Here is a 230,038-nt window from a genome sequence, read left to right as displayed (position 1 = left end):
GGACGTCGCCAGGCAGAAGCCGGCGACCGCATCGGTCGGCACCGCCTTCAGACGACGCGAGAGCACCGAATAGATCGCCCACACGAACGCCGCGACGAAGGCGGCCGCAAGCCCCGGCAACTGGCTCGCAGCGAAGCTCGCACCGTTGCCGAGCAACAGCAGCGCGGTTCCGACGAGACCGATCGCGGCGCCGATGACGTGATGGACCGCCAGGCGCTCGCCAGGCAGGAAGGCCGAGAACAGCACGATCAGCAGCGGCCAGAGATAGTTCAGCAGCCCGGCTTCCGCCGGCGGCGCGAAGCGCAGCGCCAGGAAATACAGCGCGTGATAGCCGAACAGGCCGCCGACGCCCACGGCCCACGCCCTCGCCGGCTGCCGCAACACCTGCAGCCCATCCGGTCGACGCAACACACTGAGCAGGCCGACCGCGCCGCCGACAGCAAAGGTCATTGCCGCAAGCTGGAAGGCGGGGATCGTACCCGTCGCCACCGTCAACAAGGCGAGCAGCGACCACATCAGGATCGCGGTCAGACCGATCAGGGTCGCAGTTCGCTGGGACATCAGGCGGCAGGCTCCGTCACGGCCGGCTCATGCCGGCCACCACGCCTTCGTCCGTGCGGGAAGCGTCCAAGACGTGAATGCCCGCGGCGAGCGCGGGCGTTCGATTTCCTTAACCGCAGAAGGCGGCCGGAGGCAACGCCGCCGGCGCGGATCACACCATGTACTGGCCGCCATTGACCGACAGCGTCGAGCCGGTGATGGCTCCCGCCTCATCCGCCGCGAGGAACACCACGGCGCGCGCGATCTCCTCGGGCTCGCCGAGGCGCCCCACCGGAATCAGCGGCAGAATGGCTTTCTCGAGCACATCCTTCGGCACCGCCTGCACCATCTCGGTGTTGATGTAGCCCGGGCAGATCACGTTGACGGTAATGCCGGCCTTGGCCGTCTCCAGCGCGAGCGCCTTGGTGAAGCCGATGTCGCCGGCCTTCGCCGCGGAGTAGTTGACTTGGCCAAACTGGCCCTTCTGGCCGTTGATCGAGGAGATGTTGATGATGCGGCCGAACTTGCGCGCGCGCATGCCCTCGATGACCGGGCGGGTCATGTTGAACAGCGAGCCGAGATTGGTGTTGATGACGGCGCTCCACTGCTCGAGCGTCATTTTGTGGAAGGCCGTGTCACGGGTGATGCCGGCATTGTTGATCAGCACGTCGATGGGACCGAGATCGGCTTCGACCTTCTTGATGCCTTCGCCGCAGGCCTCGAACGAGCTGACGTCCCATTTGTAGACGGGGATCTCGGTCTCGCTCTTGAACTTCTCCGCAGCGGCATCGTTGCCGCCGTAATTCGCCGCGACCTTGTATCCCGCCGCCTTCAGCGCCTTGCTGATCGCCGCTCCGATACCGCGCGTCCCCCCGGTCACCAACGCCACACGTGCCATGTCGAATCCTTCCCTCGATGACTGATCGCACAGGACAACCTCTGGCTGCCACCGTGCATACCGTTGTTATTGGATCATGAAACGTCGTGCGACGATCAACTTGCCGCATGACCATCGATGCTCGCTCAACTCCATTTTTTTAGTGGTCGATTATGCGACGTGTTTGACGGACATCAAGAACAAAACGCCCGGCGAGATCGCCGGGCGTTGATCTTTAGTTGAGCTGGACGCGATTGCGAAGACTGAACGGTTCGCAGTCAGTGCCGGCTTTTTAGTCGCGTGCGACGCACAGCGCGATGCCCATGCCACCGCCGATGCACAGCGTCGCGAGGCCCTTCTTGGCGTCGCGCTTCTGCATCTCATGCAGCAGGGTCACGAGCACGCGCGCGCCGGATGCACCGATTGGATGGCCGATCGCGATCGCACCGCCGTTGACGTTGACCTTGGCCGGATCCCAGCCGAGGTCCTTGTTCACGGCACAGGCCTGCGCGGCGAACGCCTCGTTGGCTTCGATCAGGTCGAGGTCGGCGATATTCCAGCCGGCCTTCTTCAGCGCCGTGCGCGACGCCGGGATCGGGCCGGTGCCCATGATCTTCGGGTCGACGCCGGCCTGTCCCCAGGACACGATCCGGGCGAGCGGGGTCTTGCCTTCCTTGGCTGCCTGCTTGGCGGTCATCAGCACCACGGCCGCTGCGCCGTCATTGATGCCCGACGCGTTGCCGGCGGTGACCGTGCCGTCCTTCTCGAAGGCCGCACGCAGCTTGGCCATGGCCTCGACCGTCGCGCCATGACGCGGGTATTCGTCGGCGTCGACCACGGTGTCGCCCTTGCGGCTCTTGACCGTCACGGGCGCGATCTCGTCCTTGAACCTGCCGGATTTCTGAGCGGCCTCGGCCTTGTTCTGCGATGCAACGGCGAACTCGTCCTGCTGCGCGCGGGTGATCTGATATTGCTTCGCAACGTTCTCGGCGGTGTTGCCCATGTGATAGCCGTTGAAGGCATCCCACAGACCGTCCTTGATCATCGTGTCGACCAGATCGAGCGAGCCCATCTTCACGCCGGCGCGCAGGTATTGCGCATGCGCCGCCATGCTCATCGACTCCTGGCCGCCGGCAACCACGATGTCGGAGTCGCCATTGACGAGCGCCTGGTAGCCCAGCGCGACGGAGCGCAGGCCCGAGCCGCACAGCTGGTTGATGCCCCAGGCCGGGCTTTCCACCGGAATGCCGGCGGCGATCGAGGCCTGACGGGCCGGGTTCTGGCCCTGAGCTGCGGTCAGGATCTGCCCCAGAATGACTTCGGACACACGGCCCGGCTCGATACCGGCGCGTTCCAGTGCGGCCTTGATTGCGACAGCGCCCAGCTCATGGGCCGGAACACTGGCAAAGGCACCGTTGAAGCTTCCAACCGGGGTACGGGCGGCACTGACGATGACGACATCGTCTGACATGGGCATCTCCTGGGGTTCTTGATCTTGGACGTGAAAGCGAGGGCTTGAGAACTTGAGGGTATTTGAAATGAAAATGATCTTTTCAGTTCACGGTCGTGCCGGCCGTCCGCAAGCCCCGGATTGGCGAGTGCGAAACCTTCGCGCTTCATCCTGTTAACGTCGTTGCGACATGTCAATTGGCGGCATCAGCAATTCCTGTTGCAGCGCATTCAAATTGGGATGCTTGGCCGTTTCGTGAGCAAGATTTCTGCTGCGGGATTAACCGTTCCGCACAAAACCGTAGCCGAACTCGCCCGAAAGTGATTACGTTATTGCATTGCGTAGCTCTTCGCCCTGCGGCGACGCCGCCGGGTTCCCTGTTCTCGGTTTGCATGTGTGAGCTCATGGCGAAATCTGACCAACCCACCACAATCAAGAAATACGCGAACCGGCGGCTCTACAATACCGGGACGAGTACCTACGTGACCCTCGAAGATCTTGCCTCGATGGTTAAGAACGGGGAGGATTTCCTGGTCTACGACGCCAAGACCGGCGACGACATCACACGCTCCGTACTCGCCCAGATCATCTTTGAACAGGAGAACAAGGCCGGCCAGAACCTGCTGCCGACCACGTTCCTGCGCCAGCTCATCCGCTTCTACGGCGACAGCATGCAGATGGTGGTACCGAAATACCTTGAGCAGTCGATCGATACCCTGACCAGAGAGCAGGAAAAGTTCCGCAAGCAGATCGCTGACACCTTCAGCGGGACGCCATTCGCGCCGCTCGAGGAGCAGGTGCGCCGCAACATGGAGCTGTTCCAGCAGACCTTCTCGATGTTCAAGCCGTTCGCGCCGCCGGCCCGCGGGGAGGAAAAGGCGGCCGAGCCGACCCCGGCCGCCGACGACAACATCGATGAGCTGCGTCGTCAGATGAAGGAAATGCAGGATCGGCTCGACCGCATGTCCGAGCCGAAGAAGGACGAGCAGCAAGGCTGACGCCGAAGGCCGGCGGCCGATCAGCTCGCCGCCGGCAACTCGACCGTGCCATTACCGATCCACGGCCGATCGACCGAGGCGAGGCCGATCACCCGTCCCTGGATGTAGTCGCAGCCCCAGTCGCGCAGCAGCGCGACCGACGCCTCGTCCTGCACCCATTCCGCGACCGTCTTGATCTGCAGCCGTCGCGCCAGCTCGACCAGCGTCTGCACGAAGGCGCGGTCATCAGCCGAGCGCACGAGATTCTGCACGAAGGCGCCGTCGATCTTGACGATGTCGACGCCGAGCTTGCGCAGATTGCGGAACGAGGTGTGTCCGGCGCCGAAGTCATCGATGGCAATTCGGCTGCCGAGATCTTTCAGCCGCGTCACGAAGCCGCGGAGATCGTCGACGTCCTGGATCTCGACCGTCTCGGTGATCTCGACGATCAGCCGTTCGGCGACCCCCGGATGGGCGCGCATCATGGACTCGATCGAGGCCCACCAGTCCGGATCCATGGTGGTCTCAGGCGAGATGTTGAGGCTCAGGGTGACGTCGGGCGTGCTCGCAAGCTCCGCCACCACCAGCTCCAGAATGCGGTGATCGACCAGGCGGATCAGGCCGAGACGTTCGGCGACCGGCACCACGTCCGGCGCCAGGAGGGCCCGACCGTCATCCTGGCGCATCCGCACCAGGCATTCATAGAAGGCGGGCGCAAGCGTGTTGGCATTCACCACCGGCTCGAACGCCGTGACGATGCGCCGCTCATTGAGCGCGGTCACGATCTCATCGGTGACGCGGATGTTGACCTTGCGCTGCGCGTCGCGCTCCACGTTCGGCCGCCAGGTCGAGAACGATCCGATGCGGCGGCGCTTGGCGGCGTCGAGCGTCTCATGGGCGCGGTTGACCGCCTCCTCGACCGAGCGGGCGTGACGGGGAACGCTGACTGCGCCGATCGTCGCGGTGACGGCGACCGGACCAGACTTGGTCGGCACCACCTCGTCGCGCACCGTCGCGAGGAAGCGTTCGGCGGCGGTGTTCATGTCGTCCATCGTACAGTTCTTCAGGATCAACCCGAACTTGTTGCCCGAGAACCGCCCGAGCGTGTCGCCGCCGCGGAGCCGGCCCCGGATGCGCTGGGCGATCTCCAGCACGACGCCGTCGGCGACGTCGAAGCCGAAGGCGTCGTTGATGCGCGCGAGATGATCGATGCCGACCAGCATGAAGGCGCAGGAGAAGCGGAACCGCTGCGACTCCTCGATCACCTCGGCAAGCGTCGCCAACAGGTGCGTCCGGTTCAGCTCGCCGGTCAGCGGATCGTGGCGTGACAGCTTGAGCAGTTGCTCCTCGCGGGCGTGGCGCTCGTTGTTGATCCGCACGATGCCCTGGGCACGCGATGGCCGCCCATCGGGGCCGGCGAACCAGCAGCCGGTCTCCTCGACCCAGATCAGCGGCGCACCCGCGTGGGTGCGCACGCCATATTCGATCCGGTACGGCGTGCCGGCGGCGCCATGCAGCGGCGCCGCCTGGTGCATGATCTCGGAGCGGATGCTGCGGTCCGGCTCGATGAGCTTGCTGAATTCGGCGCCGTTGCAGAGTTGCGGCAGCGGAACGTCGGCAAACACCGCCCCGACGTGATCGCTCCAGACGATCACGTCGCTCGCCAGATCCCAGACGAAGGCAGCTTGGCCCAGGGACGCCAGGATCATCGCGGTCTGTGGCAATTCGGATGTCAAGATCGCCTCGTTTCGGCACAGGCCGGCAAGACCGGCGCTGATTTGGGAACGGCCGACGCGTATCAGCGCGAGCGGCGGCGGCCGACTTCGCGAATCAGACTACGCATCTCTGGTTAACGGAGAGCATGCCGAGGCGACGGGCGCGTGTCCGAGACGCGTCAACCATCTTTGGAACGTACAGCGCTCGACGCGCTTGGAACGGCATTGGCTTTGCGAGTTGGAATGGCGAAAGGCTCCGGCGTCCCATAACGTGACACGCGCGCCGGTAATGGTTGGGCAATGTTAACGATTGATCAGGACGAGGGCTGCCTGGACCGAACGGAGGAGACGTCGCGCTCGGTCGTGCTGCTGCCGGCCGGCACCAGCGACGAGCATCGCGCGCGCATGGTCCGCGCCTCCCGCCCCGACGCCAGCTTCGTCACCCATCTGATCGCGACCGCCGAGCACCTGCCACAGACCCGCACGCTGAGGCGTGCCGCGCCGGCAGACGTGCACAACGCCTATGCGGCGAGGCTTCAACCGGTGACGCGGGCCGTCGGCCGGACCCGGCAGGTGATCTGAGCGCGGCTCGCCTGCGCGTCAGGCCTTTGGCGTGTCGGTTTTTGGCGGCTCTTGGGCCCCCGGGCCGGTCACCTCGGCCTGCAACTCCGGGGCGGCGCCTTTCGGCTCCGCAGCAGCCGGTCGGGGCACCGAGCGATCGAGCAGCACCGATTCGGCGACCGAGGCCGCTGCCGGCACGGCATCGGTGGACTCCTCGTCGGGTGCAGGAGGGGCAGCGGCATCCGCCGGCTGAAGCTCCGCCCTGGCCGGTTCTTTGGCCGATTCTTCGATCAGCTCGGGCTCGGGATCAGAGATGGGCACGTCGGCAGGAACCGGCGCGGGAGCAGGCGCGGCTACGACGGCGCGGGCGGCGCGCTTGGTGCGCAGCGAGATGCCGCCGAAGAAATCGACCATCGCCAGCAGGGTCAGCAGCAGAAAGGTCGAATTCCCGAACTTCTGCCACATCACGAATTCCGCCGCGGCGCCGCCGAAGACCAGCAGCGACAGCAGATGATCGGTCAGATATTTCCCGTTCGGCTTCGCCGCCTTGATGATTTCGAGCAGCAGCAGCAGCACGCCCAGGGCCAGCAGCATGTCGCCGAGCGAGATCGTCCAGACCTCGCCGGACGGAAGCTGAAGGCGCAGCAGCGTCTCGCTGAAGGCGACCCCCGGCATCAGGAAGACGATCATGTTGTAGATCGCCAGCGGGATCAGCAGCAGCGGGAAACCGACCATGGACATCGGTTGAAGCCTTGGATGGCGCGGGCGGCGGCCCGGCGCAAAATCAATCGGTGCGAAGATGATGACAGCGAGACGGGATCACGCGACACAGATACGCAACGGTCCCGGCGAATCACGTCGCACGGGACCGCTTTCAACCCCATCGATGGCCGAATTCGGGCAGCTTGGAAAGCGGCCCGCGCGGACAATCAGGCGTCTTTCTTCTTCAGAACCTGGCGGCCCTTGTACATGCCGGTCTTCAGGTCCAGGTGGTGTGGACGACGCAGCTCGCCGGAATCCTTGTCCTCGACATAGGTCGGCTTCTTGATGGCGTCAGCCGAGCGGCGCATGCCGCGGCGCGACGGCGAAGTTTTTCTTCTGGGGACGGCCATATCGGTATCCTCTAGGGGTATTTCGGAAGGCATCGTCCGCAAAGGGACGGCTGCAGCCATGAAGCTGGCGAGCCCGGATGCCGATCAAGGCCGCGCTTATAGAGGAAGGGGTGCGGCATGGCTAGGGCTCTCCGAGGCATTTTTGGCCAAAATTGCGCCCGCTCGGGTCTCAACGCCGCTCCCCCCAGCAGGTCTGCAGGCTGGAGGCCTGGGCCCGCACCATGTAGGTCGCCGACAGCCGCCGCACGCCCGGCCCTGGAGCCCGGGCACTGCGCCGGACGGGGTTCGGCAGAATCGAGGCCATCAGGGCCGCCTCGCGCGGGCCGAGCCCCGCGGCGGAGCGGTTGAAGGCGTAATTTGCGCCCGCCTCGACGCCGAACTGGCCGGATGGGCCAAGCTCGGCGATGTTGAGATAGATCTCTAGAATGCGCCGCTTGCTGAGCACGAGATCGATCCATAGCGCCAGCGGCAGTTCCAGCGCCTTGCGGACATAGCTGCGGCCCTGCCAGAGGAACAGGTTCTTGGCAACCTGCTGGGTGATGGTCGAGCCGCCGCGGCTGACCTCGCCGTCCTCGGCGTCGTCCATGACCTCCCGCAGCGCCCCCCAGTCGATGCCGTGATGGCCGCAGAATTTGGCATCCTCCGCGGCCACCACCGAGCGGGGCAAATACGGCGACATCGCCGAGAGGTCGATCCAGTGCCGCGTTACCGGCTGCCCCGTCACCGACCGCCACAGCATCAGGGTCGAGACGGGGTGACCCACGGCATAGAACGGCGTCAGCGCGTAGGGCACGAGCAGCACCAGCACGACGATCAGGAGGATGGTTCTGACGGTACGCAAGGGCAGGCGTCGCTCGGGTTGGACCGCCGCGGCGGCAGACAATTGGCCGGGATTATCCGACATCTCCATGAGGTTTCCTGCTTTTTTCCGCAGTTGCGGCCGAAAGCCGCCACCGCCCCGGCAATTGACGAAGTCGCCGCCATCAACGATTGTCCGGCGAATTTTGCCCCTGGAGCTCTTGTTAAATGACTGCGACGGCCCTCACCGACTTCACCCAACGCCTGGACAAGACCGCGGAAGAGACCGAAGCCCTGCTCGGCGAGCTCCTCGGCGATGCGCCGCTGGCGGACGAGATCATCAGGCCGAAGCGGCTGATCGAGTCGATGCGCTATTCGAGCCTCAACGGCGGCAAGCGGCTGCGCCCGTTCCTGGTGGTCGAGAGCGCCGCCGTGTTCGGCGTGCCCCGGCGCGGCGCGCTGATGGCGGGCGCGGCGCTCGAATGCATCCACTGCTATTCCCTGATCCATGACGATCTGCCGGCGATGGACAATTCCGACCTGCGCCGGGGACGTCCGACCCTGCACAAGGCCTATGACGACGCTACCGCGATCCTGGCCGGCGACGCGTTGCTGACCATCGCCTTCGACATCATCACCCGCGACGAGATCCATCCCGATGCCGGCGTCCGGCTGGCGCTGACCCGGGCGCTGGCCCGCTGCGCCGGTGTCGGCGGCATGGCCGGCGGCCAGATCCTCGATCTGGCCGGCGAAGGCCGGTTCGGCGACCGCGACCCGGTCGACGTCGCTCGCGTGCAGCAGATGAAGACCGGCGCCCTGCTCCGCTTCGGCTGCATCGCCGGCGCCCTGCTCGGCCAGGCGTCGGCAGCCGAGTACCAGGCGCTCGACGATTACGGCCGCGCGCTCGGCGAAGCCTTCCAGATCGCCGACGACCTGCTCGATGTCGAGGGCGATGCCGCGACGCTCGGCAAGCCGGCCGGCGCCGACGCCGAGCTCGGCAAGACCACCTTCGTCACCCAGCTCGGCGTCGAGGGCGCCAGGCAGCGCGTCCGCGACCTCCTCGCCCGCGGCGATGCCGCGCTGTCGATCTTCGGCGCCAAGGGCGACGTGCTGCGCGCCGCCGCCCACTTCGTCGCCGAGCGCAAGAGCTGAGGCGAGGCGTTGGCCGGAGTCCATCCCGACGATCCGGACCTCGCTCGCTTCGCAAGCATGCCGGCTGCGTTGCGCGTCATCTATGCGCGGCCGCGCACCTTCGTTTCGCTGGGCATCGCGATCATCGCGTTCTTCTTGCTGCCGCAGGCGCTCCGCCTGATCACGCGGCTGCTGCTCGCCTGGGACATCTTCACCGCGCTCTACCTCGTGCTGGTCGCGGCGATGATGCTTCGCAGCGAGCATCATCACATCCGCCGCAAGGCGATCATGCAGGACGACGGCCGTTTCGTGATCCTGCTGGTCACGGCGCTCGGCGCCTTTGCCAGCATCGCAGCGATCGTGCTCGAGCTCGGCGCCTCCAAGCGCGACGCGCCGGCGCTGACGCTGGCGCTGCTCACCGTCTCGCTGTCCTGGGCCGCGGTGCATGCGACCTTCGCCCTGCACTACGCTCATGACTACTACCGCGGCGCCAAGCCCGGCGGCCTGCAATTCCCCAGCGGCGACACCGACGAGCACGCCGACTACTGGGACTTCGTCTACTTCTCCTTCGTCATCGGCATGACCGCCCAGGTCTCCGACGTCGGCATCACCGACAAGATCATCCGCCGCACCGCGACCGTGCACGGCATCATCTCGTTCATCTACAACACCGCGCTGGTCGCCCTGATGGTCAACATCGCCGCCAGCGTAATCTCGTCCTGATCAGTTGCACACCTCGACGCTGGCGTTGTTGGCCGGACCACCGCCGCCACGATATTCGAGACGGCAGCCGGGCCTGACGGCGCGGCACAGATAGGCATCGCAATAGATCTGGCCGGTGGACTTCGGCGGCCGGGCGGCCTGGGTCTGCGGCCTGGCATAGCCCGGGGCCGACCCGATGCCGACGCTGGCATTGGGAAGCGGCAGGCCGGGCTCGGGAGCAGCACGGCCGCGACGGCGCGACGGCACGTCCCCGTCGTCCTGCCCGCGCCTGGCAACCGGCTTCTTCTCGCGCCGCTTCTCGCATTCATTGTCGTCGTTGACGAACGAGCCCTCGGCGCAAACGACGCGCGTGCAGCGGTCGCCGTCCGACTTGGTGCCATGCTGGCAGACCAGCGGGCAGACGCGGGCCTGCTTGAGCTTGATCGCCTGCAGCGCATCGGCCGAGGCGGCCTGGGTATCGAGCTTGGTGCCGGCATAGCGGTTGAACTGCGACAGCGAGCGGCGCGAGGCCGAGCCCCAGTCGCCATCGGCGTCCTCGGTGAGGCAGCCGACGCGGCGCAGCTCGAGTTGAACGGATTTGGCGAGATCAGCCGGCTGCGATGGGGGAGTCAGCGAGGCGACCTCCGGCCCCTGCTGCAGGGCTGCGGCCGCCGGCGCGCCCGGCGATGTCGCCGCGCGCGGATTGTCGGCCGCCGCGAGCTGCTGCTCCTGCCGCTTCTTCTCGGCGTCGGCCGCCTGCTGCTGCGCCAGCTGATTGGCCTTCTCGGCAGCAATGCGCGCCTGCTCGGCCGCCTTGGCCTCGGCCTCCGCCTTGGCGAGGGTATCCTTGCGGGCGCCCTCCGCGACGAGTCGCGCGCGCTCGGCCTCGGTGGCGCGGGCCTTCTCGGAAGCGGCGGCGCGATTCTCCTCGGCGGTGAGCTTTTCGAGCTGCAACTTGGCCAGGCTCGCATAGAAGCCGTCCGGATATTGCGCCAGGAACGCGTTCAGCGCGCCCTTGTTGCCGACCTGCATCGCGAGCTCGTAGTCGCGCCGGATGTCGGCTTGCGGATTTGCGGGCGGTGCGACCGGCATCTGCGTGACGACGCGCGGCACGCCGGGGACTAGCGGCACGTCCTCACCGCCCAGCGAGCCATAGACGAACGGTTCCTGGCGGTTGCCGGTCGATTTCAGCACCTCGTCGCGCACGAAGCCGAACGCCTTGCGGACGTCGAGGCCGGGGGTCGCGATGTGCCGCGACAGCGCCAGTGTAAAGGGGCTGTTCTTGCCGTCGCCGTCCTGCGCCGTGGAGCCGGCCTTGGCGGAGTAGGCGATCAGCGTGTTGGGGCTGGTCGGCTCGACCTTGGCGAGGCCGCGGCCGAGGCTGCGGGTCGCCACCGTCCGCTGCATGTTGCGGGTGAACGGATTGTCGCGGCAGGCATCGAGAATGACCAGCCGCAGCTTCTTGGCCGGCTCGACGGCAACCAGGATGCGGTCGAGCGACAGCGTCTCGTCATAGACGTCGGTGTCGCGCTCGAGCCGGGCATCGATCGGGATCAGGTAGTTGGCCCCTTCGACCTCCATGCCGTGGCCCGCATAGTAGACCACGGCGATGTCGGCATCGCGCGCGGCGTCGGCAAAATCGCGCAGCGCCCGCCGGGTCTCACGGGCGGTGAGATCGCGCCTGTAATCGACGACGTCGAAGCCGGCGCTCTTGAAGGTCGCGGTCATCACCGCGCCGTCATTGGCGGGGTTCGTGAGCTGCGGCACGTTCTGATAGGCGGAGTTGCCGATGACGAGCGCCACCCGCTTCTCGGCGAGCGCGGGGTGGCCGATCAGCAGCAGCGCTGCCGTCAGGATGTAACCGCCCAATCGAAGTGACCAAGACATCGTACCTACCCCATACCGCTGGGAGACCTGCTGGGACGTGCCTATCAGAGTTCAGCCCATTCGGCTTGTGACCGGGATCACGCAGATTTATTCCCGATCGACCTGGCCTCGGCCATTATAGTCTGTCGCTGGCGCAATGACGCCAGTTCATGCCTTGCCAAGCGCCGTTTTGCATCGAAAATGCGATCCTTGTTTGTCCAGGTTCCCAGGGAGTTGGCCGTGAGCACAGACCGTTCCACCGTCGAGGCCGTCGTTCAGGGCTATTTCGATGCGCTCTACGAGGGCGAGGCCGACAAGCTCGGTGCCGTGTTCCACCCCACCGCTGACCTGCGCTGGGTCGAGAATGGCGAGCTCAAGATCCTGACCGTGCCAGATTGGCTGGCCTGGGTGCGCAAGCGCCCGTCGGCGAAGGGCGAGGGCAAGCCGCGCGAGGACTTCATCGTCACCATCGACCGTTCGGACGACAAGACGGCCTTCATCAAGGTGCGGTGCCAGCTGCCGCCGCGCTATTTCACCGATTATCTCGTGGCGATGAAACTGAAGGACGGCTGGCAGATCGTGTCGAAGTCCTACCGCTACGACCTCCGGGATTGACGCCGGCGCAACGACGCCAAGCCCCCAGCCATGGAAGCTCACTTTCAGATATTCCTGATCCTGCTGGCCGTGTTGGCGGGAACCGCCCTGATCGCGCGACGCGCCAATCTCGCGCCGGCGATCCTCTTGATGCTCGCCGGCATCGCGCTCGCCTTCGTGCCGACGATGCCGGCGTTCGCGCTGCCGCCGGAGTTGGTCCTGCTGGTGGTGCTGCCGCCGCTGATCTATTCGTCGAGCGTCGCGATGAGCTGGCGCGAGTTCAAGCGCAATCTGCGGCCGATCGTGCTGCTCGCGGTCGGCTGCGTGATCTTCACGGCGTCCGCTGTGGCGACGGCGACCCACTATCTTCTCGGCCTGCCCTGGAGCATCGGCTTCCTGCTCGGCGCCATCGTGGCGCCGCCCGACGTCGTGGCGCCGCTCGCCATCGCCCGCCGGCTGCATCTGCCGCGCCGGGTCATGGTGATCCTCGAAGGCGAGGGCCTCGCCAATGACGCGACAGCGCTGATCCTCTATCGCTTCGCGGTGGCCGCCATCACCACCGGCGCCTTCTCCTTTCCGGTCGCGGCCGGCGAGTTCGGCCTGATCGTGGTTGGCGAGATCGCCTTCGGCATCGGCGTCGGCTGGCTGATGCTGCGCGCCCGTCACCACGCGCGCGACCCGCAAGTCGAGATCACCCTGTCGGTGCTGACGCCGTATCTGGCGTTCTGGATCCCCGAGCATGTCGGCGGCTCCGGCGTGATCGCGACCGTGGCCTGCGGCCTTTACATGAGCTGGAACGGCCCATTGTGGATCTCCTCGGCAACCCGCCTGCAGGGCATCTTCTTCTGGGACCTGATGATCTACCTCATCGAGGGCATGCTGTTCCTGCTGACCGGCTTCCAGATGCGGCTGATCTACGAGAAGTCGAAGGTCTTTCCGCTCGACGACATCATGATCGCGACCGCGCTGGTGCTCGCCATCGTCGTGATCGCGCGCTTCGCCTGGACCTTCCCGGCGACCATCCTGCCGCGTCTCTTGAGCTCTTCGCTGCGCGCCCGCGATCCCTTGCCGCCGTGGCGGCAGACCTTCATCATCGGCTTCACCGGCGTGCGCGGCACGGTCTCGCTCGCCACCGCGCTGGCGCTGCCGCTGACGCTCTCGACCGGCGATGCGTTTCCCTATCGCGACCAGATCCTGTTCATCGCCTTCGGCGTGATCTTCTTCACCCTGATCGGTCTCGGCCTGACCCTGCCGGCCGTCGTGCGCTGGCTCGGGGTCGGCAACCAGGGTCGCGCCGAGCATCAGCGCGAGCATGAGCAGGAGATCGCGGCCCGGCGCGAGGCGCTCGACAGCGCCTTGCGGTCGCTGGAGACGATGACCAGCGATCGCGAGCTGTCGGACGAGGTGGTGCGGCTGCTGCGGGCGCGCCACGAGGTACGGACCAACCAGCTCCCGGAAGGTCTGAAGCCCGAGGACAACGACGCATCCGCGCTCGGCATCGAGCTGACCCGCGAGCTGATCACGGCAGAACGCAAATTCATCCATGTGATGCTGCGCGACGGCAAGATCACCGACGAAACCCGCCGCCGCATCGAGCGCGATCTCGATCTGGAAGAGGCGAGCCTCGCCAATCGCGAATATGGGCACGTGCCGCTGTAGGAGCTGAGGGCTGGTGGCGGGGTTGTAGGACGCGATGTTGCGGCAAACGCCGTCATTGCGAGCGCAGCGAAGCAATCCAGAAATCCTTGCGCGGCCCTGGATTGCTTCGCTTGCACTCGCAATGACGTGGATAGAGCCGCGCACATCTCTCCCCGCTATCGAGGGGAGCCTCACCCTCACCGCTCGATCATCCAGCGCGTCACGGCCTGATGGTAGTTCATCGGGCCGGGCACGGTCTTGTAGGTCTTCAAGTAGCGGAAGCCGGCCTTCTGCAGCGCGCGGTTGGGGGCGGTGTTGTAGGCGTGCGGCTCGCAGAACAACTGCTTGAGCTGCAGCCGCTCAAAATAGAAATCGATACTGCGGCGGACGCATGCGGTGCCGAGGCCGCGGCCGCGCAGCTCCGGCTCGGTGACGTGCAGATGCATGTGGGCGCGGTTGCCGAACACGATGCGGTCGCAACTGGAGAAGCCGATCGGGCGGCCGTCGAGCCGCCAGATCACCAGCAGCGCCGCGCGCTCGGCCAAGGGCGTGTCGTAGAGCGTCTGGAACAGTCCGGTCCACACCTGCCTGGTCGGCATCCGCGTCGGATCGATTCCCATCACGTCGAGCTGCTCGATGCTCGACGAATAGAAGTAGTCGATGACCATCGAGGTCTCGGCGAGTTCCATTTCGCGGATGTCGAGATTCATCGAGGCGTCCTCTTGAGCAGGCCTCAAGGTGCCGATCATGCGGGCAGCAGTGGGGCGGCGCGAGGCGGATCGTGTCGTCACGGCAACGGCGCGTGTCGCAGCAGCCGCGCGCTGCGGAAAATTTCAGAACGAGTAGCTGGAGACCAGCAGCCGCCGGTTGCAATTGCAGCGCGGTCGGCGCGGCGAAGTCGGGCCTCATGGTTCTCAAAGCGATGCGAGAGCATCGCCTGAACGCGCCGCGAGCGGCGCTCCTCGCCATGAGGGTTCGTTCGCCGAGACGTCGGTCCTCGTCCTGGGGAGACCGCCGCAGGCGGTCGTCTCGAAGGAACGGCCAAGAGGGTTCTGCCTAACGGGCCCTCTGCGCCTTCGCGGGATGGCCGGGGCGGGGCCGGAGCGGAGCCTATTACTCCGCCGCGGTCACACTCTCCGGCGCCTTTTCAAGCGCCTTGGCGCCGCTGCCGTATCGCTGGTCGATGTAGTCGATGACCAGCGCCTTGAAGTCGGCGGCGATGGTGGGCCCGCGCAGGGTGCGGAACTTCTTGCCGTCGACGAAGACCGGCGCGGCCGGGGCTTCGCCGGTGCCGGGCAGGGAGATGCCGATATTGGCATGCTTGGATTCGCCGGGGCCGTTGACGATGCAGCCCATGACGGCGACGTTGAGCGCTTCCACGCCGGGATATTGCGTCTTCCAGGACGGCATCTCCTCGCGGATGAAATCCTGGATCGAGCGCGCCAGCTCCTGGAACGTGGTCGAGGTGGTGCGGCCGCAGCCCGGGCACGCCGCAACCAGCGGCACGAAGGTGCGGAAGCCCATGGTCTGCAGCAGCTCCTGCGCGACCTGCACTTCGAGGGTGCGGTCGCCGCCGGGCTCCGGGGTCAGCGAGATGCGGATGGTGTCGCCGATGCCCTGCTGCAGCAGGATGCCGAGCGCCGCCGAGGAGGCGACGATGCCCTTCGAGCCCATGCCGGCCTCGGTGAGGCCGAGATGGATGGCGTAGTCGGAGCGTGCGGCGAGGTCCTGATAGACCGCGATCAGGTCCTGCACGGCCGAGACCTTGGCCGACAGGATGATGCGGTCCTTCGGCATGCCGAGCTCCTGGGCCCGGGCGGCCGACAGCAATGCCGACTGCACCATGGCTTCGCGCATCACCGCGCGCGCATCGCGCGGGTTCGCGGAGGCGGCGTTCTCGTCCATCAGCTTGCTGAGCAGCTCCTGATCGAGCGAGCCCCAATTGGCGCCGATGCGCACCGGCTTGCCGTATTTGTTGGCGAGCTCGATGATGGTCGAGAACTGCGTGTCGCGCTTGTCCTTGAAACCGACGTTGCCGGGATTGATGCGGTACTTCGCCAGCGCCTCGGCGCAGGCCGGATAGTCGGTCAGCAGCTTGTGGCCGATATAGTGGAAGTCGCCGATCAAGGGCGTGGTGATGCCGCGCTTGTCGAGTTGCTCGCGGATCTGCGGGACGGCCGCGGCGGCCTCCTCGCGGTCGACCGTGATGCGGACCATCTCGGACCCGGCGCGCGCCAGCGCTGCAACCTGGGCCACCGTCTGGTCGACGTCGGCGGTGTCGGTGTTGGTCATCGACTGCACCACGATCGGGGCGCCGCCGCCGACGGCGACGTTGCCGACCATGACGCGGGTGGTCTGATGCCGGGGAGCGGGTCCGGCGACATCGGACGCTGAGGTGTTCTCGGTCAGGATCTCGGGCTTGTTCATGGGCGCTCGGATATCAGGTTTTGGTGACATTCAGCAATGGATCAGTCGCGGCCAGGACCACGCGGTTCGGGCGGTTTACGAGAAAAAGCCCAACGATCACAAGCACGGCAGCCAGGCCAAAGGCCAGCGTCAGGGCGTCATGCAGGATGAAATAGCTCGCCACCACCCCGAATAAAGGGGTGATGAAGGTAAATGCCGACAATTTGCTGGCCGAGTAGGCCTTGATCAGGGCGAACCAGATCGTGAACGTGGTCCCGACCACCCAGATCGACTGGTAGGCCATCAGGCCGATCACGAACGGGCTGGGAACCTGGGTCAACCGCTCCCCGGCAATGAGCGCCGCCACGGCCATGATCGGGACAGAGACCGCGACCTGGTACCCCAATGCCCGCTCGGGCGCGATGAAGCGCAGCCGGGTGCCTTTGACGAACACCGTGGTCACACCCCAGAGCAGGCCGCCGCCGACCACCAGGAGATCGCCGAGCAGCACGCGGCCGTCGACATCGGCCTGGGGAATGCCGATCGCCAGCGCCACACCGGTGAAGCTGAGCGCCAGCCCGCCCCATTGCGCCGGCCCCATCCGCTCGCCGAGGAAGCGGAACGAGCCGAGCGCGACGAAGAACGGCGCGGTATACAGGAACACGATGGCGCGCGACGCCGAGGTCAGCAGCAGGCCCTGATAGATCAGCACGAATTCCAAGCCGAACAGCAGGCCTGCCACCAGGCCGAGCCCCAGCGTGCCGTCGCGCTCGAACATCTTCACGCCGCGCACCCGCGCGAACACCAGCAGCACCGGCAGCGCACCGAGCGAACGGAAGGTGGCCTGCAGCAGCGGCGGAATTTCAGGCAGCGCGAGCTTCACCGCGATCTGATTGAACGCCCAGGACAGGCACAGCACGAGGATGACGGCGATCGCGCCCAGGCCGAGCGGCCGGGTCGCGGCGGATGAGGTTGACGTTGCGGACACGAGGACGTTGGCTCCCTGGCGCGCTTCTTTGTATTCGGACCGCCATCAAGGTGTGGTCAGCTTTGTCTTTGTCGGTCGGAGATGATGCGGAGGTAGAGCGGCGGCGGTGCTGGCCTCTCCCTGCGCGCACCGTTCTCGCGCTGAACCTCGAATACGACAGTCATTCACACGTGTATAGCTTCGGCCGCAGTGACGGACCTCACGCGACCCTCTGGCAATGCGCGCACAACCCGGTGATCTCGACGACGGAAAGCTTCGGTGTGAAGCCCGTTGCCGCAGCGGCCAGCTTCAGGCTTTCCGCGATCGGCGCAGCCGGAACCTCGCCAACGGCGCCGCAGCTCTCGCAGATCAGGAACGCCACCAGCGCGGTCTGCTCGTGGTCGTGGGCGCAGGCGAGGAAGGCATTTCGGCTCTCGATGCGGTGCACCAGGCCGTTCGCCATCAGGAACTCGAGCGCGCGGTACACGGTGATCGGCGCGGGCCGCGCGGTCACCTTGGCAAGTTCCTCGATGATCTCGTAGGCCCCGAGCGGCCGGTGGCTCGACAGCAGCGCCTCCAACACCTGGCGGCGCTGCGACGTGAACTTCTGGCCGCGCTGAGCGCAGATGCGCTCGGCATGGTCCAGGGCATCGGCCGCGCAGCGGCCATGGTCGTGGTCCGGCGCCGGGAAGGTGGGCTTTGCGAGGGTCATTGCCGACAATCTAGCATCTCGGGCCGGTCTCGCCAAAGGCCGCGGCCGAGCCATGCATCTTCGGCGGGGCCGGTGCGCTCGGCGGGGCCATCAAATATTCATAAGCTTGCTTATTATATCGGAGGCTCATTACAGCCAAAGCTCAATTTCTTCCGCCACTGAATCGAGATCCGCCATGACCCGCACGTCCGCGGACGTGAATTTCCTGTTTACGCTCGGCGAGCTGCAGCGCCTGGTGCGCGCCTATGCCGACAAGGAGGCGGCGCGCTTCGGCATGACCCGCGCGCAATGGGCCGTGCTCGCCAAGGTGGAGCGCAACGAGGGGATGAAGCAGTCCGAGCTCGCCGAGCAGATGGAGATGCAGCCGATCACGCTGACGCGGCTGATCGACAAGCTCGCCGACGCTGGGCTGATCGAGCGGCGCGGCGACGACACCGACCGCCGCGTCAACCGGCTCTATCTGAAGAAGGCCGCGCGTCCGCTGCTCGCGAAGCTCGCGGTGCTGCGCGGCGATCTGACCGACACCGCCCTTCAGGGCATCAGCGCCGACGACGCCGAGCGGCTGATGACCCACCTCGAGGCCATCAAAGAAAACGTGAGAAACGCCCTGCAGTCGTTGTGCGACGAGCAGCGAAAGGAGCAGCACTATGGCTGAGCCCGCCCTGAAACTCGCCCCCGAACAGAAAGCCGGCTCGGATGCGGCGGCCGACGCCGAAAAGCCGGCGCGCCCCGGATTCGTCCGCCGCTACCGTCGCACGCTGCTGCTGGTCGTGCTGCCGCTCGTCGCCGCCGTCGGCGGCCTCGTGCTCTATCTCAACGGCGGCCGCTACGTGACGACAGACGACGCCTATGTCGGCGCCCAGAAGGTGCTCATCACCCCCGACATCTCCGGCAAGATCATCAAGGTCGTCGTCAAGGAAGGCCAGCAGGTGCAAAAGGGCGACGAGCTGTTCGAGATCGATCCCGTGCCCTACCGCCTCGCGGTCGACCAGACCAAGGCGGCGCTGGAGCAGGCGCGGACCACCTACGACAACCTCACCGCCAACATCAAGATCTACGGCCAGATGCTCGACCTGGCCCAGCAGGGCATCGAGCTGAAGCAGAAGGACGTCGAACGCAAGCAGACGCTCGCCAAGAACAAATTCGGCTCGCAGCTCGACCTCGACAACGCCGCGAATGCGCTGGTGACGGCGAGCGCGCAGGCGCAGTACATCAAGCAGCAGCTATCGAACGCGAAAACGCAGCTGCTCGGCAATCCCGAGCTGCCGCTGGAACAGTTCCCGCCCTACATCCAGGCCAAGGCCAAGCTCGAGGACGCCCAGCGCGATCTCGACCACACCACCTTGCGCGCGCCGATGCCCGGCATCGCCACGCAGGTCGACCAGATCCAGCTCGGCCGCTTCGTCACCGCGGGCACGCCGGTGTTCTCGGTGATCGATGTCGGCAATCCCTGGGTCGACGCCAATCCGAAGGAGAGCGACTTCACCTATGTCGCGGTCGGCCAGCCGGTCGAACTCGACGTCGACGCCTTCCCGAACCATCGCTTCAAGGGCACGGTCGGCTCGCTGTCGCCGGGCACCGGCGCGCAGTTCGCGATCCTGCCGCCGCAGAACGCGAGCGGAAACTTCGTCAAGGTCGTGCAGCGCGTGCCTGTCAGGATCCATTTCGACAAGACCGACAGGTTCGTCGCCAGGCTGAAGGCCGGCATGAGCGTCAACGTATCGATCGACACCGGCCACGAGCGTACGCTGGCCGGGCTGTTCGGAGCGGCGCATGCGGCGGAGAAGGAGGAGTAGCGCGCCATGACTGCGCCGGCGGCCTCATCATCGGCGGTTCCGGGATTCCGCCGCAACATGGTAACGATCTGCGCCATGACGGCGACGATCATGCAGGCGCTCGACACCACCATCGCCAACGTCGCCCTGCCCTACATGCAGGGCACGCTGTCGGCCTCGCAGGACCAGATCAACTGGGTGCTGACGTCCTACATCGTCGCGGCCGCGATCATGACCGCGCCGGTGGGATGGATCGCCAACCGCTTCGGCCGCAAGCGCACCTTCATCGTCTGCTCGGCCGGCTTCACCATCGCGTCCGTGATGTGCGGGCTTGCCCAGGACATCACCCAGATGGTGCTGTTCCGCCTGTTGCAGGGCGTGTTCGGCGCCTCCCTGGTACCGCTGTCGCAGGCCGTCATGCTCGATTCCTACGCGCTGCATGAGCGCGCCAAGGCGATGGCGATCTGGGGCATGGGCGTGATGCTCGGTCCGATCATGGGGCCGTCGCTGGGCGCCTGGCTGACCGAGACCTATTCCTGGCATTGGGTGTTCTTCGTCAACCTGCCGTTCGGCGCCGTGACCGTGCTCGGCCTGATGGCGTTCATGGAGGAGACCAAGCCGAACGCGGAACTGACCTTCGACTGGTTCGGGTTCGCTGCGCTCGCCATCGGCATCGGCTCGCTGCAGATCGCACTCGACCGCGGCGAGGATCAGGGCTGGCTGGAGAGCAACGAGATCATCATCGAGTTCATCGTCGCCGGCGTCGGCTTCTACTATTTCCTGGCGCATTCGCTGACGACGCAGCGCCCGTTCATCCAGTTCGCGCTGTTCAAGGACCGCAATTTCGTCGGCGGCTGCGTGTTCATGACGGTGATGGGCCTCGTGCTGTTCTCGACCATGGCGCTGTCCTCGCCCTATCTGCAGAACGTCATCGGCTATCCCATCATCACCGCCGGCGTGCTGTTGGCGACGCGCGGCTGCGGTACGTTCGTCGCGATGATGCTGGTCGGGCGGATGCTGCGCTATATCGAGGCCCGCACCTTGATCGTCGTCGGGCTTGCGCTCACGGCGCTGTCGCTGTTCCAGATGACGGCGTGGACCGACCAGACCGGCGTGCCCGAGATCATCACCATCAGCATCATGCAGGGGTTTGGCTTCGGCCTCGTCTTCGTGCCGCTGTCGACGGTTGCGTTCCTGACGCTGCCAGGCGAGCTACGGACTGATGGAACCTCGATGCTGACCCTGGTGCGAAATGTCGCAAGCTCGATCGGCATCTCCATTGCGATCGCGCAGCTCACCGAGGGAACGCGGCGGAACCATGCGATCCTGGTCGAGCACATCAACCCGTTCAATCACGCGCTGCAGATGCCCAATGTTGCCGGCCTCCTGAACCTGTCCACGGATGCCGGCCGCGCGATGGCCGATGCGATGGTGATGGTGCAGGCGCAGATCCTCGCCTTCTCGCACGACTACCAGCTGGTCATGATGTTCATCCTGGTCTCGATCCCGCTCGCGGTCATGATCGGCTCGACTCGGACGGCACTGCGCGCGCAGGCGGCACCGGCCGATCACGCGGTGATGGAGTGACCGTTCCCCGCGACGGAAAAAGCGTGCGCTGTTGAGACGCAGCGGGACCGGGATAGCAAAAAGGTGACCGCGACGTGATGGATTTGTAACTTCAATCCGGCGCGTTTCCGGCTATCTTCTGCTCACCCCACTCGGTTCTCTGCGTATGAGTTGCGCGCAGGGACTGCACTTCATGAGCGCCCCACTCGTGATGTGCCGGGCGGGGGCGGTGGCTCCTCCAGCGCCGCCCCCAGCCCCGGGGGAATTGGTCGCTCGCGTCGCGGGCTGACGGTATCAAGAATCCCGAACCGAGAACCTCCGCTGTCGTCCCGGGCAAGCCCGATGACGCAGAGCGTCAGCGGGCGCCGACCCGTCTGCCACGCCGTCTGCGTCGCGCTCGCCACCTCGGCACGGGTGCTCGCGGTCTTGTTGGCGATGTCGCGCTCGTCGAAGAAGTTCTCGGCGTTGAAGAACGAGATGTCGGTCTGGTCGAGCTTGGTCAGCGAGACCGATTCCAGCTCCAGGCCGTTGGACTGCACGTCGGCCTCGACCGCGGCCTGGACGTGCTTGACGAACTCCGAGCGCTTCTCCTGCAGGTCCAGCAGCTCCATCGTCGCCGCGACCGAGCGCAGGCCGTCGACGAACTTCGCCTCGACGCCATGCCCATGCCGATATGTCGCGCCGATGCTAGCCGGCGGTTTAAGGCCGGCGAACAATCCCTGGTAATCGTTGAGGGCGCTGGTAGCGACGACGGCAAATGCACCGCAGTGACGTGTACCGACAAAGACCTCGCCGCGCGCGTGCGGCCCTGTCTCGAGGGAGGCGCCGTCAGTCCAGCAATTCGCGGCAGCCGAGATCGTCGAACGCAAGGAAGATGCGCTCGAGATTATTCCACCAGATCACCGGCGGGAGCTGGATCGCCCATTGCCAGACCGGCTGGGCGATGTGCCAGAGCACGGCGAGACGATAGTCCTGATCCAGCGACGCCCTGTCGTAGCCGGTCACACCGCCTGCGACCAATGTCTGATGATAGCTGTCGAGCAACGGCCGCTCGATCCGCGCCCGACGGTCGGGATAGATCTGCAGCGCGATCATGTAGACGAGATCGTTCGCGGGCACGCCGATCCGCCACTGGTCGAAATCAAACGCGCGCACGTCGTCGCTGTCGGCGGCCTTCGGCACCAGAAAATTCCAGACATGCGCGTCGCCATGCGCAATGCTGAGGTTTCGCCGCGACAGATAGCGTTCCGAGAGCCGCGGCGTCGCCGCCATCAGGCGTTCGTAGACCGCGCGCCGGTCCGCGCTCAGGCGGTCTCCCAACTGATCGGCGAAGCGCTGATAGTGGCCGGCAAAGGTCCTGCCGCGCTCGGCGCGCTCGTCCGCGGTCGCTAAGCTGCCGATGGACACGCCAAGCCGCGGATCGTCCCACCACGCCGCATGCAGCCGCGCAAGCGCCCGCACGATCCCCTCGGCCTGGGGCAGCGCGGGCGGCAGCGGCCATGGCGTCGCCGTCTGGTGCGTGTCGGTGAGATCCTCGAGCAACAAGTGCCAGGTGAGCGCGGCTTCGTCCCACGCGCCGCCGTAAGAGCCGGGCACCAGGCCCGTCGGCATGAGCCGCGCCAGTCCGCGATAAAAGTCGACCTCGTGGCGCCCGCCCCGCCACAGCGTCTTGGCGAAGGCCGGCATCGGGATTTTCAGGATCAGCGTCCTGGGCGCGTCCGGGGCCGCGCCGCTATAGGACAAACCAAGGCGGATGATGCGCGACACCAGCATCGGCCGGTCGCTGATCACGGCGACGTCCGAGACCGCGCCGGACTCGAGCACACCCGCCTCACGCATCGTCGCCGTCAACGCGGCAGGCTTGGCAACGGACGGCAAGTCGGTGGAGGACATGTGGGCGCCGTCCCTTCAGGGTTGCAGCTTGCCCACACTAGCATGGATATTCCGAAGCGCTACTTGATCGGCGCGCGCGGCAGCACGGTGTCGCCGATCTCCATCCGGTAGACGTGATCGAGCGAATACCAGGGCGTGGTGACGTCGGGCTCGGTCGGGTGCGGCGTGTCGTGGCGAATGAAGTTGCCGAGCAGCGCGTTGGTGACGCCGAACTGGACGTCGCTGTCGATGTGCGGGTCGTTGGGGTCGTAGACCTGCGAGATCAGGACCTTGAATCCCGGCTTGACGATCAGCGCATGCAGATGCGCCGGCCGATAAGGATGGCGGCCCTGCGCCTTCAGAAGGCGGCCGACGACCCCGTCGGTCGGGATGGGATAGCCGACCATCATCACCGAGCGAAACCAGAAGCGGCCATCGGCATCGGTCGCGAGCTTGCCGCGCAGGTTCATGTCGGCCTGCTCCGGGTCCTGGTTCTCGTAGGTGCCGACCGGGGAGGCGTGCCAGACGTCGACCTCGGCGCCCGCGACCGACGCGCCATGGGGATCGACGACGCGCCCATTGACGAACAACGCCGGCCCTGGTGTCGCCGAGCGCACGATCGAGCCGCCGTTCGCGGTAACAGGCGAGTTCAGCCGCCAAAACGGACCGAGCAGCGACTGCGCGGTCTCGGTGTTGCCGCCATCGCCATTGTTGAGCAGGCAGACCAGCGGCGAGACGCCGAGCGAGCCGGCCATCAGCACCACCTCGTTGTGGGTGTCGTTCGTGCGCTGACCGAGCTCGGCGACGAGGGCGGCGGCCTCGCGGAATTCGGCCTCGGTCAGCCTGACATCGCGGACGAAGCCGTGCAGGTGCTTGATCAGCGACACCATGATCTCGCGCAGCCGCGGATTGGTGGTCTGCTCCATCACCGCCAGCACGGCCAGCGTGACGTCCTGTTCGCGGGAGATGGTCATGGTCAATTCTCCGTCATTCCGGGGCGATGCGAAAGCATCGAACCCGGAATCTCGAAATTGTTGGGACTCATCTCCAGATTCCGGGTTCAGCCCTGCGGGCTGCCCCGGAATGACGAAGCGCTTAGCGCTTCGTCATTTGATCGTCTCGACCGCCAGCGCGACGCCCTGGCCGACGCCGACGCACATCGTGGCGAGCGCACGCTTGCCGCCGCGGACCTCGAGCCCGTGCACCGCGGTCATCGCGATGCGCGCGCCGCTCATGCCGAGCGGATGTCCCAACGCGATGGCGCCGCCATGCGGGTTGACGAAATCGGCATCGTCGGCGACGCCGAGCTGGCGCAGGCAGGCGATGCCTTGAGACGCGAACGCCTCGTTCAACTCGATCAGGTCGAAATCGGTGATCTTCAGGCCGAGCCGCTCCATCAGCTTGCGCACTGCCGGCACCGGGCCGATGCCCATGATGCGGGGCGGCACGCCGGCCGAGGCGAGGCCGAGAACGCGCGCGCGCGGCGTGAGGCCGTGCTTCTTCACGGCGGCCTCCGACGCGAGAATCATCGCAGCCGCGCCGTCATTGACACCGGAGGCGTTGCCGGCGGTCACCGTGCCCGGATTGCGCACGATCGGCTTCAGCTTGGCGAGGCCTTCGAGCGTGGTCTCGGGGCGCGGATGCTCGTCCTTGTCGACGGTCACGGGCCCTGCCTTGCCGCCGGGCACCGACACCGGCGTGATCTCGGCGGCGAAATAGCCCGAGGCGATGGCCTTTCCGGCGCGCTGCTGGGAGCGGATCGCGAACGCGTCCTGGTCGGCGCGCGACACCTGGAATTCCTCGGCGACGTTCTCGCCGGTCTCCGGCATCGAATCGACGCCGTACTGCTGCTTCATCAAGGGATTGATGAAGCGCCAACCGATCGTGGTGTCGAAGATCTCGGCCGAGCGCGAGAACGCCTCGGTCGCCTTGCCCTGCACGAACGGCGCCCGCGTCATCGATTCGACGCCGCCGGCGATCGCGAGATCGACCTCGCCGGCGCGGATCGCACGTCCCGCCGCGCCGACCGCGTCGAGACCTGAGGCGCAGAGACGGTTCAAGGTCTGGCCGGGAATTGAATCCGGCAGGCCCGCGAGCAGCAGCGCCATACGCGCGACGTTGCGGTTGTCCTCGCCGGCCTGGTTGGCGCAGCCGAAGAACACCTCGTCGACCGCCGCCCAGTCGAGATTTGGATGCTTGGCCTTGAGCGCCTTCAGCGGTGTCGCCGCGAGATCGTCGGTGCGCACTTTCGCCAGCGAGCCGCCGAAGCGGCCGATCGGGGTCCGCACCGCATCACAAATAAACACGTCTCGCATCGCTCTCTCCCGAACTTTCGTGTTTCTGGTCAGAATTGACGGCGGTTTTAGGAGTGCGATGGGAGCAGGTCAAATGACGGGAGCGCGGGGTGGCATGCGCTCAAGCTGCTGGATGCGACGCTCTCGCCTCACGAACGGTGGGCGCCCTCTCCCGCTTGCGGGGGAGGGCTGGGGTGGGGGCAGCCCCAAGCGAGAATCCCCGTGAGGAGAGACTTCCCCCACCCGTATCGCATCTTCGATGCGATACGACCTCCCCCGCAAGCGGGGGAGGTGCAACAGCAGGCACCGCTCATCGTGGAAAACCGGGACATCGCCCGCAAAGCGGTAGGACCGTCCGGGCAAATTGGCTAGTTTCCGCGCCATGACGATCCAGCAGCCCATCTCCGCCCCGGTTCCGCCCGACGCCGCGCCCGCCGAGGCGCCGGCCAAGCTCACGCCGATGATGGAGCAGTATCTCGAGATCAAGGCGGCGCATCCGGGCCTGATGCTGTTCTACCGGATGGGCGACTTCTACGAGCTGTTCTTCGAGGACGCCGAGGTCGCATCGAAGGCACTCGGCATCGTGCTGACCAAGCGCGGCAAGCACCAGGGCCAGGACATCCCGATGTGCGGCGTGCCGGTCGAGCGCTCCGAGGACTATCTGCACCGGCTGATCGCGCAGGGCATCCGCGTCGCGGTCTGCGAGCAGATGGAGGATCCGGCGGCGGCGCGGGCGCGCGGCAACAAGAGCGTGGTCAAGCGCGGCGTGGTGCGCGTGGTGACGCCGGGCACGCTGACGGAAGACAATCTGCTCGATGCGCGCGCCAACAACTATCTGTTATCGATCGCGCGCAGCCGCGGCTCCTCCGGCGGCGACCGGCTCGGGCTCGCCTGGATCGACATCTCGACCTCGGACTTCATCGTCACCGAATGCGCGTTCGCCGAGCTGACCGCGACGCTCGCCCGCATCAATCCGAACGAGGTGATCATCTCGGATGCGCTGTATTCGGATGCGATCTTCGAGCCGGTGCTGCGCGAACTCGCCGCGGTCACACCGCTGACGCGCGACGTGTTCGACGGCGCTACCGCCGAACGGCGGCTGTGCGACTATTTCGCGGTCGCCACCATGGACGGCCTCGCAGTGCTGTCGCGGCTGGAGGCGACGGCCGCCGCTGCCTGCGTCACCTATGTCGAGCGCACCCAAGTGGGCCAGCGCCCGCCGCTGGCGCCGCCGGCCCGCGAGGCGACCGGCAGCACCATGGCAATCGATCCGGCGACCCGCGCCAATCTCGAGCTGACGCGCACGCTCGCCGGCGAGCGGCGCGGCTCGCTGCTGGACGCCATCGACTGCACGGTCACATCCGCCGGCTCGCGGCTGCTGGCGCAGCGGCTCGCCGCGCCGCTGACGGAGCCGGCGCAGATCGGCCGCCGCCTCGATGCAGTCGCCACGTTCGTTGCCGATGGCGCCGCACGCGAGGACATCCGCTCCATCTTGCGCGGTGCGCCCGACATGACCCGGGCGATGGCGCGGCTCTCGGTCGGCCGCGGCGGCCCGCGCGATCTCGCCGCCTTGCGCGACGGCATCCTTGCCGCCGACCAGGCGCTCGCGCGGTTATCCGCGCTGGAGCAGCCGCCGCAAGACGTCACGTCCGTGATGGCGGCGCTGGCACGGCCCACGCGGGCGCTCGCCGAGGAATTCGCCCGCGCACTCGACGAGCAGCTGCCGCTGATCAAGCGCGACGGCGGTTTCGTCCGCGCCGGGTACGACGCGACGCTCGACGAGACGCGCAATCTGCGCGACGCGTCGCGGCTCGTCGTGGCGTCGATGCAGGCGCGCTACGCCGACCAGACCGGCGTCAAAGGCTTAAAGATCCGGCACAACAACGTGCTCGGCTATTTCGTCGAGGTCACCGCGCAGCACGGCGACAAGCTGATGTCGGCGCCGTTGAACGCGACCTTCATCCACCGCCAGACCCTCGCCGGCCAGGTGCGCTTCACCACGTCGGAGCTCGGCGAGATCGAGGCCAAGATCGCCAATGCCGGCGAACGCGCGCTCAATCTCGAGCTCGAGATCTTCGACCGGCTCTGCGCACAGGCGCTTGCGATCGGCGATGATCTGCGCGCTGCCGCGCACGGCTTTGCGATGCTCGATGTCGCCACCGCGCTGGCCAAGCTCGCGGTCGACGACAACTACGTCCGCCCGGAGGTCGACGGCTCGCTCGGCTTCGCCATCGAGGGCGGCCGCCATCCCGTGGTGGAGCAGGCACTCAAGCGCGAAGGCCAGCCGTTCATCGCCAATTCCTGCGACCTGTCGCCGACGCCGGGGCACAAGAGCGGTCAGCTCTGGCTGCTCACCGGCCCCAACATGGCGGGTAAATCCACTTTCCTGCGCCAGAACGCGCTGATTGCCCTGCTCGCCCAGATCGGCTCATTCGTGCCGGCGAGCCGTGCCCGCATCGGCATCGTCGACCGGCTGTTCTCGCGCGTCGGCGCCGCCGACGATCTGGCGCGCGGACGCTCGACCTTCATGGTCGAGATGGTCGAGACCGCGGCGATCCTCAACCAGGCCGGCGAGCGCGCGCTGGTGATCCTCGACGAGATCGGGCGCGGCACCGCGACCTTCGACGGCCTCTCCATCGCCTGGGCGGCGATCGAGCACCTGCACGAGAGCAACCGCTGCCGCACGCTGTTCGCGACGCATTACCATGAGCTGACAGCCCTCGCTGCCAAGCTGCCACGGCTGTTCAACGCCACGGTCCGCGTCAAGGAATGGCAGGGCGACGTCGTGTTCCTGCACGAGGTGCTGCCGGGCTCGGCCGACCGCTCCTACGGCATCCAGGTCGCGAAGCTCGCCGGCCTGCCGCCGGCCGTGATCAGCCGCGCCAAATCGGTGTTGGCGAAGCTGGAGGCCCAGGACCGCGGCCAGAGCGCGCGCGTTTTGGTCGACGACCTGCCGCTGTTCGCGGTGCCCTCGCGCGCGGCTGCGGAGCCCGCGATGTCGAAGGAGGCAGAGGAGCTGATCGCCGCCGTGAAGGCGCTGCATCCGGACGAGATGACCCCGCGCGAGGCGATGGACGCGCTGTATCAACTGAAGTCGAAACTGCCGAACAAGTAGTTGCCGTCATTCCGGGGCGCGCGCAGCGCGAACCTGCAATCCATCCTTCGTCAGCGCATGCAGCCAGATGGATTCCGGGCTCGCCGCCTGCGGCGTCGCCCCGGAATGACAGAGAGATGAGTTCACGGTGCCGTAGGGTGGGCAAAGACGCGAGGCGTCGTGCTCACCATTTGCAGCGTGACATGCAACTCGGTGGGCACGCTTCGCTTTGCCCACCCTACGCAAGCTGACGAGCTGCCTTCCGTCGCCCCAGCCACCACAGGCCGAGATTCCAGCCGACGCAGGTCGCGAGCGCACCGCTCAATCCGACTGTAGCGCCGAGATGCAGGCTGCCGAGATGCAGCACGACGACTGCGAGCGAGAAGCCGATCAGGCCCCAGGCGCCATTGGCCAGCACGGCGGCGGTGGCGGGACCGCCGATGCGCGGCTGCAGGATCAGCATCATGGAGGTGAAGACGATCGGAAACAGCGCCAGGATGCCGGAGACGCTGGGGCCGGCCCAGCCGGAGACCGAGGTGACGGTGGCGACGAGCGTTGCGACCAGCGAGGCACGCAGCGGCACGTCGTACCAGCGCCGCGTGAGTAGCGGCATCTTGGCATGGCGATAGCGCTGCAGCAGCGGCAGGCAGATGGCGAACGTCACGACGTTGGCGGCGATGCCCATCAACAACGTCCACTGCACGCTCTTGATCAGCACCGCGAGGCCGAGCCACACCGCCACCGCGGTGGCGCTTGCCACCAGCACGCTGCGGCGCTGCGCCAGCACGGCATAGGCAAGGCTGAGGAAGATCGTGGCGGCATTGATCGGCAGGCTGGTCAGCGCGCCCTGCGCGATGAAGGCGGCATCGTGATCCAGCGCCAGGAACACGTAGGTCGGCCCCGCCGAGATCGGCAGCGTCGCGACCAGCGCGCCGATGACGGGCCCGGTGCGCTCGGCGATCATCGACGCCGACACCACGAACGACGCCGCGATCGCCATGCGCAAGGTCAGCAGCAGCAGGAAGGAGGGATCGAGGGACATCAGCTCATGCTGCGCGGACAGTGATCTCCCTCCCCCGCCTGCGGGGGAGGGCCGGGGTGGGGGCGCGGCTCGGGTGGTGATGATGGGTGCGTTGTGTGGAGAGAATTCCCCCACCCGCCGCGCATCTGCGATGCACGGCGACCTCCCCCGTACGCGGGGGAGGCGCAGACCGGGCAAGCCTCGGTGGCTTGTCGTCATCAGCGGCAAGGCGAGGGCGACCTCACACCCGCTTCAGGCTGACCGACACCTTCGGCCCGTTCTTGATGGTCTGATACACCACGCAATAGCGCTCGGTGAGCTTGAGCAGCAGGTCGAGCTTGTCCTGCGGAGCATCCGTGTCGACCTCGAAGCGCAGGCGGATCTCCTGGAAGCCGACCGGGGCCTCCTTGTCGACGCCGAGCGTGCCGCGGAAATCGAGATCGCCTTCGGCGAACACGTGGCCGCTCTTGAGCGGCACCTCGACCGCGGTCGCGACCGATTTCAAGGTCACGCCGGCGCAGGCGACCAGCGCCTCCAGCAGCATGTCGCCGGAGCACAGCTCGAGCCCGGAGCCGCCGGTCCCCGGATGCAGGCCGGCCACCGCCATCGCGCGCCCGGTCTCGAGCTTGCAGGTCAGCCCCTCCTGCCCGACCTCGCCCTTGGCCTTCAGCGTGATGACGGCGGCGGACGGATCGGCCTTGTAGCGTTCCTTGATCGGCGCCTGCATGGCGCGCAGCTCGGCAGCATCCATTGTCGTTCTCTCCCGGAGTCCTTTCGGACGAGATGTACCGGGCCGGGCCGCCAAAGTCACCACCACAGGCCGCCGCCGGCGTCACGCCTGCCCTGCGTGTCCGGCATCGTCCGGTCGAGCGAGCGGTCCAGTGCAGTGAGCACATGGCGCCTGAACTGCTCGAACAAGGGCGCGTTGCGGTCGCGCGGCCGCGACAGATTGATGGTGATCTCCTCGAACAGCCGGCCCGGATGCGGCCGCATCACCAGCACGCGGTCGGCCAGCACCACGGCTTCCTCGACGTCGTGGGTCACGAGCACCAGCGTCGGGCGCGTATCGGCCCAGAGATCGAGCAGATGGTCCTGCAGGTCCTTGCGGGTGAAGGCATCGAGCGCAGAGAACGGCTCGTCGAGCAGGAGCACCTCCGGCTGCGCCACCAATGCGCGGGCGATCGCGACGCGTTGCGCCTGGCCGCCGGACAATTCGCGCGGCCAGACCTTCGCTTTGTCGGCGAGGCCGACACGTTCGAGCGCGCGCGCGACGCGATCGCGGCGCTCGGCCGCCGGCAGCTCGGACAGGCCGAAGCCGATGTTGTCGGCGACCGTGAGCCACGGCAGCAGCCGCGGCTCCTGGAAGATGATGCCGACCTTGGGATGCGGCGCCGTGATCGCCTCGCCGTCGAGCGTCACGGCGCCGGCGCTGGCGCGGTCGAGCCCGGCGACGGCGCGCAGCAAGGTCGACTTGCCGCAGCCGGAGCCGCCGATGATGGCGATGATCTCGCCGAGCTGGATCTCGGCCGAGAACCGCTCCAGCGCGTGGACGCCGTTGGGATAGACCTTGGTGACGGCTTGCAACGACAACATCAGGCGGCCCCGCTCTGGCGTGCGAAGCTGTCCTGCCAGCGCAACAGCGGCGCGGTGGCGATCTCCAGGAGCCAGTCGGTCGCCTTGCCGATGATGGCGAAGATCACGATGGCCGCCACGATCTGCGCCGGCTTGCCGAGCTGCTGGCCGTCGATCAGGAGGTAGCCGAGCCCTTCCGACGCCCCCATGAACTCGGCGGCGACGACGAACATCCACCCCAAGCCGAGGCCGACGCGCAGCGACACGACGTACGCCGGCAGCACCGCGGGCAGCAGGATGCGGCGGATCATCGCCGGCCCGGAGAGACGGAAGATGCGGCCGACCTCGACGATCTTGCGGTCGACCGAGAGGATCGCGCCGGTCAGGCCGAGATAGACCGGGAAGAATACGCCGACCGCGATCAGCGCCACCTTGGAGGTCTCGAAGATGCCGAGCCACAGGATGAACAACGGCACCCAGGCGATCGAGGGAATCGCGCGCAACGCCTGGATGGTGGGATCGACCAGCCGCCGGGCGAGGCCCCAATAGCCGCAGATGCCGCCGAGGACAGTTCCGGCAATGACGCCGAGGCCAAAACCGACGCCGACGCGGGTCAAGGTCATCGTGATGTGGCGGGAGAGTTCGCCGGAGCGGGCGAGCTCGCCGATGGTGGTGAAGACCTTCGAGGGCGGCGGCACCAGCCGGCCGTTGGACCAGCCGGCCCGGACGGCAAGCTCCCAGGCGAGTGCGAGCGACAGCGGCAGCAGCAAGCCGAGCAGCGGGCGCGTCAGCCGCGTGAGCCATGGCTGGCGAGCAGTCTGGGGTATGGCGGCAGCCGGCGCCTGCAATTCGACGGTCATGGTCATAGTGAGAACAGTGTCCCGCGCGGGAATGCAAGGCGTGGTGATGGTGGTGGATGGTAATGGGGCCGAGGACGGCGCTCCTAACTTGCTGTCGTCCCGGCCTTGAACCGGGACCCATACTCCGCGGCCGCCGTGGTGAGACGAGATGCCGCTCCAGCCTACCTCCCAACGACCTTCACGGAGTATGGGTCCCGGATCTGCGCCCGCCAGCGCTTCCGCGCTGGCGGGCTTGTCCGGGACGACACCGTTATTTTGTCTGCAGCATTGGTTGTATCTGCAACAGTGCTTCGTGCGTTCTAGTTCGTCGGCAGCGGGACCTGGTCGTCGATCAGGGCATCCAGCGTCACCTTCACATCCACCTTGGCATCGACGACACCGGCCTGCTGCAAAGCGAGGCCAGCAGCCAAAATCGACTCGCGCTGGGGTGCGCCGATGCGGCTATGGGTGAGCTCGGTGCGCTCCTTGAGCTGCTTGTCGACGACGGCCTCCGGCAGCTTGGTCACGGCGATGAAGGTCTTCTTCAGGTCGTCGTAATTAGCCAGCGCGTCCTTGCGTGCGACCTCGTAGGTGGCGAGCACGCGGCGGACGATCTCGGGATTGTCCTTCAGGAACTGCTCACGGACGTTGAGGATGCCCCAGGTGTTGGCGTCGGCCTTGCGGTAGAACAGCCTGGCGCCCTCCTCGACCTCGGCCTGCGCCATCATCGGATCGAGCCCGGCCCAGGCGTCGACGTCGCCGCGGATCAGCGCCGCCTTGCCGTCGGCGTGCTGCAGCAATACCGGCGTGATGTCCTTGTCGGTGAGGCCGGCTGACAACAGCGCGCGCACCAGGAAGATGTGCGGATCGGTACCACGGGTCACCGCGACCCGCTTGCCCTTGAGGTCAGCCACGGAGGCAATCTTGGAATCCTTGGCCGTGACCAGCGCGGTCCATTCGGGCCGCGAATAGACGTAGACCGACTTGATCGGATTGCCGTTGATCCTGGCGACCAGCGCCGCCGAGCCGGCGGTCGAGCCGAAATCGAGCGAGCCGGCGTTGAGGAATTCGAGCGCCTTGTTGGAGCCGGCCGACTGCACCCAGACGATGCTGATGCCGTCCTTGGCGAACTCCTTCTCCAGAAGTCCTTTCTGCTTCAGCACCAGCGACACCGGATTGTAGGTCGCCCAGTCCAAGCGGATCTCCTTCACCGGCTCGGCCGCGCGTGCAGCGCCGCATCCCAGGAGAACCACGGCCGCAACCGCAGCAAATCCGCGCCTCGACAATCCACCCATCGTCACCCCTCCAAGCCTCAAGAAACATTGCTGTGGTTTCAATGAGTTATGCCAGGGGCGCGCGAGAATTGCTTTTCCTTTCGACGGCACCATTCAGAACGATCATCATCCCGTGACCACCGATGACAGCATGGATCGATTGTTGCATTGGAAGTTTCGTGACAGCACAGGCCTTGTTCGATATCCGGTTGCATCCATGGACAGCGTCGCCCCCAATTCCCACCCCGATAGCCTTTCCGATTTCGACAGCGCCGGCATCGCGGTTGCGGTCGACACGTTGGCCGCGCAGCATTCGGGCCGCGAGGACATGTTCCGCGCGGCGGTGGTGCAATTCCTCAAGGCCGAGCTGGTCAAGGCGCGCGCAGCGGCCCAGGCGCAACTGCTGAAGGACCGCCACGGCCGGCGCTGCGCCGAGCAGCTCTGCTTCGTGCAGGACGAGATCATCCGCATCCTCTACGCCGCGGCCACCCAACACCTCTACCGCTCGCAGGTGCCGAGCGGCGCCGAGCGCATGGCGGTGGTCGCCACCGGCGGCTATGGCCGCGGCCTGATGGCGCCGGAGTCCGACATCGATCTCCTGTTCATCCTGCCCTACAAGCAGACCGCCTGGGGCGAGCAGGTCGCCGAAGCCATTCTCTACTCGCTGTGGGATATGGGGCTGAAGGTCGGCCATGCGACCCGCTCGGTCGACGAGTCGATCCGCCAGGCGCGCGGCGACATGACCATCCGCACCGCGATCCTGGAGACGCGCTATCTCGCCGGCGACCGGCCGCTCTATGACGAGCTGGTCGCGCGCTTCGACAACGAGGTGGTGCAGGGCACCGCCGCCGAGTTCGTCGCCGCCAAGCTAGCCGAGCGCGAGGAGCGGCACCGCCGCGGCGGCCAGTCGCGCTATCTCGTCGAGCCCAACGTCAAGGACGGCAAGGGCGGCCTGCGCGACCTGCATACGCTGTTCTGGATCGCCAAATACGTCTATCGCGTGCGCGAGACCGCCGAATTGGTCGAGCGCGGCGTGTTCGACGCGCATGAATACCGCACCTTCCGGCGCTGCGCGGACTTCCTATGGTCGGTGCGCTGCAACCTGCATTTCGTCAGCGGGCGTCCGGAAGAACGGCTGTCATTCGACCTGCAGCGCGAGATCGCGGTGCGGCTGGGCTACACCAGCCATCCCGGCATGCAGGATGTCGAGCGCTTCATGAAGCACTACTTCCTGGTCGCCAAGGAGGTCGGCAATCTTACCGCCATCCTGTGCGCCAAGCTCGAGGACCAACAGGCCAAGCCGGCGCCGGTGCTGAGCCGGATGATCTCGCGCCTGACCACCGGCTCGACCTGGCGGCGCGTGCCGGAGAGTGACGACTTCATCGTCGACAACAACCGCATCAACCTCGCCGCGCCCGACGTCTTCAAGCACGATCCGGTCAATCTGATCCGCATCTTCCGGCTGGCGCAGAAGAACAACCTCGCCTTCCATCCCGACGCGATGCGCGCGGTCACGCGCTCCTTGAACCTGATCAACACCGAGCTGCGCGACGAGCCCGAGGCCAACCGGCTGTTCATGGAGATCCTGACCTCCAACGATGCCGAGGTCGTGCTGCGGCGGATGAACGAGACCGGCGTGCTCGGCCACTTCATCCGCGCCTTCGGCCGCATCGTGTCGATGATGCAGTTCAACATGTATCATCATTACACGGTCGACGAGCACCTGATCCGCTGCATCGGCTTTCTGCAGGAGATCGAGCGCGGCGGCATCGACGAGTTCACCCTGGCCTCCGACCTGATGCGCAAGATCCGGCCCGAGCACCGCGCCGTCATCTACATCACCGTGCTGCTGCACGACGTCGCCAAGGGACGGCCCGAGGACCATTCCATCGCCGGCGCCAAGATCGCGCGCCGGCTGTGCCCGCGGCTGGGCTTCAACAATGCCGACACGGAGCTGGTCGCCTGGCTGATCGAGGAGCATCTGACGATGTCGACGGTGGCGCAGTCGCGCGACCTGTCGGACCGCAAGACGATCGAGAATTTCGCCGCCGTGGTGCAGTCCGTCGAGCAGATGAAGCTGCTGACGATCCTGACCACCGCCGACATCCGCGGCGTCGGCCCCGGCGTCTGGAACGGCTGGAAGGCGCAACTGCTGCGCACGCTCTACTACGAGACCGAGCCGGTGCTGACCGGCGGCTTCTCCGAGGTCAACCGCGCCAAGCGCATCACCGCGGCGCAGGCTGAATTCCGCAACGCCTTCACCGATTGGCCCGAGGACGAGCTCAACACCTATATCGGCCGGCATTATCCGGCCTACTGGCTCAAGGTCGAGCTGCCGCGCAAGATCCGCCATGCCCGCTTCGTGCGATCGAGCGAGGATGCCGGCCACAAGCTCGCGATCAATGTCGGCTTCGATCCGGCGCGCGGCGTGACCGAGCTGACGATCTTCGCGATGGACCATCCGTGGCTGCTGTCGATCATCGCCGGCGCCTGCGCCTCCGCCGGGGCGAACATCGTCGATGCCCAGATCTATACCACGACCGACGGCCGCGCGCTCGATACCATCGCGATCTCCCGCGAATATGAGCGCGACGAGGACGAAGGCCGCCGCGCGACGCGGATCGGCGAGACCATCGAGCAGGTGCTGGAGGGCAAGCTGCGGCTGCCCGACGCGGTGGCGCGGCGGACCACGCGCGGCAAGCAGCACAAGGCATTCTCGGTCGAGCCCGAGGTCACCATCAACAATCAATGGTCGGAGCTCTACACCGTCATCGAGGTCTCCGGCCTCGACCGCCCCGGCCTGCTCTATGAGCTGACGACCGCGATCTCGAAGCTGAACCTCAACATCGCCTCGGCGCATGTCGCGACCTTCGGCGAGCGCGCGCGCGACGTGTTCTACGTGACCGATTTGCTGGGGGCGCAGATCAACGCGCCGACCCGGCAGGCCGCGATCAAGAGCGCGCTGCTGCATTTGTTGGCGAACGACGACGCGGCCGCCCAACCGGCGGCATGAGAGACCATCGCGCGGCCATGAGCCGCTCGGAGCCGATTTGAACGAGGGGGGCCGGCACCACCGCCGGTCCCGGCAGGCTTGGGGGAGCCGAACCATGGCATTGATTGCAGACATCGTCGTCGGGCTGATCGGCCTGCTTCACGTCTACATTCTCGTACTCGAGATGTTTCTCTGGACCAAGCCGGCCGGCTTGAGGGCGTTCAACAACACGCCGGAGCGCGCGGAGCAGACCAAGGTGCTCGGCGCCAATCAGGGCCTCTACAACGGCTTCCTCGCCGCCGGCCTGTTCTGGGGCCTCGCGCAGCCGGCGCCGGTGTTCGCTTTTCAGATCAAGGTGTTCTTTCTGCTCTGCGTGCTCGTCGCGGGCCTCTATGGCGCCGCCACGGCGAGCCGGAAGATCCTGTTCATCCAGAGTGTGCCGGCGGCAGTCGGCCTGGTGCTTGTCTGGCTGGCGGCTTGATCAGCACCGAGTCCGCGGCCGTCCTTCGAGACACCTGCGGACGATGTCGGTGCCCATGAGGACGTCATTCCGGGACATTCGCGCGCAAAATGGCGAAGCCGTTTTGAAGCAGCGACCACAGATGTCGTCCCGGGCAAGCACGGCGGCGCAACGCGACGGCGTGCGCCGACCCGGGACCCATACTCCCGGGCGACGTTCGAGGCAGGATCGCAACTCCGAGTCTTCGCCACAGGGCGGCCTGTAGTTATGGATCCCGGCTCTGCGCCCTGACGTCGCTGCGCGACGCCAGGGCTTGGCCGGGACGACACTGAATGTCAGGGGGCAGCTTGGCTCGCAATGGCGCGAAGTCACGATCATCGAGCTTGCATCCTAAGCCCTCGCCCCGCGGAACCGCCGCAGTCCCGGTGGCGGCTCGCCTTGCGTCCGCCAAGCCGTTCCTCCACACTGCCTGTAGCGATGGCGCCCGTCCGGGCAGACCAGCCGCACAACAACATTCAGGAGGAATGCAGACCCCATGCGACAGGGATATTTCCGTCTTGCAGGCGCGGCCGCTTTGGCCGTCACCCTCTCCGTCACGTCAGCCTCGGCCCAGAAGAAGTATGATCCCGGCGCCTCCGATACCGAGATCAAGGTCGGTCAGACCGTGCCGTTCTCGGGCCCCGCCTCGGCCTATGCCTCGATCGGCAAGACCCAGGCTGCCTATTTCAACATGATCAACGAGCAGGGCGGCATCAATGGCCGCAAGATCAAGCTGATCCAGTATGACGACGCCTATTCGCCGCCCAAGGCGGTCGAGCAGGTCCGCAAGCTGGTCGAGGACGACGAGGTGCTGCTGACCTTCCAGATCATCGGCACGCCGTCGAACGCCGCCGTGCAGAAATACCTCAACGCCAAGAAGGTGCCGCAGCTGTTCGCCGCCACCGGCGCCACCAAGTTCACGGACCCCAAGAACTTCCCCTGGACCATGGGGTACAATCCCAACTACTTCACTGAGGGCCGCATCTACGGCCAGTACATTCTGAAGGAGCATCCCAACGCCAAGATCGGCGTGCTCTATCAGAACGATGATCTCGGCAAGGACTATCTGAACGGGATCAAGGCCGGCCTGGGTGACAAGGCATCGACCATGATCGTCGCCGATGCCTCCTACGAGGTGTCCGATCCGACCATCGACTCGCAGATCCTCAAGATCAAGGCCGCCGGCGCCGACCTGCTGTTCTCCGCCGCGACGCCGAAGCAAGCCGCTCAGGCCATCAAGAAGCTGCATGAGCTCGACTGGCACCCCGTCCACATCGTCGATATCAATGCCACCTCTGTCGGCGCAGTGATGCAACCGGCCGGCCTCGAAGCCTCCAAGGGCGTGATCTCGGTCAATTACGGCAAGGACCCGCTCGATCCGACCTGGAAGGACGATCCGGGCATGAAGCGCTATCTGGATTTCATGGCCAAGTATTATCCGGACGGCGACAAGAACTCCAATTTCAACGTCTATGGCTACGGGAACGCACAGCTCCTGGTAACGGTGCTGCAGATGTGCGGCGACAACCTGACGCGCGAGAACGTCATGAAGCAGGCGGCGTCGCTGAAGGACGTCGTCGGCGACCTGTCGCTGCCGGGCATGAAGATCAACACCTCGCCGACCGACTATCGCGTCAACAAGCAACTACAGATGATGAAGTTCAACGGTGAGCGCTGGGAGCTGTTCGGCCCGATCCTGGAGGACAAGGGCGCGGCGGGCTAGCTGCACTCGACGTCGTTCCAGGGCGTGCGATAGCGACGAGCCCGGACCCTCGAGATTCCGGATTCGATGCTGCGCATCGCCCCGGAATGACGCGGTCAACATCGATGGGACGGGGCTGCGGGATAGCGCGGCCCCGTTCTGCATTGCGGCACGGGTTGCGCCCGTTCGTCGCTGCGTGCGCTCGCCGACGGCCATTCGACCGCATCGCGGGTGACAACGACTGTTGCGGTAGGATCCGCCGTCGCGTCGAGGAAGTGTCAGTCGTTGATGACCTCACCCTGGTCTCGTTGCTTGACGACCCGGTCGATCAAGCCCCACTGCAAGGCTTCGTCCGCGGTCATGAAGTGATCGCGATCCAGGGTGCGCTCGACGTCCTCATAGCTGCGTCCGCAATGCTCGGCGTAGAGCCTGATCATGCGGCGCTTGGTCTGCTCCATCTCCTTGGCGTGAATCAGGATGTCGGACGCCTGGCCCTGAAAGCCGCCGAGCGGCTGATGCACGTGAAGACTTGCATTGGGCAGCGCCGTACGCTCGCCCGGCTCGCCCGCCATGAGAAGAAACGACCCCATCGAACGCGCCGTTCCCATGCAGAGCGTGTGTACCGGTGCTTTGACGAATTGCATCGTGTCATACATCGCGAGGCCGCTGGTGATCACGCCGCCGGGTGAATTGATGTAGAGATGGATCGGCCGCTTTGGGTTTTCCGCCTCGAGAAACAGCAGTTGCGCGCAGACCAGGGCGGACACCGTGTCGTTGACCTCGCCGTTCAGGAAGACGATCCGCTCACGGAGCAGCCGCGAATAGATGTCGAAGGATCGTTCGCCCCGACTGGACTGCTCGATGACCATAGGGACGAGTTGCATCGTGTCGCGCATGCGCGAGCTCCCGGTTTCAGTGGGTTGTTAGTGAACTAGAGCGTCAAGCCGCGCGCATCAGGCTGCGCCGGTTGCTGTTCGCCGCCGGCGGCGTCCGCCGCATCAGCTTCGTGACGACCAGTCCGTGAATGATTCTCAGCCTGGTCCCGCCTGCGGCATTGGGCATGACCTGGAACGTCACGATGCTCTCGAGGTACGGCGGCTCGTCGTCGCGCATCCGGTAGCGAACTTCTTCGCCGGGCGTCGAGGAGACCGGGGCGGCATCGGCCAATTCTCCTGAAGGCAGCCAGTTCTCGCGCAGCGCGGGAATGCTGATCGCCCGCCACACCTTCTCCGGCGGAGCGTCGAGTTCGTAGTCGAGCACCAGATCATCGCTCTGCCGGTCAGCCTTGATATCGGTCATTGGTCCATATCCTTCAGCACGGCCTTCAACGCATCGACCCGCGACGGCCAGTAGGCGCGGTACTTCGCCAGCCAGCGCGCGATCTGCGCCAGGCCCTCCGGATCGACCTCATAGTTGACGAAGCGACCCTGCCGTTCTTCCCTCACCAATCCCGCGCTTCTGAGAACCGCGAGGTGCTGGGACATCGCCGGCTGGCTGATCGTCAGACCCTCGCGAAGCGCGCTGGCATTCATGCTGCCGTTCGCCAGCTTCTCGAAGATCGCGTATCGCGTCGGATCAGCCAGGGCCCTGAAGATGTCACTCTCGATCATGCCAACACATAAGCATAAACTTATGTGTCGTGCAAGCGGCAACGGAGGCTGAGAGCGCGGATGTCTTCGAGCAGAGCGACGCGCCTGGGCGCTTCTCGATCAGGCCTCGCTCTCACTCAGCCCACTGCCGCGCTCCCTCCCCCACAAGGAGGGAGGGAACGTACCTTTTGCTTGGCGACTGCGGACTACCAATCTTGCGGGTGTAGTCAGACTTACCCCGCCGGCACCTCGCCAAAGTTCTTGCCCACCGGCAGCACAGCGTGGCGGATCAGGCGCGAGTCTTCGACCGCAGCCTGGCGGTGCTTCACTGCCTCGCGATAGACGGGATCGCGGATCATCTCGACGAAGGCTTGCACGCTCGGATATTCGGCGATGAAGCAGTGATCCCAGTATTCCTCCTGCGGACCGATCAGCATCAGTTCGAAACGACCCTGCCAGACTACGCGGCCGCCGAGGCGCTCGAACACCGGGCCGCTCTCGCGGCCATAGGCGGCATAGGCTTGCGCGCCGCTGACCTTGCGTCCATCGGGATAGGCCGCCTCCTTGCGCAGCCGCACCAGGTTCAGCATGTGGATCGGACCCGGGCGGTCATTCTCCCGGAACTGCGCGAACACCTCCTTGGTGGGATCGATATGGCCCATGAATTCCCTCGCCTGATTGTTGTTGACCTTCGCTTAACCATAACGCGGCGTTAGCGGCGCGAAACTCCTAATCGCGCGTTAAGCTCTTCCTAACTGCCCCTTAAACTCCGGACATTACCGTGGTCGGACGGCGGGGTCGCGGGCTCGGGTTGCGTATGGCGCGGGGACGGAAACAGAGCGGCGGACGCAAGGAGCCGCGATTCGGTCTTGCGGCCGCGATGGCCGATCTGCGCCTCGACCCCAAGGATCGCATCCCCTCCGGCAACAACGCGCCCAAGAAGTCCGCTGCGAAGAAAAGGCCGGTCGAGCCCGACGACGAGGACGATGTGCCGGCGCGCGAGCCGAAGACCTCAACACCGAAACCAAAGCCGAGCCGCGGCAGGTCGCGCTGGGGATTGCCGATCGGGCGCATGTTCTACTGGGCGCTGGTCTGCGGCCTGTGGGGCGTGATCGCGCTGGTCGGCGTCGTGATCTGGGCCGGCGCGCATCTGCCGCCGATCCAGTCGCTGGAGATCCCCAAGCGGCCGCCGACGATCGAGATCGTGGGCTATGACGGCACCATGCTGGCGCAGCGCGGCGAGATGGCCGGCGCCAATGTCGCGCTGAAGGATCTGCCGCCCTATCTGCCGAAGGCCTTCATCGCCATCGAGGACCGCCGCTTCTACCAGCATTTCGGCATCGACCCGATCGGCATCGCCCGCGCTGTCGTCGCCAACATCCTGCATCGCGGCGTATCGCAGGGCGGCTCGACCCTGACGCAGCAGCTCGCCAAGAACCTGTTCCTGACCCAGGAGCGCACGCTGGCGCGCAAGCTGCAGGAGGCCGAGCTGGCGCTGTGGCTGGAGCGCAAATATTCCAAGCGCGAGATCCTCGAGCTGTATCTGAACCGGGTCTATTTCGGCTCCGGCGCCTATGGCGTCGAGGCGGCCGCGCAGCGCTATTTCGGCAAGTCCGCGCGGCAGGTGACGATCGGCGAGGCCGCGATGCTCGCAGGTCTCGTCAAGTCGCCGTCGCGGCTGGCGCCGAACCGCAACCCGGAGGGCGCGGCCAAGCGCGCGCAGACCGTGCTTGCGGCGATGGCCGAGGCCAAGTTCATCACCGACGCCCAGGCGCAGGCCCAGATCGCGCATCCTTCCGTGGCGGTGAAGCCGGCCGGCGCGGGCACCGTGAACTACGTCGCCGACTGGATCGGCGAGGTGCTCGACGACCTCGTCGGCCAGGTCGAGGAGTCGATCGTCGTGGAGACCACGATCGATCCGAAGCTGCAATCCGTCGCCGAGGCCGCCATCATCGACGAGCTCGCGGCCAAGAGCGTGAAGTTCAACGTCAGCCAGGGCGCGCTGGTGGCGATGACGCCGGACGGCGCCGTGCGCGCCATGGTCGGCGGCCGCAACTATTCCGACAGCCAGTTCAACCGTGCCGTGACCGCCAAACGGCAGCCCGGCTCGGCGTTCAAGCCGTTCGTCTATCTCACCGCCATCGAGCAGGGCCTGACGCCGGACACGGTGCGCCAGGACGCGCCGCTCGACCTGAAGGGCTGGAAGCCGGAGAACTACACCCGCGAATATTTCGGCCCGGTGACGCTGACCCAGGCGCTGGCGATGTCGCTCAACACGGTCGCGGTGCGTGTCGGTCTCGAGGTCGGACCGAAGAACGTGGTGCGGACCGCACACCGCCTGGGCATCGCCTCCAAGCTCGATCCCAACCCGTCGATCGCGCTCGGCACCTCCGAGGTGTCGATGATCGAGCTGGTCGGCGCCTACGCGCCGTTCTCCAATGGCGGGGTCAGCGTCTCGCCGCATGTGGTGACGCGGATCAGGACGCTCGACGGCAAGCTGCTCTACATGCGCCAGGCCGAGCAGCCGGTGCAGGTGATCGAGCCGCGCAACGCGGCGATGATGAACCAGATGATGCAGGAGACGCTGATCTCCGGCACCGCGAAGAAGGCGGAGATCCCGGGCTGGATCGCCGCCGGCAAGACCGGCACCAGCCAGGATTTCCGCGACGCCTGGTTCATCGGCTACACCGCGCGCCTCGTCACCGGCGTCTGGCTCGGCAATGACGACAACTCGCCGACCAGGAAGGCGACCGGCGGCGGCCTACCCGTCGAGGTCTGGACCCGCTTCATGCGCGCGGCGCATCAGGGCGTGCCGGTGGCGGCGCTGCCGAACGCGCAGGGCTCCGGCCTTGTGCCGACGCTGGCGCAGATCGCCTCGCAGATTTCAGCACCGTCGGCCCCCGCACCCAATGCGGCCTACTCGGCGCGCTCGGCGGCGCCGAGCCCGAGCCGCAGCAATGTTCGTCCGGAGCCCGCGGCCGGGCTCGACGGCTGGCTGGTGGACCGGTTGTTCGGCGGCCGGCGCTGATCTGATTGCACCACGACCACCGTCATTCCGGGGCAAGGCCGCAGGCCTTGAACCCGGAATGACGACGGAAGCGCAAATGCGCTGCGTGTTGCGACACAACGAGCGATGCTCGTCAGGGGAAGACAGTGAGTCCGGCCTGATCAGCCCGCGGCGGCCGCAACGGGCCGCGATGACGGCTCGCTTTTCGCAGCACCCTCGCCTTTCGCATCACCGGAGGCCTGCGCCAGCGCGCGTCCGACGAGCCGCAGCATCAGGCTCGCGCGATGGGCGCTGTAGTCCAGCAGCCAGCGGCTGAAGGCGCTGGCGGCCATCGGCCGCGCGAACAGGAAGCCCTGCATCGCATCGCAGCCGAGCTCGGCCAGTAGCTTGCGCTGCGGCTCCGTCTCGACACCTTCGGCGACCACGGCCACGTCGAGGCTCTGGCCGACGCGCACGACCGCGGTCACGATCGCCCGCGTGCCGCTGTCGTTCTCGAAATCGCGCATGAAGCTGCGATCGATCTTCAACTCGTCGATCGGTAGCTGCGCCAGCCTGCTGAGGCTCGAATAGCCGGTGCCGAAATCGTCCAGCGACAGGCCGACGCCCATGTTGCGCAGCTCGTTCATGGTCGCGATCACGGTGGCGCGCTCGTTGAGGATCACGCCCTCGGTGATCTCCAGCATCAGCATCTTCGCCGGCAGATCGTTGGCGGCCAGGATCTGCGCCACCATCGCCGCCAGATTGACGTTCTGGAAGTTGATCGGCGACAGGTTCACCGAGATGCAGGGGATGTCGAGACCGGCACGCCGCCACGACGCCATCTGCTGGCAGGCCAGCTTGATCGACCACACGCCGATCTGCTCGATCAGGCCGCATTCCTCGGCAAGCGGAATGAACTTGGCGGGCGAGACCTCGCCGAGCACCGGATCGTGCCAGCGCGCCAGCGCTTCCACGCCGTGGATCGCGCCGTCGCGGGTGCGGATCTGCGGCTGATAGTGCAACGTCAGGGCCTCGCTGGCGATCGCCTCGCGCAGCGCTGTCGAATGCATCAGCCGTTCTTCGGCGAGCTTGTCGATGTCGGCGCTGAAGAAGCGGTAGGTCGCCCGGCCGCCGCGCTTGGCCTTGTACATCGCCGCGTCGGCCTGCTTGATCAGGGTCTCGATGTCCTTGGCATTATCAGGATAGAGGCTGAGCCCCATGCTCGCCGACATCGGCACCTGGCGCTTGCCGATCGTCAGCGGCATCGCCAGCGCGGCGGTGATGCGCGCCGCCGCGAGCGAGGCTTCCAGGGCATCGCGGTTCTGCAGCACGATCACGAACTCGTCGCCGCCGAGACGGCCCAGCATGTCGCCGTTGCGGATCTGCGCTCGCAGGCGGTTGGCGAAGCCGACCAGGAACTCGTCGCCGGCGGCATGGCCCAGCGTGTCGTTGACGTCCTTGAAATTGTCGGCGTCCAGGAAGGCGACAGCGACGTGTCCGCCTTCCGGACAGGCCTTGATGGCTTCGGCGATCAGCGACGGGATGCGGGCGCGGTTGGGCAGGCCCGTCAGCATGTCATGATAGGCGACCTGTGAGATCGTCGAGCGGACCTCCTGGCGCTCGATGGCGAGCGCACCGAGCTGGACGCAGGCGGCCACGATCTGCTCGTGCCAGGGGCTGGGGCCGCGGCATTCACGGAAGTAGAAGGCAAAGGTGCCGATGACGCGGCCGTCCTTGCCCTTGATGGGCGACGACCAGCAGGCGCGCAGGCCGGCGGCGAGCGGGCCGGCCTTGTAGGGTTGCCAGCGCGGATCATTGTCGATGTCGTGCGACAGCACCGGCTCGCAGAGATGGGCGGCGGTGCCGCAGGAGCCGACGTCCGGCCCGATCGCGACGCCGTCGAGGCTGGCCGAATAAGCGGGCGGAAGGCTGGGGCCGCCGAGCGGATGCATGCGGCCATCGGAATCGACGTGCAGGATCGAGCAGACGACGTCCGGGGCGAGCTCTTCGACCCGGCGGCACAGCTGATCGGCGATGGTCGTGATCGAAACGTCGGACGCCAGCGACGCCATGATCAGCTGCTGCAGTGAGCGCAACTGCTTGGTCTCCCGGATGTCCGTGAGCAGCCCGAACAGATATCTGACCTTGCCTCGCTTGGTCCGGTGCGCCTTGACATAGGCGGTCGTCCAGATCTCGCGGCCGTCCTTGTCGTAGACCAGCACGTCCTCCTCGATGCCGCGATCGTCCTCGAGGCATTGCCTCAGCCGGTCGACGATGGCGGGATCAGTGCAGGGGCCGATCAGCAGTTCCTCGGCGCGGCGCCCGATCGCCTGTTCAGGCGTGTAGCCGAACAGGCTGGCAAAGGCGGCGTTGGTATAGAGGACGTTGAGCTCGCGATCGGTGACGATGACGGCCCGGTTGGTCCGGTCGGCGACCGACGTCAGCAGCGCATTGCGCTCGCGCATGTCGACTTCGGTGGTCACGTCACGAATGAACAGCAGCGAACGGACCGGCTCGTCGTCACGGCCCGGCGGGAGAGCGCACAGCGACAGGCGGAGGCGGGTCCGCCCGCCATCGGCATGGCGCATCGTCATTTCGCGGGCTTCGGACTGGTCCGCCTCCTGCTGCGCGTCCGTCGTCTCGTCGCAGGGGGGCGCCGGGATCAGATCCGCGGGCAGACCCAGGCTTTCGAGGTCGGCGCCGATCAGAGCGGCCGGCTCACGCCGCAGCAGCACCGACGCCGCCTGGTTGGCGTGCTGGACATGGCCCAGCGCGTCGAGAAACAGGATCGCCTCGGAGGCACCGTCGAGCGCGGCCGAGAGCAATTGTGTGGATGCGGCCGGTTGGAACTCGCTTGCAGGCATCGTTCGATTCGAGGCGCGCTGCACGTTTCGAGAGAAACGATCGGCGCTTTGGTTGCAGCGAACGACCCGGCAGCTCGCTGGGACGTCACCTTGGGGTTGATCGCGGTAAATCTGGCGAGCGCAGCGTTACGGCCGCGTTAAGGCGCCGCCGAATTGGGCAATATCCTCCGACTGCAGGCGAGAAGGCTTAAGAATTCGATAGTCCGCACGCGGGTTCTGAGTTCATCGATGCAGATTGGAACTCGACAAAGAAATGGCCCGGACCAGAAGGCCGGGCCATTGGGGCTCGCATCGTCGAGATGCTCTATCGTCGAGACCTCAGTCGTCGATGCCATAGCGATGCAGATCGTTGCCGCAGGTGTCGAGCCACTTCTTGGCGCGCTCGACCGAGGAGCAGATCCTGCCACACACCTTCCAGAACCGCGGCGAGTGGTTCATCTCGATCAGATGAGCGACCTCGTGCGCGGCGAGATAATCGAGCACGAAGGGCGGCGCCAGGATCAGGCGCCACGAGAACGACAGCGAGCCGGCCGAGGTGCATGAGCCCCAGCGGCTCGACTGGTCGCGGATCGACAGCCGCTTAACCTTGACGCCGAGCTGCTCGGCATAGGCGTCGGCGGCCTTCTGCAGGTCACGGCGCGCCTCGCGCTTCAGGAAGTCGAGCACCCGGCGTTCGGTGTGCTCGATCCCGCCGGCCACGCACAGGATCTTCTCGCCACTGTCTCGCGTCTCGGTCCACACCGTGCCGCGCTCGCCGGCGCGATGCACGATCTTGTGCGGCACGCCGCGCAGCGGCACCAACGTGCCCGGCAGGAACGGCGCCGCCTTCGGCAGACGGCCAAGACGCGCCGCGATCCACGCGCCGTGACGCTGCGCGAAGTCTTTCGCTTCGATGATCGTGCCGCGCGGAGGCATCGTGAGGATCGCTTCGCGATCCGACGGATGAATTCTCAGGGTATAACGTCGCGCACGACGGTGACGCCGCAATCTAATCGAGTAGATTTGCGAGCCATGCTTGACGAGAAGACGCGAAGGTTCGGCGGGCCGCCGATAAAGTAGCGCGCGAGTGGCCATTTCTGTCAGTCCGGGAGGGAAGAACTCGCCCGGATTTTGCCATATCCACCGCCAGGGAAAGCGCTCGGCGCAAAAACAAATCATTTGCCCAACATACAGGGGTTCGGAAGGTTCCGCACCCTAGCGGTTGGGCCTCGCGCGCCCCCAAAAACATGAATTCAGATTCAAAAGCATCGCTCAAGAAGCGACGCCACATTCACTGCTTGAGTCACTCCTGAGTTCCGGTTTCTAGCGTCCCTTCAAAGGGTTACCCCGCATCCGGATTCGGATGCGCGGTGACCATCGTCTTCGCTCATTCAGCCGCAATGGCGAGCAGCGACTTCGGATCGGCTGCCGACAGCATGAAATCGTTGATGCGCGGCACGATCTCCGACTTGAATCGCGAGCCGTTGAACACGCCGTAATGACCGACACCCGGTTGCACGTAGTGAACCCGGCGGTGATCCGGGATCGACGAGCAGAGTCCGTGCGTCGCTTCGGTCTGACCGAGACCGGAGATGTCGTCCTTCTCACCTTCGACTGTCATCAAGGCCACGCGCGTGACCTTCGACGGATCGACCAGCGTGCCGCGATGGGTCATCTCGCCCTTCGGCAGCGCATGTTTGACGAACACGGTCTCCACCGTCTGCAAATAATATTCCGCAGCCAGGTCCATGACCGCGAGATACTCGTCGTAGAAGTCGCGGTGCTTGTCGACCTGGTCACCGTCACCCTTCACGAGGTTGGCGAACAGCGCCTTGTGGGCGTCGACATGGCGGTCGAGGTTCATGCTGATGAAGCCGTTCAACTGCAGGAAGCCCGGATAGACGTCGCGCATGACGCCTGGATGCGGGAACGGCACCTTGGTGATGACGTGGTTGCGGAACCAGTCGATGCCGCGCTCCTGGGCGAGATTGTTCACGCCGGTCGGGTTGCGCCTGGTGTCGATCGGGCCGCCCATCAGGGTCATCGAGATCGGTGCGAACGGGTCGCGCTCGGCCTCCATGACAGACACCGCCGCCAGCACCGGCACCGCCGGCTGGCACACCGCCATGACGTGCATGTTGGTGCCGAGGAAGCGCAGCATCTCGATGACATAGTCGATGTAGTCGTCGAGATCGAAGCGGCCTTCGGCCAGCGGGACCATCCGCGCGTCAGACCAGTCGGTGATGTAGACCTCGTGGGTCGGCAGGAACGCTTCCACCGTGCCGCGCAACAGGGTCGCGTAATGGCCGGACATCGGCGCCACGATCAGCAGCCGGGGCTGGGGGCTGCGCAGCGGGCGGGTCAGCTTGCGGTCGAAATAGAGCAGCCGGCAGAACGGCTTTTCCCAGATCGAGCGGACCTCGACGGGGGTCCGGATGCCGTTGACCTCGGTCTCGTCGAGGCCCCATTCGGGCTTGCCGTAGCGGCGCGTGGTGCGCTCGAACAGCTCGCAGGCCGCCGCGACCGATTTGCCCATCTGGGTGTGGGCCCAGGGATTGAGCGGGTTCTGAAACAGGATCTTGGTGGCGTCGGTGACAGCGCGCGCCGGATTGAGCGAGGCGTGCGCCATTTCGTACATCCAGTACATCGGCGTCGTCAGGACCGGACTGCCTTCCGACGCCAGGGGCGGTGCACCGCCAAACTCACCTATCGGCATTCTCGTTCAACCTCTCTGCAATGCAGCATACTGCCGAATGCGCAATTAAGCGTCAATGCGGTGTTGTACGTGTCAACGCCGCAAAGCGACGAAATGAGCCCGGAAATCCACGGGAAAAGCGCAATTATTCCCCTGCCGCCAGCAACGAGCCGGCGCGGCGCGCGCTACGCAAAAGGGCAATGAATGCCGCAAACGACGCCAGCAGCAGGGCGGCATTGAGCCCGAGCGCGGTCAGCATCAGGTCCGATCGGAAGACGTGATCGGCCAGCAGCGCGCGCATGCCTTCGAACACGTAGGTCGGCGGCAGCGACCAGGCGACCAGTTGCAGCCAATGCGGCAGCACCTGCACGGGATAGTACACGCAGGCGAGCGGCATCAGCGCGAACATCAGCGTCCAGACGATGCTCTCGGCGCCGAGCCCGTTGCGCAGCACCAGCCCCGACACGAAGATGCCGACCGCCCAGGAGGTGAAGATCAGGTTGCAGAAGAAGGCGACCAGCGGCAGGCCGAGGCTGTAGAGGTTGAAGTCGAAGAACCAGACCGCGATCAGGGTCATCGGGATGATGCCGATGGCCAACCGGATCAGGCTCATCGTCATCAGCGCCAGCAGGAATTCGATCGGCGTCAGCGGGCTCATCATCAGGTTGCCGATGTTGCGCGCCCACATCTCCTCGAGGAAGGAGATCGAGAACCCGAGCTGTCCGCGGAACAGGATGTCCCACAGGATGACCGCGCCGATCAGGGTGCCGCCGGCGCGGGCGAAGAAGCCGGCATTGGCGGTGATGTAGGTCTGCAGGAACCCCCAGGTGATGATCTGCAGGGTCGGCCAGTACATCAGCTCCAGCAGCCGCGGCCAGGACGACAGCAGCAGATACCAGTAGCGCAGGATCATCGCGCCGATCCGGTGCGGGGCGATGCGGAGCGAAAGATCGTTCATTGCGCGGCCTCCCGGTCGCGGCCGCGGGCGACGTCGAGGAATACGTCCTCGAGCGTCGAGCGGTTGTAGCGCGCCATGATCTGCGCCGGGCTGTCGTCGTCCTCGATGCGGCCGCGCTTCATGATGATGACGCGGTCGCAGAGACGCTCGACCTCCAGCATGTTGTGCGAGGCGAGCAGCACGGTGGCGCCACGGCGCTTGCGGTAGCTGTCGAGATGGCCACGCACCCAATCGGCGGTGTCAGGATCGAGCGAGGCGGTCGGCTCGTCCAAGAGCAGCAGCTCGGGATCATTGATCAGCGCCTTGGCCAGCGCGACGCGCGTCTTCTGCCCGGCGGAGAGCTTGCCATTGGCACGATCGATGAAGTCGGTCAGGTCGAGCTGGGCGGCGAGCTCCGCGATCCGCTCCTTGAGGTGGTCCACCGCATAGAGCCGGCCGAAGATGGTGAGGTTCTGCCGCACCGTGAGGCGCATCGGCATGTCGACATAGGGGCTCTCGAAATTCATCCGCCCCAGCACGGCAGCAGCCTCGTCCGGCATCCTGCGGCCGAGCACGGCGACCTCGCCCGAGGTCGGCTGCACCAGCCCCATGATCATCGCAATCGTCGTGGTCTTGCCGGCGCCGTTGCCGCCGAGCAGCCCGGTGATGCTGCCGCGGCGGATCGCAAAGGAGATGCCGTCGACAGCGGTCGTCGTCTTGTAGACCTTGGTCAGCCGCGACACGGCAATCGCGGGCGAAACCGAGCTGGAATCGGATGAGAGGGTCGGCACTGCGTCATCTTGCGTCATGGGAGGGGTTCATTGAGGCATTGTGCCGCAAACCGCAACAGGCCACCAACGGCCGGCCAGATTTGTCGCCGCGCCTGCGCGGCATTAGGTTCCCGTCATGACCGACGACGCCCTGATCATCGACACGCCCGACACCGACTATCGCCATCCGCGACAGCGCGTCCGGCTCGACACCATCCTGCGGCTGCGCTGGCTGGCGGCGCTCGGTCAGTTGAGCGCGATCTTCATCGTGGTGCAGGGGCTGGAGTTCGACCTGCCGGTGGTGCCCTGTCTCGCGGTGATCAGCATCTCGGCGCTGCTCAATCTCGGCCTGCAGATCGCCTTCAACCCGATGCAGTTGTTGGAGCCGGCCCACGCCGGAGGCCTGCTCGCGCTCAACATCGTCGAGCTGACGGTGCTGCTCTATCTCACGGGCGGGCTGGAGAATCCGTTCTCCTACATGTTCCTGGCGCCGGTGCTGATCTCGGCGACCGCCCTCCCCGTCCGCCTGACGATCATGCTCGGCCTGCTCGCCGTGGCCTGCGCAACCGCCTTGTTCTTCATGCACCTGCCGCTGCCGTGGGAAGGCGAGGAGCCGCTGATCTTCCCGCCGATCTATCTGTTCGGCGTCTGGCTCTCGATCGCGCTCGCGATCGGCGTCACCAGCCTCTATGCGTTCCAGGTGACCGAGGAGGCGCGCAAGCTGTCGGACGCGCTGGCGGCGACCGAGCTGGTGCTGGCGCGCGAGCAGCACCTCACCCAGCTCGACGGTCTCGCGGCGGCCGCCGCGCACGAGCTCGGCACCCCGCTCGCGACCATCGTGCTGATCTCGCGCGAGTTGGAGCGCGCCTTGCAGGACAACAGCCAGGTCACCTCCGACATCAAGACCCTGCGCGAGCAGGCGCAGCGCTGCCGCGACATTCTCGGCAAGATCACCCAGCTGTCCTCGATCGGGTCGATGTACGACCGGATGAAGCTGTCGACCTTGATCGAGGAGACGGTGGCCCCGCATCGCGACTTCGGCGTCGACATCAAGGTGCGCGTCGCCGTGGCCGCGGCCAAGGAGCCGGTCGGCTCGCGCAACCCGGCGATCCTCTATGGCGTCGGCAACATCCTGGAGAATGCCGTCGACTTCGCGCGCAACGCCGTCGAGGTGAACGCCTGGTGGAACAATGAGACGGTCGAGATCGTGGTGTCCGACGACGGCCCCGGCTTTGCACCTGATATCCTGAAGCGGATCGGCGAGCCCTATCTGTCGCGACGGCCCAGCGCCGAGGACGGCCCGGGAGGTAACCAGGGCGGCGGCCTCGGGCTCGGCGTGTTCATCGCCCGCACCCTGCTGGAGCGGACCGGGGCCAAGGTCTCGTTCAGCAATCGCACCTTCCCCGACCATGGCGCCGTGGTCCAGATCGTGTGGCCGCGACGGCGCTTCGAGGCCAGCGAGGACGACGATGGCGAGGCGGAGCCGGAATGAAGCCTCGGCGGCAGCCGCCGCCGGCGTGGTCCTGGCATACAGCACACCCGCCCCGCGCGGCGTCACGCCGCAGACTGCGGCAACCCGCGATCTTGGCAGCGGCCGGTCGGCAGACCATATGAGGATGGACCAGACGTCTCGCAACCATCGAGCCTTCTTCTCAAGGATATGACCGTGGGCGCCATCGCCGAACTGACGAACCACCCGGACCGCTCTCTCCTCATCGTGGAGGACGACAAGCCGTTCCTGGAGCGCCTGTCGCGCGCCATGGAGACCCGCGGCTTCACGGTCACCTCCTGCGAAAGCGTCGCCGAAGGTATTTCACAGATCGGCAAGGCAGCGCCGGCCTTCGCCGTGGTCGACCTCCGGCTGGGCGACGGCAACGGCCTCGACGTGGTGTCGGCGCTGAAGCGCAAGCGCCCCGAGGCCCGCGCCATCGTGCTGACCGGATACGGCAACATCGCCACCGCCGTGACGGCGGTGAAGATGGGCGCCGTCGACTATCTCGCCAAGCCGGCGGATGCCGACGACGTCGTTGCAGCGCTGCTGTCGACCACCAGCGAAAAGTCCGAGCTGCCGCAGAATCCGATGTCGGCCGACCGTGTCCGCTGGGAGCACATCCAGCGCATCTATGAGATGTGCAACCGCAACGTCTCGGAAACGGCCCGCCGGCTCAACATGCACCGCCGCACCCTGCAGCGCATCCTCGCCAAGCGCGCGCCGAAGTAGGCTTTTGCGGCTCGTCCGCACTCAGTGCGACTTCACGAATGCCTGCAGCGCATGGAAGACGGTGCGCCGCGGATTGCGGCTGCACCAATTGCGCATCCAGCTGTCGACCTCGGTCAGATCGAGCTTGATCTGCCGGCCCTCGTCGCCGCGGTCCGCATTGATGGCGGAGACGTAGCCCATCATCCACTGCTGATACTTTGAGATGGCGTTGACGTAGGGGCCGTCGGCATTGCCGATCGCCTTGTAGGTGCCGGGCGGCTGCTCCTCGGCGGCGGTGATGAAGCGCTCGCAGGAATCGGCGCCCACGCCCAGGACGTAGAACGCCATCTCCTCCGCGCGAACTCCGGTCGCGTAGAGCAGTGTCAACGCCAAGAGCACCCGTCGCATCTGTCGTCCCTGTTCGCACCCCTCGGCTGGATACCGCTCGAGCCTTAAAAATGTTCCGAGATGTTGCGCCCCATGCGGGGCATTTATCGGGCAGAGAGGGGAAATTGCCGGGAGGGCGGGACAAGCGAATGTTGTTGCGCCAGCAACAGTCTTGGATCGGGCGGGGGATCCAAGGCCGGGCGGCGCCCCGATGCCCCGGCTCGCGTCAGCTCTCCCCCGTCAGCCGGGAGAAGTCGGCCAGGACGGCGGCGATCAGCTCCCGGTGCCTGGTATCCTGTTCCGCAAGGCTCGCGGCATACATGTTCAGGAGATAGCGCGCCTTCGCGGCGGCTTCCGGCCACGACGCAGCCGCGTTGGCGAGCAAGTGCTGCTCGAGAACAGCCTGCCGCTCGCGCAGGTCCCGCGCGTGACTTTCGGCCTCGGCCAGAGCGCGACGCAGGTCCACGGCCTTCTGCGCGCTCATCCCGCGGTGTCTGTCGAGATCGAGCGGTTCGTCAGTCATCCGACGCACTCGCGTCGACACGCTGCGCGTCTGCAAGATCGACCGAGCTGACGGACACCATCTCGACGGCCGCAGAGCGCGAGCCGGCGGCGGGCAGCATCATCATCGTCGCAACCCGACGGTAGGCAGCAAAGGACAATCCTTCGATCAGCTCCTCGTCCGTGACCACCTCGTAGGTGCCCTCGGGCAAGAGACGCTCGATGCTTCTGATCCGGAACGGATGTTTGAAGGTGACGAATTCGCGCCGCGAGCGGATGCTCATCTGCGCCTACCTTTCGCGACAGCCTCGCTGTCGCTTGTCGCAACTTCGAGCTCTTCGGAGCATGCGCCTTACGGCCGGCAATAGCCACCGCTTTCTCATCAGCACGACGTGACGAGCGGCCGGGCGTCATCGGACCGTGTCGCTGCGCTTTGGTGCTCGCTATTGCAGGAGCCAGGGTGTATCAATGGCGATCACCGCCATTCCGACGGCATTCATCGGTGACTGAGGGTCACGAGCGCTCCCGCCGCAAACACGCGAGGGACAGCCAATGCCGCAGTTTCGTCTGAGCGAGTGGATCGTTCCACCCATCATTGTGCCGCTTCTGCTGATCCTTCTCGCGCTCGCAACTGCCGCGCTGCATTCGTAGATCAGACCACCGTGCGCCCCGTCGGCAGCCGGTGGACGACGGCCACCCGGCCGATAGGCAGTGACGCCGCGCACGCAGGATCGACGCGGCGCCTTCGATGCGTTGAACCAGCTCCAACCCGAGCCGAGAGGAGATCGACATGGCCAAAGGTCAGCAAAAAGGCAATCGCGAAGCCAAGAAGCCCAAGAAGGAAAAGCCCAAGAGCATTGCCGCAGCGCCGAGCCAGAAGACCGGAGCATGGCAGCCGGATTTTTCCAGCGACAAGAAGAAGCGCTAGGAGATTTCCGGTCCTCATCAGTCTGGATGGTTCTCCCGCAAGGCCGCAGGGCCGCGCGCAATCAACGCCGCGCGCAATGCGGCGACGCGGCCGACCGTACTCGACAGCCCAAAGGACAGAACATGGCGCGCGAAACGATCTATTTCGTTCAGGCGTTCAGCGCCGGCCGGGGCGGACGCGCGAAAGCCGAGACGCCGATCGCCTGCAAGACGGAAGCGAGCGCGCTCCGGACTGCGGAACGACTGGTGTCGAGCAAGGCAGGCGTCGTCGCCTTCTCATCCTCGGGCGATCCCGACATGGGTGACTATGACGATGAGCCGACGGTCCTCTTCCGCCACGGCGAGTTGCCGTCGGCTTTCGATTGAGATGCGCGCAAACCTTTGTCGCCGGCGACCACCGCCGAACGACGCCCCTTGGATGACGTCCGCCCTATCGGCGGCGTCCTCCGAACCTGATCGGACACACACATGATTGAGTTTCCAAATCACAGCCGCTCCTATGACCGCACGCGACGTGCCGTACGGTTCTGGGGCTATGACAGCGCGATGGAAGCGTCGTTCTTCGTCGACGAGGGCGCGTTGAGACGCCTTCAACCCGACACCCGTCCGGACGAGTCGGGCTTTCTGACCGCGTTCGATTCCAACCGCGAGCGGATCTGCGCCGCCGCCGCCAGGGTCTATGTCCGCGGCAGCCGGGGATCCTACGATCTCGTCGCTGCCAATTTTTGACGGCGATGCCTGGCGATCGATCGGCCAGGCTGGTGGTGATGCGGATCGGCTCTCAGCGATGCTGATGTCTCTCATCTTGAGACTCGTGACCTGACGGAGCCTCTGTCACCTACCTAGGCGGGGAACCCCCGTCCAGTGGACCGCATTTGAGGATTCTCTAGAGGTCCGCGTGGCCCTGCGGGTCGATCAGCCGGTTGATCCGCTGCGCCGCCGCGAGCCCGAAGCGCACCGTCATGAGCTTGCGCGTCGGCGCCGGCAATCTGTGCTCTGGCGCCTCGCAATGCAGGTGGGCGCCATAGGCATCGGCCACGATCAGGCCGGTGTCCTGCGGAAAGATCTCGCACGGCAGATCCTGCGTGAAGGCGAAGAACAGCCGGTCGCAATGGGCACGGTAGTCCTCCCATTTGTGATCCGCGCGCAGATCCTCGACCGACGACTTGATCTCGACGATCCAGATCTCGCCGCGCTCGTTCAGCGCCACCAGGTCGGCGCGACGTCCCGACGGCAGCGGCAGCTCGCTGATGGTGGCAAAGCCGAGCGAGCGCAGCAAGCGCGAGGTGCCGCGCGCGATCGCCAGCGCCGTCTCGGATTGGCGGCGGTCGATGGGAACGAGGCTGATCCTGGCGGCTGACGATTCCATGCGCCACAGCATAGCCGATTCCGGGCGTCGCCCAAGCACGCTAATCACCGGGGAACCGGAACCTGACGCCAGCCTTCCGCTTAACAGACGGCCGCCCGCAGGGCGGCGCTCGAATCCAGGTCGACGTCGTAGCTCTGCGAACGTGACGACATGGCCGACGACAAGACTATGGATCACGGAGACATCGACCTCGGCGAAAAACGCCTGCACGTGCACGCGCCACCTTGGGTCGGACATCTCCGTCCTCAGAGACGCCAACAATGTCGCCTCGTCGATCCCGACCGGCATCGGCGTGTTGATCGTGGTCGCGGCGGCCGTCAGGCCGTCAGCCGTACTTTGCGGCCGACGAAGTGAAGATCGGCGACAGCCAGATCGCATCGACATCGAGCGTCAAGAGAGTGGTAGGCGATGGACGATGCCGGTGAAGTGTCAGGCCGCCGCACCGCGGTGTTTTTTGCTTGGCGCACTGCGAAAAATCGGCATGCTGGCGCCATGAGCGAGCGAGACCAGACCAAGGCGAAGGCCGGCGCGATGATCGTGCCCGTCACGCCGTTCGAGCAGAACTGCACCATCCTGTGGTGCGAGGCGACCCGGAAGGCGATCGTGATCGATCCCGGCGGCGACGTGCCCAACATCCAGGCCGCGATCGCGCAGGCAAAGGTCACCGTGGAGAAGATCTGGCTGACGCATGGCCATATCGATCACGTCGGCGGCGCGGCCGATCTGCGCGACGCGCTGAAGGTGCCGATCGAGGGGCCGCATGTCGCCGACAAGTTCCTGCTCGACAACGTCGTCACCAGCGGCGCGCGCTTCGGCATCACAGGCGTGCGCGATTTCACGCCGGATCGCTGGCTCGAGGAGGGCGACCGCGTCGAGATCGGCGAGCTCGTCTTCGATATCCTGCATTGCCCGGGGCATTCGCCGGGCAGCGTCGTGTTCTTCAACAAGGAGATGCGCTTCGCCCAGGTCGGCGACGTGCTGTTCAACGGCTCGGTCGGCCGCACCGATTTGCCCGGCGGCAGCCATGAGACGCTGATCAGATCGATCAAGGACAAGCTGCTGCCGCTCGGCGACGACGTCGGCTTCATCTGCGGCCATGGCGCCGGATCGAGCTTCGGCCAGGAGCGCATGACCAACCCATTCCTGACCGGCGACGTCTGACCCGCGCGTCCCTCGCGAGCGAGCTCTGAACGGCTGCGGTTGTGGCCGTCTACTTCAGGCCGGCCGCTTGCAGGGCACGGTCGATCACGGCAGCGACGTCGATGGTCCGGCGCCGCGGCCTGGCGCTCGCGCCACTGCCGTTGATCGAAGATTCGCCGGTCGCCGACTCCAGCCGTTTCGGCTCCGCGGGCTTGGAGACGGCCACGGGCTTGGACTCCGGCCTCTGGTCCGGCTTGGGCTTGGCCGCTTTCCGCGACTCGGATGCCGGCGACTGGGGCTCGACCTCGGGCTGCGGGACCGCAGCGGATGCCGGTGCAGAGAGCAGCATGCCGGTCGGCGACATTCTGGGCTCGACCACCTTGATCTCGGCCGGCTTGACGTCGACCGGTTCCGCAGTGGGCGATGGGGCGTCCGTCGCGCGTCGCAAGATCTTGGTGAAGGCCGGCACCGCCGAGATCGGCGACACCTGCGGGATCAGCTTCGTGCTCGGCGACGTCGTGGCCGCCTTGAGCGGACGAATCCAATCGGTGACGCCGAAGAATTTCGCGATGTGATAGGACGAGGAGATGCCGGCCTCGAGCAGGAACGGCCCGGCCTTGCCATAGCGCTTGTCGTTGGCCGCGATCCCGATCGGCGTGCCATGCGCCATGTTGGAGATCGTGAACGATTCCACCACGGTCTCGCCGTCGGCATTCCACCATTGCTCATGCGGATAGCCGTTCACCTCGGCCGCGGCCATCGGCGCCAGCGGCAGATGGTGCAGGTCCAGCCACTGCTTGACGATCTCGCCGGCATTGTCCGGATGCACGGTGTAGTCCGCTGTGCCGTGCCACACCGACAGCTTCGGCCACTTGCCGCGGTGGTTCGAGGCACGGCGAACGAGATCGCCGAGCTCGCCTGCGGGGCGCGCCGGCGGCATCCGCATCTGCAGGATCGCGTCGCGCATACTGCGCGCGGTGCCGAACGGCAGCCCGGCGATGACAGCGCCGGCAGCGAACAATTCGGGATGCGCCGAGAGCAGCGCCATGGTCATCGCGCCGCCCGCCGACAGGCCGGTGACGTAGATGCGCCTGGGATCGATGGCACAATCCGCCACCATGCGCGCAATCATCTGACGGATCGAGGCGACCTCGCCCTGATCACGCGTGATGTCTTCGGACTGAAACCAGTTGAAGCAGCGCTGCGGATTGTTGACCCGCTGCTGCTCCGGCAACAGCAGCGCGAAGCCGAAATGCTTGGCGAGCGTCGACCAGCCGGCGCCGAGATCGTAGTCGGCGGCGCCCTGCCCGCAGCCATGCAGCACGACGACCAGCGGCGCCAGCGGCTGACGCTGCGCCGGCACATAGGCGAACATCTTCAGGCGCCCAGGGTTGGTGCCGAAATGCTCGATCTCGATCAAGGGATTCTCTGGAGCGCGACGCGGCTGACGATGAAAATCGGCAAATCCGGTAATACTGTTCAGCTCGCGCAGCCGTCGCAAATACTCAACATTTTCGGCGAGGGACAACGGCAGCTCCTTAGGCATTCGCGTATTCACGGCAGCGGGTAGACAATCCACCATCACCCAGATGGTTGCTGCAGTGCAAAAGAAAAAGCCCACACCATCCCGGACGTCAGCAATTTGATTGCGAATTTCGGTCTTGCTGCGATCTAAATGCCACGCCGACGCGGCGCTTCACGCAGCAATCACCGAAATGCGAACCGAGCACCACGAATATCGCCGCTGGCGTGAACGCGACAGACTCCGCAACCGCAAAGGCCGACGACCGCGATTTGGAAATCATCATTCGAGCCACATCGCGAATCGACCATGTCAGCGGGAAGTGTGCCGTACCGATCGGCGATCAGTAAACAAACAAATGGCAGCCATGCACCGATCGGCATACGGGCCAAGGTGATTGCCTGACACCGATGCGCCAACTAGCCTGATCGGCAAGCAACAACGAATTCCGCTTGGGAGAAAACGCATGGCGCGGCTCAAATTCGGAGCGTTCCTCGCTCCGCATCATCCGATCGGCGAGCATCCGATGCTGCAATTCCGCCGCGACCTCGATCTGGTCGCGCAGCTCGACGAGCTCGGCTACGATGAGTTCTGGTGCGGCGAGCATCATTCCAGCGGCTGGGAGATGATCGCTTCCCCCGAGATGTTTCTCGCCGCCGCCGGCGAGCGCACCAAGCGCATCAGGCTCGGCACCGGCGTGATCTCGCTGCCCTACCATCATCCCTACAACGTCGCGCAGCGGATGGTGCAGCTCGATCACATGACCGGCGGCCGCGCCATCTTCGGCTCGGGCCCCGGCGCGCTCGCCTCCGATGCCCACACACTCGGCATCGATCCGATGACGCAGCGCGACCGTCAGGACGAGGCGATCGCCATCATCCGCCGCCTGTTCAACGGCGAGCGCGTCACCGCCAAGAGCGACTGGTTCACGATGAACGATGCGGCCTTGCAGATCCTGCCGTTGCAGGAGGAGATGCCGTTCGTCGTGGCCTCGCAGATCTCGCCGTCCGGCATGACGTTGGCCGGCAAATACGGCATCGGCATCATCTCGCTCGGCTCGATGTCGACGCAGGGGCTGATGGCGCTGCCGCAGCAATGGGAGTTTGCCGAGGACGCGGCGAAGAAGCACGGCACGACAGTGAGCCGCGCCAACTGGCGCGTGCTGCTGTCCTGGCACATCGCGGAGACGCGCGAGCAGGCACGGCGCGAGGCCGGCGCGGGATTGATGCGCTGGCACAACGAGTACACCGTCGGCACCCTGATGCGGCCCGGCCTGAAGGCCTTCTCATCGCCGGACGAGGCCGTCGACAAGACCGCCTTCGTCGAGGGCGCGGCGTCGACGATCGGCACGCCGGACGATCTCGTCAAGACGATCAAGAACCTGATGCAGGTGTCGGGCGGCGTCGGCCACATCATCGGCTTCGTGCACGACTGGGCCAACCCGGAAGCTTCGCGGCGCAGCTGGGACATGGTCGCGCGCTACGTCGTGCCGGAGATCAACGGCTACATCGACGGCCTGCGCCGCTCGCAGAAATTCGTCATCGAGAACCGCGCCATCTTCGACCGCGCCGGCCAGGCCGTGATGGCCAAGATCATGGACAACGACAAGGCCGCCGCCGCGCTGTCGCAGACGGGGCCAGGACGGATCGCGATTCCGGCCGTGAATGCCCCGGATCTGCAGGAGGCGGCGGCGAAACAGCGAGGGTGAGCGTGGGGCGAAGCCGCTCCGCGGCACGCGCAATATAGCGGCATTGAATGCTGCTAATTAGTTACTCGTCATGCCCGGGCTTGACCCGGGCATCCACGTCCATCCACCATGTCGAACGACGTGGATCGCCGGGACAAGTCCGGCCATGACGGCCCTAATGGTTGGACTCTAATATGGCGGCAAGGCGCAACTCGAACGGTCGAGCGCGTGACTACCTCACCGCCGCGACGAGCTTCCCGCAGTCGGCGATGGTCGCGATCTGCTTCAGCGTCTCGCGCAGGGCCGGCAGGTCGACCGGCTTCTGGAGTTGCGGGTAGACGACGAGGCCGAGCACGGTGGCGAGGCGGACATTCTTCGTCGCCGGCGGCGTCGGTGTCGGCTTCGACGACCGCTTCACCGCGCATGTGACGACGCGAACGAATACGGCGACGGTCGGCGTCGGCTACAAGTTCTGAGGCGCGGCTAGTCCTGAAGCGAGCGGTCGTGCGCTCGTCGATGACAGTGAGAACAGTCAAACCATGGGGCAGGCGAGGCTTGGCTCCAAACTGCTCGGGCGCTACTTTGAGCGCCATGCCCGCTGCCAAACCCCAGTGCCCTCCACAGCCGCCCGCTCCCTTGTCTGCTGATGAAGTCATTTTCATCAAGGACACGATCAAGCGCTTTTATGGCGACGACGCGATCGTGCGCAATTTCGGCCCAGACCCGGCCCGCACGGAATTGCACATCGAAACAGGCCGCGACATTGGAATTGCGCATTATGACTGCTGCGGCGTCCTGATGACCCGAATCGACCGCGACCAAATCGCTCTCGAGGTCTCGCGGCGAGGCATGCGGATAAAGGGCCGGGCCAAGCTCGCCTATCGCCAAGGCGTCGTGCTTTGAAATCGGCGCCTCGACGCGAACCGACGTTCGTGCGCGACGCGGCCACGCGCGCGGCAGACGACGCATAGGCGAAGCGAGCGTCACGAGGATTTTCTTAACCCCGCTCTGCCATTCTCGCGGCTAATCGCGCACGGTCTGCAAGGGGACCGCTCGCGCGTAGGACGCGTCAGGCAGCCCGTCGTCTCGACCCGGCGGGCTTTTCCGTGGGAAAGGTCGCCAATGTCACTCTCCTCAGCCAAGAACTACGCGCTGCGCGCCGAACGGTCGCAGGACCCCAAGGAGGCCGCCGACCTCCTGGCAAAGGCGATCCTGGAGCTGGCGGCCTCGATCGAGGCAACCGACGCCAAGGTGAAGAAAATCAACAAATCGGGCGGCTGACAGCCTTGGCGTCCGCGTCAGAACGCGTGGCGGCTTCTGACGGCGACGAGGCTTTATCGCCTCGAAAGATGATCCGCTGAACCTGCGTCGATCGATCGCCGATATCGCGGCGTCGCGCATCAACGACAGCAGAAGGCTGATGGCGACCGTCAGGCCCGACGGGCAAATCACTTCCAGCAAAACGTCTTGAGAAAAGAAACACCACCGCGCCGGCCTGCCGATCACAGGTCGATCGCCGCGAGACGGTGCGCGCCGAAAAACTCATTTCGCGAACCACCTCAATCACATCACCCCTGTCCAGTCCTGCGCGCAAAAATATTCCTGTTTCTCTTTATCAGAATTCATGCTTCTCTCCCACCGTCCCGTCTCGATAAGAGGGGCGCTTCGCGGTCGTCACGAACGTTGAGGCGGGATGCGGTGGGCGTGTCGATGTCGCAGCGTGGTTGATGCCGCGCGGACGAACGACGGCGATGCGCACGGTCAAGTCGCGTGGTCCTGGCACCCCGATGCTGGTGTCCTGCGCAGTGCGCGCAAGCGCGTTGTCGCTCACGGTGGCCAGAAAGCCCGGCGCACCGAGGAGATCGCGAAGCAGCCGTCAAAACCATCGCGCGGGGAATGCCGGGATGCCTCGGCTGAACCTTGTATGGGGAGTAAGTTGTCAAGAGGGGCGTCGTTTGTTGGGGGCGGTCTTTGGCGCCAAGGAGAGGCGCGGTCAAGGCTGGCCGAAGGCCACCGCCGGAGGCGGCGCGTCAGCGGCCTTGAGCGCGACGAGCTTGGCGCCATCATGGCGCGCCCGCAACGCGCGGTGTCGCGATGGCAGGCCGGACGTGATGCGAGGATTGGGCCGTGAACGACAATGCGGAACGACCGCATCACCTTGTATCCGGTCGGGCGCGAGGCCCGGTACCCTGATCTTTCATGCACGGGGGAAGGTAAGGCCCAGTCAAGACGGGACCCCTCTGTGAGAGCGGGAGGTTTATGCCCCCGGTTCAGCACGGTCACGCGTCGGTCCTGGCTCACGTCGGCTGTCATGGCGCGCGCAGCCGTTTACGAAGTTGGACGCAGCACGGCGCCTTCGGGAACAACGCCGGTCACCAGATAGCGCCACAGCGCCACCATCAGCTTGCGTGCCAGAGCGACAATGGCAATTCGCCGGATGCGTCCCTTGATGTCGCGCACCCGCTCGCGGAACCAGCGTGTCAGTGCGCTGTCCGGCTGATGAACGGTCCATAGCCACGCCAGCTCGACCGCGAGCTCACGGGCGCGCCGGTTGCCGGCTTTGCTGATGCCCTGCTCACGGCTGCGCTCGCCACTGTCATAGGGCGTGCCGGTGAGACCAAAGTAGCTGCCGACCTGACGACGGTTGTCGAAGTCGCGATAGAACACCTCGTTGACCAACTTCTGGCCGCCGACCGGGCCGATGCTCCTGAGATCCATGAGCTGCATGATCCTGGCTTCCGGCGAGCCGGGCCGAGCGGCGCACAGCTCGGCTTTGCTTTTGGCCTCGAGCTCCTTGAGCTGCCGTGCCACCAGGCACAGTCGCTCGTGTTCGCGCACGATCTCTTCCTTGAGCCGCACCGGCAGTGGACGACCGTCGCCAGTGCGCAGGCTGGCAAGGCTTTCCAGGAACGAGCGATCGAGCGGGTGGACGTCGCGAATGCCCTGGCCGTGCAGCAGTCCCTTGATGCGGTTGCTGTGAGCCGTGCACTCCTGGATCAGGCGATCACGTTCACGGGTACGGCGCTTGCGATCCTCATCCTCGACGCTTGGCACGTGGACGATGCTGCAGACCCGAGGCTCGCCCCGCAAATGGGCGAGGAACGCCCGCATCAGCTTCTCCAGATCGATCCGGTCGGTCTTGGCGCGCCGGGCACGACGGTTCACCTCGATGCTGGAAGGGTCGACCTCATGATTGACGATGCCTTGTCCGCTCAGCCATCGGTGCAGCCAGTGGCCATCCAAGCCTGCTTCGTAGCATGACAGGATGCGCACCGGCCGGCCGCCCCCGGCAGCCGCAGCCTTCTTGCGCATGTCCGCAAGCCGGGCCGCCAAGGCGGCCAAGTCACCGCCGCCGATCGTGTACCGGCTCAGTTTCTGCGAGCCAGGAAGCAGCACGCCGAGCTTCCATTTCGCTTTGCTCAGTTCAAACGCGAGGTAAACCGTGGCATGCTCCGCCGCGGCGGGTGTGTCAGTGCGATCGAGCTTGATCATCTTGATCCTCCGAGGGCCGGATGGTTCGGAAATCCAATCCTAACCCTTCTTGACCACCCGCCGCCCCATAGGATCTGTGGTACCTGCCGCCTGCATTTTTTTCTGCAGGCGGGCCATGGGTGCGGCCAGCGCCCGGCATTCCCCGTGCCCTCTGTCTGCAGGAGGGCGGAATATTCCATCCCTCGGACGCATCAACGCGCCGCGAGATCGCAGCCGCGTGCGACGCAGCACAACTGGCGGATCATGAGACACCGGAGCGTATTGCATCAGGGCCGCAACCGCCCGACAATGCAGGCCACGGTGTCTGCCACTGTGCCACTGACCGAAACGAAGTCAGATCCGAGACACCGGCCATCAGACGAGAGGAAGCCCCGCGATGTCGATGCAGCATGTGGTCTCTGATGCGATCAGGCTGACCCCGCCACGGCGCAATTCACTCACCCATATCCCCGGCGACGAAGGCTGGCCGATCATCGGCAAGACATTCGAGACGCTCGCCGACCCCAAGGGTCACGTCGAGCGCAACGCCAGGAAGTATGGCCCCGTCTACCGCACCCACATGTTCGGCGACGTCAACGTCGTGCTGCTCGGCCCCGAAGCCAACGAGCTTGTGCTGTTCGACCAGGCCAAGCTGTTCTCGTCGGCGCATGGCTGGGGCCACATCCTCAATCTGCTGTTTCCGCGCGGCCTGATGCTGCTCGATTTCGAGGAGCATCGCATGCACCGCAAGGCGCTGTCGGTCGCCTTCAAGGCCGGGCCGATGAAGTCCTATCTCGCCGGCCTCGACCGCGGCATCGCCGCACGCGTCGCGCAGTGGAAGGCAAATCCGGGCGAGATGCTGTTCTATCCCGCGATCAAGCAGCTGACGCTGGATCTCGCGGCGACGTCCTTCCTGGGGAGCGAGATCGGGCCCGAGGTCGATGCGATCAACCGCGCCTTCGTCGACATGGTCGCGGCCGCGGTGGCGCCGATCCGCCGGCCGCTGCCGGGTACGCAGATGGCGCGCGGCGTCAAGGGCCGCCAGCGCATCGTCGCCTATTTCTCCGAGCAGATCCCGCTGCGCCGCGCGCGCGGCGACGGCGAGGACCTGTTCTCGCATCTGTGCCGCGCCACCGACGACCGCGGCGCGCTGCTGTCGACGCAGGACATCGTCGATCACATGAGCTTCCTGATGATGGCCGCGCACGACACGCTGACCTCGTCGATCACCTCGTTCGTCGCCCAGCTCGCCGCGCATCCAGAGTGGCAGCAGAAGCTGCGCGACGAGGTCGCGAGCCTCGGCCTTGCAGAGGGCGATCCGATGAGCTCGGAGCATCTGGAGAAGATGAAGCTCACCGAGATGGCGTTCCAGGAGACCTTGCGGCTGATGCCGCCGGTGCCGTCATTGCCGCGCCGCCCGGTCCGGGACTTCACCTTCAAGGGCTATGCGATTCCCGCCGGCACCGGCGTCGGCATCAATCCGATGTTCACGCATCACATGCCGGAGATCTGGCCCGAGCCCGAGCGCTTCGATCCGATGCGCTTCACCGACGAGGCCCAGCGCGGCCGCCACCGCTTCGCCTGGGTGCCGTTCGGCGGCGGCGCGCATATGTGCCTCGGCCTGCACTTCGCCTACATGCAGGTGAAATGCTTTGCGCGGCATTTCCTGTCCAACATCGAGGTCTCCTTCGCCCCCGGCTATCAGCCGAGCTGGCAGGTCTGGCCGATCCCGAAGCCGCGCGACGGGCTGAAGGTGATGCTGAAGGCGGTGTGACCGGCGCGCATTGATACAGCAAGGGCGCCAAGGATCTTGGTTTGTTGCGGACGCTTTCCTCCTCGTCTTCCTCCTCGTCATGGCCGGGCTTGACCCGGCCATCCATCCTGCTGCAACTCGCGGATGAGAGACGTGGATGTCCGGGCATGACGAAATGTATACTTCGCCGTCCCTACTCCGCCGCATCCCCCAACAGCTTGCGCATCGCCTGATAGCCCTGCTGCTGCTGGGTCCAATTGCGGCCGCCGGTGATGGCGCCGTCGATGACGAGATCATGGCCGTTGATGAAACTCGCTTCGTCGCTGGCGAGAAACACCGCGGCGTAGGCGATGTCGTCGGGCAGGCCGGCACGCGGAATCGGCTGCGCCGTGGCATAGGCGTTGCGGATCGTCTCCGGCGTCTTCTCGGCGGCCTCGGTCGACAGACCGAGCGCCTTGCCGAAGATCCCGGTGGCGATCAGTCCGGGCGAGATCGAGTTGACGCGCACGCCGGACTCGCCGAGCTCCATCGCCACGCATTTCGTCAGATGGATCACGGCCGCCTTCGCCGTGCTGTAGACCACCGAGGTCGAATAGCCCGCGAGCCGGCCGGCGATCGAGCCGTTGTTGATGATGCTGCCGGCGCCTTGCCGCTTCATGTGGGGCGCGGCGTATTTCATGCCGAGCATGACGCTGCGCACCAGCACCGCCATGGCCTGGTCGAAGCGATCGGCGTCGAGCCCTTCGATGCCGCCGGTCTGCGCCGGGCCGCCGGCATTGTTGAACACGCAATCGAGCCGGCCGAAGCGCTCGGCCGCGCCATCGATCAATGCCCGCATCTGCTCGTCGACGGTGACGTCGGTCTGCCGGAAGACGCAGTCCGCTCCGAGCCGGCGCGCCAGCGCCTCGCCCTCGGCGCTGCGCCGGCCTGCAACGACGACCTTCGCCCCCTCGGCCACGAAGATCTCCGCCGTCCGCAGCCCGATCCCGCTGGTCGCGCCCGTGATCACGGCGACCTTGCCCTCCAACCGTCCCATTCCCTGCTCCTTCCGTTGTTGCTGCGTGCTCATTCTTGGCGACGGAATAATAAGCGCCTGAGTTCCGCCGCGGAACCATCATCGTGCGCGCCAACCTGCAACACACGCAAGGCGGCTTCCATCAACCGGACAAATTACCGCCACGTCGGCCTTAATTTGGTTGCGCAGTTGAGGCTCATGGATGTCCATGACGCGACTCATCGACGACATCAAGCGGATCTGGCGCGGCGAGCAGCAGCCTTCCCTGACATGGAGCTGCATGTTTGCAGCGATGTGCCTGCTCGCAGCCACGGCGATCCGCTACGGCATGGCGCATCTGCGGCCCGACGTGTTCTTCACGCCCTACATGGCGGCCGTCTTCTTCGCCACCGCGATGGGCGGATCGGGCGTCGGCCTGGCAACGGCGATCGCAGGCGCAGCGCTCGGCCTGACGCTCGATTTTGGCGGCGGTCCGGCCGATGGCGCCCGGCTCGCGCTGATGGCGATGTATATGGTCGTGGCGATGCTGGTGATCTGGGGCGTCGATCACTACCGGCGCCTGGCCGGCAAACAGCGCGAGATCGCCCGGCGCCTCGCCCAGGAGGAGCAGTATCGCAAGCTCCTGGTCGACGAGCTGCATCACCGGCTCAAGAACAAGACCTCGACCATTCACGCCGTGCTGCATCAGGTGCTGTACGACCAGCCGCAGGTGTGGAGCCGCATCGACCAGCGCATCCGCGCGCTCGCGACCGCCGACGACCTGATCGCGCGCGCCGACGGACAGGGCTGCGACCTGAAGGATCTGCTGGTCTCGGAGCTCGGGCCATATGGCCATGTCCGCTTCGAGCTCAACGGCCCGCCGCTGTTCCTGCCTGCCAAGCTCGCCGTCAGCCTCGCTTTGATCTTTCACGAGCTTGCGACCAATGCCGGCAAGTACGGCGCCTTTGCTTCGCCGCGCGGCTTCCTTCAGGTGTCGTGGACGATGCAGGAGGACCGCCTCGATCTGACCTGGGACGAGGCCGGGGGTCCACCGATCGGTCCGATCGGCAAGCCCGGTTTCGGGAGCAAATTGCTGAAGTCCGTGCTGTCATCGTTCGATGGCAGGACCGAGACCAGGTTTCTCGAATCCGGCCTTCACTGCACCTTGCAGTGTCGCGTGCCACCGAACTGAACCGGCCGCCGGGGCGGCCATTCCTGCCTACGACTTTCGCCGCATGCGTGCGGCCGCGTCGCTACTCCGATTCACGAACGGTTAATGACGCCGCGGCACAAAGCTCCGTCATTTCCAATACTTGGCTCGCGCGTTCCGTGTTTCTACGTAGCGCTTAACTAAAATGAAGCGGGAACTTTGCACAATCGGCGCATGTACAGCAGCGACCGATTCAACTTTTCCCCCGGGCCGAACGAGGGGCTGGGCTCGACCGAGGCCGAGCTGCGCTTCCTGCGCAGCGTCCTCAGCCAGCTGCCGTCGGGCGTCACGGTCCAGGACGAGCACGGTCGCTTTCTGCTGGTCAACGATACGGCCGCCGTTCAGCTCGGCGCCGCCGCCAACAGCATCGACGGCCTCTCGGCGCCGCATCTCCATAACCGGCGCACCGCCTGCCGCGAGATCCTCGGCCGGGGGCGAACGGTGGTCGGCGAGGAAAAAGTGGCAGGCGAGCGCGGCGCGCAGACCCTGCTGACCGCGCATCGACCGGTCCGCATCGGTGGCCAGGTCGTCCTCATCTCCAGCTCGGCCGACATCAGCGAGCAGAAGGAGTTCGAGGACCAGCTGTTTCGGGCCGCCTATTACGACGAGCTGACCGGCCTGCCGATGCGCCGCGTGGTCGAGCATCGCGCCGACCATCTGGTCCGGCGCGGCCAGGTCGACGGACGCTTCGCGCTCGCCTTTCTCGATCTCGATAATTTCAAATACATCAACGACTATTACGGCCACGCCACCGGCGATGCGCTGCTGGTCGAGCTCGCCAAGCGTATCAGCCGCGACCTGCGCGAGTCGGACCTGCTGTCGCGTATCAGCGGCGACGAGTTCCTGCTGCTGCTGCATCCGATCGAGCGCGCCGAGGAGGTCGCCGAATTCCTCCAGGACATGGTGAACCGCCTGAACGCGCCCTTCTTCATCGACGGCGCCGAGGTATTCGCCTCGGCGTCCGTTGGCGTCAGCCTGTTTCCCGAGCACGGCGCGAGCTACGACGTGCTGCGCCAGAACGCCGATCTCGCGATGTATCGCGTCAAGAACGGCGGCAAGGGCGCACTGGCCTTCTTCTCGAGCGCAATGGAGCACGAGGCGCTGGCGCGCATGAAGGTCGAGCAGTCGCTGCGGCTCGCGATCCTCGAAAAGCGCTTCTGCTGCGCGTTCCAGGCCAAGGTCGATATCCGCACCGAGGAGATCAAGGGCATCGAGGCGCTGGTGCGCCTGCGCGACAATGAAGGCGTGATCCAGGCTCCCGGCTCTTTCATCAATCTCGCCGTCGAGCTCGGCCTGATCGACGAGCTCGCCCATCTCGTGCTGGCCGAGATCGTCAAGTCGATCGATCTGATCAACGACGCGTTTGGACCCGAGGCGACGATCAGCATCAACGTCGCGGCAAAACAGGCGTCGAATCCGGAATTCATGCAGCCCTTCGCCCGGGCGATTGCAGCAACCGGCTTTCCCAAGCGGTTCATGATCGAGGTCACCGAGGACGCGTTCGTGACCCGCAGCCATTTCCAGGACGAGATCGTGCCGCTGCTGCGCGGGATCGGCGTCGGCATCTCGATCGACGATTTCGGCATCGGCTATTCGTCGCTGTCGGCGCTCGCCGACATCACGGCGGACGAGATCAAGATCGACCGTTCCTTCATCACCGACATTCATAAGCGGCCGCGCAGCCAGGGCATCCTGCGTGCGATCGAATCCCTGAGCGAGGCTCTGGGCATGACGGTGATCGCGGAGGGCATCGAGTCGTTCGAGGAGCTCGCCTATCTGCAGGCCGCGACCAAGATCCGCTATGCGCAGGGCTACTACTTCTCGCGTCCGATCTTCCTCGAGGAGCTCAAGCCTGCGGCCCCGCTTGCAAGCGAAGCGCGCATCAGTCTCGCCAGTCGCCCTGTGCAGGAAAATCGCCAGGCCTATGCGCGCAGCAGCCGCTATCGGCGCTGAGTTTTAGAAGGAAAAGCCCTCCGGCCCGAGGAATGAGCCGTCACGGGGTGCCGCCGAAAGCGCCTTGACCCAGGCCGAGCCTGCACACTATCAGTTGCAGACAACAGCCGCCGGTAGCTGGGAGGAAGGCTCGTGAAGACGTCACATATTCTCAAAGGCATTGTTTCATCGCTGACTGCAGCCCTGCTGGCCACCGCCGCCCAGGCCGACGATCTGAAAATCGCTCTCATCTACGGCAAGACCGGCCCGCTCGAGGCCTATGCCAAGCAGACCGAGGCCGGTCTTCGCCTCGGCTTCGAATATGCCACCAAGGGCACCAACATGATCGACGGTCGCAAGATCGTCATCATCACCAAGGACGACCAGGGCAAGCCCGATCTGTCGAAGGCCGCGCTCTCCGAAGCCTATCAGGACGACGGCGCCGACATCGCGATCGGCACGACCTCCTCGGCCGCAGCGCTGGCCGACCTGCCGGTCGCCGAGGAGAACAAGAAGATCCTGATCGTCGAGCCGGCGGTGGCCGACCAGATCACCGGCGAGAAGTGGAACCGCTACATCTTCCGCACCGGCCGCAACTCCTCGCAGGACGCGATCTCCAACGCGGTCGCGATCGGCAAGCCCGGCGTCACGGTCGCCACCCTTGCGCAGGACTACGCCTTCGGCCGCGACGGCGTCGCCGCCTTCAAGGAGGCGCTGGCCAAGACCGGCGCGACGCTGGGCGCCGAGGAATATGTGCCGACCAGCACAACCGACTTCACCGCCGTCGGCCAGCGCCTGTTCGATGCGCTGAAGGACAAGCCGGGCAAGAAGATCATCTGGGTGATCTGGGCCGGCGCCGGCGATCCGCTCACCAAGCTGCAGGACATGGATCCCAAGCGCTACGGCATCGAGCTGTCGACCGGCGGCAACATCCTGCCGGCGCTCGCCGCCTACAAGCGGCTGCCCGGCATGGAAGGCGCCACCTACTATTATTATGACATTCCCAAGAACCCCGTGAACGACTGGCTGGTGGCAGAGCACCAGAAGCGCTTCAACGCACCGCCGGACTTCTTCACCGCGGGCGGCTTCTCCGCGGCGATGGCGGTCGTCACCGCTGTGACCAAGGCCAAGTCGACCGATACCGAGAAGCTGATTGCGGCGATGGAAGGCATGGAGTTCGATACGCCGAAGGGCAAGATGATCTTCCGGAAAGAGGATCACCAGGCGCTGCAAAGCATGTATCACTTCCGCGTCAAGGTCGACCCGAACCTCGCCTGGGCTGTCAACGAGCCGGTGCGCGAGATCAAGATCGACGAGATGACCGTCCCGATCCGCAACAAGCGCTAGACGCTGACATCCGTGCCCGGCCCTCGCGCCGGGCACGTTGGCGTTGGTATTGAGACAGCTGGCGACATGGCCCTCACCCTCGAAACCCGTGACCTCACCATCCGTTTCGGCGGTCATGTCGCGGTCAACAGTGTCAGCTGCAGCTTCCGGCCGGGCGAGCTGACCGCGATCGTCGGGCCCAATGGCGCCGGCAAGACGACCTATTTCAACCTGATCTCCGGGCAGCTGCGTGCGTCCTCCGGCTCCATCCTGTTCGATGGCAAAGACATCACCACTCTCTCGGCTCCGCTGCGCACCCGCGCCGGGCTGGGACGTGCGTTCCAGCTCACCAACCTGTTTCCCAATCTCAGCGTTGAGGAGAACGTGCGGCTCGCCGTCCAGGCGCAGAGCGGCGTGCACTATGACCTGCTCCGCCCCTGGATGGCGCGGCGCGACCTGATTGCGCGCGCTGATGCGATCCTCGACCAGGTCGCGCTCGGCGGCCGCCGCAGCGTCACCGCGACGACGCTGTCGCATGGCGACCAGCGCAAGCTCGAGGTCGCGCTGATGATGGCGCTCGAGCCGAAGGTTTTCATGTTCGACGAGCCCACCGCCGGCATGAGCATCGACGAGGTCCCTGTCGTGCTCGACCTGATCGGCAGGCTCAAGCAGGACAAGAGCAGGATCATCCTGCTGGTCGAGCACAAGATGGACGTCGTGCGCTCGCTCGCCGACCGCATCATCGTGCTGCATAACGGCCAGCTGGTCGCCGACGGCGAGCCGGCGGAGGTCATCGCCTCGCCCATCGTGCAGGAAGCCTATCTCGGCGTCGCGCCGCGGAGCGCGGCATGAGCACGCTACTGAAGCTTGCGGGCGTCGAGACCTATATCGGACGCTATCACATCCTGCAGGGCGTCGACTTCGAGGTGCCCGAGGGCCAGACCACGATGCTGCTTGGCCGCAACGGCGCCGGCAAGACCACGACCTTGCGCACCATCATGGGGCTGTGGCAGGCGAAGACCGGCACCATCACGCTCGCGGGCGAAGCGATCGAAAAGCTCGCGACGCCCGACATCGCGCGGCGCGGCGTCGGCTACGTGCCAGAGAGCATGGCGGTGTTCTCCGACCTGACGGTCAAGGAGAACCTGGTGCTGGCGGCGCGCAACGGTCCGCTCGACGATGCCCAGCTCGCCTGGATCTTCGGCTTCTTTCCAGCCCTGAAGAAGTTCTGGCTGTCGCGCGCCGGCAGCCTGTCCGGCGGCCAGAAGCAGATGCTGTCGATCGCGCGCGCGATCGTCGAGCCGCGCAAGCTGCTGCTGATCGACGAGCCGACCAAGGGCCTGGCGCCGGCGATCGTGGTATCGCTGATCGAATGCCTCAAGGAGATCAAGCGCCGTGGCGCCACGATCCTGCTGGTCGAGCAGAATTTTCACGCCGCGCGCGAGCTCGGCGACCAGGTGCTGGTGATGGACAACGGCACCATCGTCCATCGCGGCGAGATGGCCGCGCTCGCGGCCGACGTGCCGCTGCAGGAGCGCCTGCTCGGCCTCAGCCTGGAGGCGCATCAATGAGCGAGATCGCGGCAACCGATGCGCTGCCCAAGCCGAAGCGCGACATCGCGCCGCTGCTGCTGCCGGTCGTGCTGGCGCTCCTGATGATCCCGCTGGTCGGGTCAGCGAGCTCCTGGGTTACCCTGACGGTTGCGAGCCTCGCGATGGGCATGATGATCTTCATCATGGCCTCGGGCCTGACGCTCGTATTCGGCCTGATGGACGTGCTCAATTTCGGCCACGGTGCCTTCATCGCCGTCGGCGCCTACGTTGCGACCCTGGTGCTGCTGCCATTGGCGGGCTGGGCCCAGTCCGACTCGCTGCTGACCAATCTCGCCGTCCTCGTCCCGGCTGCGCTGCTGTCGATGGGCGTGACCGGCGCGCTCGGCCTGGTCGTCGAGCGCGTGCTGGTGCTGCCGGTCTACGGCCAGCACCTCAAGCAGATCCTGATGACCACCGGCGGCCTCATCGTTGCCGAGCAGACCCTGTATGCGTTGTTCGGCCCGCAGATCATTCCCATGCCGCTGCCCACGGCGTTGCGTGGATCCTTCATCATCGGCGACGTCGCGATCTCGAAATACCGGTTGCTGGCCATGCTCGTCGGCTTCGCGATCTTCGTCGCCATCGAGCTGGTGCTGAACCGGACCAAGATCGGCCTGTTGATCCGCGCCGGCGTCGAGAACCGCGAGATGGTCGAGGCGCTCGGCTATCGCATCCGCCGGCTGTTCCTCGGCGTGTTCATGACCGGCTCGGCGCTGGCCGGCGTCGGCGGCGTGATGTGGGGGCTGTATCGCGAGCAGGTGCATGCCTCGATCGGCGACGAGCTCACCGTGCTGGTATTCATCGTCGTGATCATTGGCGGGCTCGGCTCGATCACCGGCTGCTTCATCGGCGCGATGCTGGTCGCGATGGTTGCCAACTATGGCGGCTTCCTGGTGCCGAAGCTCGCCCTCGTCTCCAACATCCTGCTGATGGTCGCCGTGCTGATGTGGCGGCCGCGCGGCCTCTATGCGGTGACCAGCCGATGATGATCCTGTCCGGCGACCCACCGCGCAGCCGCGCGCTGTCCATCCTGCTCACCGTCATCATCCTGGCACTGCTGGCGACACCCTTCATCTTTCCTGGCGCCAAGGCGCTCAACGTCGCCGCCAAGATCTGCATCTTCGCCGCGCTGGTCGCGTCCTACGACCTGCTGCTGGGCTACACCGGCTCGGTGTCGTTCGCGCACACGATGTTCTACGGCATCGGCTCCTATGCGATCGCGATCGCGCTCTATGGCCTCGGCCCCAATTGGACCGCGGTCGCGGTCGCCGTCGCGGCCGGGCTGCCGCTCGCATTGCTGCTGGCGCTCGCGATCGGCCTGTTCTCCCTGCGGGTCGAGGCGATCTTCTTTGCCATGATCACGCTCGCGGTCGCCTCGGCCTTCCTGGTGCTGGCGTCGCAATTGTCGTGGCTGACGGGCGGCGAGGACGGCCGCAGCTTCCAGCTGCCGGATCTGCTGCGCCCGGGCACGGTGTTCATCGGCAAGGAGTGGTTCGGCTTCCCGATCAACGGCCGCATCCTGACCTATTACCTGGTGCTGTCAGCCTGCGCGCTGATGATCCTGGCGCTGCTGCGCGTCGTCAACTCGCCGTTCGGCCGCGTGCTGCAGGCGATCCGCGAGAACCGCTTCCGCGCCGAGGCGCTCGGCTATCGCACCGTCTTCCATCTCACCTATGCCAACTGCATCGCGGCCATGATCGCGGCCTGCGCCGGCATGCTGAACGCGCTCTGGCTGCGCTATGCCGGCCCCGACACGTCGCTCAGCTTCTCGATCATGCTCGACATCCTCCTGATGGTCGTGATCGGCGGCATGGGCACGATCTACGGCGCCATCATTGGGGCTGCGATCTTCATCCTGGCGCAGAATTATCTGCAGGCCCTGATGGGGATCGCTTCGACCGCGGCGGCGGACGCCGGACTGCCGTTGCTGCCCGGCCTGCTGCACCCCGACCGCTGGCTGCTGTGGCTCGGCCTCCTGTTCATCGCCAGCGTCTATTTCTTTCCGACCGGCGTCGTCGGGCGCCTTCGCAACAAGCCGGGCGCGGCGCGCTGAGCTGCAAGTACCCTTAAAATTCCGCGCTGCGGCGCCGCCGCAGCTTCGGTCGCACGGTATTCGCATGCGGAAATTATCGTTTGCCGCGAAGTTTCGACGCGCGCTTAAGCGACGGCTAACCGCATTTCCTAACCGGTCCGGCACCAGTGCCTTGTTATCAAGCTTGCTTGCAACAAGTCATTTCCTCCCGGGTCGATCAAGGCATGCAGGGCGCAGCAGACACGTCAGGGACCGGCGGTAGCGAGCCGGAACGGATTGGCACGTCCCTCTGGCGCGGTCCGGTGCCATGGCTGATCGCGTGCGGCGCGCTTCTGATCGCAGCCATCGTCATCGGGACGATCGTCATGGCCAGCGGCTTTCGGACACGTGCGATCGCCAACAACGAGCGCGAGCTCGAAAATACCGTGCTGCTGTTGAGTCGGCATTTCGCGCAGCAGTTCGAAGATGCCGAGACCGCGGTGTCGCATGCGATCCGCCGCATGCAGCTCGCGTCGATTGGTTCGCCGGAGGCATTCCGGACCGAGATGGCAAAACCCGAGATCAGCGAGATGCTGCGCTCTCAGGTCAGTGGCCTGTCCTATATGGGAGACCTCACGATCATCGACGTCGACGGCAATTTCGTGAACTGGTCGTCCAACGACCCGCTGCCGGCCATCAACGTCGCGGACCGCTCCTACTTCAAGGACCTGCAATCGGCATCGCGGCCGGACAGCTTCGTGATCCTGCCCGTCATGAGCCGCGTCACCGGCGGCTGGGCGACCATCGTCGCGCATCGCCTGAACGGCCCGAACGGGGAATTCCTCGGCCTCCTGACCCGCCGCGTGGATCCGCACACCTACGAGACGTTCCTGGAATCGATGGCTCTCGGGAAGGGCTCGTCGATCATGCTGGTCCATTCCGACGGCGCCGTGCTGGCGCGCTACCCGCACGCCGAATCCCTGATGGGCGCCAGGATCGGGAACGACGAGCTGCTGAAGGGGGTCGCCGAGAATGACCTGCGCACGACCCTGCTCACGAGCTCCGTCGACAACCTGGAGAAGATCGCGTCGGCCTCCAGGATCGGGCGCTTCCCGCTCGTCATCTCGGCCAATAGGCTGGTCGACGATGCGCTCGCGGACTGGCGATCGCAGATGGTGCTGCTCGTGGGTGCGGCGATGCTTGCGATCGCGGTCATCGCCCTGACGTTCAGCCTGATGATCCGGCAGATCGTGCGACAGGGGCGTGCGGCAACGCGTCAACTGGAGACCGAGAAGCAACGGGTCGAGACTGCGCTGGACAACATGACGCAGGGGCTGATCTCGTTCGACGCGAACGCATGCGTCGTGATGTTCAATCAGCGCTTCATCGACCTGCTCGGCCTGTCCAGAGACGCGATCAGGCCCGGTGCCCACCTCAGCGAGGTCATCGCGCACTGCAAGGCGCACGGATCCTTCAACGGCGACGTGACCGACTTCTGCGCCGACATCATCGACAGAGCCGCGGCAGGCGGCACGTCGCAGATGATCGCGGAGGGCGGAGCCGGACGCTTCTTCAACATCATCGACAAGCCGCTGGCGTCGGGCGGATGGGTCACGACAATCGAGGACATCAGCGAGCATCGCAGGATCGAGCAGGAGCGCGACCGCAATTACGCATTCCTGCGCGAGATCATCGACCACATCCCGTCACACATCATGGTCAAGGACGTCCGCGACCGCCGCTACGTGCTGGTCAACCAGTCGACCGAGCAGCGCTTCGGCGTGCCGCGCGACGAGATCGTCGGCAAGACGGCGTTCGACCTGCTGCCGCGACCGGTCGCGGAAAAGGTGACGGCGGACGACGACCGGGCTCTGGAGCAGTCGGACGGGCTGTTTCTCGCCGAACATCCCTGGCAGAGTCCGGGGCTGGGCTTGCGCTACATCACATCGCGGCGCATCGCCGTCGCGGATGATGCGCAGCGGCCGCGCTATCTGATCAACGTGATCGAGGACACCACGGAGCGGCGGCTGGCCGACGAGAAGATCGCCCATCTCGCACATTTCGATGCGTTGACCGAGCTGCCGAACCGTGTGCTGTTCCAGGAGCGCATCGACGAGGAACTGGAACGCGTGCGCCACGGCACCTTCTTCGCGCTGCTCTACATCGATGTCGACGAGTTCAAGGGCATCAACGATTCGCTCGGCCATCATGTCGGCGACGAGCTGTTGAAGACGATCGCGCGCCGCATCGAAAGCTGCCTCGCGCCGGAGGATATGGTGGCCCGGCTCGGCGGCGATGAATTCGCGGTGCTGCTGACCACCGTTGCGGACCGGGACGAGGTCATCGTGGCCGTGAAGGAGATCCTCGACGCGATCCGCGAGCCCTATAAATGCCTGGGCCACCAATTGTCGACCGACGCCAGCATCGGCATCGCGCTGGCGCCCCAGGACGGCGTCGAGCGCGACCAGCTGACCAAGAATGCCGACCTCGCAATGTATGCCGCCAAGGCCGGCGGCCGCCGCACTTTCCGTTTCTTCGAGCCGGCGATGGATGAAAACGCGCGCGCGCGGCTGCAGTTGCAGCAGGACCTGCGCCGGGCGATCACGGAAGGCCAGTTCGAGCTGCACTACCAGCCGCTGCTCGGCTTCAGCGAGAACGTCATGACCGGCTGCGAGGCGCTGTTGCGCTGGCGTCATCCGGAGCGAGGGATGGTGCCGCCGCTCGACTTCATTCCGCTCGCCGAGGACACCGGGCTGATCAACGAGATCGGCGACTGGGTGTTACGCACCGCCTGCGCCGAGGCCGCGCATTGGCCCGCCGACATCCGCATCGCCGTGAACGTCTCGCCCGTGCAGCTCAAATCGCCGACCCTGGCGCTGCGGATCGCAGGCGCGCTGTCGGCGGCCGGCCTTGCGCCCGAACGGCTCGAGGTCGAGATCACCGAGGCGGTGCTGATCAGCGACGATGACGCCGCGCTCGGCATCCTGCACCAGTTGCACGACATGGGCGTGCGCATCGCGCTCGACGATTTCGGCACCGGCTATTCGTCGCTGAGCTATCTGAAGCGGTTCCCGTTCGACAAGATCAAGATCGACCGCTGCTTCGTCAGCGACATCGGCGCCGGCAGCTCGTCGGCGATCGTCCAGGCGGTGGTGAGCATCGCCGCCGCCAGCAACATGACGACCACGGCCGAAGGCGTCGAGACCGGGGCGCAACAGACGGCGCTGCGGCAGCTCGGCTGCACCGAGATGCAGGGCTATCTGTTCAGCGCCCCGAAGCCGGCGGCCGAGTTGCGCAAGCTGTTTGCCCTGGAGGCGGCGGCAGGGGGCCTGCAGGTCGCCGGCTGAGCCGGCTCGACGGCACGGTCCACGCCCGGCCGCCCCGGCCGTGGCTGCGGCGCGAGGCCACGCAGATTTCGACGACCGGCCCGCTACCGGCCTCGGCGCGGCGTTCCTATATCCGGAGCGGCAACAACGGAGTTGGCAGGTCGTCATGCAGCCGGTTTCCTTGCTTCTGAACATCCTCTGGATCCTGTGCGGCGGCGCCTACATGGCGTTTGGCTGGCTGGTCGCCGCGGTCGTGATGGCGATCACGATCGTCGGCCTGCCCTGGTCCCGCGCCGCCTTCAACATCGCCGCCTATACGCTGCTGCCGTTCGGCTCGCGCGCGGTCCGCCGCGACGAGCTCACCGGCATGGAGGACGTCGGAACCGGCGTTCTCGGCCTGCTCGGCAACATCATCTGGTTCGTGCTGGCCGGCTGGTGGCTGGCGCTCGGCCACCTCCTGACCGCAATCGTGCTCGCGGTGAGCATCATCGGCCTGCCCTTCGCCTGGGCCCATCTGAAGCTCGCCGGGCTCGCCTTGTGGCCGATCGGCAAGACCATCGTGCCGGCGTAGGGCGGTCGGCGGGAGCGGGCCGGCCGCGCACCCCCGCCGAACTGCCCGCGCGCCTCGCGGCGCGAGCGGCCGTCCGCCCGGTCCGGGAGCATCCAAGGCCGTTGCCGTCGCCGGGGCAATCGGCTAAACGATTTGCCGTACGCACCCGTAGCTCAGCTGGATAGAGCGTTGCCCTCCGAAGGCAAAGGTCACACGTTCGAATCGTGTCGGGTGCGCCACTCAATCAATAGCCCTCTCGGAAGTCGGGAAGAGCCCGCGACACATCCCCCGCAGCTACTGACCGTATTTTGCGTTCAGCGCCAAAGGCGCCTTCGCCCGATTGGATTTGGCCGTCAGAAGCCAAGTGATGTGCTTGAATTGCGTAGGCGTCCGGTGAAGGCCACGGGCCGAGCGACTGCTCTGGACGGTCTGGAGCGGCTCGATCAGGCGGCGGCCGATGTCTGGGCGGCCTGCCAGCTCCAGGGAAGCAGATCGGCGAGCTTGCTGGCCGGATGGTCGGGTAGCTTGGCGAGGACGTCGGCGAGCCAAGCCTGCGGGTCGACGTTGTTGAGCTTGGCGGTCTGGATCAGCGTGTAGATGGCGGCAGCGCGGCGGCCGCCTTCGTCGGAGCCGGCGAAGGTCCAATTCTTGCGGCCGAGGGCCACGGCGCGCAGCTCGCGCTCGGCCGTATTGTGAACACCTCCCAGCGCTTGAGGCTGTAGTCGATTGCTTTTGCGGTCTCGCTCTTGCCGGACAGCTTGGTACGGCGTTCGCGCAGGAAGCCGTGGAGCTCGTCGACGAGTGGGCGGCTGCGTGCGTCGCGCACGGCTTTGCGTTCGTGGGCCGGTAGACCGTTGATCTCGCGTTCGATCGCAAACCGCGCGTCGATCTTCGCGATCGCTTCGATCGCGATCGGCGCCTTCTTCAGCCGTGCGATCTCAAAGAACTTGCGCCGTGCATGCGCCCAGCAGCCGACCTCAATGATCGGGCCCGGCTTGCGCGCAGCCGTGCAGCCCGTATTTGGCGAACAGGATGTGCGCCAACAGGCGCGGTCCCGCGCGTCCGCGCGAGATCGGATGGAACGGCGCCGGCGGCTGCGTGATCGCCTCGCAGGCGCGGCAGGAGAACTTCTCCCGTACATGCTGGATCACCTTCCACTGAGCGCCAGACCGTCGAAGCCCTTGCGCATGTCGGTATGGCCTGTCGCAAGCCAGACCCGGGTGCCGGAGGGGATCGGGATCGTCATCGCGAACCCGCCTGGAGCGCCGCGATCACCGCGGTCACCGTCGCGACATCCGCCGCGCCGCTGATCCGGATCTTGGCCTCCGCCCCGAGCTCTACTTCGATCAGCCCCTGCGTTGGAGCTGCCGCCGCGTGAGGATCGGCTGCGATCGTCAAGGCGGCGAAACCCGGCGCGGCAGCCTCCTTGCCGCATAGCTGCTGGCGCCAGCGAAACACCTGGCTGGAATGCACCCCGAACGCTCGCGCCACCTCCAGGATCGTCGCTCCCGGTTCTAACGCTGCAGCAACGACACGCTCCTTATCGGCCCGCGACCAATGCCGCCGTCGCCGCTCCGACGTGATCACTTCCACTTCCGCTTTAGCCATAGGACTGGCTCCAGGACTAGTCCTATGGCTTCAACAAGCGTCAGCTCCGACGCAAGGCGGCCGTCGCCGGGCGCTTACCTTGCTCGCGGAAAACCGCGGCCGCTGCTCGCCGACCGTGAACGGTTCGAGCGCAACTATCAGGAGTGGCTCCTTGCGGTCGGCTGCACACATCCGCAAACGTCGAGTTAGGTCGGCACGAGACTGCAGCTAAAGACTAGTTTGCCAGTCCACACGAACGCAAACGACCCACCAGCTCGATCGATGGCAACGATTGACCATCGAACTTCGCGGGCGCCGTGAGTGCGAGACCATTAGGTGGGATGGTTCAGCCTGCAGCGGCGGCAATGGCCCAGCGCGATCTGGCTTCCCGTATCAATTCTGGCAAATTTGCAATCGTTCGGTGCATGTGGGCTTCCAGGCGTGCGCACGCGCGCGCGGCGTTCTGGCTGCGGACGCCGTCCGCGATATCAAGACAGTCACGGAGCTCGGAGTCCGGATCGGCGTCTCGGGAGATGACGAGGCATCGAATATACCGGCTGCGGTCGTTGAAGTTTTTTATCATTCGCAGCATCTCCTCGTTCCTCGATATCTGCGCGATCTGCTCGAACACACCCTCGATGGCGGCAGCATAATGCTTGGCGCGATTCCTTGCCGAATTCGCGGGCGGAAGCGCCGCCATTCTCATCGCGCTTCGGCCAAAGCGTACGGCCGACGATGGCTCCAAAGCCTTCCTGAGATTATGCGCGAGCACCAGCCGAGCAAACTCATAGAGGTCCTGCAGCTCCGCTGCGTCCGGGACCCTCGAGAAGAAGCCTCGCTTCGGAACGATATCAATCAGCCCCTCGCCATGAAGACGCTCGAGAGCTTGTCTCACCGGTGTCGCGCTCGCCCTGACATAATCAGCAAGCTGTTCGATGCGCAGGTGCTCGCCTGGCAAAATGATCTTCGACTCCGACGTCAACTCGTAATGTGTGACCAATTCCTTGATTCGGGCGTAGGCAACATCGACTCGATTGAATTCGCTGTCCATATCGATACCTGCTGCGCGAGGATTGCTGATCCGGCGGGCTTGAGCCGAAGGCTGCGCGGCGCGTCGCGCGCTCATGCGACGCGTCGCTCATCGCGCTTTCTGCTCACGATCGATCGCCGAGTGCCGCCGGGTGTCGCGCATGGTGAGATAGACGACAAGAGAGGTCGCAATGCAGCCGGTGAGGTAGAAATAGAACCAGCTTTCGTGACCGATCGACTTGAACCAAAGCGCGATCGACTCTGCCGTGCCGCCGAAGATCGAAACGGTCAATGCATATGGCAGCGCTACGCCCGTTGCTCGAATTGCAGTTGGGAACAGTTCGGCCTTGACCACCGCATTGATCGAGGTATAGCCGGATACGATCAACCACGCCGCCGCGATCAGGAGGAATGCGGTGAACGGGTCGTGGACTCCCTGCAGCGTGTTCAGAAGCGGAATTGTGAACAGAGTTCCGCCCAGTCCGAACCCGATCAACAGCCATTTGCGTCCGATGCGATCGGAAAGGGCGCCATAGAGCGGCTGCAGCACCATTGCGAAGATCAGGCTACAGGCCGTGACCATGGTCGTTTGATCATCGGTCAGCTTGACGGAGAGCTTCAGGTATTTCTGCATGTAGGTGGTATAGGTGTAGAAGGCCGCAGTCCCCCCCATTGTTAGTCCAACAACAAGCAAGACTTCGCGTCGGAACTGACCCAGCGCGCGCAGCGAACTCCCCTGTCTTGCCGACTTCGCGCGGGTGAATACATCCGTTTCGTGCAGGTTGCGGCGCATGACGGCGGCCACGACGGCCAGCAGCGCGCCGATGACGAACGGAATACGCCAGCCCCATCCACGAAGCTGCTCCTCCGTCAGAAGCACCTTCTGCAGGACCAGCAGAACGACGATCGCGCAGAGCTGGCCGCCAATCAACGTCACATATTGGAAGCTGGAATAGAATCCGCGGTTCTTTTCGTCCGCGACCTCGCTCAGGTAAGTTGCGCTGGCGCCATATTCACCGCCAAGGCTGATTCCCTGCACGATTCGCGCGAAACCAAGCAGGACCGGCGCCGCAAAGCCGATTGACGCATAGGTGGGCGTCACGGCGATGATCAGCGAGCCGAAGCACATCATCAAGACCGACAAGGTCAAGGCATTACGGCGGCCATGATGATCTGCAAAATGGCCGAATAGCCAGCCTCCGAGTGGGCGGACAAGAAAGCCGGCGGCAAACAGCAGCGCGGCGTTCAACTGCTGCACGACCTCGTCGCCCTCAGGAAAGAACGATTTGGCGAAATACAACGCAAACGCGGCATAGGCGTAGAAGTCGTACCATTCCACCAGATTTCCGATCGAGCCGACGAAGATCGCGCGCAAGCGGCGACCCATCCCAAGGCCGTCACGGCGTGCTTCATCGGCGGCCGCAACGAGGGTGGGGCTGATAGCTCGCTCAAACTTCATGGCGTCCTCCGAGTGCACGTCTTCTTAGGCTCTAAGGCCAATCGTGCTCATGCCTGAGCAACCCGCGTGCCAGCCGGCGGCGGCCGCCGATCGCGCCGCCAAAGAAAGCCATTTCAGATGGTTGCATGCGCCTCGCGTGAAACGGGCTCGCCGCGCTAAGCGGAATTCCGCCGATCCGCGTCGGAGCGTGAGCGGGAATCCGCCTCGTGCCTAGCAGGAGGTTCGGCTGGGTCGCAGCAAGCCGTATCTTGCCATTTTTTCGTTGAGCGTCCGCCGTGGCACGCCGAGACTTTCCATAACCGCTGCAACTGACCAGCTGTGCTCCAGCAAAGACGCCTCGATCAGCATGCGCTCATAAGCTGCGACACGCTCAGAGAGCGAGCGCCTTGCGCCCGCTCCCTCGGCTCGCCGCAGAATTTCCGCGACGCGGCGACCCGTTGCGGCCAAGCCGAGCGCGTAGCGTTCAGCCACGTTCTTCAGTTCTCGAACATTGCCAGGCCAGTCATGGGTCAGCAGTGCATCGAAGTCCTCGGCTCCGAGTGGCGTCAGGTCACGGCCGCTGCGCCGGGCAGCTTCCCCGGCAAAATGCTGGAATAGCAGCAGCACGTCGTTGCCCCGTTCGCGCAACGGCGGGAGACGGATCTCAGCCGCTGCCAGGCGGAAGTAGAGATCGGCCCGAAAGCGGCCGCTGCGGCTGTCCGCGGCGAGATCGGCTTTCGCGGCCGCGATCACACGGACGTCGACCGGGATCAGCCGGTTCGATCCCACCCGCTCGACCACGCGCTCCTGCAGAACGCGTAGGATCTTTACCTGGAACGCGTGTGGCATGCTTTCAATTTCATCGAGCAGGAGAGTTCCGCCGCTGGCATGTTCGAACTTCCCGATGCGAGCCCCGCGTGCACCAGTGAACGCGCCCGCCTCGTGCCCCAGCAGCTCGCTCTCGAACAGTTCGGCGGGTATAGCCGCGCAATTCACCGCAACGAATGGAGCTCGTGCCCGCGGACCGAGGTCATGCAGTGCGCGAGCGACGACCTCCTTTCCCGTGCCGCTCTCGCCGAAGAGGATCACATCCCGGTCGTGCTCGGCGAGCTCGCCAACGGACTTTCGCAGCCCCGCCATCGCGGGCGATGTCCCCAGGAGACGTCGCTCCAGCTCACCTTCGGCGCCGAGCCGGCTGGTGAGTTGCCTGAGTTGACGCTTCAATCCTGATTGTTCTGCCGCCCGTGCCAGCACGGCAGACATATGATCCGGGTTGGCAGGTTTCTGCAAAAAGTCGTAGACACCCTCGCGCATGGCCGCTACCGCGAGTGCAACGTCGCCGTGAGCAGTGAGCAGGACGACCGGAATGTCGGGATCGATTCGCTGCACGTCGCGCATGAGTTCGATGCCGGATCGATGCGGCATCCGGAAGTCGGTCAGTACCACGTCAGGCAGCTCGGCCTGAAGCATCGACAGCGCCTCGTCAGCATTTCGGGCTGTGCGCGCTTCGAAGCCGCCCAGCTCCAGCCATTGTCTGATCGAGCTGCGAACGATCTCCTCGTCGTCAACGACAAGAATCGATTTGCTCATCCACACACCCCGATAAGTCTAGGCCGGCTCGGGCGGCGTCGGCAAGGTCACCCGAAACCGGCTTCCGATTTGCAGTTCGCTCTCAACCGAAATCGTGCCTCCGAGCTCCCTCACGATCCCATAGCTGATTGAAAGGCCGAGGCCGAGCCCTTCGCCGATTTCCTTGGTGGTGAAGAACGGATCGAACAGCGATTTCATGTGATCCGCGGAGATTCCGCTCCCGGTGTCTGCGACCTCGGTCGTAACGGTGCTACCCGCACGACGGATGGAAACCGTGAGAACCCGGCGCGGGCGATCACGCATCGACTGGACCGCGTTCGAGAGCAGGTTGACGAAGACCTGCTCGAGACGGATCGGATTCGCCTCAACGTGAGCCGGCTCCGCGGGCAAGTCCAAGACAACCTCGATACCTTCATTTCTGATCCGGTACTGCAGGAGCCGCATCGCATTGCCGAGTGTCACACCGACATCGACTCTGCTGGTTGCACCGGTCTCCTTGCGGGCAAACATGCGCAAGTGACCGATCAATGCCATCATTCGCTCGGCTATGGATGACATCAGGTCGAGGTTCAAGGCCGTTCGTTCGATCTCGTTGCGTTGCAACAAGACTCGGCTGCTTGCGATGTAAGTGGTGAGCGCCGCGAGTGGCTGGTTGATTTCATGCGCCACCCCTGCCAGGGCTTGTCCAAGACTGGCAAGCTTCGCACTCTGCACCAGGCTCTCGTGGGTTTGTCGCAATTCCTGCTCGGTGCGCGTTCGTTCCAGGACTTCACTTGTCAGTTGACGATTGGCTTCGCGCAGCTCCATCGTGCGCTCCGCAACACTTCGTTCCAGCAGCTCGTTAGCTTCGCCCTTGGCTTTCATCGATTGCCGCCATTGATGAGCGACAAGCCCAAGCAGCTGTACCGTGAGAACGGCAAAACCGGCCGTGACCGCGATGGTCATTGCATGCCGACGAGCCTCCCCGATGTCCGAAAAAATGAGCAGCTGCCATCCATGCGCCGGCAGAGGCCGCGCACGCAGCGCATATTCGTGGACGCCATCGTCGTCGCCCAGTTCGACCGATACCTCGCCCGATTCGGCCGACGAACCGAGGATCGGAGCATTCTCGATCGTGTCGCCGAACTGCCGGGACGCGTTCAGACGCGCGACCGCGGTCGAGGGTAGCCTTCGCAACGGATGATATTTCCACTGCGCGCGGCTGGCTAGGATGAGCACGCCTCCTTCATCTTCCATGGCCACCAGATCACCGGCCCTGACCCAGTCGGCTTCCAGCGGCGTCAAATCGATCTTCACGACGGCGACCCCGATCGTAAGCTCGCCTTCGGTGATCCGTTGCGACAAGAAGTAACCAGGCAAGCCGGTCGTCACCCCAACGGCATAGAGCTGCCCTTCCCCGTCACGGATTGCGCTTTGGAAATAGGGGCGAAAGTCGTACGCATGCCCGACGAAGCTCTTTGCTCCATCATAATTGCTTGCTGCCAGCGTCACCCCGGCCGTGTCCAGCACGTAGAGCTCGGCCGATCCCGCGGCCTGATTTAGCGACTTAAGATAACGGTTGGCGGCTTCGACAACTGCCCCATCGCCCGGTGTCCGGAACAGCCGGCGCACCGGATCGGCGAGTGAAAGAACCGTGGGCAGATATCGGAAGCGGGCAACGGTTGCATCGAACGTACTGGCGATCAACGTAAGCCGATCATCGGAGTCGCGGCTCATCTGCACGAGGCCAGCGCTCAGGGCCAATCGGTAGGACAGCAGCGCGACTCCCACGATCGCCAGGACAGCAATTGCGGCGATAGCCGGCCAAGCCCTTGAGAGCCCACCCGGCAAGCCTAGTCGGCTCGAAAACCACGCCGACATCGCCACCCTCTCGCTCACGCCAGGGCTCAAATGATGGGCCTGATTTTGGCTTCGGTCGCCCCGCGAATTCTCCCCGCGCATGCCGGATCCAGAGCTTCACTCGCAACCGGGGTCTTGGACCCTCTCACAGGTCGAAGGTCGATGTACCCATGGGCATTACAATCAAACGTCAAACGAGATCTATATGGCCGCGGCCATCGTCCAGCGTGACCTAGCGTCCCTGATGAGCTCGGGCAGATCGACGATCATCCGACACATGTGCGTTTCCAATTTAGCGCTTGCACCTTTCGGATCTTGATCGCGGAGCAATTCGATCAGCTCGAGACATTCTCGTACCTGCGCGCCGTGATCCGGGCTTTGCAAGATCGAGAGGCATCGGACATACCGGCTGCGATCATTGAAGTTCCGCATCATTCTCAGCATCTGCCCGTTTCGCGACAGCTGCGTGATCTGCTCGAAGACGCTCTCGATGGTCATCGCATGATGCTTGACGCACTTCGTTGCCGAGTGGCCCACTGCAACGGCTTCCACTTTCATCAAACCCCGGCCGAGACGCGCAACCGAGGACGGATCGAGTGGCCTCGTAATATTGTGCTCAAGAACCAGCCGGGCAAATTCATACAGATCCTGCAGCTCGGACGCGTTCGGAACCTTGGAGAAGAAGCCTCGCTTCGCGATGCTGTCGATCAGCCCCTCGCCTTGTAGGCGCTCCAGCGCTTGGCGCACAGGCGTGGCGCTCGCATTGACGCGATCCGCCAGATCGTCAATATGCAGATGCTCTCCCGGAAGCACCCGGACTTTGCCGTCAGGGACCAGATCATAGTGGATGACGAGGTCCTTGAGCTTAGTGTAAGCGGTGTCTACCTTGCTGATATCCCCGTCTGTATCACGCATGCCACGTCCCCTTGAACCACCCTAGGCGGACGCAACTTGCCGGCCGCAGACGTAGCTCCCGAGAGGCGTATAACTTGTTCCCGGAATGCTCCGACAGCGCCGACGAGCACGCACGAAGGGATTCGACGACGCCCGACGTCGACTCCTTGCCCTGCTACTCGTTGTCCGCCCATGACTTTCATTTTTTTACACACCGTAAGCTTACGCACTCATTGCAGCCGTCACCATCATAAAAACTATGCAATCGATGTGTACTGCTTCACTGGAGCATGCTGAGACGGTGTCTCATCGCGTAAGCGGTTGCTGCGGCGCGCGAGCTCACGCCGATCTTCATATATATGTTCGCAATGTGCCGATTGACGGTCGGCACACTGAGGCGTAGTTCCGCAGCAATGGCCTTGGAGCGGCTGCCGGCAGCGAGCTTGCTGAGGATCTCCATTTCTCGTGGTGAAAGATCATCAGGGCCTCGCGCGTATAAGTTGCGCGACTCGGCCTCGACTCCCTCTATCCGTGCTCGATCAACGCGCTCCTGCCAGCTTCGCATGCCGAGTGCCACGAACTGCTCGCGTCCCCGCTGCAGCAGCGCACGCGATGACGGCTTGTCCCCTGAGGTTCCCGCAACGGTCGCCTCATCAAGATCGACGAGCGCTCGGAGGCAGACTTGGCCTGCCCGGTCAAGGTCGCCGCGGGCCTTTGCGAAGTGTGTGCGTGCCGCAACCGTGTGATCCTGAAGGGCCGCGAGGCGTCCGAGGATGAATTCACGGCATTCACCGGCTGCACCGATCGTGCTCCCGTGCTTTGGAGCGCGGACCAACGCTTCGAACCGGCGGGCACGTTTGACGTCCTCACGCTGCCAGGCGGCACAGACACCGAGCCCAAGCGCATCATCCGACAGCTGTCTGTCGGAATTTGTGTTCTCCAGGGATCGGAGCAACGCCTCAATGCGAACGTCGTATTCGTTTTCGCCAGGCAGGAATGCTTCGGTGAGAGCGGCGAAGCCGAGCACGATTTGCCCAAGGCGCACCGGATGATCCTTGACGATCTGTAGCGCACGCGAAGCGACTCGGCCAATCGCCGGCCAGTCGCCACCATACAAATAGGCACGCCATGCGACCGCGGAAAGCTCCAGGGCAAGATGCAACCGGTGCCACGGTCCCAATCGGACAGCCAGCGCACGCGCGTCGCGCAGCGCCGCGTCTGAGCTTGCCAAATGACCCAGGCTCGCCTCGGCAATCGCGAGAGAGGTTAACGCCTCGATCCGACCGGGAAGCGACCCGAAACACTTGGCATCCCGCAACAGGTCGTGCGCAGTTTCGACCCCCAGGGCGAGTTGCCCATGCCGATAGATCCAATCATGGGTCACGACCTCTCGAGCCCGGATGATGGCCGCCGGATTCTGCCATTCGGCGGCCCAACGTTGCACCTGCTCTGTCTGTTCGATGGATCGCGGAGCATACAGGTCGAGCGCCGAGGCACGATCCTCTTCGTCTCCAAGCTGACGAACGAGATCGAGCGCACGCGGATCCGGCGCGTGGTAGATCGCCTCAAACGTCCCGTCATTCCATCGGCACCGCCAGTCCTGTCGGAGCACCTCCAATCGGGCCCAGTGCAAATCTCGGCGATCATCGCAGGCTTCCAGTCCGCGCTCCACCAGAGGCTGCCACATCTCAGCGGGAGCGCCGGCGTCCCGCAGCCTGCGGACAATCGCCACCAGGAAACTCATGGTCCATGATGGCCGCCGCTCCCAGCATCGGCTGAACAGAAAGCGCGTTGTCGCATCGGCGGCTTCGACGTCGAGTGATGCAGCCTGCGCAAGCGCGAGATCCCGGAGCATCTCGTCCGAGACAGCATCGCCTGCGAGATCGCAAGCGATCCGAAGGAATACAGCTTCGTGCTCGCTGATATAGTTCGCTCTCGCGCGCTCGGCTGCGTTCAATGCGAAGACCTCGCCGATTTCAGCACCCGGGATGCGCTGCGAAGCGTGATACTGATGCGCAATCTCTCCAGGATCGGCATCGAGCTCAGCGAGACGCGTCGCCGCGCGTCGATGCAAAATCGCTCTCCGATCGGGGTTCAGCTCGTCGTACAAGGCGCGCCGCAACAACGCATGCGCAAAGACGTAGCCATCACCGCGAACGACGAGGACCCCAGCCCTCATCGCCTCGTCGATATGGTCCAGGATCGTCTCTTCGGAATCCGATATCAGAAGCTGCAATCGGCCGAGATCGAACCCTTCGGGAAATATCGCAGCGATCCGCAGCATTCCCAAGGTCGGCCCCGAGAGCCGCGCGAACCGTCGCGACAGCAACGGACGCAGTCCGGCCGGGATGCCGATACCGTTGTTCACGAGATCGGCGGGCCATTGGCCCTGGCGCCCAGCAAGCTTTCCCTCTTCGACAAGGTGGTTGAAGAGCTGGCGCACATAGAACGGATTGCCGCCAGTCTCACGGTGAATTGCCGTGGCAAGCGATGCAGGCAGCCGCTCGTCTGCCAATGACTCCAGCATGCGCATCGTGTCCGCCGGCTCGAGCGAGCGAACCGCGATCCGATGAAGCTCGCTCTCGCGCATCAGCGCATTGAGTTCCAGAGGCTCGCCGCCGGTCTCGTCGGGACGGAGAGTGATGACGGTCAGCAGCGGCAGAGATCGCGTCGAGCGTAAGCAATGCAGCAACATCGACCAGGATTCGCGATCGGCCCAGTGCAGGTCCTCGAGCACGAGCAGTAGTGGAGACTCGACTGCAACCGCATGAAGCAGATGAACCGCGGATTCGAACAGTCGAAACCGCTCGTCCGGTCCGGAGAGTCCTTTGAGAGCAGGAAGATCCGCAGCGGCCGCGAACGCCGGCACCACGCGAGACAGCGGCCGAATCATGTCATTGCGAGCATGGTTGAGGAGTGTCGGCTGCTCGCGAGCCCATTGGGAGAACGTGTCGGCAAACAATCCATATGGCAGAGGTTCGGCCATCTCGTAGGCGGCCCCCCTCGCCACACAGAAGCCGCGCTGCTTCGCAGTTTGGGCCAGTGCCTCGACCAGACGGCTCTTGCCAATTCCAGCCTCTCCTACCAGGACCGCACCAACAGCGCGTCCATTCTTGTCCGGGAGAAGCCCGCGAAGCCGGATCGACTCCTGGTCCCTTCCTATAAGCGGAACACCGCTATCCCTCATGCGCTAACCAATAGCCAACCTACACGATACTCTTTCATGGCTGCGGCAAGACGCACTGCCGCCTGTGCGATTCAACCGCCCACGAAACTTAAGATTGCGTTGAGAAAATATCAGCTCGGCACGATAATACCAAGCGGCAAATCAATGTTGCGCTGCGCACATTGGGCTCATCTCGCGAAGACTGTCGCGCAATGGCGACCAGCGAGAGTCGAAGGACCGAGATCGATGACGATCTCCATGTCAACTTCAGCCAATGATTGCCTGCTCCGAAGGTCCACAACCATTACGATTTTCAATAAATCGACTCAACTGAGGTTCGAACCATCATCGAGTTGTTTTCTTGACGATGCCTGCTTCGCGTCTCGCGTTTATGGCGAGATTTAGCGCCCTCGCCTGCAGATGCGATCATGGCTGTTGTTGTCAAAGTGAAGTTCCGAAAGGTTGCCGGGAGGATACGACTGCGACGCTTGGTGAGAGTCGGCTAAAGCAATCTTACGAGGGCGTCGCTCCCCTGCGCGGCACACGTCGACGTACTGCGGTCGCCGGCAAGGTGTGGTCGATCGAAACCTGCCAGCCGCCGGGGCTGGGCGCTCCGGGCGGACTGCGCATCTCTCCCACTACAGAACCATATACGCGAATCGCGGCGCTTCGAGCGCGCCAGACGAATTGCTCGTGCGTCTGCACCGACGTCGGGGTCGCCGGCTTGAGGTTACTTAGGCCGAGGGTGCTCGACGTATGTCAATGTTGCCGAGGGCGCGTTGTCGCCACGACGTCCCGCCACTCGGCGCCCCCTGCAGAGAGGAGACGCATGGGATCCGTCACCTCTGTAACCAACTCAGTCCTTCCAGCCCTTTATCCTTGACGAAGGTCACAACGACATCGCTGACGTGCCCGAAAGCGGGCCAAGCGCGATTGAGCCCCTTCAGCGAGAAGGAAACAGACGTTACTACTTGATAGTTCGCCGGAGCTCTGCGGCGCAGCATCGCGTAGATCGATAAGCCGGATCCAACCGCGACGCCGACCGCGCCTGGGATAGCCCCGATATTACCGTGAATATCGTAGACAAGCTCAGTAACATTGCCAGCAATCAAACCGGCACTTCCGGTTATCTGCATGCGGCGAGACAGTCGAGTCGTGTCCCAGGAAGATGCTGGAGGGATATGTACGATTTCGGGAGCCGTCTCTCTGACGTTGGTTCCGCTGGCCGCCCCATTAAGGGACTTCAACTGCTGCGCAGAACGGCCGGTTCGCCAGGCAATTCCTGTCCAAGATAGGCCTCGCGAGTTGTCAAACGACCCGGGAATCCTCAACCCCGCGCCGGTCCAAACTGCATGCGAATCGGGATTGCTTGTATACGTGCTTGGAATCCGATCCCGGTGCGCCTTGATGATCGCCCGCGCGGAGGAGCCATTTCTCGCTGCAAAGGCATCCAGGTCCTCGCCTGATTTGATCCGAGCGGTGATCTGCCTCCCCTTAGACGTGAATCGCCCGGGAATTGCCAGTTTCTCGCGACGCCCGACATCCTCGAGCACCTTCCTGACGGACTTATTTTCCTTTCTGGCGATCTGGCGGAAAGTGAGCTGCTCATCGTTGCTCTTGATGGAGATCGACTTATCTGGATTAATTAGTTTAAGCGGATGCGCGGGATCTCTCGCATTGACGCGTCCGATCACCTCGTCCGGTACGTTATTCCTGTCCGCGATTTCGCTCAGACTGGTGTCGGTTGACCGGACCGTATCGGTAGCTCCACGCGATCTAAGCGCGCCATAGCCACTGAAATAGCTCCGCGCTCCCAAGACGATTTGCGCGGAGCCGATGACAGCTGCTCCACCATATTGGAAGCTCAGCAGGTGGCCGCTCGTCACACTGACGATGTCGTTTGCCATGCCGTTGGCAATGAAGCTCACACCTGTTGCGGTTCGCAAATACGGGGCTGCTTTTTCGGGTATTCTCAACTTGGCAGCCAATTTCGGCTTGAGCTGAACGATGTTCAGCGGTCCACGAACTGTGGCGTTCCAGGCCGCCAGCATGCCTAGAGATCCGAACCGCGCGGCTGCTGCAAGGGCAACCGCATCGGAGGCCACTCCTGCAGCAACGGGCAGAGCCTGTCGGAGGCCTGACCTGCGCGGTGCCACTTGTCGATCGCCCACTCCCGTGTAGGGCTGATCCGTGACCACGACACGAAAATCCTTTTTCGGTAGATCGTAGCGTCGGCTGTATGTCTTGGCTGATTGCGGCGGACTTCCGCCCCAGTCAACAAAGCGGTCTGTTGCTCCGATCACTCCTCGCCGTTTGATGTTTGCGTCGTTCATGGCGAACGGTCGGCTTGGCTTGTTTCCTCGTGTCTCCACAACGTAGATATACCTGTCGGCGCTACTGCCGTATTTGGAGGGTTGGAGAGCGACCCGGTCCTGAAATCGTTCGAATGCCTTCGGGCTGAGCACAAGAGTCAAGCCGCTCGAGGCCGGCGGGGGCGAGGCCGGAGAGACCGCACCACCGCCGCTCGCGGGCGGCTTGCCGCCGCCACCACCCGCGGGCTGGGCTGCCGTCGAGGCGGCTAGGGCCCAATTTGCAGCCGAGTCTTCGCTGACAGGTCTTTCGTGCAACGCCAAAGCGGTCTGCCGGAACGATGCGAGTGCCGCTGGATCGCCTCCGAAAACCGCCTTATGGAAGTCGGTCTCCCCCATCCGGTCGCGAATGGCCTCCGCGATCTTTGCCTCCGTCGCATAGGCCGATGTGCCGCGGCGCGGCACGACCTGCGAGGCGAGAAGCTCGGTCACACCTTCATTCAAGTTCGAATGCGGCCGGCTTGAATCAATGACCAACGTGCTTGCGAGCTTCTTGAACGATTCCGAGGTCAGTGCATGCACCGCCTCGTGTGCGACCACGTCCGGGCTCAATCTATCGGTCCGTACATAGACGCGATGCCCCTGATCCGATGAGATGCTGAAAGCATCGACCGCCACCGGATCATGCTGGCCGCCGGCTTTTTGATATGCACGGGCGAAAGCGGCGGGATCCATGGCCTGCAGCCGGATGCCATTCGGCGATGTCCCGCTCGCCTGACCTTGATAGGCGTCAAACACCTTCCTTCCCGCGTCGAACGCGGCGGGCTGACCGGCAAGGCCCGTTTCGGCCACGGTGCGGGATCTGCTCTGCTGATAGTGATGAGAAGCCACACCGGAAACCGTATTGAGACCGATGGACAGATAGTCTTGGGCGGTCGGCGCCTTGCCGGAAAGGAGCCCGGGGCCGGCAGTCAACATGGTGTTCGCGCCCAATTGGGAGGCCGTCTGATAGAGCGGGTTCGACACGAGTCCATTCGGCCGTGCCGCGCTTGCGGTCCGCACGGCGACCTTGCCATCGACAAACTTCGTCAGACCTCCCGTCACGCCGGCCACCGCGAGATTCTTGAAGTATCCGGAGAACGCATCCTTCATCTGCGCCTGGGCTTCGTCCTGCGTGAGCCGTCCCTCCGAGAGCTGATATTGGGACTCGACATACGTCCCCGCCACGTTGCCGAGACCCATCACCCCCTGATTGGCAACCATGACCGTTGATCCGGTTGCGAGCTTCGAGACGACCGAGCTTGCAGCCTGGTCGAGGCCGCGCGTAAGGAAGGCCTCCGTGGCTCCGCCCGTCAACGCCCCCCCTGCTGCGCCGAGGGATTGCACGCCCGATACGGTCGCATCAACGCCCGCCTGCTTCACCTCATCCCAGCTGCCGCCACCCTTGAAGAAGTTGTTGGTCAGCGCTGCGTCGAGTGAGATGTGAGGATCGCTGTGAATGTCGCCGCCACCGAACACAGTTGCTGCATTCTGGGCCGTGTCGATGGCTTCGGCCGTTCCCGTTCCCACCAATGTGCCCGCCGCAAGGGCGGCCAATACTGGCGCGCCGGCTCCGGCCGTGGCCATCGTAACCGCGGTCGCAGCCGCGGCGATCGCGACGTCGCGCACGACTTCCTGTGCACTCGACCAATTGGCGTCGGTCTTGCGCTCGTTCTCGAACATCCGGTCATTCTGGGTGGCCAGATTACCCATGATGTTCAGATACTCGCCGTTGACCTCCTGGGCAGTCATCCCTCCCTGATTTTTCTGCAGGGCCGTGAGCGCCTCTTTCTTGTCCTGCAAATCCGACTCGAGCTCAGACCGGTTGGCACCGAACAGTCCCCCGACCCAATCGCCGCCCTTCTGCAGAAGGCTGCGGTTGCCGAGCGCTTTGTCTTCCCTGTCGATGGCATCCTGCAGCTCATGTAGCCCTTGACCGATATCCACTCGCGCGTTCGCGTCTTTGAGGCTCGCAAGCTGCTCAGCGACCGCGCCATCGCTCAAGGCACCCGGATGCTGCGCAAAGAATGTATTGTACGCATGCGAGAGCGCGCTCTGGTCAGAGGCCGTTTGCGGATCAAGTAGATTTTGCGGCAATGTCAGCCGAAACTGGGAGTCCAGCAGCTGATATTGAGCCAGCTTCTGTTGAAGCTTTGCATATTGAAGCGATTGCTGAGCCGTCGTCAGGGCGCTGCTCGCTTTGGTGAAACCCACAGCCTGTACATTGCCAGCTTGTACCGAATCAGTGTTGGCGGACTGCCGCGCGGTTGCGACCGCCGCCTCGCTCTGTGTGACACGATAATCCTGAACCAGCCTGTTGGTCGTTGCAGCCAGCTCTTTCGTGATCAGGCCTGCCGATGCCGCATCAGTTCTTGCCTGCGCAATCTGCTGCAACACCGGCGAGTTTGAGGGCAAGGGAACATGGCTATAGGTCTGCTCCAGATTAGCCAATGTCGTATTGCGCTGGTCGGCGTAGGCAAGCCCGGTTGCCGACTTGAAGCCCGCCGTCGCAATGTCGGACATTGTCGAGAGCTCGCGCAACTGATGCTGCGCTTGGTTCAGCTTGAGCTCCGTGGCGGCCGTCGGATTCTTGATATAGGCGGCCTGCGCATCCGAGACGGCCTGGTGGCCCTTGATCAGGGCGAGGTCGGTCCCGACTTTGTTCTGATAGGCGCTTGCCTGATCGTATTCGATCTTCGCCGTGGTAGCGGTCTGCCGGGCTTGCGGGGACAATTTGGCAAGATCGGAGTCCTGCGCTGCCTCAAGATCGGTCTGCGCTGCCGCCGCAAATGCCACCCGGTGCTGAGCTGCGGCCCAGCCTGCATTCTGGTAATCAGCGTTCCCGTTCGCGAGCTTGAGATCGAGCGATGCCTGCTGCGGATCGCTGCCGCGCGTTGCACGTATGGTGTACCCCAATGGATGCAGAGCGTCGTTCACCCGATCCTGGGCATCCTTCGCAACCGTCCCGTATTTCTCGGAATTCGAAGCATAATACTGGAGCTGGGCCTTGCCCTGCGCGACCATGCCGACATCGGCGTTGAGCTTGCTCCGCGCGACGGTGAAGTCGTCATAGGCGCGCAGCTGCGATGGCGTCAAATTCGCCTGGGTCGGATTGTCGTTCTGGTCGATCGTGACACCGGCTTTCTTCAGCGCTGTGGAAGCGCTCTCGAGCTCTTTCTTGTCCGCCGCGGCCTGCTGCCCGTAGACGACGCTTTTCCCTGCCGCAAGGTCGGCGCTCGCGGCATCAAGCTTGCGCTGGTCCGTCGCCAGCTTGTGTTGCTGCGCATCCTGCTGCTGATTCAGCAACGACAGACGGTGCAATGTTCCGGCGCTGATCCCCCGGTCCATCTCGGTGTCCAGACGGCCGAGCTGCGATTTGGTCTGTTCGAGAGCAGCCGTATCGGCGGTGACCTTGGCCTTTCCCGCGGAAACCTGGGCCGAGGCCGCGTCGACGAGCGGGACAACTTTCCGCGCGACCGGATCTTTCACGGTGACCGGCGGCGGTGCCGGCTTGTAGTTCGCTGCGGCGGCGTCGATGCGTTGTGCGGCACTCAGATTGCTCTTGGCCGAACTCAACACCGCCTGGTCGGCGGTGACTTGCTGCTGAGCGGCCGCAACCTGCTTCTTCAGATCGCTGATATGGGCTTGATGCGCAGCCACCGCGGCGCCCGCGCCGCGACCGTACCCGATCGGAGCCTTCGTTCCCTGTGCATCATTCAGTTCGGTCTGCAGTTTATGCAGCTTTCCAGCATCACCGTCGAGAGTGGTCTGCGCTTTTGTCTGAACAGATTTTGCCTGCGAAACGGCGTCCGGGACCGGCGCCGCCGGCGCCGGGGCGGGAACTCCCGGACATGTCGCCGCCGCTTTCGGCGGAGCAGGCGGGCCAAGCAACACAGGCGTCGGCTGCAGAACCGGACCTATGAAAGGCCGAGGGGGCTGAAAGAGCGCCGAATTGCGATCGAGCATGCCCGACGACGATGCCGCGGACTTCGGCCGCGGCGGTGGCGGGGGTGGAGGCGGCGGCGGCGGCGGCGGCGGAGGAGGCGGAGGAGGCGGACTGGCGACAACCGAGCCACCTGCGTCATCTATCCGCATTCGTGCGTCTCCCCGTTAGCGGCGGCGGCTCTGCTCTGGCAGACGCAGTTCGTCAGCCATGCAGCCCGCTCGGCGATCATGTCCGAACGACAGTTTAGGGCATCAGCCGGCGGCCGATCCGAAATATATTGTGAAAATACTGTGGGGCAGCACGGCTACACTCAGGACATGCCGCACGCGCGCAAGGCCGACACCACCGGCTGGAAAAACTCCTCGGTGATGTAATGGTCCTGAGCGATACGGCGATCGAGTTCCTCTGCGAGGTCTGGATTGCGGAAACGAGGAATGCCAAGCTCAGCCGCAGCTTCGGTGAGATTGTGCGCACGGACGGAACGTCCTTTGCACACGAGCCTTGGGACCTGTGTCTCGCCCGGAACATAACGCAGCCCGACCATCACATCGTCGCCCTCGATGACCACTGTTGCGCTTTCGATTCCTCCCCGCCCTCCACCGTGCGCCAGCGATTGCCGCTGACGGCGTTGCGCAGAGCGCACCTCCGGCAGGCCTTCCTGGTCTCTCCGCTCGCGCTTCGCCTCGCTTCGTGTCATCCGCATCTCGCGCATGAACAGTCCGCGCTGCACCAGAACGTCGATAAGGCCGCCCACCATCAGCATGACTATTGCCGCGACGAGGAGCGGTGCCATGACCGCCCCGGTCACTGGCACGAGGCACGAAAGACCGCATCCTGGCGTGTGAACCAAGGAGTTGAGCGACATCTCGAGGACGAAAACCGAGATCGTGACGAGGAGGGTCGTCTTGACCAGACTCTTCACCAGCTCGATCAGGCTCTTGAGCGCGAAAATCCGCTTCAAACCCTTTGCGGGATGCAAGCGCTCCGCGCGGGGCTTGATAGGGTCAAGGCTGAAGACGATCCCCTTGGTGACGGCGACGTTAACGACGAGGGACATTAGGACGACGATGGCCGCCCCCCTTGCAAGGTATGGCACGGCGGCTTCGTACATCATCGTTCCGATCGTGCCCGCAGCTTCCCGAAACGGTTGCCCGCCCGCATCGCCCACGAGCATCATGGCTCCCCGTAACCGCGCGAAAAGCTCCGGCAAGATCAGCCAGAGATAGAGCAGCATGGACGACAGGCATGCACCGGCGACCATATCGGTGCTGCGAAAGACCTGTCCCTTTTCGCGCGCCTTACGTAACTTCCGCTCGCTCGGAGGCAGCGTCCGCTCCTCAGTGCCGCCATCCTCACTCATCGCAGGAACTGCCCTAGTTGGTCCAAGATTCCGGTCAACTCTCCAAGCTGAGTACCGAAGTGATCGAGCAGAAAGGCCGCATAGAGCGGCAGAACCAGGAAATAGACCAGGTTGCGCGCCGCCATCGAAAGATCGAACACATTCAACTGCGGTGCGAAACGGGCAATCACCATCAGCGCGAACATCGCAACGAACATGGCCGCCAGCACTGGAAATGCCAGGATCAATGCCAACTGCAGCACGCGGACGAGCATTTCCAGCGCCAATAGGCCGCTCTCCGCGCGCAGCAGAGGCGCGAGCTCAATGACCGGCCAGAGCCTGTAGCTGCCATAAAGGGCTTCGACGACGCTATGAAAGCCGTCGGCTGCGACGAACAGAACCACCGCAGCGAGCATAAAAAGCGTACCAGACGCGGTGGACTCGGTCATGGCGTTGGGATCCTGAAGCTGGGCATCGGGCGCCTGACGTTCGTAGTCGAGCAGGTCGCCCGCGACCTCGGCGGCCCAGAACGGGATCCCAAGCAGCAGACCAAGGAGCCCTCCGATGATCGCTTCCTTGAACCCGACCGCGACCAATCGCAATGTTTGCGTGCCGATCGGAGGAAGCACCTCAACAAGTCCGGTCATGACCGGTAGCGAGATCGCGACCACGAAGGCACCACGAATCAAGCCGGTCAGCCCGAGGCGAACAAACACAGGAAAGGTCATGACGAAGGCGCTGGGACGCGCGATGGCGAGCGCCAACGAAAGAAGATGACGGAAGACGAGATTGGCCCCCGCCTCGATGCTGTCCAACGGCATGAGGTCAAGCCCCATCGCCACTCCGCGTCGCCCATGTCCCTCCGAGCACGATGAAGGGGGGAAGGCCCGTCAACGAGTCAGTGCAGGAAAATCCGCAAGGATCTGATCGGCATATTGGATCAGCGGTGCCGCCAACACTGCGCCGAACACCGCCAGCGTGGCCACGACGGCAATCAGTTTGATCGTCTGCGGCAGCACCTGATCCTGAATCTGGGTTGCGGCCTGAAGAATTGAGACGAAGAGGCCAACAACCATCGCCACACCCAGGGGAGGCATGGCAAATATGAGAACGACCGTCAGACCCCTGACCAGATGATCGACGATTGTCGCTTGGCCCATTGCTTCCCCTACCCATCTCGCAGGCTATCCGTAACTCAACACCAGGCCATGCATCAGCTTGGACCAGCCCTCGACCATCACGAACAAGAACAACTTGAATGGGACGGAGATCGTCGATGGCGGCACCATCGACATGCCAAGGGACATCAAAACCGCGGACACCACGAGATCAATCGCGATGAAGGGCAGATAGAGCAGGAAGCCGATCTCGAAGGCGCGCTTGAGCTCCGAGCTCATGAAGGAGGGAACGAGAATAACGAGATCTTCGCTCGATAGCTTGGCCCTGCTGCTATCGGGCCATAAGCTGCCAGTGGCAGTGACGAAGAACTCTCGTTCCGCGACCGTCGTCAACCGGCTCAGATGTTCGCGAATTGGCTGGCCTGCCCGCTCAGCAGCATCTTTCCAGTCGGTAAAGGTTTGAAACTCGCTGGGACGATCATTGACGCGCTCATACACGGTCTGCACTAGCGGCGCGCTGACATAGGCCGTCAGAACCAGCGCAATGGCATAGAGCACGAGGTTTGGAGGCGTCTGCTGCACTCCCAGCGCGTTCCGGATCAGGAACAGGACCACGGCGATCTTGACGAACGATGTCATCGTCACGACGACAAAGATGACAAGGCCAAGTCCGGCGATGACCGCGAGAACAGCAAACAAATTGAACTGGGTCACGGCTTCAGCTCATTCGTGATTGAACAATCTGTTGATCCGCACGCCGATTGCCTCGCCGATCCTGACGATCTCGCCCTGCCCGATCCGCCGATTCCCCGCGTGAATCTCAATTGCATGTCGCGGATCCCGACCGAGATTGAAGACATAGCCGGGCGCGATCATGCGCAACTCGCCGAGAGGTATCTCGAGCTGGCCGATCTCAAATAGGAGCTTGATCTGGAGGTCGTCCAGGCTCGCATCGTCTGCGCCTGTATCGACGCTTTCATGTGCCGTCATGTCCACAGCCGTCCAATGATGATGAAGATCGCCTCTGATCTGGTGCAACGTGTCCACCACTGTCGCATCGCTTCCCTCGAAGCGGCATGAGGTGAGACGACGCTCGCCGAAGACGGCGGCGACGCGTCCATCCGGCATCGCGTGTTCGATGATCACGACGTCTCCCGGCCGTAAGCTCGCAAGCAAGCGGGCGCTGACGCGCGTAGCACCAAGCCGGAAGGCCGCGCGGATCGGAACTCCGGCGGCAGCAGCCGGACCCAATGCTTGAACTTGATTTGCCAAACGGGATTCGTATGGCTCTGGTAAAGACAGGTAAGCACTGAACGATCGTTCGCCAAACCTGCCGCGACACAGGATTCCGATCGAGTCCGGAACGCCGCCATCGAAGGAAGCATGCGTGAGGATGACGGGGAGGCCGAGCGCCTCCTCGATTGCATCAAGTATGGCGGCGCAGGCGAACTCGATCAGAAGCAGCAGATCTGGCTCGGCGAGCGTAGTTCGAGGCGGACCATCAATCGCCTGCAGCGTTGCATCGATCACCTCGACAGGCAGACTTACGGCGCATGGATCACCGCCGATCGTAAAATGCAGACGACACGCCGGCCGACTCGAAACGCCCGAGGAGGCGCCCGAGAAGGAAATCCGCAGCGGCAGACCCGCCAACTCGCAGGTGAGTTCAGCCAGTCGCCGACACCAACGACGGGCACGTAGAACATCAGCAATGGATAGCACGTCCGGATGAAATTCGGTGATCTCACCGTCAGGCGCTCCGCGCCCGCGAGCGGGGAATGGCGCGTTCATGCTTGCCGCCCCGCCGCCCTGCCGTCCGAATTAGCCATCTCCTCTAGCAACGTCTCACGGCTCTCGTGACGGCGACGTGATTGCTGCGATAACTCATCCCACTTGCGACGCCTCCGATGAGCCTTCACGAATTCGAGGCGTAGACCCTGAACTTCGTTACGCGCCTGGTCGAGCGTACGGATGCTCGCAAGGCGCTGCTCGGCAAGCGCCATTGCCAGCGACTCGAGGCGCCTGAGTTGCGCGTCAAGTTGGGTGATCTCCCGCGCGGAAATTGGACGCCCTACCATCTGCTGGTAGATCTGACGTTCGCGTGCGCCACGCGCCGCTGCTTGCAACGCAACCGCATGATTGATCTGCGTCAGTTCTGCAGCCGCTTCGACCTGTGCCTCCACGCCGCGCTGAAGCGCGGAATTCGCCCGCCGCTCCCTCTCTCCGAGAACGATCCGCATCCTGCGTATGCGCGTGAGCAGTGGATCGTACCTCATGACGCAAGCTGCTCGAGTTGATGGATCGTGCGATCCCACGGAACGGCCTCGCCGAGGCCCTGCCGCAGAAAGGACTTGATAGCATCCTGCTTGGCGATCGCCTCATCGGCGATCGGATCGGATCCGGCCTTGTACTCCCCAACCTGCAGCAGGAACTCAAGCTCTGCATAGCGAGCTATGAGTTCACGCACCCTCCTGGCTGCAGAGCGATGACGGCTCGTCACGACCTGATCCATGACGCGGCTGAGGCTGGACACGATGTCAATCGCAGGGAAATGCGCCGACTGTGCGAGCTTAGGTGACAACGCGATGTGCCCGTCCAGAATGCTGCGCGTCTCCTCCGCGATCGGATCCGCGGTACCATCCCCCTCAACCAGCACGGTGTAAAATGCAGTGATTGAGCCGGCGACTCCGGGACCGGACCGCTCGAGCAACTCGGGCAATGCCGCAAACACCGACGGCGGAAAGCCCCGGCGCGTCGGCGGCTCGCCCGCGGCCAGTCCGATCTCACGCAATGCCCTCGCAAAGCGAGTGACACTGTCCTGCACCAGGAGCACGCGTGCGTTGCAATCCCGGAAGTACTCCGCGATCGTCACGGCGACATAGGCAGCCGTGACGCGCTCCGTCGGCGGCCGGTCGGAGGTTGCGACAATCACGACTGATCGCGCCCGAGCCGCTCCGGCCAGGCAGCGCTCGACCATTTCTCGAACTTCGCGCCCACGCTCGCCAATCAGTGCGACAACGCAGACGTCGACGTCCGCGTTCTGGACGATCTGGGCGACAAGCGACGATTTGCCCGCGCCGGGTTCGCCATAGATGCCGATCCGCTGCCCCTCGCCGCAGCTGAGCAGACCATCGATCGCCCGGATGCCAAGTGACAAAGGGCCGTCAACGAGCCGCCGTGCCAAGGGCGCCGGCGCAGCTCCGCGGACTCGTCGAATCTGGTCGAACTCGGGCCATCCTCGTTCCTGAACGTCGAGAGGGCGCCCGAGCCCGTCGACGACGCGGCCGAGCAGCGCTGGCCCAACCATGATGCCGAAGGCCTGCCTTGTCGAGACGACTTCCGTTCTTGTTGAGAGACCCGCCACGTCTCCGAGAGGCGTCAGCAACGCGACACCGCCTTCGATGCCCACGATCTCGGCCCGCAGATCAGCCGAGGCGTGGGCAGAACGGAGCAAACAGATATCGCCAACACGCGCATCGGGAACGATCGCCCTGATGAGGGTCCCCGACACCTGAATCACGCGCCCGCGGATCGGGCGCAGTTGCGAACGGCCTGCAGCTTCACGCAACTGCGGCAGGATTCGCGCGAGTCGGTGCGTGGCAGAGCCTGCTGGCATCATGGCTCCACCCCCTCGAAACCGGCACGCAGCGCCAAGGCGAGCTGCTCCAGTTGAGCGTCAACGGAAACATCGATCTGCCCGAACTCGCTCCAAAGCATACAGCGCCCCGGCGCAAACTGCGGGTCCGACACGATGGTGAGCTGGTCGGCACCATCCTCCAGCAGCGTGGCCACTCGTACACGGATGGACTCCATCTCCTGCGGCGCAGTCATCAGCACGAGGCCCGAACCGGAACGCATCTCTTCGAGTGCTCTGGTGATGGCGCGCGCGGCGAGATCGTCCGGCTCAAAACTTCCGAGGATCTCCCTGATGATCTCGACGACGAGCGAGATAAGTTCGTCTTGCAGATCGGCGACGAAATCATCAACCGTGACCTTCGTTTCCGCAATCAGGCGGGCCGCCTCCTCAACTCCCGCGAGACGACCATCCTCGAAGCCTCTCATGCGCTGTTCTTCGAACGCGAGCCGGGCCTGCGCGGCGATCTGCTCGCATTGCCGCCGGGCGTCGGCAAGAGAGGCAGCCGCGGAAAACCAGGTCTCCGCCTCCTCGGCTCGAACCACGGGTCCGAGCGGATGGAACGTGCCGGCAGGCTTGTCACTCTCGGGGGCTTTCACGGCACCATCCCATCGGCTAGAACGCGATCAACAATCTCCGGACCAAGCTGTTGGTGTCGCCGCGAGACCGAGGAGCCCAGCGGCGAGTTAATCGGAAATCGAAGAAGGATGCGGCTGCGCAGGGTGGCGGGGAGTCGCCAGATTGCGGCATTGAGACATTGCATCCCATCACCTCGGATGACGTCCGCAAGCGCAGATGGATTCGGGGGGCGATCGGGTTTAGGCGACAGATCGATATTGGCGAGCGCGACCTTGTGGAGTCGGGAATCGAATTCTCCGAGATGCTCCCGGAGCGTAGTCTTGAGGACCGTGGAACGAATTGCGTGGGCATGCCAAACACCGCCGGCCAGCTCACCGACGCGGCATAGCTGCTCGCAGTCGAGAAGCGCAATGCGACTGCGCGTGTCAGCGACGTCGGCTGCTGTGCAGCAATCAAGCTCATAATGCACAACGATCCGCTCTGAGATATCTCGGTGGAGTCGGTCGCAGGCGAGTATCCGTGCGGCAAGCCCGGGCGAAACGCCCGGTACGCACGCGAGAAATCGTTCAACGTGGATGTAGCGTGCCGGCAATCGGCAAAACGTGTCCATATCGATCACCGGCCGATGCCCCACCGGCGCGCCGGGTTCGCAGCCGCCGCCGACCTTCGGATCACGCAAACCAAGGGATGCTCCAGGTTGCACAAGCCTACTCATTTGCCGGCCACGCCCACTTCAATCGCACTAGGATACGACACGCAGCGGATCGCGCGCCGGCCTTCGCGCCTCCCGACGCGGCGCGTTGCGTTGCGCATATCCCACGCGTGCCCGGCGCCAGAGCTGGAAGATTCCGATCGATCCCAGCAGCCCCACCCCTACCGCGGCTGACACCTGCAGGATGAGCGGACCGTCACGCAGGGCAGATCCGTCGTGAGATAGAACGGATGCCGTCGTCTCGATCGACGTGGAAGGGCTGACTTCGACGGGATCCGAACTGCCACGCACGAAAACCACGGCCACCCTGTCGTACGTCAGTCCTTCGACACTGTTGGCAATGAGGGTCTTGATCTGCGGTAGGAGCACGGCGATTTCGGCGCGCGCGTCATGCTTGATGAACACCGATGCCGCCGACGACGGAACCTGATCGTGACGCAACGGGTCTATCTTAGGCAGCACCACGTGGACTCGGGCAGAGATGACTCCGTCGATCTCCATGATCGTCCTTGCCAACTCTTGATTGAGCGCGTGAATCAACCTGACTCGCTCCTCTGTGGGTGACGACACCAGACCATTGCTTGAGAATATGCTGCCCATGTCTTCGAACTTCGCATGCGGCAACCCGGACGCATTCAGCAGCGTCACAGCGTCGGCAAATCGCTCCTGCTCGACCCTGATAGTATTGCTACCGTCCTTTGCCTGGAGTCGGTCGGCGGCGATTCCGTTGCGCAGCAGAAGGGCCATCATCAGATTAGCCTCCTTCTCGCTCAAGCGGCTATAGAGCTCACCCTTGCAACCGCTCAGCATGAACGCCAAGCCCAGCACCAGCGCCAAATTCAATCCGCGCCCTCGAGCGGCCAGCCATTGTTTGCCGCAACCGACCATTCTCATTGTCCCTTCAAGAACGTGTTGAAGATTCGGGTCGACTCGGTCGAGATTTTCGACATCAGCGTCGCCTCAATGGCAAACGAGAATGCGTGCTCCAGCATTTGCAGGGCCTGACGGCCCGCGTCTGGCTTGTCCGCTCCCAGGGCCGCTCCGCCAATGTTGGAAGATGCTGGACCGGATGCTGCCGGCTCCGGCATGAGATTGAGCTCGGGCGCGGCATTGCGCTGGACCCGCTCGTACGAGCTCTCCATCCACTCCATCACCTTGCCGCCGAGTTGGTCGACGGCGTGCTCAGGCTCCATAGGCAGTTTAGTGACCGATCTATGCAGAGCGTCCTGAAACGACTGCTGGGCGGCTGCTCCGGGCTCAACGGCTCCGAAACTGACACCAACTGTTCCGGAAGCTGTGACGCCACCCAACGGCGCAACCGTCGTCATGTCGCCGCTCCATGCCGTCTCAGGACTCCTCGTGCTTTCGCCATTGCTCACTCCAGACAAATAATGACTCACAAGGACAGCCGGGCCATGGCTTGCACAGCAGATCAGACAGAGCTTTGCACGGCACCCAGCCGGGCAGAGCATAATATTTTCCTAAAATATTCTCCGACGCACCCGCGACCGCTGTGATTGAATGAGACGAGCTGATAGCAACAAGTACATGTGAGTCTGCTCGTGGGTACGCGCGATCAACTACACGATTGCCACGATTGTTCCGCGACAAGGTCGCACGAAGGCCACGTTTTCCCATGCGACCATTTGGCATCTCTGGTTCTGGTCCCATTGCGCAGCGTGGCTGCGATCGCGACTGTCTGCCTGACGCTCTCGGCGGCTGCAATCCACACCACGTCCGCAGACGCGGGTGAACCTGCTTGGCCGACCGAGTCCTACAGGTACACCATCGTAGACCAAGACCTTGGCAACGTTCTTCAGGAATTCGGACGGAATACCGGCCTGCGGTTAGAGGTGAGCCCGGACGTACGGGGACGTGTGCGCGGGCCTCTGCCTGAACTCAAGGCCAGAGAATTCATCGAGCATCTATCCCGAAACTACGGACTCGACTGGTATTTCGACGGCTTCCGGATTTATGTCACCAGCAACAAGGAAGCTTCGAGCAGGCTCGTTCAACTCGGTGCCGTGCCGCTCCAGCGTCTCGAAGCCGCACTTCGCGATCTCGCGCTCTCCGACGCGCGATTCTCGCTCAGATCCATCAAGCAGGCCGACATGGCCCTGGTCTCGGGTCCCCCGCAATACATCCAAGCGGTGGAGCGTACGCTCGCAGCACTGAAGCCTCGAGCTGACCAGCCATCGTCCGTCACCGTCTATCGCGGAGAGCACGTCCAAGTGGTCAAGCTCAACGCCCCAGGCGACGTGCCATGACGCAAATCAACGGGTTCGCAAGTCCTGCCAGATCGACCGGACGGATCAAAGGAGTGTCAGAATGGCCGTAGAAGCATCGAGCATGACGACCGCGACGGCAAGCGCCCCGAGCAGCAGCGAGGCAGTCTCGGCTGAGGATCAAGCAAAGTTCGAGGAGGCGTTTCTCAGCGCAATGCCGCAGGCGGCCGCGTTCATGCTCATGACTGTTGCTCAGGACGGTATTCAGGAGATGGCATCCGTCGGCGACGAGAATAGTGCAACCCCGGATCCGTGACGGAGCATGCCGACCGACGCCTCGTTAGACCCTTTGCTCAGAACAAGACAGATAAGACATCGGATCGCAAACAAGGAGAGAGTTGCATGTCTAGGGTCAGCTCCCACGCATCGTCCTCACGTGAAGCTCACACCGGTCACATGATGGGTCCGCACGGACACGCGTCGTGCTGGCCCGGCTTTGCAGGATTTCAGCCCACGTCCGGCGGGGCGTCAGCTCATCCGGCTCATCGCTGTGATGCGGGGGATTGGTGGCAGTCGTCGATGCCGCCCGCTTCGCAGCAGCAAGATCCGCGGACGTCTTCCATAGCATCGGACGTTCTTGGATTGGTCGCGGACGCAAAGACACCTGCAGACAAGGCGGCTCTGATCTCGGCGGCCATCAGCATCCTGAGGGGCGGACCGGGCCAGTGCGACGCGCGGAACAGCGGCCGCGTTGCCAAGATCCTTGGTGACCTGACCCATCAGATCACGAATTCCACTGGGCCCAGCGATCCCGCCAAAGGTCAGCTGCTCGACGGGATCGCGAAGATCCTGAAGCAACTCGTGTCCGGCCCATCCCATCAACCCGGCGCGAACAGCTCGATACTCAAGACGCTGAATCAGCTCGTCAGCCAAGTCTCAGAGGCAAAGGGCCTTGACCAGGCGACGAAGAACAACATCCTCGACAAGCTTTCCTCGATCATTCTGCAACTCGCGGATTCAAGCTCGGGATCGCCATGCGACCGCTCCGCGGGACACCTCTCGGCCGACAACCATATCACCGACAGAGCTGAGTAAAGCAACGCGGCCTCATTCTCGCAACGCGACGAGAGCGATGAGACCAGGACGTTGAAGGAAGCGCGAGAGGCGCACCTCGCAAGGTGCGCCTCGGGACGGGATCCAAGCCGCCGCTTCAGCCGAGAGGTGATCAGCGTGGACAACGCGAACGATCACTTCCCGGCTGGAGGGCATTCCCCGACAGCCCAATCCTCAACGTAACACAAACATAGAGAGATAATGCGATGTCCCATTCAACAGGCTCCGTTTCTTCGACGACGTCATCGAACTCGAGCATCGATAGCGCGATCGCGAAGATGAAGAGTGCCTTCGACGAAGCGATCAAGACGAATGCCGAGATCACGACCAAGAAGACGCACTGGGGATCGATCGAGACGGTCGCGCAGCAGCGCCCGAACGTCGGCTGATCCAGCGATCGCCCTCGGACAGCTACCAACCGCTTACGGCACGGGGCGTTCGTACCGAGCGCTCCGCTGCCAACATGGCTGCTAGGTCCTGATGGAGAGGCAGAGAATGCCGGCATCACCGTCCTCATTCGAACTCACGATCCGATCGGGCCTTCATGCCGGCGTCCGGCAAGAACTCGACGCCGGGACCTATCTGGTGGGTCACTCGATGGACGCCGATGTCGTTCTCATGGATGACTGTCTGGCTCCTTTGCACGCGCGGTTCGCGCTAGAGGCGGACTGTTGCGAAATCGAAGGCACCGCAGATAATGTTCTGCTGAACGGCACCCTGCTCGGTGCCGGAGAAGCACGGATCAGTCGTTATCCGGCCGATGTCGTTCTGAATGGAATTCAGCTCCGCTGCACCCGCAAGCGCAGAACGACCCGCTATACCTTCTTGAGGTATGGACTCGGCACCGCCGCGATCCTGGTCTGTCTAGCCCTGCTTCTGCAGGGATTTCCCGCTGGTGCGGACAAGGTGCCCGGCGATGGCGGCTATGCCACAGCTGAGCGGCTGAGATCCCCGCGCTGCGACTCCGACTGTTCGACGAAATATCCGAGCAGGCACGCGCCCAATTCGCCCGCCCCCACCCTTACCCCCGCATTACTGCCCGGCCAAGACAGAACGGGACGGGCCGGCGCGGAGCCCGGCGCGCCGGTGGCGGATTTGAACGGCGCGGCGGACGCGCTGCGCCAGCGATTGCTGACTGCAGGCCTCACGACCGTCGAGATTGTCAGCGACTCAAACGCCATCACGGCGAGAGGAAACATTGAACCCGCGGCGTTAGGCAGGTGGCGCGACATTGAGCGATGGTTCGACGGCACGTTCGGCATTGCCATCGTGTTGACGAGCCAGGTTGAGGCGAAATCTGTAAAGCGTAGCGCCCCTTTGACCGTTCAGGCGATTTGGGCCGGAAATGGGCCGTATGTCATTGATGGACGCGGTCAGAAACTGTTCGCAGGCGCCGTTATCAGCGAAGGGTGGATCGTCGATCGAATCGAACAAGACCGGGTCGTATTGCGTCGCGGCGCAGACCTGCTCGCCGTGAGCTTGTAAGACCATGCCGCTCTGCGTTTCGATCAATGTGACGAAGGTTTCGATCCCGCTTGGATGGAACCGCAGACTATGACGGCCATTGTCGAGAGCTTGACCCGCTGGTCGAACGACAAGCGCGAGCTTCTCGTCGTCATCCTGATCGTCACCACGATCATGGCGATGATCCTGCCGATTCCGACGGCGCTCGTCGACGTCATGGTGTCCGTCAACATCGGCGCGTCGATTCTGTTGCTGATGGTGGCGTTCTACTTGAACGCCGCGGTCGAGTTCTCCGCACTTCCGGCAATCATTCTCATATCCACGGTGTTCCGGCTCTCGATTTCCATCACCATTACGCGCCTAGTGCTCAGCCAGGCCGATGCCGGATCCATCGTTCAGACCTTTGGCGAGTTCGTCGTTTCCAGCAATGTCGTGGTTGGGCTCGTGGTGTTCCTGATCATCACGATCGTCCAGTTCGTCGTTATCACCAAAGGATCTGAACGGGTCGCCGAAGTTGCTGCCCGATTCACGCTCGATGCGCTGCCAGGTAAGCAGATGAGCATCGATGCCGACCTTCGCAACGGCGACATCAACCAGGCCGAGGCCCGGCGCCGCCGACGCCGGCTGGAGCGCGAGAGCCAGCTCTACGGAGCGATGGACGGCGCCATGAAGTTCGTCAAAGGTGATGCGATCGCCGGTCTCATTATCATCGCCGTCAACCTCGTTGGCGGCATCGTTGTCGGCACCGTGCAGCACAGGCTGCGTATCAGCGAAGCGATCCAGCTCTACTCGTTGTTGACGATCGGCGACGGCCTGGTCTCCCAAGTCCCGGCGCTGTTCGTGTCGATGGCGGCGGGAACGGTCGTGACCCGGGTTGCGACAGAAGCGCCGAGCAATCTTGGTTCCGAGATCATGGAGCAGATCACGTCGCAGCCGCAATCCCTGCAACTGGCCGGTCTCATGATGCTCGGGCTGGCGTTCGTACCGGGTTTTCCGGCGCCGATTTTCCTTTTTATGGCCACCGTGTTCGGCGGCTCCGGCGTTGCGATGCTCTTGGCTCGGCGGCGCGCACAACGAACCTCCGGCACGGCGCAACGGTCCGACCCGTCAGAGCCCGCGAGAAGTTCGCGGATCGCTATCCCGGTGGCCAAGTCTGCACCGATCATGATCCTCGCGGAAGCCGCCTTGTGCGATGAACTGCGGAGAGCCGGTATTCATGATCGGATCAGGCGGACACGACAGGACGTGGCAGACTGGCTCGGATGCGCCTGTCCAGGAGCGGCAGTCGATGAAAGCAGCGCCCTGGCGCCCGGTCATTTCAGGATCGAGCTGCATGGCGTGCCTCTTCTGCTCTCGTCCGGTGAACTGGATCAGCCGGCAGCCCGAACGGCGGGGGGACCGGCCATCTCCGCAGTCGATGCCGAGCTGCGGCGCGTTCTTGTCCGCTATGCGCCAGAGTTCCTCGGCATACAGGAGACCAAGCGCCTGCTCAACCAGTTAGAGGCTGACTACGCCGACTTGGTGCGCGAGGCCTTGCGTGTGGTCCCTACACAGCGCATCACCGATGTCCTTCGCCGGCTGCTCGACGAGCGGGTCTCCATCCGCAATCTGCGGCTGATTCTTGAGACGCTGGCCGAGTGGGGAATGCGGGAGCAGAGCAGCGTCATGCTGGTCGAGCACGTGCGGCTGGCGCTGCGCCGGCAGATCTGCTTCGAAAGCTCAGGCTTTGATCGGACCTTGCGCTGCTTCGTGCTTGATCGACAGACAGAGGAAGCGATCCGAACGGCCGTGCACGCCCTCGATGAAAACGCTCAGACGTCTCTCGATCCTGCCGTCAGCACGCGCCTGCTTGATGCGTTGACCCGGCAGCTTGCCGACGTCGATCATCTTGCCGCATCGCCGAGTATTGTACTGGCCTCCGCCGACCTGCGCCGGGTGGTCTGGACGCTGCTTGCGCCGTCCGGTCTCAATGTGGTCGTGCTCTCCTATCAGGAAATCTCAAAGGACTTTCGGGTCGAGCCGATCGCCGTCCTTGGATTGGATGAATCACGCGAGCAGACTGAACCTTCCCCGATCTCGGCGATGCAATGAACCAGTCAACCCGCGACGACACCTGCGAGGTTTCGAGACCTGAACTATAAGACAGTGCAATATCCGTAGGAAGTACATGCGTAGCTCTGAAGGCCGGGAAACCGCGTTCAACAACCATCTGAAACCAAGTGCCGGTGTTTGCAGGCGAATGGCGCTGGCTGGCGGCATCGCCGGTCTGCTCTGCGCCTGTTCGTCGCTGAGCCCAGACATTGGCGGACCGGTGCCGACGCCCACGACCGCACGCGCCTCGGTCGAGGGTCGCAATCTCCCGGCCTCCACGGCAGCCGCAGCAGCTCCCGCCAACCAAGTCGCCGGGATGGAAGACAAGGACGATCGAATCAGAAAAGCGCGAAGCGAGCTCGCCAGACATCAAGCCGAGCCCGCCCTGGCAATCTTCACCAGCGTGCTCACCTCGGACCCCGAGAACATTCCGGCGCTCAACGGTCTCGGAGTGGCTCTCGACATGCTCGGCCGCCACGACGAAGCTCAGACAGCCTATCGTCAGGTGCTCGCAATCGCTCCCGCCGACATGATCGCAAGCAACAATCTGGGACTATCGCTTACCTTGACGGGCCGGTACGCCGACGCGATGACGGTTCTGCGGCCGATCGCGCTCGGTGAGAGCGCCTCGCCTCGTGCACGCCAGAACCTCGTGATCGCTATGGCGCTGAGCGGAGATCGCGATGGCGCCGCCAAGCTTGCGCGGGTCGACCTTCGGGAAGAGGACGTGAGGCTCAATCTCGAGATGCTCACGGCGATGCGGCGCTGACGATGGGACCGTTTCGAATTTCGCCATCCGCCTGGCTGACCTCGATCGTGGTGATCCTTATGATGCTGGTTCATTGCGCGCCGGCGTCATCCAACGCGCGGCAACAGGTGCGGATCTACGCGTCTCAGGGCGAGATGCTGACCTTGCCCCGTCCGGCTTCCAAGGTCTTCGTCGCCGAGCCGGCTGTTGCGGACGTCCAGGTCGCGGCCGCCAACCGCGTCTTCGTTTTCGGCAAAAAGCCCGGCCGTACGACGCTCTTCGCGCTCGACGATTCCGGCGCGACCGTCGCGACGTTCCGGATTGCGATTGCCTATGACGAGAGTGATCTACGGCAGCTGCTGCGAGCTCAATTCGCAGACCTCGACGTCAGGCTGTCGCGGACGCCGCGCGGCGCGGTGCTGAGCGGGCTGGTGCCCAACGCCGACATCGCCGAGAAGGTCCGCTCCACCTGCGCGCAGTTCCTCGGCGAGGACGAGGTGCTGCTCAATCAGTTGAAGATCGGCGGGAGCACGCAGGTGAACCTGCGGGTCCGTATTGCCGAAGTCTCGCGCAACGCGGTGAAGCAACTCGGCGTCAACTGGGAGGCCGCAGGCTCGGCCGGTGGCTTCAGCTTTGGGCTCTCGTCGGCGGCCTCAGGGAGGATCAATACGCCGGCAAATGGCAGCTACAGCGTGACTGCCATCGTGGATGCGCTCGCTCAGGAGGGACTGGTTTCAATCCTGGCAGAACCGACGCTCACCGCTGTTTCGGGTCAGAAGGCGAACTTCCTGGCAGGCGGCGAATTTCCGATCCCCGTCGCCCAAGGGCTGGACCGCATCTCGATCGACTTTCGTCGCTACGGCGTGGGACTGGAGTTCACACCGACGGTGCTTTCCGATCGTCTGGTCAACCTGCAGGTCAAGCCCGAGGTCAGCGAGCTCTCGAACGAAGGCGCCCTGATCATGAACGGCGCCCGCGTCCCGAGCCTGATTACCCGGCGGGCGGAGACCACAGTCGAGCTCGGCAGCGGGGAGAGCTTCGTAATCGCCGGACTGCTGCAGAACAAGTTCAACACCGGCCTGGACATGTTGCCGGGGCTGGGCGACCTGCCGGTACTGGGGGCTCTGTTCAGGTCGACACAGTTCCGGAAGAACGAATCCGAACTGATCATCATCGTCACGCCGACGATCGTTCGGCCGATCAGCGAGTCGGCGCGCATACCTGTCCCGACCGACTTCGTCGGACCACCTTCCGAGCTGGAGCGCATCATATTCGGCCGTCTTGGAACGACACGCCCCGGGGCAGGCCCGATCGAGGTGCCGGTGCCGGGCCGGAGATTGCGTGGCGATGCCGGCTTCCTGATCGAATGACGGTCCTCCAAGGAGCGATAAACATGGCACCGATCAGAAGCGGCCTCGCCATCGCCCTCGCGGTGCTGGCTGCAGGCTGCGCTGTGGACCGGACGGCACCGCCACCGCAGCTCGCAGGTGAAACCGTTCATTACGTCTACGATGTACCTGCAGGACGCTGTTCTGCGGCGAGTTCCGGCGTCGAACACTTCGTGGCCGCGACGGCGAATGGCCGCCCTGAAAGCGTCCGTGCCTGGATCGAAGGACCGCCGGGGCCATGCACGGCGGCGATCGAGCATTCCATCATCCGAGCCGGCGTGGATCGCTCCCACGTCAGGCACGACGTTGCCTCGGCAATGCACCACGCGACGCGTGTTCACATCGATCGCCTGCTCATCAGCTCCGTTCGCTGCCATCTGTCGGATGGCTTCAATCGCGGCATCTTCGCCGACAATACTGCCGATCCGGCCCTCGGCTGCAGCACGGCTGCGGCCCTTGGCGGCATGGTTGCGGATCCGGAGGATCTTCAAGCCGGAAAAGGACGCAGCCGCGCGGAAGGGGAACCGGCCACCCGCGCGGTCGCGAATTTGCGCGGGGAGCAACCAACCCGTGCCGAACCAACCGGCGAGGACCACCCGCAGACCACGGCTCATCCCGCGCAATGATTGTTCAAACCGGAGAGCTCAGCCGTCGCCATTCCGACCTGGAGAGACCTCAGCGTCGCACGTTGCTTAAGGATAAAGCGGAGGCGATGGTGCCGTTGATCCGCAGATTTCTTGATCGCAAGCCCTCGGAGAGCTCAAATATTTTCCTGCGAAAGAGGTCGGGGGCGAAGTATCCAGAGGAGGTACGCCTCCGACTTCCACGTGAAGACGCGGTCGGGTTCGAGACAGCGGATCTCGACGTCGCAGCGTCACGGCGCGCTGGCTCAGCTGCCAAGTTGTACGTGTTGGATTACGCGGCTAAGTCGCTCTCTCCCTCGGTCTCTTCGAGTTCACTGCACGAAGAAGCCTCTGTAGGAAGCGGACGAGAGCGGCTTTTCGAGAACTTCGGTCCAAAGCATGCGCCGTTTAGTTAAAATCCGTTCCGTCAAGGAGGCCTTGAATGTAGCCAGAGATTGTGTCTGCCGCCATGGTGAGCGCCGTATCAAGCGTATGGATGTACTTGCTGGTCACCGAACCTTTGGCATGCCCACGAGCGCAGCAATGGCTACCTCGGTAGAGCCGAGGTCGTTGGCGATACTCGCGAAGCTATGACGTAGAACGTGCGGGGTGATGTCCCATAGCGGGGAGTGTTCAAAGATGTGCTTCCATTGATTGGGAAGCTGCCGAACGCATTGTCATCGCCTTGCCCCGGGAACACGTATGTGCAGGAAGTATCTTTTCGCTGGCGCGAGCATTCTGATCGTCGCGTGCCACCATCGCAGCAGCCCTAGGGCGGCATGAAGATGTGCCGCGTCGAACCATCTCGATCTTCACGGCCTGGAGCAGCGGCGATAGCGCAAAGTTGCGCTCAGAACCGTAGTGCAGACTCCAGTACGCGCGGCGAGAGGTTGACCGGCGCGCCGCAGTCCTGCAAGAAAGCGACACGATGACGACCTCGCCCTTGATCCTGCCGGACGCTGCCGAGGGACGCTGGCTCCTGGTCGTGGTCGGTCGTCTCGATGGAACGTCGCCCCCCCCAAAGGACTCTTTTTCGAGCCTGTCCGCGGCTACATAGATGACATCGGCTTTTGCAGCGGCCTGGATCGGGATTTGACGCAGCGACCGCCGCGCCAGGACATCGTCCCTTACGATCACATGTGTTCGGACCGCTTCTTCTCTTTTCGGCCGGACGAGAGCGGCAGCTCACTGGGCAGCGTCGAGGTGAAGGAGGCACTGGTCTACGATCAGTACATGCGCGGCGACATCGACTTCACGGGCTTCAGGGTGACCGTCTCGCTACGAGAGCAGGCCTACCAAGCCTATCTGAGTCATGTCGGCTTGATGCGGCAACCTGAGCTGCGCGATCGCGAGTCCTGGGATGGCCGCCTTCTCTTCCGCATCCCCTCGCGTCCTTTCGCGTTTCCCATGCCGCGCGGAAACTCCGGTCCGTGGACGTTCGGAAAACGGGTGGTCGACCCATTGCAGGTGATCGCTCGGTTCGCCTTCGACGAGATCGAAATCCAACGGCTGCGTGACGACCGAGGCCGCCGCGTGACCATGGGCGAGGCTGCGTGCGACAGGGATCCCGGCTGGCAGGCGCCCTTGCGTCTGCGGGCCTGACGCGCAGCGCGCCTCAGCCACGCACCACGCCGGCCCGCGCCTTCAGAAACTCGCGCGCAACGATCAGCTTCTGCACTTCGGTCGCGCCTTCGTAGATGCGCAGCGCGCGGATCTCGCGGTAGAGGCTCTCCACGATCTCGCCCTTGCGGACGCCGCGGCCGCCGAACATCTGCAAGGCGCGGTCGATGACGCGCTGGGCGGTCTCGGTGGCGGCGAGCTTGGCCATCGCCGCCTCGCGCGTGGTCGGCAGCTTCTGCACGTCGCGGCGCCAGGCCGCGCGGTAGGTCAGCAGCGCTGCGGCATCGGTCTCGGTCGCCATGTCGCCGAAGGCGGCCTGCGTCATCTGCAGGTCGGCCAGCGCGCCGCCGAAGATCTGCCGGCTCGAGGCATGCGCCTGCGCCTCGTCGAGGGCGCGGCGACCGAAGCCGAGGGCCGCAGCCGCCACCGAGGCACGGAAGATGTCGAGCGTCTGCATCGCCAGCTTGAAGCCGCCGCCGGGCGCGCCGAGCCGGCGGCTGGCCGGGATGCGGCAATTCTGCAGGCGGAGCGTCGCCAGGGGATGCGGTGCGATCACCTCGATGCGCTCGGCTACGGAGAAGCCGGGGTCGTCCGGGAAAACGACGAAGGCGGAGATGCCGCGTGCGCCGGGCGCCTCGCCGGTGCGGGCGAACAGCGTGTAGACGTCGGCGATGCCGCCATTGGAGATCCAGGTTTTCTCGCCATCGAGCACGTAAGTATCGCCGTCCAGCCGCGCCGCGCAGGCCATCGCGGCGACGTCGGAGCCCGCCTCCTTCTCGGACAGCGCGAAGGCCGCGAGCCACTCGCCGGAGCGCACCTTGGGCAGCACGCTGGCACGCAGCTCCGGCGAGCCGCCGAGCGCGATCGCGCCGGAGCCGAGGCCCTGCATGGCGAAGGCGAAATCGGCGAGGCCGTCGGCATAAGCGAGGGTTTCGCGCGACAGGCAGATTGCGCGCGAGTCGATCGCGGTAGCGTCCGCGTCCGGCGCGACGACCGCGCTGTCGAGCAGCCCGGCTAGGCCGAGCGCACGCACGATCTTGCGGCAGGCGGCATCGACGTCACTGTGATCGACATCGTTGAGGCTGCCCGAGCCGACGAAGTGATCGAGCGCCTCGCACAGCCGATGATGCCGCGGCTCGAAGAACGGCCAGTCGAGCCAGTCGCGGGGGATCACCTTGGCCGATGCACTCATGATGGACCTGTCCGCCAGATTATTTTAAGTATAAAATAATTGGCGATCGATCGGCTTGTCAAGGTTCCGGCAGCGTCATCCGCGACCCGCCGCGTCCGGTGCGCTTCACTCCGCCGCCTTGCCGAGCTTGCCGAACACGCGCGTCGGCGCCGGGAAGCCGCAGGACGTGCCGTCGGTGATCTTGACCTGATCCTCCCACGGCAATCGATAGGTGCCGGCGACCATGTCGTGCATGAAGGTGTAAGGGCAGTCCATCGCGCCGCCTTTCACCGCGACATAGCCGCGGTGCCAGAGCTGGTAGATGTTGTTCTCGACGCCCCAATTGATGCGGGCCTCGCGCACGAGATCGGGGCGCACCTCGGCGGTGATGATCTCGTCGGGCCGCCCCGTCGTGCCGTGCGCGAGAATGCTGCCGTCGAAATTGACGATCATGCCCTCGCCCATGGAATCGAACGAGCCATCGGAGCCGCACATGCAGACATTGGCGGTGACCATCAGGTTCTGGAACGCGTTGGCCTGGTTGGTGAAGCGCCAGCTGTCGCGGATCGGCGCGGTGTAGCCGGCGGTGCGGATCATGATCTCGGCGCCCTTGTAGGCGCATTCCCGCGCCATCTCCGGGAACATGCCGTCATGGCAGATGATGAGTGCGATCTTGGCGCCACGCGGTCCCTCGATCACGGGGATGCCGAGATCGCCGGGCTCCCATGGCTCGACCGGAATCCACGGATGGAGCTTGCGGTAATACAGCTTGATGTCGCCGTGGTCGTCGATGATCAGACCCGAATTGTAGGGGTTGCCGTCGGGGTTGTGCTCCATGATGGAGAAGCAGCCCCAGATCCTGTTGTCGATGCAGGCCTGCCTGAAGGCTGCGACCTCAGGCCCGTCGCGCCGGCACATGATCTCCGGATTGGTGTCCATCGACAGGCCGTGCAGCGAGTACTCGGGGAAGACGACGAGATCCATGGTGCCGAGATTGCGCCGGGCCTTGCCGACCATCCAGACGATCTTCTCGGTCTGCCGCGCGAGGTCCTCTTTTGTCGCGACCACGGGAAGCTGAAGCTGCACCAGCCCGATGACCACGCCGTTGTCGGATTTGTTGAGACCGCCTAAGCCGTTCATGCCGGACCTCCCAGAATGTCGCCGCTGCGCGAGACGTTGCCCAAGACAACCACGATTTCACGAGAGTCGCGCGCCGATATTTCAGCCCGCCATTTGCCGCTTGCGGAGGCAGACGCCGCCGGCGTTTCGGGAGTCAGATGACAGATGATCGTTGCAGGCGCGCTTGGAACCGCGTCAGCGCGCGGCCGAAAACGGCCGCATCACCGGTCGCGCGCGCCAGCACCAGTGCGCCCTGGATGCCGAGCACCACCTCCTCGGCGCTATCGGCGGCCCGCGCCGCCGGCCAGCCGCCGCGGACCAGCGCCTCGCGCAAGGCCTCGATCCAGCGCGTGAAGTAGCTGGCGATGGCGGCCGCGAAACGATCCCGCGTCTCGTCGAGCGCAAACGCCCCGACCAGGCAGACGCGGCGGCCGGAGCGGAAGTAGTCGTCGACGCCGCGCCACATCCGCGGGATCGACTGCTCCGGCGGATCATTGCGCAGCGGCGCATAGATCTCGCGCTCGAACCAGGCGTCGACATGCGCCAGCACCGCGCGCCCCATCTCGTCCTTCCCGCCTGGAAAGAAGTGATAGAGGCTGCCTTTGCCCAGTCCCGTCGTCTCGGTGATCCGGCTGAGCGAGGTGCCCTCGAAGCCGAACTCGCGGAACACCTCGGCGATCAGCGGGATGACGTCGGCGCGCTCGTTGAGCGTCCGCATGGCTCTGCCTGCTTCAAAGTCCCAATTCGGTCAGGCCGGGATGATCGTCCGGCCGGCGCCCGAGAGGCCAGTGGAATTTGCGATCGTCCGCCTTGATCGGCAGGTCATTGATGCAGGCGTAGCGGCGCTGCATCAGCCCCTGCCCATCGAACTCCCAGTTCTCATTGCCATAGGAGCGAAACCAGTTGCCGCTGTCGTCGTGCCACTCATAGGCGAAGCGCACCGCGATCCGGTCGTCGCTGTGGGCCCAGATCTCCTTGATCAGGCGGTAGTCGAGCTCCTTGGCCCATTTGCGGGTGAGGAAGGCGACGATCTCGGCACGGCCGGTGATGAACTCGGCGCGATTCCGCCACCGGCTGTCGGGCGTGTAGACCAGCGACACGCGCTCGGGGTCGCGGCTGTTCCAGCCATCTTCGGCCATGCGCACCTTCTGGGTGGCAGTCTGCAGCGTAAACGGCGGGGCGAGAGTGCTCACGGGACATCTCCTTGTGTACCATCTCGCATACTCTGTACTGATTGGTACAGATCGTCAAGCCACTTATGTCGAGCGGAGCTCCCGGCACAAGCTCGGCCGCATGCAATCCGGTGGACGTGCGAAGGCCTATGCCGGCGGTGCCCCTCTACCGAATGCGCGCGCCGCGACAGTCAGAACCCTTGTGTGCTCAGCGGAAATTCGATGTTCTGCTAAGGGAACCGACCGCGCCGCGGGGGCGACACGGTCCGCCGGCTACATTTTTGAGGATATCGGACATGTCGATGCTCACGCCGCATGGCGAGTGCCTGCTGTGGACACCTGAGCTGATCTGGGTGAACACGGTGTCCGACATCCTCATCTCCTTCGCCTTCTTCACCATCGCGTTCGTGCTCGCCTTCATCGTCTATCGCCGCCGCGACTTTCAGTTCAGCTACATCTTCTGGGCCTTCGCGCTGTGGGTGTCCGTGTGCGGGATGACACGACTGATCGAGGTGCTCACGATCTGGGTTCCGGCCTACAGCCTGGAGGCGGCCACCAAGGGCTTCCTGGCCTTCATGTCGATCGGCATCGCCTCGGCGCTGCTGCTGATGCTGCCGCGGGTGCTGACGATGCCGTCCCGCGCCGAGCTGCGTAACGCCTATGCGCAGCTCGAGGAGGAGACGCGGCAGCGGCGCACCGCCGAAGCCATGGTCAAGCGCTTCCAGGAGATCGAGGCCACCGAGGCGCAGGTGCGGCAGGCACAGAAGATGGAAGCGATCGGTCAGCTCACCGGCGGCGTCGCCCACGACTTCAACAACATCCTGACCGTGATCACCGGCACCATCGAGATCCTGGCCGACGCGGTGAAGGACCGTCCGCAGCTGGTGCAGATCACCAGCCTGATCAACTCGGCGGCCGCCCGCGGCGCCGATCTCACCCGCCATCTGCTCGCCTTCGCCCGGCGCCAGCCGCTGCAGCCGCGCAGCGTCGACATCAACGGCATGGTGGTCGACACCGCCCGCCTGCTGCGCCGGACGCTCGGCGAGCAGATCGAGATCGAATCCATGCTGGCGCACGATTCGGCGCCGGCCATGATCGACCCCAGCCAGCTGTCGACCGCGATCCTGAACCTCGCGCTCAACGCGCGCGATGCCATGCCGGACGGCGGCAAGCTGACCCTGGAAACCAAGAACGTCCTGCTCGACGCCGCCTATGCGCGCATGAACCCGGAGGTGATCCCCGGCAACTACGTCATGATCGCGGTCAGCGACACCGGGGAGGGCATCCCCGCCAACCTGCTCGACAAGGTGTTCGAGCCGTTCTTCACCACCAAGGATGTCGGCAAGGGCGTCGGCCTCGGGCTGAGCATGGTCTACGGCTTCGTCAAGCAGTCCAACGGACACATCAAGATCTACAGCGAGCCGGGGCACGGCACCTCGGTCAAGCTGTACCTGCCGCAGGCCAATACCGATGCGGATGCGGCACTATCAACCGTCAGCGCCGAGGGCATGGAGCGCGGCGACGAGACGATCCTGATCGTCGAGGACGATTCGCTGGTGCGCGAATATGTCATCGCCCAGATCAAGCGGCTCGGCTACACCACGCTCGCGGCCAGCAAGGCCGACGAGGCGCTCGCCCTGATCGATAGTCCGGTCCGCATCGACCTTTTGTTCACCGACATCATCATGCCCGGCGGCATGAACGGCCGCCAGCTCGCGATCGAGGCGCTGAAGCGGCGTCCCAGCCTCAAGGTGCTGTACACGTCCGGCTATACGGAGAACGCGATCGTTCACCACGGCCGCCTCGATGCCGGCCTGCTGCTGCTCACCAAGCCGTATCAGAGCGCCGATCTCGCACGCATGCTGCGGACCGCACTGAACTCTTGACCGTGCGATGCGCGACGCATGATCCGGCTTGCGGGCACGCGCGTTTCCGGGCGGTGATGCGCACCTTCTTGCGGAGCTGAGGGACTTGAATGGCCGAGATGTTTTCACGCTGGCTGGCCGCCGTGCAGGCCTATGCGTCGGCCGATGACCCGCAGTCCGACATCGCCGCCAAGGTCGCGCTGGTCATCGTCTCCAACCAGCCGTTCTATCCGCTCTATCTCCATGCCATCGTGGGTACGGCGGCGTGGCCGGCCTGGCTGACGCTGCTCACGGCGCCATTGTTCGCCAGCGCGCCTATGCTCGCGCGGCGCAATCCGTTCGCCGGCCGCGCCCTGATGGTCCTGACCGGCACGGTCAACACGGTGTTCTCCGTCAAGCTGCTCGGCGCGCAGAGCGGCGTCGAGCTGTTCTTGCTGCCTTGCGCCCTGCTCGGCGCGGTGCTGTTTCGGCCAGCGGAGCGCCTGATGTCGTTGCCTTTGTTGGGACTGCCATTCGTGTCCTATCTGCTGATCGATCCCCGCCTTGGCGAGCCGCTGATGAAGGTCGCCGACTCCAATTTCGCGTCGCTCGTCGCGATCAACGCGACCAGCGTCGGCGCGCTGACGGCCCTGATCGGGATCCTCGCTGCCGCACGCATGGCGGCGCAGTAAGGCGCAGCAAGCCCACCTCGTCCCTGCTCAAGACTTCGACGCCCAGATCGGCCCTGGCGCGCCGCCGCTGCGGCGGCGGTGCCACATCTGGTCGTAGAGATCCTGCAGCGACCGGGCATAGGCGGCAGCGTCGAACAGCGGCGCGGCCAGCCGGTTGCGCCAGAGCCTGGCCTTGGCCGCCTGCAGCAGATCCGGCTCGGCGGCGAGCGTCAGCGCCACCGCCAGATAGTCGGCCTCGTCCGATGCAATGAGCTCGGGACATCCGACCGCATGTAACAGGCTGCCGGCGACCCGCGAGGCAAACGTGTCCCCGGCGCAGCTCACGATCGGCACGCCAGCCCACAGCGCGTCGCTCGCCGTGGTGTGGGCGCCATAGGGCGCGGTGTCGAGCACGAGATCGGCGAGCTGGAGCCGGCGCAGATGCTCGCCTTGCGTCGTTTCCGGCGCGAACACCAGGCGACCGGGCGCCACGCCGCGCCGAAGCGCCTCGCCGCGCAGATTGCCCTCGGCCCGATCGGACGCCAGCAGCCACAGCACGCTGTCCGGCGTCGCGTCGAGCAGGCGGCACCACAGGTCGAACACCGCGGGCGTGAACTTGTAGGCCTGGTTGAAGCAGCAGAACACGATGCCGGCGTCCGGCAGGCCGACCTCCGCACGGGTCGGCGCCGGGCCCAGCGCTGCCCGGCCGTGCGGCTGGTACGAATGCGGCATGTAGGCAAAACTCTCCGAATAATCGGCCGCAACGGCCAGCGGTGTCATGAACGGATCGGTGATCATGTAGTCGCAGATGCCGCCGCCCAGCGTCCCGGGATAGCCGAGGAAATTCACTTGGACCGGCGCCGGATGCAACATCAGGATTCCGGTTCGGGCACCGCGCGTATAGCCCTTGAGGTCGACCAGAATATCGATCTGCGCGGCATGCACCGCGGCTGCGGCGGCGCTGTCGCTCAGCGCGGTCACGTCATGAAAGCCGTCGAAGACGGCGTGCAGCCGGCCCCGCATGGCGCCGCGATCGTCGGCGCCGAATGAGAAGGCGTGCAGCTCGCAGCGATCGCGGTCATGCGCCTCGAGCGCTTCGATCAGCAGATGCGCCGTGGCGTGGTCGTGGAAGTCGTTTGAAAGGTATCCGACACGAAGCTTGTCGCGGAATGTCAGATCGAAGCGAAAATCCAGCCGCGCCCGCTCGGCGCCGCTGGCGGCGATCCGGTCGCGAGTCCACAACTCGGAGCAAAGGCGATGCTCGCCGGCGCTCATGCCGGGCACCGAGAGCAGCAGGAACGGCGGAATCTGCCCCGATCGCGCCTGCGCCAGCGACAGCCGGACATCGGTCGACGACCGGGCGAAATCATCCCAGGCACACATGCCGCGGTCGCGCCCGAGCGATCTCATTCAGGTCCATCCATGGCGGAGGCTGAAATCAGACCCAGCAAGTCCTGCGCCAGACCCCGGCCTGCAGATGAAATGGAGGCGCGCTGTGACAACTCCCTCGCTGTAGCTCGGGCGCCGATCGCGCCGCGGGAATGACGCGCTGTGTCCGAAGAACTACGCGGCCGCCATCTGCAGGTGCGACGGCCGGGAGGAGGCTCCGTGATGGCTCATATTGTAGTTGATGTTCGCCGGCGGTTGCGACGGCGCCTGGCGAGCGACGAAATAATCCTCGAGCTCGGCGACCGCACGGCTTTCCCATTCGGCGGCCTGCATCAGCAGCGAGTCGCGCTGATGCGGGCGAAATGCCGCGGTCTGGCGGTACAAGGAGGCGATGGTCCGATAGCGCCTTACGTTCTCGAGAACCGCTTCCCCGTTCATGATGCACTCCCCTCTCCGTCCTCCAGGACGCGCCGAAGGTGCACGTGCGCGCTTTGCGAAATCGTTAGCGGGCGGGACAGCGTGTCCGGATGGTTGGCGAATCGTTGCCTAACGCACTGCGGCGGATTGTCCGGTTCGTGGAAAGAGGTCGGTATCAGTTGACCGCCCATCCGGATTTACAATGACTTAAGGTTAAGACCATACGCGCAGAAAGTGACGCCGTCACAGACACCTACGATCACGAGTGTTGTAGTTGGACTACAGCCTAACAGGCCAAATTGTGAGAAAAGCTTGTCTCAATGTTGCACATTTTAATTGAGGATTGTGACCGATGAAGACCCTTGCCTCAGCCGTCTCTTTGCTCCTCGCCAGCTCGCTCGGCGCATTCGCCGCGGATCTGCCGGCCCGCTACACCAAGGCTCCTCCCCCGGCCGTGATCTACAATTGGACCGGCTTCTACTTCGGCGGCAGCGTAGGCTACGGCTGGGGCCGGTCGAACTTGAACACGACGCTGGACCAGACCAGCAGCTGGGCGGTCGAAGGCGCCGCCTTCCAGAATCAGTTCGTCAACATCAGCAACAACCGGCTCAATCCAGCCGGCGTGCTCGGCGGTCTGCAGGCCGGCTACAACTGGCAGAGCGGTGCCGGCGTCTTCGGCATCGAGGCCGACATCAACGGATCGGACCTCAACAAACGGACGGTCTACACGGCGGCCAACCCGCCCACGACCCGCACCTTCAACGAGAGCATCCGGAACGACTGGTTCATGACCCTGCGCGGCCGCGCCGGCTACGCGGTCGATACAACGCTGTTCTACGTCACCGGCGGTCTCGCCGTCGGCAACGTCAAGGGCAGCTGGGATCTGACTTCGGCGAACGGCTACACCAAGACCGCCTCGGCCAACGAGACGCGGGTCGGCTGGACGGTCGGCGCCGGTGTCGAGCATGCGTTTGCGCCGAACTGGACCGTCAAGGCTGAATATCTCTACACCGACCTCGGCAGCATCAACTACACTTCGGCCTACGTCCCGGGCAGCACCTTCGCCCCGCCCGGCTCGAACTACGTCGAGCGCCTGTCCCAGGACTTCTCATTCCACACGGTCCGGGTCGGCGTGAACTACAAGTTTGGTGGCCCGGTGGCCGCGCGCTACTGATCGCCGTCATCCATAGCGACGCCATTCAAGGAAAAGCCTCGGCCCAGTGCCGAGGCTTTTTTGTTGGGGTCTAGGGCGGGTCAGGCCGCCGCGATCGCCGCCCGGAAGCGCCGCAAGGTCAGCGCCAGGACCACGGCGCCGATGGCGGCGACCGCAGCGAATTGCGGCCACACCACATCGATGCCGGCGCCGCGATAGAGGATCGACTGGGCGAACGACACGAAATGCGTCGACGGCGACGCCTTCATGATCGTGGCGAGCCACACCGGCTGGCTTTCCACTGGCGTCATCCCGCCCGACAACAGGTTCATCGGCACGGCGACGAGGATATAGAGCAGGCCCAGCTGGGGCATCGATCGCGCGATGGTGCCGAGAAACAACCCGACGGCGGTCGCGAAGAACAGATAGAGCACGGTGCCCACCATGAACAGCGGGATCGAGCCCATGATGGGCACGTGCAGGTACCACCGCACGACGGCATAGAGCGCGATGGCGACGGCGACCGCGATCACCAGCGCGTTGGCCCAGATCTTCGACATCGCGATCTCGAATGGCGACAGCGGCATGACCAGCAGATGATCCATGGTGCCATGCTCGCGCTCGCGCACCAGCGCCGCGCCGGCCAGGATGATCGCAAGCATGGTGACACTGTTGATGATGCCCATCACGCCTTCGAACCAGGCGGTCGTGACATTGGGATTGAACGCGATCCGCGTCACCAGATTGACCGGGGAGGGCGAGGATGTCTCGGATCGGGCCACGAACCAGGCGACCTCGGTGTTGATGATCTGCAGCGCATAGCCGGATCCGATTCCCGCCTGGATCATCGCGGTCGCATCGACGTTCAGCTGCACCGACGGCCTCCGCCCGGCAAGGACGTCGCGCTGGAAGTTCGGCGGGATGTCGAGCACGAACGTGAAGCGGCCGCTGTTCATGAGCCGCTCCACCTCGCCCTGGCTGATGTAGACAGGCGGCTGGAAGTAAGGCAGCTGGAATACGCTGGCGATCCGACGCGACAGCTCGGAGCTGTCCTCATCGACGACGGCGATCGAGGCGCGATGCAGCTCCTGCGAGCTGCTCTGCGCCTGGCTGATCACCGCCACCGTGAACGAATAGATCACGAGCCCGATCAGCACGACGTCGCCGAACAGGCTGCGCAGCTCCTTGGTTCCGAGCCAGAACACGTTGGAGAGCGAGTGCATCATGGCTCACGCCTCCTGCTTCGGCAGCATCGCCAGGCTGAACCCCGTCAGGACGGGAATGAAGATCAAAAGGATCAGGATGTCGGCGCCGACATCGGCAAAGCCCAGCCCCTTGGTGAAGGTGCCGACCGCGATCGGGCGGTAGTACGTCATCGGGAAAACCATGCCGATCAGCTTGGCCACACCGGACAGCGACGACACCGGGACCAGCATGCCCGAGAACTGCGTGGCGGGCAGCACGGTGAGGATGGCGGTCCCGAACAGAGCCGCAATCTGGGTGCGGCAGAAGGTCGAGATCAGCATGCCGAAGCCGGTGGTGGTGACGACATAGACGAACGTACCGACCATCAGCGGCAGAAGGGCCCCCTTGAGGGGCACGCGGAACAGGACCGTCGCCATCACATACATCAGCACGAAGTTCACCAGCGCGACGGCGATGTAAGGCAGCTGCTTGCCGAGCAGGAATTCGAGCCGCGTCACCGGCGTGACATAGAGGTTGGTGATCGACCCCAGCTCCTTTTCGCGCACGACCGCGAGCGCCATCAGGATGGCCGGAAACAGCGCGAGCAGCAGCGCGATCGTGCTTGGGGCCATCGCGTAGATGCTGTCGAAGGATTGGTTGTACTTGAACCTGATCTCGACATTGACCGACGAGGCCGGCAACGGCTGCGTCGTCTTGACGGCGGGATCGGAGAGATAGAGCTGATGCGTACCCTCGAGATATCCGCGAATGGTTTCGGCGCGGAACGGCATCGCGCCGTCGATCCAGGCCGACACGAAGGCCGGCCGGCCGCGCTTGATGTCGACACCGAAGTTCGGCGGGATTTCGATCGAGGCCTTGATGTCGCCGCTCTTCATCCGCCGTTCGAGCTCGGCATAGTCCGCGAGCGGTGGCCTTTCGACGAAATAGCGCGAGCCTCTGAGCTCCGACAGATAGGCACGGCTCTCCGGCGACTGATCGCGATCGAGCGCGGCGAAGGTCAGGTTGTTGACGTCCGTGGAGATGCCGAAGCCGATCACGATCATCAGGAACGCCGTTCCGAACAGCGCGAACATCAGCCGGATCGGGTCCCGGATCAGCTCGAGACCTTCGCGGATCGTATAGGCGAGCAGCCGCCGCAGACTGAAGGCGGCCTGCCCCCGGTCGTCCTGCGGCCGATCGACGGGACGCGGATCGGGCTTCGCCTGGGTCAGCGTGACCGGCGGATCGGCGACGCCGGCATCCTGCTCGAGGAAGGCGATGAACGCCTGCTCCAGCGTCTGCACGCCCTTGGCGCGGATCAGCCCGTCCGGCGTATCGGTCGCCAGCACCCGCCCCTCATGCATCAGCGACAGCCGGTCGCAGCGCGCCGCCTCGTTCATGAAATGCGTGGAGACGAAGATCGTCATCTCATCCTGACGCGAAAGTTCGATCAGCAGGCGCCAGAACTGATTGCGCGCGACCGGATCGACGCCCGACGTCGGCTCGTCCAGGATCAGCAGATCGGGTCCGTGGACGATCGCCACCGCGAGCGACAGGCGCTGGCGGATGCCGAGCGGAAGATCGGCCGCGAGGCTGTCGATATGGTCGGTGAGGTCGCAGCGCTCGACCAGTTCGGCAATCCGCTTCCCGGCAGCGGCCAGCGGCAGATGGAACAGCCGCGCATGCAGCACCAGGTTCTGCCGCACCGTGAGCTCGCCATAGAGCGAGAAGGCCTGTGACATGTAGCCGACGCGGCTGCGCGATTCATGATTGCCGGCCTCCATGGAGCGGCCGAAGATCAGCGCCTCGCCTTCGGTGGGCGGCAGCAGCCCCGTCAGCATCTTCATCGTCGTGGTCTTGCCGCAGCCGTTCGAGCCGACGAAGCCGAAGATCTCGCCCTTGCGGATCTGGAAATTCACGCGGTCGACCGCGGTGAAATCGCCGAAGCGGCAGGTCAGGTCGCGCGCGACGATCACGGTCTCTTGGCTGCCGTCGAGCTCGGACTTCGCCGGCATCTCGGCCCGGTCGCGCGCCGGGCGGTCGGGCAGCAGCGCGACGAACGCGTCCTCGATCGACGCCGCCTTGGTCTGCGCCTTGAGCTCCGCTGGCGTGCCGGTCGCGAGGATGCGCCCGTCGTTCATCGCGATCAGCCAGTCGAAACGCTCGGCCTCCTCCATATAGGCGGTCGCGACGATGACGCTCATGCCCGCCGTGCTGCGCGCGCGCAGGCGGTCGATCAGGTCCCAGAATTGCCGGCGCGACAGCGGATCGACGCCGGTGGTCGGCTCGTCAAGGATGAGAAGATCGGGATCATGGATCAGCGAGCAGCACAGGCCGAGCTTCTGCTTCATGCCGCCGGACAGCTTTTTCGCCGGCCGGTCGGCGAAATCGGACAGCGCCGTCGCTTCCATCAGCTCGGCGATGCGCCACTCGCGCTCGGACCTCGACTGGCCGAACAGCCGGGCAAAGAACGCGATGTTCTCGCGCACGCTGAGATCGGGATAGAGATTCTTGCCGAGGCCCTGCGGCATGTAGGCGATCCGCGGACACACCTGGGTGCGGGCGCGCCGGTCCGCCATGTCGACGCCGAGCACGCGCGCTTGGCCGTCCTGGATCGCGCGCGCGCCGGCCAGGATCGACAGCAGCGACGACTTGCCGACGCCATCGGGACCGATGAGCCCGACAACGCGGCCGGTGGGAATATCGATCGAGACATCGTCGAGCGCGACGACGTCTCGATAGCGCTGCGAGACGTTCCTGACGATCGCGACCGGAGGCGCATCGCCGATCGTGTCAGCCGTCATGGCGACACGTGCAGACGCGCCGGCCATGCGACGTCCGGATTCCACCGGACATACGCCACGCCCGGCAACCCGCTCCTCACGGCATCGGCGTGCGCGGCCAATCTATCCTGATCGACGCGCACACGGATGCGAAACATCAGCTTGTCGCGCTCGCTCCGGGTCTCGACCGTCTTCGGCGTGAACTGCGCCTGGCTCGCCACGAACGACACTTTCGCCGGGATCGGACGATCCGGATAGGCGTCGAGCACGATGCGCGCCTCGGTGCCGATCTTGACCTTGCCGACCTCCTCGGTCGGCAGGAACACGTCCATGTAGACATAACCGATGTCGAGCATGGTGAAGATCTTGCCTCCGACGGCGAGGACTTCGCCGACATTGGCGAGACGATATTGAATGCGGCCGGGCTTCGGCGCGATCAGGGAGTTGTCGGCGATCTGGACGGTGTAGAGCGCGACGTCGTGACGAACCGCTTCGAGCCCGCGTTCGGCTTCGAAAATTCGCGCCTGCGCGCCGGCGAGGCCGGCGGTGGCATTGTCGAGCGCCTGCTGACGCTGATCGGCCAGCTCGCGTGTGGTCCAGCCGTTCTGCAGCAGGCTGCGCGTGCGCTCCATCTCCTGCTCGGCGAGCGTCTTGTGCGCCTGCAATTGCGCGAGATTGGCGCGGGCCTGATCGACGACGTGCTGCGCCTGCTCGGCCTGGGCCTGCGCCTTCGACAGCGACTGCTGCAGCTCCTTCGTGTCCATCCGCGCCACGATCTGCCCGGCCTCGACGCGATCACCGATATCGGCGCGCAGCTCGGCGACGCGCCCGGCAAATTTGGTCGCGATGTCGATCTGGTCAGCCTCGATGCGACCGTTGCTGACGCTGATGCCGAGCGGCAGCGGCGGATGCAGCCGCTGCCACCAGACATAACCGCCACCGCCGGCGACTCCGCCGGCGAGCACGAGCAGCAGAAGCGGCCACAACGCCCACCTGCGCCGCGGCTGATGGGACACGGGAACAGGCACCGCCGACGCGGGAACGACAGCGCCGGGCTCAGCACGCACGTCCTGAACGGGCCGGATGTCGCTGACGAGCTCGGATTCCTGCTGATTCATTCCAAAAACGCCTTCGTCGCTGAAGCAGGCGTTCCGTTTGCCATACGCACGCAGAAATCCGTTGACGCAGCTCAATCGCCATCAGGCGGCACGCGCCGGCGGCTCAGCCAGCCAATCACATTTCAGTTATGGCGTTGGTCGATGCTCAAGCGTTCATCAGGGGCTGAACGTCGCGAGCGGTGCGGCGAGCGCCTCGCGAACGCGCGCGACGACGTCGGCATAGTCACGTCGCGCATCCTGGCGGAACAGCCGCACGCTCGGATACCACGGACTGTCGTCACGGCCGAGCAGCCAGCGATAGTCCGGCGTGAAGGGCAGCATGATCCAGGTCGGCTTGCCCAGCGCGCCGGCCAGATGCGCCACGCTGGTATCGACGGTGATGACGAGGTCGAGATTATCGATCAGCGCCGCGGTATCGACGAAGTCACCGATGTCGGCGGTGAGATCGAGAATGTCGTCGCGCGCGGCGAGCGCGGCCTTGTCGGACGACCGAGGCTCCTTCTGCAGACTGACGAACCGCGCGCCAATCTCGAACAGCGGCGCGAGCGTCGGCAACGGCATCGAACGGTTGTGATCGTTGAGATGCGCGGGGTTGCCCGACCAGACCAGGCCCACCCGCAAGCGGTCATGCGGACCGAGTCGCTGTTCCCAGATCGCCCGGCGCGCCTCGGGAGGGCGCGGCAGATAGCACGGCGCGGCAGGGATCGTATCGAGCCGGGTGTCAAACGCGAGCGGCAGGCTCGACAGCGGACAGTGATAGTCGATGGCAGGCAGCGCATCGATGCCGCGGGCAAGACACTGCGCCACGCCATCCAGGCCGGACAGAAGCGGCTGCAGCGGCGCGTCGACCTCGAGCACGACGCGCGCGCCCTGCGCGGCCACCATTGTGGCGTAGCGCGAAAACTGGATCGTGTCGCCGAGCCCCTCGTCGCTATGGAGCAGGATCGTCTTGCCGGCGAGGGGCGCGTCGGCAAGCCACAGCGGCGCCTCGAAGCTGCGCTCGACGAAGCCGACGGCGCGACATTTTCGTCCCCATTCGCGCGCCGCCCAGCCACGGGCGAAGTCGCCGGTCAACAGCCGGAACAGCGCCGCGTTCCAATGCGCATCGGCCAGATCAGGCCGCAGCGCGACGGCGCGATCGAAGCTTTCGAACGCCTCTGCGAAGCGATGCAGCTCGGCCAGCGACGTGCCGCGATGATTGTGGAAATCCGCGGTCTGCGGCCGCAGCGCGATCGCCTTGTCGAACATGGCGACGGCGTCATCATGACGGCCGAGGTTCTGCAGGATGCATCCATAGCCATTGGCGAAGTCGGGATTGTCAGGCGCCAGCACCTGCGCGCGATGGCCGAGAGTCTCGGCTTCCTGGTAGCGGCGCAGCCGCCGCAGCGCGATGCCCTTCAGGTACAGCACGCCCGCCTGATCCGGCATCACCGCCAGCGACTGCCCGAAGCGCGAGATGGCCTGCTCGTAGTGGCCAGCATCGAAATGAAGCGCTCCGGCCTTGTTGGCCGCCTCGACATGATCTGGCTTGAGCTGTGCCACCTGATCGAAGGCCAGCGCCGCCTCGTCACGCCGGCCCTGGGCTTCGAGCACCTCGCCGAGACGAAACCACGTCGCGGCACGATCGGGCGCGAGCTGCAGCAGCCGATCGCAGGCCAGCGCCGCCTCGGCGTGCCGCTCCCTCAGTTGCAGCAGTTCGCCAAGCGCATCCCAGCTCTCCACCGCATCCGGCTGCAGCTGCAGCGCGCGATCATAGGCCTTGATCGCTTCATCGACGCGGCCGGAGTCCCGCAGCGCCTGCGCCAAGCCGACGAAGGACTCCGCTGCGGAAACGTCCTGCCGAACGGCGCGGGCAAACCACTCGATCGCATCATCGGCGCGCTTGAGCGCCAGGCAGACCTGTCCCATCGCACGCAGCGCGTCGAGCGAGGCCGCGTCCAGCGTCAGCGCGCGGCGGCACGCATCCTCGGCCTGCGCGAGCTGGCCGGCGCGCAGCAGCCGCAGGGCGGCGGCACACAGCGCATCAGGCGTATCGCTGTGGCCCATCGATCCGGATTTGACCGGGGGCTTGCCGGCGGGCCGGCGCGGCTTGTGCTTCATCAGGGGATCTCTGCGCTCGTGCTGCAAGCGGTAGATGATTCCCCGATGCGCGGAAAGATTGCGTCGGCGTCAGGAGACCGGTGCCGGCGCCAGCGGCACCGCCTCGAGGCCGCCGAAGCGACGCTCGCGGCTGCGGAACGAGGCGAGCGCCTGCGCCAGATCTGCGGCATCGAAATCGGGCCACATCCGTTGGGTGAAATGCAGCTCGGCATAGGCGCCTTCCCAGAGCAGGAAATCGGATAGGCGCTGCTCGCCGGAGGTGCGGATGATCAGGTCGACGTCGCGCAAGCCGGCTTCGCCCGTCACGAGGTCGGAGAACGCCGCACGCGTCAGGCCGTCGATCTCGCGGGCCTTCGCTGCGGCCTCGAGGATCGCGTCGCGCGCTGAGTAGTCGACGGCGATGCGCAGGTGCAGGGTGCTGCCATTGCGGGTTGCCGCTTCGGCCCGGCCGATGGCGTCGGCGATGCCGCCGGGCAGCCGGTCGCGGCGGCCGATCACCGTGAGGCGGACGCCGTTGCGCACCAGCGACTCCACCTCGCTGGCGAGATAGACCCGCAACAGCGCCATCAAGGCGGCGACCTCGGCACGCGGGCGTCGCCAATTGTCGCTGGAGAACGCATACAGCGTCAGCGTCCCGATGCCCTGGTCGGGCGCGGCTTCGACGACGCGACGGATCGCGTCGACGCCCGCCTCGTGCCCGCGCAGCCGCGACAAGCCCTTGCGCGTCGCCCAGCGGCCGTTGCCGTCCATGATGATGCCGACATGCAGGCCATCCGACACAGCAGGCGATTTCGGTTGCAGACTACTTTGCATTGCAAAGCTCCAGGTCAAAAAAAATGCGATGCGCGATTCAGACGCGGCCGGGGATCAGGCCGACCGACGATGGCGTATGCTCCTTGCCGGCAGCGGCCGCGGCGTCGCGGACGAGGCGCTCGAGCACGGCGAGATAATCGAGGAAGCGGCGGCGTCCCGCCTTGGTCAGCCGACAAGTGGTGTGAGGGCGATTGCCCTCATAGCCCTTGGTGACCTCGACGAGGCCGGCCTCCTGCAGCACCTGCAGGTGCCGCGACAGATTGCCGTCGGTCAGCCCGCAGAGCTGCTTGAGGTCGGCAAAAGCGAGACCCTTCGGGTGCGCCATCAGCGAGGTGAGCAGGCCGAGCCGGGCCTTCTCGTGGATGACGCGATCGAGGCCGTCATAGGAGAACGGCGCGCTGCCGTCAGTCTTCGACATCGGACTCTCCGGTCGCAAAATACAGAATGCCCGCCATCAGCCCCTGTCCGATCGCGAACGGAAGCCCCATCGTCCATGGCGACAGCGCATGCGTGGCGCTGCCCACCAGCAGCACCGCGAAGCCGGCCAGGAAATAGAACGCCCCGGCCAGCGCCACCGTGCGCGGCAGCGAGCGCACCGACGCGAACACGCCGAGCGACATCAGGATCTGCCACAGGCCCGGCAGCATCCACAGCGCCTCCGGCGCGAACTTCCACAAGAGCACCGCGAGCAGCACGCCAGCGATGCCCGCCGGTAGGAACTGCTCGACCGCCTGGTGGATCATCGCGTCCGCAAGGCCGGAATGATGCCGGCGCGACCGCGCCCGCATCTCGAACCAGATCATCGTCAGCGAGACACAGGCTGCCGCCGCCCATCCGAGCAGGAACGTCCACGCGTCCGCCGTCGGGTCGCGCAGAAACAGCTGCTGAAGCAGTGCCGTGACCAGCGCAACGGCCGAGGTCGCGGCCATCGTCGCCGGCCCGTAGCCGCGAAATGCCGTGCCCGCCGCAAGCTGGCTGCGGATCGCAATGATGTCCGCCAGCGCCTTGTCGAGGTCGCGCATGTCTCACCTGAAGCCGGGACCGGCTCATTCAACTTTGCAATACAAAGTATATACGAACGCAAAGTCGATGCAAGCCCGCGCGAACCCGGAGCGCGCCTGCGTCAGCCGATCGGCCGCGCGTGCCGAGTTCGGTCGAGGGTGTCAGTAATACGAATAGCGGTGCACGCGGCGCGGCGGCGGCATGTCGACATAGACCGAGGGGCCGCGGCGGGCAGGATCGAACGCGACGCGCGGATTGATGCCACAGCCTGCATTGCGCCCGGAGGCGCTCGCCCGGCACTGCTCGAAGGTGTGATAGGAGCAGTCGCCGGGATAGCCGACGCCCCGGCCCTGCACACACCAGGGATAGTCGTAACCGCCTGCGGAGGCCGGCGCGATACCGCCACCAAGTGCAACGCCGACGAGGCCGGCTGCCATCATCATCACCTTGCGCATGATCTGTTCCTCTTCTGGCCGGAGGGTTGCACCACACCGGCATGGTCAAAAAACGACAAATCGGCGGAACGGATCACCAACCAAGGCAGTGACGTGTCGCATGCGCGGCGCGTCACCTTCAGCCCTCGACTCCCGTCTGGCGAGCCGGCGCCGCATCGAGAACATGTTGCGGCGGCCGACCAGCGATTGCGTCGCTTCGTCGTCCTATTCGACCTTCAGGCCGGCGAACTCGACGACCTTCTTCCACTTCTCGGTCTCGGCGACGATCTGGGCGCCAAACTGCTCCGGCGACTGGATCAGCGGCTCGCCGCCGAGGTCGACCAGACGCGCCTTGATCTCTGGCTCGGCCAGGATGACGTTGACCTGCTTGTTGAGCTTCTCGATGATCTCCTTGGGCGTGTTCTTCGGCGCGCCGATGCCGAACAGCGCGCTCGCCTCGTAGCCGGGCACGGTCTCGGCGACGGCCTGGACGTCCGGCAATTGCGGCGAACGCTGCTGGGTGGTGACGCCGAGCGCCCGCAACGAGCCAGAGCGGATGTGCTGGATGATGGAGGGCATGTTGTCGAAGATGACCTGCACCTGGCCGCCGAGCATGTCGGTGATTGCGGGCGCCGCGCCGCGATAGGGCACGTGCTGCATCTTGGTGCCGGTCATCGCCATGAACATCTCGCCCGACAGATGCACCGAGGTGCCGTTGCCGGACGAGGCCATGTTCACCTTGCCGGGGTTCTCCTTCAGGTAGGCGATGAACTCGGCGACGTTCTTGGCCCCGATGTCCTTGTTGACGGTCATCACGTTGGGGACTCGGTTGAGCGAGGCCACCGGCGCGATATCGCGAACGAAATTGAACTTCAGGTTGGTGTAGAGGCTCGCATTGATGTAGTTGGCCGGATTGACCAGCAGCACGGTGTGGCCGTCGGCCGCCGCGTTCACGACGGCATCGGTGCCGATATTATTGCCGGCGCCCGGCTTGTTCTCGACGATGAACTGCTGACCGAGCGCCTCGGACAGCCGCTGGCCGATCAGCCGCGCCAGGATGTCGGTCGCGCCACCCGGAGGATAACCCACCACGAAGCGGACCGGACGGGTGGGATAGTCGGCCGCGGACGCTTTGCCAACGGCAGCGATGGACGGAACGGCGGAGGCGATCAGACCAAGCGCGGTACGACGTGAAATCATGCGTTTCCTCAGGCATTATCGTTGAGCGGCGGCTAACGAGCCGCCGGGATCGACTGTAACAGAGTGCCGCGATGGCGGCGAGATCGATATCCAATCAGGAGGGAAGAGCCCATGCCGATCAAGGTCGATGCGCTCGATCATCTGGTCATCAATGTCGCCGACGTCGACCGCACGACGGCGTGGTACCAACAGGTGCTGGGCATGACGGTCCAGGTGTTCGATCCCGGACAAGGCAAGGTGAGGCGCACGTCGTTGCTGTTCGGGAACCAGAAGATCAACGTGCGACCGAAGGACGCGGACAAGGTCGACTGGTTCACGGCCGACCATGTGGCGGCCGGCAGCGACGACCTCTGTTTCCTCACCACCAGCACCCCAGACGAGGTGGTGGCGCATCTCACGGCGCTCGGCATCGCTGTCGAGGAAGGTCCGGTCGCCAAGCAGGGCGCACGCGGCACCCTGCGCTCGATATATTGCCGCGACCCCGACGGCAGCCTGATCGAGATCTCCTCGTATCAGGATTGAGCCGAGGCCGCCCTGAGGTCATTTCGTCACGGTCTCGCCGCTCTTGTCCATTTTCGCGACGATCTCGCTGCGCGACCATCCGGTCAGTTGCGCGAGATCCGTCGCCTGCGTGGCGAAACGTGCGGCGAGACTGTCCCGGTAGGTCTTCGCCGCGGCACAGGACGCCTCGCCGCGCCAGGGATGGTGCTGGACATAGCGGCCCTGAAAATTGCTGCGGTCCTTGGTCTCGGCGAAGACGATGTCCTCGGGGAAGGACTTCGCATCGTAGCGCACGTGCAGCCGGGTCACGAAGGCGTTGGCTCCGGCCGTGCCCCGGCGGAGGCTGAAGGCGGTGTCATCGTCGCTGCCGATCCAGCGCGCGCCGAGCTCGACCAGCTCCTTGTTGCTCATCGGATCGGCGGCGCAGGGATCGCACCACGCCATGTCCCAGGCATATTCGACGAACACCGCCTGCATGTTCTCGCGCGCGACGGCCCGCTCGAACAGGGCCTTGTAGAACGGCCCGAACTCGTCCTTCACATAGAGCGGGACATCGATATCGGATGGGATCTTCACCGTGCGATAATTGGCCGCCTCGATGCGGCCACTCCTGGTGAGTGCATAGATGATCAGGTCCTGCGGTCCCCTGGCGTTGACCGTGCCGAGCCGCAGCGGCACCATGAACTTGGGACTCTGGTACCGCACCTGCAACGGCCGCAGGGTGCCGTTGCCGATGTTCTTCATCCGCTCGACATTGACCTTGGCCACGAAGAACCGCATGCCCTGCCTGATATAGCTGCCGAGCACCGCGTCCGCGCCCTGCGGAATGCGATAATTGTTGTCGGTCAGCCAGCGCGTCAGCCCGTCGCTCTCCTGCGCCGACAGGATCAGCACGTCGTATTCGGCGATGTCGTAGCTGGCCTCGACGGTGACGCCATAGTTCCGCCGGGCCATCTCATAGACAGCGCCTGCCATCATCGGCGCCGCCGGCATCGCCCGCGCCGCAACGACGACCGGCGCACATGGATCGGCGTCATGATATTCGACCAGCCGCGGCGCGGTGTATTTGTCGAGATGGTCGATGGTCTTCGGCTCGACCACGCCGATCTGCTTGCGCTCGATGAAGGTCGGCACGGGGACGACGACCGCGAACTCCTTCACGTCGCCCTCGAAGTCGCTGGCCATCGTGATCGCAGTCTGCTCGCCATCGCGGGCGAGCACGACCTTCGATGACTGGTTGAACAGCTTCGCGTCGGCCTGGGCGACATAGAAGCCGCAAAACGCATTCGCCGGCGCCATCGCCGCGTTCGCCAGGATCGCGATGGCCGCGACGCCGGTGCGGAAGAGCTTGCTGTAACGCAGGATCATGTCGAACCTCCTTCGGGAACGGACGAACGCCAGGAAAAGCGGGTCTCAGGGACGAGGCGGTCGAGCAGCAGCGTGAGCGGCGACAGCGCGATCAGCGACACGTAGAGCGCCGGCCGCATCTGCAGGGCGAAGGTGAGGTAGTGCGCAGCGACCGCAACGCTCAGCGCGAACAGCAGCCGGCCGACGCGCGAGTCCGGCGAGGTGCGCGGGTCGGAGATCATGAAGAAAGTGAAGATCAGCAGCGAGCCGCTCTGCAGCTGGTGCAGCGGAATCGCGAGGGGATCGCCGAGCCAGGCGGCGCGCAGCAGCAGCAGCGCGGCATGGCTGGCGAAGAAATAGACTGCGATGTCGGCGCGCCGGGAGGCGCTGAGCACCAGGATCGCGAAGAAGCCGGCGAGGCTCGCGAACCAGATCTCCGTGCCCCATTGGCCGGGCGAGATCCACACGCCCTTGGAGTTGAACAGCAGCACCACGATCGCCAGCCCCGCCGGGTTGAACACGTGCTTGCCGTCGATGCGCAGCACGAATTTCGAGCCGATCGCGATCATTGCCGCTGCCGCATGCAGCCACAGTGCATCGGCGCGCAACAGCAGGCTGAGCGACAGGCCGGTGATCAATGGTGACTTGAGATCGAGCGGGGCGCCGGAGATGCGGCAGCAGGCCGCCTGCGTGAGCAGCGCCGCCGCGACCGCGATCACGCTCGCTGCGGGACGCGTGCCGAAATCGATCACGGCGAAATTGATCGCGAGCAACGTCGCCAATGCCGCGATCTGGAAATAGCGGGCATCGGGCAGCCGCCATGATCGTGGCTCGGCCTGCATGCAAACCTCCGGGCGTGTCTTGCCGCGCCATTGGTCGCCCGCGAACGGAGACGGGTTCAATCCCGATTTGATCGCAGCGACGCAAGGTGGCAGAAGATGACGACGAGAACGAAGCGGCCGGAGACAGGCCGTACTCAAGAACGACGGGAGCGAAGATGAAGGGAACGACGATGGCAGCGGGCACCGTGACGCCGTTCGACGGCATGGACGTGCCCTGGCTGTTGAAGCTGCGCAGCGAGACCCGGCGCGACCATCCGTTCCTGATCTCCGCGCCGTTCGATGCACCGGCGCGCCGCTGGACCTACGGCGCGTTTCACGAACGTGTCGGCGCCTTGGCGGCCGGTCTGGTCAAGCGCGGCGTCAAGCCTGGCGATGCCGTGCTGATCCATCTCGACAATTGCATCGAGGCGATGCTTGCCTGGTTTGCCTGCGTCGAGCTGGGCGCGCTCGCCGTCACCACCAACACGCGCTCGGCGGCCGCCGAGATGAGCTACTTCGCCGACCATTGCCGTGCGGTGGCCGCGATCACCCAGCCGGCCTATGCCGAGATGATCTCGGCGCATTGCCGCGATCTCAAGTGGATGGCCGTGATCTCGCACGATCCGGGTCAGGCGGAGGCGTCGGACGTCGGGCGAGGCGAGCGCTTCGAATCCCTGTTTGCCGACAGCGCCGACCGACCGCGCCGTCCGGCCGATCCGCTGGCGCCATGCAGCGTGCAATATACCTCGGGCACGACGTCTCGGCCGAAGGCGGTGCTGTGGACGCATGCCAACGCGCTGTGGGGCGCCAAGGTCAACGCCGTCCATGAGGACCTGCATCAGGGCGACGTGCACCAGACCTATTTGCCGCTGTTCCACACCAACGCGCTGGCCTACTCGATGCTGGCAACGCTCTGGGTCGGCGCGACCTGCGTGATTCAGCCGCGCTTCTCGGCGAGCCGGTTCTGGAGCGTGGCGCTCGAGCATGGCTGCACCTGGACCTCGACCATTCCGTTCTGCATGAAGGCGCTGCTCGACCAGGAGGTGCCGAAGCATCACAAATTCCGGCTGTGGGGTACGGCGATGTCCGAGCCGCCCGCCTTCGCCAAGTTTGGCATCAAGATCATCGGCTGGTGGGGCATGACCGAGACCATCACCCACGGCATCGTCGGCGAGGTCGACCAGCCGAACACGCCGATGTCGATCGGCCGCGCCGCGCCGGAATACACCATCCGCATCACCGACGATGACGGCCGGCCGACCGAAGTCGGCGCCACCGGCAATCTCGCCATCAAGGGCGTGCCCGGCCTGTCGCTGTTTGCGGAGTATCTCTACAATGAGGAGGCGACGCGGACGAGCTACGATGCCGACGGCTTCTTCCTCACCGGCGACCGCGTCACGCGGCTGGAAAACGGCGTCATCAAGTTCGGCGACCGCACCAAGGACATGCTCAAGGTCGGTGGCGAGAACGTCGCGGCGTCCGAGATCGAGCAGGTGATCATCACCGTGCCCGGCGTGCGCGAGACCGCCGTCGTCGCCAAGAAGCATCCGATGCTGGACGAGGTGCCGGTTGCGTTCGTCATCCCGCAAGCCGGGGTCGCGCGCGAGGAGCTAGCCGAGAAGGTGCTGGCCGCCTGCCGCGCCGGCCTCGCCGACTTCAAGGTGCCGCGCGAGGTGAAGCTGGTCGACGAGATGCCGCGCTCGACCCTGGAGAAGGTCGCAAAGGCCGAGCTGCGCAAGTTGCTGGATTGAACCGAGGTTGCGACACGCGGTCCTAATGCGCGCCCATCGCGACCGGGCGAAACGCCTGCAGCAGCTGCTGGTCGAGCTTCGGGCCCATGTTCTCCATGATCTGAAACGCGCGCGCATGCGTGAAGGCCGGTCGATAGGCGCGGTGCTCGATCAGCGCGGCGTAGATGTCGACGATCGTGGTGAGGCGCACGATGTCGCTGATCTGCTCGTTGTGCAGCGCGTCGGGATAGCCGGAGCCGTCGAGGAACTCGTGGTGATGCAGGATCACGTCGAGCATCTCCGGCGGGAAGCCGCCCTGCCGCCACAGCGCCTCGTAGCCGCGGCGCGGATGCTGGCGCAGCAGCGCGATCTCCTCCGCCGTCAGCTTGCCCTGCTTGTCGAGGACGGCGACCGGAATGAACGCCTTGCCGACGTCGTGCAGCAGCGCCGCGCGGACCAGCCGGCGCTGATCGTCGTCGCGCATGCCCAGATGAATCGAGAAGCCGACCGCGAGGCCGGTCACGAACAGGCAATGCCGATAGGTGTCGTTGTGATGGCAGCCGACCACGGTCATCCACTCGCGCAGCGAGGAGTGCTTGATCGCCTTCAGGATCTTGTTCTCGGCCGCGACGATGTCCTCCATCGTCAACTGGACGCCGGCGGGCAGCTTCTCGAAGATCTTGACCATGACGGCCTGCGCCGCCTCGACGCCGCGATTGAGCAGCTTGCCGCGATCGGTCTCGTCATAGCCGTCGTCGGCGGGAAGCGCCGAGCGAATGCGCTGCAGCACGTCGGCGGGGCTGAACGGACGCGCAATGGTGTCGGTGGCGCCCAGCGCCCATGCCTGCATGGTGGCATGGTGCAGCGCCTCGGCGAGCACGAACAGGCGGGGCACCTCGCTATAGGCGCGCGACGAGAGCTTCTTGCGCACCCGCTGCACGCTCTCCGGCGAGCGCAGGTTGATGTCGACGATGACGCCGGAGAAGCGGTTGCCGGGGTTCTCGGGGATCTCGGTGGTCGGCATCATGTCGACATCGCCGACCGAGCGCAGGATGCGCGCCAGCTCGCTGCTCTGGTCACCGCGATCCGACGCGAGCAGGAGATGGCGCCTGGTCGCGGTCTGGGTCACGGTCTGCTTGGCTGTCGCGCTCATACGTGCTCGCCCCCTGCGGTTTGCTGCCCATGCAAGTTACCGGCATACGGGTTCGTCGCGGCTTAAGCCGATCATTCAAGCTGTATCGTTTCAGGTGAGCGAGACGTTAAGGGAATCGTTCAAATCGTGCGGCGCGGGGATGTGACTGCGGCGCAAAAAGCAACCGCCGGAGACGAGCTCCGGCGGTTCCCAGATACAGCGATGGTCTCGCGACGACGCTACGCCTTCATCGCCGCCTTGACCGCTGCGGCGGTGATCGGCAGCGAGCGCAGCCGCGCGCCGCAGGCGTTGTAGATGGCGTTGCCGAGCGCCGGCGCGACCACGGTCACCGCGGGCTCGCCGACGCCGGTCGCCTTCTCCCCATTGGCGATCACGGCGATCGCGACCTCCGGCACCTGGCTCATCCTCAGCGGCGTGTAGCTGTCGAAGTTGGTCTGCTCGATGCCGCCGTCCTTCAAGGTCGCCTTCTCGTACATCGCGAGCGACAAGCCCCACAGCGCCGCGCCCTCGACCTGGGCGCGGATGTTGTCGGGATGGACCTGCGTGCCGACGTCGGTCGCCACCGTGAGCTTCTTCACCGTGACCGCCCCCGAAGGGGCAACCGCGACATGGGCGACGCACGCCGTCCAGCTCGCGGTGGCGCGCTCCTGCGACGACACGCAGGACACGCCCATGCCTTCGCCCGGCGGCAGCTTCTTGGCGCCGTAGCCGGACAGGCCCATCGCCGCCAGCAGCGTGTTGCGCAGCCGCTGCGCGCCGCCGTCGTTCTTGCCCTTGCCGTCGAGCAGCGCGATGCGGAACTGCGCCGGGTCCTGCCCCGAGGCCACCGCGATCTCGTCGATCATGCTCTCGACCGCCCAGAACGTCCAACCCGGCGCCACCGAGCGCAATTGCCCGGACGGCGTCGCATTGTGGGCGAGCTCGTTCTTGATCGCGCGCACATGGTGGTTGGGCACCGTGTAGAAGAAGTCGGCGCCGTTGACCGTGAAGGAGTCGAGCGGCCCCTTCTTGTCGACCGAGGGCGACAGGAAGTCGGGGATGCCCCAGCGCGCCGTCGGCCACGCCGAGACGACGTCATGGCTCAGGGCGATGAGCTTGCCATTGCTGTCGAGGCCCACCTTGACCTTCTGGTAGGTGAGCGGCCGCGAGTAGTCCATCGTCATGTCGTTTTCGCGAGAATAGATCACCTTGACCGGCTTGCCCACGGCCTTGGCCGCCTGCACCGCCGGCACCATCATGTCGGCATCGAGCCTGCGGCCGAAGCCGCCGCCGAGCCAGGCCTGGTGCATCACGACGAACTTCGGATCGATCCCGGCGGCACCTGCCGCGATCGCGCCGGAGCGGGTCGCGAACTGATTGCCGGAGTAGATGTGCAGGATGTCGCCCTTGAACTCGGCGGTCGCGTTCATCGGCTCCAGCGGAGCATGGATGTTGATGCTGGTGGTGTACTCCGCCTCCAGCACCTTGGCCGCGCCCGACAAAGCCGCCGTGGCATCGCCGTCCTTGACGAAGAACTGCCCGGCGTCATCCTGCGCCTGCAGCCGCATCGCCTCGGTGATGATGGTGTCGGTGCTGACATTGGCATACGGGCCCTTGTCGTAGCTGATCTTGAGCGCGTCCGCCGCCTTTCTGGCGTTGGCATAGGTATTGGCGACCGCGACCACCCAGCCCGAGGTCGAGCCGGTCTTGTCGTCGAGCGTCACTGCCTTGATGAAGCCCGGCACCTTCTTGGCTTCGGAGTCGTCGACCGCTGTGACAGTGGCGCCGAAGCGCACCGGCGGGGTGACGACCTTGCCGTAGACCATGCCCGGCAGCATCGTATCGATGCCATATTTCGCCGTGCCGTTGGTCTTGGAGGGGATGTCGAGCTGTGGCACCGAGACGCCGATCATCGTGTACTGATCGGGCGTCTTGAGAGTCAGCGCCTTCAATTCGTCCGGCGTGAAGCTCTTGGTGATCTTGCCGCTCTTGACGATCTCGGCATAGGTCATCTGCTTCTTGGTCTTCGGATGCATCACGACCGAGTCGCGCACGACGAGCTCCGTTGCCGGCACGCCCATCGCTGCTGCCGCTGCTTCCGTGAGCGCGATGCGGCCCGCGGCGCCCGCCCGGCTCATCGCGTCGAAGTTCATCATCGTGCTCCAGCTGCCGCCGGTGATCTGGGCGCCGAGCACGGGATCGTTGAACTTCGGATCGTTGGAGGCGAGTTGGACCCGCATGTCCTTCCAGGCGGCGCCGAGCTCCTCGCAGACGATCTGCGCCATGGTCGACGCAATGTGCTGGCCCATGTCGGCCTTGCCGCAGGTCACGGTCACGATGCCATCCGGCGCAATCGCGTACCACACGCTGGGCTCGAAGTTCGCAGGTGCCGCTGCTGCGAGCGCGTGATCAGGCAGCCCGGCATAGCCGAGCACGAGGCCGGTGGCGGCGGTGCCGACCAGGAAGGAGCGGCGGCTGAGATCGGTGGCCATCGTCGGCGATGCTTTCACATGCTGGTTCATGTCGCCCTCCGGTCGCTCGTGTTGGACGCGGTGCGCATCTCGGACGCGGCGCGCTGGATCGCCTTCTGGATCCGCGAATAGGTCATGCAGCGGCAGAGATTGCCGTCCATATGCGCGACGATCTCCTCCTTGGTCGGGCTCGTGGTCTTGGCGAGCAGCGAGGCCGCCTGCATGATCTGGCCGGACTGGCAGTAGCCGCATTGCGGCACCTGCTCGGCGATCCACGCCTTCTGCAACGGATGATCGCCCTTCTGCGACAGCCCCTCGATGGTGGTGATCTTCTTGTTCGCGACGTCGCCGACCATGGTCTGGCACGAGCGCACGGCCTCGCCGTTGACATGAACGGTGCAGGCTCCGCACAGCCCGGCGCCGCAGCCGAACTTGGTGCCGGTCATCTGCAACTGCTCGCGGATGACCCATAGCAGCGGCGTGTCATGCGCCGCGTCGACGGACATGGTCCGCCCGTTGATGGTGAGATTGGGCATTTGGTTTCTTCCCCGCCCGGCGTGCGACTTCGCTTAGGGCGAAGTTCGGTTTTATCGATTCGCTGGGACCCACCGGATAGATGCCAGCCATCATAAGAATGATCGCGTTGCCACGACGACGCAACGGGATTTGACCGCCGGCTTGCGAATTGAATTGGCATTTTACGTTGTGCAGCGCGAACGATGCTGGGCTGATGGCGCCGGGCACGCTAGGAAGAGGTGCAGCCAACGCCGACAGCGAAAGGAGATTTCAGCCCATGAGACCATCCGCACGTATGACGCTGTGCCTGGCTGCGGCCATGCTGCCGAGCCTGTCGGCCGTTCCCCCTGCCGCGGCAGGGCAGACGCTGGGCGTCGCCGACGCGCCTTTCACGGCGACGTCATCCAACGTCACGCCGCTTGCCTTCGGCATGGATGTCGGTGAGACATCGCGCGTGCTGGAGCAGCCGTTGATCTATCTGAACGGCACGCCCGGCAACGAGGCCTTTCTGGCACTGCGCAATCTCGGCGGCAGCGGACTGGTCTCGCACCATCACCGCCTCTACCTGAAGTTCCGCAGGGGACGGCTGACCGGCTGGAAAGAGGACTACGGCACCAACTGGATGTGGCGCTGACACGCGCCTGACGACCGCAAAGAGGACAGAACGTGGGACAAGACATCAAGCTGACGGCATCTGATGGCTTCCAGCTCGGCGCCTACCGCGCCGATCCGACCGGAACTGCAAAGGGCGCGCTGGTCGTCATCCAGGAGATCTTCGGTGTCAACCATCACATCCGCAACGTCTGCGACCGCCTCGCCGCCGAGGGTTACGTTGCGATCGCGCCGGCGATCTTCGACCGCGTCGAGCCCGGCTTCACCTCAGGCTATTCGCCCGACGAGATCGCGGTCGCGCGCAAGTTCGTCGCCAATCCGGATTGGGCGGCCTTTTTGCGCGACACCCAGGCCGCAATCGACGTCGTGAAGAATGTCGGGCCGGTCGGCATCATCGGCTTCTGCCTCGGCGGCAGCATCGCCTATGCGGCTGCGACCAAGCTGTCGGGCCTCCGCGCCGCCGTCGGCTATTATGGCGGCGCTGTCGCGCGGTTCGCCGACGACAAGCCGACGGTGCCGACTCAGCTGCATTTCGGCGAGAAGGACGCGGGCATTCCCTTAAGCGACGTCGAGACCATCAAGGCCAAGCGGCCGGACGTCGAGATCTTCATCTACCCCGGCGCCCAGCACGGCTTCGGCTGTGACGAGCGCGCCAGCTACGACCAGCCGAGCGCTGACCTCGCCTGGACGCGCAGCCTGGCGTTCTTTGCCCAGCATCTGCGCTGATCACCGCACCACCGTCATTGCGAGGAGCGAAGCGACGAAGCAATCCAGAGCGTCGCGTGCGACTCTGGATTGCTTCGCCTCGCTCGCAACGATGAAAGAAGAGGGGGGCGCATCGTTCTGCGCCACGCGTCATCGCGAGCGTGCAGCGATTCCTATGGAGGTCAGAACCAGCGCTCGCCGACCTGGATGGTGTCGCCCGGCTTGAGCGAGGTCCCGAGCGGCACCTCGTAGCGCGCGGCGCCGGAGGCATCGGTGTGGGTCAGGGTGACGACGTCGCGCCGCGCCCGCGGCGAGAAGCCGCCGGCAATCGCGATCGCGCTCTCGACCGTCATGTTGGGAACGTAAGGATACTGGCCGGGCGCCTGCACCTCGCCGAGGATGAAGAACGGGCGATAGGCTTCGATCTCGACCGCCACCGAGGGCTCGCGGATGTAGCCGTTGCGCAGCTTGGCGGTGATCTCGGCGGCGAGGCCGGCGGTGGTGCGGCCGCGCGCCGGCACGCTGCCGATCAGCGGCATCGTGATCGATCCGGACGCATCAATCGCATAGGTGTTGGTCAGACCCTCCTGGCCGTAGACGACGACGCGCAGCTTGTCGCCGGCATCGAGATGATAGGCGGAGTCGCGGCGCGTCGGCGCATAGCCGGCGGGAACGACATAGGCGTCTGCGCGGGTGGCGGCAGCGAACGAGTTGCGCAATGTAGGGATCGCTCCACCCTGCCCGGTGGCGGCAACCGGGCCAGTGGAAGGCGTTCCATAGGCCATCGCGTCGAGATCGCTCTGCGGCTGGACGGCAGCGACGGGGGAGATCGTCTGCATGCAGCCCGACAACAGGATCGCGGACAGGACGGTAATGACCGGAACAAACAACGCGCGCACTCGAACAATCCTTGAATGAGGATGTGCGCTAGTCATGCGCGGTTAAGGTTAACAAACCGTTGGCGCGTGTAGTCCCCCCGTCGCAAACGGGCCGCGGTGAAAGCGGCCCGGAAAAAAATCCACCTCCCACGGCGTGGGAGAGGGATCCGATGTTCACGGTGATCGGGCGCGCTCGGCCCGGCCTATGCGCTCACGCCGACACCGATCGGGCACGCGACGCCAGTGCCGCCGAGGCCGCAATATCCGGCCGGATTCTTGGCCAGGTACTGCTGGTGATAATCCTCGGCGAAATAGAACGGCCCCGCCGGGACGATCTCGGTCGTAATCGCTCCGAGCCCCTTGGCGCGCAGCGCCGACTCGTAGGCCGCCTTCGACGCCTCGGCCGCCTCGCGCTGCGCATCGCTGAACGTGTAGATCGCTGAGCGATATTGCGTGCCGACGTCGTTGCCCTGACGCATGCCCTGGGTCGGGTCGTGGCTCTCCCAAAACGTCTTCAAGAGGCGCTCGTAGGACATGATCTTGGGATCGAACACCACCAGCACGACCTCCGTATGCGCCGTCTGCCCCGAGCACACCTCCTCGTAGGTCGGGTTCGGCGTATGGCCTCCGGCATAGCCGACGGCGGTGACGTGGATGCCGTCACCGAGCTGCCAGAACTTGCGCTCCGCGCCCCAGAAGCAGCCGAGCCCGAACACGGCCTGCTCGAGGCCGTCCGGATAGGGCGGCAACAGGCGGCGACCGTTGACGAAATGCGTCGCGGCGGTCGGGATCGGCAGGGCGCGGCCGGGCAGCGCCTCGGCGGCAGACGGCATGGCAGGGGCTTTGCGCATGAAGAACATGGGATGTCTCCGCTCATGGCCAGCGCCCGCGGGACGGCCCACGGCGCGATGACCTCTTGTCAGGGGAATATATAGGGCTCTACGGGACGAGCAGTAGCGCCGTTACGCCGCGCCAGCGGTTCCCGCGTCACGCTCCGAGCGGAATCCAGTACTGCTGCCGGCGCGGCGAGACGAACCGCCGCGCTCAGTCGCGTCCATAGCCGATCAGCGGCTTGCGCGGCCGGAACAGCAGCATCAGCAGGATTCCGAGCAGGCCAAGCACCGCAAACACCGGCTGGTCCAAAAACACCTTGACGATCCACTCCCACAAGAACGGGGCCTTGGCCTCGATCCAGGCCTTGAAGGCGGCTTGGCTCGCCTGGTGGACGTCGTTCCAGAGCTGGCCGAACCGGGTGAACTGCAGGGTCTGGTCGGCCACCCAGCGCGCGCCGTCATAGACCAGGAAGATGAAGCTTCCGGCCAGCAGCAACAGCCCCACCAGACGGAAAAAACCGCGGATCATGCCTCACCTGCCCTCTCTCGCACGCCCTCTCGGGCAGCAAGGCCATAGCGGGGGCCCCGCAGAAATTCAACCTCGTCAGGGGCTTAGAACCGGGTTTTGGCCGATTCCAGCCGCGGCGGGGCGCTCCGAGACCGTTGACGCTCGCCAGGCCTGCCCCTATAAGGTCGCCAATGGCGGTGGGCGCAATCCCGCCGCCGCTGTTCTTTGAGCAGCGCCGATCCGCCGAGCAACTGCTCCGGTCATGGCATTCTCAGAGAGGCGTCCGAACAACCCACCGCGTCGATGGGGCCGCGTCAAGCGGGCCGCGCGCGTACCCGCAAGAGCGGCGACTGCTCGCCGCCGAAGGATATTTGAGAGCATGGCCAACACGACTTCCGCGAAGAAAGCGACGCGCAAGATTGCCCGCCGCACCATCATCAACAAGTCGCGCCGCACCCAGATGCGCGGCGCGGTTCGCTCCGTCGAGGACGCGATCAAGAAGGGCGACCGCGAGGCTGCGCTGAAGGCGATGGCCAACGCCGAGCCGCAGCTGATGCGCGCCGCGCAGCGCAACATCATTCACAAGAACAACGCGAGCCGCAAAGTGTCGCGGCTCACGCATCAGATCGCCAAGCTCGCGAAGTGACGCGATCGCGCGGCTGACGAACTATCAAGATGCAAACAGCCCGGCTCGCGCCGGGCTTTTCTTTTGTGCCGTCTTCAATTGCGCGTTCCGCTGTCGCGCATTCCTCCATCGCTCGCCGCGCCTTCTCCATTTGATGGTCACATCTTGATGGTGATATCGCATCGCGAATACGATCTTCGCGCGTGGTGGAACCCGCGCGATATCGTGCGCGCCTGACACAGGTTCCGTCGGAACTACGTGAAGTTCCGTATTTTTACGCAGTGACAATATTGTCTCATCTGAAACAGCTGCGAATCTGCGCGCCGCGCTTGCGCATCGCTGTCAAGAGCGCGCGATGCGCCGCTCACTTTGCGCACCGCGCATCGCGGGAGTTACCCGCTTCGAGCAATCGCGAAAAACATCGTTTCGAAAATGACTTAAGTGCATAGCGCGACCAAGTGATTGGAAAAGCGGGTGAGGCCGGTCGAAACATAAAAAAATTATGAAGAAATTTTGGGCAGACGATGTTGTTTGTCACATCCGAGATTCCTCGCGATGATTCAAAACGTTGCTTTCTTAACGCGCAACACCGCGTCGCAACCGCCGCGAAGACTCGTAACGCGTGCTCCGATCTTATGGATTGCGAGTCCCGACGCATCGTGTATTTCTTTAATCACTCGCGGCGCCCACGATCTTGAGACCAGCGCGGTTTTAGAAACGGGGCGGACGTGCAAATCGGCGGCGGTGTGCGCGTTGGCGACGCTTTCCAAAGCGATGGCCGGATCTGTACCCATAGCAATATGGGGAGCGACTGAACTTTGTCGAAATTTCTCGGGCGCAGCATCATCGTTGCGCCGCTTTGAACAAGAGAAATACGACATCGGTCGACCCGGCTGAAGCTCGTGGCGGCTTCGCTCACCGAGTGGACAAGTTGGACGGGATGTACGGCGGTGCGGCTGAATCTTGGGGTTCAGGCGCGGCGGCATTGGGATGACAACTTGCCGTGAGCAATCACGGCAGGGCGGGGAGGTTGCATGTTTTACGGACACATTGCGGGCACACACCATAGGCTGGTTCCGGATAACGCACCCTTGGCGGTCAACACTGAAGTGATCGACATCTCCAGCCCGGCCATTGCCAGCACGGCAATCGGCCCTCCCGCGTCCATCGCGCATCTGAGTATGCGCTGACCTCGCGGAGAAGCTTCTTCCACCAGCATTGATGGCCCGACGGCGTCCGCGCCGAACGGCGAGCCATGTCTGGAGTTGAGCCACCGCTCGAGGTCTCGCTGCGGCACACGTGTCCTTTCACGGGACGTCTGCCCGGCGATCACACGACACCACCACTCAATTCGAAAAGTTGCGACTGCCATGACAAATTCGGAACAGGATCGCTGGTCTCGCGTGAAGGGGCGGCTGCGCTCGACCGTCGGCGAGGACGTCTATACGAGCTGGTTTGCCCGCATGGACCTCGAGGCCGTTCAGAACGAAAGCGTCCATCTGTCGGTGCCGACGCGTTTCCTGAAGAGCTGGATCCAGGCGCATTATGCCGAGCGCGTGCTGTCGTGCTGGCAGGCCGAGATGCCGGAGGTGCATCGCATCGATCTGTCTGTTCGCACCGCAATGCGCTGCGCGACGCCGGTCAAGGAAGCCCCCGTCGCCGTCGAAGCCCGCCGGGCCGAGCGCAACGACAACAGGCCGGCGACGAGCGCCGACACGCGAACTGCGTCGGCTGCGGCTTCGCTCGCCACGAGCCATGACGCGCTCGGCGGCTCGCCGCTCGATCCGCGGCTGACCTTCGCGAGCTTCGTCGTCGGCCGCGCCAACACGCTGGCCCATGCCGCAGCGCGCCAGGTCGCGGACGGCCGCCGCGGCGACCCCGTGATGTTCAACCCACTCTACATTCATGCCGGCGTCGGGCTGGGCAAGACGCATCTGCTGCAGGCCGTCACCTGGGCCGGCAATGCCGGCGGCGAGCGCAAGGTGCTGTACCTCACCGCCGAGAAATTCATGTACGGCTTCGTCGCGGCGCTGAAATCGCAGACCGCGCTGGCCTTCAAGGAAGCGCTGCGCGGCATCGACGTGCTCGTGATCGACGACCTGCAGTTCCTGCAGGGAAAATCGACCCAGGCCGAGTTCTGCCACACGCTGAACGCGCTGATCGACGCGGGGCGTCAGGTGGTGATCGCCGCCGACCGGCCGCCGTCCGACCTCGAAAGCCTCGATGATCGCGTCCGCTCGCGGCTTGCCGGCGGCCTCGTCGTGGAGATGGGCTCGCTCGGCGAGGATCTGCGCCTCGGCATTCTCAAATCGCGCGTCGCCGCGGCCCGCGCGCATCATGCGAGCTTCGACGTGCCGGAGCCGGTGCTCGACTATCTCGCCCGCTCCATCACCCATAACGGCCGCGATCTCGAAGGCGCGATCAACCGCCTGCTGGCGCATTCCAAGCTCAACAACCAGCCGGTCACGCTCGACATGGCCGAGCGCGAGGTGCGCGACCTGGTGCGGCCGCAGGAACCGAAGCGCATCAAGATCGAGGACATCCAGCGCGTCGTGGCGCGGCAGTACAACGTCAGCCGCTCCGACCTGTTGTCGTCGCGCCGCACCGCCAACGTGGTGCGTCCGCGCCAGGTCGCGATGTACCTCGCCAAGACGCTGACCCTGCGCTCGCTGCCCGAGATCGGCCGCCGCTTCGGTGGACGCGATCACACCACCGTGCTGCATGCGGTGCGCAAGATCGAAGCGCTGGTCGGCAAGGACATCGCGCTGAACGACGAGGTCGAGTCGCTCAAGCGCCAGTTGCAGGACTAGACGGCACGCACGGCCAGGGGAGCGGACAGAAGGTTCGCCCCCAGCCGGGCCGTTGTCCCGGCCCTTCGACGCTGTCCTCGGACGTCATGCTCGGACGTCGTTCTCGGACCCGGCCTGCGGATCGCGGAAGCACCTGCCGAAACGTGGGAAATCGGCCCGCCATCCCTTGCGCTCGGGCCTCATCCGCGCCACTTTACGCCTCCCCCTCACGCTCCTGGACGCTGGCCAAGCGCCGTTCGGGCGCGAGGTGCCATCGGCCGCGGCGCTGCTCAGCCCGCCGGCATTCCAGGACAAGCTCAGTTGGAACGGGCGGGTATAGTGCAATGAAGGTGACCGTCGAACGCGCACAGCTCCTGAAGTCGCTGGGCCACGTCCATCGTGTGGTCGAGCGGCGCAACACCATCCCGATCCTGGGTAACGTGCTGGTCCGCGCCGAGAATGCCCGGCTGTCGCTGCGCGCGACCGATCTCGATCTCGAAGTGACGGAAACCCTGGCCGCCGAGACTGCCACCGCGGGCTCAACCACCGTTCCGGCGCACATGTTCTACGACATCGTCCGCAAGCTGCCGGACGGCTCGCAGATCGTGCTGGAGAGCGACGGCGAGCGCGCAGTGCTCGCGATCCGCGCCGGCCGCTCCAAGTTCACCTTGCAGACCCTGCCGGAGAGCGACTTCCCGGATCTCGCCGCGGGCGACATGACGCATGCGTTCGGGGTTCCCGCCAAGGACGTCAAGAGCCTGATCGACCGCACGCAGTTCGCGATCTCCACCGAGGAGACGCGCTATTACCTGAACGGCATCTATCTGCACGCCGGCGGCACCGCCAAGCAGCCGACCCTGCGCGCGGTTGCAACCGACGGCCACCGCCTCGCCCAGGTCGACCTGCCCCAGCCTGCCGGCGCCGCCGAGATGCCGGGCGTGATCGTGCCGCGCAAGACCGTCGGCGAAGTGCAGCGGCTGATCGAGGACAATGACAGCGAGATCAGGATCGAGCTGTCGCAAGGCAAGATCCGCTTCACGCTGGGACAGGTGGTGCTGACCTCGAAGCTGATCGACGGCACCTTCCCGGACTATGGCCGGGTCATTCCGCAGAACAACGACAAGGAGCTGGTCGTCGACAAGGCCGATTTCGCCGCCGCCGTCGACCGCGTCTCCACCATTTCCTCCGAGCGCGGCCGCGCCGTGAAGCTCGCCCTCTCCCCCGGCAAGCTGGTGCTCTCCGTCACCAACCCGGATTCCGGCAGCGCGACCGAAGAGCTCGAGGTCGAGTACGCCTCGGACGCGCTCGATATCGGCTTCAACTCGCGCTATCTGCTCGACATCGCCGCGCAGATCGAGGGCGAGGTCGCCGTGCTCCGGCTCGCCGATCCGGGCTCGCCGACGCTGATCCAGGACCGCGACAACCGCAACGCGCTGTATGTGCTGATGCCGATGCGGGTGTGAGGCGAGACTGCTGCGAGATCGAGTTTAACCCGTCATGGCCGGGCTTGACCCGGCCATCCATCCTTACAAATGGCCTACTGGGTTTACACTCTCGCGAGCAAGCCGGGCGGCACGCTGTATGTCGGCGTGACCAATGATCTCGTCCGGCGCGTCTATGAGCACCGCGAAGGTCTCGCCGAGAGCTTTACGCGCCGCTATGGCATCAAGCGCCTCGTCTACTTCGAGACGCATGAAACAATCGCGGCGGCGCGGCAGCGTGAGAAGAATATCAAGCACTGGTCGCGTGAATGGAAGATCGACCTGATCGTCGCGAGCAATCCTGACTGGCGCGATCTATATGATGAAATAGTCCGCTGACGCGGACGATGGATTGCCGGGTCAAGCCCGGCAATGACGAATCAAGGTCCCAGCTCCTCCCGATGACCCCCTCCCGCATCAACCGCCTCGCGCTGACGCATTTTCGCAGCTATCGCGCTGCCAGCGTCAGCGTGCAGGCGGACATGGTCGCGCTGGTCGGGGCCAACGGCGCCGGCAAGACCAATTGCCTGGAGGCGATCTCGTTCTTCGCGCCGGGCCGCGGCCTGCGCCGCGCCACCCTGGAGGACGTCGCCGACAACCAGGGCGACGGGTCGTGGGCGGTCTCGGCGGAGGTCGAGGGCGCGCTGGGGCTGACGACCTTCGGCACTGGCATCGAGCCGCCGCGCAGCGATGCGAACACCACGCGCCGCTGCCGCATCGACCGCGAGCCGGTCGGCTCGGCGGCCGCCTTCGGCGACCACATCCGCATGGTGTGGCTGACGCCGGCGATGGACGGCCTGTTCATGGGCGCGGCATCGGAGCGACGGCGCTTCTTCGACCGCCTGGTGCTGGCGATCGACAGCGCGCATTCGAGCCGGGTGTCGGCGCTGGAGCGCTCGTTGCGCTCGCGCAACCGGCTGCTCGAGGTGCGCAATTTCGACGACCATTGGTGTGACGCCATCGAGCGCGAGACTGCGGAGCTCGCGGTCGCCGTCGCTGCCAGCCGCGGCCAGACCGCGGTGAAGCTCGCTGCGATGCTGCGTCAGCGCGGTGCTGCCTCCGCGTTCCCGTCCGCCGAGATTGCGCTCGACGGCTGGATGGAGAATGCGCTGCTGACCGAACCCGCGCTCGCGGTGGAGGACCGCTATCGCGCTGTCCTGCGCGACAATCGCGCGCGCGATGCCGCCGCCGGCCGCACGCTCGACGGCCCGCATCTGACCGATCTCCATGTCGTCTATGCGCCGAAGAACATGCCGGCGCGCGACGCGTCGACCGGCGAGCAGAAGGCGCTGCTGATCGGCCTCATCCTTGCGCATGCGACGCTGGTGGCCGAGACCACCGGCATCGTGCCGATGCTGCTGCTCGACGAGATCGTCGCCCATCTCGATCCCGGCCGCCGCACCGCTTTGTTCGCCGAGCTGGGCACGCTCGGTGCCCAGGTATGGCTGACCGGCGCCGATCCCGCGGCGTTTGCCGAACTACGCGAGCTCGGCGAGATCTTCGACGTCGAGGCGGGGCGGATCAGCGCGCGGCGGTAACTCGCTCCGCCGCTGAACCTGTCAGTTCGCCGGTTCAAGGAGCTGTCGTTGGACGGCAGGCACCTGCCGGCGCCCAAGCGCTCGGCGACGAGCCCCACATCCCTGCCGAGAGCCAGAGCGATGCCCGTGCTCGGCAAGGTCGGCGACTGAAGATCGCCCGGCGGCCCGCCGTGAGCGACACGCTGGAGCTCGCCGCCGGCGTGCCTCGGGCCTGATGGTTGGCCCGGGTGGCACCGCCCTGCCGCTCCCGCTCTACTGAGGAGGCGCCTGCCGCGTCACGCGTGACTCGTGCCTTGAATCGCACGCGAAAGCGCCCCGCTGCACGCCTCAAAACCAGCCGCGAGAAGGGCCAGAATCCGGCTTTCGGAGGGGACGAAAACGACCCTCGCCAGGCCTTGAAAAACCGTTAAAAAGCGCTATCTCTTCAATGTCTTACGACGGGCCACTTTGCGCTAGGCGCGTGGCTTCTTTCGTGAGAGAAAGAGCGCTCTCGGCATGCGATCTGCAATGCCGATTCGACCACCCCTTCCGAAGGCCCCACATGACCGAACCCGCCCGGCAAACCATCGCCGACAACGAGCCTGCAACCGCGAACGAGTACGGCGCAGAATCGATCCGGGTGTTGAAGGGCCTGGATGCCGTGCGCAAGCGCCCGGGCATGTATATCGGCGACACCGATGACGGCTCCGGCCTGCATCACATGGTCTACGAGGTCGTCGACAACGCGATCGACGAGGCGCTGGCTGGTCACGCCACTGCGGTCGAGGTGGTGCTCAATCCGGACAATTCGGTCACCGTGCGCGACGACGGCCGCGGCATTCCGGTCGACATCCACAAGGGCGAAGGCGTGTCCGCCGCCGAGGTCATCATGACCCAGCTGCATGCCGGCGGAAAGTTCGACCAGAACTCCTACAAGGTGTCCGGCGGTCTGCACGGCGTCGGCGTCTCCGTGGTCAACGCGCTGTCGAGCAAGCTGCAGCTGCGGGTCTGGCGCGACAACAAGGAGCATCTCATCGAGTTCGCCCATGGCGACGCGATTGCGCCGCTGAAGGTGGTCGGCGAGGCCAAGGGCAAGCGCGGCACCGAGGTGACGTTCCTCGCCTCGACGGAGACGTTCAAGAACGTCGAATACGACTACGCCACGCTCGAGCATCGCCTGCGCGAGCTCGCCTTCCTGAATTCCGGCGTCAACATCGTGCTCTCCGACATGCGCCACGCGGTCGAGAAGCGCGAAGAGATGCGCTACGACGGCGGCGTGGAGGAGTTCGTCAAATATCTCGACCGCAACAAGAAGGCGATCGTCCCGGCACCGATCATGGTGCGCTCGGAGGTCAACGGCATCACCGTGGAAGCGGCGCTGTGGTGGAACGACAGCTATCATGAGAACGTGCTGTGCTTCACCAACAACATTCCGCAGCGTGACGGCGGCACGCATCTCGCCGGTTTCCGCGGCGCGCTGACGCGCCAGGTCAACGGCTACGCCGAGGCCAATGCGAAGAAGGAAAAGATCGCGCTGACCGGCGACGACTGTCGCGAGGGTCTCACCGCCGTTCTTTCCGTGAAGGTGCCGGATCCGAAATTCTCGTCGCAGACCAAGGACAAGCTGGTGTCCTCGGAGGTGCGGCCCGTGGTCGAGAACGTGTTGAACGAGGCGCTCGCCGCCTGGTTCGAGGAGCATCCGGGCGAGGCCAAGACCATCGTCGGCAAGGTGATCCAGGCCGCGGCGGCACGCGAGGCCGCGCGCAAGGCGCGCGAGCTGACCCGCAAGAGCCCGCTCAGCGTCTCCTCGCTGCCCGGCAAGCTCGCCGACTGCCAGGAGAAGGATCCGGCCAAGTCGGAGCTGTTCATCGTCGAGGGCGACTCGGCCGGCGGCAGCGCCAAGCAGGGCCGCAACCGCGAGTTCCAGGCGGTGCTGCCGCTGCGCGGCAAGATCCTCAATGTCGAGCGCGTGCGCCCGGACAAGATGCTGTCGAGCGAGCAGATCGGCACCCTGATCACCGCGCTCGGCACCGGAATCAGCGACGAGTTCTCGATCGATAAGCTGCGCTATCACAAGATCATCGTGATGACGGACGCCGACGTCGACGGCGCCCACATCCGCACGCTGCTGCTGACCTTCTTCTACCGCCAGATGCGCGAGATCATCGATCGCGGCCACCTCTACATCGCCCAGCCGCCGCTCTACAAAGTGACGCGCGGCAAGTCCGAGCAGTACCTGAAGGACGAGCGCGCGCTCGAGGACTATTTGATCGGTACCGGCCTTGACGATTGCGTGTTCAAGACGGCGGAAGGCGAGGAGCGCAAGGGCCGCGACCTCCTGGCGCTGGTCGAGGAAGCGCGTCTCGTCCGCAACATCCTGCGCAACCTGCACACGCGCTACGACCGCAAGGTCGTCGAGCAGGCCGCGATCGCCGGCGTGCTGCGCCCCGACATCACCCGCGATATCCCGACGGCGGACGCCGCGGCCGCCTACATCGCAAAACGGCTCGACGTGCTGGCCGACGAGGTCGAGCGCGGCTGGATCGGCCACTTCGTCGAGGGCCAGGGCTTCACCTTCGAGCGCACCGTGCGGGGCGTCAAGGACGTCGCAGTCATCGACGACGCATTGCTCGCGTCCGTCGATGCCCGCAAGCTGGACGAATATGCGGCCCGCCTGCAGGAGGCCTATGCGAAGCCCGGCGCCTTGCGCCGTGGCGACGTCCAGACCGTGATCCATGGCCCGGTCGATTTGTTCGAGGCGGTCACCGATGCCGGCCGCAAGGGCATCAACATGCAGCGTTACAAGGGCCTCGGCGAGATGAACCCGCAACAGCTCTGGGAGACCACGCTCGACACCGACGCGCGCACCCTGCTGCAGGTGAAGGTCAAGGAGGTCGACGAGGCCGACGACATCTTCACCAAGCTGATGGGCGACGTGGTCGAGCCGCGCCGCGAGTTCATCCAGGACAACTCGCTTTCGGCGAACGTGGACGTGTAGTCGCGACGTCCAGCCCGAGGATACCGCGCACTGGCGCGATAGACGACCAGGCGTACCCTGAGTCTGCGGAGCAGTGGCCTGCCCGTCCCTTCCGTGTTAATTCCGTTGAAGATCGATGTTCCGCTTTCGCCGGTCCCCGGGCGAATCACCATCTCAGAACGGACTTTTCGCGCATGGCGCCCATTCAGTACATCGTCGAGGGGGGTCACCGGCTCAAGGGCGCGATCGAGCCGTCCGGCAACAAGAACGCCGCCCTGCCGATCATCGCCGCCGCGCTGCTGACCGAGCATCCGGTCACGCTCGACAACGTGCCTCGCATCCGCGACACCGAGACGCTGGTCGAGCTGGTGCGCTCGGTCGGCGCCTCCGCCGAATGGCGCGGCCGGAACAGGCTCACGATCCATGCCAAGGAGATCCGCGCCGCGGACCTCGATCCGGACCTCTGCGCGCGCATCCGCGCGTCGATCCTGCTGGCAGGGCCCCTGCTCGCCCGCTGCGGCGAAGTGGCGCTGCCGCCGCCAGGCGGCGACGTCATCGGCCGCCGCCGCCTCGACACGCATTTCCTCGCCTTCGAGCAGCTCGGCGCCACCGTCACCGCGACCGACAAGATCGAGCTGCGCGCCTCCGGCCTCAAGGGCGCCGACGTCTTCCTCGACGAGCCCAGTGTCACCGCGACCGAGAACGCGCTGGTGGCCGCGGTGGCCGCCCACGGCACGACTTACTTGCGCAACGCCGCCTCCGAGCCGCACGTTCAGGACCTTGCGCATTTCCTGGTCGCGCTCGGGGCCAACATCGAGGGCATCGGCACCAACACGATGGTGATCCATGGCGCCAGCACGCTGGGCCAGGCGAGCTACTCGATCCAGCCCGATCACATCGAGGTCGGCTCGCTGATCGGCCTTGCCGCCGTGACGCGCTCTCCCTTACGCATCGTGCGCGCCGGCACCGAGCATCTGCGCTCGATCCGCATGGGCTTCGAGCGGCTCGGCATCGTCTGCGAGGTTGCCGGCGACGACCTCATCGTGCCCTCGGAGCAGACGCTGCGGATCAAGGACGATTTCGGCGGCCACGTGCCGAAGCTGGAGGACCAGCCCTGGCCGGCCTTTCCCGCCGACCTGATGTCGATCGCACTCGTCACCGCCACGCAATGCGAGGGCGTGATCCTGATGTTCGAGAAGATGTTCGAGTCGCGGATGTTCTTCGTCGACAAGCTGATCTCGATGGGCGCGCGCATCGTGCTGTGCGACCCGCACCGCGCCATCGTCGCCGGCCCGAGCCGCCTGCGCGGCGCCCGCGTCGTCTCCCCCGACATCCGCGCCGGCATGGCCATGCTGCTGGCCGCGCTGTGCGCCGAGGGGACCTCGTATATCGACAATGCCGACCAGATCGAGCGCGGCTACGAGCGCATCGACGAGCGGCTGAACGCGCTCGGCGCCAAGATCACGCGCGTGCCGGAACGCGGGCGGTAGCGCCATTCACGCAGCATTTCTCCGACGTCGTTGCGAGTGAGGCGCGAAGCGAAGCAATGACGAATGACCGGCCGTAGCGCTATGCCATTCGCGCGCTGGCTTCGCGAACATGAGCGTGCGATGATGCTCCGCATCGCGCACAGCGCGGGCACAACCGTGACATGTGAGGCTCACTGCACATGGCCATCAGCGAGATCACTCCCAACATCGACCGTACCAGATGGCTCGCGGGCGCAGAGTTCGCCGATGCCTTTCGCATCACGATTGACGAGCCGGACATCGATGCCCGCACGGCGGCCGAGCGCATGCTCGGCCACGCGCCTCGGTGGATGGCGGCGCTCCTGAAGCTCCGCAACCTGCTGGTCAGGCCCTTCGGTCTGAAGACCTCGGGCGCGGACCCAGACAACCCACGTCCTCTGATCGGGATGTTTCCGGTCGTCGACGAAACGCCGGCACGGCTCGTGCTCGGCTTCGACGACAAGCATCTGGACTTTCGCGTCCTGGTCGACGTCTCCTCTCATCGCGCAACGTCGCAGGTGACAGCGACCACTTTGGTGCAGACCCACAACGTTCTCGGCCGCGTCTATCTCACCGTCATCAAGCCGTTTCACCGCCTCGTCGTGAAAGCGATGCTCCGGCAGGTCGCGCCGCCCGCCTGATCTCGCGCAAGCGTTTCACTCACTCCCCGCCGCCATTGCGAGGGCACAGCGAAGCAATCCGGAGCTCCGCGGAGGCAATCTGACTGGCCTCGCTGCGCTCGCAATGACGGTGAACACATCGAACTGCGGAGCTATCAGCCAAGCCGCGATTTCATTATTCACGCTTTTCCGAATTTTACGCTTGCTTTTATTCCGAAAGTCAGAAATACTGCACCCATCCCGTCCTCATGAGAGGGGCGCTTCGCGATCGTCACGGACGTTGAGGGTGGGATGCGATGGATGCGGCAGCTCACAGCGCGCACTTGAGGTTTCCTCGAGGCTGGCGCGTGGACGAAGGAGCGGCCGCGTACGGCGAAATCGTATGGTCCTGGCCTCCCGATGCTGAGGTCAAGCCGGCGGGCGATCCGCAAGGTGACGGGGGCAAACAAGCTCGGTCCCCGGGGAGAGTACGTATAAGCCGTTCCAACCATGGCGCAGGGAAGGCCGGATGTGCGGCCCACCTGTGGTGACTGCCGCCTGCTACTTCTTTTGCAGGCGGGCCATGGGTGTGGTCAAGCACCCGGCCTTCCCTGCCCCTCTTCCTGTTCGAGGGGAGCAAATCGAGCATCACCCGGGCACGCCGTGCCGCGGGAACGTGTGTGGCCGTCCGATCCGATCTGGTTCGGCACGAGAGCAGTCCGCGATGGCCGACGTCGCGAACCCAAGCTCCAACGATGATGTTGCCGCGACGCTCGCATCTCGCACCGCCCATGACGACGACGGCGTGATGTGCACGACACTGCGGGGACTGCTATAGCCTCGATCATGACCTCCACAGCCGGAACCGACCACGCGCCGCCGCCGGCGGCGCCGACACCTTCTCTCGCGCTCGAACTCTGGGAGACGGTCCGCCTCGCCGCGCCGATGGCGCTGACGCAGCTGTCGCAGATCGCGATGATGTCGACCGATCTCGCCTTCATCGGCCGTCTCGGCGGCGATGCCGTTGCAGCGGCCGCGTTAGCGGGCACCGTCTACTTCGTCGGCTCCACCTTCGGCATGGGTCTGATGTCCGCGGTGGCGCCGCTCGCCGCGCAGGCGTTCGGCGCGGCCGATGCCGGGCTGGTCCGGCGCGCGCTGCGCGTCGGGCTGTGGGCCGGGCTGTTCATCGCGTTGCCGATCATGCTGATCGCGCTGAACGGCGAGGTCATCCTGCTCGCACTCGGACAGGCGCCGGGCGTGGCGCATCTCGCGCAGGACTATCTGGCCGGCCTCGCCTGGGGCATTGCGCCGATGCTGTGGTTCCTGGCGCTGCGCAGCTTCATGGGCGCCGTCAACCGCCCCGAGCCGGTGCTTTGGATCACCTTGGCCGCGATCCCGCTCAACGCGCTGCTGGTCTATCCGCTGCTCTATGGCCACTGGGGTTTTCCGCAGCTCGGCCTGACCGGCGTCGGCCTCGCCACCTCGACCGTCAACCTGGGAACGTTTCTTGCCGGTCTGTGGTTCGCCGCGTTGCGCCCGCCGTTCCGCGACTATCATGTCCTGGCCCGGCTCGGGCGCATCGACTGGCGGCTGATGCGGCAGCTCCTGATCATCGGCGCTCCGATCTCGCTGTCGTTCCTGCTCGAATATGGCTTGTTCTCGGCGGCGGCGATCCTGATGGGACTGATCAGCACGGCCGCTCTCGCCGCGCATCAGATTGCACTGCAGATCACGGCGATCCTGTTCATGGTGCCGTTCGGCATCAGCATGGCCGCGACGGTGCGCGTCGGTCATGCGGCCGGCCGCAACGATGCGCACGGTGTGCGCCGCGCCGGCCTGATGGCGATGCTGCTCGGCCTCGTCCTTGCCATGCTGTTCACGCTCGGCATCATCCTTGCGCGGTTCGAGATCGTGCAGCTGTTTCTTGGCGCCGGCCTCGCCGATGCCGCGGCGACTGCGGCACTCGCCGCCACGCTGCTCCTGGTCGGCACGACCTTCTTCATCACCGATGCGCTGCAAACCATCGCGGTCGGCGCGCTGCGCGGCATCAAGGACACGCGCGTGCCGCTGCTGCTCGCCGTGCTCGGCTATTGGCTGATCGGCTTTCCCGCATCCTACGTGCTTGGCCTGCACACCAAGCTCGGCGCGATTGGAATCTGGATCGGGCTGTCGATCGGCACCGCCATCTATGCGGCCCTGCTGGTGCTGCGCTTCCTGCGGTTGTCGCGATGAGGAGATCAGGCCCCCGCTGTATCCGGCGTCTCGTCGCGCTCCGGTCGATGCGGCTTCCCGGTCGACGCGCCCGCCCATTCGGCAACGACGCGCTCGAGGTCGATCAGGTTCTGACGCATCTGCTCCAGCGAGAAGCCGAGTGCGAAGAAGCGCTCGGCGGCGTCACCCGGCAGGCCCCGCGTGAGACCGTCGCTGCGGACGGCGGCGACCTCTTCCGCATAGGCCTTCACCGCGACGTGGATCGGCCAGATCGGCGGCGGACCGGAGCCGTTGCGGATGGCCGCGGCACAGCCGCGCAGATAGCTCGCGATGGCATCGCTGACGCGCGCCACCGGTCCCGACAAGCGCGCCTGCAGCTCGGATGGCAGCGGCACCACGCTGGCACGGCCGATCATCACGACGTCGTGGCGCAGGCGCAGGATCGTCCGCAGCAGCGGGCCGGTATCGGCGCCGGAGGACAGCCGCGCCGAGCGCTCGCGCTCGGCCTCGGCGCCGGTCGCGTTCAACTCGGTCAGGGCGGTGCCGATGCCGTCCTGAATCTGATGCAGCGCGTCGTTGTCGCGGCCGCGCGACAGGCCGGCCAGCAGCTCGGTGAAGGCGGCTGCAATCAGTTCGAGCAGACGCCCCGCCGCGGCACGCATCTGCACATGCGCGCGCGACGGCAACACGATGAACGATACGGCGAGGCCGGTCAGCGCGCCGACCGCGACCTCGAACACGCGGTCGATCGCGGAGCCGAGCGGATCGAGATGGCCCATCGTCGGCACCAGCAGCACGATGACCGCCGTCACGGTGGCGGCGTTGAGGCTGGGATTGATCGCGGCGACGAAAGCGAGCGGCGTCACCGCCAGGATCAGCATGCCGAGCAGTTGCAGCTCGCCCGAATGCGGGATGAAGACCGTGATGGCGCCGCCATAGATGGCACCGCCGATGGTACCGAACATGTAGTCGCGCGTTGCCTTCAGCGAGCGCCCGACGCTGCCTTGCGTCACGATCAGCGACGTCAGCACCGCCCACAGCGGCAGCTTCAATTGAAAAGCCGTGGCGATGGCGAAGGCAAGCGTCGCCGCCACCGTGCCGCGAACCGCCAGCGACATCGGCGCCTTGCGGGCGCGCAACCGGCCAAACAGCCGCTTCAAGGACATCATTCAGTCGCTCACCTCGAACAGCACCAGCGCGATCCCGGCATGGCAGCTCCCCACCCGGCCGAACCGGCTTGAAAGGCGGAATCGGCTTGCCTACGGTCATTGCAACGATGCGAGGAAACACGATGGCCCAGGAAACCGCAACGCTCGCCGCCTATGTCGCGGAGCTGAAATATGACGATATCCCGCCCGAGGTGCTCGACCGCGCCAAGGTGCTGACGCTCGACTTCCTCGGCAGCGCCATCCGGGCCCGGCGCGAGGCGGAATCGACGCCGTCCATCGTCAAGATGCTGGCGGCGCTGAAGCTCGATGCGGCGGGCGAGGCGACCGTATTCGGCGACAACAGAACCTGGACGCCGGCGGTGGCGGCGCTGCTCAACGGAACGATGGGCCATTCGCTCGATTTCGACGACACCCACGCCGATTCCTCGCTGCATCCGAGCGCGCCGGTGGTGCCGGCCGCGTTCGCCGTCGGCGAGATGGTCGGCGCGTCCGGCCGCGAGGTGCTGACCGCCATCGTCGCCGGCTATGAGGTGTGCTGCCGGCTCGGCAATGCGCTCGACCCGACCTCGCATTATGCCCGCGGCTTCCATCCGACCGCGACCGCCGGCACCTATGGTGCGGCCGCCGCCGCCGGCAAGCTGTTCGGGCTGTCGGAGCAGCAGTTGATCTACGCCTTCGGCGTGTCCGGCAGCCAGGCCGCGGGCTCGCTGCAGTTTCTCGTCAACGGCGCCTGGAACAAGCGCTATCAGGTCGGCGCGTCGGCGATGAACGGCGTGATCGCGGCGACGCTCGCCAAGAACGACTTCGTCGGCGCGATCGAATCCGTCGAGGGCAAGCACGGTCTTCTGGTCGGCTACACCGACGCGCCGCATCACGACAAGGCCGTCGCCGGGCTCGGCTCCACCTATGAGACGATGAAGATCGGCGTGAAGCCGTATCCGAGCTGCCGCTATACCCATGCAGCGATCGACGCCATCATCGCGCTGCGCCGCGAGCACAATCTGACGCCGGACCAGGTCAAGCGCATCGAGATCGGCCTGCATCGCAACGGCATCACGCTGACGGGCGATGCCGCGACCAAACGTCATCCGACCTCGATCGTCGGCGGCCAGTTCTCGATGTTCTTCACCGGCGCGCTGGCGCTCGACCAGGGCCGCTTCGGCTGGGACGACTACGTCAGGCTGGGTGACACCGCGATCAATGCGCTCGCCGACAAGTTCGATGTCGTGCAGGACGACAGGCTGGAGGTCGGCCGCAGCCATCCGTTCGGCGCGCGCGTCACCATCACCACGGAAGACGGCGTGCACGAGCGGCTGCACGACGATCCCTCGGGCGAGCCGACCTCGTTTCCGTCGGCGCAGGCGATGAGCGACAAGTTTCTGACGCTTGCGCGGCCGGTGCTGAGCAGCCGCGCGCAGAGCTTCGCCGATGCGATCCTGTCGCTGGAGCGGTTCGATCGCGTCGCGCAGGCCACCGCGCTGGGGAGAGCGTAGCGCATGCGTCATTCCCCATGGGTCGCCGCGATCACGTCGCTCACGAGCTGTGCCACGCCGTCGGCCTCCGGCGGCCAGTTCACGGTGCGCCCGAAACGCGCAATGACGAGACGCTCCGACGGGACGACGATGACATATTGGCCGAGCGTGCCCTTGGCGAAGAACGCGTCGCGCGGCCAGCCATGGGAGCTGCGGTAGTTGGCGCCAAAGCTGTCGCCACTGTTGGTCCAGAAGCCGGCGCCGATGCCGACGAAGGCGTTCGGTGTGGGCGTGCCGACATAGTCGACCCAGCCCGCAGGCAGAACACGGCGGCCGGCAACGACGCCGTCGTCGAGATAGAGCTGGCCGAGCCGCGCCCAGTCGCGCGCCGACGCCAGCATCTGGCTCGATCCGTCCGGCGTGCCGGCGGCGTCGAACTCGATCGTGACGCTGGTCATGCCGAGCGGATCGAACAGCTCGCGATACGCAAAGCGCAGCACGTGCGCGGCGCTGCCGCCGGCGGCATCGCGGATGAGATGGGAAAGGATGATGGTGTTGCCATCGTGATAGTTCCAGGCCGCGCCCGGCGTGGTTTCGAGCTGGATGGACTCGGCATAGGCGGCGCGATCGGGCTCGACGAACTTCATGCGGTTGACCGGCTCGAGCGCCGACACCAACGAGGCCTGCAGCGAGCTGCCGAGCGCGAGCCCGGCGGTGTGGCGCAGGAGGTGATCGACGGTGATGGCATGGCGCGGATCGCTCTCGTTCTGCCACGCCGCGACCGGCGCGGGCGCATGCAGCGCGAGCTTGCCCTGGCGGACGAGAATGCCGATCAAGGTCGCGGTCATCGACTTGGTTGCGGAGAAGCCGAGCAGCGGCGTGTCGACCGCAAAGCCCGGCGCGTAGCGTTCGGCGATGACCTTGCCGTCCTTCATCACCACGACGGCATGGGTGCGCCGGAACGGCGGCACCTCCGGCTCGGCAAAGGCGCGATCGAGCGCCGCAGTCAGCGCCGGTGTCACCGGCGCCACGCCGTGCGGCAGAGCGGTGCCGGGCAGCAAGGCCGGCTGGGACGGCCGGATGGCCGGCCAGTCCGGACTCTCGCCATGATCCATATGGCAGCCGAGCCCGTCGCGAAACACCGCATGGCTGCGGCCGAGCCCGAGCAGGGTCACGGTGACATCCTTGGCGGCGCGATCGACGCGGACATCCATCGCCCAGCTCAGCAGGCCGGCGCCGGGCATCGCGGCCCGCGTCTCGGAGAGCGTGCGGTCCGGGTCGAGACCGGAGACGAAGGTCTCCGAGCACAGCACGCTGGCGATGAAGCCTGTCGCGATTTTCGGCACGTCGCGGGCTCGGGCGCTGCCGACAGCCAGGGCGGCCAGCGCGGTGGTGGCGACGAGAGCGAGCAGCAGGCGGCGAGTCATGAGGAGCTCCGGCAGTTGGATCTGCCGGACCAGACTGCGGCTGCGGCCCAGGCGCTCGCCGATTTCGGAAATCATCCCAGCCGAGAATCGCCGGGATCTCGCCGATTTTGGAATTCCTCTGCAGTTTCAAGGCCGAACAGATCACGCCGCCGACAGCCTCATGCGCCGGTATTCGGTCGGCGTCACCCCGGTCACCGCCTTGAAGGCGCGGTTGAAGGGCCCAAGCGACTGGAACCCGGCGTCCATCGCGATGGTGATCACGGGCACCTCGGCCTGGGCCGGATCGGCCAGCGCGGCCTTGGCCTCCTCGATGCGGTGGGCGTTGAGGAAGGTATTGAAATTGCGGTAGCCGAGCTCGCCATTGATCAGCCGCCGCAGCCGGTATTCAGGAATGGAGAGCTTCGTCGCCAGCATGCCGATGGTGACGTTCTCCTGGCGGTAGATCCGCTCGTTCGCCATCAGCCGCATCAGTGCGTCGACCAGCTTGCGGTTGGCCGCCGTCTCCGCCCCTGGGACGACCACGGTAGCCGCTGCCACGCTCGGCGTCTCGACCTGCGGGGTCTCCGGCGCGAGCACGTCGCCGGCACCGACCTTGAGCAGCATCAACGCAACGGCGCCGACCACGCCCAAGAACATCGCCGCATTGATGACATTGGCGAGCTCCGACGGCCCGCTGCCGGCGGACGCGATCTGCAGCAGCGCGTTGACGCCGCCGTAGGCCATCGCCGCGATGACGACGAAGGCGCGGATGCGCCGCCGCCCCTCGACGAGATCCGCCGCCCAGGAGCGGATGGTCTGCGCCAAGGTCAGGCCAAGGAAGCCGAGAGCCAGCACATTATTGGCGACGATCACGAGCCGTCCATGTCCGGCAGGCCCCAGCACGAGACAGCTCAGCAGGCTGAAGCCGAACACCGCGAGCCAGATCAGGCCGTGCAGCCAACGCAACGCAAAGCCGTCGTCGAACAGCGCGCGGCAGAACAGCCAGAGCACGACGATATCGGCGGTCGCCAGCGCAATCAGCGGCGCGGAAGCGAGCGATGGCGCAGCCGTGCCGCCGATGTTGAAGGTCGCCGCATGCGCGGCCGAGCCCAGCGCCAGCGCGATCGCGAGCCGGCCGCGCCATTGCCTGCCGAGATCGCGTCCCAGCGCGACGGCGAGCACGGCCAGCAGCGCGATAGCGGCGGCGCGAAGCGCGAGATCGAGGCTTTCGAGCGTCATCGTCATGGGTCCGTTGTCAGCGCCGGAACTCTAGGCCGGAGCTTCGCTTCGTTCAAATCGCGCCGCCACCGCGACCTCCTGCCCTGCCGTCGCCTCAGCAAAGCTGCTAAGCTCGCGCGACCGCATTGCAGGAGCGCCCCATGAGCTGGCAGCCATCGATCGATCCCGAGTTCGGCGATCCCACATCCTGCGACGCGCTGGAGCACGTCATCGTGCCGCGCACCCGCGATCTCGGCGACGGCTTTGCGGTGCGTCGCGCGCTGCCGCATGGCCGCCGGCAGATGGTCGGGCCGTTCATCTTCTTCGATCATTTCGGCCCGGTGCAGTTCATGTCCGGCAAGGGCATGGACGTGCGGCCACATCCGCATATCGGCCTTGCCACCGTCACCTATCTGTTCGACGGCGCCATCATGCATCGCGACAGCGAGGGCAACGTGCGGGAGATCCAGCCCGGCGCGATGAACCTGATGACGGCGGGCCGCGGCATCGCGCATTCCGAGCGCACGCCCGACCTGCAGCGGCAGAACGGGCAGAAGATGCTGGGCCTGCAGAGCTGGATCGCGCTGCCGGTCGAATCCGAAGAGATCGCGCCGAGCTTCCAGCATTATGCGGCCGACGCGCTGCCGACGGTCAGCGACACCGGCTTCTCCGCGCGCATCATCGCCGGCCGCGCGTTCGGCGCGGTCTCGCCGGTGACGATGGTCTCGCCCTGGTTCTATGTCGAGGTCACCGCGCAGGCCGGCACGGTCGTGCCGCTCGATCCCGACCACGAGGAGCGCGCGATCTATATCGTCGACGGTGAGGTCGAGATCGCGCGCGAACGCCACGAAGGACCGCGGCTGCTGGTCTTCCGCCCTGGAGACGCCATCAGCGTGCGCACGGTCAAGCCGACCCGGATGATGTTCCTCGGCGGCGACGCGCTGGAAGGGCCGCGCCACGTGTGGTGGAATTTCGTCTCCTCCAGCAAGGAGCGCATCGAGCAGGCCAAGCAGGACTGGAAAACCGGCCGCTTCGCCGCCGTTCCCCAGGAGCACGAGTTCATTCCGCTGCCGGAATAGGCTATTGAGAGCGCAACGCTCCCGTTTCGAAAGCCCCGCACGATGACCACGCTCCTCACCAGCAATCTGCCGCTCCCGAAAATCGGCCGCGGCAAGGTCCGCGACATCTATGCCGTCGGTGACGACCGCGTGCTGCTGCTCACCACCGACCGCATCTCCGCCTTCGACGTGGTGATGAACGAAACCATCCCGATGAAGGGCGCGGTGCTGACGCAGATCTCGGCCTACTGGTTCAACGCGCTCGAAGGCGTGGTGCATCACCACATGATCTCGGCCGACACCGATGAGATCATCGACCAAGTGCCTGAGCTCAAGCCGCACCGGCAGGAGATTCTCGGGCGGGCGATGCTGTGCAAGCGCACCAATGTGTTCCCGATCGAATGCGTGATCCGCGGCTATCTCTCCGGCTCGGCGTGGAAGGAATACGCGGCGAGCGGCACGCTCGCCGGCGAGCAGCTGCCTGCGGGCCTGGTCGAGAGTCAGAAGCTGGAGCCCGCGATCTTCAGCCCGGCGACCAAGGCCGAGACCGGCCATGACGAGAACATCACGATCGCGCGGATGCGCGAGGCGGTCGGCGACGAGACGGCCTACACGCTGGAGAGCATGACGCGCGCGGTCTATACGCTCGGCGAGGCGCTGGCCCGCGAACAGGGCATCATCATCGCCGACACAAAATTCGAGTTCGGCCGCGACAAGGACGGCCACATCATCCTGATCGACGAGGTGATGACGCCTGATAGTTCGCGCTTCTGGGCGGTCGATGCCTATCAGCCGGGCCGGCCGCAGCCGAGCTTCGACAAGCAGCCGCTGCGCGACTATCTCGACGGCGAACGCAAGGCCGGCCGCTGGAATGGCGAGGCTCCGCCGCCGCCTTTGCCGCAGAGCGTGGTGGATGCCACCAGCCAGCGCTATCTCGAAGCGTTCCGTCGGGTGACGGGAAGCGAGCTGAAGATCTGAGGATCGCAGGTTCACGCGTCGACGTTCGCGCTTGGGTTTGAGCTATCTCGTAGGAGCTCAGAACTAACAGAGTGCTTCGGGGACCCCCGACCCCTCCCCGCAAGGGGGAGGGGCCAATCCGCGGCCGCGTTCTTCGCTGACACGATACTTCTCCGCTCTTCTGCGAGTGAATTTGGCGAGAGGTTCGCTCTCTCTTCTCCCCTCCCCCTTGCGGGGAGGGGTCGGGGGTGGGGGCCCACACGGCGAGGCCATCATGATGCGCCCAGACGCATCAACACATCCCGCGGCGCCATCGCGCCCGAGTTGATCGCATCAAGACCCTCGAAAATGCCGAGGGCACAGGGAAGGCCGGGAGCTGGCTGCTCCCATGGCCCGCCTGCTCAAAAAATGCAGGCGGCAGGTACCACAAGGTTCAGCCGAGACATCCCGGCCCTCCCTGCGCGATGGGTTTAACGGCTGCTCCGTACTCTCCTCGGGGACCGGCTTATTTGCCCCCGTCGCCCGCCACGACGTACGAACGTCATCGCGAGCTTGGCGCCAGCATCGGGGCGCCAGGACCACACGGCTTGACCGTCCGCGCGCTGCCATTCGTCAGCGCAAGAGCGCCTGACAGGCACACGGCCACCGCTCCCCGCCTCTACGCATCGTGACGACGCGTACGTCCCTCTGCATGAGGCGGGATGCGCGGACAAGAGCACGACTTCGGAAAAATAGCAACAACAAAATCCTGCAAGAGGAATTCGACGTCAAATTTTTCGATAGCTGACGCAAGACGTGTGCTCCTCGCCTCGATCGGCAGCGCCGAATGACGCCCTGACTAGGTTCTTTTTTGGCCGGAGTTTCTTCTGCTAGATCTCTTTGACGCGGAGCGGCACGACCATATCGGCCGAATGACCTCGTCCGGGCCAGTTTCCCCAGACGACTTCCGCGCGGAACGTCCGCCCGCGACAGTGCACGGTCAGAACCTCTCCGACGATCGGCGCGATACCTTCGCAATAATTTTCATCCCGGCGGAGCTCCTTCTCGGTAACGAGCTCTCCAGACTTGAGAAGTATCCGTCTGATCCAATAAGGCATCTGTGATTTTTCGAGCTGTCGAAGCCACGGCGTCTGTTGTCCCCTGCGGTCCCCGAAATGTCCGTCTAGTCCTCGAACCCGACGAACACCGTCGCGTCCTTCACCGACTTCCGCTCCGACACGACGGCATTGGCCGGGAAATCATGATCGGGCCAGCCGAGCGCGACGCTCTTCATGATGACCTGATCGTCGGCGATGCCGGCGTGCTCGCGGACCACGGGCGATTGCATGATGCCCTGGCTGTTGATGACGGCGCCGAGGCCGCGCGACCAGGCGGCGTTGACGAGCGCCGTGGTCACGGCGCCGCAATCGAACGGCGTGTCGTCGCTGCCGTCGAGCACGCGGTCATAGGTGACGATGATGCAGACCGGCGCATCGAACTGGCGGAAGCCGCGCAGCACCCAGTCCTGGCGCTTCTCCTTGTCGTCCCGCGCGATCCCCATCGCGGAGAACAATTGCTTGGCGACGCCGATCTGGCGCTCGCGGTGCGCGCCGTCGAACGGCTGGCCGATGCGAAACTCGCGCGACTGCGGCACGCCGGCCAGCATCCGCTCGGTGTTGCCGGCGCGGATGCGGTTGAGCGGCTCGCCGGTGATGACGTAGAAATTCCACGGCTGGGTGTTCATCGACGACGGCGCGCGCATCGCCAGAGCAATGATTTCCTCGATCAGCGCCCGCGGCACCGGATCTGGCTTGTAGCCGCGGATGCTACGGCGGCCGAGGATGACGTCGTCGAACTGCATGTGCGTGGTAGTCCTATGATGACTGCTGTGCTGCCAGGAATATTCTCGGCTTTCCGGTTCCAGTGCAAGATTGACCAATCGGGCCGTCGAGGCCATTGCAAGTCCCGCAGACTCGACCCGGTCCCCAACTCATCCTCCTGCGTGTCGGGATTGCGGGTTCAAGGCCTGCGGCCTTGCCCCGGAATGACGGGAAGCTTGGCCAAAGAACTATCCCTTCAGTATCGCCAGAACCACGCGCGCGAGATCGGCGGGACTTTCCACGAGGCGGTCGGCGCCGGCCGTCTCGAGCTCGTCGCGACTGCCATAGCCCCAGAGCACACCCAGGCTGCGCATCCTGACAGCGTGGGCGCCAGCAATGTCATGGCGGCGGTCGCCGACCATGATCCCCTGGGACGGCGCGATATTCCGCTCAGTGAGAATATGCGTGAGCAGCTCCGGCTTGTGGTCCAGCATGCCTGACGGCACCGAGCCGTGGATGGCGTCGAACAGCGACGCAAGATCGAGATGCTCGAGGATGCGGCGCGCAAACACCTCCCGTTTGGATGTCGCGAGATAGAGCCGCAAGCCCGCGCCATGCATCTCGTGCAGCGCGTCGCGAATGCCGGGATAGAGTTCGCTGCCGAACAGCCCGCTCTCGCCGTAATGCTGGCGATAGGCGGTCACCGCTTCGTCGACCCGGTTGTCGTCATAGGCCAGCAGCAGCGTCCGCAACATGTCCTGCAGCGGCGGCCCGATGACACTGCGGATATCGAGCGTCTCGTCCGGCGCATGCCCGAGCGCGCGCAACGCGGCCAGGGTGCTCGCGGCGATGCCGGGCTGGGAGTCGATGAGGGTGCCGTCGAGGTCGAGCAGGACAGAGTGAACCGAAGACATGTCCAATCATAGCGGCGGCCGCGAGCAGCGTAAACGACCGCTCCGCCCCGCGCTCACGCAGGCATCGGCTCCGCCGCTCGAACGGATGCATCAGGCCGATGGCATGAACAACTGCCCGCGGTCCGCCGCAGGCCTACCCTGGCAGGTAACTCCAGGGAAGGACCCGCGCCGATGGCGCAGATCGCGACGATGGAAACCGGGCTCTACCGCATTCCGCTCAGCGTGACGCCGTCCGACAGCACGCATGGCGAGATGACGGCCTTCGAGCTGATCACCTGCCGCGTGCGCGATGCCGACGGCGCGGAGGGCGTGGGCTATACCGATACGGCCGGCCGCCATGCGGCGCCGTCGCCGATATCCTCGGACGAGAGATTCCCGAACTGATCACGCGTCACGAGGCCGACGACACCGAGGCGATCTGGCACCGGGTGTGGTGGGGCCTGCATTTTGGCGGACGCGGCGGACCGACCGTGCTGGCGCTGTCGGCGCTCGACATCGCGCTGTGGAACCTCAAGGCCCGGCGCGCGAACCTGCCGCTGCGGTCTCGCGCGCCGCACAGCCGGCCTAAGCCTTTGCGCTCGGACGGCTCGACACCTCGCCGTACCATCGCTTGAGATGGCGGAGATGATCCGGTGGGTCGAGCTTGGCGCGGGCCGCGAAATCCGCCGTCACCATGGCGCTGATGTCGGCAATGGTGAAGTCGGAGTCGCAGACGAAGGCGTGATCGGCCAGCCGCGCGTCGAGCCAGGCGAAGTAGTGCGCGACGCGCAGACGCCCCCGCTCGGCGAGCGCCGGGATCTGCTCGAGCGGCAGCGGGCCGGGCAGTGCGCGGCTCTCCAGCCCCGGCGCACTGTTTCGGAACGCTTCCTGAATGGCATAGATGCCGTCCCACTCGATCCGCCGGACCCAGCATTCGATCACGGCGCGCTCCTCCGCATTGCGTCCCATCAGAGCCGGCTCGGGATGCAGCTCCTCGACGTAGCGGCAGATCGCGATGATGTCGGTGATCGCAGCGCCGCTGTCGAGCTCCAGGACCGGAACCGTGCATTGCGGGTTCAGCGCGCGAAATTCCGGCCGAAACTGCTCGCCGGCGCGCAGGTCGAACTGGACGGTGGGAATCGTGAGGCCCTTCTCCGCAAGGAAGATGCGCACGCGGCGCGGGCTTGGCGCGGTGGCGGAATCGTAGAGCCTCATGAGCGTCCTCTCTGCGGGATTTTGGCTGGAAGGTTGGCAGGTGCGGCGGATGGCGCGGCTACTCCGCGCCGAAGATTTCGTTCTGGTCCATGCGCACCGCGCGCAAGGCGCGGGTCCGTTGCCACTCGTCCAGTTGCACCGAGGTGGCGTAGGTGATCAGCAGCGAGCGGCGGCGCGCGCCGCTGCGGTTGCGCGTGGCGCCGTGCAGCATGTTGACGTCGAACAGCAGGACGTCGCCGGCCTCGCCCGCCGTGACGAACGCCGAGGACGCGGCCTGCGCATCGTCCGTGTCGGGGCGATGCGAGCCTGACGCCACTTGCGTGGCGCCATTGTCGGGGCCGAAGGAATCGAGAAAGGCCAGCGCAGAGACGGAGTCGGTGCGCCAACGCTCGACGCTGTCGCGATGCAGCGGCTGCGCGCCGCCATCGGCACACGGCTCGCGCCCTTCGACCTGGCCGAGGAAGAACGGCGCCTTCAGGACATGATGCACGGCGGCAAGCATCACCGGCAGGCGGCAGACCTGTTGCACCGTCGCATCGAGATCGACCATGGCGTGCCGCCAGTCGCGGCCGCGCGGCACCGGCCATTGCTCCGAGGGCAGCGTGCCGGACTCGAACGCATCGCGCAGTGGCGCGATCCAGTCCGCCGGGATCGCACCGCGCAGCAGCAGATAACCGTCCTCCTCCAGCCGATGCGCATCGGCTTCAGAAAGCCGGCCGACGCCGGTGCGCGCGGGTGCCGCGGTCATGGTTGAGCTCGCAATCTCGAGGTCAGTGGAAACATTCGGCATGGTCGGTGATCAGACGGCTCTCGGCAAGCGGCTGTCCTGGATGGGCACGGCGCGTGGCGGCGCGCGCTTGCGTTCATCCGGATACGGCGGTGACATGACGGCGCGACGGCTGAGCCTGAAGGAGATCCCGCACTGAGGCGATAGGTCGCGCGCGGCGCATCGGCCCGGCAAGGCGCCATTAATCACCCGTTAACCTCATCGACCTACGTCTTCTTGCAACAGACGGCAACGATCAGAAACATAGAGAAGAGAGCGTTCAGACTTTTCGGAAGAGCACATGGCGATCGTCCAAAGCACCAGCCAGATCTCTCCCGCGATGGAGCGGGTCTATCACCAGAGCAACCTGCTCGGCGAATGGAAAGGCAGCTGGACTGCCAGTGGCCAGGCGGTGAGCTTCAAGGTCGTCAACATTCGCGGCGCCGCGGCGACGGTGGAATACACCCACAATGGACGGACCGAGCGCGGCATCGGCCAGGTCAACGGCTCGACCATCGACTTCGGGTCCGTCACGCTCGGCACCAAGAACGGCAAGAACGCGGTGCTGCTGTTCTCGGCCGGCGGCGGCAAGGCCACGGCGATGCTGGAAAAGCAGGCGCCTCCCGCCGAACAGAGCAACTTGACCGGGAGCTGGGCCGGCTATTCCGGCGAGAACGGCATGAGCGCGAGCTTTCGCGTGCTGTCCGTCAACGGCAAGGAGGCGCAGGTCAGCGTCACCGCCAATGGCGTGACGCGCCAGGGCACCGGCATCGTCTACAAGAACGTCATCATGTTCGGCCAGACGCAGATCTCGACCGACGACGGCAAGACCGGCAAGGTCATCTACCAGGTCGGCAACAAGTCCTACATGGTGCCGGTGGACAAGCTGCCCAAGACGGCCTGAGCGCAGGCGTCCAAAGTTCACACCCCCGCCATCATCACATACTTGATCTCGAGATATTCCTCGATGCCGTGGTGCGAGCCCTCGCGTCCGAGGCCGCTCTCCTTGACGCCGCCGAACGGCGCCACCTCTGTCGTGATCAGGCCGGTGTTGACGCCGACCATGCCGGACTCCAGCGCCTCCGCGACCCGCCAGACCCGGCCGAGATCGCGGGCGTAGAAGTAGGAGGCGAGACCGAACGGCGAGGCGTTGCACATCGCGATGACGTCGGCCTCGTCCTTGAACCGGATCACCGGCGCGAGCGGGCCGAACGTCTCCTCCTGCGCGACCAGCGCGTCCGACTTCACGTCCGACAACACGGTCGGCTCGAAGAAGGTGCGGCCGAGCGCATGGCGTTTGCCGCCGGTGACGACCTTCGCCCCGCCTTTGACCGCATCGGCGATGTGGCGCTCGACCTTCTCGACCGCTTCCTCGTTGATCAGCGGGCCCTGCGTCACGCCGGCCTCGGTGCCGTCGCCGATCTTCATCGCCGCGACCTTGGCGGCGAGCCTCTCGACGAACTGGTCGTAGATGCCGTCCTGCGCATAGAGGCGGTTGGCGCAGACGCAGGTCTGGCCCATGTTGCGATATTTCGAGACCATGGCGCCTTCGACAGCCGCATCGACGTCGGCATCGTCGAACACCACGAACGGCGCGTTGCCGCCGAGCTCGAGACCGAGCTTCTTCACCGTGCCGGCGGACTGGCGATACAGGATCTTGCCGACCTCGGTCGAGCCGGTGAAGCCGACGAAGCGCACGGACGGATGCTCGCACAGCACCTTGCCGATCGCAGGTGCATCGCCGGTGATGATGTTGAGCGCGCCCTTCGGCAAGCCGGCGCGTTCGGCCAGCACGGCGAGCGCCAGCGCTGATAGCGGTGTCTCGTTGGCCGGCTTCAGCACCACGGTGCAGCCGGCGGCGAGCGCGGGAGACACCTTGCGGGTGATCATCGAGTTCGGGAAATTCCACGGCGTGATGGCGCCGCAGACGCCGATCGGCTGCTTCAACGCCAACAGGCGCGCATCCGGCTTCTGGGTTGGGATGGTCTCACCATAGACGCGGCGCGCCTCCTCGGCGAAGAACTCGATATAGGCGGCGCCGATATCGACCTCACCGAGCGCCTCCGTCAGCGGCTTGCCCTGCTCGGAGGTGAGGATCAGCGCGAGGTCCTCGCGGTTGGCCGTGATCAGCTCGAACCATTTGCGCAAGGTATTGGAGCGCTGCTTGGCGGTCAGCCTGGCCCAGGCCGGGAACGCGCGCGCGGCAGCATCGACGGCCCGCGTCGTCTCTTCAGCACCAAGCTGCGCCACCTTGGCGAGCTCGGCGCCGGTGGCTGGGTTGACGACGGGGAACACCGGCGAGCCGACCCAGGCACCATCGATGTAGCACTGCTCGCGCAGCAGCGACGGATCCTTCAGGCGGTCACGCAGGCTCGGAGCGGCAGTGGAGGCGCGGGCGGCGGGCGGTGTCATCGGGTTCCTCCTCGAAAACGAGCGATCTTTCCCCCGAATATAGCCACGCGCCGGCCGAGGCGCACGGCTCGTGCCCCTCCTCAACGGTACATTCGATCCGGCGATCCGTGCCTGTACGGCACCAAATGCTGAATGATGAGGAGTCGACCAGGATCAGGCCGCGCCGCTCAAATAAGTCTCGCGGCGGCCGATCATGCGCTCCGCCGCCGCCTTGGCGTCGGCCTTGGTCGAGGTCGCGCAGGTGCGGTATTCGAGATCGGGCAAGGAGGCGGGATCGCGGCGCCCGAACCACGATTTGTGGCCAACGGGCAAGAGCGCCAGCGCCTGCGCCACATTGTCGACCGCACCGAACGAATACAGCGCACCGGTCGCAGCGATGCGCACCTCATAGATGCCGGGCGTGATCGGTGCCTCGATATTGTCACCGCGCCCCGGGCGGGGATACCGCCTCCACTCGCTCCACGTCGAAATCATATCGCCCCCAACGGCGGACATTGCCGCCAAAAACACGTCATCGGCTCGAAAAGGCCGGTCCTTCAACCCTTTAATGCAAAAATGGTTGCAACTCACAACAGTCGCAAGCCCATGGTGGGAACATGGCCCCCATGTGTCGGCCTCGCGGCTGGGTGGAACTAATCATGATTCTGGCGAAAAATTGAAGCGCTGTGGCCTTGCCGCGGCGCTGTTGTCCCCGCCTGCTTCGTCCGCGCCGCATCATCACGAGATCGCGACCGGCCGTTCGACCGACTGTCCTTGCTGGCCGGGCCGGCCCGAGGAACAATCGCCTACCGTCATCAAGAACGGAACGGAGGAGACCATGCAGAACAAGACCGACATCGACGGCGTGCTGCGGCAGAAGGCGGAGGCGGGAGAGATTCCCGGCGTCGTCGCCGTCGCCGCTGACAGCAACGGCATCATCTATGAAGGCGCCTTCGGCAAGCGCGACCTCGGCCGCGACGATCCGATGACCGCCGACAGCGTGTTCTGGATCGCCTCGATGACCAAGGCCATCACCTGCGCGGCCGGGATGCAGCTGGTCGAGCAGGGCCGGTTGTCGCTGGATGCCCCGATCGGCGCGGTGCTGCCCGACCTCGCCGCGCCCAAGGTGCTCGACGGTTTCGACGCCAATGGCGAGCCGATCCTGCGGCCGGCGAAGACCGCGATCACGCTGCGCCATCTGATGACCCACACCGCCGGCTTCTGCTACGACATGTGGAACGGCGACATGGCCACCTATGTACAGAAGGCCGGCACGCCGGGCATCATCACCTGCAAGAACGACGCTCTCAAATTGCCGCTCGCCTCCGATCCCGGCACGCGCTGGGAATACGGCATCAACATCGATTTCGTCGGCAAGGCGGTCGAGGCCGCGAGCGGCCAGACGCTCGACGCCTATCTGCGCGACAATCTGTTCGCGCCGCTCGGCATGGACGACACCGGCTTCAAGCTCGGTCCATCGCAGCGCGCCCGCCTGGTCGGCATGCATGCCCGCGGCGACGACGGCACCCTGGCGCCGATCCCGTTCGAGCTCGAGCAGGAGCCGGAATTCCACATGGGCGGCGGCGGGCTCTACGGCACCGCCGGCGACTACGTCCGCTTCACCCGGATGATCCTCAACAACGGCCGCGGCAACGGCAACCAGGTACTCAAGCCTGAGACGGTCGCGGCGATGCGCGACAACCATATCGGCGAGCTGGAGATGACGAAGATGGCCGCGGCGGTGCCCGGCGTGACCAACGACGTCGATCTCTATCCCGACATCGTCAAGAAATGGGGCTTGAGCTTCATGATCACGACGGCGCAGACGCCGGAAGGCCGCAGTGCCGGCAGCCTCGCCTGGGCCGGCCTCGCCAACACCTACTACTGGATCGATCCGGCGCGCGACGTCACCGGCGTGATCCTGATGCAGCTCCTGCCGTTCGCAGACCGGCTGTGCCTGGAGACGTTTGCAGGCTTCGAGCGCGGGGTCTATGCCGGACTCGATGCCGCGGGCGGACAGAAGGCGGCGTGAGCAGACTGCCAACTGACCGGAGTGAGCTCGGAATGAGTTAGTTGGCGTCATGCCCGGGCTTGGCCCGGGCATCCACGTCTTCGGTCCCGCAGCTCAATAGAACGTGGATGGCCGGGTCAAGCCCGGCCATGACGGTGGAGAGAGTTGTGTCTCCGGTGAAAAAGAACGCGTGACCACAGCTTCGACCTACACCTTCAGTCCGTTCTGGGCCGCCAATTCCTTCAGCGACACCTGCGGCCTTGCACCGATGTGCTGGATCACCTCGGCCGCGGCAAGGCCGCCGAGGCGGCCGGCCATCTCGTAACCGGTCTTGCGCACCAGCCCGAACAGGAAGCCGGCGGCGAACAGATCGCCCGCGCCGGTGGTATCGACCAGGCTCTCGATCGGATGCGCCGGCACCGAGATCACGCCGTCGTTCGACACCACGACGCAGCCCTTTTCGCTGCGGGTGACGATGCCGAGCGTGGCGTCCTCACGCAACTGCTTCAGGGCGCCGTCGAAATCCGAGGTCTGGTACAGCGAATGCAGCTCGGCCTCGTTGGCGAAGACGAGATCGACGGTGCCGCCGCGCATCAGGTCGAGAAACTCCTCGCGATAGCGATCGACGCAGAACGAATCCGACAAGGTCAGCGCGACCTCGCGTCCGGCGTCATGCGCGATCGCCGCCGCCTTCACGAACGCATCCTTGGCGTCCTTCGGGTCCCACAGATATCCTTCGAGATAGATGAAGCGCGCCGCCGCAATCTGCGCGGGATCGATGTCCGCGGCGGTGAGATTTTGCGCGGCGCCCAGATAGGTGTTCATGGTGCGCTCGCCGTCGGGGGTCACCAGGATGTAGCAGCAGCCGGTCGCCGGGCCGTCGGCAGCGGGCGCGGTATCGAAGGTCACGCCAGCGGCGCGGATATCATGCCTGTACATCCGGCCGATCTGGTCGTCCTTGACCTTGCCCACGTAAGCGGCACGCGCGCCCAGGCTGGCGAGGCCAGCGATGGTGTTGGCCCCCGAACCGCCGGACATCTCGGTGGCCGGGCCCATATCGGCATAGATCGCGGCCGCACGGGCCTCGTCGATCAGCGCCATGCTGCCCTTGGTCATGCCGTGCCGGGCGAGAAAGGCTTCATCGGCATGCACCAGCACGTCGAAGATCGCGTTGCCGATCCCGAGAACATCGTATTTCGCGTCAGTCATCCACTGGCCCCGTTTACGGCGTTTTGCAAACGCTGCGGCCTATCACAAGCAGCGCTGCTATAGAAGCCTGATGATCCGCTCATTCGTGACTGTGTTGTCAGGAACACTGGCCTCGCGCCTGCTCGGCTTCATCCGGGATGCGCTGATGGCCGCGCTGCTCGGCGCCGGTCCGGTCGCGGACGCATTTCTCGCGGCGTTTCAGCTCGTCAACGTCATCAGGCGATTGCTGACGGAGGGCGCGCTCAATGCAGCTTTGGTGCCGGCCTGGCTGCGAATATACCAGCACGGTGGCACAATGCAGGCGGCAGCCTTTGCCGGGCGCGTGCTCGGCACGGTCAGCGCCGGCCTGCTCGCGGCAACGCTCGTGCTGGCGCTGCTGATGCCGTTCGCGATGACGGTGCTCGCACCAGGCTTCGCCGGTGAAGAGACGCTCACCCTGGCCGTCAATGATGCCAGGCTGATGCTGCCCTATCTCGCCTTCGCCGGCCCCGCGACCGTGCTGCTCGCACTCTCCAGTGCACGAGGCCGCTTCGCGCTGGCCGCGTTTGCGCCGCTGCTCTTCAACGTCGCGCTGATCGTCGTGACCATCGTGCTGCTGATGCAACATCCGGATCCTGCGAACGCCGCGCTGCTGCTCGCCGCAACGATCGGCGTCGCCGGGCTGCTGCAGCTCGCCGTCCTCGCGCGGCGAGGCCGCGATGGCCCCCTCGCCTCGCCGGTGCGCGTCACCTTCCGTGCGGAAATGCGCGGCTTCTTCGCCAAAGCGCTGCCCGGCATGGTCGCCAGCGCCGGCCCGCAACTGATCGCGGTCGGCGGCGCGATCATCGCCTCCGCCTCGCCTTCCGCGGTCTCGTGGCTGTATTTCGCCAACCGCCTCATCGAGCTACCACTCGGGCTCGTCGGCGTTGCCATGGGCACGGTGCTGGTGCCGGAGCTGACGCGTGCGCTGCACGAAGGCAACAAGCAGGCGCTGGCGGAGGTGCAATCGCGCGGCCTCGAGCTGACGATCGGGCTCGCGCTGCCTGCGGCGCTCGGACTGATGATCCTGAACGAGCCGATCATTCGTTTGCTGTTCGAACATGGCGCGTTCAGCTCGGACGATGCCGCCGCGACGGCGCAGGTGCTGACATGGCTCGCGGCGGCATTGCCGGCGCAAGTACTGACCAAGGCGCTGCAGCCTGCCTTCTTCGCGCGCGAGGACACGCAGACACCGCTGCGCGCGACGCTGATCGGATGCGGTGTCGCGATCGCGCTGGCGTTCCTGCTCGCACAATTGTTTGCGGCAAGTGGCATCGCGGCAGGGCTCGCGCTCGGTGCCTGGGCCAATGCGGCGGTCCTGATCCGGCGTGGCGCCACCAGCTTCGGCTTCGCGCTTCCTCCCGTCTCGCGGCGCCGGCTGCCGCGCATCACCCTGGCCGCCGCGATCATGGGCACCGTCCTCTGGACCGTCGCCGGACGCTTCGCCGGCACGTGGAGCAGCAGCCATCTCGGCGCGGCCGTGCTGCTCGCCGCCCTGATCAGCGGCGCCATCATCCTCTACGGAGTGCTTCTATTGTCCCTGGGCGCCGTGAGCTGGCGCGAAACCGTCCGGGCGATCCGGCAAAAGCCCGCCGGCGACTTGCACCTTTGAGGCGCACGTGCCAAACGACCCCCCAAAATCATCATCCGGAACAGTGACCATGGCTTTCGTGGAACGGGTTTTCTCGGGCGTCCAGCCGACCGGCAACCTGCATCTCGGCAACTACCTCGGCGCGATCGTCAACTTCGTGAAGATGCAGGAGACGCACAACTGCATCTATTGCGTCGTCGACATGCACGCGATCACCATGCCGATCGATGTCTGGGGCGGCCCGGCCGAGCTGGCGCGCAACACCCGCGAGGTCACCGCGGCGTTCATCGCGGCCGGCATCGATCCGAAGAAGCACATCGTGTTCAACCAGAGCCAGGTCTCCGGGCATGCCGAGCTCGCCTGGATCTTCAACTGCGTCGCGCGCATCGGCTGGCTGAACCGCATGACGCAGTTCAAGGAGAAGGCCGGCAAGGATCGCGAGAACGCATCGGTCGGCCTCTACGACTATCCGGTGCTGATGGCCGCCGACATCCTGCTCTACCGCGCCACCCATGTTCCGGTCGGCGAGGACCAGAAGCAGCATCTCGAGCTCTCGCGCGACATCGCGCAGAAGTTCAACAATGACTACGGCGACTCGATCCGCAGCCACGGCTTCGGCGACGGCCTGTTCTTCCCGCTTCCGGAACCCTTCATCACCGGTCCCGCGACGCGCGTGATGTCGCTGCGCGATGGGACCAAGAAGATGTCGAAGTCCGATGCCTCGGACTATTCGCGCATCAACCTGACGGACGATGCCGATACGATCGCGCAGAAGGTCCGCAAGGCCAAGACCGATCCGGAGCCGCTGCCGACCGAGGAAAAGGGGCTGGACGCACGTCCCGAGGCCGACAACCTCGTCGGCATCTACGCCGCGCTATCGGACCGCAGCAAGGCCGACGTGCTCAGGGATTTCGGCGGCGGCCAGTTCTCCAGCTTCAAGAACGCGCTGGTCGAGCTGTGCGTCACCAAGCTCGGGCCGATCGCCGCCGAGATGAAGCGCCTGACCGCCGATCCCGGCTACGTCGAGTCCGTCCTGGTCGACGGCGCCGACCGCGCCCAGGCCATCGCCGCGGAGACCATGAAGACGGCCAAGGACATCGTCGGCTTCATCCGCAAGCCCTGAGCAGCACGGCGCGCGCTCCGGAGTCGGCCTTGCGGCCGTAGCCAGGATGAGCGAAGCGACATCCGGGCTACTAGGAGCCGCACCACCGCTGTCATTGCGGGCGCAATGGAACCCGCAGCCCTCTCCCCAACGGAGGCGGGCTGTGGCAGCATCGCGGCCGGATCGACTTGCAGCAGCAGGCGGGAACGCGATGGCGGCGCAGCGGCAGAGCTACCAGACCGGCCATGCGCCGAAATGCCTGGTCGTGGTCGACGACAGCGAGGAGTGGGACCGCGCGGTCCGCTATGCCGGCCGCTGGGCGGTCCGTTCCGGCGGCCGCATCGTCATGCTCCACGTCATCGAAACGGAGGACCAGAACCAGCAATGGCTGGGGGTCGCCGACCTGATGCGGGCCGAGGCGCAGGAGCAGGCGCATGCCGAGCTCGACCAGGCCGCGGCGCTGCTGTCGGCGATCGGCGTGACCGCGCCGGAACGGGTGATCCGCGAGGGTGAGCCGACGGCGCAGATCCTGGAGACGATCGAGCACGACAGCGACATCGCGCTGCTGGTGCTCGCCGCCCATTCCGGCCCCGAGGGCCCCGGCCCGCTGGTCACCCATGTCACCAAGACGAGCGGCGCCTTCCCGATCCCGCTGGTGATCGTGCCGGGCGATCTCGGTGACGCCGATCTCGACGCTCTTTCATAGGCTTAGATCGGAAACGCCGGCCATGCCCCCTTGATCGTGCGCGCGTTCGCGCCATCTGCTATGAGGACACCACAGGCCGGCCTTGAACCGGCGCTGCCGGAGAAAACCATGTTCATCCAGACCGAAGCCACCCCCAATCCCGCCACCTTGAAGTTCATCCCGGGCCGCGTCGTACTGCCCACGGGCACGATGGAGTTCGGCAGCCGCGACGCCGCCGCGCGCTCCCCGCTGGCCGAGCGCCTGTTCGCCGTCGACGGCGTCACCGGCGTGTTCTACGGCGCCGATTTCATCACCGTCACCAAGAGCGACGGTGAATGGCAACACCTCAAGCCGGCGATCCTCGGCGCGATCATGGAGCACTACATGTCGGGCGCGCCGCTGCTCGCCGATGGCAGCGCCGCCAATGACGAATCCGCCGACGAGGACGACGAGTTCTACGACGAGGCCGACACCGAGACGGTCGGCATGATCAAGGACCTGATCGAGAGCCGGGTGCGTCCGGCGGTGGCCAATGACGGCGGCGACATCACCTTCCGCGGCTTCAAGGACGGCATCGTCTATCTCAACATGAAGGGCGCCTGCTCCGGCTGCCCGTCATCGACCGCGACCCTGCAGCACGGCATCCAGAACCTGCTGAAGCACTTCGTGCCCGAGGTGGTCGAAGTCCGGCCGATGTAGCAAGCCAATGGCGAACGGGGTTGGCGAATAGATCTGCGCGCTAATCGCCATCTGCCTCTGCTCACGCTGCGTTGCCGACGGTGGCGGCCACGGCCGCCGCCCGCCGAATGCTCCACGATACCTCGCTGGTTACCGCGCTCTGCGCGCCATGCCGTCGGTGCCGATCCTGAGCACGGGCTTGCGAGCGATTGATCGCCTCGACCTGGACCGTCGGGCATGGCCTTTGCGACCGGATGGCGCGGCGGGCTGAACGTCGAACGGAACGATCATTCCGATAGCCCGGAAAGATTTGCTTAAATGAGCGCCAATTCAGTAGTTTGCGTTCTCGGTCGTGCGTCTTGATGCGTTTTTCCCGATCAGGATGTAAGAAAGCGGCAACCGACTTTATCAAAGCCCCAAAAAGGTATTCGGCGCTCCCTTCAATGCGAATCTGACCGGATGTTGATCCTCGCCATCGATACTGCCCTCGACCATTGCGCGGCTGCCGTTCTGGACACTGATTCGGCCGCGATGCGCGCCGAGGAAACGCTGCCGATGAAGCGCGGCCACGCCGAGGCGCTGATGCCGCTGATCGCGCGCGTGATGCGCCAGTCGGGCGTCGGCTTCCACGAGCTCGACCGCATCGCGGTAACGACGGGTCCTGGTAGTTTCACCGGGCTGCGCGTCGGCCTCTCCGCCGCGCGCGGCATTGCATTGGCGGCGCACAAGCCGGTCGTCGGCGTCACCACGCTCTCGGCCTACGCCGCACCCATCGTCAGCGAAGACCGTACCAACCCGGTGATCTCGGCGATCGATGCCCGGCACGACCATGTCTACTACCAAGTCGTGAGCGGCAGCGGCGAAGAGCTGGTCGCGCCTCAGGTCGCTGCGATCGACGACATCTTGGCGGTCGCGCGGCTCGGCGCCCCGCACCTCGTCGGCAACGCCGCAGCGCTGCTGGCCGAACGGTGGCCTCCGGAAGCCGCCGCGCCAGTTGCGGTCGACTCGCAAAACGGACCCGACATATCCTGGGTTGCCTGGCTCGGCGCGGCCGCGGACCCGGCGCACGCGCCGGCGCGGCCGTTCTATCTGCGCGCGCCCGACGTCAAGCCGCCTGCCGGCGCGGCGCGCGCGCCGGCGCAGACGGCCGTCTCGTCATGAACATGTTCTTCCGCTGGCTCGGCAGCCCCAAACCGTTGATCGAAGCGGCCGCGCCGCGCGACGCCGCCAGGCTCGCCCAGATCCACGCCGCCTCGTTTCACCGCGGCTGGGGCGAAGGCGAGTTCGAGGCCATGCTGGCCGAGCGCAACACCATGATCCATCGGCTGCGGCTCGGGCGGAAACTCGTCGGCCTCATCGTCTCGCGAATCGGCGCGGACGAAGCGGAAATATTGTCGGTTGCACTTGACCCAAATCAGCGCGGCCGCGGATTTTCTCGTGATCTGCTGCTGCAGCATCTCGGGCACCTCGCGGGGCGCGGGGTCCGGACGGTCTTTCTCGAAGTGGAGGAAAACAACCAGCCGGCCCGCCGACTCTATGAACGCGCCGGATTTGCGACCGTGGGCCGTCGGGAACGCTATTACCTTCAGCCCGGCGGGGAACAGTTGAATGCGCTTCTGATGCGCCGGGACTTGTCGTAACCTGCGCTTGGTGGCAGAAAGCGCATCCTTGAGGCGAGACACGATGACCTCCTTGAAAACCACGCCAGCGCTCAATTCCACGGGAATCGAGGCCCGCTGTGCCGCCACCGGCATGCGCATGACCGAGCAGCGCCGCGTCATTGCCCGCGTGCTCGCGGAAGCCTGCGACCATCCCGACGTCGAGGAGTTGTACCGGCGCTGCGTCGCCGTCGACGACAAGATCTCGATCTCCACGGTCTATCGCACCGTGAAGCTGTTCGAGGATGCCGGCATCATCGAGCGCCACGATTTCCGCGAGGGCCGCGCCCGCTACGAGCAGATGCGCGACAGCCATCATGATCATCTGATCAATCTGCGCGACGGCAAGGTGATCGAGTTCACCTCCGAGGAAATCGAGAAGCTGCAGGCCGAGATCGCCCGCAAGCTCGGCTACAAGCTGGTCGACCACCGGCTGGAGCTGTATTGCGTGCCCCTCGACGAAGAGACGAATGGCTGACGCAGCGCCGGCTTCCAGCTTCGATCTCGTCATTTTCGATTGCGATGGCGTGCTGGTCGACAGCGAGGTGATCTCCTGTCAGACCCACGCCGACGTGCTCAGCCTGTGCGGCTATCCGATCACGACCGAGCAGGTGTTCGCGCGGTTCCTGGGCCGCTCCCTGAAACAGGCGAAGCTTGAGGTCGAGGCCGAGCTCGGCCACAGCCTGCCCGACGATTTCAACCCGAAACTGCAGGACCGCCTGTTCCGCGCCTTCGAGCAGGACCTCACGGCGATCGACGGGATCACGGAGGCGCTCGACACCATCGACGTGCCGGTCTGCGTCGCCTCCTCCGGATCGCACCAACGCATGCGCGTCAGCCTTGGCGCCACCCGGCTCTACGATCGCCTCGCCCCGCACATCTTCTCGTCCTCCCAGGTCGAGAACGGCAAGCCCGCGCCCGATCTGTTCCTGTTCGCCGCAGCGCAGATGAGGGCACGTCCCGGGGCCTGCGTGGTGGTCGAGGATAGCTTGGCCGGCATCCGGGGCGGTGTCGCCGCCGGCATGACGGTGCTCGGGTTCCATGGCGGAAGCCACTGCCGGCCTGGGCACGCCGACAATCTGCGCGCGGCCGGCGCCACCCTGGTTTTCGACGACATGCGGCAGCTGCCGGCGATTCTGGGCCGGCTGTCCGAGAAAAAGCCAGCGGTCGCTGGATTTTCGGCCCCCTAGCCTATATTTGAGCGCGGCGCCGCGTTGGCGCGCCTCCGACTGCATGCAAGGGTTCATGACGCCGCCGCGCAAGCTGCACATCAAGTCCTATGGCTGCCAGATGAATGTCTACGATGCCCAGCGCATGGTGGACACGCTGGGATCCGAGGGCTTCGTCGAGACCGCCGAGGCCGGCGACGCCGATCTCGTGATCCTCAACACCTGCCACATCCGCGAGAAGGCCTCCGAGAAGGTCTATTCGGAACTCGGGCGGCTGCGGGTCGCGAAGGAGGACGCCGCAAGGGCCGGCCGGACGATGCAGATCGCCGTGGCCGGCTGCGTGGCTCAGGCGGAAGGCGAGGAGATCATCGCCCGCGCCCCCACCGTCGACGTCGTGGTCGGCCCACAGAGCTACCACCATCTGCCGCAGCTCCTGGCCCAGGCCCGCCGCGGCGAGCGCGCCATCGAGACCGAATTCCCGGCCCAGGACAAGTTTGGCTTCCTGGCGAAGCCCAGCCGCGAGGCGATCCGCGCCCGCGGCGTCTCGGCCTTCGTCACCGTGCAGGAGGGCTGCGACAAGTTCTGCACCTTCTGCGTGGTGCCGTATACACGCGGCAGCGAGATGTCGCGCGCAGTGGCGCGCATTGTCGACGACGTGACGCAGCTCGCCGAGAACGGCGTTCGCGAGATCACCCTGATCGGCCAGAACGTCAACGCCTATCACGGCGAAGGCCCTGACGGCCGGCCCTGGACGCTGGGGCGGCTGCTCTACAGGATCGCCGAGATTCCGGGCGTGGCGCGGCTTCGCTACTCGACCAGCCATCCCAACGACGTCGACGACAGCCTGATCGCGGCGCATCGCGATCTCGGAGCGGTGATGCCGTTCGTGCATCTTCCGGTTCAGTCGGGATCCGACCGAATCCTGAATGCCATGAACCGCAAACACACTGCGTCCGATTACCGGGATGTCGTCGACCGTTTTCGCGCCGCCCGTCACGACATTGCATTCTCTTCGGATTTCATCGTCGGGTTCCCGGGCGAGACCGAGGAAGATTTTCGCGCCACCCTCGCGCTGATCGATCAAATCGGATACGCTGCAGCCTATTCGTTCAAGTATTCGCCGCGTCCGGGAACCCCGGCAGCGGACATGCAGGAGATGGTGTCAGCGACCGAGATGGACGAGCGATTGGAGCGCCTCCAGAGCTTGATCGACAGCCAGCAAGCAGCCTTCAACAAGGCCGCGATCGGCCAGGTCGTCGACGTGCTGTTCGAGCGCGCGGCGCGCAAGCCCGGACAGCTGGTCGGACGGACCGCGTATCTGCAGCCGGCCCACGTCATGGCCTCCGACGACATCATCGGTCAGGTTCTGCCGGTGCGGATCGACAGCCTCGAACGCTACAGCCTGCTCGGCGAGCTCGTCACGGCCGCGCCGGCAGCGATCTCCCCCACGCCCCTTGTATCCATCGGAGGCTGAGCACTTGCCCAAGAGCGCATCGGATTCGTCTTCCCTCGCTCCCAGCCGCAAGTTCGACCGCGACATGTCCATGCCTCCCGAGACCCAGGTCGTCATCGATTTCGACGACAACCGCGCCGCTTCCGCCCTGGTCGGCCCCTACGGCCAGAATCTGGCCCTGGTGGAGCGTAGGCTCGGCGTCGTCGTCGATTCCCGCGGCAACCACATCACCATCGGCGGCAGCCGCGACGGCTGCGATGCCGCGCGGCGCGTGCTCGAATCGCTCTATGCGCAGGCCGTCAAGGGCCAGGATCTGGCGCAGGGCGACGTCGAGGGCGCGATCCGCGCCGTGGTGGCGCAAGGCTCGCTGTTCGAGTTCGACGCCAAGAACGCCAAGAACGCGTTCGAGAGCATCAACCTGCGCAAGCGCCCGGTGCGCGCCCGCACCGCCGCGCAGGATTCCTACATCCGCGCGCTGAAGCGCCACGAGCTCGTGTTCGGCATCGGCCCGGCCGGCACCGGCAAGACCTGGCTTGCGGTCGCGCATGCGGCGCAGCTGTTCGAGCGCAAGGAAGTCGACCGCATCATCCTCTCGCGCCCGGCGGTCGAAGCTGGCGAGCGGCTCGGCTTCCTGCCTGGTGACCTCCGCGAGAAGGTCGATCCCTATCTGCGTCCGATCTACGACGCGCTGTACGATCTGATGGATGCGCGCATCGTCGAACGCGCGCTGCAGGCCGGCGAGATCGAGATCGCGCCGCTCGCCTTCATGCGCGGGCGCACCTTGACCAATGCCGCGATCATTCTCGACGAGGCGCAGAACACGACGTCGATGCAGATGAAGATGTTCCTCACGCGTCTGGGCGAGAACAGCCGCATGATCATCACCGGCGATCCGTCCCAGATCGATCTGCCGAACGGCCAGACGTCGGGCCTTGCCGAGGCCGCGCGGCTGCTCGACGGCGTCGAAGGGATCGCACAGGTCAGGTTCACCGGCGAGGACGTCATTCGCCACGAATTGGTGGCGCGTATCGTCGCCGCCTATGAGAGCCCAAAGGCGCGCTGACCCCCGGAGCAAGCTCGCCGATCGGCGCATGATCCGAGCGCCATCCGCACAGAACGACCAGGATGCCACAAAGTCCCATTCCAACCACCGAGGTGATCGTCGCAGCCGACTGCTGGCAGGACCAGCCCGACGCCGAGGAGGTCATACATCGCGCCATCGTCGCCGCCGCTGAGACGGTCGACGCGGACGTCGGAGACGCCGAGATCGCGGTGATGCTGACGGACGACGACGGCATCCGCACCCTGAACAGCAATTGGCGCGGCATCGACAAGCCGACCAACGTGCTGTCGTTTCCGGCGCTGCAGCCGACCGGGCCGCGCGGCGAGGACGACGCACCGCGCATGCTCGGCGACATCGCCATCGCCTACGAGACGATGCGGCGCGAGGCCGACGAGGAGCAGAAGCCGTTCGCGCACCATTTGAGCCATCTGACCGTACACGGATTCCTGCATCTCGTCGGCTACGATCACGAGACCGATGACGAGGCCGAGGAGATGGAAGCGCTCGAGCGCGAGATCCTCGCCCATCTCGGCATCCCCGATCCCTATGCCGACCGGGAGCGGACGAATTGATCATGGCCGACTCCGAACCCATTCACGACAATCCGCGCAACACGCGCAATCTTCCGGCCGTGGTGCCGGCATCCGAGCTCGGCCGCTCGCCGAGCGAGAATTGGCTCCTGCGCGCGCTGCGTAATCTGTTCGGATGGAAGGGCGGCGGATCGGTGCGCGACGATCTGCAGGTCGTGCTCGACGCCTCGACACCCGACGACATCGGCTTCTCCGCGGTCGAGCGCACGCTCCTGCGCAACATCCTCGATCTGCACGAGCGGCGGATCGCCGACGTCATGGTGCATCGCGCCGACATCGTCGCGGTCAGGCGCGACATCACGCTCGGCGAGCTGATGAGCCTGTTCGAGAGCGCCTCGCATTCACGGCTCGTGGTCTACAACGACACGCTCGATGATCCCGAGGGCATGGTGCATATCCGCGACCTGCTCGCCTTCACCACCGCGCAGGCGCGCGTCTCGGACGAGGTGAAGGCGCGGCGCAAGAAGCCGCTGCCGGCCGGTCTCGACCTGAAGGCCGTCGACCTGTCGATGCCGCTGTTCGAGGCCAACATCATCCGCAAGCTGCTCTATGTGCCGCCGTCGATGCGCGCGATCGACCTGCTCGCGCAGATGCAGGCCTCGCGCATCCATCTGGCGCTGGTCGTCGACGAATATGGCGGCACCGACGGGCTGGTCTCGATCGAGGACATCGTCGAGCAGATCGTCGGCGAGATCGACGACGAGCACGACAGCGACGAGCCGCCGGCGATCGTGCGGCAGGCCGACAACGCCTTCATCGCGGACGCCCGCGCCAGCCTCGACGACGTGCGCCGGGTGATCGGCGAGGAGTTCGTGACCGGAGAGGCAGGCGAAGGGGTGGAGACGCTCGGCGGATATCTCGTCAATCATGTCGGCCGGCTGCCGGTGCGCGGCGAGTTGATCTCCGGCCCCGGCAATTTCGAGGTCGAGGTGCTCGATGCCGATCCGCGCCGGGTCAAGCGGCTGCGCATCGCGCCGCGCAAGGAGCGTCCCACACCCCGCCCGCCGCGCGAGAGCCGGCGCCGCGAAATGGCGCCGGAAGCGACCCCGCCGGACACGGACGTCCCGGCCGAGCCGCCGCCGGCAGAGGCCGGCCCGGCGCCGGGCCATGACGATAGCAGCCCGCCACGCGGCGACGGAGCCAGCTCACAGTGATCCGCCCATCGACGATTCGCGGCCTCGCCATCGGCGTTGTCCTGGCCTGGGGCTGGAAGCGCGCGGGGATCGCGCTCGCCGCCGGCGCGCTCTCCTCGCTTGCGATGGCTCCGTTCAACGCCTGGCCGGTGCTTGCGATCACCTTCCCGGTGCTGGTCTGGCTGATCGATGGTGCGGCGGCGGGACGGCGGCGCGGCATCCCGGCTGCCGCCTTCAGCGGCTTCTGCTTCGGCATGGGCTATTTCGTGCCCGGCCTGTACTGGATCGGCAACGCGTTCCTGGTCGATGCCGACACCTTCGCCTGGCTGATGCCGTTCGCCGTGCTGGGCCTGCCGGCGTATCTCGCGCTGTTTCCAGCCCTGGGCTTCGCATTGGCGCGGTTGATCTGGACGCGTGGTGCAACCCGTATCCTGGCGCTCGCCGTCTGCCTGACCGCGAGCGAATGGCTCCGCGGCCACGCGCTGACCGGCTTCCCCTGGAACACGTTCGGCTATGCCCTGTCGCAGCCGCTCGCGCTGGCGCAGGCGACGTCGCTGATCGGGATCTGGGGCATGACGTTCCTGGCGATCGCGATCTTTGCCAGCCCTGCGGTGCTGATCGACGGCAAGACCTGGCGCGAGCGCTGGCGGGTGCCGGCCGCAGCGGCCGCCTTGCTGGTGGTGATGGGCGTGTTCGGCGTCATCCGGATCGGCCTGCATCCGACCGCCTTCGTCGCCGGTCTCAAGCTGCGGATCATGCAGCCGAACCTGCAGCAGGACGTCAAATTCAACTATGGCGCCAAGGCCGACGTCATGCGCCGCTATCTGGCGCTGTCGGATCGCGCCTCCGGTCCGACAGCCACCGGTGTCCGCGACACCAATGTCCTGATCTGGCCGGAATCGGCGTTCCCGTTCTTCCTGACCCGCGAGGCGGACGCGATGGGCCAGATCGCCGACCTGCTGTCGCCGGGCGCGGTGCTGATCACCGGTTCGGTCCGCGCCCCCGACGAGCCTCGGAACGTTCCCATCACCCGGGCCTACAATTCGATCTACGTGATCGACCACGACGGCACCGTGCTGTCGGTCTACGACAAGCTCCATCTGGTCCCGTTCGGCGAGTTCCTGCCGTTCCAGACTCTGCTGGAGCGGATCGGGCTCGAGCAGCTGACGCGGGTGCAGGGCGGTTTCATCCCGGGCACGGCGCGACGCAACCTGGACGTGCCACACGCCCCGCGTGTTCTTCCTTTGATCTGCTACGAGGCGATATTTCCGAGTGACAGCGTGCCGAGCGAAGAACGCCCGGGCTGGATCGTCAACTTGACCAACGACGGATGGTTCGGCATTTCGACCGGTCCTCATCAGCATCTGCAGCAGGCGCAGTGGCGCGCGATCGAGCAAGGACTTCCATTAGTTCGATCTGCGAACACCGGCATCTCTGCAGTGATCGATCCCGTCGGCCGTATCGTTAAGCAATTGCCACTCGGTGCAGAGGGCGTGCTGGATTCCGCGCTGCCTGTTGCGTTGCAGCCGACAGTCTATGCAAAGCTCGGCGACATTCCGGTTGCGATTCTGTTAGTGATCGCCCTGAGCACCGTCGTTCGCAGACGTGTTGCTCAAAAGCTTCCCTGACGACAGCAAGATCTCGATTCTTTCCGGGTCCGTAAGATTTTTTTTGACAAGCAAAACCCCAAGTGTTGACAGATAGCTGCTGCAATTCGCATTCTCGCGCGGCAGCATGAGCCGTCCAGATCGTTGCTCGGCCGTCTTCGTTAGTACGCATGCGAACAGAAATTGACGGTGTGAGCGCCTGAGGCATACTGCGACCGCCTCGTTCCGAGGCCCATTCTAAGGAGTTGAGAGATGTCGACGAAAGCGCCCAACCCTGTTGACAAGCATGTCGGCAGCCGGGTGCGGATGCGCCGTATCATGTTGGGCATGAGCCAGGAAAAACTTGGTGAGGCTCTCGGACTCACGTTCCAGCAGATACAGAAGTACGAAAAAGGCACCAATCGAGTCGGCGCCAGCCGGATTCAGCAGATCTCGGAGGTTCTGCAGGTCCCGGTCTCCTTCCTGTTCGAAGGGGTCCCGAGTGGCGGGACCAACGGTGAAGCTTTCGGCGAAGGCGCTTCGCCCGCCTATGTGTCTGATTTCCTGGCAACCTCAGAAGGACTGGCGTTGACCCGCGCATTCACGCGGATCCACGATTCAAAGCTTCGTCGCAGCATCGTCGACCTGGTCGAGCAGATCGCTGATCGCGAAGCTCCGGAAGAAGGCTAGCTGATGCGCCGGCGCTGACATTCCTATCGCGATTTCCTCTCATATGAATGTCAGCGCCTCGGGGGGCCATTAGCAGAACGCGTTTTGCGAGCGTCGCGCTGGGCATGCAACGCTTCGCAGGACGAATGGGCCGATAGACAACTTCGATTGCGACCAATAGAGCGCGATGGCTCCCCTTCGGGAAACGCTATCGCGCTCTAAATCGTTTTATGCACATGTGGCCTGGAACTCCGGCGTCCCAGCCGCCAACCCGCCCCGCGACGCGCCAACGCGTCCACCGCCTGCTACCACTTCGTAACCATCGAGAACGATTTACAAAGCTATGACCACCAGCATCAGCCCGTTCGATAGTCGCACAATTCTCGAAGGCATCCGCCAATGGGTCGAGATCGAGACCCCAACCGAGGCGCCTGATCAGGTCAACAAGCTGGCTTCCCTTGTCGCGGATGGCTATCGCGGGCTTGATGCCACGATCGAACGGATCGCCGGACGCGACGGCTGCGGCGACCATCTCATCGCGCGGTCGTCATGGGGACAGGCCGAGCCCGGAATTCTGGTCCTCAGCCATCTCGATACGGTGCACCCGATCGGGTTCATCGCGCGGCTGCCGTTTTCGGTCGACGGTGACGTCGCGTACGGTCCGGGGATCTACGACATGAAGGGCGGCGCGTATCTCGCCTTTCACGCCTTTCGTCAGCTCTGCGCAGGCGGTGAAAAATCGCCGCTCGGCATTACTCATTTGTTCGTCTCGGATGAAGAGATCGGCAGCCCGACCTCGCGCGCGCTGATCGAGGATGAGGGCCGCAAGGCCAAATACGTCCTCGTCACCGAGCCGGCGCGTGACGGCGGCAAGATCGTGACCGGACGCAAGGGCGTGGCGCGGTTCGACGTGGCCATCCGCGGCGTGCCCGCGCATGCCGGCGCGCGTCCACAGGATGGACGCAGTGCGATCCGCGAACTCGCCAACGTCATCCATGCGCTCGAAGCGCTCAACGACCCCGCGCGCGGCATTACCGTGAATGTCGGCGTGGTGCGCGGCGGCACACGTCCCAACGTCATCGCAGAGGAAGCCCATGCGGAGGTGGATGCGCGGCTACCGACGCCAGCCGATGCAGAGGAAATCCTGCCCAAGATCCTGGGGCTGACCTCGCGCAGCGATGGCGTCACGGTTGAAGTCAGCGGCGAGGTGAACCGGCCGCCTTACGTCAAGGGCAACGCCGGCGCGGCCTTGTTCGAGCATGCGAAATCACTGGCCGAAGAGATAGGATTCGAGCTGATCGACACCTATACGGGCGGCGGTTCCGACGGCAATTTCACCGCACCGTTCACGGCGACGCTCGATGGGCTCGGCGTCGACGGCAAGGGCGCGCATACGCATTACGAGCAGATGTACATCTCCTCGATCGAGCCGCGGACAAGGCTGCTCTACCGTCTCTATCAAACCCTGCGATGAGCACCACGATCAACATGCCTGTCGACGACGATCACGCCAGCACCGAGGCCTTGCATGGTCAGGGCTCGTTCTTCGGCCGGCGCAAGGGCCACAAGCTGCGGGCGCATCAGGCCGGCCTGGTCGACAACCTGCTGCCGCACCTCGCGCTCGATCTCGCCGCGCCCGCGGAAGCCGTGCTGCCCACGCTGTACCATCCGCCGGTCGACGCGCTGCGGCTGGAGATCGGGTTTGGCGGCGGCGAGCATCTTGCCGCCGAAGCAAAGGCGTTTCCGACCACCGGCTTCATCGGCTGCGAGCCCTATGTCAACGGCATGGCCAAGATCCTGTCGGCCATCGAGGCCGACAACATCGGCAATATCAGGCTGCTGGCGGGCGATGCCGCCGAGCTGCTGGCCTGGCTGCCGCCGCAGTCGCTGCAGCGGATCGACCTGATCCATCCCGATCCCTGGCCGAAGCGGCGGCACTGGAAGCGGCGTTTCGTGCAGGATGCAACGGTCGCCGCGATGGCGCGCGTCCTGAAGCCCGGCGGCGAGTTCCGCTTCGTCAGCGACATCGCCGACTATTGCGCCTGGACGCTGTGGCATCTGCTGCGTTCGCCCGACTTCGCCTGGACGGCCGAGCGCGCCGACGACTGGCGCCTGCCCTGGCCGGGCTACACCATGACGCGCTACGGACGGAAGGCGACGCGCGAAGGCCGCGTCGCCAACTATCTGATCTTCCGCCGGCGCTGACCGCTATGCCGGCGACGTCGTTCAATGTCGTGTCTTCCAGAACGCGACGATACGCTCGGCGGTCGATGGCAGCAGGCGCGCGTAGTTGACCCTGATCGCATCGATGTCGCGCTGCGCCGGCACGCGTTTCGGTCCGAGGCGCAGCAGGATCAGTGCATGCACGGTGCGCCAGTCGAGCCCGATCGTGCGCCCCAGGATCAGAAGCGGATCGTGACGATCGCCCGACACCAGCCGGTCGAGCGTCGCGATCTTAAGTCCGGTCATTGCGGCGAGCGCCGCGATGACCTCTTCGTATTTGTGCTCGGATGCGAAGCGGAACAGCGCCGACTGGTCCAAGGCGTCGGCTTCATACAGCGACAGGATGGTCCGCTGCGCGGGCACGAAATTGCGCGTGCTGTTCGTTGCGCGCGCCGCATCGGCAAGCTCGGCGAGAGCCTGCTTGATCCTCGCCTGCTTGTCCGGCCGCACGACATCGAACAGCCGCCGCCTGACGACATCGAGCGAGCCGGCCAGCAGTTGTTTCAGATGATCGTCGGAAACATCGTCGCGCCGACCGACCGTGAGGGTCAGCACGCCGTCGGAACTCGCGCGGTGGATCAGCGCGGCGTAGCCGCGCGGGGAAAACGCTGCGCCATCATTGGCAGCGGTCCGCCGCACCACGTCGCGATCACCACGGCGCACCAGCACGTCCGTCATATCAGCCGACAGGCGCGGCCGCTCCGCCATCGCGAGCAGATGACCCTGGCTCTTGTCGCGCGCAATAGTGATGAGCGCGGGATCGTCGAGCACGAGCGAGCGGCGCAACAGCGGACCCGCCACCGCAACCTCGTCGTCGCGCGCGAGCCGGCCGACGACGGCACGTGGCGCCCTGAGGAGCCGCGACAACCGCTCCGCCAGATCGATCCGCGTCGGCAGATCCGCGAACGGGACCAGATCGATCAGGAGACCGTCGAACAGATTGATGTGCTCGGGACGCAGCTTCGTCGCATCCTCGAAGAACAGGTCGGCGATGCGGCGCGTGGCCTCAAGGCCGCGTTCAGCATTGCCATGCCTGACGATCCCGCCGAGGCCGGGGATCAGCGCGGTAGCGGGGGTCATGACGTCTACTCGATACGCAACACGACACGTTTCCGTGCGCTCCGCTCCTTGCGGCATGACGACGGGGCGAAAAGCGCGAACTCAGCTTATTTTTAAGCGATCTTGGTGAATGAAGGGTTAGACCCTGCGGCATTCAGCCGTTGCCGGTCGGGGAAAACGATCCGATCCGCGGTCTCGGCGCGGAATGAATTCCCAGTTCCAGGCCCCGTTTGAGCCGACACGACCCTTGCCGTCAGGCGGCAAAGCGGCTATATGAGCGCCATCAAACATCATCTCATATACGATCGCGTAGTGAGGGTGGGCCCTTCCGGACCCGCTCTTTTTTGTTACCTGGATCGCTCCGCCGTGGGCGGGATCGGTCCGGTGAGCGCGATCGAACAGGCCCCACGGCCCATCCAAGCAAGACACGCGATCGACGCCTCGATGACGGAACCTACGTTCGCAGCCGCTGACACCGACCTCCTGACCGAGCCCCGTCTCGTCGTCGAGCCGGGCGTTGCGGCGCGCGTGGCGGCGGTGGCCGACCCGGTGCTGCAGGGAATGGGGTACCGCCTGGTGCGGATCCGCATTTCGGGCGAAGGTGGTTGCACGGTCCAGGTGATGGCCGAGCGTCCCGACGGCACGATGCAGATCGAGGATTGCGAGGCGGTGTCGCGGGCGCTGTCGCCGGTGCTCGACATCGCCGACCCGATCGACCGCGCCTACCGGCTCGAGATCTCCTCGCCGGGCATCGACCGGCCGCTGGTCCGCCGTTCCGATTTCGCCCGCCACGCCGGTCATCTGGTCAAGATCGAGATGGCGGTGGCACATCAGAACCGCAAACGCTTCCGCGGCATCATCGCCGGCGTCGAAGGCGACGGCGTGCGCATCACCCGCGACGACGTGGCCAAGGACCAGGAGGCGGACGTCGTGCTGCCGATGGCCGACATCGGCGACGCCAAGCTGGTGCTGACCGACGAGCTGATCGCCGAATCCATGCGCCGCGGCAAGGCCGCCGAGCGCGAGAAGAAGCGCGACCTCGGGCTGGCGCCACCGTTGGCGCCGCACGCCAAGCCGGCGGCCCAGGCCAAGCCAAAACCGAAATCGAAGGACAAGCAGCCGGTCAAGAAGCCGCTGCCGACCAACACCAAGAAACATCGCCTCGCCGCCGACCGCGCGCGCAGAGGCGAGATCGATCCTGATTAGAGGAGATTTGAGCCATGGCCGTCAGCGCCAACCGGTTGGAACTGCTGCAGATCGCCGACGCCGTCGCGCGCGAGAAGTCGATCGATCGCGGCATCGTGATCGCTGCCATGGAAGACGCGATCGCCAAGGCCGCCCGCGCTCGTTATGGCAGCGAGACCGACGTTCACGCCGAGATCGATCCGAAGAAGGGTGAGCTGCGGCTGTCGCGCCACATGCTGGTGGTCGAGAAGGTCGAGAACCCCTCCAACCAGATCTCGCTGGATGATGCCCGCCGCGCCAATCCGGGCGCGCAGATCGGCGACACCATCGCCGACACCCTGCCGCCGCTGGAATATGGCCGCATCGCCGCACAGTCGGCCAAGCAGGTCATCGTGCAGAAGGTGCGCGAAGCCGAGCGCGACCGGCAGTATCAGGAGTTCAAGGACCGCATCGGCGACATCGTCAACGGCGTCGTCAAGCGCGTCGAATATGGCAGCGTGATCCTCGACCTCGGCCGCGGCGAGGCGATCATCCGCCGCGACGAGATGCTGCCGCGCGAGGTGTTCCGCAACGGCGACCGCGTCCGCGCCTACGTGTTCGACGTCCGCCGCGAGACCCGCGGCCCGCAGATCTTCCTGTCGCGCACCCATCCGCAGTTCATGGCCAAGCTGTTCGCGCAGGAAGTGCCGGAAATCTATGACGGCATCGTCGAGATCAAGGCGGTCGCCCGCGACCCCGGCTCGCGCGCCAAGATCGGCGTCGTGTCGCGCGATTCCTCGGTCGATCCGGTCGGCGCCTGCGTCGGCATGCGCGGCTCGCGCGTGCAGGCCGTGGTGAACGAGCTGCAGGGCGAGAAGATCGACATCATCCCGTGGTCGCCCGACATCGCGACCTTCGTGGTCAACGCGCTGGCGCCGGCTGAAGTCGCCAAGGTCGTCATCGACGAGGACCGCGAGCGCATCGAGGTCGTGGTGCCCGACACCAACAACCAGCTCTCGCTCGCCATCGGCCGCCGCGGCCAGAACGTCCGCCTCGCCTCGCAGCTGACCGGCTGGGACATCGACATTCTGACCGAGCAGGAGGAATCGGAGCGCCGTCAGGCCGACTTCGAGAATTCCACCCGCGTATTCATGGAATCGCTGAACGTCGACGAGGTCGTCGGCCAGCTGCTGGCGTCCGAAGGCTTCACCTCGGTCGAGGAGCTCGCTTTGGTCGACCTCAAGGATCTCGCCGGCATCGAGGGCTTCGACGAGGAGACCGCGACCGAGCTGCAGACCCGCGCCCGCGAATTCCTCGAGCAGCAGGAAGCCGAGCTCGAGGCCAAGCGCAAGGAGCTCGGCGTCGAGGACGCGGTGAAGGATGTGCCCGGCGTGACCACCAAGATGCTGGTCAAGTTCGGCGAGAACGACATCAAGACGGTCGAGGATCTCGCGGGCTGCGCCACCGACGATCTGGTCGGCTGGACCGAGCGCAAGGAGGGCGGCGAAGCCACCAAATTCGCCGGCATTCTCGACGGTCTCGATGTCTCCCGCGACGACGCCGAAGCCATGGTGATGCAGGCTCGCGTCAAGGCCGGCTGGATCAGTGAGGCCGACCTCGCCAAGACCGAAGCGGAAGCCGAGAATGAGGACGAAGCGACCGAAGGACAGCCCGCCTGACCCGTTTGGCTCGCCCCATGGACGGCACGATGACCCCCACCCTGACCCAGCTCGCTTGAGATGAGGAGCCGCATCACCGCATGCTCGCTTTGGCCGACCCCGAGCTCGACAATGGACCGCGGACCGAGAAGTCCGCGACCATGCGCATGTGCGCGGTCAGCCGCGACGTGCGGCCGATCGGCGAGCTGATCCGCTTCGTCGTCGGCCCGTCGGGCGAGGTCGTGCCCGACATCAAGCGCAAGCTGCCCGGTCGGGGATTGTGGATCACCGCCTCGCGCCAGGCGGTTGCGGAGGCGGTGCGGCGTCACCATTTCAGCCGAGGCTTCAAGACCAACGTCCGCGTCCCGCCGACCCTTGCCGAAGACCTGGAAGCCTTGCTGGCCCGCAGCGCGATCGAAGCGCTGGGGATTGCCGCCAAGGCCGGCCAGGCCGTCTCCGGTTTCTCCAAGGTGGAAGCGGCGCTGTCGCAGCGGCAATCGCGGTCGACATTGGCTGCCCTCGTCCATGCCGCGGATGGCGCAGCCGACGGGATCCGCAAGCTCGACGCGCTGGTGCGGCCGAACGACGGGGACCAGGGCCAAGCCCCGACAATTCCGATCATCTGCTGTCTCACTTCGGCAGAATTGGATTTGGCACTTGGGCGCTCAAATGTGATACATGCTGCCGTGCTCGCAGGCCCGGCGAGCAGGACATTCCTGTCGCGCAGCCAGACACTGGTCCGATACCGGTCGGCCGACGCTGACAAGATTGCCGGAACCGCGGCCACGAAATCTGCTTCGACTTCGAAGACATAGCACTTTGAAGCCATAGCTACGAAGACATCGCGACGATTGCACGAATGAGACGGTGCGGTAGCCCGCACGCTGGTAACGAGATTAGGACGACTGAATGGCCGACAACAACACTCCGGGCGACAAGAAACTGAGTGTCCCGAGCAAGACCTTGACGCTGAAGCCGCGCGTCGAGACCGGCACGGTACGCCAGAGCTTCCCACATGGCCGGAGCAAGCAGGTGGTGGTCGAGAAGCGCGGCAAGCGCCGCGTCGGCGATGGGGGGCCCGATGCTCCGCATGCGCCGGAGCCGACCGTCGCCAAGGCGCCGCCGCCCCCGCCATCGCCGCGCTCATCCGGACCGCGCCCATCCGGCTCGTCGCAGCGCGGCGGATCCGGGGTCGTGTTGCGCACCCTGACGGAGGACGAGCGGTCGGCGCGCGCCAGCGCGTTGGCCGATGCCCGCGTGCGCGACATCGAGGAACGCCGCCAGGCCGAAGAGGAAGCGCGCCGCCGTGCCGAGCGCGAAGCCGCCGAACGCGCCGAGCGCGAGGCTGCCGAGGCGCGCCGCAAGGCCGAGGAAGAGCGGCACCGCCACGAAGAGGAAGCCAAACGCAAGGCCGAGCTCGAGGCCAAGAAGCGGTTCGGCGAAGGCGAGGCGCCCCGTCCGGCGACATCCGCGCCGCAGCCCGCGGCGACCGCACCGGCCCGCTCGACGCCCGCCCCCGGCAGGCCCGTCGGCGCACCGGGCAGCCGGCCGCAGCAGATTGGTGGTCCGAGCTCGCGGCCCGGCGGCGCTCAGCCGGCGGGCGCACGCCCGGCCGGCGCCCGTCCTGCCGCCGGCGGTCCGCTCGGCCGCGCGCCGGCGGCAGTTGCCGCCGGTCCGGACGAGGATGAGGGTCCGCGCCAGATCCGCAGGGGTCCCGGCGGAGCCGCACGTCCTGCACCGCCGCCGAAGACCACGCACAAGCCGGGTCCGCAGAAGCAGCGCGGCCGCCTGACGGTGGTCACGGCACTGACGGCCGACGATGTGCGCGAGCGCTCGATCGCATCGTTCCGCCGCCGCACGCAGCGCCTGAAGGGCCATGCCGCCAACGAGCAGAAGGAGAAGCTCGTCCGCGAGGTGACGATTCCGGAAGCCATCACCATCCAGGAGCTGGCGAACCGCATGTCGGAGCGCGCGGTCGACGTGATCCGTCTGCTGATGCGCCAGGGCGCGATGCACAAGATCACCGACGTGATCGATGCCGACACCGCGCAGCTGATCGCCGAGGAGCTCGGCCACAGCGTCAAGCGCGTCGCGGCGTCCGACGTCGAAGAGGGTTTGTTCGACGTCGTCGACGATTCGACCGACACCGAGCCGCGCTCGCCGGTCGTGACCGTGATGGGCCACGTCGACCACGGCAAGACCTCGCTGCTCGACGCGCTGCGTCACGCCAACGTGGTCTCGGGCGAAGCCGGCGGCATCACCCAGCACATCGGCGCCTATCAGGTGACCGCGCCGGATTCCGGCAAGAAGATCACCTTCATCGACACGCCCGGCCACGCCGCGTTCACCGCGATGCGCGCCCGCGGCGCCAAGGTCACCGACATCGTGGTGCTGGTGGTCGCGGCCGATGACGGCGTCATGCCGCAGACGATCGAGGCCATCAACCACGCCAAGGCGGCGAAGGTGCCGATGATCGTCGCGATCAACAAGATCGACAAGCCCGACGCCCGTCCCGAGCGCGTCCGCACCGAGCTGCTCCAGCACGAGGTGCAGGTCGAATCGCTCGGCGGCGAGGTCGTCGACGTCGAGGTGTCCGCCAAGAACAAGACCAACCTCGATCGTCTGCTCGAAATGATCGCGCTGCAGGCCGACATTCTCGACCTCAAGACCAATTCGGATCGCCCGGCCGAAGGCACCGTGATCGAAGCCAAGCTCGATCGTGGCCGCGGCCCGGTCGCCACCGTGCTGGTCCAGCGCGGCACGTTGCGGGTCGGCGACATCATCGTCGCCGGCGCCGAGATGGGCCGCGTCCGCGCGCTGATCTCGGATCAGGGTGAGACATTGCAGGAAGCAGGCCCGTCGGTGCCGGTCGAGGTGCTCGGCTTCAACGGTCCGCCGGAAGCCGGCGATCGTCTCGCCGTCGTCGAGAACGAAGCCCGTGCCCGCCAGGTCACCAGCTACCGCGCGCACCAGAAGCGGGAGAACGCGGCAGCCTCGATCTCCGGCATGCGCGGTTCGCTCGAACAGATGATGTCGCAATTGAAGACTGCGGGCCGCAAGGAATTCCCGCTGGTCATCAAGGCCGACGTGCAGGGCTCGCTGGAAGCCATTCTCGGCTCGCTGGAGAAGCTCGGCACCGAGGAGGTCGCCGCCCGCATCCTGCATGCCGGCGTCGGCGGCATCAGCGAGTCCGACGTCACGCTGGCCGAAGGCTTCAACGCCGCGATCATCGGCTTCTCGGTACGAGCCAACAAGGAAGCGGCCGCGCTCGCCAAGCGCAACGGCATCGAGATCCGCTACTACAACATCATCTACGACCTCGTGGATGACGTGAAGAAGGCGATGAGCGGTCTCCTGGCCCCCACGCTTCGGGAAACCATGCTCGGCAATGCGCAGATCCTGGAGGTGTTCAACATCTCCAAGGTCGGCAAGGTCGCCGGCTGCCGCGTCACCGACGGCACCGTGGAGCGCGGCGCCAATGTCCGCCTGATCCGCGACAACGTCGTGGTTCACGAGGGCAAGCTGTCGACCCTGAAGCGCTTCAAGGACGAAGTGAAGGAAGTGCAGGCCGGCCAGGAATGCGGCATGGCCTTCGAGAGCTACGGCGACATGCGTGTCGGCGACGTCATCGAGTGTTATCGCGTGGAGACCATCCAGCGCTCGCTGTAAGTCCGAATCCTACAGAGCGCGCTGCAATTCGAGTGAGCAGCGATTCCGTGCGCATGCGGAATCGCTGCGTCCCTTGAACTTAACGAAGCGTCGTTGAACTCAATCAGAATGATCCTCTCGCCCGTGCTCACGCCGGGCGACGATCCATTGGATTTTTGAAAAATGCCTCGCCATCACCAGAGGGGAAGCGCCGCTTCCGGCGGCTCGCAGCGTCAGTTGCGCGTGGCCGAGACCGTGCGTCACGCTGTCGCCGACATTCTCAGCCACGGTGACGTGCACGACCCGGACCTGGAGGGACACATCATTACGGTGCCCGAAGTCCGCATGTCGCCCGACCTGAAGCTCGCCACGATCTACATCATGCCGCTCGGCGGACAGGATACGGACGTCGTGCTCGCTGCGCTGGAGCGCAACAAGAAGTTCCTGCGCGGCGACATCGCGCGGCGCGTTAACCTGAAATTTGCACCTGACATCCGCTTCCGCGTCGACGAGCGATTCGACGAAGCGGAACGGATCGAGAAATTACTGCGAACACCCGCGGTGCAGAGAGACCTCAATTCGGATTCGGAAGAGAGCTGATGACCATTCCCCCCGAAACCGGCACTGTCGACGCGCCGAGCGCCGAACCGACCGCCGCCAAGACGATCCATTCTGCCGACGGACGCCCGCCGCGCGACAACAATGATCCGCGCAACAAGCAGCGCCAAGGAAACGGTCAGGGCAACCAGCCACGCCGCGATCGCCGCGACGTCCATGGCTGGGTCGTGCTCGACAAGCCGATCGGCATGACCTCGACCCAGGCCGTGGCGGTGGTGAAGCGCCTGTTCCAGGCCAAGCGCGCCGGCCATGCCGGCACGCTCGATCCGCTCGCCTCCGGCGGCCTGCCGATCGCGCTCGGCGAAGCCACCAAGACCGTCCCGTTCGTGATGGACGGCCGCAAGCGCTACCGCTTCACCGTGACCTGGGGCGAGGAGCGCGATACCGACGACACCGAAGGACGGGTCGTCGAGACCAGCCAGAGCCGGTCGGATGCCGCGGCGATCCGGGCGCTGCTGCCGCAATTTACCGGCCGGATCGAGCAGACGCCGCCGCGCTATTCCGCGATCAAGGTCCAGGGCGAGCGCGCCTATGATCTCGCCCGCGACGGCGAGGTCGTCGAGCTCCAGCCGCGCCCGGTCGAGATCCATGAACTGACCCTCGTCGACCAGCCCGACCCGGACCATTCGGTGTTCGAGGCGGAATGCGGCAAGGGAACCTATGTCCGGGCGCTGGCCCGCGACATGGGCCGAATCCTCGGCTGTTACGGCCATATCAGCGCGCTCCGGCGGACCCTGGTGGGTCCGTTTACCGAGAACGACATGATTCCGCTGGAACAGTTGGAGGCTTTGTGCAATAGAGCCGCGTCCGGTGAGGGAAGCCTCGCCGACGCACTCTTGCCCGTTGAGACCGCGCTGGACGACATCCCGGCACTGGCCGTCACTCGGGCTGATGCGGCAAGGCTCCACAGGGGTCAGGCCGTCTTGTTGCGCGGACGGGATGCGCCCAATAGTAGCGGCACAGTCTATGTCACGGTCGCAGGCCGCCTTCTGGCGCTTGCCGAAATTGGCAATGGCGAACTCATCCCCAAGCGCGTGTTCAACCTGACCGGACTGACTGCCAGCTCCGGTCGCAACGAAAGAGACTGACGATGTCGGTGACCGCAGAGCGCAAGGCGGAAATCATCAAGGCGAATGCCACCAAGGCCGGTGATACCGGTTCTCCCGAGGTGCAGGTTGCGATCCTCTCGGAACGCATCAACAACCTGACCAGCCACTTCAAGACCCATGGCAAGGACAACCACTCCCGCCGCGGCCTCCTGAAGCTGGTCTCGACCCGCCGTTCGCTGCTGGACTATCTGAAGAAGAACGACGAGGCGCGCTACAAGGCGCTGCTCGAGAAGCACAACATTCGCCGTTGAGCTTCGACTGGGAATGAGCGCGCGCGGTGTTGCGCGCGTTGATGGCATGATGCCGAGGACGCCGCTTCGATCGCGGCGTTCGCGAATCCGGGATCATGCGGTCTGGCTGGATCTGGAAAGAGGCAGATACGCCCTTCGACTGATCCTGCCCGGACCGTGCAGTACGCCTCAGCAGCAATCCGGCCGCTGGGCGTGACGGGCAAGGTGCCCGTTACTTACGAGAAGGATGGACGCCATCCGAAATAAGAAAACCATGGCAGGATCGCAGGGCGCTGATCGCAATCCAGCGCCCTGCAATCTTGCGCATGGTTTTTTTGTTTCTGCGGGGTCCGCCTTCGATCATCTCATGAAAGAAGATACCCATGTTTACCAAGCATTCCGTCGAGATCGACTGGGGCGGGCGTCCGCTCAAGCTTGAAACCGGCAAGATCGCCCGCCAGGCCGACGGCGCCGTCGTCGCCACTTATGGCGAGACCGTCGTGCTCGCCACCGTCGTCGCCGCCAAGGCGCCGCGCGAAGGCGTCGACTTCCTGCCGCTGACGGTCGACTACCAGGAAAAGACCTACGCTGCGGGGCGCATTCCCGGCGGCTATTTCAAGCGCGAGGGCCGTCCGACCGAGAAGGAGACGCTGGTCTCCCGCCTGATCGACCGCCCGATCCGCCCGCTGTTCGTCGACGCCTGGCGCAACGAGACCCAGGTCATCGTGACCGTGCTGTCGCACGACATGGAGAACGATCCGGACATCGTGGCGCTGGTCGGCGCGTCGGCCGCGCTGACCTTGTCGGGCGTGCCGTTCAAGGGCCCGATCGGCGCCGCCCGCGTCGGCTTCGCCAATGACGAATACATCCTCAATCCCACCCTCGACGAGATGGCCGACACCCAGCTCGACCTGGTCGTCGCCGGCACCTCCGACGCGGTGCTGATGGTGGAATCGGAGGCCAAGGAGCTCAACGAGGACATCATGCTCGGCGCGGTGATGTTCGGTCACCGTCACTTCCAGCCGGTGATCAATGCGATCATCGAGCTCGCCGAGAAGGCCGCCAAGGAGCCGCGCGACGTCGCGATCATCGACAACGGCGCGATCGAGAAGGAGATGCTTGGGATCGCCGAGCAGGACCTGCGCAAGGCCTATGCGATTCCCGTGAAGCAGGAGCGCTACGCCGCCGTCGGCGCCGTCAAGGAAAAGGTGATGGCGCACTTCTTCCCCGAAGGGCAGGAGCCGAAATACGACAAGCTCCGCCTCTCCGGCGTGTTCAAGGAGCTGGAAGCCAAGATCGTTCGCTGGAACATCCTGGACACCGGCAAGCGCATCGACGGCCGCGACGCCAAGACCGTGCGCAACATCGTCTGCGAAGTCGGCGTGCTGCCGCGCGCTCACGGCTCGGCGCTGTTCACCCGCGGTGAGACCCAGGCGCTGGTCGTGACCACGCTCGGCACCGGCGAGGACGAGCAGTACATCGACGCGCTGTCGGGAACGTACAAAGAGACGTTCCTGCTGCACTACAACTTCCCTCCCTACTCCGTCGGTGAGACCGGCCGTCTCGGCGGCACCAAGCGTCGCGAGATCGGCCACGGCAAGCTCGCCTGGCGCGCCATCCACCCGGTCCTGCCGCCGCACCACGAGTTCCCCTACACCACGCGCGTGGTGTCGGAGGTGACGGAGTCGAATGGCTCGTCGTCGATGGCCACCGTCTGCGGCTCGTCGCTGGCGCTGATGGATGCCGGTGTGCCGCTGAAGCGGCCGACCGCGGGCATCGCGATGGGCCTGATCCTCGAAGGCAGCCGCTATGCGGTTCTCTCCGACATCCTCGGCGACGAGGACCATCTCGGCGACATGGACTTCAAGGTCGCGGGCACCGAGAGCGGCATCACCTCGCTGCAGATGGATATCAAGATCGAGGGCATTACCGAGGAGATCATGCGGGTTGCGCTGGGCCAGGCCCGCGACGGCCGCATCCACATCCTGGGCGAGATGTCCAAGGCGCTGACCGCCGCGCGTGCCGAGCTCGGCGAATACGCGCCGCGCATCGAGACCTTCAAGATCCCGACCGACAAGATCCGCGAAGTGATCGGCACCGGCGGCAAGGTGATCCGCGAGATCGTCGAGAAGACCGGCGCCAAGGTCAACATCGAGGACGACGGCACCGTCAAGGTCGCCTCCAACGACGGCGAGGCGATGAAGGCCGCCATCAAGTGGATCAAGTCGATCGCCTCCGATCCGGAGGTCGGCCAGGTCTATGACGGCACCGTCGTCAAGGTGATGGAGTTCGGTGCCTTCGTGAACTTCTTCGGCACTCGCGACGGCCTCGTGCACATCTCGCAGCTCGCCGACAAGCGCGTGCAGAAGACCTCCGACGTCGTCAAGGAAGGCGACAAGGTCAAGGTCAAGCTGCTCGGCTTCGACGACCGCGGCAAGACCAGGCTGTCGATGAAGGCGGTCGACCAGACCACTGGCGAGGATCTCGAGGCCAAGCAGAAGGACGCGCCCGCCGAGGCGCGCGAAGCCGCCGGCGAGTAAAGCCGGCGCACCCTTCGAATGAAATACAAAGGGCGGCTTTCGGGCCGCCCTTTTTTGTTGTCCTATTGGTCGCGCACCCTCACGCGTCCCAGGTCACGGCTGCGGATGCAGAGGCCGTCACCTCGCTTCAGGTCACCACACATGCTCCATCCTATCATCCGCCCTGCCCGCCCGGACGAATACGACGCCGTCGCCAGGCTCTGGATGGAGAGCTGGTGCTCGACCGGATTGGAGACCCCGAGCGAGAGGCTGCTCGCGCTCCTCAGGGAGCGCGTGCCGCGTGAAATTGCTGGCGGTTGGAGCCTGTATGTCGCCGACGACGGCGGCCGCCTCGCGGCGATGCTCGCGATCAACGTCCCCACGCTCTATCTCGACCAGCTGATGATCGCGCCGTCCCATCAGGGCCGCTCGCTCGGCCGCCGGCTGCTCACCTTCACCCGCGAGCTGCTGCCGCACGAAGTGTGGCTGCGCTGCGCAAAGGGCAATGACAAGGCTTGGCGCTGGTATGAGCGCGAGGGCTTCGTGCTGGAAAAGGAGGAAGCTGATCCGCTGCACGGCCGGATCATGAAATATTATCGCTGGAAGCGTGACGGTCAGGCGGCAGGCTCCTGATCGCAGGGCGTGCAAGCGCAAATCTTACGCGTGGCGACCGGAAACCATTGCGTGCGCCTTCGCAGGCGAACTAAGTTCGAGTTCGCGACGACCTCGCATTCTCGAACCGTACCCATGTCCGTGCCGCTCCTGTCGATCCGCCGCCTTGCGCTCGTCGCCCTCGCCGCTGCCTTCGCAACCGGGGCTTGGGCCCAGGCTCCGTCAACAACGGCGCCCAAGGCCGCGCCCGCAGCCAAGAAACCCTCCGGAAAGACAAAGGCGATGGCGAAACCAGGCGCCATCGAAAGCGGTCCGTGCCGTCTTGGCGTCATTTCCACACTCGGCGACCAGCTCGCCGTCAGCAAGTTCGGTCTCACCGTGTTTGAAACCGAAGAGGACGAAGTCACGTTGCCGGGATGGGGACTGGACGACCTCGCCATGGCGCGCGTGCGCGCGGCTACCGGCGGCGATCCGACCGTGCGCAGGATCGGCTATCCGAAAGGCGCGTTCGAGGTCTACTACCACCCGACATCGCGCTTCCTGCCCGATCCGAAGGAGAGCCTGACCGCGATCGTGCGCAACATCACGACGAATGCGAGCTGCGCGCGCTATCTCGTCGTCACCAGGTTCGAGACGACCATTCCCAACACCACCCTGAGGCTCAGAGGCATCGGCGCCTACAATCAGGGGGTCGGATCGATCCTCAGGCACTCGCATCTGTTTGCGAACGTCAACATCACGCTCATCGACGGCCAGTCCTACGAGAAGATCAGCTCGTTCTCGGCCGACACCGGCGCCAGGCTTGCCGAGACCATGAGGCTCACCGAAGACCCTCTCAACAAGCTCGACAATGCCGACTTCCCCGAGCCTCTCGCGGCTGCGGCCTCCAGCACCGTCCTGCGCGAGCGGCTGCGCACCTTGGTGGCGGCGAAGCTCGATCGCGACCTGCCGAGCTATCTGAAGATCGAATGATGCGGGCGCAGACTTCGGACGACTCGAACGAACTCCCTTCGAACTCCCTTGGCTTGATCCTTTTCCTCCCTGCGACGAGCTCTCCCAGTGACCATCTCTCGCCGATTTGCTGCGCTCATCATTGCCATGCTCTGGTCCTCCACCAATGCCCTGGCGCAATCGGCCCCGGCGCCGCTGAATGCTAAGCCCGCGAAGCCAGCAGGCAGCAATGCCAAGGCCGCCAAGCCGGCGATGGCCGTCCGCGAGGGCGGACCGTGCGACATCGGGGTGATCGCCGCGCTCGGCGATGTCTTCACGGTGCAGAAGAACGGCATGACCCGCCTGGGCAACGAGTACGCCGAAGTGCCGGTGCCCTGGGGCTTCGACGACATCGTCTACGCGCGTGTGAAGGCAGCCGCGGGTGATGCCGGAATCCGCCGCATCGGCGTCCCCAAGGGCGCATTCGATCCGTTCTATCAGTCGCCCCCGATCAAGGCTGAGAACGGGAAGCTCACGCCCATCGTCCGGAAGGTGGCCGGCACGGCGGGTTGCGCTCGCTACCTCGTGATCACCCGCCGGACCGACAGCGAACCCTCGACAAACGACGAGGTCACCGGCGTCGGTGTGATCAACAGGGGCGAGGGATTTGGCCGGATCAGCCACGTCTTCATCATGATCGATATCCAGCTCTATGACGGGGCGACATTCGAGACGCGCGAGCCTGCCATGAGCTCGAAGTCGCTGCTCTCACGGCTGACCTCCGGCGTCGGCCCGCCGTCTCACGCCGGAGACGTCGACAACTCCGCATTCCCCGCCTCGCCGCCAGAGGCTGCGAACAACAATGTGCTGCGTGACATGGCGCGTTCGATGCTCAAGTTCCGGCTCGACCAGCGCTTGCCGGCCTATTTCGGGCGCGAATAGAACGACGAGCTCAGGCGCGTCACAGCCTGATCTTCAGCACCGCGTGGCCCGACTGCTGGACGAGACCCGACGATGTCGCGTTGATGCCGTAGCGGATGCTGAGGTCGAGCCGGTCGTTGTCGGCGGCCACAAGACCAAGGCCCGCCGAATAGATCCATGGCGACAGGCCGAGGCCATGGGTGACAAAGCTCTCGCCGCCGCCCGAGAACGCCGCGCTGATCTGCAGCGGCTGATTCAGCGCGTTGTAGCCGACGCCGATGTCGCTGGTCAGACGGATCTGCCTGGTGGGCGCGTAGACAGCTTTCAGCTGCGCCGTCGTCACGAGCTCCTGATAGATCTGAGGATCGACGTTGAGGCTAAAACCGCCGGCACCGTTCTCGCCGTAGGAATTGCTGCGAACCGTGCCGTAGTCCAGGCGCAGTGCTGGAACGAGGGCGAAGCCATCTTGCAGCGGAATGCGCGTCTTGATGCCTGCGCCGGCATGGCCGCTGTAGGAACGATAGCTGCCGCCGGCGGACGCACCCATGAAGCTCAGCGACCGGTTTTCGCCGTTATCGCTCGATCCGCCATCGAGCTGATAGTCGAAGGTGACATCACGGGTGATCGCGTAGGCCCCATAGAGCCCGAGCTGATAGGAGGCGAGAGCGAGACGGTTCGGCACGGCGGCGTCGCTTCCGGTGATCGTGTGATGAGAATAACCGAGAACGCCGCCAATGATGGCGCGGGACGAGACTGCGACGTCGGCGCCCAACGCCAGACCGCCGCCGGAGGCGTCATAGCCGGGAACGCCATCGCGCCCCGCCTGCTGCGCGGTGCCGCCGAGGGGCTGCATCCAGACATTGCGACCAGCGGCCCAGCCGATGCTGCTGACATCATCGAGCCTGTTGGTCATCGTCTGCCGGAACACCTGCTGGCTGACATGGGTCGCCTGCGAGGCCGCCCCGGTCAGCACCGGCAACGTCTGCTTCACAGCAGCGCTAAGAGATGGACCGCTGAGATTATCGAGCGCGGCAAAGCCCGAGACCATCGATCCAGTCCAGCCGGCCGAGGTCATCGACAGCCGGTACAACACGTCAGCCGCTTCCAGGCCGACGCGGCCGCCTGCAGACCGCAGCGTTTCCGCGTAAGGCTGGATCAGCGACATCGTCGCCAGTCCTCCCGTCAAACTCCCGGTAAGATCGTAGGTCGACACCAGCATCTGCGCGCCCGCGGCGTTGCCGCTCGCCGTGCCATAGAGGCTGGTCAGGGTGCCGCGCGAGAGGGTGTTGAACAGCACGCTGCCCTCGGGCGTCACCGAGCCGAGCAGCGTGAAGCCCGCCGCGGCGCTGCCGGGCGGTGCGACGCCCGCACCCCAGAAATAGCCGTTCTGATAGTTGGTGATGACGAAACGGCCCGGCGCCTGCGTGCCGAACAATGTCGGACTGACGATCCGCCAGGGCGTGCCGGCGGTCCACGCCCATTGCGGCACGGAGTTGGCCGGCACCGGTGCCGACGGCGGCGGCGTGAAGGTCGCGGGATCATAGGGCAGCATGTAGGCCCAATGCGTCACCAGCAGGCTGTCGCCGGTGATCATCTGCATTTCCATGCTGGTCACGCCGTTGACGTTGCGCATATAGCCGAGTCCGACCGTCACGGTGCCGCCGCCGGTCGGCGTGAACAGCATGGTGATCTGGCCGCTGGTGGTGACGAAGCCCTGGATGGTCGAGGTGTCCGTCAGCAGCGCCAGGCCGATCCTGAGCTGCGCGACGCTGGTGCCGGTGAAGGCGCCGTTGGTCGCGGTGCCCAAGGTCCACAACGTCTGGTCACCGATCGGGATCGGGTTGGAGAAGCCCGTCTTCGGCGACATGTAGGCGAGCAGTTGCGCCGTCGGCACATACCAGTTCGTGTTGGAGATCGTGGAGTCCCAGACGCTCGATTGCGCCTGCGCCGGCCCGGCGTTCCCCGCCGCAAGCACAATGCCGGTCATCGCGCAGAGAGCGATGACGCGGGCCTTCGAACGCAGCATCAATCGCCCCCACGACTTGTCTTGCTGCCGGCGCGAGCGGCTGGCTGACGGCCGCGGCCGATGCACCGGTCATGATGCATCGCAGCGTCGTCGCAACAACCAACAAGAGTTGCGCCATTGCTTCCTGATTAGCCGTTCAGGAACATTGTCTTCAACTGGGAAAATTTGGGTCGATCGGGGGGACGGAGTCTCGCGTTCCCCTGATACCGCCGATGCGCGCGGAGGTCAGTCCGCCTTGAGATCCTCGGGGCGCGGCATCGAGATCACGTTGTAGCCGGAATCGACGTAGTGGATCTCGCCGGTGACGCCACCGGACAGCTCCGACAGCAGATAGAGCGCCGAGCCGCCAAGCTCCTCCAGAGTCACGCCGCGACCGAGCGGCGAGTGCTTCTGCTGGAAGGCGAACATGAAGCGGGCATCGCCGATGCCCGAGCCCGCCAGCGTGCGCACCGGTCCGGCCGAGATCGCGTTGACACGGATGCTGCGGCGGCCGTAGTCGGCGGCGAGATAGCGCACCGAGGCTTCCAACGCGGCCTTGGCAACGCCCATCACGTTGTAGTTCGGCATCACCCGGTTGGAGCCGTCGAAGGTCAAGGTGATCATGCTGCCGCCGCTCTCCGGCATCAGCTCGGCGGCGCGCTTGGCGATCTCGGTGAAGGAGAAGCAGGAGATCAGCATCGTGCGCGCAAAATTCTCGCGCGAGGTGTCGGCATAGCGGCCCTTGAGCTCGTTCTTGTCGGAGAAGGCGACCGCGTGGACGACGAAGTCGAGCCCGCCCCAGGCCTCGCGAAGCGCCGTGAATACACTGTCGACGCTGGCAATGTCCTCGACGTCGCAGGACAGCACGTGCTTGACGCCGAGCTCGTCGGCGAGCGGACGGACGCGCTTGCCGAGCGCGTCGCCCTGATAGGTGAAGGCCATCTCGGCGCCATGCGCCGCCAGCGTCTTGGCGATGCCCCAGGCGATCGAATGGTCGTTGGCGATGCCCATGACCAGGCCGCGCTTGCCTGCCATCAGACCCTGCATGATGTCTCTCCTTCGTCATGCCGGGATCGGCCCAGCCAGGATGATCGTTCCGCCTTCGAGACGCCAATGGCCGGACATCGGTGCGAAGAATGAGCTTCGCGCTGCTGCCCGGCCATGATGCCGACGAAACCAGTGCTGTTGGAAATCTTAGGCGTCGAGCTGCTTGAACACCAGTGTCGCGTTGGTGCCGCCGAAGCCGAACGAGTTCGACAGCACGGTGCCGAGCTTGGCGTTGTCGATGCGCTTGCGGACGATCGGCATGTCGGCGAAGGCCGGGTCGAGCTCGGTGATGTTGGCGCTCTCGCAGATGAAGCCGTTCTTCATCATCAGCAGCGAATAGATCGCCTCCTGGACGCCGGTGGCGCCGAGCGAGTGGCCAGTCAGCGCCTTGGTCGCGGCGATCGGCGGACACTTCTCGCCGCGGCCGAACACTTTCCGGATCGCCTCGATCTCCGGCGGATCTCCGGCAGGTGTCGAGGTCGCATGCGGATTGATGTAGTCGATCTTGGTCTTCACGGTCGACAGCGCGAGCTGCATGCAGCGCTCGGCACCCTCGCCGGAAGGCGCAACCATGTCGTAGCCGTCGGACGTTGCGCCGTAGCCCACGATCTCGCCGTAGATCTTGGCGCCGCGCGCTTTGGCGTGCTCGAGCTCTTCCAGCACGAGGACGCCGGCGCCGCCGGCGATCACGAAGCCGTCGCGCGTGACGTCATAGGGCCGCGACGCGGTCGCCGGCGTGTCGTTGTGCTTGGACGACATCGCGCCCATCGCGTCGAACAGCACCGACAGCGTCCAGTCGAGCTCCTCACAGCCGCCGGCGAACATCACGTCCTGCTTGCCGTACTGGATCATCTCGTAGGAATTGCCGATGCAATGATTGGAGGTCGCGCAGGCCGAGGAGATCGAGTAGTTGACGCCCTTGATCTTGAACCAGGTCGCCAGCGTCGCCGAGGCCGTCGACGACATCGCCTTCGGCACGGCGAACGGACCGACGCGCTTCGGGCCCTTGGTGCGGGTGATGTCGGCCGCTTCCACCAGCGTGCGCGTCGATGGCCCGCCTGAGCCCATGATGATGCCGGTGCGGACGTTGGAGACGTCGGTCGGCTCCAGCCCGGAATCGAGGATCGCCTGCTCCATGGCGACATGATTCCAAGCCGCCCCCTCGCCGAGGAAGCGCATGGCGCGGCGGTCGACCACGTCGGCGGGATTCAGCGTCGGCGCACCTTGCACCTGCGAACGAAAACCAAGCTCGGCATATTTCTCAGCACGGGAGATGCCGGACTTCGCCTCGTACAGGCTGGCGAGCACCTCCTGGGTGTTGTTGCCGATCGATGAGACGATGCCCATGCCCGTGATGACAACCCGCCTCATGATGTCCGCCTCACTTTGCTCGTGTGTTCTGTTGCAGCCGTGCCTGCTGCACTGTCTGTGGTCGCAGCCCGCTGGTTCAAGTCGGCGCGGCGTCCTGCTTGAACAGGCCGACCTTCAGGTCCTTGGCGCGATAGATAATCTCGCCATCCATCGAAAGCCACCCGTCGGCAATACCGAGCACCAGCTTTGAGCGCATCACGCGCTTGATGTCGACATTGTACACAACCTTGCGCGCGGTCGGCAGAACCTGGCCGGAGAACTTGAGATCGCCGAGGCCCAGCGCACGGCCGCGCCCGGCGCCGCCGGTCCAGCCGAGGTAGAAGCCCACCATCTGCCACATCGCATCGAGGCCGAGACAGCCCGGCATCACCGGATCATTCTTGAAGTGGCAGCCGAAGAACCAGAGATCCGGCTTCACGTCGAGCTCGGCGCGGACGACACCCTTGCCGAACTCGCCGCCGGTCTCGGAGATCTCGACGATCCGATCGAACATCAGCATCGGCGGCAGCGGCAGTTGCGCATTGCCGGGGCCGAACAGCTCCCCGCGGCCGCAGGCCAGCAGGTCCTCGTATTCATATGCGCTGCGCCGATCCAGCATGCTTGGTGGCCTTTCTCAACGATCCCCGGTGGAATTTGTGCCGCGCGACATGGACCCTTCCCGCGCGCCGCCCCCCTCCGCGCCGCGCTGGCCGGTCATCGCGTCGGCACGAAGGCTGGGCCATCGCACCTGGCGAACATGACCGCTGTCAGCGGCGGGCCTAACGACGCCTGGATTCGCGCACATGGCCATCACGGCCGCCGGCGCTCACCATGGCAGGGCAAATCGGGTCCGGGCGCTCTCTAACATAGAGGATTGCGGCGTCAATGCGCGTATCCAGGTAAATCGACGCAGCACCGGGGCCCGCGCCCGAACCGGGCGGTAAATGCAGTTTAGGGGCGTTCTAGATACGTTAGTTGCGATAAGCTTGCATCTGAATGGGTTTCTTCCTATATCGGTTATAGATGAGAGCGAATTGTGCGGTGCTTGAAGTGGATGTCAGCAACAACGCCTCGATGAGTGGTCATGATCGCGGCAACCCGGATCTCGGGAACGGCCGGCAGCCAGCCCTCAACGGCTGCCCATGGCACGACGTCAACGAGATGCTGCAGGCGGCCGGGCTGCGCCCGACCCGCCAGCGCATGGCCCTTGGCTGGCTGTTGTTCGGCAAGGGTGCGCGGCATCTGACGGCGGAAATGCTCTACGAGGAAGCGACGCTGGCCAAGGTTCCGGTCTCGCTCGCCACGGTCTATAATACGTTGAACCAGCTGACCGATGCCGGCCTGTTGCGTCAGGTCAGCGTCGACGGCACCAAGACCTATTTCGATACCAACGTCACGGCCCACCATCACTTCTATCTCGAGAACAACCACGAGCTGGTCGATATCCCTGACCAGCATCTGGCGTTGTCGAAGCTGCCGGAGGCGCCCGAAGGTTACGAGATCGCCCGGATCGACATGGTCGTCCGGCTGCGCAAGAAGCGCTGAGCCTCCGGAACATCTTCATCGAGGCATCATGCCCGCGCCCGCTACGGGCATTATTGTGTCGGGAGCGCGTCAGGATAGAGGTCAGCGCATTGCGCGGACCTGGGCCTTCAATTGACCTGTTCGTCGGCGTAGACGCCCCACAGCCGCTGCTGCTGGATCCAGCCTTCGAAACCATTGCCGAGCACGCGGCACCAGCCATTGCCGCATTTCTTCACCTGCGCGACGACGCCGGCCTGCAGCCGCGCCGTGACCGCGCTCGCCGCGTCGGCGCTCTCATAGATCGGGGCGAGATCGTCCTTGTTCTTCATCGTGACCACCGCCGTGCGGCGCCCCGACAGCAACGAATGATAGACCCACCCCTCCGAGCCCTCGGAATCGCGCACGCGGCGCCAGTTCTCATATTCCGCGGTGATCTCGACCGGCAGGCCGGAGCGCGTATAGACCCAGGCCACGTCGTTGTCCTTGGTCGGACCGGCGCGAACGTTCACATGATCCGACTTCAGGCTGACATAGCGCGGCACCGGCAGGCCGCTGGTGGTGAGAACGGAGTCCTTCGCCGCAACGCCCCCTCTGCCGACGGCAACGTCGAGCAGACAGACCAGCAGCACCACGACTGCACCGAAACGCCACAACGTCAAATTACTCAACTCACTCTCCCTCGAAAGGACCGACGCGCGCTCCGATCAAAGCGGATTGCGTTGCGATCCTTCGCCCGATCCCCATCGAACTGCCCGGCTGCCCCCCTTCGTGCACAGAGAGGGCTTGCCGAAAGCGCCAGTCCCGACCCCCGTTGGCTTCTTGTCTTGGCCCGGCCTTCTGCTAGACAGGACCGAACACAAGCGGCCAGGAAGCGCCTGAGAATCGCTCGCGAAGCCCTGTCAGGAACGGATCGGCCCACCTGCGAGATCCGACACGACCAGTCCAGGGAAGCGCCGCTCTCAGGCGACGACGGTAGTTTCGGCGAACCCGGTTAATGAGGTCTGAAGGATCTCATGAGAGCAGCACATGTCAGGTAGGAAAAAGCCCCTCGTCGTGGTGACACGCAAGCTGCCGGACTCGGTCGAGACCCGCATGCGCGAGCTGTTCGACGCCAGGCTCAATCTCGACGACGAGCCGTTGAGCCAGGAACAGCTCGCCGACGCCGTGCGCACCGCCGAGGTGCTGGTTCCGACCGTCACCGACCACATCAGCGCCGACATTCTCAATCAGCCCGATTGCAAGCTGCGCATGATCGCCAACTTCGGCAATGGCGTCGACAATATCGACGTTGCGGCGGCAGTAGCGCGCGGCATCACCGTCACCAACACGCCGAAGGTCCTCACCGAGGACACCGCCGACATGACCATGGCGCTGATCCTCGCGGTGCCGCGGCGGCTGATCGAGGGCGCCTCGATCCTGACCGAGGGCAAGAACTGGGCGGGCTGGTCGCCGACCTGGATGCTCGGCCACCGCATCGGCGGCAAGCGGTTGGGCATCATCGGCATGGGCCGGATCGGCCAGGCCGTGGCGCGGCGCGCCCGCGCCTTCGGCCTGCAGATCCACTATCACAACCGCCGCCCGGTCGCCCCGGTGATCGCCGACGAGCTCGGCGCCACCTACTGGGAAAGCCTCGACCAGATGCTGGCGCGGATGGACATCATCTCGGTGAACTGCCCGCACACGCCGGCGACGTTCCATCTCTTATCGGCGCGTCGGCTGAAGCTGATCCGCAAGGACGCCTACATCGTCAACACCGCGCGCGGCGAGGTGATCGACGAGGAGACGCTGACGCGGCAGATCGAGGCCGGCGACATCGCCGGCGCCGGTCTCGACGTGTTCGAGCACGAGCCCGCGGTCAATCCGCGCCTGGTCCGACTCGCCAAGGCCGGCAAGGTGACGCTGCTGCCGCACATGGGCTCGGCCACCATCGAGGGCCGCGTCGAGATGGGCGAGAAGGTCATCATCAACATCAAGACCTTCCTCGACAACCACCGCCCGCCGGACCGCGTGCTGCCGAGCATGCTGTAGGCCGATCGATCCGCCAGCCTCTTAGTCGGTGTCCCCGACGCGATCGCGCTGCACTTTGTCCACGACGGCAGCGGAGTGGGTGTCAAGCCCGGCACCTCATCACATGTGTCGTCCCCGCGAACGTGGGGACCCATACCGCGTGATATCTGAAACAGGCAGGCCGCACGTTCCGCGCATATCACCGAATGCGGTGGCTATGGGTTCCGGATCGGCGCCCGCCGACGCTCTCGCGTCGCCGGGCTTGTCCGGGACGACAACGGAGGACTTGGCGCGGTTCTCACCGCATTACGGCTTCTGATGCGCACCCAAATCCGCAATCACCGGCCCATCCCCGTTCAGCGGATTCGTCGGATCGCGGCCATAGCGCAGGGTCTCGAAGCGCATCGTCCGCGCGTCCAGCATCAGCAGCCGGCCGACCAGGCCCTCGCCGAAGCCGACGATCTCGCGGATCGCCTCCAGCGCCATCATCGACCCCAGCATGCCGGCGAGCGCCCCCATCACGCCAGCCTCGGCGCAGGCCGGGACGGTGCCGGGTGGCGGCGGCTCCGGGAACAGGCAGCGATAGGTCGGATTAAACTGGCCCTTCTCATCCCGCTCATGCGCCCGGATCGTCGTCAGCGACGCATCGAAGGTGCCGAGCGCGCCGGTGATCAGCGGCCGCGCGGCCAGGAAGCAGGCATCGGAGACGAGATAGCGGGTGTCGAAATTGTCGGAGCCGTCGAGCACGAGATCATAAGCGCCGATCAGATCGAGCGCGTTGTCGGCATTGAGCCAGGTCCGATGCGCCATGACGCTCACATGCGGATTGAGCGCGTTGATGCGCTCGGCGGCGCTCTCGACTTTGGGTCTGCCGATATCCGGCGTCGCATGGATGACCTGGCGCTGCAAATTCGACAGCGACACCACGTCATCGTCGACCACGCCGATCGTGCCGACGCCGGCAGCGGCGAGATACATCAGCGCCGGCGCACCGAGCCCGCCCGCGCCGATCACCAGCACCGACGCGCGCTTCAGCGCCGCCTGTCCCGGACCACCGACGTCGCGCAGCACGATGTGGCGGGCATAGCGCTCCAGTTCCTCGTCGCTCAGCATCATCTCGTCTGCCATTCCACGTTCGACATCCTCTCAGGCGCGCAACTGCGCTCTCGGGCCGAGTGGTTCGGCACGGAAGCTCCACCTCTCCCCGACGAGGTGAGGTGGACCTCGGATGCCGCTCCATCATCGCACTCAACGTCACGACAACGCCAAGCGCAACACACTGAACCCTCGCCGGATTGTGACCGACCAAGCAGATGTGCTTATTTATGTCAGCGGCAAGAGCATCGGGATTTGTCATGAGACGGCTGGCCACGGCAACCTTCATCTGCGCCATCGCCGCGTGCGCATCGGCGCAGGCCCAGACGCCGCAGGGCGCGTTGCCGGGCGCCAAGCCCAAGCCGGTCGCGACCCAGCCGGTGCGCCCGGGCGTGCAGGCTCCCGCCGACACCGCCAATGCGATGAGCCAGGCCGAGCGGCTCGCGCTGCAATCCGATCTCGCCTGGGTCGGCCAGTACAATGGCGCCATCACCGGCGACGTCAGCGAGCGCATGGTCAACGCGATCAAGGAGTACCAGAAGCTCGCCGGCGGCAAGCCGACCGGCGTGTTGAACCCGCAGGAGCGCGCCGTGCTCGCCGACACCGCGCGCCGCAAGCAGGAGGGCGTCGGCTGGAAGCTCGTGACCGAACCGGTCAGCGGCGCACGGCTCGGCATTCCCACCAAGCTGGTGCCGCAACAGACCAGCGACGGCACCGGCTCGAAATGGACCTCGCCCACCGGCACCGTGCAGGTGGCCCTGTCACGCCGCAAGGAGGCCAACCCGGTTACCGCGACGCTTGCCGACCGAGAGAAGAAGGAGCCTGGCCGCACCGTCGACTACAGCGTGGTGAAGCCCGACTTCTTCGTGCTGTCCGGGCTGCAGAACCTGAAGAAGTTCTACATCCGCGGCACCTTTCGGGGCGACGAGGTGCGTATCCTGACCATCCTCTACGACCAGGCCACCGAGAACACGGTCGAGCCGGTCGTGATCGCGATGTCGAGCGCATTCACCGCGTTTCCGTCGACATTGGCCGCGCAGCCCGCGCCACGGCGCAGCGTCGATTACGGCACCGGCATCATCGCGAGCCAGGACGGCGCCATCATCGCCGATCGCGAGGTCACCGACAGCTGCGTCGCGATCACCGTTCCCGGCTTCGGCCATGCCGAGCGCGTCGCCGAGGACAAGGAGCGCGGGCTCGCGCTACTGCGCATCTACGGCGCGCGCGGCCTGAAGCCGCTGGCGCTGTCGGGCGGCCGTGCGAAATCGTCGGTCGACATCGTCGGCATCGCCGATCCGCAGAGCCAGGGCGGCGGTGCCGCGATCAGCACCGTCAAGGCCCAGCTCGCCGCCAACGGCGCCGGTGACGCCTCGCTGGCGCCGGCGCCCGGCCTCGGCTTCTCCGGCGCGGCGGCGCTCGACGGCGACGGCAAGTTCGCCGGCGTCACCCTGCTCAAGTCAGGAATCATGGCCGGCACGGCGCTCATCCCGTCCACACAGGTCGTGATGGTGAGCGCCGATGCGACGCGCGCCTTTCTCACGGCGCAGGGCGTCAAGCCGGACGGAACCTCGCTCGACGCCAAGGCGGCGACGGTGCGCGTGATCTGCGTGCGGAAGTAGAGCCTGCGCCAAACCGGTTCGGCATCGCGATCATGCCGCTGCGCACTGCGGCGAGGCAGCGTTTACGCAATGTTAAGCATGTCGTTTTAGAAAAAATTAAGGGCCCAACGGCGGCCGGCGGGGATCGGACGTGCAGCATCGCGACTGCATGGGATGATGCTCGGCGATGCCGATCGCTTGCCCGCGGCTCGCTGCCACTCAACTTCCTAGCACCTTGCTATCAACTCGGAACGGCTCCCGCCGTAGTCAACCGGTCTGTGCAGGCACAGGCCGAGCGTGAGATGGTTCGAACAGTTTTGTCGGCGTGCTGATTCGGACCACCGCGATCGCTCTTCATGAGTTGGATCGGGCCGGGACTGTCCTGAGCGAGAATAGCTCTGCACCGCGATCGCGATGCACTCAGCTTTGGCGTTCTCATAAGTTCCGTCAACATCCGAAGGACTGTCTCCCGATGTACACGATCGTTTTGGCCACGCAGAAGGGCGGCAGCGGCAAGAGCACGCTGGCGATTGGTCTGGCCGTGGCGGCCCAGCAGGCCGGCCACAAGGTGCGCGTGATCGAAACCGACCGTCAGGGCACGCTGACCAAATGGCAGGCGCGCCGCGCCGCGGGCGAGCCGATCGTCGAAGCCGTCTACGATGCGAAGATGATCGAGCCGCGGCTCGAAGCGCTGGAGCGCGATGGCGTCACCCTCTGCATGATCGACACCGGGGCCGGCATCACGGCGTCCACGACGGCCGCGATCCGCCACTGCGACCTGTGCCTGATCCCGGCGCGTCCGAGCGTCGCCGACATCGAGGCCACCGCGCCGACGCTCAGCGTCGTCAAAGCCTGGCGCAAGCCGTTCGCCTTCGTGCTCAACCAGGCCCCGATCCGCAGCGGCCACCGCATCACCGACGCGACGACCGCACTCGACGCCGACGCGCCGCGCGACATCGCCGAGGTGCTGGCGCAACCCTTCATCATGATGCGCAACGACCACCAGGACGCGCTCGCCGCCGGTCTCGGCGTCAGCGAGTTCGACGCGGCCGGCAAGTCGGCGCAGGAGATTCGCAGCCTGTGGCGCTGGACCGCGGGCAAGCTCGCCGGCGACCACGTCATGCACGACGCGGGCGAGCTGAAGGACGCGAGCGAGCACGCCGAGGTCGAATTCCCGATCATGCTGACTCCGCAGGCCGAGGAGGCGAAGCTGCCGGTGACGCGGGCCTACCCGACCTGGGCCGACAATGGCATCAACTGGAAGGCTGGGTTGTAGTTGGAATTTGCTCTGAGCTTTCACGGCGCGGGCGGTGCGCTCCCTCTCCCCGCAGGCTGGGAGAGGTTCATAAACCCGACGACCGCGCGCCCGTCTCCAGCGCCTTGATCCGCGCATCGGCGCGACGCAGGCGGCGGCACAGCTCGCGATTGATGTTTTGCATCACGATCACATAGGCCTGGATGTCGGCCTTGTAGAACGCGTAGAGATTCTGTGCCGTCAGCTCATACAAGATGGTCGGCGTCTCCGCGACCACCGTGGCCGACCTGTTCTGCATTTCGAGCAAGGTCATCTCGCCAAAGAAATCGCCGGGCGCGAGAGACGACATGCGGATCGCAATGCCCGTCTCCAGGCGCTCGCTCACCTCCAGCGTGCCGCTGTGCACGACGAACATCGAGCGGCCCGCCTCGCCTTCGGCGACGACCACGGCGCCCCTGTCGAAGCGGCGCTCCACCAGCATCGAGACCAGCAGATCGAGCCTCGCGTCGGGCAGGCCGCCAAAGAACGGCGTCGCGAGCAGGAATGCTTTCAGATCGGGCGAACTGACAGCCATGGCCGCAGTATACGCCCACCCTCGTCCGTCACAAGCGGACCCGCGCAGCCGGCCGTGCCGGCGCGTCGGCTGCTACATCACTTCTGGCACTTCGGACACCAGAAGGTCGAGCGTCCGTTCTGCACGAAACGCTTCACCACGCCGCTGCAGCCATCCGTCCGGCACGACTCGCCTTCGCGGTCATAGACCTGGAACGAATGCTGGAAATAGCCGAGCTCGCCTGATGTCTGGCGGTGATCGCGCAGCGATGAGCCACCGGCGCGGATCGCCTCGTTGAGCACGGTGTGGATCGCTTCAACCAACCGCTTTGCGTGGTCGGTGGGCTCCCCCTTCTTCGTGGCCAGCGTCGCGGCCAGACGCCGCGGCGACAGATGCGAACGGAACAGCGCCTCGCAGACATAGATGTTGCCGAGCCCGGCGACGACGCGTTGGTCGAGCAGCGCCGCCTTCAGGCTGGTCTTCTTGTTGGCGCAGGCGTGCGCCAGCATCGCCGCATCGAATTCATTGCCGAGCGGCTCGGGCCCCAGACCCTTGAGATGCGGCTCCGCCTCGATGTCGCCGCGCGCGATGATCTTCATGAAGCCGAAGCGGCGCGGATCGTTGAATACGATGTCGGCACCTGACGACATGTGAAACACGACATGGTCGTGCACGCTGTCCTTGCCGCGCGGAGTGTGAAACTCGCCCGGCGTCTCCTCGTGCTCCGGCTTGATCACCCGGAACGAGCCGGACATGCCGAGATGCATCAGCAGCACGTCGCCGGAGCCGAGATCGGCCAGGAGATATTTGGCACGCCGGCCGAGACCCCTGACGGTCTGGCCCTGCAGGCGCTTCGCAAAATCGGGCTGGAACGGAAACCGCAGGTCGCCACGCCGGGCCTCGGCCTTGACGATGACGGCGCCTTCCATGACCGGCTGCAGCCCGCGCCGGACGGTCTCGACTTCGGGCAGCTCAGGCATTCCTGTTCATTTCACCTTTTGCATCCGCGACCATTCACCTTGTCTGGCTGACGTGATAGCGCCTTGGCCGCATCGGCGCTATGGTGCTGTATCGGAGTAAGGGTGATGGATCAGCCGGACCAAACCACTCATTTCGGCTTCAGGGATGTGCCTCTGGGCGAGAAGCAGACGCTGGTGAACGACGTGTTTCACAGCGTGGCGTCGCGCTATGACCTGATGAACGACCTGATGTCGGGCGGACTGCACCGCGTCTGGAAGGACATCATGATCAACACGCTCAACCCGCCGAAGAGCGATGCGCCGTTCGCGCTGCTCGATGTCGCCGGCGGCACCGGCGACATCTCCTTCCGCGCCGCCAGGAAGGCCGGCTCAGGCTTCCATGCGACGGTCTGCGACATCAATGGCGACATGCTCGAGGTCGGCCGCCAGCGGGCGCTGAAGCAGGCTCTCGAGGACAAGGTCTCGTTCGTCGAGGGCAATGCCGAGAAGCTCGCCTTCCCCGACCGCTCCTTCGACGCCTATACGATCGCGTTCGGCATCCGCAACGTGCCGCAGATCGAGTTGGCGCTCGCAGAAGCCCATCGCGTGCTCAAGCATGGCGGCCGCTTCCTGTGCCTGGAGTTCTCGACCGTCGAGGTGCCCGGGCTCGACAAGCTCTACGACCTGTTCTCCTTCAACGTGATCCCGCAGCTCGGCCGCGCCGTCACCGGCGATGCCGAGTCCTACCGCTACCTCGTCGAATCGATCCGCCAGTTTCCGCGCCCCAGCGCCTTCGCCGAGATGATCTCGGCCGCCGGCTTCTCCCGCGTGTCCTGGCAGACTCTCTCCGGCGGCATCGTCGCGCTTCATTCCGGCTGGCGTTTGTGATCTCCGCACTCACTCACATTACGCGGCTCGCCCGGGCCGCCTTCGTGTTCGCGCGCGAGGGCGTGTTCGGCGCTGTCGATCCGAGCCTGGCGCCGCCGCCGGGCCAGCTCGCGCTCAAGCTGGCGCGGCTGGTCGAGCGCCCCGGCGCCAAATCCGGACCAAGATTGTCGCGCGCGCTGGAGCGGATGGGCCCGGCCTATCTCAAGCTCGGCCAGTTCCTGGCGACCCGGCCCGATGTCGTCGGCGTCATCATGGCGCGCGATCTCGAATCGCTGCAGGACCGGCTGCCGCCATTCCCGCAGGCCGAGGCCGAGGCGGTCATCGCCACCGCCCTCGAACGTCCGATCAGCCAGCTGTTCACGCATCTCGGCCCGCCGGTCGCCGCCGCCTCGATCGCGCAGGTGCATCGCGGCGAGGTCGAACACGACGGCATTCGTCGTCCGGTCGCGGTGAAGGTGCTTCGGCCCAACGTCGCCGCGCGCTTCCGCCGCGACCTCTCCGATTTCTTCTTCGTCGCCGAAAAGGCCGAGGCGCATTCGTCGGAAGCGCGGCGGCTGCGGCTGGTCGAGGTCATCAACACGATGTCGCGCTCGGTCGCGATGGAGATGGACCTTCGCCTGGAGGCCGCCGCGCTCTCGGAGATGGCGGAAAACATCAAGGACGATCCGGACTTCCGCGTGCCCGCGGTCGACTGGGATCGCACCGCCAACACCGTGCTGACGATGGAGTGGATCGACGGCATCGCGCTGAACGATCACGCCCGGCTCGCGGAGGCGAATGTCGATCTGCCCGACGTCGGCCGCAAGGTGATCCAGAGCTTTCTGCGCCACGCCCTGCGCGACGGCTTCTTCCATGCCGACATGCATCCGGGCAACCTGTTCCTGGACCAGCAGGGACGACTGGTCGCGGTCGATTTCGGCATCATGGGCCGGCTCGGCATGAAGGAGCGGCGCTTCCTGGCCGAAATCCTGCTCGGCTTCATCACCCGCGACTATCGCCGCGTCGCCGAGGTGCATTTCGAGGCCGGCTACGTGCCGCCGCATCATTCGGTGGAGAATTTCGCACAAGCCATCCGCGCCATCGGCGAGCCGATCCACAACCGCACGGCCGAAGAAATCTCGATGGCCAAGCTGCTGACCCTGCTGCTCGAGGTCACCGGCCTGTTCGACATGCGCACCCGACCCGAGCTGATCCTGCTGCAGAAGACCATGGTGGTGGTCGAGGGCGTCGCGCGCGGCTTCGATCCCAAGCTCGACATCTGGAAGGTCGCCGATCCCGTGGTCCGCGAATGGATCGAGCGTAATCTCGGGCCGATCGGCCGGATCGAGGGCGCCGTCACCGGCGTCGGCGAGCTGGTGCGGTTGACCACGACCCTACCGGTGCTCGCCGCCCGCGCCGCCGCGGTGCTCGAGCACATGGAGAGCATGACCCGCGACGGCCTGCGCCTGTCGCCGGAAACCATCGCCGCCATGGGCCGCACCGAAGGCAAGAAGAGCCGCTGGCGCGCCATCGCGCTGTGGGTCATCGCGCTGACCTTCATCGGCATTCTGTTCGCGGTGCTCAGGTTGTGAGGTGGGCAAAGGCGCAGCCGTACCGTTTCCGCGTGCGAGATCGCAGTGGCGCCGTGCCCACCGTCCTACCGATGCATGCGCATCGACGGTGGGCACGCTGCCGCCCGCGGCGGCCGCTTTGCCCACCCTGATTGCACTGCTGTCATTTTCTGCTAGCATTGCACTCACAACGACAATGCTGGGGAGGCGGTCATGGCGAGCCTAACCATCCGCAAGCTGGACGACTCTCTCAAAACTTATCTGCGACTGCGCTCGGCGCAGAACGGGCGCTCGGTCGAGGAGGAAGTCCGGGTCATCCTGCGCGCGCTGATCGAGCCTGTCGATCCGTCCGAGCCGCCAATGGCGCCGCCAGCTCCAGCCCACCCGTCTGCCCCGCTCGTCCCTCAGCCCGGCCAGGTGCGCGACCCGCGCGTTACCCTGATCATCGGCGGCGGCATCGCCGCCTACAAATCGCTCGACCTGATCCGGCGGCTGAAGGAGCGCCACATTCACGTCCGCTGCGTGCTGACCAAGGCGGCGACGCAATTCGTGACCGAGCTCGCCGCATCGGCGCTGTCGGGAGATCGTGTCTTCACCGATCTGTTCGACGCGCGCAGCGAGTTCGACGTCGGCCATATCCGGCTCGCGCGCGACTGCGACCTGATCGTGGTGGCACCGGCGACCGCCGACCTGATGTCGAAGATGGCGCACGGCGCCGCCGACGACCTCGCCAGCGCCATCCTGCTCGCCGCGAGCCGGCCGATCCTGCTGGCGCCGGCGATGAACCCGATGATGTGGAGCAACCCGGCGACGCGCCGCAACGCCGCGACCTTGCAGCGCGACGGCGTCCAGATGATCGGCCCCAACGCCGGCGAGATGGCGGAGAAGGGCGAGGCCGGTGTCGGCCGCATGGCCGAGCCGACCGAGATTGCGGACGCCGTCGTCGCCATGCTCAAGCCGCCGACGCCGCGCCCGCTCGCCGGCCGCCGCGTGCTGATCACCGCGGGCCCGACCCACGAGCCGATCGACCCGGTGCGCTACATCGCCAACCGCTCCTCCGGCAAGCAGGGCTTTGCGATCGCCGTCGCCGCGCAGGCCGCCGGCGCCGACGTGCGGCTGATCGCAGGACCGGTGGAGCTTGCCGACCCCAAGGGCGTCAGCGTCACCCACGTCGAGTCGGCGCGGCAGATGCTGGAGGCCGTCGAAGCCGAGCTGCCCGCCGACGTCGCGATCTTCGCCGCAGCGGTGGCCGACTGGCGCGTCGCCAATGAAGGCGGCCAGAAGCTGAAGAAGACCGACAAGGCGATCCCGCCGCTGACGCTGGTCGAGAACCCCGACATCCTCGCCACGATCTCGAAGCTGAAGGAGAAGCGGCCGGGACTCGTGATCGGCTTCGCCGCCGAGACGGAACATCTGATCGACAACGCCAAAGCCAAGTTCGCGCGCAAGGGCTGCGACTGGATCGTCGCCAACGACGTCTCGCCTTCGACCGGCGTGATGGGCGGCGACCGCAACACCGTACATCTCTTGACGAAGGACGCCGATGGCGTCCATGTCGCGTCCTGGCCGATCATGACCAAGGACGAGGTCGCGACTGCGCTCGTCGCCGAGATCGCCAGAACCATGGGACCCGTTGCGTGACACAGACCATCGCGATCGACGTGCAGATCCTGCCGCATGGCGAGGGCCTACCGCTGCCGACCTATCAGACCGCACATGCCGCGGGGCTCGATCTGCTCGCCGCCGTTCCGGCCGATGCACCGCTCGTCCTTGGGTCAGGCAGCCATGCGATGGTGCCGACGGGACTGTCGATCGCGCTGCCCGACGGCTACGAGGCCCAGGTGCGGCCGCGTTCGGGGCTCGCTGCGCGGCACGGCGTCACGGTGCTGAACTCACCGGGCACGGTGGACGCGGACTACCGCGGCGAGATCTGCGTGCTGCTGATCAACCACGGCAAGGAACCGTTTACGATTCGCCGCGGCGAGCGCGTCGCACAGATGGTGATCGCCTCCGTCGTACGCGCCGAGCTCAGCCTCGCGACAACCTTGCCGACCACCGCGCGCGGCAGCGGCGGCTTCGGCTCGACAGGCCGTTGAAGTACGGGCTTGCCACTGTTCCGACTCGAAAGAGTCGATCGGCGGACGCATTTTCCTCAGGCGCAACCATCGTTCACGGTCTGGACTCTTACCGCTGGAGTCCCGAAGCGGTTATGGTTGATTGATTCGTGAGACGGCGCGGGCGACGCGATCGGCGCCGCCCGAAACTTCGTGCGGTTTGGGGCAAATATGTCGGGCGTGATCGTGGTGATGCGTCAGACGCTGCTGTCGTGCACGTCACTCGCGCGCAAGGGCCTGATGGGTCTCGCTGCGACTGCGCTTGCGCCGGCGACACCGGGCTTCGCAGGCGGTGGCGTGCCGGCGGATGCGATCACAACGCTGTTCGAGCTGAGCCGTCCTGATGTCGCCGAGGTGACGGCGATGCTGGCGCTGCTCGGCTTCTCCGTCGTCGCCGCGGTCGCGCTGGTGCGCACGCGTCTGGCGGCCGGCCGGAAGGAAGCGCGGCTGCGCGCCGACATCGCCGAGCTGCAATTGCAGGCCGATCGCTACCGCGCGCTGCTGTTTGCCGAGCCGCAGATCCTGATCGCCTGGCCGGCCGGCGGCCACCGCCCGCAGATCTCCGGCGACACCGCGATGCTGGTCCCGCAGGATCAGCCGCAGCGCATTCTCGCCTTCGGAACCTGGCTGCCGCCGGAGCCCGCGCTGCAGCTCGACCGCGCCGTCGACGCGCTGCGCGAGGCGGGCGAGGGCTTCATGCTCAATCTCACCACCTCGCATGGCCATGCGATCGAGGCGATGGGCCGCGCCATCGGCGGCCAGGCCATCGTGCGCATCCGCGAATTGTCCGGTCTGCGCCGCGAGCTCGCCGAGACGCAGCTCCGCTTCAAGGCGCTCGGCGAGGAGACGGAGTCGCTGCGCGCGCTGGCATCGGCGCTGCCGTGGCCGATCTGGGCACGGCAGGCCAATGGCGCCCTCGCTTACGTCAACGCCGCCTATGCCCGTGCCGCCGATGCCCGCGACGTGCCGGACGCGATCGGCCGCAACATCGAGCTGCTCGACTCCGCCGACCGTACCGACCTGCAGCGCGCACTCGGCGCCAACGGCCGTTTCGAGGGCCGGCTGCCGATCGTGACCGGCGGCGAGCGCCGCATGTACGACGTGCGCGCCTTCATGCTGGGCCGCGGCAGCGCCGGCGTCGCCATCGACGCCAGCGAGGCGGCGGCGCTGGATGCGGCCGTGGTGCGGATGCGGGAAGCACACCGGCGCACGCTCGATCAGTTGTCCTCGGGCGTGGCCGTGTTCGACGGCCAGCGCCGGCTCGCCTTCTACAACGACTCCTATCGCCGGCTGTGGGGTCTCGATCCCGCCTTCCTGGACATCCAGCCGGACGACTCGTCGGTGCTCGACCGTCTGCGCGCCGCACGCAAGCTGCCCGAGCAGGCCGACTTCCGGGCCTGGAAGGCCAAGCTGCACGAGGCCTATCGCGCCGTCGAAGCCGCCAAGGACACCTGGTTCCTGCCCGACGGCCGCGCTTTATCGGTCGTCACCACGCCAAACCCGGAAGGCGGCGTCACCTATCTGTTCGACGACGTCACCGAGAGCTTCGCGCTTGCGCGCCGCTTCGACGGCCTGATCCGGGTCCAGCGCGAGACGCTCGACAGCCTCGCCGAAGGCGTCGCGGTGTTCGGCTCGAACGGCCGGGTCGAGCTGTTCAATCCGGCCTTCGCCAAGATGTGGCGGCTGTCGCCGGATCAGCTGCGCGAGCATCCGCATATCGACACCGTGGAATCCTGGTGCCATCAGCTCTATGACGACGCGGTCGCCTGGCGCACCATCCGCGAGGCCATCACCTCGATCGAGAACCGGCTCGACGTTGCGCTGAAGCTCGAGCGCAAGGACGGCAGCGTGCTCGACTGCATGAGCCGGCCGCTGCCCGACGGCGCGACCATGCTCACCTTCCAGGACATCACCGACACCGAGAATGTCGAACGGGCGCTGCGCGAGAGCAACGAGGCGCTCGAAGCCGCCGGCCAGATGAAGATCGACTTCGTCCACCACGTGTCCTACGAGCTGCGCGCGCCGCTGACGACGATCATCGGCTTCGCGCATTTCCTGTCCGATCCGTCGACCGGGCCGCTGACGCCGAAGCAGGCCGAGTATCTCGACTACGTCACCAAATCCACCAACGCGCTGCTGGCGCTGACCAACAACATTCTCGACCTCGCCACCATCGATGCCGGCGCCATGAAGCTCGAGCTCGGGCCGGTCGATGCCGCCAAGGCGATCGAGGCCGCGGCCGAAGGCGTGCAGGACCGGCTCGCCACGGATCGCATCCGATTGACGATCGCGGTGGACCCCGATGTCGGCTCCTTCGTCGGCGACGAGCGCCGCGTCGTTCAGGTCCTCTACAATCTGCTCGCCAATGCCGTCGGCTTCTCGCCGCCGGATTCGAGCGTCGCCGTCAGCGCCCGCCGCACCGATCACAGCGTCATCTTCGCGGTCACCGATTCCGGCCCCGGCATTCCGCCCGAGGTGAAGGACAAGGTGTTCGAATGGTTCGAGAGCCATTCGCAGGGCTCGCGCCATCGCGGCGCCGGCCTCGGCCTGTCGCTGGTGCGCTCCTTCGTCGAGCTGCATGGCGGCAGGGTGCGGATGGATTCGGTGGTCGGCAAGGGCACCACGGTCACCTGTGACTTCCCGACCGACCACGTCGCGCAACGCAACGCCGCGGAATGACGGACCAGCTGACATTCACGATCGCGCTCGCGGACGAAGCCGCCACCGCCGCCCTGATGGCCGATCTCGCGCTGCTGATCGGCCCGGGTGCACTGATCACGCTCACGGGCGATCTCGGCGCCGGCAAGACGGCGGCGGCGCGGGCGATGATCCGGTACCTCGCCGGCGACGACGAGCTGGAGGTGCCGAGTCCGACCTTCACTCTGGCGCAGAGCTACGACCTGCCGAGCTTCCCGCTGGTGCATGCCGATCTCTATCGCATCAGCGATGCATCGGAGCTCGAGGAGATCGGCCTATCGCCGCTGCCGGAGGCGACCGTCGTGCTGATCGAATGGCCGGAGCGCGCCGGCGGCACTCTCCCGCTGGACCGCGTCGACATCGCGCTGCGCCACGATCCATCGCAGGGCGACACCGCGCGCAGCGCCGAGATCACCGGCAGCGGCAAGGCAGCCGCGGTGGTTGCACGGCTGAAAGCCCTGCGCGACTTCCTCGCCGAGGCCGGGCACGCCAGATCGCGCCGCGAGCACATGGCCGGCGACGCCTCGACCCGCTCCTATGCGCGGCTCCACAAGGGCGAGCGCGTCTACATCCTGATGAACTCGCCGAAGCGGCCCGACGGCCCGGCGATCTACAACGGCAAGCCCTATAGCGGCGCCGTGCATCTCGCCGAGGACGTTCGCCCGTTCGTCGCGATCGCCGCCGCCTTGCGCGGACGCGGCATCTCGGCGCCGAAGATCAACGACGCCGATCTCGGCCGCGGCTTTCTCATCACCGAGGATCTCGGACGCGAGGGCGTGATCGAGGGCGACCCGCCACGGCCGGTCGTGGAGCGCTACGAGGCCGCAGTCGATGTTCTGGCGTCGCTGCATGGGCAGGACGTGCCCGCCGTGCTGCCGCTGGCGCCGCAGGTGACCTACAAGGTCCCGACCTTCGACGTCGATGCGATGCTGATCGAGATCGGCCTGATGCTCGAATGGTACCTGCCCGACCGTGGCGTGGAGCTGTCGCAGGTGCTGCGCGCCGAATTCCTGGAAATATGGCGCGAGTTGCTGGAGGCGCCGCTCGCATCTAAGCCGACCTGGGTGATCCGCGACTACCACTCGCCCAACCTGCTCTGGCTGCCCACGCGCGAAGGCATCGCCCGCGTGGGCGTGATCGACTTCCAGGACGCGGTGATGGGACCGCCGGCTTACGACGTGGTCTCCCTGGCGCAGGACGCCCGGATCGACGTGTCGGCGGAGATCGAGCGGGCGCTCCGAGAGCGCTACATCGCCGCGCGCCAAGCTGCGTCGACGGACTTCGACGCCGACGAATTCGGCACGCACTACGCGATCATGTCGGCCCAGCGCAACACCCGCCTGCTGGGCACCTTCGCCCGCCTCAACCGCCGTGACGGCAAGCCGCACTACCTCAAGCACCAGCCTCGCATCTGGGACTATCTCCACCGCGCGCTGGTCCATCCTGTGCTGGAGCCGTTGCGCGACTGGTACGCGGCGAATGTGCCACCACCGGCTGGCGTAGCTTGAGGCCCCCTCTCACGGCACCGACGGTGCGCTCCCCTCCCCCTTGCGGGGAGGGGTCGGGGGTGGGGGTCTCCGGGGGTATGAACCGGGCTGAGTCCTGACAATTCAGACCGGGTTGATTCCTGACAGGCAAGCTTCGTCCGATTCGAAGGAG

Annotated in this window: 202 protein-coding genes, 1 tRNA gene and 5 pseudogenes (1 of these 208 cut by a window edge); 103 read left to right on the top strand and 105 right to left on the bottom strand. The window is 65.4% G+C overall.

The genetic code is table 11. The features are described from left to right. The 3 genes from QX039_RS14430 to QX039_RS14420 form a co-directional block, all read right to left on the bottom strand. Positions 1-561, bottom strand: partial view of a DMT family transporter gene (locus QX039_RS14430; RefSeq protein ID WP_315735272.1) — the 5' portion only. It extends 312 nt beyond the left edge of the window; the window shows 561 of its 873 coding nt (coding positions 1-561); its start codon is at positions 559-561; its stop codon lies off the left edge, out of view. Between the two features lie 151 nt (positions 562-712). After that, positions 713-1,438 (bottom strand): beta-ketoacyl-ACP reductase, encoded by a 726-nt coding sequence (locus QX039_RS14425; RefSeq protein WP_315715178.1) that lies wholly within the window; start codon positions 1,436-1,438, stop codon positions 713-715. A 271-nt stretch (positions 1,439-1,709) separates the two neighbouring features. Then, positions 1,710-2,888 (bottom strand): acetyl-CoA C-acetyltransferase, encoded by a 1,179-nt coding sequence (locus QX039_RS14420; protein WP_315735274.1) that lies wholly within the window; start codon positions 2,886-2,888, stop codon positions 1,710-1,712. A gap of 383 nt (positions 2,889-3,271) precedes the next feature. On the opposite strand from QX039_RS14420, the gene phaR reads away from it, so the two are divergent. Next, positions 3,272-3,865 (top strand): polyhydroxyalkanoate synthesis repressor PhaR, encoded by a 594-nt coding sequence (gene phaR, locus QX039_RS14415; RefSeq protein ID WP_315735740.1) that lies wholly within the window; start codon positions 3,272-3,274, stop codon positions 3,863-3,865. A 20-nt stretch (positions 3,866-3,885) separates the two neighbouring features. Here the strand turns inward: phaR and QX039_RS14410 are convergent, their stop codons facing one another. Beyond that, entirely contained in the window at positions 3,886-5,553 is a 1,668-nt protein-coding gene (locus QX039_RS14410) for a bifunctional diguanylate cyclase/phosphodiesterase (RefSeq protein ID WP_315735742.1), read from the bottom strand. A 306-nt stretch (positions 5,554-5,859) separates the two neighbouring features. Here QX039_RS14410 and QX039_RS14405 point away from each other — a divergent pair, with 306 nt between their 5' ends. Further along, entirely contained in the window at positions 5,860-6,141 is a 282-nt protein-coding gene (locus QX039_RS14405) for a hypothetical protein (protein WP_315735276.1), read from the top strand. A gap of 18 nt (positions 6,142-6,159) precedes the next feature. Here QX039_RS14405 and QX039_RS14400 read toward each other — a convergent pair whose 3' ends face one another. From QX039_RS14400 to QX039_RS14390, 3 genes are all read right to left on the bottom strand, one after another. Then, the gene (locus tag QX039_RS14400; RefSeq protein WP_315735278.1) at positions 6,160-6,861 is read right to left on the bottom strand and encodes a hypothetical protein; all 702 of its coding nucleotides are present in this window, start codon (positions 6,859-6,861) and stop codon (positions 6,160-6,162) included. Between the two features lie 188 nt (positions 6,862-7,049). After that, on the bottom strand, positions 7,050-7,232 hold the full coding sequence (rpmF, locus tag QX039_RS14395) for a 50S ribosomal protein L32 (RefSeq protein WP_006610266.1): 183 nt from the start codon (positions 7,230-7,232) through the stop codon (positions 7,050-7,052). Positions 7,233-7,401: 169 nt separating this feature from the next. Then, positions 7,402-8,073: a biosynthetic peptidoglycan transglycosylase gene (locus QX039_RS14390; protein WP_315735744.1), complete on the bottom strand. Its 672-nt coding sequence runs from the start codon at positions 8,071-8,073 to the stop codon at positions 7,402-7,404. A 185-nt stretch (positions 8,074-8,258) separates the two neighbouring features. Here QX039_RS14390 and QX039_RS14385 point away from each other — a divergent pair, with 185 nt between their 5' ends. Both QX039_RS14385 and QX039_RS14380 read left to right on the top strand, forming a co-directional pair. Further along, positions 8,259-9,182 (top strand): farnesyl diphosphate synthase, encoded by a 924-nt coding sequence (locus QX039_RS14385; protein ID WP_315735280.1) that lies wholly within the window; start codon positions 8,259-8,261, stop codon positions 9,180-9,182. 9 nt (positions 9,183-9,191) lie between these two features. Further along, the gene (locus tag QX039_RS14380) at positions 9,192-9,884 is read left to right on the top strand and encodes a DUF1345 domain-containing protein (RefSeq protein WP_315735282.1); all 693 of its coding nucleotides are present in this window, start codon (positions 9,192-9,194) and stop codon (positions 9,882-9,884) included. On the opposite strand, the gene QX039_RS14375 is transcribed toward QX039_RS14380, so the two are convergent. Then, positions 9,885-11,750 carry a caspase domain-containing protein gene (locus tag QX039_RS14375; protein WP_315735284.1) on the bottom strand — a complete coding sequence of 622 codons (1,866 nt, stop codon included), beginning with the start codon at positions 11,748-11,750 and terminating at the stop codon, positions 9,885-9,887. A 219-nt stretch (positions 11,751-11,969) separates the two neighbouring features. Here QX039_RS14375 and QX039_RS14370 point away from each other — a divergent pair, with 219 nt between their 5' ends. Together QX039_RS14370 and QX039_RS14365 are read left to right on the top strand one after the other, a co-directional pair. After that, entirely contained in the window at positions 11,970-12,344 is a 375-nt protein-coding gene (locus tag QX039_RS14370) for a nuclear transport factor 2 family protein (protein ID WP_315735286.1), read from the top strand. 30 nt (positions 12,345-12,374) lie between these two features. After that, a complete protein-coding gene (locus QX039_RS14365) occupies positions 12,375-13,982 on the top strand; it encodes a Na+/H+ antiporter (RefSeq protein ID WP_315735288.1) in 1,608 nt (535 codons plus the stop codon). A gap of 176 nt (positions 13,983-14,158) precedes the next feature. Here QX039_RS14365 and QX039_RS14360 read toward each other — a convergent pair whose 3' ends face one another. The 4 genes from QX039_RS14360 to QX039_RS14345 all read right to left on the bottom strand — a co-directional run bounded on the left by QX039_RS14360 (position 14,159) and on the right by QX039_RS14345 (position 18,046). After that, a complete protein-coding gene (locus QX039_RS14360; RefSeq protein ID WP_315735290.1) occupies positions 14,159-14,671 on the bottom strand; it encodes a GNAT family protein in 513 nt (170 codons plus the stop codon). 403 nt (positions 14,672-15,074) lie between these two features. Next, positions 15,075-16,388: a flavodoxin-dependent (E)-4-hydroxy-3-methylbut-2-enyl-diphosphate synthase gene (gene ispG / locus QX039_RS14355; protein WP_315735292.1), complete on the bottom strand. Its 1,314-nt coding sequence runs from the start codon at positions 16,386-16,388 to the stop codon at positions 15,075-15,077. Positions 16,389-16,401: 13 nt separating this feature from the next. Beyond that, positions 16,402-17,355 carry a DMT family transporter gene (locus QX039_RS14350; protein WP_315735294.1) on the bottom strand — a complete coding sequence of 318 codons (954 nt, stop codon included), beginning with the start codon at positions 17,353-17,355 and terminating at the stop codon, positions 16,402-16,404. A 199-nt stretch (positions 17,356-17,554) separates the two neighbouring features. After that, positions 17,555-18,046, bottom strand: a complete 492-nt coding sequence (locus QX039_RS14345; protein WP_315735296.1) for a Fur family transcriptional regulator — start codon at positions 18,044-18,046, stop codon at positions 17,555-17,557. A gap of 175 nt (positions 18,047-18,221) precedes the next feature. On the opposite strand from QX039_RS14345, the gene QX039_RS14340 reads away from it, so the two are divergent. Genes QX039_RS14340 through QX039_RS14330 form a run of 3 tightly spaced genes read left to right on the top strand, consistent with a single transcriptional unit; the run spans position 18,222 to position 21,408 of the window. Further along, positions 18,222-18,701: a MarR family transcriptional regulator gene (locus QX039_RS14340; RefSeq protein ID WP_315735298.1), complete on the top strand. Its 480-nt coding sequence runs from the start codon at positions 18,222-18,224 to the stop codon at positions 18,699-18,701. Continuing rightward, entirely contained in the window at positions 18,694-19,842 is a 1,149-nt protein-coding gene (locus QX039_RS14335) for an HlyD family secretion protein (RefSeq protein ID WP_315735300.1), read from the top strand. Before QX039_RS14340 ends, QX039_RS14335 begins: the two co-directional genes overlap by 8 nt. Positions 19,843-19,848: 6 nt before the next feature. Next, on the top strand, positions 19,849-21,408 hold the full coding sequence (locus QX039_RS14330; protein WP_315735301.1) for a DHA2 family efflux MFS transporter permease subunit: 1,560 nt from the start codon (positions 19,849-19,851) through the stop codon (positions 21,406-21,408). A gap of 359 nt (positions 21,409-21,767) precedes the next feature. On the opposite strand, the pseudogene QX039_RS14325 reads toward QX039_RS14330, so the two are convergent. From QX039_RS14325 to pcaF, 4 genes and pseudogenes are all read right to left on the bottom strand, one after another. Further along, a pseudogene (locus QX039_RS14325) lies at positions 21,768-22,043 on the bottom strand (SPFH domain-containing protein); the annotation flags it as partial. Between the two features lie 172 nt (positions 22,044-22,215). Next, positions 22,216-23,280, bottom strand: coding sequence for a phosphotransferase (locus tag QX039_RS14320; RefSeq protein ID WP_315735302.1), 1,065 nt, complete (start codon positions 23,278-23,280; stop codon positions 22,216-22,218). A gap of 59 nt (positions 23,281-23,339) precedes the next feature. Further along, entirely contained in the window at positions 23,340-24,233 is an 894-nt protein-coding gene (locus tag QX039_RS14315; protein WP_315735303.1) for a dioxygenase, read from the bottom strand. Positions 24,234-24,365: 132 nt separating this feature from the next. Further along, entirely contained in the window at positions 24,366-25,574 is a 1,209-nt protein-coding gene (pcaF, locus tag QX039_RS14310) for a 3-oxoadipyl-CoA thiolase (RefSeq protein WP_315735304.1), read from the bottom strand. Between the two features lie 361 nt (positions 25,575-25,935). On the opposite strand from pcaF, the gene mutS reads away from it, so the two are divergent. After that, positions 25,936-28,668: a DNA mismatch repair protein MutS gene (gene mutS / locus QX039_RS14305; RefSeq protein WP_315735305.1), complete on the top strand. Its 2,733-nt coding sequence runs from the start codon at positions 25,936-25,938 to the stop codon at positions 28,666-28,668. A 217-nt stretch (positions 28,669-28,885) separates the two neighbouring features. On the opposite strand, the gene QX039_RS14300 is transcribed toward mutS, so the two are convergent. The 5 genes from QX039_RS14300 to QX039_RS14280 all read right to left on the bottom strand — a co-directional run bounded on the left by QX039_RS14300 (position 28,886) and on the right by QX039_RS14280 (position 33,374). Next, complete coding sequence (locus tag QX039_RS14300; protein ID WP_315735306.1) at positions 28,886-29,689, bottom strand: hypothetical protein; 804 nt, start codon at positions 29,687-29,689, stop codon at positions 28,886-28,888. Positions 29,690-29,909: 220 nt separating this feature from the next. Next, a complete protein-coding gene (locus QX039_RS14295) occupies positions 29,910-30,419 on the bottom strand; it encodes an OsmC family protein (protein ID WP_315715155.1) in 510 nt (169 codons plus the stop codon). 56 nt (positions 30,420-30,475) lie between these two features. Further along, the gene (locus QX039_RS14290) at positions 30,476-31,261 is read right to left on the bottom strand and encodes an ABC transporter ATP-binding protein (RefSeq protein ID WP_315735308.1); all 786 of its coding nucleotides are present in this window, start codon (positions 31,259-31,261) and stop codon (positions 30,476-30,478) included. Further along, a complete protein-coding gene (locus QX039_RS14285; protein WP_315735310.1) occupies positions 31,261-32,106 on the bottom strand; it encodes an ABC transporter permease in 846 nt (281 codons plus the stop codon). The genes QX039_RS14290 and QX039_RS14285 overlap by 1 nt, the downstream gene beginning before the upstream one ends. Before the next feature lie 293 nt (positions 32,107-32,399). Next, the gene (locus QX039_RS14280; RefSeq protein ID WP_315735312.1) at positions 32,400-33,374 is read right to left on the bottom strand and encodes an aliphatic sulfonate ABC transporter substrate-binding protein; all 975 of its coding nucleotides are present in this window, start codon (positions 33,372-33,374) and stop codon (positions 32,400-32,402) included. Between the two features lie 196 nt (positions 33,375-33,570). Here QX039_RS14280 and QX039_RS14275 point away from each other — a divergent pair, with 196 nt between their 5' ends. From QX039_RS14275 to QX039_RS14265, 3 genes are all read left to right on the top strand, one after another. Then, positions 33,571-36,366, top strand: coding sequence for a [protein-PII] uridylyltransferase (locus QX039_RS14275; RefSeq protein ID WP_315735314.1), 2,796 nt, complete (start codon positions 33,571-33,573; stop codon positions 36,364-36,366). Positions 36,367-36,460: 94 nt separating this feature from the next. After that, on the top strand, positions 36,461-36,826 hold the full coding sequence (locus tag QX039_RS14270; protein WP_315773173.1) for a DUF1304 domain-containing protein: 366 nt from the start codon (positions 36,461-36,463) through the stop codon (positions 36,824-36,826). Positions 36,827-37,340: 514 nt separating this feature from the next. After that, a complete protein-coding gene (locus QX039_RS14265) occupies positions 37,341-38,567 on the top strand; it encodes an ABC transporter substrate-binding protein (RefSeq protein WP_315735318.1) in 1,227 nt (408 codons plus the stop codon). Between the two features lie 257 nt (positions 38,568-38,824). Here QX039_RS14265 and QX039_RS14260 read toward each other — a convergent pair whose 3' ends face one another. The 4 genes from QX039_RS14260 to QX039_RS14245 all read right to left on the bottom strand — a co-directional run bounded on the left by QX039_RS14260 (position 38,825) and on the right by QX039_RS14245 (position 40,797). Further along, positions 38,825-39,442: an ATP-dependent Clp protease proteolytic subunit gene (locus QX039_RS14260; RefSeq protein ID WP_315773171.1), complete on the bottom strand. Its 618-nt coding sequence runs from the start codon at positions 39,440-39,442 to the stop codon at positions 38,825-38,827. 43 nt (positions 39,443-39,485) lie between these two features. Further along, positions 39,486-39,845, bottom strand: coding sequence for an SRPBCC domain-containing protein (locus tag QX039_RS14255; protein WP_315773169.1), 360 nt, complete (start codon positions 39,843-39,845; stop codon positions 39,486-39,488). Then, positions 39,842-40,156: a metalloregulator ArsR/SmtB family transcription factor gene (locus QX039_RS14250; protein ID WP_315715146.1), complete on the bottom strand. Its 315-nt coding sequence runs from the start codon at positions 40,154-40,156 to the stop codon at positions 39,842-39,844. The genes QX039_RS14255 and QX039_RS14250 overlap by 4 nt, the downstream gene beginning before the upstream one ends. A gap of 212 nt (positions 40,157-40,368) precedes the next feature. Next, the gene (locus QX039_RS14245; protein ID WP_315756848.1) at positions 40,369-40,797 is read right to left on the bottom strand and encodes a DUF1330 domain-containing protein; all 429 of its coding nucleotides are present in this window, start codon (positions 40,795-40,797) and stop codon (positions 40,369-40,371) included. A 155-nt stretch (positions 40,798-40,952) separates the two neighbouring features. On the opposite strand from QX039_RS14245, the gene QX039_RS14240 reads away from it, so the two are divergent. Continuing rightward, positions 40,953-43,163: a penicillin-binding protein 1A gene (locus QX039_RS14240; protein ID WP_315773167.1), complete on the top strand. Its 2,211-nt coding sequence runs from the start codon at positions 40,953-40,955 to the stop codon at positions 43,161-43,163. A 140-nt stretch (positions 43,164-43,303) separates the two neighbouring features. Here the strand turns inward: QX039_RS14240 and QX039_RS14235 are convergent, their stop codons facing one another. The 5 genes from QX039_RS14235 to QX039_RS14215 form a co-directional block, all read right to left on the bottom strand. Continuing rightward, a complete protein-coding gene (locus QX039_RS14235; protein ID WP_315773165.1) occupies positions 43,304-45,985 on the bottom strand; it encodes an EAL domain-containing protein in 2,682 nt (893 codons plus the stop codon). A 318-nt stretch (positions 45,986-46,303) separates the two neighbouring features. Further along, positions 46,304-47,143 carry a SprT family zinc-dependent metalloprotease gene (locus QX039_RS14230; RefSeq protein WP_315735333.1) on the bottom strand — a complete coding sequence of 280 codons (840 nt, stop codon included), beginning with the start codon at positions 47,141-47,143 and terminating at the stop codon, positions 46,304-46,306. 208 nt (positions 47,144-47,351) lie between these two features. Further along, positions 47,352-48,680: a polyhydroxyalkanoate depolymerase gene (locus QX039_RS14225; RefSeq protein WP_315735335.1), complete on the bottom strand. Its 1,329-nt coding sequence runs from the start codon at positions 48,678-48,680 to the stop codon at positions 47,352-47,354. A 124-nt stretch (positions 48,681-48,804) separates the two neighbouring features. Next, positions 48,805-49,617 carry an ABC transporter permease gene (locus QX039_RS14220; RefSeq protein ID WP_315773163.1) on the bottom strand — a complete coding sequence of 271 codons (813 nt, stop codon included), beginning with the start codon at positions 49,615-49,617 and terminating at the stop codon, positions 48,805-48,807. After that, positions 49,614-50,405: an ABC transporter ATP-binding protein gene (locus QX039_RS14215; RefSeq protein ID WP_315735339.1), complete on the bottom strand. Its 792-nt coding sequence runs from the start codon at positions 50,403-50,405 to the stop codon at positions 49,614-49,616. Before QX039_RS14215 ends, QX039_RS14220 begins: the two co-directional genes overlap by 4 nt. Positions 50,406-50,502: 97 nt before the next feature. Between QX039_RS14215 and QX039_RS14210 the strand changes: the two genes are divergently transcribed. Both QX039_RS14210 and QX039_RS14205 read left to right on the top strand, forming a co-directional pair. After that, positions 50,503-51,858, top strand: coding sequence for an ActS/PrrB/RegB family redox-sensitive histidine kinase (locus QX039_RS14210; RefSeq protein ID WP_315735341.1), 1,356 nt, complete (start codon positions 50,503-50,505; stop codon positions 51,856-51,858). A 174-nt stretch (positions 51,859-52,032) separates the two neighbouring features. Beyond that, positions 52,033-52,587, top strand: a complete 555-nt coding sequence (locus QX039_RS14205) for an ActR/PrrA/RegA family redox response regulator transcription factor (RefSeq protein WP_315715137.1) — start codon at positions 52,033-52,035, stop codon at positions 52,585-52,587. A gap of 21 nt (positions 52,588-52,608) precedes the next feature. Here QX039_RS14205 and QX039_RS14200 read toward each other — a convergent pair whose 3' ends face one another. The 3 genes from QX039_RS14200 to QX039_RS14190 form a co-directional block, all read right to left on the bottom strand. Next, on the bottom strand, positions 52,609-52,974 hold the full coding sequence (locus tag QX039_RS14200; protein ID WP_315735343.1) for a hypothetical protein: 366 nt from the start codon (positions 52,972-52,974) through the stop codon (positions 52,609-52,611). Between the two features lie 205 nt (positions 52,975-53,179). Further along, the gene (locus tag QX039_RS14195) at positions 53,180-53,476 is read right to left on the bottom strand and encodes a hypothetical protein (protein WP_315735346.1); all 297 of its coding nucleotides are present in this window, start codon (positions 53,474-53,476) and stop codon (positions 53,180-53,182) included. Continuing rightward, positions 53,469-53,738, bottom strand: coding sequence for a hypothetical protein (locus QX039_RS14190; protein ID WP_315735348.1), 270 nt, complete (start codon positions 53,736-53,738; stop codon positions 53,469-53,471). Before QX039_RS14190 ends, QX039_RS14195 begins: the two co-directional genes overlap by 8 nt. 506 nt (positions 53,739-54,244) lie before the next feature. On the opposite strand from QX039_RS14190, the gene QX039_RS14185 reads away from it, so the two are divergent. From QX039_RS14185 to QX039_RS14175, 3 genes are all read left to right on the top strand, one after another. Then, positions 54,245-54,382 (top strand): hypothetical protein, encoded by a 138-nt coding sequence (locus QX039_RS14185; protein WP_315735351.1) that lies wholly within the window; start codon positions 54,245-54,247, stop codon positions 54,380-54,382. Continuing rightward, positions 54,343-54,747, top strand: a complete 405-nt coding sequence (locus QX039_RS14180) for a hypothetical protein (protein ID WP_315735354.1) — start codon at positions 54,343-54,345, stop codon at positions 54,745-54,747. Before QX039_RS14185 ends, QX039_RS14180 begins: the two co-directional genes overlap by 40 nt. Before the next feature lie 102 nt (positions 54,748-54,849). Next, a complete protein-coding gene (locus tag QX039_RS14175; RefSeq protein WP_315735356.1) occupies positions 54,850-55,110 on the top strand; it encodes a DUF1488 domain-containing protein in 261 nt (86 codons plus the stop codon). A gap of 157 nt (positions 55,111-55,267) precedes the next feature. Here the strand turns inward: QX039_RS14175 and QX039_RS14170 are convergent, their stop codons facing one another. Then, positions 55,268-55,750: an MmcB family DNA repair protein gene (locus QX039_RS14170; RefSeq protein WP_315735358.1), complete on the bottom strand. Its 483-nt coding sequence runs from the start codon at positions 55,748-55,750 to the stop codon at positions 55,268-55,270. 492 nt (positions 55,751-56,242) lie between these two features. Between QX039_RS14170 and QX039_RS14165 the strand changes: the two genes are divergently transcribed. Continuing rightward, the gene (locus QX039_RS14165) at positions 56,243-56,911 is read left to right on the top strand and encodes an MBL fold metallo-hydrolase (protein ID WP_315773226.1); all 669 of its coding nucleotides are present in this window, start codon (positions 56,243-56,245) and stop codon (positions 56,909-56,911) included. A gap of 49 nt (positions 56,912-56,960) precedes the next feature. Here the strand turns inward: QX039_RS14165 and QX039_RS14160 are convergent, their stop codons facing one another. After that, a complete protein-coding gene (locus QX039_RS14160) occupies positions 56,961-58,436 on the bottom strand; it encodes a PHB depolymerase family esterase (protein WP_315773227.1) in 1,476 nt (491 codons plus the stop codon). 442 nt (positions 58,437-58,878) lie between these two features. Between QX039_RS14160 and QX039_RS14155 the strand changes: the two genes are divergently transcribed. After that, positions 58,879-60,120, top strand: coding sequence for an LLM class flavin-dependent oxidoreductase (locus tag QX039_RS14155; RefSeq protein WP_315735365.1), 1,242 nt, complete (start codon positions 58,879-58,881; stop codon positions 60,118-60,120). 211 nt (positions 60,121-60,331) lie between these two features. Here QX039_RS14155 and QX039_RS14150 read toward each other — a convergent pair whose 3' ends face one another. Then, a complete protein-coding gene (locus tag QX039_RS14150; RefSeq protein ID WP_315773229.1) occupies positions 60,332-60,517 on the bottom strand; it encodes a hypothetical protein in 186 nt (61 codons plus the stop codon). A 173-nt stretch (positions 60,518-60,690) separates the two neighbouring features. Between QX039_RS14150 and QX039_RS14145 the strand changes: the two genes are divergently transcribed. Both QX039_RS14145 and QX039_RS14140 read left to right on the top strand, forming a co-directional pair. Further along, complete coding sequence (locus QX039_RS14145) at positions 60,691-61,002, top strand: hypothetical protein (protein WP_315773231.1); 312 nt, start codon at positions 60,691-60,693, stop codon at positions 61,000-61,002. 219 nt (positions 61,003-61,221) lie between these two features. Continuing rightward, entirely contained in the window at positions 61,222-61,380 is a 159-nt protein-coding gene (locus tag QX039_RS14140) for a hypothetical protein (protein WP_213737209.1), read from the top strand. Here the strand turns inward: QX039_RS14140 and QX039_RS14135 are convergent. Continuing rightward, positions 61,361-61,666, bottom strand: coding sequence for a hypothetical protein (locus QX039_RS14135; RefSeq protein ID WP_315773232.1), 306 nt, complete (start codon positions 61,664-61,666; stop codon positions 61,361-61,363). The genes QX039_RS14140 and QX039_RS14135 overlap by 20 nt on opposite strands. Before the next feature lie 761 nt (positions 61,667-62,427). After that, a complete protein-coding gene (locus tag QX039_RS14130) occupies positions 62,428-63,591 on the bottom strand; it encodes an IS110 family transposase (protein ID WP_315737887.1) in 1,164 nt (387 codons plus the stop codon). 376 nt (positions 63,592-63,967) lie between these two features. Between QX039_RS14130 and QX039_RS14125 the strand changes: the two genes are divergently transcribed. Further along, on the top strand, positions 63,968-65,344 hold the full coding sequence (locus QX039_RS14125; RefSeq protein WP_315773234.1) for a cytochrome P450: 1,377 nt from the start codon (positions 63,968-63,970) through the stop codon (positions 65,342-65,344). A gap of 172 nt (positions 65,345-65,516) precedes the next feature. On the opposite strand, the gene QX039_RS14120 is transcribed toward QX039_RS14125, so the two are convergent. Beyond that, a complete protein-coding gene (locus tag QX039_RS14120) occupies positions 65,517-66,359 on the bottom strand; it encodes an SDR family oxidoreductase (RefSeq protein ID WP_315773236.1) in 843 nt (280 codons plus the stop codon). Positions 66,360-66,540: 181 nt separating this feature from the next. On the opposite strand from QX039_RS14120, the gene QX039_RS14115 reads away from it, so the two are divergent. The 10 genes from QX039_RS14115 to QX039_RS14070 all read left to right on the top strand — a co-directional run bounded on the left by QX039_RS14115 (position 66,541) and on the right by QX039_RS14070 (position 78,503). Beyond that, complete coding sequence (locus QX039_RS14115) at positions 66,541-67,509, top strand: sensor histidine kinase (protein ID WP_315735382.1); 969 nt, start codon at positions 66,541-66,543, stop codon at positions 67,507-67,509. A gap of 192 nt (positions 67,510-67,701) precedes the next feature. Next, entirely contained in the window at positions 67,702-69,480 is a 1,779-nt protein-coding gene (locus QX039_RS14110) for a putative bifunctional diguanylate cyclase/phosphodiesterase (protein WP_315773239.1), read from the top strand. Positions 69,481-69,612: 132 nt separating this feature from the next. Further along, positions 69,613-70,806 (top strand): substrate-binding domain-containing protein, encoded by a 1,194-nt coding sequence (locus tag QX039_RS14105; RefSeq protein WP_315773241.1) that lies wholly within the window; start codon positions 69,613-69,615, stop codon positions 70,804-70,806. A gap of 66 nt (positions 70,807-70,872) precedes the next feature. Then, entirely contained in the window at positions 70,873-71,637 is a 765-nt protein-coding gene (locus QX039_RS14100; protein ID WP_315773242.1) for an ABC transporter ATP-binding protein, read from the top strand. Then, positions 71,634-72,356 carry an ABC transporter ATP-binding protein gene (locus QX039_RS14095; RefSeq protein ID WP_315773244.1) on the top strand — a complete coding sequence of 241 codons (723 nt, stop codon included), beginning with the start codon at positions 71,634-71,636 and terminating at the stop codon, positions 72,354-72,356. Before QX039_RS14100 ends, QX039_RS14095 begins: the two co-directional genes overlap by 4 nt. Beyond that, positions 72,353-73,363: a branched-chain amino acid ABC transporter permease gene (locus QX039_RS14090; RefSeq protein ID WP_315773245.1), complete on the top strand. Its 1,011-nt coding sequence runs from the start codon at positions 72,353-72,355 to the stop codon at positions 73,361-73,363. Before QX039_RS14095 ends, QX039_RS14090 begins: the two co-directional genes overlap by 4 nt. Then, positions 73,360-74,430: a branched-chain amino acid ABC transporter permease gene (locus tag QX039_RS14085; protein ID WP_315773247.1), complete on the top strand. Its 1,071-nt coding sequence runs from the start codon at positions 73,360-73,362 to the stop codon at positions 74,428-74,430. Before QX039_RS14090 ends, QX039_RS14085 begins: the two co-directional genes overlap by 4 nt. Before the next feature lie 203 nt (positions 74,431-74,633). After that, a complete protein-coding gene (locus QX039_RS14080) occupies positions 74,634-77,735 on the top strand; it encodes an EAL domain-containing protein (RefSeq protein ID WP_315773249.1) in 3,102 nt (1,033 codons plus the stop codon). Positions 77,736-77,880: 145 nt separating this feature from the next. Further along, the gene (locus QX039_RS14075) at positions 77,881-78,285 is read left to right on the top strand and encodes a YccF domain-containing protein (protein ID WP_315773251.1); all 405 of its coding nucleotides are present in this window, start codon (positions 77,881-77,883) and stop codon (positions 78,283-78,285) included. A 141-nt stretch (positions 78,286-78,426) separates the two neighbouring features. Further along, a tRNA-Arg gene (locus tag QX039_RS14070) sits at positions 78,427-78,503 on the top strand. Positions 78,504-78,707: 204 nt separating this feature from the next. Here QX039_RS14070 and QX039_RS33065 read toward each other — a convergent pair. The 22 genes and pseudogenes from QX039_RS33065 to QX039_RS13970 form a co-directional block, all read right to left on the bottom strand. Further along, the gene (locus tag QX039_RS33065; protein WP_410051582.1) at positions 78,708-78,929 is read right to left on the bottom strand and encodes a transposase domain-containing protein; all 222 of its coding nucleotides are present in this window, start codon (positions 78,927-78,929) and stop codon (positions 78,708-78,710) included. Between the two features lie 6 nt (positions 78,930-78,935). Further along, positions 78,936-79,201, bottom strand: a pseudogene (locus tag QX039_RS33060) (transposase); the annotation flags it as partial. Positions 79,202-79,271: 70 nt separating this feature from the next. After that, positions 79,272-79,424, bottom strand: a pseudogene (locus QX039_RS33055) (IS66 family transposase); the annotation flags it as partial. Between the two features lie 82 nt (positions 79,425-79,506). Further along, entirely contained in the window at positions 79,507-79,872 is a 366-nt protein-coding gene (gene tnpA, locus QX039_RS14060; RefSeq protein WP_315773253.1) for an IS66-like element accessory protein TnpA, read from the bottom strand. Between the two features lie 325 nt (positions 79,873-80,197). After that, positions 80,198-80,977 (bottom strand): GntR family transcriptional regulator, encoded by a 780-nt coding sequence (locus tag QX039_RS14055; RefSeq protein WP_315735405.1) that lies wholly within the window; start codon positions 80,975-80,977, stop codon positions 80,198-80,200. A gap of 12 nt (positions 80,978-80,989) precedes the next feature. Further along, entirely contained in the window at positions 80,990-82,267 is a 1,278-nt protein-coding gene (locus tag QX039_RS14050; RefSeq protein WP_315735746.1) for an MFS transporter, read from the bottom strand. 282 nt (positions 82,268-82,549) lie between these two features. Then, positions 82,550-83,908 (bottom strand): sigma-54 dependent transcriptional regulator, encoded by a 1,359-nt coding sequence (locus QX039_RS14045; RefSeq protein WP_315735407.1) that lies wholly within the window; start codon positions 83,906-83,908, stop codon positions 82,550-82,552. An 18-nt stretch (positions 83,909-83,926) separates the two neighbouring features. After that, positions 83,927-85,768: an ATP-binding protein gene (locus tag QX039_RS14040; RefSeq protein ID WP_316219514.1), complete on the bottom strand. Its 1,842-nt coding sequence runs from the start codon at positions 85,766-85,768 to the stop codon at positions 83,927-83,929. A 180-nt stretch (positions 85,769-85,948) separates the two neighbouring features. After that, positions 85,949-86,662 (bottom strand): GntR family transcriptional regulator, encoded by a 714-nt coding sequence (locus QX039_RS14035; RefSeq protein WP_315735411.1) that lies wholly within the window; start codon positions 86,660-86,662, stop codon positions 85,949-85,951. A 259-nt stretch (positions 86,663-86,921) separates the two neighbouring features. Further along, on the bottom strand, positions 86,922-89,828 hold the full coding sequence (locus QX039_RS14030; protein WP_315735413.1) for a helix-turn-helix transcriptional regulator: 2,907 nt from the start codon (positions 89,826-89,828) through the stop codon (positions 86,922-86,924). 818 nt (positions 89,829-90,646) lie between these two features. Continuing rightward, on the bottom strand, positions 90,647-96,121 hold the full coding sequence (locus QX039_RS14025; protein WP_315735415.1) for a hypothetical protein: 5,475 nt from the start codon (positions 96,119-96,121) through the stop codon (positions 90,647-90,649). 290 nt (positions 96,122-96,411) lie between these two features. Further along, positions 96,412-97,461 (bottom strand): EscU/YscU/HrcU family type III secretion system export apparatus switch protein, encoded by a 1,050-nt coding sequence (locus QX039_RS14020; protein ID WP_315735417.1) that lies wholly within the window; start codon positions 97,459-97,461, stop codon positions 96,412-96,414. Then, a complete protein-coding gene (gene sctT / locus QX039_RS14015; protein WP_315751851.1) occupies positions 97,458-98,276 on the bottom strand; it encodes a type III secretion system export apparatus subunit SctT in 819 nt (272 codons plus the stop codon). The genes QX039_RS14020 and sctT overlap by 4 nt, the downstream gene beginning before the upstream one ends. Before the next feature lie 54 nt (positions 98,277-98,330). Continuing rightward, positions 98,331-98,600, bottom strand: a complete 270-nt coding sequence (gene sctS, locus QX039_RS14010; protein ID WP_315715074.1) for a type III secretion system export apparatus subunit SctS — start codon at positions 98,598-98,600, stop codon at positions 98,331-98,333. Between the two features lie 24 nt (positions 98,601-98,624). Then, positions 98,625-99,272 (bottom strand): type III secretion system export apparatus subunit SctR, encoded by a 648-nt coding sequence (gene sctR / locus QX039_RS14005; protein ID WP_315773255.1) that lies wholly within the window; start codon positions 99,270-99,272, stop codon positions 98,625-98,627. 9 nt (positions 99,273-99,281) lie between these two features. Then, positions 99,282-100,349, bottom strand: a complete 1,068-nt coding sequence (gene sctQ / locus QX039_RS14000) for a type III secretion system cytoplasmic ring protein SctQ (protein WP_315773256.1) — start codon at positions 100,347-100,349, stop codon at positions 99,282-99,284. After that, positions 100,346-100,798: a hypothetical protein gene (locus tag QX039_RS13995; RefSeq protein WP_315773257.1), complete on the bottom strand. Its 453-nt coding sequence runs from the start codon at positions 100,796-100,798 to the stop codon at positions 100,346-100,348. Before QX039_RS13995 ends, sctQ begins: the two co-directional genes overlap by 4 nt. A 32-nt stretch (positions 100,799-100,830) precedes the next feature. Then, the gene (locus QX039_RS13990; RefSeq protein ID WP_409998908.1) at positions 100,831-102,174 is read right to left on the bottom strand and encodes a FliI/YscN family ATPase; all 1,344 of its coding nucleotides are present in this window, start codon (positions 102,172-102,174) and stop codon (positions 100,831-100,833) included. Continuing rightward, complete coding sequence (gene sctL / locus QX039_RS13985; protein ID WP_315773261.1) at positions 102,174-102,791, bottom strand: type III secretion system stator protein SctL; 618 nt, start codon at positions 102,789-102,791, stop codon at positions 102,174-102,176. The genes QX039_RS13990 and sctL overlap by 1 nt, the downstream gene beginning before the upstream one ends. Beyond that, a complete protein-coding gene (locus tag QX039_RS13980; RefSeq protein WP_315773263.1) occupies positions 102,788-103,450 on the bottom strand; it encodes a SctK family type III secretion system sorting platform protein in 663 nt (220 codons plus the stop codon). Before QX039_RS13980 ends, sctL begins: the two co-directional genes overlap by 4 nt. A 63-nt stretch (positions 103,451-103,513) precedes the next feature. After that, positions 103,514-104,377, bottom strand: a complete 864-nt coding sequence (gene sctJ, locus QX039_RS13975) for a type III secretion system inner membrane ring lipoprotein SctJ (protein WP_315773264.1) — start codon at positions 104,375-104,377, stop codon at positions 103,514-103,516. After that, the gene (locus tag QX039_RS13970; RefSeq protein ID WP_315773265.1) at positions 104,374-104,811 is read right to left on the bottom strand and encodes a hypothetical protein; all 438 of its coding nucleotides are present in this window, start codon (positions 104,809-104,811) and stop codon (positions 104,374-104,376) included. The genes sctJ and QX039_RS13970 overlap by 4 nt, the downstream gene beginning before the upstream one ends. A gap of 351 nt (positions 104,812-105,162) precedes the next feature. Between QX039_RS13970 and QX039_RS13965 the strand changes: the two genes are divergently transcribed. The 8 genes from QX039_RS13965 to QX039_RS13930 all read left to right on the top strand — a co-directional run bounded on the left by QX039_RS13965 (position 105,163) and on the right by QX039_RS13930 (position 113,138). Beyond that, positions 105,163-105,750, top strand: coding sequence for a nodulation protein NolW (locus QX039_RS13965; RefSeq protein WP_315773267.1), 588 nt, complete (start codon positions 105,163-105,165; stop codon positions 105,748-105,750). 61 nt (positions 105,751-105,811) lie between these two features. Beyond that, positions 105,812-106,024, top strand: a complete 213-nt coding sequence (locus QX039_RS13960) for a hypothetical protein (protein ID WP_315715064.1) — start codon at positions 105,812-105,814, stop codon at positions 106,022-106,024. Between the two features lie 263 nt (positions 106,025-106,287). Next, positions 106,288-106,803, top strand: coding sequence for a hypothetical protein (locus tag QX039_RS13955; RefSeq protein WP_315773269.1), 516 nt, complete (start codon positions 106,288-106,290; stop codon positions 106,801-106,803). Between the two features lie 513 nt (positions 106,804-107,316). Then, on the top strand, positions 107,317-108,306 hold the full coding sequence (locus QX039_RS13950; RefSeq protein ID WP_315773270.1) for an FHA domain-containing protein: 990 nt from the start codon (positions 107,317-107,319) through the stop codon (positions 108,304-108,306). A gap of 69 nt (positions 108,307-108,375) precedes the next feature. Next, positions 108,376-110,376, top strand: coding sequence for a flagellar biosynthesis protein FlhA (locus QX039_RS13945; protein WP_315735445.1), 2,001 nt, complete (start codon positions 108,376-108,378; stop codon positions 110,374-110,376). A gap of 76 nt (positions 110,377-110,452) precedes the next feature. Then, the gene (locus QX039_RS13940) at positions 110,453-111,145 is read left to right on the top strand and encodes a tetratricopeptide repeat protein (RefSeq protein WP_315735447.1); all 693 of its coding nucleotides are present in this window, start codon (positions 110,453-110,455) and stop codon (positions 111,143-111,145) included. A 2-nt stretch (positions 111,146-111,147) separates the two neighbouring features. Further along, on the top strand, positions 111,148-112,494 hold the full coding sequence (locus QX039_RS13935; RefSeq protein ID WP_315735449.1) for a type II and III secretion system protein family protein: 1,347 nt from the start codon (positions 111,148-111,150) through the stop codon (positions 112,492-112,494). A gap of 23 nt (positions 112,495-112,517) precedes the next feature. Next, entirely contained in the window at positions 112,518-113,138 is a 621-nt protein-coding gene (locus QX039_RS13930) for a hypothetical protein (RefSeq protein WP_316219513.1), read from the top strand. Positions 113,139-113,435: 297 nt separating this feature from the next. Here the strand turns inward: QX039_RS13930 and QX039_RS13925 are convergent. Further along, positions 113,436-113,850, bottom strand: a pseudogene (locus tag QX039_RS13925) (tyrosine-type recombinase/integrase); the annotation flags it as partial. A gap of 377 nt (positions 113,851-114,227) precedes the next feature. On the opposite strand from QX039_RS13925, the gene QX039_RS13920 reads away from it, so the two are divergent. After that, positions 114,228-114,737, top strand: coding sequence for a hypothetical protein (locus tag QX039_RS13920; protein ID WP_315735453.1), 510 nt, complete (start codon positions 114,228-114,230; stop codon positions 114,735-114,737). A 13-nt stretch (positions 114,738-114,750) separates the two neighbouring features. On the opposite strand, the gene QX039_RS13915 is transcribed toward QX039_RS13920, so the two are convergent. The 4 genes from QX039_RS13915 to QX039_RS13900 form a co-directional block, all read right to left on the bottom strand. Next, positions 114,751-115,947, bottom strand: coding sequence for an acyl-CoA dehydrogenase family protein (locus QX039_RS13915; protein WP_315735455.1), 1,197 nt, complete (start codon positions 115,945-115,947; stop codon positions 114,751-114,753). Positions 115,948-116,052: 105 nt separating this feature from the next. Next, positions 116,053-117,066, bottom strand: coding sequence for a formamidase (locus QX039_RS13910; protein ID WP_315735457.1), 1,014 nt, complete (start codon positions 117,064-117,066; stop codon positions 116,053-116,055). A gap of 133 nt (positions 117,067-117,199) precedes the next feature. Further along, positions 117,200-117,763: a TetR/AcrR family transcriptional regulator gene (locus QX039_RS13905; RefSeq protein ID WP_315773272.1), complete on the bottom strand. Its 564-nt coding sequence runs from the start codon at positions 117,761-117,763 to the stop codon at positions 117,200-117,202. A gap of 13 nt (positions 117,764-117,776) precedes the next feature. Continuing rightward, the gene (locus tag QX039_RS13900) at positions 117,777-118,238 is read right to left on the bottom strand and encodes a nuclear transport factor 2 family protein (protein WP_315773273.1); all 462 of its coding nucleotides are present in this window, start codon (positions 118,236-118,238) and stop codon (positions 117,777-117,779) included. Between the two features lie 275 nt (positions 118,239-118,513). Here QX039_RS13900 and QX039_RS13895 point away from each other — a divergent pair, with 275 nt between their 5' ends. Then, complete coding sequence (locus QX039_RS13895) at positions 118,514-120,103, top strand: ATP-binding protein (RefSeq protein ID WP_315773274.1); 1,590 nt, start codon at positions 118,514-118,516, stop codon at positions 120,101-120,103. 89 nt (positions 120,104-120,192) lie between these two features. Next, positions 120,193-120,753, top strand: coding sequence for a hypothetical protein (locus QX039_RS13890; RefSeq protein WP_315773276.1), 561 nt, complete (start codon positions 120,193-120,195; stop codon positions 120,751-120,753). Between the two features lie 27 nt (positions 120,754-120,780). Here QX039_RS13890 and QX039_RS13885 read toward each other — a convergent pair whose 3' ends face one another. Together QX039_RS13885 and QX039_RS13880 are read right to left on the bottom strand one after the other, a co-directional pair. Then, positions 120,781-122,142 carry a UDP-N-acetylglucosamine-peptide N-acetylglucosaminyltransferase gene (locus tag QX039_RS13885; RefSeq protein WP_315773278.1) on the bottom strand — a complete coding sequence of 454 codons (1,362 nt, stop codon included), beginning with the start codon at positions 122,140-122,142 and terminating at the stop codon, positions 120,781-120,783. 153 nt (positions 122,143-122,295) lie between these two features. Further along, positions 122,296-122,559 (bottom strand): hypothetical protein, encoded by a 264-nt coding sequence (locus tag QX039_RS13880; RefSeq protein ID WP_315773280.1) that lies wholly within the window; start codon positions 122,557-122,559, stop codon positions 122,296-122,298. A gap of 331 nt (positions 122,560-122,890) precedes the next feature. On the opposite strand from QX039_RS13880, the gene QX039_RS13875 reads away from it, so the two are divergent. Continuing rightward, positions 122,891-123,712, top strand: a complete 822-nt coding sequence (locus tag QX039_RS13875; RefSeq protein WP_315773282.1) for a porin family protein — start codon at positions 122,891-122,893, stop codon at positions 123,710-123,712. Between the two features lie 80 nt (positions 123,713-123,792). Here QX039_RS13875 and QX039_RS13870 read toward each other — a convergent pair whose 3' ends face one another. The 9 genes from QX039_RS13870 to QX039_RS13830 all read right to left on the bottom strand — a co-directional run bounded on the left by QX039_RS13870 (position 123,793) and on the right by QX039_RS13830 (position 134,326). Further along, entirely contained in the window at positions 123,793-124,917 is a 1,125-nt protein-coding gene (locus QX039_RS13870; RefSeq protein ID WP_315773284.1) for an ABC transporter permease, read from the bottom strand. Between the two features lie 3 nt (positions 124,918-124,920). After that, on the bottom strand, positions 124,921-127,680 hold the full coding sequence (gene rbbA / locus QX039_RS13865; protein ID WP_315773286.1) for a ribosome-associated ATPase/putative transporter RbbA: 2,760 nt from the start codon (positions 127,678-127,680) through the stop codon (positions 124,921-124,923). Then, entirely contained in the window at positions 127,677-128,777 is a 1,101-nt protein-coding gene (locus QX039_RS13860; RefSeq protein WP_315773287.1) for an HlyD family secretion protein, read from the bottom strand. The genes rbbA and QX039_RS13860 overlap by 4 nt, the downstream gene beginning before the upstream one ends. 156 nt (positions 128,778-128,933) lie before the next feature. Then, complete coding sequence (locus QX039_RS13855; protein ID WP_315773288.1) at positions 128,934-130,877, bottom strand: tetratricopeptide repeat protein; 1,944 nt, start codon at positions 130,875-130,877, stop codon at positions 128,934-128,936. Between the two features lie 69 nt (positions 130,878-130,946). After that, positions 130,947-131,690, bottom strand: a complete 744-nt coding sequence (locus QX039_RS13850; RefSeq protein ID WP_315773290.1) for a di-trans,poly-cis-decaprenylcistransferase — start codon at positions 131,688-131,690, stop codon at positions 130,947-130,949. A 37-nt stretch (positions 131,691-131,727) separates the two neighbouring features. Beyond that, complete coding sequence (locus QX039_RS13845; RefSeq protein WP_315735483.1) at positions 131,728-132,108, bottom strand: transcriptional regulator; 381 nt, start codon at positions 132,106-132,108, stop codon at positions 131,728-131,730. Then, entirely contained in the window at positions 132,095-132,712 is a 618-nt protein-coding gene (locus tag QX039_RS13840; RefSeq protein WP_315735485.1) for a hypothetical protein, read from the bottom strand. The genes QX039_RS13845 and QX039_RS13840 overlap by 14 nt, the downstream gene beginning before the upstream one ends. Positions 132,713-132,853: 141 nt before the next feature. Then, positions 132,854-133,147: a DUF3551 domain-containing protein gene (locus tag QX039_RS13835; RefSeq protein ID WP_315735488.1), complete on the bottom strand. Its 294-nt coding sequence runs from the start codon at positions 133,145-133,147 to the stop codon at positions 132,854-132,856. Between the two features lie 204 nt (positions 133,148-133,351). Beyond that, positions 133,352-134,326 carry a tripartite tricarboxylate transporter substrate binding protein gene (locus QX039_RS13830; protein WP_315773292.1) on the bottom strand — a complete coding sequence of 325 codons (975 nt, stop codon included), beginning with the start codon at positions 134,324-134,326 and terminating at the stop codon, positions 133,352-133,354. A 111-nt stretch (positions 134,327-134,437) separates the two neighbouring features. Here QX039_RS13830 and QX039_RS13825 point away from each other — a divergent pair, with 111 nt between their 5' ends. Further along, positions 134,438-134,848 (top strand): VOC family protein, encoded by a 411-nt coding sequence (locus QX039_RS13825; protein ID WP_315773293.1) that lies wholly within the window; start codon positions 134,438-134,440, stop codon positions 134,846-134,848. Positions 134,849-134,866: 18 nt separating this feature from the next. Here QX039_RS13825 and QX039_RS13820 read toward each other — a convergent pair whose 3' ends face one another. After that, entirely contained in the window at positions 134,867-136,195 is a 1,329-nt protein-coding gene (locus QX039_RS13820; RefSeq protein WP_315773295.1) for a DUF2330 domain-containing protein, read from the bottom strand. Further along, positions 136,192-137,016, bottom strand: coding sequence for an RnfABCDGE type electron transport complex subunit D (locus QX039_RS13815; RefSeq protein ID WP_315773297.1), 825 nt, complete (start codon positions 137,014-137,016; stop codon positions 136,192-136,194). Before QX039_RS13815 ends, QX039_RS13820 begins: the two co-directional genes overlap by 4 nt. Before the next feature lie 155 nt (positions 137,017-137,171). On the opposite strand from QX039_RS13815, the gene QX039_RS13810 reads away from it, so the two are divergent. Next, on the top strand, positions 137,172-138,746 hold the full coding sequence (locus QX039_RS13810; protein WP_315735498.1) for an AMP-binding protein: 1,575 nt from the start codon (positions 137,172-137,174) through the stop codon (positions 138,744-138,746). A 22-nt stretch (positions 138,747-138,768) separates the two neighbouring features. Here the strand turns inward: QX039_RS13810 and QX039_RS13805 are convergent, their stop codons facing one another. The 3 genes from QX039_RS13805 to QX039_RS13795 all read right to left on the bottom strand — a co-directional run bounded on the left by QX039_RS13805 (position 138,769) and on the right by QX039_RS13795 (position 142,864). Further along, positions 138,769-139,878, bottom strand: coding sequence for an HD-GYP domain-containing protein (locus tag QX039_RS13805; protein WP_315735500.1), 1,110 nt, complete (start codon positions 139,876-139,878; stop codon positions 138,769-138,771). A gap of 218 nt (positions 139,879-140,096) precedes the next feature. Then, the gene (locus QX039_RS13800; protein ID WP_315735502.1) at positions 140,097-142,379 is read right to left on the bottom strand and encodes a xanthine dehydrogenase family protein molybdopterin-binding subunit; all 2,283 of its coding nucleotides are present in this window, start codon (positions 142,377-142,379) and stop codon (positions 140,097-140,099) included. Continuing rightward, entirely contained in the window at positions 142,376-142,864 is a 489-nt protein-coding gene (locus tag QX039_RS13795; protein ID WP_315735504.1) for a (2Fe-2S)-binding protein, read from the bottom strand. Before QX039_RS13795 ends, QX039_RS13800 begins: the two co-directional genes overlap by 4 nt. Before the next feature lie 299 nt (positions 142,865-143,163). Here QX039_RS13795 and QX039_RS13790 point away from each other — a divergent pair, with 299 nt between their 5' ends. Together QX039_RS13790 and QX039_RS13785 are read left to right on the top strand one after the other, a co-directional pair. Beyond that, positions 143,164-143,478: a hypothetical protein gene (locus QX039_RS13790; protein WP_409998078.1), complete on the top strand. Its 315-nt coding sequence runs from the start codon at positions 143,164-143,166 to the stop codon at positions 143,476-143,478. Positions 143,479-143,510: 32 nt separating this feature from the next. Further along, positions 143,511-144,182, top strand: a complete 672-nt coding sequence (locus QX039_RS13785; RefSeq protein WP_315735508.1) for a dienelactone hydrolase family protein — start codon at positions 143,511-143,513, stop codon at positions 144,180-144,182. A gap of 161 nt (positions 144,183-144,343) precedes the next feature. Here the strand turns inward: QX039_RS13785 and QX039_RS13780 are convergent, their stop codons facing one another. The 3 genes from QX039_RS13780 to QX039_RS13770 form a co-directional block, all read right to left on the bottom strand. After that, complete coding sequence (locus QX039_RS13780) at positions 144,344-145,060, bottom strand: polysaccharide biosynthesis/export family protein (RefSeq protein WP_315735510.1); 717 nt, start codon at positions 145,058-145,060, stop codon at positions 144,344-144,346. Positions 145,061-145,242: 182 nt separating this feature from the next. Beyond that, on the bottom strand, positions 145,243-145,899 hold the full coding sequence (gene msrA, locus QX039_RS13775; RefSeq protein WP_315735512.1) for a peptide-methionine (S)-S-oxide reductase MsrA: 657 nt from the start codon (positions 145,897-145,899) through the stop codon (positions 145,243-145,245). A 184-nt stretch (positions 145,900-146,083) separates the two neighbouring features. Then, positions 146,084-146,401 (bottom strand): hypothetical protein, encoded by a 318-nt coding sequence (locus tag QX039_RS13770; RefSeq protein WP_315715027.1) that lies wholly within the window; start codon positions 146,399-146,401, stop codon positions 146,084-146,086. 358 nt (positions 146,402-146,759) lie between these two features. Here QX039_RS13770 and rpsT point away from each other — a divergent pair, with 358 nt between their 5' ends. Beyond that, on the top strand, positions 146,760-147,026 hold the full coding sequence (rpsT, locus tag QX039_RS13765) for a 30S ribosomal protein S20 (RefSeq protein WP_012047584.1): 267 nt from the start codon (positions 146,760-146,762) through the stop codon (positions 147,024-147,026). 539 nt (positions 147,027-147,565) lie between these two features. Here rpsT and QX039_RS13760 read toward each other — a convergent pair. Beyond that, complete coding sequence (locus tag QX039_RS13760; RefSeq protein ID WP_315735518.1) at positions 147,566-147,886, bottom strand: hypothetical protein; 321 nt, start codon at positions 147,884-147,886, stop codon at positions 147,566-147,568. A 489-nt stretch (positions 147,887-148,375) separates the two neighbouring features. Here QX039_RS13760 and dnaA point away from each other — a divergent pair, with 489 nt between their 5' ends. The 8 genes from dnaA to QX039_RS13720 all read left to right on the top strand — a co-directional run bounded on the left by dnaA (position 148,376) and on the right by QX039_RS13720 (position 160,108). Continuing rightward, the gene (gene dnaA / locus QX039_RS13755) at positions 148,376-149,815 is read left to right on the top strand and encodes a chromosomal replication initiator protein DnaA (RefSeq protein ID WP_315735520.1); all 1,440 of its coding nucleotides are present in this window, start codon (positions 148,376-148,378) and stop codon (positions 149,813-149,815) included. A 323-nt stretch (positions 149,816-150,138) separates the two neighbouring features. Further along, the gene (gene dnaN / locus QX039_RS13750) at positions 150,139-151,257 is read left to right on the top strand and encodes a DNA polymerase III subunit beta (protein ID WP_315735522.1); all 1,119 of its coding nucleotides are present in this window, start codon (positions 150,139-150,141) and stop codon (positions 151,255-151,257) included. Positions 151,258-151,326: 69 nt separating this feature from the next. After that, a complete protein-coding gene (locus QX039_RS13745) occupies positions 151,327-151,614 on the top strand; it encodes a GIY-YIG nuclease family protein (RefSeq protein WP_315773299.1) in 288 nt (95 codons plus the stop codon). 62 nt (positions 151,615-151,676) lie between these two features. After that, positions 151,677-152,813 carry a DNA replication/repair protein RecF gene (recF, locus tag QX039_RS13740; RefSeq protein ID WP_315735526.1) on the top strand — a complete coding sequence of 379 codons (1,137 nt, stop codon included), beginning with the start codon at positions 151,677-151,679 and terminating at the stop codon, positions 152,811-152,813. 541 nt (positions 152,814-153,354) lie between these two features. After that, positions 153,355-155,790, top strand: coding sequence for a DNA topoisomerase (ATP-hydrolyzing) subunit B (gene gyrB / locus QX039_RS13735; RefSeq protein ID WP_315735528.1), 2,436 nt, complete (start codon positions 153,355-153,357; stop codon positions 155,788-155,790). A gap of 173 nt (positions 155,791-155,963) precedes the next feature. After that, positions 155,964-157,259 carry a UDP-N-acetylglucosamine 1-carboxyvinyltransferase gene (gene murA, locus QX039_RS13730; protein WP_315715017.1) on the top strand — a complete coding sequence of 432 codons (1,296 nt, stop codon included), beginning with the start codon at positions 155,964-155,966 and terminating at the stop codon, positions 157,257-157,259. Positions 157,260-157,438: 179 nt separating this feature from the next. After that, the gene (locus QX039_RS13725; protein ID WP_315773301.1) at positions 157,439-157,918 is read left to right on the top strand and encodes a DUF2867 domain-containing protein; all 480 of its coding nucleotides are present in this window, start codon (positions 157,439-157,441) and stop codon (positions 157,916-157,918) included. A gap of 804 nt (positions 157,919-158,722) precedes the next feature. Next, complete coding sequence (locus tag QX039_RS13720; protein WP_315773303.1) at positions 158,723-160,108, top strand: MATE family efflux transporter; 1,386 nt, start codon at positions 158,723-158,725, stop codon at positions 160,106-160,108. Positions 160,109-160,113: 5 nt separating this feature from the next. Here the strand turns inward: QX039_RS13720 and QX039_RS13715 are convergent, their stop codons facing one another. Continuing rightward, a complete protein-coding gene (locus tag QX039_RS13715) occupies positions 160,114-161,256 on the bottom strand; it encodes an FUSC family protein (RefSeq protein WP_315773305.1) in 1,143 nt (380 codons plus the stop codon). A 122-nt stretch (positions 161,257-161,378) separates the two neighbouring features. Between QX039_RS13715 and QX039_RS13710 the strand changes: the two genes are divergently transcribed. Then, entirely contained in the window at positions 161,379-162,749 is a 1,371-nt protein-coding gene (locus QX039_RS13710) for an MmgE/PrpD family protein (protein ID WP_315773307.1), read from the top strand. A gap of 8 nt (positions 162,750-162,757) precedes the next feature. Here the strand turns inward: QX039_RS13710 and QX039_RS13705 are convergent, their stop codons facing one another. Further along, on the bottom strand, positions 162,758-164,155 hold the full coding sequence (locus QX039_RS13705) for a serine hydrolase (RefSeq protein ID WP_315773309.1): 1,398 nt from the start codon (positions 164,153-164,155) through the stop codon (positions 162,758-162,760). Positions 164,156-164,296: 141 nt separating this feature from the next. Further along, the gene (locus tag QX039_RS13700) at positions 164,297-165,373 is read right to left on the bottom strand and encodes a helix-turn-helix domain-containing protein (RefSeq protein WP_315773326.1); all 1,077 of its coding nucleotides are present in this window, start codon (positions 165,371-165,373) and stop codon (positions 164,297-164,299) included. Positions 165,374-165,513: 140 nt separating this feature from the next. Here QX039_RS13700 and QX039_RS13695 point away from each other — a divergent pair, with 140 nt between their 5' ends. Both QX039_RS13695 and QX039_RS13690 read left to right on the top strand, forming a co-directional pair. After that, positions 165,514-166,431 (top strand): pirin family protein, encoded by a 918-nt coding sequence (locus QX039_RS13695; protein ID WP_315735540.1) that lies wholly within the window; start codon positions 165,514-165,516, stop codon positions 166,429-166,431. A gap of 42 nt (positions 166,432-166,473) precedes the next feature. After that, positions 166,474-167,388: a phosphoribosylaminoimidazolesuccinocarboxamide synthase gene (locus QX039_RS13690; protein ID WP_315735541.1), complete on the top strand. Its 915-nt coding sequence runs from the start codon at positions 166,474-166,476 to the stop codon at positions 167,386-167,388. Positions 167,389-168,529: 1,141 nt separating this feature from the next. On the opposite strand, the gene QX039_RS13685 is transcribed toward QX039_RS13690, so the two are convergent. Further along, the gene (locus QX039_RS13685; RefSeq protein WP_315735543.1) at positions 168,530-169,207 is read right to left on the bottom strand and encodes a nitroreductase; all 678 of its coding nucleotides are present in this window, start codon (positions 169,205-169,207) and stop codon (positions 168,530-168,532) included. A 207-nt stretch (positions 169,208-169,414) separates the two neighbouring features. Next, the gene (locus tag QX039_RS13680; protein ID WP_315735545.1) at positions 169,415-170,080 is read right to left on the bottom strand and encodes an HAD hydrolase-like protein; all 666 of its coding nucleotides are present in this window, start codon (positions 170,078-170,080) and stop codon (positions 169,415-169,417) included. Between the two features lie 171 nt (positions 170,081-170,251). On the opposite strand from QX039_RS13680, the pseudogene QX039_RS13675 reads away from it, so the two are divergent. Continuing rightward, a pseudogene (locus tag QX039_RS13675) lies at positions 170,252-170,619 on the top strand (uroporphyrinogen decarboxylase); the annotation flags it as partial. Positions 170,620-170,644: 25 nt separating this feature from the next. On the opposite strand, the gene QX039_RS13670 reads toward QX039_RS13675, so the two are convergent. Both QX039_RS13670 and QX039_RS13665 read right to left on the bottom strand, forming a co-directional pair. Then, complete coding sequence (locus tag QX039_RS13670) at positions 170,645-171,274, bottom strand: glutathione S-transferase (protein WP_315735548.1); 630 nt, start codon at positions 171,272-171,274, stop codon at positions 170,645-170,647. Positions 171,275-171,332: 58 nt separating this feature from the next. Continuing rightward, positions 171,333-172,022, bottom strand: coding sequence for a phytanoyl-CoA dioxygenase family protein (locus QX039_RS13665; RefSeq protein ID WP_315773311.1), 690 nt, complete (start codon positions 172,020-172,022; stop codon positions 171,333-171,335). 40 nt (positions 172,023-172,062) lie between these two features. On the opposite strand from QX039_RS13665, the gene QX039_RS13660 reads away from it, so the two are divergent. Together QX039_RS13660 and QX039_RS13655 are read left to right on the top strand one after the other, a co-directional pair. Then, positions 172,063-172,200: a hypothetical protein gene (locus QX039_RS13660; RefSeq protein WP_315735553.1), complete on the top strand. Its 138-nt coding sequence runs from the start codon at positions 172,063-172,065 to the stop codon at positions 172,198-172,200. Positions 172,201-172,341: 141 nt separating this feature from the next. Further along, positions 172,342-172,944: a hypothetical protein gene (locus QX039_RS13655; RefSeq protein ID WP_315735555.1), complete on the top strand. Its 603-nt coding sequence runs from the start codon at positions 172,342-172,344 to the stop codon at positions 172,942-172,944. A 17-nt stretch (positions 172,945-172,961) separates the two neighbouring features. On the opposite strand, the gene QX039_RS13650 is transcribed toward QX039_RS13655, so the two are convergent. Next, entirely contained in the window at positions 172,962-174,452 is a 1,491-nt protein-coding gene (locus tag QX039_RS13650) for an NAD-dependent succinate-semialdehyde dehydrogenase (protein WP_315735556.1), read from the bottom strand. Between the two features lie 153 nt (positions 174,453-174,605). Further along, the gene (locus QX039_RS13645) at positions 174,606-174,926 is read right to left on the bottom strand and encodes a hypothetical protein (protein ID WP_315735558.1); all 321 of its coding nucleotides are present in this window, start codon (positions 174,924-174,926) and stop codon (positions 174,606-174,608) included. Positions 174,927-175,269: 343 nt separating this feature from the next. Between QX039_RS13645 and QX039_RS13640 the strand changes: the two genes are divergently transcribed. Continuing rightward, entirely contained in the window at positions 175,270-176,463 is a 1,194-nt protein-coding gene (locus QX039_RS13640) for a serine hydrolase domain-containing protein (RefSeq protein WP_315735560.1), read from the top strand. Positions 176,464-176,649: 186 nt separating this feature from the next. On the opposite strand, the gene QX039_RS13635 is transcribed toward QX039_RS13640, so the two are convergent. After that, a complete protein-coding gene (locus QX039_RS13635) occupies positions 176,650-177,651 on the bottom strand; it encodes an adenosine kinase (protein ID WP_315735562.1) in 1,002 nt (333 codons plus the stop codon). 70 nt (positions 177,652-177,721) lie between these two features. On the opposite strand from QX039_RS13635, the gene murJ reads away from it, so the two are divergent. The 16 genes from murJ to QX039_RS13555 all read left to right on the top strand — a co-directional run bounded on the left by murJ (position 177,722) and on the right by QX039_RS13555 (position 193,251). Beyond that, positions 177,722-179,281, top strand: coding sequence for a murein biosynthesis integral membrane protein MurJ (gene murJ, locus QX039_RS13630; protein WP_315735564.1), 1,560 nt, complete (start codon positions 177,722-177,724; stop codon positions 179,279-179,281). Positions 179,282-179,330: 49 nt separating this feature from the next. Next, positions 179,331-180,383 carry a tryptophan--tRNA ligase gene (gene trpS / locus QX039_RS13625; protein ID WP_015663202.1) on the top strand — a complete coding sequence of 351 codons (1,053 nt, stop codon included), beginning with the start codon at positions 179,331-179,333 and terminating at the stop codon, positions 180,381-180,383. 190 nt (positions 180,384-180,573) lie between these two features. Next, the gene (locus QX039_RS13620; protein WP_315716941.1) at positions 180,574-181,068 is read left to right on the top strand and encodes a universal stress protein; all 495 of its coding nucleotides are present in this window, start codon (positions 180,574-180,576) and stop codon (positions 181,066-181,068) included. 108 nt (positions 181,069-181,176) lie between these two features. After that, complete coding sequence (locus QX039_RS13615; protein WP_315735567.1) at positions 181,177-181,746, top strand: NifU family protein; 570 nt, start codon at positions 181,177-181,179, stop codon at positions 181,744-181,746. 438 nt (positions 181,747-182,184) lie between these two features. Then, positions 182,185-182,886 (top strand): tRNA (adenosine(37)-N6)-threonylcarbamoyltransferase complex dimerization subunit type 1 TsaB, encoded by a 702-nt coding sequence (tsaB, locus tag QX039_RS13610; protein WP_315735569.1) that lies wholly within the window; start codon positions 182,185-182,187, stop codon positions 182,884-182,886. Then, a complete protein-coding gene (gene rimI, locus QX039_RS13605; protein WP_315735571.1) occupies positions 182,883-183,365 on the top strand; it encodes a ribosomal protein S18-alanine N-acetyltransferase in 483 nt (160 codons plus the stop codon). The genes tsaB and rimI overlap by 4 nt, the downstream gene beginning before the upstream one ends. 43 nt (positions 183,366-183,408) lie before the next feature. Continuing rightward, complete coding sequence (locus QX039_RS13600) at positions 183,409-183,861, top strand: Fur family transcriptional regulator (protein ID WP_315716937.1); 453 nt, start codon at positions 183,409-183,411, stop codon at positions 183,859-183,861. After that, on the top strand, positions 183,854-184,573 hold the full coding sequence (locus QX039_RS13595; RefSeq protein WP_315735574.1) for an HAD family hydrolase: 720 nt from the start codon (positions 183,854-183,856) through the stop codon (positions 184,571-184,573). The genes QX039_RS13600 and QX039_RS13595 overlap by 8 nt, the downstream gene beginning before the upstream one ends. A 55-nt stretch (positions 184,574-184,628) precedes the next feature. Continuing rightward, a complete protein-coding gene (gene miaB, locus QX039_RS13590; RefSeq protein WP_315735576.1) occupies positions 184,629-186,026 on the top strand; it encodes a tRNA (N6-isopentenyl adenosine(37)-C2)-methylthiotransferase MiaB in 1,398 nt (465 codons plus the stop codon). 64 nt (positions 186,027-186,090) lie between these two features. Then, the gene (locus tag QX039_RS13585; protein ID WP_315735578.1) at positions 186,091-187,068 is read left to right on the top strand and encodes a PhoH family protein; all 978 of its coding nucleotides are present in this window, start codon (positions 186,091-186,093) and stop codon (positions 187,066-187,068) included. Between the two features lie 62 nt (positions 187,069-187,130). Next, the gene (gene ybeY / locus QX039_RS13580) at positions 187,131-187,640 is read left to right on the top strand and encodes an rRNA maturation RNase YbeY (RefSeq protein WP_315735580.1); all 510 of its coding nucleotides are present in this window, start codon (positions 187,131-187,133) and stop codon (positions 187,638-187,640) included. A 2-nt stretch (positions 187,641-187,642) separates the two neighbouring features. After that, complete coding sequence (locus tag QX039_RS13575; protein ID WP_315735582.1) at positions 187,643-188,812, top strand: hemolysin family protein; 1,170 nt, start codon at positions 187,643-187,645, stop codon at positions 188,810-188,812. Further along, positions 188,809-190,419, top strand: a complete 1,611-nt coding sequence (lnt, locus tag QX039_RS13570; RefSeq protein ID WP_315735584.1) for an apolipoprotein N-acyltransferase — start codon at positions 188,809-188,811, stop codon at positions 190,417-190,419. The genes QX039_RS13575 and lnt overlap by 4 nt, the downstream gene beginning before the upstream one ends. Before the next feature lie 231 nt (positions 190,420-190,650). After that, positions 190,651-191,067 carry a helix-turn-helix domain-containing protein gene (locus tag QX039_RS13565; protein WP_006615449.1) on the top strand — a complete coding sequence of 139 codons (417 nt, stop codon included), beginning with the start codon at positions 190,651-190,653 and terminating at the stop codon, positions 191,065-191,067. 322 nt (positions 191,068-191,389) lie between these two features. Continuing rightward, the gene (locus QX039_RS13560; RefSeq protein ID WP_315735586.1) at positions 191,390-192,520 is read left to right on the top strand and encodes a M20 family metallopeptidase; all 1,131 of its coding nucleotides are present in this window, start codon (positions 191,390-191,392) and stop codon (positions 192,518-192,520) included. After that, complete coding sequence (locus QX039_RS13555) at positions 192,517-193,251, top strand: tRNA (guanine(46)-N(7))-methyltransferase TrmB (protein WP_315735588.1); 735 nt, start codon at positions 192,517-192,519, stop codon at positions 193,249-193,251. Before QX039_RS13560 ends, QX039_RS13555 begins: the two co-directional genes overlap by 4 nt. A gap of 21 nt (positions 193,252-193,272) precedes the next feature. Here QX039_RS13555 and QX039_RS13550 read toward each other — a convergent pair whose 3' ends face one another. Continuing rightward, on the bottom strand, positions 193,273-194,349 hold the full coding sequence (locus QX039_RS13550) for a DUF2336 domain-containing protein (RefSeq protein WP_315735590.1): 1,077 nt from the start codon (positions 194,347-194,349) through the stop codon (positions 193,273-193,275). Positions 194,350-194,772: 423 nt separating this feature from the next. Between QX039_RS13550 and rimP the strand changes: the two genes are divergently transcribed. The 11 genes from rimP (at position 194,773) to QX039_RS13495 (ending at position 207,758) form a co-directional block, all read left to right on the top strand. After that, positions 194,773-195,534, top strand: coding sequence for a ribosome maturation factor RimP (rimP, locus tag QX039_RS13545; protein ID WP_315773312.1), 762 nt, complete (start codon positions 194,773-194,775; stop codon positions 195,532-195,534). Positions 195,535-195,548: 14 nt separating this feature from the next. Next, positions 195,549-197,171 (top strand): transcription termination factor NusA, encoded by a 1,623-nt coding sequence (gene nusA / locus QX039_RS13540; protein WP_315735594.1) that lies wholly within the window; start codon positions 195,549-195,551, stop codon positions 197,169-197,171. 80 nt (positions 197,172-197,251) lie between these two features. Further along, complete coding sequence (locus tag QX039_RS13535) at positions 197,252-197,965, top strand: RNA-binding protein (RefSeq protein WP_315773313.1); 714 nt, start codon at positions 197,252-197,254, stop codon at positions 197,963-197,965. Positions 197,966-198,059: 94 nt separating this feature from the next. After that, positions 198,060-200,819 (top strand): translation initiation factor IF-2, encoded by a 2,760-nt coding sequence (gene infB / locus QX039_RS13530; RefSeq protein WP_315735598.1) that lies wholly within the window; start codon positions 198,060-198,062, stop codon positions 200,817-200,819. A 162-nt stretch (positions 200,820-200,981) separates the two neighbouring features. Continuing rightward, positions 200,982-201,398 (top strand): 30S ribosome-binding factor RbfA, encoded by a 417-nt coding sequence (gene rbfA, locus QX039_RS13525; protein ID WP_315735600.1) that lies wholly within the window; start codon positions 200,982-200,984, stop codon positions 201,396-201,398. Further along, the gene (gene truB / locus QX039_RS13520) at positions 201,398-202,504 is read left to right on the top strand and encodes a tRNA pseudouridine(55) synthase TruB (protein ID WP_315773314.1); all 1,107 of its coding nucleotides are present in this window, start codon (positions 201,398-201,400) and stop codon (positions 202,502-202,504) included. The genes rbfA and truB overlap by 1 nt, the downstream gene beginning before the upstream one ends. A 2-nt stretch (positions 202,505-202,506) precedes the next feature. Beyond that, positions 202,507-202,776, top strand: coding sequence for a 30S ribosomal protein S15 (rpsO, locus tag QX039_RS13515; RefSeq protein WP_009025947.1), 270 nt, complete (start codon positions 202,507-202,509; stop codon positions 202,774-202,776). A 362-nt stretch (positions 202,777-203,138) separates the two neighbouring features. Then, entirely contained in the window at positions 203,139-205,295 is a 2,157-nt protein-coding gene (gene pnp / locus QX039_RS13510) for a polyribonucleotide nucleotidyltransferase (RefSeq protein WP_315758130.1), read from the top strand. A gap of 141 nt (positions 205,296-205,436) precedes the next feature. Further along, the gene (locus QX039_RS13505) at positions 205,437-205,907 is read left to right on the top strand and encodes a GNAT family N-acetyltransferase (protein ID WP_315773315.1); all 471 of its coding nucleotides are present in this window, start codon (positions 205,437-205,439) and stop codon (positions 205,905-205,907) included. Positions 205,908-206,021: 114 nt separating this feature from the next. Continuing rightward, positions 206,022-206,858 (top strand): hypothetical protein, encoded by an 837-nt coding sequence (locus QX039_RS13500; protein ID WP_315773316.1) that lies wholly within the window; start codon positions 206,022-206,024, stop codon positions 206,856-206,858. Positions 206,859-207,125: 267 nt separating this feature from the next. After that, positions 207,126-207,758, top strand: a complete 633-nt coding sequence (locus QX039_RS13495; RefSeq protein ID WP_315773317.1) for a hypothetical protein — start codon at positions 207,126-207,128, stop codon at positions 207,756-207,758. A gap of 19 nt (positions 207,759-207,777) precedes the next feature. Here the strand turns inward: QX039_RS13495 and QX039_RS13490 are convergent, their stop codons facing one another. From QX039_RS13490 to fabA, 4 genes are all read right to left on the bottom strand, one after another. Next, positions 207,778-209,763, bottom strand: coding sequence for an autotransporter domain-containing protein (locus QX039_RS13490; RefSeq protein WP_315773318.1), 1,986 nt, complete (start codon positions 209,761-209,763; stop codon positions 207,778-207,780). A gap of 225 nt (positions 209,764-209,988) precedes the next feature. Further along, entirely contained in the window at positions 209,989-210,789 is an 801-nt protein-coding gene (fabI, locus tag QX039_RS13485; RefSeq protein ID WP_315735608.1) for an enoyl-ACP reductase FabI, read from the bottom strand. A gap of 147 nt (positions 210,790-210,936) precedes the next feature. Next, positions 210,937-212,160: a beta-ketoacyl-ACP synthase I gene (gene fabB / locus QX039_RS13480; RefSeq protein ID WP_315735610.1), complete on the bottom strand. Its 1,224-nt coding sequence runs from the start codon at positions 212,158-212,160 to the stop codon at positions 210,937-210,939. A gap of 76 nt (positions 212,161-212,236) precedes the next feature. Beyond that, a complete protein-coding gene (gene fabA, locus QX039_RS13475; RefSeq protein WP_315735612.1) occupies positions 212,237-212,758 on the bottom strand; it encodes a 3-hydroxyacyl-[acyl-carrier-protein] dehydratase FabA in 522 nt (173 codons plus the stop codon). A 455-nt stretch (positions 212,759-213,213) separates the two neighbouring features. Here fabA and irrA point away from each other — a divergent pair, with 455 nt between their 5' ends. After that, positions 213,214-213,684 (top strand): iron response transcriptional regulator IrrA, encoded by a 471-nt coding sequence (gene irrA / locus QX039_RS13470; protein WP_315716966.1) that lies wholly within the window; start codon positions 213,214-213,216, stop codon positions 213,682-213,684. A 107-nt stretch (positions 213,685-213,791) separates the two neighbouring features. On the opposite strand, the gene QX039_RS13465 is transcribed toward irrA, so the two are convergent. Further along, the gene (locus tag QX039_RS13465; RefSeq protein ID WP_315735750.1) at positions 213,792-214,277 is read right to left on the bottom strand and encodes an SH3 domain-containing protein; all 486 of its coding nucleotides are present in this window, start codon (positions 214,275-214,277) and stop codon (positions 213,792-213,794) included. A 412-nt stretch (positions 214,278-214,689) separates the two neighbouring features. Between QX039_RS13465 and QX039_RS13460 the strand changes: the two genes are divergently transcribed. Beyond that, positions 214,690-215,691, top strand: a complete 1,002-nt coding sequence (locus QX039_RS13460; RefSeq protein ID WP_315735614.1) for a D-glycerate dehydrogenase — start codon at positions 214,690-214,692, stop codon at positions 215,689-215,691. A 285-nt stretch (positions 215,692-215,976) separates the two neighbouring features. Here QX039_RS13460 and QX039_RS13455 read toward each other — a convergent pair whose 3' ends face one another. Continuing rightward, positions 215,977-216,783 carry a molybdopterin-synthase adenylyltransferase MoeB gene (locus QX039_RS13455; protein WP_315735752.1) on the bottom strand — a complete coding sequence of 269 codons (807 nt, stop codon included), beginning with the start codon at positions 216,781-216,783 and terminating at the stop codon, positions 215,977-215,979. Between the two features lie 242 nt (positions 216,784-217,025). Here QX039_RS13455 and QX039_RS13450 point away from each other — a divergent pair, with 242 nt between their 5' ends. Then, positions 217,026-218,384: a peptidoglycan-binding protein gene (locus tag QX039_RS13450; protein WP_315735616.1), complete on the top strand. Its 1,359-nt coding sequence runs from the start codon at positions 217,026-217,028 to the stop codon at positions 218,382-218,384. Positions 218,385-218,835: 451 nt separating this feature from the next. Beyond that, positions 218,836-219,639: a ParA family protein gene (locus QX039_RS13445; RefSeq protein WP_315735618.1), complete on the top strand. Its 804-nt coding sequence runs from the start codon at positions 218,836-218,838 to the stop codon at positions 219,637-219,639. A gap of 67 nt (positions 219,640-219,706) precedes the next feature. Here QX039_RS13445 and QX039_RS13440 read toward each other — a convergent pair whose 3' ends face one another. Both QX039_RS13440 and mutM read right to left on the bottom strand, forming a co-directional pair. Beyond that, entirely contained in the window at positions 219,707-220,192 is a 486-nt protein-coding gene (locus QX039_RS13440; RefSeq protein ID WP_315735619.1) for a cyclic nucleotide-binding domain-containing protein, read from the bottom strand. 77 nt (positions 220,193-220,269) lie between these two features. After that, entirely contained in the window at positions 220,270-221,151 is an 882-nt protein-coding gene (mutM, locus tag QX039_RS13435; RefSeq protein ID WP_315735621.1) for a bifunctional DNA-formamidopyrimidine glycosylase/DNA-(apurinic or apyrimidinic site) lyase, read from the bottom strand. A 105-nt stretch (positions 221,152-221,256) separates the two neighbouring features. Between mutM and ubiE the strand changes: the two genes are divergently transcribed. The 6 genes from ubiE (at position 221,257) to tsaE (ending at position 229,887) form a co-directional block, all read left to right on the top strand. Continuing rightward, on the top strand, positions 221,257-222,018 hold the full coding sequence (gene ubiE, locus QX039_RS13430) for a bifunctional demethylmenaquinone methyltransferase/2-methoxy-6-polyprenyl-1,4-benzoquinol methylase UbiE (protein ID WP_315735623.1): 762 nt from the start codon (positions 221,257-221,259) through the stop codon (positions 222,016-222,018). After that, positions 222,015-223,589: a 2-polyprenylphenol 6-hydroxylase gene (gene ubiB, locus QX039_RS13425; protein ID WP_315735626.1), complete on the top strand. Its 1,575-nt coding sequence runs from the start codon at positions 222,015-222,017 to the stop codon at positions 223,587-223,589. The genes ubiE and ubiB overlap by 4 nt, the downstream gene beginning before the upstream one ends. Positions 223,590-223,781: 192 nt before the next feature. Next, positions 223,782-225,209 carry a bifunctional phosphopantothenoylcysteine decarboxylase/phosphopantothenate--cysteine ligase CoaBC gene (coaBC, locus tag QX039_RS13420; protein ID WP_315773320.1) on the top strand — a complete coding sequence of 476 codons (1,428 nt, stop codon included), beginning with the start codon at positions 223,782-223,784 and terminating at the stop codon, positions 225,207-225,209. Next, positions 225,206-225,664, top strand: a complete 459-nt coding sequence (gene dut / locus QX039_RS13415; RefSeq protein ID WP_315773322.1) for a dUTP diphosphatase — start codon at positions 225,206-225,208, stop codon at positions 225,662-225,664. The genes coaBC and dut overlap by 4 nt, the downstream gene beginning before the upstream one ends. 189 nt (positions 225,665-225,853) lie before the next feature. Beyond that, positions 225,854-228,361, top strand: a complete 2,508-nt coding sequence (locus tag QX039_RS13410; RefSeq protein WP_315773324.1) for a sensor histidine kinase — start codon at positions 225,854-225,856, stop codon at positions 228,359-228,361. Next, entirely contained in the window at positions 228,358-229,887 is a 1,530-nt protein-coding gene (gene tsaE / locus QX039_RS13405; protein WP_315735634.1) for a tRNA (adenosine(37)-N6)-threonylcarbamoyltransferase complex ATPase subunit type 1 TsaE, read from the top strand. Before QX039_RS13410 ends, tsaE begins: the two co-directional genes overlap by 4 nt. Positions 229,888-230,038 lie beyond the last annotated feature (151 nt).

Origin of the sequence: Bradyrhizobium sp. SZCCHNR1043, from assembly GCF_032489675.1 — a bacterium.
In the GTDB taxonomy this organism is placed as follows: Bacteria; Pseudomonadota; Alphaproteobacteria; order Rhizobiales; family Xanthobacteraceae; genus Bradyrhizobium.
This window is presented reverse-complemented; position numbering and strand designations above follow the sequence as displayed.

Excerpts from the sequence above, each read along its gene's own strand:
- QX039_RS14425 (WP_315715178.1), bottom strand. The coding sequence starts at position 1,438 with ATGGCACGTGTGGCGTTGGTGACCGGGGGGACGCGCGGTATCGGAGCG.
- QX039_RS14420 (WP_315735274.1), bottom strand. The coding sequence starts at position 2,888 with ATGTCAGACGATGTCGTCATCGTCAGTGCCGCCCGTACCCCGGTTGGA.
- phaR (WP_315735740.1), top strand. The coding sequence starts at position 3,272 with ATGGCGAAATCTGACCAACCCACCACAATCAAGAAATACGCGAACCGG.
- QX039_RS14410 (WP_315735742.1), bottom strand. The coding sequence starts at position 5,553 with ATGATCCTGGCGTCCCTGGGCCAAGCTGCCTTCGTCTGGGATCTGGCG.
- QX039_RS14405 (WP_315735276.1), top strand. The coding sequence starts at position 5,860 with ATGTTAACGATTGATCAGGACGAGGGCTGCCTGGACCGAACGGAGGAG.
- QX039_RS14400 (WP_315735278.1), bottom strand. The coding sequence starts at position 6,861 with ATGTCCATGGTCGGTTTCCCGCTGCTGCTGATCCCGCTGGCGATCTAC.
- rpmF (WP_006610266.1), bottom strand. The coding sequence starts at position 7,232 with ATGGCCGTCCCCAGAAGAAAAACTTCGCCGTCGCGCCGCGGCATGCGC.
- QX039_RS14385 (WP_315735280.1), top strand. The coding sequence starts at position 8,259 with ATGACTGCGACGGCCCTCACCGACTTCACCCAACGCCTGGACAAGACC.
- QX039_RS14375 (WP_315735284.1), bottom strand. The coding sequence starts at position 11,750 with ATGTCTTGGTCACTTCGATTGGGCGGTTACATCCTGACGGCAGCGCTG.
- QX039_RS14365 (WP_315735288.1), top strand. The coding sequence starts at position 12,375 with ATGGAAGCTCACTTTCAGATATTCCTGATCCTGCTGGCCGTGTTGGCG.
- QX039_RS14360 (WP_315735290.1), bottom strand. The coding sequence starts at position 14,671 with ATGAATCTCGACATCCGCGAAATGGAACTCGCCGAGACCTCGATGGTC.
- ispG (WP_315735292.1), bottom strand. The coding sequence starts at position 16,388 with ATGAACAAGCCCGAGATCCTGACCGAGAACACCTCAGCGTCCGATGTC.
- QX039_RS14345 (WP_315735296.1), bottom strand. The coding sequence starts at position 18,046 with ATGACCCTCGCAAAGCCCACCTTCCCGGCGCCGGACCACGACCATGGC.
- QX039_RS14340 (WP_315735298.1), top strand. The coding sequence starts at position 18,222 with ATGACCCGCACGTCCGCGGACGTGAATTTCCTGTTTACGCTCGGCGAG.
- QX039_RS14335 (WP_315735300.1), top strand. The coding sequence starts at position 18,694 with ATGGCTGAGCCCGCCCTGAAACTCGCCCCCGAACAGAAAGCCGGCTCG.
- QX039_RS14330 (WP_315735301.1), top strand. The coding sequence starts at position 19,849 with ATGACTGCGCCGGCGGCCTCATCATCGGCGGTTCCGGGATTCCGCCGC.
- QX039_RS14320 (WP_315735302.1), bottom strand. The coding sequence starts at position 23,280 with ATGTCCTCCACCGACTTGCCGTCCGTTGCCAAGCCTGCCGCGTTGACG.
- QX039_RS14315 (WP_315735303.1), bottom strand. The coding sequence starts at position 24,233 with ATGACCATCTCCCGCGAACAGGACGTCACGCTGGCCGTGCTGGCGGTG.
- pcaF (WP_315735304.1), bottom strand. The coding sequence starts at position 25,574 with ATGCGAGACGTGTTTATTTGTGATGCGGTGCGGACCCCGATCGGCCGC.
- mutS (WP_315735305.1), top strand. The coding sequence starts at position 25,936 with ATGACGATCCAGCAGCCCATCTCCGCCCCGGTTCCGCCCGACGCCGCG.
- QX039_RS14300 (WP_315735306.1), bottom strand. The coding sequence starts at position 29,689 with ATGTCCCTCGATCCCTCCTTCCTGCTGCTGCTGACCTTGCGCATGGCG.
- QX039_RS14295 (WP_315715155.1), bottom strand. The coding sequence starts at position 30,419 with ATGGATGCTGCCGAGCTGCGCGCCATGCAGGCGCCGATCAAGGAACGC.
- QX039_RS14290 (WP_315735308.1), bottom strand. The coding sequence starts at position 31,261 with ATGTTGTCGTTGCAAGCCGTCACCAAGGTCTATCCCAACGGCGTCCAC.
- QX039_RS14285 (WP_315735310.1), bottom strand. The coding sequence starts at position 32,106 with ATGACCATGACCGTCGAATTGCAGGCGCCGGCTGCCGCCATACCCCAG.
- QX039_RS14280 (WP_315735312.1), bottom strand. The coding sequence starts at position 33,374 with ATGGGTGGATTGTCGAGGCGCGGATTTGCTGCGGTTGCGGCCGTGGTT.
- QX039_RS14275 (WP_315735314.1), top strand. The coding sequence starts at position 33,571 with ATGGACAGCGTCGCCCCCAATTCCCACCCCGATAGCCTTTCCGATTTC.
- QX039_RS14270 (WP_315773173.1), top strand. The coding sequence starts at position 36,461 with ATGGCATTGATTGCAGACATCGTCGTCGGGCTGATCGGCCTGCTTCAC.
- QX039_RS14265 (WP_315735318.1), top strand. The coding sequence starts at position 37,341 with ATGCGACAGGGATATTTCCGTCTTGCAGGCGCGGCCGCTTTGGCCGTC.
- QX039_RS14260 (WP_315773171.1), bottom strand. The coding sequence starts at position 39,442 with ATGCGCGACACGATGCAACTCGTCCCTATGGTCATCGAGCAGTCCAGT.
- QX039_RS14255 (WP_315773169.1), bottom strand. The coding sequence starts at position 39,845 with ATGACCGATATCAAGGCTGACCGGCAGAGCGATGATCTGGTGCTCGAC.
- QX039_RS14250 (WP_315715146.1), bottom strand. The coding sequence starts at position 40,156 with ATGATCGAGAGTGACATCTTCAGGGCCCTGGCTGATCCGACGCGATAC.
- QX039_RS14245 (WP_315756848.1), bottom strand. The coding sequence starts at position 40,797 with ATGGGCCATATCGATCCCACCAAGGAGGTGTTCGCGCAGTTCCGGGAG.
- QX039_RS14240 (WP_315773167.1), top strand. The coding sequence starts at position 40,953 with ATGGCGCGGGGACGGAAACAGAGCGGCGGACGCAAGGAGCCGCGATTC.
- QX039_RS14235 (WP_315773165.1), bottom strand. The coding sequence starts at position 45,985 with ATGCCTGCAAGCGAGTTCCAACCGGCCGCATCCACACAATTGCTCTCG.
- QX039_RS14230 (WP_315735333.1), bottom strand. The coding sequence starts at position 47,143 with ATGATTTGTTTTTGCGCCGAGCGCTTTCCCTGGCGGTGGATATGGCAA.
- QX039_RS14225 (WP_315735335.1), bottom strand. The coding sequence starts at position 48,680 with ATGCCGATAGGTGAGTTTGGCGGTGCACCGCCCCTGGCGTCGGAAGGC.
- QX039_RS14220 (WP_315773163.1), bottom strand. The coding sequence starts at position 49,617 with ATGAACGATCTTTCGCTCCGCATCGCCCCGCACCGGATCGGCGCGATG.
- QX039_RS14215 (WP_315735339.1), bottom strand. The coding sequence starts at position 50,405 with ATGACGCAAGATGACGCAGTGCCGACCCTCTCATCCGATTCCAGCTCG.
- QX039_RS14210 (WP_315735341.1), top strand. The coding sequence starts at position 50,503 with ATGACCGACGACGCCCTGATCATCGACACGCCCGACACCGACTATCGC.
- QX039_RS14200 (WP_315735343.1), bottom strand. The coding sequence starts at position 52,974 with ATGCGACGGGTGCTCTTGGCGTTGACACTGCTCTACGCGACCGGAGTT.
- QX039_RS14195 (WP_315735346.1), bottom strand. The coding sequence starts at position 53,476 with ATGACTGACGAACCGCTCGATCTCGACAGACACCGCGGGATGAGCGCG.
- QX039_RS14190 (WP_315735348.1), bottom strand. The coding sequence starts at position 53,738 with ATGAGCATCCGCTCGCGGCGCGAATTCGTCACCTTCAAACATCCGTTC.
- QX039_RS14185 (WP_315735351.1), top strand. The coding sequence starts at position 54,245 with ATGGCCAAAGGTCAGCAAAAAGGCAATCGCGAAGCCAAGAAGCCCAAG.
- QX039_RS14180 (WP_315735354.1), top strand. The coding sequence starts at position 54,343 with ATGGCAGCCGGATTTTTCCAGCGACAAGAAGAAGCGCTAGGAGATTTC.
- QX039_RS14175 (WP_315735356.1), top strand. The coding sequence starts at position 54,850 with ATGATTGAGTTTCCAAATCACAGCCGCTCCTATGACCGCACGCGACGT.
- QX039_RS14170 (WP_315735358.1), bottom strand. The coding sequence starts at position 55,750 with ATGGAATCGTCAGCCGCCAGGATCAGCCTCGTTCCCATCGACCGCCGC.
- QX039_RS14165 (WP_315773226.1), top strand. The coding sequence starts at position 56,243 with ATGAGCGAGCGAGACCAGACCAAGGCGAAGGCCGGCGCGATGATCGTG.
- QX039_RS14160 (WP_315773227.1), bottom strand. The coding sequence starts at position 58,436 with ATGCCTAAGGAGCTGCCGTTGTCCCTCGCCGAAAATGTTGAGTATTTG.
- QX039_RS14155 (WP_315735365.1), top strand. The coding sequence starts at position 58,879 with ATGGCGCGGCTCAAATTCGGAGCGTTCCTCGCTCCGCATCATCCGATC.
- QX039_RS14145 (WP_315773231.1), top strand. The coding sequence starts at position 60,691 with ATGCCCGCTGCCAAACCCCAGTGCCCTCCACAGCCGCCCGCTCCCTTG.
- QX039_RS14140 (WP_213737209.1), top strand. The coding sequence starts at position 61,222 with ATGTCACTCTCCTCAGCCAAGAACTACGCGCTGCGCGCCGAACGGTCG.
- QX039_RS14130 (WP_315737887.1), bottom strand. The coding sequence starts at position 63,591 with ATGATCAAGCTCGATCGCACTGACACACCCGCCGCGGCGGAGCATGCC.
- QX039_RS14125 (WP_315773234.1), top strand. The coding sequence starts at position 63,968 with ATGTCGATGCAGCATGTGGTCTCTGATGCGATCAGGCTGACCCCGCCA.
- QX039_RS14120 (WP_315773236.1), bottom strand. The coding sequence starts at position 66,359 with ATGGGACGGTTGGAGGGCAAGGTCGCCGTGATCACGGGCGCGACCAGC.
- QX039_RS14115 (WP_315735382.1), top strand. The coding sequence starts at position 66,541 with ATGTCCATGACGCGACTCATCGACGACATCAAGCGGATCTGGCGCGGC.
- QX039_RS14110 (WP_315773239.1), top strand. The coding sequence starts at position 67,702 with ATGTACAGCAGCGACCGATTCAACTTTTCCCCCGGGCCGAACGAGGGG.
- QX039_RS14100 (WP_315773242.1), top strand. The coding sequence starts at position 70,873 with ATGGCCCTCACCCTCGAAACCCGTGACCTCACCATCCGTTTCGGCGGT.
- QX039_RS14095 (WP_315773244.1), top strand. The coding sequence starts at position 71,634 with ATGAGCACGCTACTGAAGCTTGCGGGCGTCGAGACCTATATCGGACGC.
- QX039_RS14090 (WP_315773245.1), top strand. The coding sequence starts at position 72,353 with ATGAGCGAGATCGCGGCAACCGATGCGCTGCCCAAGCCGAAGCGCGAC.
- QX039_RS14085 (WP_315773247.1), top strand. The coding sequence starts at position 73,360 with ATGATGATCCTGTCCGGCGACCCACCGCGCAGCCGCGCGCTGTCCATC.
- QX039_RS14080 (WP_315773249.1), top strand. The coding sequence starts at position 74,634 with ATGCAGGGCGCAGCAGACACGTCAGGGACCGGCGGTAGCGAGCCGGAA.
- QX039_RS14075 (WP_315773251.1), top strand. The coding sequence starts at position 77,881 with ATGCAGCCGGTTTCCTTGCTTCTGAACATCCTCTGGATCCTGTGCGGC.
- tnpA (WP_315773253.1), bottom strand. The coding sequence starts at position 79,872 with ATGGCTAAAGCGGAAGTGGAAGTGATCACGTCGGAGCGGCGACGGCGG.
- QX039_RS14055 (WP_315735405.1), bottom strand. The coding sequence starts at position 80,977 with ATGAGCGCGCGACGCGCCGCGCAGCCTTCGGCTCAAGCCCGCCGGATC.
- QX039_RS14050 (WP_315735746.1), bottom strand. The coding sequence starts at position 82,267 with ATGGGTCGCCGCTTGCGCGCGATCTTCGTCGGCTCGATCGGAAATCTG.
- QX039_RS14045 (WP_315735407.1), bottom strand. The coding sequence starts at position 83,908 with ATGAGCAAATCGATTCTTGTCGTTGACGACGAGGAGATCGTTCGCAGC.
- QX039_RS14040 (WP_316219514.1), bottom strand. The coding sequence starts at position 85,768 with ATGTCGGCGTGGTTTTCGAGCCGACTAGGCTTGCCGGGTGGGCTCTCA.
- QX039_RS14035 (WP_315735411.1), bottom strand. The coding sequence starts at position 86,662 with ATGCGTGATACAGACGGGGATATCAGCAAGGTAGACACCGCTTACACT.
- QX039_RS14030 (WP_315735413.1), bottom strand. The coding sequence starts at position 89,828 with ATGAGGGATAGCGGTGTTCCGCTTATAGGAAGGGACCAGGAGTCGATC.
- QX039_RS14025 (WP_315735415.1), bottom strand. The coding sequence starts at position 96,121 with ATGCTCGATCGCAATTCGGCGCTCTTTCAGCCCCCTCGGCCTTTCATA.
- QX039_RS14020 (WP_315735417.1), bottom strand. The coding sequence starts at position 97,461 with ATGAGTGAGGATGGCGGCACTGAGGAGCGGACGCTGCCTCCGAGCGAG.
- sctT (WP_315751851.1), bottom strand. The coding sequence starts at position 98,276 with ATGGGGCTTGACCTCATGCCGTTGGACAGCATCGAGGCGGGGGCCAAT.
- sctS (WP_315715074.1), bottom strand. The coding sequence starts at position 98,600 with ATGGGCCAAGCGACAATCGTCGATCATCTGGTCAGGGGTCTGACGGTC.
- sctQ (WP_315773256.1), bottom strand. The coding sequence starts at position 100,349 with ATGAACGCGCCATTCCCCGCTCGCGGGCGCGGAGCGCCTGACGGTGAG.
- QX039_RS13995 (WP_315773257.1), bottom strand. The coding sequence starts at position 100,798 with ATGCGGATCGTTCTCGGAGAGAGGGAGCGGCGGGCGAATTCCGCGCTT.
- QX039_RS13990 (WP_409998908.1), bottom strand. The coding sequence starts at position 102,174 with ATGCCAGCAGGCTCTGCCACGCACCGACTCGCGCGAATCCTGCCGCAG.
- sctJ (WP_315773264.1), bottom strand. The coding sequence starts at position 104,377 with ATGAGAATGGTCGGTTGCGGCAAACAATGGCTGGCCGCTCGAGGGCGC.
- QX039_RS13970 (WP_315773265.1), bottom strand. The coding sequence starts at position 104,811 with ATGACGACGGTTGCGCCGTTGGGTGGCGTCACAGCTTCCGGAACAGTT.
- QX039_RS13960 (WP_315715064.1), top strand. The coding sequence starts at position 105,812 with ATGGCCGTAGAAGCATCGAGCATGACGACCGCGACGGCAAGCGCCCCG.
- QX039_RS13955 (WP_315773269.1), top strand. The coding sequence starts at position 106,288 with ATGCCGCCCGCTTCGCAGCAGCAAGATCCGCGGACGTCTTCCATAGCA.
- QX039_RS13950 (WP_315773270.1), top strand. The coding sequence starts at position 107,317 with ATGCCGGCATCACCGTCCTCATTCGAACTCACGATCCGATCGGGCCTT.
- QX039_RS13945 (WP_315735445.1), top strand. The coding sequence starts at position 108,376 with ATGACGGCCATTGTCGAGAGCTTGACCCGCTGGTCGAACGACAAGCGC.
- QX039_RS13940 (WP_315735447.1), top strand. The coding sequence starts at position 110,453 with ATGCGTAGCTCTGAAGGCCGGGAAACCGCGTTCAACAACCATCTGAAA.
- QX039_RS13935 (WP_315735449.1), top strand. The coding sequence starts at position 111,148 with ATGGGACCGTTTCGAATTTCGCCATCCGCCTGGCTGACCTCGATCGTG.
- QX039_RS13930 (WP_316219513.1), top strand. The coding sequence starts at position 112,518 with ATGGCACCGATCAGAAGCGGCCTCGCCATCGCCCTCGCGGTGCTGGCT.
- QX039_RS13915 (WP_315735455.1), bottom strand. The coding sequence starts at position 115,947 with ATGAGTGCATCGGCCAAGGTGATCCCCCGCGACTGGCTCGACTGGCCG.
- QX039_RS13910 (WP_315735457.1), bottom strand. The coding sequence starts at position 117,066 with ATGAACGGCTTAGGCGGTCTCAACAAATCCGACAACGGCGTGGTCATC.
- QX039_RS13905 (WP_315773272.1), bottom strand. The coding sequence starts at position 117,763 with ATGCGGACGCTCAACGAGCGCGCCGACGTCATCCCGCTGATCGCCGAG.
- QX039_RS13895 (WP_315773274.1), top strand. The coding sequence starts at position 118,514 with ATGTCGATGCTCACGCCGCATGGCGAGTGCCTGCTGTGGACACCTGAG.
- QX039_RS13890 (WP_315773276.1), top strand. The coding sequence starts at position 120,193 with ATGGCCGAGATGTTTTCACGCTGGCTGGCCGCCGTGCAGGCCTATGCG.
- QX039_RS13885 (WP_315773278.1), bottom strand. The coding sequence starts at position 122,142 with ATGAGATCGCTCGGGCGCGACCGCGGCATGTGTGCCTGGGATGATTTC.
- QX039_RS13880 (WP_315773280.1), bottom strand. The coding sequence starts at position 122,559 with ATGAACGGGGAAGCGGTTCTCGAGAACGTAAGGCGCTATCGGACCATC.
- QX039_RS13875 (WP_315773282.1), top strand. The coding sequence starts at position 122,891 with ATGAAGACCCTTGCCTCAGCCGTCTCTTTGCTCCTCGCCAGCTCGCTC.
- QX039_RS13870 (WP_315773284.1), bottom strand. The coding sequence starts at position 124,917 with ATGATGCACTCGCTCTCCAACGTGTTCTGGCTCGGAACCAAGGAGCTG.
- rbbA (WP_315773286.1), bottom strand. The coding sequence starts at position 127,680 with ATGACGGCTGACACGATCGGCGATGCGCCTCCGGTCGCGATCGTCAGG.
- QX039_RS13860 (WP_315773287.1), bottom strand. The coding sequence starts at position 128,777 with ATGAATCAGCAGGAATCCGAGCTCGTCAGCGACATCCGGCCCGTTCAG.
- QX039_RS13855 (WP_315773288.1), bottom strand. The coding sequence starts at position 130,877 with ATGAAGCACAAGCCGCGCCGGCCCGCCGGCAAGCCCCCGGTCAAATCC.
- QX039_RS13850 (WP_315773290.1), bottom strand. The coding sequence starts at position 131,690 with ATGCAAAGTAGTCTGCAACCGAAATCGCCTGCTGTGTCGGATGGCCTG.
- QX039_RS13845 (WP_315735483.1), bottom strand. The coding sequence starts at position 132,108 with ATGTCGAAGACTGACGGCAGCGCGCCGTTCTCCTATGACGGCCTCGAT.
- QX039_RS13840 (WP_315735485.1), bottom strand. The coding sequence starts at position 132,712 with ATGCGCGACCTCGACAAGGCGCTGGCGGACATCATTGCGATCCGCAGC.
- QX039_RS13835 (WP_315735488.1), bottom strand. The coding sequence starts at position 133,147 with ATGCGCAAGGTGATGATGATGGCAGCCGGCCTCGTCGGCGTTGCACTT.
- QX039_RS13830 (WP_315773292.1), bottom strand. The coding sequence starts at position 134,326 with ATGATTTCACGTCGTACCGCGCTTGGTCTGATCGCCTCCGCCGTTCCG.
- QX039_RS13825 (WP_315773293.1), top strand. The coding sequence starts at position 134,438 with ATGCCGATCAAGGTCGATGCGCTCGATCATCTGGTCATCAATGTCGCC.
- QX039_RS13820 (WP_315773295.1), bottom strand. The coding sequence starts at position 136,195 with ATGATCCTGCGTTACAGCAAGCTCTTCCGCACCGGCGTCGCGGCCATC.
- QX039_RS13815 (WP_315773297.1), bottom strand. The coding sequence starts at position 137,016 with ATGCAGGCCGAGCCACGATCATGGCGGCTGCCCGATGCCCGCTATTTC.
- QX039_RS13810 (WP_315735498.1), top strand. The coding sequence starts at position 137,172 with ATGAAGGGAACGACGATGGCAGCGGGCACCGTGACGCCGTTCGACGGC.
- QX039_RS13805 (WP_315735500.1), bottom strand. The coding sequence starts at position 139,878 with ATGAGCGCGACAGCCAAGCAGACCGTGACCCAGACCGCGACCAGGCGC.
- QX039_RS13800 (WP_315735502.1), bottom strand. The coding sequence starts at position 142,379 with ATGAACCAGCATGTGAAAGCATCGCCGACGATGGCCACCGATCTCAGC.
- QX039_RS13795 (WP_315735504.1), bottom strand. The coding sequence starts at position 142,864 with ATGCCCAATCTCACCATCAACGGGCGGACCATGTCCGTCGACGCGGCG.
- QX039_RS13790 (WP_409998078.1), top strand. The coding sequence starts at position 143,164 with ATGCTGCCGAGCCTGTCGGCCGTTCCCCCTGCCGCGGCAGGGCAGACG.
- msrA (WP_315735512.1), bottom strand. The coding sequence starts at position 145,899 with ATGTTCTTCATGCGCAAAGCCCCTGCCATGCCGTCTGCCGCCGAGGCG.
- QX039_RS13770 (WP_315715027.1), bottom strand. The coding sequence starts at position 146,401 with ATGATCCGCGGTTTTTTCCGTCTGGTGGGGCTGTTGCTGCTGGCCGGA.
- rpsT (WP_012047584.1), top strand. The coding sequence starts at position 146,760 with ATGGCCAACACGACTTCCGCGAAGAAAGCGACGCGCAAGATTGCCCGC.
- QX039_RS13760 (WP_315735518.1), bottom strand. The coding sequence starts at position 147,886 with ATGTCGTATTTCTCTTGTTCAAAGCGGCGCAACGATGATGCTGCGCCC.
- dnaA (WP_315735520.1), top strand. The coding sequence starts at position 148,376 with ATGACAAATTCGGAACAGGATCGCTGGTCTCGCGTGAAGGGGCGGCTG.
- dnaN (WP_315735522.1), top strand. The coding sequence starts at position 150,139 with ATGAAGGTGACCGTCGAACGCGCACAGCTCCTGAAGTCGCTGGGCCAC.
- QX039_RS13745 (WP_315773299.1), top strand. The coding sequence starts at position 151,327 with ATGGCCTACTGGGTTTACACTCTCGCGAGCAAGCCGGGCGGCACGCTG.
- recF (WP_315735526.1), top strand. The coding sequence starts at position 151,677 with ATGACCCCCTCCCGCATCAACCGCCTCGCGCTGACGCATTTTCGCAGC.
- gyrB (WP_315735528.1), top strand. The coding sequence starts at position 153,355 with ATGACCGAACCCGCCCGGCAAACCATCGCCGACAACGAGCCTGCAACC.
- murA (WP_315715017.1), top strand. The coding sequence starts at position 155,964 with ATGGCGCCCATTCAGTACATCGTCGAGGGGGGTCACCGGCTCAAGGGC.
- QX039_RS13725 (WP_315773301.1), top strand. The coding sequence starts at position 157,439 with ATGGCCATCAGCGAGATCACTCCCAACATCGACCGTACCAGATGGCTC.
- QX039_RS13720 (WP_315773303.1), top strand. The coding sequence starts at position 158,723 with ATGACCTCCACAGCCGGAACCGACCACGCGCCGCCGCCGGCGGCGCCG.
- QX039_RS13715 (WP_315773305.1), bottom strand. The coding sequence starts at position 161,256 with ATGATGTCCTTGAAGCGGCTGTTTGGCCGGTTGCGCGCCCGCAAGGCG.
- QX039_RS13710 (WP_315773307.1), top strand. The coding sequence starts at position 161,379 with ATGGCCCAGGAAACCGCAACGCTCGCCGCCTATGTCGCGGAGCTGAAA.
- QX039_RS13705 (WP_315773309.1), bottom strand. The coding sequence starts at position 164,155 with ATGACTCGCCGCCTGCTGCTCGCTCTCGTCGCCACCACCGCGCTGGCC.
- QX039_RS13700 (WP_315773326.1), bottom strand. The coding sequence starts at position 165,373 with ATGACGCTCGAAAGCCTCGATCTCGCGCTTCGCGCCGCCGCTATCGCG.
- QX039_RS13695 (WP_315735540.1), top strand. The coding sequence starts at position 165,514 with ATGAGCTGGCAGCCATCGATCGATCCCGAGTTCGGCGATCCCACATCC.
- QX039_RS13690 (WP_315735541.1), top strand. The coding sequence starts at position 166,474 with ATGACCACGCTCCTCACCAGCAATCTGCCGCTCCCGAAAATCGGCCGC.
- QX039_RS13685 (WP_315735543.1), bottom strand. The coding sequence starts at position 169,207 with ATGCAGTTCGACGACGTCATCCTCGGCCGCCGTAGCATCCGCGGCTAC.
- QX039_RS13680 (WP_315735545.1), bottom strand. The coding sequence starts at position 170,080 with ATGTCTTCGGTTCACTCTGTCCTGCTCGACCTCGACGGCACCCTCATC.
- QX039_RS13670 (WP_315735548.1), bottom strand. The coding sequence starts at position 171,274 with ATGAGGCTCTACGATTCCGCCACCGCGCCAAGCCCGCGCCGCGTGCGC.
- QX039_RS13665 (WP_315773311.1), bottom strand. The coding sequence starts at position 172,022 with ATGACCGCGGCACCCGCGCGCACCGGCGTCGGCCGGCTTTCTGAAGCC.
- QX039_RS13660 (WP_315735553.1), top strand. The coding sequence starts at position 172,063 with ATGGTCGGTGATCAGACGGCTCTCGGCAAGCGGCTGTCCTGGATGGGC.
- QX039_RS13655 (WP_315735555.1), top strand. The coding sequence starts at position 172,342 with ATGGCGATCGTCCAAAGCACCAGCCAGATCTCTCCCGCGATGGAGCGG.
- QX039_RS13650 (WP_315735556.1), bottom strand. The coding sequence starts at position 174,452 with ATGACACCGCCCGCCGCCCGCGCCTCCACTGCCGCTCCGAGCCTGCGT.
- QX039_RS13645 (WP_315735558.1), bottom strand. The coding sequence starts at position 174,926 with ATGATTTCGACGTGGAGCGAGTGGAGGCGGTATCCCCGCCCGGGGCGC.
- QX039_RS13640 (WP_315735560.1), top strand. The coding sequence starts at position 175,270 with ATGCAGAACAAGACCGACATCGACGGCGTGCTGCGGCAGAAGGCGGAG.
- QX039_RS13635 (WP_315735562.1), bottom strand. The coding sequence starts at position 177,651 with ATGACTGACGCGAAATACGATGTTCTCGGGATCGGCAACGCGATCTTC.
- murJ (WP_315735564.1), top strand. The coding sequence starts at position 177,722 with ATGATCCGCTCATTCGTGACTGTGTTGTCAGGAACACTGGCCTCGCGC.
- trpS (WP_015663202.1), top strand. The coding sequence starts at position 179,331 with ATGGCTTTCGTGGAACGGGTTTTCTCGGGCGTCCAGCCGACCGGCAAC.
- QX039_RS13620 (WP_315716941.1), top strand. The coding sequence starts at position 180,574 with ATGGCGGCGCAGCGGCAGAGCTACCAGACCGGCCATGCGCCGAAATGC.
- QX039_RS13615 (WP_315735567.1), top strand. The coding sequence starts at position 181,177 with ATGTTCATCCAGACCGAAGCCACCCCCAATCCCGCCACCTTGAAGTTC.
- tsaB (WP_315735569.1), top strand. The coding sequence starts at position 182,185 with ATGTTGATCCTCGCCATCGATACTGCCCTCGACCATTGCGCGGCTGCC.
- rimI (WP_315735571.1), top strand. The coding sequence starts at position 182,883 with ATGAACATGTTCTTCCGCTGGCTCGGCAGCCCCAAACCGTTGATCGAA.
- QX039_RS13600 (WP_315716937.1), top strand. The coding sequence starts at position 183,409 with ATGACCTCCTTGAAAACCACGCCAGCGCTCAATTCCACGGGAATCGAG.
- QX039_RS13595 (WP_315735574.1), top strand. The coding sequence starts at position 183,854 with ATGGCTGACGCAGCGCCGGCTTCCAGCTTCGATCTCGTCATTTTCGAT.
- miaB (WP_315735576.1), top strand. The coding sequence starts at position 184,629 with ATGACGCCGCCGCGCAAGCTGCACATCAAGTCCTATGGCTGCCAGATG.
- QX039_RS13585 (WP_315735578.1), top strand. The coding sequence starts at position 186,091 with ATGTCCATGCCTCCCGAGACCCAGGTCGTCATCGATTTCGACGACAAC.
- ybeY (WP_315735580.1), top strand. The coding sequence starts at position 187,131 with ATGCCACAAAGTCCCATTCCAACCACCGAGGTGATCGTCGCAGCCGAC.
- QX039_RS13575 (WP_315735582.1), top strand. The coding sequence starts at position 187,643 with ATGGCCGACTCCGAACCCATTCACGACAATCCGCGCAACACGCGCAAT.
- QX039_RS13565 (WP_006615449.1), top strand. The coding sequence starts at position 190,651 with ATGTCGACGAAAGCGCCCAACCCTGTTGACAAGCATGTCGGCAGCCGG.
- QX039_RS13560 (WP_315735586.1), top strand. The coding sequence starts at position 191,390 with ATGACCACCAGCATCAGCCCGTTCGATAGTCGCACAATTCTCGAAGGC.
- QX039_RS13555 (WP_315735588.1), top strand. The coding sequence starts at position 192,517 with ATGAGCACCACGATCAACATGCCTGTCGACGACGATCACGCCAGCACC.
- QX039_RS13550 (WP_315735590.1), bottom strand. The coding sequence starts at position 194,349 with ATGACCCCCGCTACCGCGCTGATCCCCGGCCTCGGCGGGATCGTCAGG.
- rimP (WP_315773312.1), top strand. The coding sequence starts at position 194,773 with ATGACGGAACCTACGTTCGCAGCCGCTGACACCGACCTCCTGACCGAG.
- nusA (WP_315735594.1), top strand. The coding sequence starts at position 195,549 with ATGGCCGTCAGCGCCAACCGGTTGGAACTGCTGCAGATCGCCGACGCC.
- QX039_RS13535 (WP_315773313.1), top strand. The coding sequence starts at position 197,252 with ATGCTCGCTTTGGCCGACCCCGAGCTCGACAATGGACCGCGGACCGAG.
- infB (WP_315735598.1), top strand. The coding sequence starts at position 198,060 with ATGGCCGACAACAACACTCCGGGCGACAAGAAACTGAGTGTCCCGAGC.
- rbfA (WP_315735600.1), top strand. The coding sequence starts at position 200,982 with ATGCCTCGCCATCACCAGAGGGGAAGCGCCGCTTCCGGCGGCTCGCAG.
- truB (WP_315773314.1), top strand. The coding sequence starts at position 201,398 with ATGACCATTCCCCCCGAAACCGGCACTGTCGACGCGCCGAGCGCCGAA.
- rpsO (WP_009025947.1), top strand. The coding sequence starts at position 202,507 with ATGTCGGTGACCGCAGAGCGCAAGGCGGAAATCATCAAGGCGAATGCC.
- pnp (WP_315758130.1), top strand. The coding sequence starts at position 203,139 with ATGTTTACCAAGCATTCCGTCGAGATCGACTGGGGCGGGCGTCCGCTC.
- QX039_RS13505 (WP_315773315.1), top strand. The coding sequence starts at position 205,437 with ATGCTCCATCCTATCATCCGCCCTGCCCGCCCGGACGAATACGACGCC.
- QX039_RS13500 (WP_315773316.1), top strand. The coding sequence starts at position 206,022 with ATGTCCGTGCCGCTCCTGTCGATCCGCCGCCTTGCGCTCGTCGCCCTC.
- QX039_RS13490 (WP_315773318.1), bottom strand. The coding sequence starts at position 209,763 with ATGCTGCGTTCGAAGGCCCGCGTCATCGCTCTCTGCGCGATGACCGGC.
- fabI (WP_315735608.1), bottom strand. The coding sequence starts at position 210,789 with ATGCAGGGTCTGATGGCAGGCAAGCGCGGCCTGGTCATGGGCATCGCC.
- fabB (WP_315735610.1), bottom strand. The coding sequence starts at position 212,160 with ATGAGGCGGGTTGTCATCACGGGCATGGGCATCGTCTCATCGATCGGC.
- fabA (WP_315735612.1), bottom strand. The coding sequence starts at position 212,758 with ATGCTGGATCGGCGCAGCGCATATGAATACGAGGACCTGCTGGCCTGC.
- irrA (WP_315716966.1), top strand. The coding sequence starts at position 213,214 with ATGAGTGGTCATGATCGCGGCAACCCGGATCTCGGGAACGGCCGGCAG.
- QX039_RS13460 (WP_315735614.1), top strand. The coding sequence starts at position 214,690 with ATGTCAGGTAGGAAAAAGCCCCTCGTCGTGGTGACACGCAAGCTGCCG.
- QX039_RS13455 (WP_315735752.1), bottom strand. The coding sequence starts at position 216,783 with ATGCTGAGCGACGAGGAACTGGAGCGCTATGCCCGCCACATCGTGCTG.
- QX039_RS13450 (WP_315735616.1), top strand. The coding sequence starts at position 217,026 with ATGAGACGGCTGGCCACGGCAACCTTCATCTGCGCCATCGCCGCGTGC.
- QX039_RS13445 (WP_315735618.1), top strand. The coding sequence starts at position 218,836 with ATGTACACGATCGTTTTGGCCACGCAGAAGGGCGGCAGCGGCAAGAGC.
- QX039_RS13440 (WP_315735619.1), bottom strand. The coding sequence starts at position 220,192 with ATGGCTGTCAGTTCGCCCGATCTGAAAGCATTCCTGCTCGCGACGCCG.
- mutM (WP_315735621.1), bottom strand. The coding sequence starts at position 221,151 with ATGCCTGAGCTGCCCGAAGTCGAGACCGTCCGGCGCGGGCTGCAGCCG.
- ubiE (WP_315735623.1), top strand. The coding sequence starts at position 221,257 with ATGGATCAGCCGGACCAAACCACTCATTTCGGCTTCAGGGATGTGCCT.
- coaBC (WP_315773320.1), top strand. The coding sequence starts at position 223,782 with ATGGCGAGCCTAACCATCCGCAAGCTGGACGACTCTCTCAAAACTTAT.
- QX039_RS13410 (WP_315773324.1), top strand. The coding sequence starts at position 225,854 with ATGTCGGGCGTGATCGTGGTGATGCGTCAGACGCTGCTGTCGTGCACG.
- tsaE (WP_315735634.1), top strand. The coding sequence starts at position 228,358 with ATGACGGACCAGCTGACATTCACGATCGCGCTCGCGGACGAAGCCGCC.